The sequence below is a fragment of the Bifidobacterium sp. ESL0825 genome (assembly GCF_052606465.1).
The window spans coordinates 346,028-574,647 of record NZ_CP199589.1 but is presented as its reverse complement, the minus strand read 5'-3'; the positions used below and the strand labels follow the sequence as shown (position 1 = coordinate 574,647).

The following is a 228,620-nucleotide window of genomic DNA, read 5'->3' as shown; positions in this document are numbered from 1 at the left end:
CGACCTGATCCTGGTGGTCAACCACGGCTCGGTGGTCGAGCAGGGCACCCACGACCAGCTGCTGGAGCGCGGAGGCGCCTATGCCTCCCTCTACAACTCCCAGTTCACCAAGGGCGAGGAGGACTGAGGGGGCATGAGCCTTAGACGCGGTCCGCTGAGCGTAGGGGAGCGGGTCCAGCTGACCGACCGGCGTGGCCGCAGGCTGACGGTCATGCTTGAACCTGGCGGCCTGACCCAGACCGACCACGGGCTCCTGCCGCACGAGGCCATGATTGGCCTGCCCGAGGGATCCGTGGTGGTGACCATATCGGCTGACAAGTGGCGGCGGATGCGTCACAAGCAGGATGCCGGCACTGCCACAGAAGCACCTGACAGGGCCAAGCCCTGGAAGTCCTCGCGAAGCATAGGAGGATGGGCCTTCACCGTCATGCGCCCCCGGCTGGAGGACTACATCCTCTCCATGCCACGCGGCGCCCAGATCATGTACCCCAAGGACGTGGCCAGGGTCATCCTCCTGGGCGACATCCGTCCAGGCATGAGGGTCCTGGAGTCGGGAGCCGGATCAGGGGCCATGAGCCTGGGTCTGCTGGATGCCATCGGCACGGAGGGGAAGCTGACCAGCATCGAGCGACGGGAGGAGTTCGCCCGGGTGGCCATGGGCAATGCCACCGTCTTCTTTGGACAGCGCCCTGCCCAGTGGGACCTGCGCACCGGCGACTTCGACACCCTTGCCGCCGACCTGCCCGAGGACGAATTCGACCGTATTGTTCTGGACATGCTGGACCCTTGGAACCGTCTGGAGCAGGCCTACCGGGTCATGGCCCCCGGCGGCGTGCTGACCGCCTATGTGACCACCACCACCCAGCTCAGCCGGCTGGCCGAGGCCCTGCGCGCCGACGGCCGGTGGACCGAGCCCGAGATCATGGAGAGCCTGGAGCGCTCCTGGAAGGCCGACGGTCTGGCGGTCCGACCCGAGCATGAGATGATCGGGCACACCGGCTTCCTCTTGACCAGCAGGGCCATGGCTTCCGGCCAGCAGGCTCTGCGCAAGCATATCCGGGCCACCAAGGACTACCAGACAGACGTGGATCAGGGCCGGGGGCCTGCCGAGACCAGCGGCTCCAATCGCGAGTCCGAGATGGATAACCTGGAGGATCTCGAGGATCTGGAGCTGCGCCGGATCTCCGATCGCAAGCTGCGCAAGGTGCTGCGTGACCTGGACCATCAGGTGCGAACTCTGCAAAGCGGACAGGATCAGGAAGACTGATCACCCATGACCGGCGTATCCACTGGGCTCTGTCATAATGGGAAGGGCGACTGATGAGATTGCCGGGAAAGGAAGCATGGATGGGTTTGCGAAAGGGTCTGAAGGCTGAGGATCTGCGGCGGTGCAGCCGAACCCTCATGCTCATGCGTCACGCCAAGACCGGACGCCAGGGGTCGCAGGGCGATCGCAGCCGCCAGCTGACCGACCGTGGCCAGAGACAGGCTCGGATCATGGGCCGTGGCTTGACCGCTTTGGGCCTGGTGCCTGACCGCATCATCTGCTCGGGCGCACCCCGGGCCCGTCAGACCCTGGACGGCATGCTCAAGCCCTTGGGGGATGGGCCGCGTGTCGATTACCGGGAATCCCTCTATGAATCCGGCATGCAGGCGGTCTTCGACGAGCTGGCGCAGACCGAGGATCGTGACCGCCGGGTCCTCATCCTGGGTCATGAGCCCACCATGTCTATCTGCTCACAATGGCTGGCCGAGGACAACTCCGATCCCGACCTTTTGGACCTGCTCAATCTTGGACTGCCCCCGGCCACTATGGTCGTGCTGGGGTCTGAGTGGCCATTGACCGACTGGGGAACCCACCAGGCCCGTTTGCTTGGCATTCTGGGCCCCCAGGACCTTGAAGACTGACCGGCGAACAAGGCGTAGATGATCTTCTATAGGCAGTCTTAGCGTCCAGTAATCCCGTTGCTGCCGTCCTGCCGTTATCGATTCAGGTTATGGCGACACCTTATTTGCACCAATTACCCGCCTCCTCCCGCCGCTGATAGGCTGACCAAAGACATCAGGACGAAACTGGGAGGTTTCATGGCAGCGATTACATCCGTGTCCGGATTCCCGCGCATCGGCGCGCACCGCGAACTCAAGAGGGCCATCGAGGGCTATTGGAAGGGCGAACGGAATCTGGACGAGGTCCGGCGCACGGCCGCCGATCTGCGGGCCAGACACTGGCAGCTTCAGCAGGAGGCCGGCGTCGACCTGATTCCCGTCAACGATTTCAGCTACTACGACCAGGTCTTGGATACATCCATCCTCCTGGGCGTCGTGCCCGAGCGCTATCGGAAGCTGGGCCTGGGCCCAGAGGACACCCTCTTCGCCATGGGCCGCGGCTACCAGGGGGAGCAGGGTGACGTGACCGCCCTGCCCATGAAGAAGTGGTTTACCACCAACTACCACTACCTGGTTCCCGAGATCGACCAGGACACCAAAATCGCCCTTGAGGGCGACAAGCCTTTCAAGGAGTTCCAGGAGGCGCGCAAGCAGGGCATCGCCGCCAAGCCGGTGCTGATCGGCCCCTACACCTTCCTCAAGCTGGCACGCGGCCCCCAGGGCGAGCTGCTGGATCCTGACCCGGCACTGGTCCAGGACCTGGCCAAGGCCTATGCGACCACACTGGAGCGGTTCATCGGCCTTGGCGCCGACTGGGTACAGCTGGACGAGCCCTATCTGGTCCTGGACAAGGAACCGGGCGACCAGGACCTGTTCGATACCCTCTATGGGCCCATTCTCAAGGCCCGCCAGAGCGGCCAGGGCAAGGTCCGTATCCTGCTCAACACCTACTTCGGCCATATTGGCGACTGCTATGCCCGGCTGGCTGACCTGGGCTTCGACGGCATCGGCCTGGATCTGGTCGAGGGCAGGGATGAGAACCTGGCGGCCCTCAAGGAGCATGGCGTGCCGGAGGGAACCGCCATCTTCGCCGGCCTGGTCAACGGCCGCAACATCTGGCGCAACGACTATGCAGTCAGCCTGGGCCTGCTGGATGCCCTGCACCAGGTGACCCCGCACGTGGTGGTGTCCACCGCATGCTCACTGCTGCACGTGCCCTATACCGTGGCCGACGAGGATGGGCTGGATGCCGACACCGTGCGGCCCCACTTCGCCTTCGCCCTGGAGAAGCTGGGCGAGCTGCACGACCTGGCCCAGCTGGCCGATGCCGACGAGGACCAGCGTCGCTCCAGCAAGGCCCTTGCCGACAACCAGAAGCTCTTCGACGGCAGCCGCGTCCAGCCCGACCCCCAGGTGCAGCAGCGCCTGGCCGGCCTTAAGGACGAGGACTTTGTGCGTACCCCGGCCCGGCCCGAACGCCAGAGGATCCAGGCCCAGGAGCTGGGTCTGCCCCTGCTGCCGACCACCACCATCGGCTCCTTCCCCCAGACCGCCGAGGTCCGCGCCGAGCGGGCCCGCCTGCGCAAGAAGGAGATCAGCCAGGAGGACTACGACGACTTCATCGCCCGCAAGATCGACCAGGTCATCGACCACCAGGAGCAGATCGGCCTGGATGTGCTGGTCCACGGCGAGTTCGAGCGCAACGACATGGTCGAGTACTTCGGCCAGAACCTCAAGGGCTACCTCTTCACCCGGAATGCCTGGGTCCAGTCCTACGGCACCCGCTGCGTCAAGCCTCCCATCGTCTGGGGGGACATCTCCCGCGCCAGGCCCATCACCGTGCGCTGGTCCTCATATGCCCAGTCCCGCACCAAGCATGTGGTCAAGGGTATGCTGACCGGTCCGGTGACCATTCTCAACTGGTCCTGGCCCCGCGAGGACATCGATCACAAGCAGCAGACCCGCCAGCTGGCCCTGGCCATCCGTGACGAGGTCCTGGACCTGGAGGCCGCGGGCATCCGCATCATCCAGATTGACGAGGCCGCCCTGCGCGAGAAGCTGCCGCTGCGGCGCTCCGACTGGCACAGCCGATACCTGGACTGGGCCATCCCCGCCTTCCGGCTGGTGCATTCCGGGGTCAAACCCACTACCCAAATTCACACCCACATGTGCTACTCGGAGTTCAACGACATCATCAAGGACATTGATGCCATGGACGCCGACGTGATCTCCTTCGAAGCCTCCCGCTCCGACCTGACCGTCCTGGATGCCATCCAGGAGGCCAGGTTCGAGACCGAGGCGGGTCCCGGAGTCTACGACATCCACTCGCCGCGCATCCCCTCCACCGAGGAGATCGTGGACCGGATCCACGCCATCCTGAAGAAGCTGGACGCGGCCAAGGTCTGGATCAACCCCGACTGCGGATTGAAGACCCGAGGCGACAAGGAGACCTGGCCCAGCCTGGAGCACATGGTGGCCGCCGCCCATCAGGTGCGTGCGGAACTATCGTCCAGTCAGGAGTCGGATCATGCATGAGCCTATCTTTTCCCTGGAGGTCTTTCCCCCCAAGCGCGATGCCCCGGTGGGCACCATCTATGACACCCTGGACGGTCTGGAAGGGCTGATGCCCGACTTCATCTCGGTGACCTACGGGACCGGCCGGCGCTCGGACCGTACAGCCACGGCCCGCATAGCCAAGACCATCCATACCGAGTACGGCATCCCTGCCGTGGCTCACTTGACCGCCCAGTATGCGGACCGCGAGGTGATCGACCAGGCCCTGGACATGTTCGATGATGCAGGGGTGGCAGCGGTGCTGGCCCTGCGCGGCGACAGCGTGGAGGGCCGCGAGCCCGCCGGAGTCTTCGACCATGCCAGCGACTTGGCCGCCTACATCCGCTCCCGTCGGCCCAACCTGTCGATATACGGGGCCTGTTATCCGGAGACCCATCCTGAGGCCGCCTCGCCCGAGGAGGACATTGAGAATCTGCGAATCAAGGTGGATTCCGGTGTGGATCATCTGGTCTCGCAGCTCTTCTACGACAACGCTGATTTTCTTGACTTCCTGGACCGGGCCCGGGCAGCCGGCATCCAAGTGCCCATCGAGGCCGGCATCATGCCCATCACCAACGAGGGCCAGGTCCGGCACATGAGCGAGGTCTGCCAGGCGCGGATCCCGGCGGCGGTTGAATCCATCCTGGAGCGCTGGGGCGACGACCGGGCCAGCCTGCGCGAGGCGGGCATCATCTACGCCTCACAGCAGATCGCCGACCTGGTGGCCCATGGGGTGGACGGCATCCACCTCTACTCCATGAACCACTCCGGCGTCACCAGGCGCATCTGGCACAACGTCCGCCACCTCTTCCATCAGGCGGGGGCCAAGGAGGAGCCGGTCAGCAGCCAAAAATAATTGCATAGGATCGGGGGAGGCCCCGCATCGATGACGGCAAAAGCGTGATCGCCAGCTTTCAGCGACGCTTTTGGCCCTGATTGTCGGTGCGGGGCCTCAGCCATGGCCAGACCTTGAGTGCAGCCCTGTTCAGCGGCGGTATCATGCCAATCAACAGACCGAGGATCATCCCTCCGATGGTCACCCAGGAGGCCAGGTCGCGCCCCAGCAGAATAAGGATCACCACCAGGCCGACCCCGATCAGGGATAGGACCTGTGTCCAGCGCTGCTGCGAATCGGTCAGTCGGTCGTTTTTCTTCGGCAGAAGTCCGTAGATCAGTCCCACCGCTAGCCCTATCAGGGCGCAGGCAATGGTCAGGAGGGTATCGGTCAGCTGCATTCTAGGGTTCCTTCGTTCATGATTGCTCGGGCAATATCTTTCTGGTGCCGCGCAGGGCGTGGACGCGGGCGTTGGCTCTGGCCATGGCATCCAGCTGCTCCTGGTTCTGTATGACATCTTCGGGATCAATGCCCGAAATCAAGGCTATTACAGTCTCATAAGATGTCTTGGCCGTAGGAAGGACTCCTACCAGCCGTCCCTGGCGCATGACTGCTATACGGTCGGAAACCGCGAAAACGTCCGGCAGATCGTGGCAGACCATGAGTATGCTGCGCCCCTCGGAACGCATGCGCTTGATGTAGTTGAGCACCTCTGCGGACTGCATGACTGACAAGGAGGCCGTCGGCTCGTCGAGCAGGATCAGCTCCGGATTGTCCAGCAGGGTCCTGGCGATCGATACAGTCTGTTTTTGCCCCAGGGAAAGGGTTGCCATGGGTTGTCCCACGCGGATGGGGGAGGACAGCGACTGGAGGACCTGACGGGTGCGCCGACGCATGGCTTCGTCATCACGCCGATGGTGACGATCGCGCAATTCCTTGCCCAGGAAGAGGTTGGAGGAGACATCCAGGTTGTCGCAGAAGTCCTGCCCCTGGAAAACGGCTGCAATGCCCAACTGATTGGCGACTCTGATCGAGGGAATGCTGGTCGGTCGGCCCTTCCAGAGCAAGGTACCCTGGTCGGGTCGGATCAAGCCGGACAGAATCCTGACCAGTGTGGACTTGCCTGCTCCATTGTCGCCTACGATGGCGAGCACTTCGTGTTGGCGGATATCCAGGTTGATATGTTTGAGGGCCTCAACGAACCCGAACCTGATGCAGAGGTCGTCCATCTGCATCAAGACAGCGGTTTTATGCAATCCAGGTCACCTCCTCTACGATGATCGACCTGCGGACTTGTTGGACACATCAATGTGTTCGTTGACGCTATCGACAGCCATCATAGCCGCCCCCAAAGCGGAACCGGTAATCGGATAGCGGGCAGGGAGCACCTCCATGGGAACCATGGCGTCAGGGAAAAGCATGCGCTGAAGGGTCTCCCGGAGGGGTTCCAGAAACACGTCTTCGGTTGTGCTCAGAATGCCTCCCAGAATCACCACCTCGGGATCCACGGCGTTGCACAGATCGGCTACTACATTGCCGATGCGGATGGCCGCGTCGCCCACAATCCGTCTGCAGCCCGGGTCCCCCTTGACGGCATTGCCCACCAGATCCTCCAGGGTCATGTTCCCATGGGTCACGCTCAGCAAGGAGACCAGACGGCTCTCGTCCACCACCGTATTCAGGCACCCGCGGTTGCCGCAGATGCAGATATCGCCCAAGGGATCCACCTGGACATGGCCTATTTCGCCTGCCAGCCCGGTGGTGCCCCGCCACACCTCGCCGTTGATGACGATTCCCGCACCCACACCGTCATTGGCGTGGATGTAAACGAAGTTTCGTCTGCCGACTGCCGCGCCCATTCTCAGCTCGGCCATGGCTGAGAAGTTGGCATCGTTGTCCACCTGGACCGGCACCTGGAAAGCCTCATGGAAGGTGCCTATCAGATCCTCCTTGTCCCAGCCTCGCAGGATGCCGGGAATGGCCAGCTGGTGAGTTCTGCAGTCCACTGGGGCCCCCATGGCCAGGCCCAGGCCGACAAGCTCATCCGATTGGGCGCCGATGGAAGTCAGCGTCTCCTTGATCAGGATCATGGCCCGTTCCAGGGTTGTGTCAGGCTTGTGCTGCCGTGGCAGCGCCATATCATGCTCTGCCAGGATGGCATGGCTGGCGTCGACAACTTCCAGCCGCATTTCGTGACGGCCGATGTAGAGCCCGACTCCGAGGCCCTTGCGGCGGGCCAGCATGACCAGGGTGGCGCGGCGGCCGTTTCTGGTGGTGGAGGATGTCTCCAGAAGTCCTTGCTCGCCCATCAGGCGTACCAGGTTGGAGACAGTTGCCGTTGAAAGCCCGGTATTTTCAGCCAATTCGATCTGGGTCATGGCACCGAATCTTCGGATCGTATCCAGCAGTAGGGCACGGTTGGCCTCACGCAGTGAGGACTGTGAACCGAACAATCGATGTGCCATAGGTTCCAGTGTAGCCAAGATCGTGGCTTGCCCCCGCCCAGTGCACCTTTTGCGCCGATGAAAGCCAAAAGTTCGAGGGAATTATTAAGTTCATGTACGAAACATATAAATAGATAATCAGCTTTGTTGAGTTGATAAAGTTAACGCAATTGGGTATGCTGACCACTGGGCCTGCAATGAAGGGGCCCAGGCAGACGGAGATGCCTGCCGGAGAATTCAAGGATGAAGGAGTCTTCATGAAGATGATGCAACGTGCCATGGCGGCTGTCATCGGCGTCGCCATGCTGACCGGACTGGGCGCTTGCGGAGGTTCACGTGCCTCCAGTTCCTCCCAGGAGGGAGGATCGATCGGCAAAGGCGCCACCATCGGCGTGTCCATGCCCACCAAGTCCGAGGAGCGTTGGAACAAGGACGGCAACAACCTCAAGAGCAAACTGGAGAAAGCAGGCTACAAGGTAGTGCTCTCCTTCGCGGATGACAAGCCCGCCCAGCAGAATGCCGACATCGAGAACATGGTCAACAAGGGCGCCAAGATCGTGGTGGTGGCTTCCAAGGACGGCACAGCTGTCGGGCCGGCTGTCGAGAAGGCCAAGGATGCCGGGGCCAAGGTCATCGCCTATGACCGGCTGATCATGAACACCAAGGCCGTTGACTACTATGCGACCTTCCAGCTTGAGCGCACCGGCGTGCTGGAGGCCAACTGGCTGATCGACCAGCTGGGGCTCAAAAACGGAGCCAAGGGTCCATTCAATATTGAGCTCTTTACCGGTTCTCCCGACGACAACAACGCCAAGTACTTCTTCAAGGGCGCCTGGGAGCTGCTGCAGCCCTACTTCAAGTCGGGCGTTCTGGTCAGTCCCTCCCAGCATGGCGGCGGTGTGACCAAGGACTTCAAGCTTTCAGACTGGCAGAAGATCTCCGTCCAGTCCTGGAAGACCGAGCAGGCCCAGAAGGACATGGAGTCCATTCTTGATTCGACCTACGCCCATGGCGAGCGGTTGGATGCAGTGCTGAGTCCTTATGACGGCATCAGCCAGGGAGTCATCAACGCCATCCAGTCCAAGAGGCCCGACATCCAGCCCAATACCGACAACTGGCCCAAGATCACCGGGCAGGACGCCATGGAGATCTCCGTGGCCAACATCTCCAAGGGGCTGCAGGGTCAGACCGTCTTCAAGGACGTCAACAAGCTGGCCCAGGCCGTCTACGACATGATCATCGAAATCGCCGAAGGCAAGAAGGTCACCGGCATCAACGGCACCTTTGACAACAACAGCATCAAGGTGCCCTCGAAGCTGCTGGATCCCAAGGCCATCACCAAGGACAACCTGACCGATCTGGTCAAGGCGAACTACCTGACCCAGGCACGATTCGATCAGCTGACCAAGTGAGGTTGGCATCACAGTCGCGCCGGACCGTCCCGCTTCCGGTCAAGGGGAGGGACGGTCGGCGCACAGGAGGTGAAAGCATGTCCGACGAGGACATCTTGTTGCGAATGCAGGGAATAACCAAGACCTTCGGTCCGGTAAAGGCTCTGTCCAATGTCGACATGGATGTGCGCAAGGGCGAAATCCATGCCATCTGCGGGGAAAACGGGGCCGGCAAGTCAACCCTGATGAATGTGCTGTCCGGGGTCTACCCTCATGGCAGCTATACCGGCGAAATCCTGTTCGACGGCAAGCCCTGCCGCTACCGGACCATCAATGATTCGGAGGACGACGGCATCGTCATCATCCACCAGGAGCTGGCGCTGAGCCCTTTCCTATCCATTGCCGAGAACATCTTCCTGGGCAATGAGCAGGCCCACAATGGCGTAATGGACTGGGACACGACGAGGGCCAAGGCCTCGCGTCTGTTGGAGCGTGTGGGGCTGGACGAGAAACCCGACACCAGGGTCATGGACCTTGGAGTGGGCAAGCAGCAGCTGGTGGAGATCGCCAAGGCGCTGTCCAAGCACGTCAGGCTGCTGATTCTGGATGAGCCCACAGCCGCCTTGAACGACGATGATTCCGATCATCTGCTGGATCTGGTCAGACAGCTGCGTGACCAGCAGGGAGTGACCAGCATCCTCATCACCCACAAGCTGGGCGAGGTGGGGCAGATTGCGGATGGGGTGACCATTCTACGGGATGGCTCCACGGTGGGCGGCATGCGAATCGACCAAGACCACCCGCTGGATCAGGATCTGCTCATCCAGAAGATGGTCGGCCGCGAGCTGACCAACCTCTATCCCGAGCACGTGCCGCACATCGGCAAGGAGGTGCTCAAGGTCAGCGATTGGACTGTCCACCACCCGCAGGATCCCTCCCGCACCGTGGTCGATCATGCCAATCTAGTAGTGCACCAGGGTGAGATCGTCGGACTGGCGGGACTCATGGGTGCGGGCCGCACCGAGATGGCCATGAGCATCTTCGGGCGATCCTATGGCAGCCACATCAGCGGCAGAATCGAGATGCATGGCCGTCGGGTCGAGCTGCCGAACGTCCAGTCGGCCATCGATTCGGGCCTGGCCTATGCCACTGAGGACCGCAAGGTCTTCGGACTCAATCTGCTGCAGAACATCAGGGAAAACGCCTCCTTGGCCTCGCTCAAGAAAATGAGCCGCCATGGGGTCATGAACGAGAACCTGGAGAGGGCACGGGTGGAGGAGTACCGCAAGGACTTCAACATCAAGTGCAGCAACATCGATGTGCCCGTCTCCACCCTTTCCGGCGGCAACCAGCAAAAGGTCGTGCTGGCCAAGTGGGTGATCTCGGATCCTGATGTGCTCATCCTGGACGAGCCTACCCGAGGCATTGATGTGGGAGCCAAATACGAGATCTACGAGATCATCGACCGGCTGGTCGACCAGGGCAAGGCTGTGGTGGTCATCTCCTCTGAATTGCCCGAGCTGATCGGCATCTGTGACCGGATTTATACGGTCAGCCAGGGGGTCATCACCAACGACGTGGAGCGCCGGGACTTCTCGCAGGAATATCTGATGAAGGGCATGACCCAGGAAAAGAAGGGAGTGGCAGCCAGATGAGCTCGCCCAACAGCAAAAAGAGCACCGCCCAGGCGGTGGAACAAGAACAGGCAGGACCTGGCATTCTGGCCTCCCTGGCCAGCAACGCCCGGCAGTATGGCATCGTCGGCGCTCTGGTGGTCATCGTGGTCGTCTTCGAAATACTGACCAAGGGGGTGCTGCTCAAACCCAACAGCTTCGTCTCGCTGATCCAGCAGAACGCCTACGTGATCATCCTGGCCATCGGCATGGTCATGGTCATTATCGCCACCCACATTGATTTGTCGGTGGGCTCGCTGGTGGCCTTCATCGGAGGCGTGTGCGCCATCCTCATGGAACATATGGGGGTCAATTGGATCGTGGCCATCGGCCTGTCCCTGATCGTAGGTCTGCTGATCGGCATCTGGCAGGGTTTCTGGGTCGCCGTCATCGGCATTCCAGGATTTATCACCACCCTGGCCGGCATGCTGATCTTCCGTGGTCTGGCCACAGTCATCGTCGGCGAGTCCGTGCCTATCACCTCCGCACAGTTCAGGGGGATCGCCCGTGACTACCTGCCCAACATTCTGGGATGGTGGGGCCCCTTCGACGGTCTGACCGTGGTGCTGGGCCTGATCTGCATCCTGGCATACGCCTGGTCGCAGATTGCCCGCCGCCGCAAGACCCTGGCTGTAGGTCTGGTTCCTGAGCCCAAGGCCTTGATGACCGGCAAGATCATCGTGGCCGCAGTCGTCATCCTCTTCGTGACCTACCTGCTGGCCTCCTCCGGCAATGAGAACCAGGGCGGAACGCCCATAATGCTGGTCATCGTGGCCGTATTGGTCTTGATTTACAACTTCATCCTCACCAGGACCGTCTTCGGCCGGCATGTATACGCAGTGGGCGGCAACCGCAAGGCTGCCGTGCTCTCGGGCATCAACGCCAAACGGGTGGACTTCACGCTATTCGTCCACATGGGCTTCCTGTCCGCTGTGGCAGCCATCTGCATGCTTTCACGACTGGCCTCGGCCACCGCCCAGGCTGGTATGGAGTTCGAAATGGACGCTATCGCATCCTGCTTCATCGGCGGCACGGCTGTCACCGGCGGCATCGGCACCATTCCCGGGGCGGTCGTCGGAGCCTTCGTCATGGGTGTGATCAACCAGGGACTGTCCATCATGGGCGTGGACACGGCCATCGTCAAGACCATCAAGGGGCTGGTGCTCCTGCTGGCCGTGGCTATCGACGTCATGTCCAAGCGCCGCAAGAGCTAACCAATCATCGGCATGAGGGATGGGCACTTGCCGTCCCTCATGCCGATCAACCATCTTTGGAACATCGGTAAAAAGGAGCACAATCGTGCGTATCACCGGCAAGGCTCGTTCTCGGATGTATGGCCTGACTGCTGCAGCCTGCGCCATCTGGCTGGTCCAATCCCTGGCTGAGGCTGTGCGGGACGGCAGCCTGCTGACATGGCCCACACTGATCTTCTCCGTGTGCTTAGCCGTCGTCACTGTATACTGCGCTGTCTGCGCCTTTCGGGAGGGCCGCAAGGGCTGACGACCCGTCACCCCTATAATGCCTGTACCGGCTCCGCAGACATCAGAGTCGTCGCGGAGCCTTAAGCAAAGGCAGGGGATGAGTCATGGAAGATCCGGCGCAACCGACCACTTCGACCCTGATCCACCTTGGGCTGCACGACCTGGACAAGGCCCGGGTCCGGCTGGATCGGCTTGCCCGCCTGGTGGACGACCAGGCTCTGGCGCAAACCCTGGTCCAGAGCCTCGACCAGGCCTGTGATCCGGACGAAGCCCTTGCGGGGCTGATACGAATTCTGGAGCAGTATCCGCAAGGAGTCCGGCCGGGCTTTCTTTCCGGATCCCCGCAGGAAAACCAAGAGGCCACCCAGTCGCTGATCAGGGTGTTGGGGGCCTCGGAGGCCATGGGCCGACTGATGCGCTCGCGGCCGGAACTGGCAGAGGCAGCCGCCCTCGACCCCGACCACCTGGCTGACTGTTCGGCGGAAACCAGGCAGAGGCGGGTCCTTGACGCCTTGGACAAGGTGGAGAAGAATTCAGAATCCTCGCCTTCACTGGCCGCGTATGCCGATGCACTGCGGTTCGAATACCGGCTGCAGCTGGCTGCAGTCATGGCCCGAGACCTGGCAGCTGAGGATCCTCTGGAGCTGGAGCCAGCAATCAGCAGGGCCCTGTCAGACATGGCCGATGCCGCACTCCAAGGGGCCCTGAGCATTGCCTGCCGTCAGGTCCCCAATGCGGATTCATGCCGTCTGACCGTCATTGGCATGGGCAAGCTGGGCGCTCAGGAGCTCAACTACGTGTCCGATGTGGATCTCATGTACTTGGTGGAGCCGGCTTCGGGGGCGGACCCGAATGGGACTGATCTTATTGCCGTCGGCACTGCCATGGCCGTCCTCCTGCAGCGGGTCTGCCAGGCGGTCATTCCCGGATCGACCGAGCCGCCGCTATGGAAGGTCGATACCGCCCTGCGGCCCGAGGGACGTGACGGCCCCCTGGTGCGCCGTCTGGCCTCTTACGCCGACTACTATGCCCAGTGGGCTGAGAACTGGGAATTCCAGGCTCTGCTCAAGGCCCGTCCTGTCGCTGGCGACAAGGCCCTGGGACAGGACTATTCGGCCATGGTCGAGCCCCTGGTCTGGGGTGCCTGTCAGCGTCCCAACTTCGTCTACGACTGCCAGCGGATGCGCCAGCGTGTGGAGCGGCTGATACCCGAGGACCGCAAGGAGCGCGAAATCAAGCTGGGCCAGGGCGGACTGCGGGATGTGGAATTCACCGTCCAGATGCTCCAGCTGGTCCATGGCTCCAGCGACCCGGATCTGCGTTGTCCAGCCACCCTGGATGCCCTGCAGGCCCTGTCCCGCGGCGGCTACATTTCACGCAAGCACGGCGACCAGCTGGACCATGACTATCGCTTCGAGCGGGTCATGGAGCATCGCCTGCAGATGTGGCAGCTGCGCCGCACCCACCTCTTCCCGAAAATCACCCGTTCAGGCACACTCGGCCAGCGGCCGCCTAGCCTGGAGGAGCTGGAGAGCAACCGCGATCTGAGGCGGCTGGCCCGGGCCTTCGGTCTGCACGCCGACCAGATGCTGGCCCAATACCAGGCCACCAGAATCGAGGTCCGCAACCTTCACCAGGCCATCTATTTCCGTCCCATGCTGCCCATCAACGCCCAGGTGGACGAGGACGAGGTCAGCCTGCGCCCCCAGGCGGCCCGCGCCAGGTTCGCCTCCATCGGCTTCGCCGACCCCGATGCAGCCATTCGCCACGTCACAGCCCTGACCACAGGGGTCACCCGATCGGCGCGCATCAACCGCATTCTCATGCCCGCCGTCCTCCAGTGGCTGGGGGAGGGGCAGGATCCGGACATGGGACTCCTGGGCTGGCGAACCCTTGAGGAGCACTTCGGCGGCAAGAGCACCTATCTGGGCTTCCTGCGGGACTCCACCTCGGCCGCCCGCCGCCTCTGCCATGTCCTGTCCAATTCACGTTATTTGTCCGGCGCCCTGGCCCGGTCCGTCCAGTCGGTGACCTGGCTGGGCCATGACCAGGACATGATCCCCCGTGATCGGGCCACTCTGGACAAGCGCGCCGCAGCCTATCGAACCAGGCATTCGGACTCGCTGGAGGAGTTCGCCACAGCCGTCCGGGCCATGCGCCGACAGGAAATCGAGCGGATCGGGCTGGGCTGGATGAGCGGGGTGGACGATCAGCAGGCCTGCCTGGCGGGCATGTCCGATGTCTACGATGCGGCCATCAATGCCGCCCTGGACTGGGCCGTGGACCACCGTTCGGAACAGGCTGGCGCGCCAGCCGATCTGGCCGCGATCAGCATGGGTCGCTACGGGGGCAGGGAGGTCAACTTCAACTCGGACGCCGACATCATGCTGGTCTACCGTCCGGCATCAGGCGCCGACCAGGACCAGGCGGCCGAATTCGCACGTGGAGTGACCGCCGACCTGCGGGCCGTCCTGGCTGGACCAGCCAGCCTGGAGCCCGGCATCGACCTGGACTTCGACCTGCGCCCCGAAGGACGTCAGGGGCCTCTGGTGCGTTCCCTGGACTCCTACCAGCGCTACTACCGCGACTGGTCGGAGACCTGGGAACATCAGGCCCTGATCCGGGCCAGGTTCGCAGCTGGGGACGCCGGCTTGGCCAAGGACTTCCTGGAGGGCATAGCCAATCCGCTCCGCTACCCTCAGCAGCCGCCCGACGAGGAGGAGCTGGGGCAGATCCGCCGTCTCAAGGCCCGGATGGAGGCAGAGCGGCTGCCGCGCGGCGTGCGTCGGGACCGGCATCTGAAGCTGGGCCGGGGAGGGCTGTCTGACGTGGAATGGACGGTTCAGCTCCTCCAGCTGCGTCATGCCCACGATCTGCCTGAGCTGCAGGTCACCGGGACGCTGACCGCCCTGGATGCCCTGGAGGCTGCGGGACTTATCAAGGCCAAGGATGCCAAGGCCCTGCGCAGCAGCTGGGTGCTCTGCACAGCAGCCCGCAACGCCAACTTCCTCTGGTCCGGAAGGGTATCCCAGTCGGACATCCTGCCTGACGACGGGCAGGTTCTGGGAGGCATTGCGGTCTGCCTGGGCTACCCGGCCCACCGGGGCCAGCGCTTTGTCAACGAGCTGCTGGCGGCCATGCGCCGCTGCAGGCAGGTCATGGAACGGCTCTTCTACGGCGGCTGACCCTGGGTCCATCCGGGGTCGTATGCTTGTTCAGGTCACATAAGGTGGCCACCTTGAGGAAGGTGAGCCGTTGTCCCAACAAGTTGATCACGCATCCAACACCTCTTCCGCCGTCGTTCCGCTTCGTGGGCGAAGTGTGGTAACCCTCGACGACATTCCCATGACCCAGATCCTGGACCTGCTGGATCGGGCGGCCTACATCGACACCCATCGCCGTCAGGTGGCCCATACCTGCGACGGCCGTGTCCTGGCCACGCTCTTCTATGAACCCAGCACCCGCACCCGGCTCAGTTTCGAGACGGCCATGCTCCGTCTGGGCGGCCAGGTCATCGGATTCGCCGGCGCCCAGCTGGCCAGCGTCTCCAAGGGGGAGTCCATCAGCGACACCCTGAAGACGGTCTCCAACTACGCCGACATCGTGGCCATCCGCCACCCCAAGGAGGGTGCCGCACTGGTGGCCTCCCAGGCAGCCACGGTCCCGGTCATCAACGCCGGAGACGGCGGACACATGCACCCGACCCAGACCCTGACCGACCTGGCCACCATCCGCGCGCGCAAGGGCCGGCTGAACCACCTGACCATCGGCCTGTGCGGGGACCTGACCTTCGGCCGCACCGTCCATTCCCTGATCACCACCCTATGCCGCCTGGGCCACGTGGACTTCGTCCTGATCAGCCCCGACGAGCTGCGCACCCCCGAGTACGTTCTGGAACGAATCCGTTCCTCGGCCGACTGCACCTACCGTGAGACCGGGGACCTGAATGGGGTCATCGGCGACCTGGACGTGCTCTACATGACCCGTGTCCAGCAGGAGCGCTTCTTCAACGAGGACGACTACCTGCGTCTGCGCGACACCTACATTCTGAATGCCGACAAGCTTCGGTCCGCCCGTCCCGACATGGCCATCCTCCACCCGCTGCCCAGGGTCAATGAGATCGCCGTGGAGGTGGACGATGATCCGCGGGCGGCCTACTTCCAGCAGGTCCGCAACGGCATGCTGGTCAGAATGGCCCTGGAGAGCGCCCTGCTGGGCGACGAACTGCCCGGTTACCGCAAGCAGAAGGAGGTGGCCGCATGAAGGTCACCAGCATTGTTGATGGCATCATTATCGACCACGTTCGTGCGGGCACAGCCCTGAAGGTCTTGCACTATCTGCGCGTGGATCCGTCGCAGACCCGGCTGGCCCTGATCATGAATACGGACAGCCGCAAGTACGGGTCCAAGGACATCATCAAGATCGAGCAGACCGGGGATCTGGACCTGACCGCCCTGGGGTTCATCGCCCCGGAGGCCACCGTCGACGTGGTACGGCAGGGCAGGATCGTCAGCAAGCATCAGCCTGACCGCCCCAACCATCTGGTCAACGTCATCACCTGTGTCAACCCGCGTTGCGTCACCACGGTGGAGACCGGCGTGGACCAGCGCTTCCACCTGGACGCTGCCGGGGTCTACCGCTGCGACTACTGCGACGAGAAGGCTGAAGACTGACATGCGGCTGCTGGGGTTGACCGATTGGCGCAGCGGCAGGGCGATCGATCTGGTGCTTCCCCAGGCAGTCGAAAGCGAGCTGATTGACGAGACCGATGCCATGTCGGCAGGGGTGGATCAGATAGATGCCTCAGGGCTGGTGCTGGCTCCGGCCCTGGTCGATCCCCACGTTCACCTGCGCGACCCTGGGCAGACCGACAAGGAGGACATGGTCACCGGCACAGCTGCCGCAGCGGCCGGAGGCTACGGGCTCGTACTGCTCATGCCCAACACCCGGCCTTCCATGGATGGACACGCCAGGATGGCCGACGGGCGCACGGTCATCGACTATCTGGAATCCTATGAGCGGGACCACGGGCTGCGCCTGCCGGCGGACTACGCCCTCTGTGTGGCGGCCACCATGGACCGGGCAGGCCGTCAGGCCTCAAACCCAGACGACTGGTCGGGTCACCTGCCCGGCCACGGCTGGGCCCATCCCGTAGTCGCCATCAGTGACGACGGCTCGGCCGTCACCGACCAGACCCTGGAGGCTGTGGCCGCCAACGCCCGGGAATTCGACCTGCCCATCCTGGACCACTGCGAACATCACGAGCACGGTCAGGTCAATCTTGGCGCTGTCAGCCGTCAACTGGGGCTGGAGGGGATTCCCGCCTCAACCGAGACCGCCATCATCCATCGCGACATCGCCCTGGCGGAGCGCACCGGCACCAGGGTGCATCTGCAACATGTCAGCACTGCCGGGGGATTCGAAGCCGTCCGAAGGGCCAAGGCCCGTGGGCTGCCGGTCACCTGCGAGACCGCGCCCCACTATCTGGCCCTCTGCGACGAGGATCTGCTGCGTTGCGGCAGCATGGCCAAGATGAACCCTCCGCTGCGCTCCCGCGCTGACCAGCAGGCTGCGCTTGAGGCCGTGGCCGACGGCACTGTCGACATGATTGCCACCGACCATGCCCCCCACACCGCTGCCGAGAAGGCGCTGGGGCTCAAGGACGCCCCCAACGGCATCATCGGCCTGGAAACTGCCTACGCGGTCTGCAACCAGGTTCTGGTCACAAGCGGACTCATCAGCCATGACCGCCTGATCGAGCTCATGTCCCTGGCGCCGGCCGAGCTCATGGGCATGCGGCGACTCCTGCCCGAAGACCTGTCCTCGCGCAAGGCCAACAAGGTCAATCAAGCCGACACCGGTCACCTTCTGTTGGAAGTCGATCAGCACAGCGAGGCCGACCAGCCACCCGTCGACCTGGTCATCTTGGACCCCGAGACCAAGTGGAAGGTTGATCCCAGCCGCTTCCACTCCAAGGCGAGGAACACCCCCTTTGCCGGGGCGGAGCTGACCGGACGGGTCATGGCCACCATCAAGGAGGGGCGTCTGGTCTTCTCCCGCCTGCCTGCAAGCCGTGTCATCACCAGGGAAAGGAACTGAGCATGGACCGACTGACCGCGCTCATCCAGGACAAGCAGAATCCGACCGTGGTCGGCCTGGATCCGCGACCGGAACTGCTGCCCAGCCAGCTGATCGAGCAGGCCAGGCAGCGCGCCGCCGGGAGCATGGCCCGGATCGGCCTGGACCCCAAGGATCCGCAGCAGGCCCAGGGCGAGCAGGCTCAGGCGGTCTGGGCGGACCACCTGGCCCGGGCCTATCTGCGCTTCAACCTGGCCATCCTGGAAGGCGTGGCCGACCTGGTACCTGCAGTCAAACCCCAGATCGCCATGTACGAGGCCCTAGGAGCCTGGGGCATCAGGGCCTACACCGGCACCTGCCGGGCCGCAGCCGATCGAGGCCTCTACGTCATCGGGGACGTCAAGCGCGGGGACATCGGCTCCACGGCCGAGGCCTACGCCGCCCACCTGGATGGGCTTCCCCTGCCCTTCGCCCCGGAGCAGGCTGTGGATGGCCCGGACCGAACAGGCGGGAGGTTCCCCTGGTATGAGGATGCCCTGACCATCAACGTCTACCTGGGCTCCGACGGGGTGGAACCCTTCCTGCAAGCGGCCGAGCACATCCAGGGCGACCTCTTCGCCCTGGTGCGCACCTCCAACCCCTCGGGCAGCCAGATCCAGGAGCTGGGCCTGGATACGGACTCAGGCGGCGGCACCATCTATCAGCGCCTGGGCGAATTGGTCGAATCCTGGGGGCGGCCCTCTATAGGCAAATCGGGCTATTCCCGGCTTGGAGCCGTGGTCGGCGCTACCCACCCCGAGGACGGGGCCCTTCTGCGTCAGGCCATGCCCCACACCTTCTTCCTGGTCCCCGGCTACGGAGCCCAGGGCGGTTCGGCGGCCGACGTGGCGCCCATGTTCGACCGGTCCGGCGGCGGCGCTGTGGTCAATTCCTCTCGGGGAATCATCGCAGCCTGGCGAAAGGATCCGGACTACAGCTCGCAGCTCAGCGTTCAGGCGGTCCTGTGCATGGTCACACGCGATGCCCGCCAAGCCGCGCAGGCTATGAAGGACGATCTCAATCAGGCGATCAAGGAGGCCCGATGAAACCCAACCTCTTCATATCCACCAGCCGGGTGGAGGAGCAGGCCCAACAGGCAGGCCGGATGCCCGGACGCCGCACGGCCCAGGTCACCGGCATGGAGCCGTTGGACCGGCGGGTCTGGCGGATGACCATCTGCGACCCCTACCTGGCAGCCCATGCTCCTGCAGGAGCCTTCATCAACCTCTACTCGGCCGACCGCATGACCATGATGCCCAGGCCCTTCGGCATCAGCCGGGTCCTGGAGGGCGAGCAGATCGAGATCATCTTCGCCGTCGTGGGCCAGGGGACCTATGAGTTCTCCCGGTTGCAGCCAGGCATGGCTGTGGACCTGCTGGGGCCCCTGGGCCATGGCTTCGACCTGGAGAAGCCGGCTGACTATCTGCTGGTGGGCGGCGGCCTGGGCGTCCCCCCGCTGATCCGCGCAGCCCAGTGCCTTCAAGGCCGGTCCGGTGTGCGCACCACCGCCCTGCTGGGCTACCGTGACCATCGGTTCGCCGATGCCATCATGGGCCCGCTGACCGATCGATTGGAATCCATCGACAATGCCTCCGGGGATGTCATAACCCTCTTGGACCGGGTGCGCGGCGACATCGATCCCGAGCGGACCATCATTCTGACCTGCGGACCCCTGCCCATGATGCGGGCCGTGGCCGCCTGGGCCCGCCAGACCGGCCTGCCCGCCCAATGCTGCATGGAGTCCCGGATGGGTTGCGGCTATGGCACCTGCGTGGCCTGCACGGTCGACACCGTGGACGGCAGGCTCAAGGTCTGCAAGGACGGCCCGGTCTTTGCCGCCGACCGTCTGATCTGGGATGCAGGCGAGGACAAGAAGGAGGCACGATGAGCGGGCTGACAATCATGGACCCTCTGGAGCCGCACGCCTGGCGGCATGGCACTGTTGTGGCCGGCACGCCCTGGAAGAATCCGGTGGGCACGGCCTCGGGCACCTTCAACCTGGATGCATGCGGCGACTATTACGACGTCTCCCAAATGGGCGCCATCTCCACCAAGGGGGTTTCGCCGGTGCCCTGGGAAGGCAACCCCACGCCCAGGACAGCCGAGAGCCCCGCCGGCATGGTCAACTCCGTCGGCCTGCAGAACCCGGGCGTGGACCATTACCTGGCGGACGAGCTGCCCAGGCTCAAGGCCCTGGGAGCCAACGTGGTCACCAATGTGGCCGGCCACAGCGACGAGGACTATGCCACAGTCGTGGAACGGCTGGCCGACTCCCCGGCTGACATGCTGGAGATCAACGTCTCCTGCCCCAACGTCTCACACGGGGGAATGTCCGTAGGCACCGACGCCAAGGCCCTGAACCGGCTGATCACCAGGCTGCGGGGTCTGACCGACAAGCCCATGGTGGTCAAGCTGACCCCCAACGTCACCGATATCGTGGAGGTGGCCCGGGCGGCCGTCGATGGGGGAGCGGATGCCCTCAGCCTGATCAACACCCTGGTGGGCATGCGCATCGACATCAACACAGGCAGGCCCATCCTGGCCCAGGGCACCGGCGGCGTCTCCGGCCCCTGCATCCTGCCCATAGCTCTGTCCTTCGTCTGGCGGGTGCGCCAGGCACTGCCCGAGGTTCCCATCATCGGCATCGGGGGCATCGACTCGGGACGCACGGCCTTGGAATTCCTCTATGCCGGAGCCAACGCCGTGGAGGTTGGGGCTGCGGCCCTGGTGGATCCTGTGGCGCCCATGAGAGTGGCCCGGGAGCTGGACGATCTGTTGGACGAGCGGCCCAAGCTGGCCGATTTGCTCAAGAAAGGGGAGTGCTGGCGATGAGCGCATCCGCAGCAGAAAACAGGGCCGAACATGACGGTGATACGCAGGAGCAGACTCGCCGCATCCAGGAGGGCTTCACCAGCTTCCTGCTGCAGAGCGGAGCGCTCAAGTTCGGTGATTTCACCCTGAAGTCGGGGCGGCGCTCGCCCTACTTCATCAACGCCGGGGCCTTCAACGACGGACGGCTGATCGCCCTGCTGGGAGAGTTCTACGCCCGGACCATTGTGCAGGCTGTGCAGCAGGGGACCCTGCCCGCCGACATCGATACGGTATTCGGTCCGGCCTACAAGGGGATCCCCCTGGCCGTCTCCACCGCCATCGCACTGAGCGGGGCGCACGGCATGCCGGTCGGCTACACCTTTGACCGCAAGGAGGTCAAGGACCATGGCGACGGAGGGCTCATGGTCGGCACCCAGTTAAGGGATGGCATGAGGGTGCTGCTGGTGGATGATGTCATGACCGCCGGGACCGCGGTCCGCCAGGTGGTGCCCAAGATCATGTCCCAGGCCAAGGTGACCATCGTCGGCCTGGTGCTCTCCGTGGACCGGATGGAGCGCACCGGACAGGGCCAAGGCTCGGCTGTCGAATCCATCATGGACGAATTCCACTTCCCGGTCATCAGCATCGTCAACGTCCGCCAGATCTTCGACGCGGCCGCCTCCATGAAAGGCCCGGACGGGTCGCCCATTCTGGATCAGCGCACGGCCGATGCCGCCAGGGACTATCTGGAGCGCTACGGGGCCTGAGCAAGTGACCAGCTCATATCGGCGCACATTCTCCGGACGGTCATCCCGGCGGCCGACCCTCGTGTAGATTGGTAAAAGTCCGGCGGGCAGGCCGACGGATCATCATCGCAAGGAAGGCCATGGATCATGACAAAACCTCTGGAGCAGAACGGTCATGAGGAACCGGACCGGACTACGGCCGATGCGGTGAATGCGACCAAGCCTACCGTTTCGGCCACTTCAGCTGATGCAGCAAAACCTGCGGATACTGCAGAACCTGCTGAAGGGCGAATTGCCACTGAGGAGAAACCCGTAGAGACAGGTCAGCCTCAGGAGAGCGGCTCTGAAGAAAGTGCACCTGTACAGAGCTCGCGGAGGGTTCCGTTGATACTGGTGGCGGTAGCTCTTGTGCTGGTACTTGCGGCAGGCATATACATGCTGTGGGCTGATCATGCAACAGGCAACCAGTCAGCCCAAAAGCCCTCATCAGGAGCGTCGACCGCGCAAGTCAGCCATGGCCCCAGCGGGGATGCCAAGGCCTACAAGGCCCTGCAGGAGGTCACCGTCAAGCCATCGGTGGCCGACGACCAGGGAGGGCTGACCGTTTCATCCAAGGGGGTCGGCAACAAGAAGAAGGTTGCTGATGCACCTACTCTTGAGATCTTCATGGACCCCATGTGCCCATGGTGCGGCAAGGTGGGCCGGGTCATCGATCCCCAGCTGCAGCGCATGATCAGCGCCGGCCAAATCAACGTCACCTACAACTTTCTGAACTTCCTGGATTCGGCCTCCAGCGACCAGTATTCCAGCCGCGTGGACAACGCCCTGGCCATGGTGGCCCAGGAGGATCCGGATCATCTGCCGGCCTTCGCTGCCGCCGTCTTTGCAGCAGACTTCCAACCCAATGAAAGCTCCTATCAGGCGGTCTCCGATGCACGTCTGGCCGACAAGGCCGTGGGCGTGGGCGTGCCCAGGGCTTTGGCAGACCGTTTCGCCCAGGGAACCTACAGGCCATGGGTGGACAAGGTCAATGCCTATGCCATCACCCGCAAGGATGCCAAGGACGCCAAAGGGGAGTTCTCGACCCCCACCATCATGATCAACGGCAGGGTCTGGGATCTGACCGCAGCGGCCAAGAGCCAAGGCGGATTGGAACATCTGGATCGAGCCCTGCTCAAGGCCCTGGGGCTCAAATCGCAGGATGTGGGCCATCAGGGGAAGATGCCCTCCATCGGAGCACAGGGAAAAGCGCTGGCAGTAAAGTGAACGGCGATTAGTGACCAGCGGCGAAGTTCACTCGTCACCGCTACAGGAGGAACTGTTATCTGTTGGACTGTCGCTTGCCTGGCTCTTACTTGTCTGACTCCTGTTCGATCAGCGAGTATCCGTGGTTGGACACCACCTGGCGCAGCTTGTCCAAGTAGAGTTCGGCGGCATGGGACAGCTTGGTCCGGCTGTTGACGATCCAGCCCACCAGCATGGATTCGTCCGACTCCAGGGGGACACTGACGATCTTCTCGTTGTTGAGGTCCTCGTTGTCGATGCCGGTGCAGACCGTGTAGGCGTTGAGCCCGACGATGAAGTTGAGCATGGTGGCCCGGTCACTCACGGTGATCTGCTTGGGGGAGTAATCGGGCCAGACCGCCTCCTCGGCGAAGTAGAAGGAGCCCTCTTCGCCCTGCTCGTACTGCAGGAAGGGGTAGGGCTCCAGGTCCTTCATGGTCACCATGGCCCGATCGGCCAGGGGGTTGGTTCGTGCGATGAATACATGCAGGTCCGCCCGGAAGAGGGGGTGGAAGTCCAGGTGCTTCTCCCGGAGCATCTTGGACAGCACCCGCTTGTTGAAGTCGGACTCGTAGATGATGCCGATTTCGGACTGGAGGGTGGCCACCTGGTCGATGATGTCCCTGGTGCGCGTCTCCCGTATGGTGAATTCGTACTCGTCGGAATCGATGGAGTTGATCATCTCCACGAAGGCTTCCACTGCGAACATGTAGTGCTGGGTGGAGACCCGGCAGAGCTGCTTGCGGGGCCTGACCTGCTTATAGCGGGCCTCCAGCAGGTCGGTCTGGTCCAGAATCTGGCGGGCGTAGGTCAGGAATTCCGCCCCGTCCACGGTCAGAGCGATCCCCTGGGAGTGGCGGGTGAAGATTTCGATGCCCAGCTCGTTCTCCAGCTCCTTGACCGATGAGCTCAGTGCCGGCTGGGAGATGTAGAGCTCGTGCGAGGCCTCATTCATCGAGCCGCATTCGACGATCTTGACGATGTAGCGCAGTTGGAGCAGTGTCATACAAGCCAATCTATACCTAAGGCCCTATCGGCCCAGGGCCGCGGTTTCAGCCATACCCTGGTCGGCGGCCTCCTGATCCAGATAGCGACCCGGACCCTGGACCTGGGGGTTGCCGTCTTCGTCGTTCACGAAGCTGTAGACCATGGGCACGCCAGTGGGCACGTTGATGGATCTGATGTCCTTGTCGTCAACCTCTTCAAGGACCTTGATCAGGCTGCGGACCACGGACCCGTGGGTGACGACGAGCACAGTCCGGCCCTGGGCCAGGTTCGGGGCTATCCGGCTGCGCCAATAGGGTTGCAGGCGGAGCAGCAGGTCCTTGAGGCACTCGGCACGGATCTCGGCCGGATTCCGGCTGTCCAGCCTGTCGCGCATGGCCGGGGCATAGCGCGGATCCCGTCCCTGAAAGTATGGCGAATCGGTTGCGATGGCAGGCGGCCGAACATCGTAGGAACGCCGGTAGATGTCGAATTGCTGCTGGCCGTAGCGTTCCAGCATGGCCGGTCGCGTCTGTCCCTGGAAGGCGCCATAGTGTCTCTCGTTCAGCCTCCAGGTGCGCTCCACCGGAATCCAGGCCCGATCAACCAGATCCAACACCGTGTTTGCGGTGACGATGCTGCGGGTCAGCAGGGAGGTGAAGACCAGGTCGGGCAGCAGGCCTGACTCCTTGAGCAGCCGTCCGGCATGGCGGGCCTGATCCAGTCCCCGTTCCGTCAGGGGCACGTCCACCCAACCGGCGAAACGGTTGACCGACTTCTGAGTCCAGACGCTTTCCCCATGACGCATGACGATGAGCTGCGCGGTCATCGAATAGACTCCTTTGCTGAGGACGTGTTTAGAACCAAAGCGAGCTGTTCTCGAAGAACTGAGAGGCATCGTCCCCATCCTGGGCGGATTGGTCGTTCTGGTCGGCAGTTCCCTCGGCTCTTGACATGACCAGCCCTATGGCCCTGGGCAGGGCATCGGCCACCTGCCCGGCGCGAATAGGTTGTCCCATGGGTCCTGCAACAGTCCCGTGACCATCCCGCAGGCTGTCCTCGGCTACCAGATCGGCGAAATCCTGGGGCTTGCGGGGGTCGAAGATCAGCGGCTGCTCCCAGCCGGTCTGCCTGCCGCCGCTGGCCAAAGAACCGGCAAGCCCATGCAGGAAAGCCGCAGCAGCCGTCAGATCCACCATCAATGTTGCATCATCCTGGATCGGTCCGGCGTTCTGGGCCAGCAGCGCTCCGATGGTGCCGGAGAGCACGTCCCCTGATCCGGCCGTGGACAGCCAGGCCGGCCCGAAGCCGGTGGTCATGACCCGGGGGCGGTCGGTGCCGTCCTCGCCGACCACCAATGTGATGGCGCCCTTGAGCAAAATGGTGGCCCCGGTCAACTGGCAGGCGCGGACAGCCCAGTGCAGGGGTTCCGACATGACCTGGTCCCCGTCCACGTTCTCGCCATGCGAGTTGAGCAGGGCGGCCATCTCGCCCGCATGCGGGGTCAGGACGGTGCGCGGCCCCAGCCGGTCCGGCAGCAGGTCCAGGGCTCCGGCATCGGCGACCACCGGCGGATCGGCCGCTGCCTCGTCCTCGTCCAGATCGGCGGCCTGCCGGCTGAGTATGTCGGCAATCAGATCCCGCTGATCGTCCTGGCCTTCAGGTCCAGCGGCCTCCAGGGCCTGCCGGGTGGGCACACCCGAACCCAGCACCCAGGACTCGACCCTTCCACGGCCCAGGACCGTTTCGGGCAGCTCCTGCAGGATCAGGTTGCCCACCTGCTCGGGGCCGCAATAACGGATCATGCCCACATTGCCGCTGGCCGCCGCCCTGCTGGAGAGCAGCCCCGCGCCATGGTAAAGGGCGGATCCCGTGACCAGGCCGACCACGCCTCTGGTGTACTTGGTGTCATCCACCCGGGGCGCCCGCAGAAGTCCGGCGCAGTCCTCGGCGTTCATGCAGGAGACGCTGGGGACCAGGGCCGAGGTGTCGAAGCCGAAGTCCACCAGGACGACCCTTCCGCAGGCGTAGGCGGCCGGAGGCAGCATCAGGCAGGGCTTCATGGCTCCCATGGTCACGGTCACATCCGCCGGTATGTAGGCCCCGGGCAGGGTGCCTTCATCAATGTCCACGCCGGAGGGAGTATCCACGGCCAGCACCAGGGGCCTGTCTTGACCGGCGGGGTCGTGCCAGGCTGGTCTATCGGGCAGGCCGCCCTCCATGCCCAGTTCCGCGGCCAGAGCGGCGGGGATGCCGCGCAGCGCCCCCTTGAGGCCGATGCCCGTCATGGCATCGATGATCAGATCCGCCTGTCGGCACAGCTCCAGGGCCTGGTCCAGTTCTTCGGAGGCCTGGTCCGGGCCGGCCGGTGCCTCGCAGCCGGGGATGGCTGCCTGGGGATCCAGGGCCGTGACCACTCCGCCGGCGCGCAGGAGGGCATCCAATCCGCCCTGGTGCAGGCTCCGCCCGGTCGCCACCACCGTCACGTCGGCTCCGTGTCTGGCCAGATCGGCCGAGGCATAGAGACCGTCGCCGCCATTGTTGCCGGCCCCTGCCAGCAGGACGACCCTGGCTCCTGCCGGCTCCAGCCCGGCCTGGGTCAGCATGACGTCGGCCACGGAGGCCAGGGATCCGGCGGCGATACGCATCAGGGGCACCCCGTCATCCAAAAACGGCTGCTCCAAGGATCGGATCATGTCGGCGGTATAGGCGCTGGTGGCCAGAGTCCGGCGGGCTTCGCGGCGTTCATCTGGTGACGGCTTCATGGCATCACACCCCTCATTCAAAAGGTCCACGTGCGGCGGCGGCACGGCCGGCCACGTGCTGGCTCCACTCTATCCGATGGCCTTGTCCTGCAAGCGTTATAAGGTCTGCCTATTTACGAGGGCAGGAAGGAAATCCATGCAGGGATTCGCAATGCCGAATCAAGGGCAGATTATGGCGGTGGTCCTGACGGTGGTGCTCTGTGGCCTGATCGGCTTCGAGCGCGAGTTCCTCAAACACGACGCTGGCATCCGCACCCATATTCTGGTGGGCCTGGGCAGCTGCCTGTTCACCATGGTCTCCCTTTACGGCATCCAGGCCGCTGTGGGCAACTACTCCTGGGATGCCTCGCGAATCGCGGCCGGCGTGGCCTCGGGCATCGGCTTCATCGGGGCCGGGGTCATCTTCTTCAACCACGACTCGGTCAAGGGCTTGACCACAGCCAGCGCCATCTGGGTGGCCGCCGCCGTGGGCATGGCCTGCGGGGTCCAGCTCTTCGCCATCGCCATCCTGGCGGTCGTCTTCTACTTTCTGGCCGTCCTGGTCATCGCACCCATCCTCAAGTGGTTCCTGCGCAACCGTCAGAACACGGTCCTGCGCATCGTATATCAGGATGGCCACGGCTGTCTGCGCGAATCCCTGCTCCTGGCCACCCGCATGGGCTTCGAATCCCGGGTGCTGACCATCCACGAGCTGCACCGGGATGCCTGGAAGGGCGCCGATGTCACCGTCAACCTGCTGGGCAAGGGGGATGTGACCGAGCTGGTGGAATCCATTGGTCAGACCCCAGGGGTCAAGGGCGTGGAGGTCCTAGGAGGGGACGACTGACCCGCTCGCTATTGCGGCTGCCTACTCTTCGGCCACTAGATCCAGGTAGTCGTCGCTCCAGAGGTCCTCATCACCGTCGGGCATGAGCAGCACCCGCTCAGGGTTAAGCGCCTTGACGGCCCCCTCGTCGTGGGTGACCAGCACGATGGCCCCCTCGTATTTGGCGATGGCCTTGAGTATCTCCTCGCGTGAAGCGGGGTCCAGGTTGTTGGTGGGCTCGTCCAGCAGAAGGACGTTGGCCCGGCTGGTCACCAGGGTGGCCAAGGCCAGGCGGGTCTTCTCGCCGCCCGAAAGCACCTTGGTGGGCTTCATGGCGTCGTCCCCTGAGAAGAGGAAGGAGCCCAGGATGGTCCGCGCCTGGGTGTTGTCCAGGTCAGGGGCCACATGCTGCAGGTTCTCCAGAACGGTGACATCGTTATCCAGGGTGTCGTGCTCCTGGGCGAAGTAACCGATCTTGGCCCCATGCCCCAGGGTCACCTTGCCCGTGTCGGGCTGTTCGATGCCGGCCAGCAGGCGCAGGGTGGTGGTCTTGCCAGCGCCGTTGTACCCCAGGATGACCACCCGGGAGCCCTTGTCGATGGCCAGGTTGATGCCGGCGAAGACGATGTTGGAGCCGTAGGCCTTGGACAGGTCCTCGGCCATGATGGGCGTGCGGCCGCAGGGAGCAGGATCCGGGAAGCGCAGGTCCGCCACCTTCTCGGCCTTCTCCGCCTCCTGGGTGTCCGCCAGCAGGCGCTGGGCACGACGCATCATATTCTGGGCAGCCACGGCCTTGGTGGCCTTGGCGTGCAGGCGAATGCCCTGCCGCATCAACCGGTCGGCCTTCTTCTCGGCCACCTCCCGTTCGCGGCGTCGGCGCTCCTCGTCCACCACCCGCTGGCGCAGGTAGGCCTTCCATCCCATGGTGTACATGTCGATGCAGGAACGCTGGGCATCCAGGTGCCAGATGCGGTTGACGGTCTCGTCCAGCAGCTCGGTGGAGTGGGAGATGATCAGGAAGCCGCCCTCGAACCGGCGCAGGTAGCCCTTGAGCCATTCGATGGAGTCGGCATCCAAATGGTTGGTGGGCTCGTCCAGAATCAGGGTGTCGGCGTCGGAGAAGAGAATCCTGGCCAGCTCGACCCGTCGGCGCTGACCGCCGGAGAGGGTGCCCAGTGCCTGCTGCAGGGTCTCCTGGCTCAGCCCCAGGCTCTCGCCCATGACGATGGCCTGCGACTGGGCCGCATAGCCGCCGGCGTTCTCGAAGTCCTGCTGGGCCTTGTCGTAGCGCTTCATGGCCTTTTCCATGACCTTGGGGTCGGGACTGGTCATATCGGTCTCGGCCTTGCGCATCCGTTGGATGATGGATGCGATGTCCCTGGCGCTCATGACCCGGTCCAGGGCGCTCTGCTCGGAGTCGCCCGCATGGGTGGACTGGGGCAGGTATCCCAGCTGTCCGGTCACCCGCACCTTGCCGGCCGAGGGGAGCATATCGCCGGTGATGACCCGGGTCAGCGTGGTCTTGCCGGCGCCGTTGCGGCCCACCAGGCCGATCCGGTCGCCCTTGGTCACGTGGAAGTCGGTGGCTTGCAGGAGTAGTCGGGCACCTATCCGGATCTCAAGTCCCTGCGCCTCAATAGCCATGCCGCCTCCGACCCCGCTTTCCTTATGGATTCAAATCTTGCAAGGAATCATGGTAGCAAGAAGCAAGCCCCGCCAGTGCGTCTCGGCTGACGGGGCAATGGATGGATCATGGATGGATCAGCGACGGACCAGCCTGAACTTGTCCCAGGGGAAGTAGACCAGGAAGGCGCCCACGGCGGTCAGGGCGATGACCAGCACGCCCATGGCGGCCGCGAAGGAGAAGATCCTGATGCCGATGCCCAGGCAGGCCCAGATGACCACCAGGCCGAAGACCCAGTCCTTGCCGTGCCTGTTCATCAGGTAGGCGACGGCCAGGAGGGCGCCGACCACGATGATGGTGGCGAATCCCTGGACGGCGTTGCCGACCTTGTGCCCGGCGACCACCATGTATCCGGCGTTGACCAGGGTGGCCACGCTCAGCCAGCTGGCGTAGATGGACAAGGGAATCCAGTCCAGGGCCTTGGCGGCGGTGGGGGTTCCGGCCTTGGTGGCGTCCCGGCGCACCAGGGCGTAGAGCATCCAGGCCAGCACGGTCAGAACGAGGATGATGACCAGGGCCCAGAAGTTGCGTTCCATGTGCCACAGGGCCAGCCAGGCGATGTTCAGGCAGCAGGTGGCCACGAAGAGCAGCCCACTCAGCGTGAAGGGCAGGAAGCCCAGGCGTTTGCGGCTTGGCCCGGCCAGGCAGAAGCGGAAGAGCCAGATGGCCAGGGCAATGTAGATGACCCCCCAGATGGCGAAGACGTATCCGGCAGGCATGATCCACAGGTCTACCTTGCGAGCCAGCCCGCCCACGGTCGTGCCATTGAAGTGGTAGACCTCCGCATAGCCGTTGAAGCCCACCATGGCCACCCAGGCCACCCAGAGCAGGATGTCCTCGAAGAGCTTCCAGCCGCGCCCCTTGGAGGATTCCTGCTCCTTCTCGGGCTGACCCTTCTTGTTCTGCTGTTCCTTTGCTTGGTGCTGTGCTTGATTTGATTCCTGTGCTGCCTTAGTGCTGCTGTTATCAGAGCGTTTCTCGCCTCTACTGGCGGTCTCATCTGTGCTGGTTTTTTCAGTCGAGGCCTTCTGCGACGAATCAACAGACTGCTTGGCTGAGGCACTTGAAGACGATGAACCTGAACTAGACGAATTTGAAGCCGAAGAATTTGAAGTCGACGCACCGGAAGATGCTGAACTCTCATTCCTCGAACTCCGGGCTGCCGATGACGAGCCCGAGGTTGATTGGCTGCCCTGCATGGCAGGGGAGGTGCGCTTGGCCCTCTCGACCGGGTCCTGGTCGTCGGTCCAGAGTCTGCGCGGATTGTCCTTGTCAGTCATGGCACATGCTTCCTCTCCTTGCCGGCCGCAACCGTACCGCCGCCATGGGGATGGCCCCGGGCATGGGCCGACCGGCCTCTGCTTCAACTCTAAATCGGCCAGCCCGGCTCAGTGGTATTGACCACCCGGACCGGGCGGCCGCCGGTGCTAGCCTGAAGCCAAATCCTGAAGCCAAATACTGCAGAGGGGAGCGTGAAGTGGCCGAACCTGTATATCGATGCGACTGGGCTCGGGTGGATGATCCGCTTATGCGCAGCTACCACGACCATGAGTGGGGCCGCCCCCTGCACGGCTCCCAGAGGCTCTTCGCCATGCTCTCCCTGGAGATATTCCAGTGCGGGCTCAGCTGGCAGCTGGTCCTGCATCGCCGCCAGGCCCTCTTCAAGGATTTCGACAACTTCGATATTCAAGCGGTCGCGGCCTTCGATGCCGACCGAATCAACTCTCTCATGGCTGACCCATCCATCATCCGCAATCGGCGGAAAATCGAAGCCACGGTCGCCAATGCCGCCCTGATCGCCCGCCGATTTCCCGGGGAGGCATTCGACCGCTACTGCTGGTCCTTCACCGGCGGGCTGACCATCAACCACGACTACCCGGACGATCCGTCCATACCGCGCTACGACCACCTGTCGGCCATCGTCTGCAAGGACATGCGCGACCTGGGCCTGCGCTTCCTGGGGCCGGTGACGGTCCATTCGTTTCTTCAGGCGGCCGGCATGATCAACGACCACCAGCACGACTGCTTCCTCAACGGCTGCGGCCGTCCGCCCCTGGATCCGCCCGCCCCGGCCATCTAAGCCGTCATCGAACACCTGTTCGAATTATTCGGCCCCGGCGATAGTATGGTCAGGCTTTGGCCTCAGCCTTGGCCATGGGTCTTCAGGGAAGCGGATGGGAAGCACGTGAAGCAGCAGAACAAGCCTAAGTCGACAGTGGACGCGGCAATCGAGAACCCGCGCATGATCGAATCCAAGGGGTCCCTGGTGGCGGACCTGTCCACGGTGCCCAACGACCGCAAAATCGTCATCCAGGGCGCCCGGGCCCACAACCTCAAGAACGTCAACCTGTCCATACCCCGCAACCGGATGGTGGTCTTCACCGGCCTGTCGGGCTCGGGCAAGTCCTCCCTGGCCTTCGACACCCTTTTCGCCGAGGGCCAGCGCCGCTACGTGGAGTCCCTCTCCGCCTATGCCCGCCAGTTCCTGGGCCAGATGGACAAGCCCGACGTGGACTTCATCGAGGGCCTGAGCCCGGCCGTCTCCATCGACCAGAAGACCACCAACCGCAACCCCCGGTCCACCGTGGGCACCATCACCGAGGTCTATGACTACCTGCGCCTGCTCTTCGCCAGGACAGGCATTCCCCACTGCCCGGTCTGCGGGGCCGAGGTGCGGGCCCAGTCGCCGCAGCAGATCGTCGACACCCTCATGTCCAGGCCGGAGGGGACCCGTTTCCAGCTGCTGGCCCCCATCGTCAAGGGCCGCAAGGGCGAGTTCGTTGAGACCCTGGAGCTCCTGCGCTCCGACGGCTACTCCCGGGCCATCATCGACGGGGACATGCACCAGCTGTCCGACTCCATCAAGCTGACCAAGCAGAAGAAGCACACCATCGAAGTGGTGGTGGACCGGCTGGTCATCCGCGAGGGCATGCGCCAGCGGCTGACCGACTCTGTGGAGACCGCACTGAGGCTGGCCAAGGGCACGGTGGTGGCCGACTTCGTGGATCTGGATGCCAAGGATCCCGACCGCCGCCAGCCCTTCTCCGAAAAGCGTTCCTGCCCCAACGGCCACGAGCTGGAGCTGGACGAGATCGAGCCCCGGACCTTCTCCTTCAATGCCCCCTACGGAGCCTGCCCGGCCTGCACCGGCCTGGGATTCAACCTGGAGATCGACCCCGAGCTGGTGGTGCCCGACCCGGAGAAGAGCCTCAAGGACGGGGCTGTGGAGCCCTGGAGCGGCACCAAGAGCCAGCAGCGCTTCTACGGCCACCTGCTGGACGGCCTGGCCAAGGAGATGGGCTTCTCCACCTCGACCCCCTGGAAGGACCTGCCCGAGGATGTCCGCCATGCCGTCATGTACGGGCACGACTTCAAGGTGGACGTCTCCTACCGGAACCGCTGGGGCCGCCTGCGCGAGTACACCACCGGGTTTGAGGGCGTGGTCCGCACCCTGATGCGCCGCCACGACGAGACCGACTCGCAGCCCATGAAGCAGTACTACGAGTCCTACATGCGCGAGGTGCCCTGCCAGGTCTGCCAGGGCAAGCGCCTGAAGCCCGAGGTCCTGGCCGTGACCGTGGACGGCCTGTCCATCGCCCAGGTCTGCGACATGGCCATTTCCGCCAGCCTGAAGTGGATTGAGGGCCTGCACATGGAGGGCGCCCAGGCCAAGATCGCCGGGGAGGTCCTCAAGGAGATCCGCGCCCGCCTGCGCTTCCTCAACGACGTGGGTCTGAACTACCTGACCCTGTCCCGGGCGGCGGCCACCCTCTCCGGCGGCGAGGCCCAGCGCATCCGCCTGGCCACCCAGATCGGCTCGGGCCTGGTGGGCGTCATGTACGTGCTGGACGAGCCCTCCATCGGCCTGCACCAGCGGGACAACGACCGGCTGATCAAGACCCTGCAGCGGCTGCGCGACCTGGGCAACACCCTGATTGTGGTCGAGCACGACGAGGACACCATCCGCCAGGCCGACTGGCTGGTCGACATCGGCCCGGGAGCCGGCGAGCACGGCGGGGAGGTCATCTTCTCCGGGCGCTCGCAGGACCTGGTCAAGGCCTCGCGTTCAATTACAGCAGACTACATCGCCGGACGCCGTTCCATCGAGGTGCCCAAGCGCCGTCGAAAGACCAGCAAGACCCGGCAGCTGACCGTGGTGGGGGCTCGCGAGAACAACCTGAAGAATCTCAAGGTCTCCTTCCCGCTGGGAGTCATGACCCTGGTCACCGGCGTCTCCGGCTCCGGCAAGTCCACCCTGGTCAACTCCATCCTCTATCCGGTGCTGGCCGACCAGCTCAACAACGCCCGCATCGTGCCCGGCAAGCACACCCGGGTGGAGGGCGTTGACCAGGTGCGCAAGGTCATCCACGTGGACCAGAACCCCATCGGCCGCACCCCGCGCTCCAACCCGGCCACCTACACCGGCGTCTGGGACAAGATCCGCCAGCTCTTCGCCAAGACCCCCGAGGCCCAGGTGCGCGGCTATGGTCCAGGCCGCTTCTCCTTCAACGTCAAGGGCGGCCGCTGCGAGACCTGCCACGGTGACGGAACCATCAAGATCGAGATGAACTTCCTGCCCGATGTCTACGTGCAGTGCGAGACCTGCCATGGCAAGCGCTACAACAGGGAGACCCTGGAGGTCACCTACAACGGCAAGACCGTCTCGGACGTGCTGGACATGCCCATCGAGGAGGCCGCCCGCTTCTTCAAGGCCTATCCCTCCATCGCACGCTACCTGGACACCCTGGTGGACGTGGGCCTGGGCTACATCCGCCTGGGCCAGCCGGCGCCCACCCTGTCCGGAGGGGAGTCCCAGCGGGTCAAGCTGGCCACCGAGCTGCAGCGGCGCTCCGACGGCAAGACCGTCTACATCCTGGACGAGCCCACCACGGGCCTGCACTTCGAGGACGTGCGCAAGCTGCTCAAGGTCCTGCACGGCCTGGTCGACAAGGGCAACACGGTCATCGTCATCGAGCACAACCTGGATGTGATCAAGACCGCCGACTGGATCATCGACCTGGGACCGGAGGGCGGCGACGGCGGCGGCACCGTGGTGGCCCAGGGCACCCCGGAGCAGGTGGCCGCCAACCCGGACAGCTGGACCGGCAAGTACCTCAAGCCCATGCTCGATCCCGCCAAGGTAGCCAAGGCCACACGATCATGACCCGCAGCTGCTTCGAGCGGCACACGCCGCAGGTATGGCGACGCACCGCCCAAGCCCTGGAGGAAGAGTCCGCCACCGGCGCCACGACCGGCGTCAACAAGAACGGCGCGCCCCTGCTGGGAGACAGCCGGGACCTCTTCCGCCCCAAGACCTCCGACATCCCCGCCCAGCCGGGGGTCTACAAGTGGCGGGACGGCGACGGCCGGGTCATCTACGTGGGCAAGGCCAAGAACCTGCGCAACCGTCTGACCAACTACTTCCAGCCATTGGAGAACCTGCACCCGCGCACCCAGACCATGGTGCTGACGGCTCGGAGCCTGGAGTGGACCGTGGTGGGCACCGACCTGGAGTCCCTGACCCTTGAATACACCTGGATCAAGGAGTTCGATCCGCACTTCAACGTCAAGCTGCGCGACGACAAGACCTACCCCTACCTGGCCGTCTCCGTGGGCGAGGAGTTCCCCCGGGTATGGATGACCCGCGTGCGCAAGCGGCACGACACCCGCTACTTCGGCCCCTACGCCAAGGTATGGGACATGAAGCACACCCTGGACGCCCTGCTCAAGACCTATCCGGTGCGCACCTGCACCCCCGGCGTCTTCCGCAAGGCCAAGCTCAGCGGCCGCCCCTGCCTGCTGGCCTCCATCGGCAAGTGCTCAGCCCCCTGTGTGGGCCGGATCAGCGCCAGCGACCACCGGCGTCTGTGCACGGAGCTGACCGGGGTCATCACCGGCAGGCTGGGCAAGAGCTACCGGGCCGGGCTGACCAGGAGCATGCAGAAGGCCAGCAAGGAGCTGGACTTCGAGAAGGCCGCCCGCCTGCGCGACCAGATCGCCATGCTGGACACGGTCATCGAGCAGAATGCCGTGGCCTTCGCCTCCAACGTGGATGTGGACGTCTTCGGCGTGGCCTCTGACGAACTGGAGGCCTCGGTCCATGCCTTCTTCGTGCGCTCGGGCGCCATCCGCGGCGAACGCAACTGGAGCGTGGAGCGGGTCGAGGACGTCTCCGACAGCGAGCTGATCAGCGACCTCTTGGTGCAGGTCTACTCGGATCTGATGAATGAGAACGACAGCGAGCTGCACAAGCTGCCTGGGGATTCCGAGACCCAGGTCTCCATCAGCCAGGACAGGGATGCCATGGGCTCCACCCAGAGGGTCACGGCCCTGGATGCCGAGGCCCGGGCCAAGGCCACCAGGAGCCGACACCAGCATCAGGATCAGACCGGACGCGCCGACCTGCTGGCCCCCATCTCCCCGGTGCCTCCCGAGGTGATCGTCCCCATCCAGCCCGACCGTACCGGCGACCTGCAGGAGTGGCTGCGGGGGCTGCGGGGGTCCTCAGTGACCATCCGGGTGGCCAGCCGGGGTGAGAAGAAGTCCCTGATGGACCGGGCCAACGCCAACGCCCGCCAGGCCCTGCAGCGCAGCAAGCTCAGCCGCATGAGCGACATGGGCACCCGCACCCAGGCCATGAACGACGTGGCCAAGGCTTTGGGTCTTGACCGCGCCCCGCTGCGCATCGAGTGCTACGACATCTCCAACACCGTGGGCGGCCAGTTCCAGGTGGCCTCCATGGTGGTCTTCGAGGACGCGGTCCCCAAGAAGTCCGAGTACCGCCGATTCGCCATCCGCGGCGAGGACGGCAAGGGCGCTGTGGACGACATGAGCGCCATCTACGAGACCCTGACCCGGCGCTTCCGCCATGGCAACATCGCAGGCGACAGCGGCGACAGCATGGAGGCCGAGCGAAAGGCCAACGACAAGGCACCCGAACTGGTGGAGCAGGAGGAGGGGGCCATCGTCCAGCAGAACACCGCCGCCCGCCACTTCGCCTACAAGCCCAACCTGATCGTGGTTGACGGCGGCAAGCCCCAGGTGACCGCCGCCGCCCGGGCCCTGCACGACTGCGGGGTGGATGATGTGGCCCTGTGCGGGCTGGCCAAACGCCTGGAGGAGGTCTGGGTGCCCGACGACGACTATCCCATCATCCTCAAGCGCCAGTCCGAGGGCATGTACCTGCTGCAGCGGGTGCGCGACGAGTCCCACCGCTTCGCCATCACCTACCATCGGCAGACCCGGCGCAAGGGTGCCCTCCGGTCGGCCCTGGACGAGATTCCGGGCATCGGCCCCGCCTACCAGAAGAAGCTGCTCAATCACTTCGGGTCGGTCAAGCGCATGCGCCAGGCATCCCAGGAGGAGCTGGAGGCCGTCAAGGGCATCGGATCCGCCAAGGCCGAGGCCATCTACCAGGCCCTGCACAGCGACCAGGATCAGGCCGGGGACAGCCAGCGATAAAATGGCTCAGAAGGCTGGCAGAAGGCCATGCCCTGATCTTGATTGGTGCGTGATTGCAGATATGAATGGGCCTGATCGTCGTTGTGCCGTCCTGGGCGACCCCATCAGCCATTCCCTGTCGCCACTTTTGCATAGATCAGCCTATGCCGCGCTGGGCCTGGACGGCTGGCGCTACGACCGTGTGCGCATGGACGCTGACGGCCTGCCGGACTTTATCCACGGCCTTGACCAGTCCTGGGCCGGTCTCAGCCTGACCATGCCCTTGAAGAGTGCCGTCGGACCCTTGGGCGATTTTCGTGACTGCTGGTCCCAGACCCTAAAAGTGGCCAACACAGCAGTCTTTGCACAGGGCGGCCCAGCCAGGGGCCTGTCCCTCTACAACACCGACGTGGAGGGGATCGTGGCCGCCCTGCTGGAGGCTGCCGACCGCTGCCGGGCCGACGACGACCCTGACGATCTGGCCGCCCTGCTTAAGGCAGCCGGTCAGGGTCGTCAGGACCGGCTTTCTGACCAACCGTATGGGGGAGCGCAGGCCCTGGTCATCGGCAACGGGAACACCGCCGAGTCCGCCTTCTGTGCCTTGAAGGTGCTGGGGGTCGAGCGTGCGGACCTGCTGGCCCGCAACCCGGAGCACTGTGACCACATGCTGGACCTTTCCTCCCGATTGGGCCTGCCTGAACCAAACGTGACCGCCATGGACCGGGCTGAGGCAGCTGAAAGGGCATTGACCAAGGCTGATATTGTCGTCTCCACCCTGCCTTCGGGTGCAGCCGACCCCCTGGCCGATTTGTTCAATACGGCTGATGGCGGCAGTCGCATGAGCCCGGTCCTGCTGGATGTGGTCTATGACCCCCGACCCACCCCGCTCATGAAGGCCTTCTGCCGACGGCCGGGCGCACGGGCCATCAGCGGTGAACGCATGCTGCTTTATCAAGCCGTGCGTCAGGTGGCGCTGATGACCGACCGACCCTTGGCCGCTGTTCCGGTGGCCGCCATGGACCAAGCCTTGAGGGAGGCATGACGATGACGACGGAAAAACCGCCCTTCGCAGGCTTCGAGGTACTGCTGATCACCGGCATGTCCGGCGCAGGCCGCTCCCGCGCCGCCGACTCCATGGAGGACATGGGCTGGTATGTGGTCGACAACATGCCCCCGCGCCTGCTGGTCCCACTGGTCGACATGATGACCTCCGCTGGAAGCTCCCTGCACCGCCTGGCTGCCGTCATCGACGTCCGGTCCCGCTCCTACTTCGACGACCTGTCGGCCGTGCTCAGCCATCTGGACGACCTGGGCGTGCGTTGCCGCATCCTCTTTCTGGACGCCTCCGACCAGGTGCTGGTCAAACGCTATGAGTCCGTCCGCCGTCCCCACCCCCTGCAGGGCTCGGGCCGCCTGATCGACGGCATTCACGAGGAGCGCCGCCTGCTGGGCGGTCTCAAGGAGCGCGCGGACATGGTCATCGACACCTCCAACCTGAGCATCCATCAGCTCTCCACGCGCCTCTACGAAATGGTCCTGGGCTCCGGCCCGACCACCGTGGGCGTGCACATCATGAGCTTCGGATTCAAGTACGGCCTGCCCATCGATGCCGACTTCGTAGCCGACGTGCGCTTCCTGCCCAACCCCTACTGGGTCCCCGAGCTGCGGGACCTGAACGGCCATGACGGCCCGGTCCGCGACTATGTGATGGCCAGCAAGGGCGCCAAGGAATTCCTGGATGCCTACACCACCGCCATCTTGACCGCGCTCAGCGGCTATGCGCGCGAGGACAAGCACTATGTGACCATCGCCTTTGGCTGCACTGGCGGACAGCACCGCTCAGTGGCCATGGCCGACGCTCTGGCCGCCCGTCTGCGGTCCCGGGGAATGGAGGTGACGGTCTCGGCCCGCGAGCTGCCGCACCGTTCCCGCGGATAGCCAAAGGCGCAATTTGTCCAAGATATTCGGTATCACAGTAATCCGGTGGTCGCCACGGCAGGTGTGTCGTGCGGCCGAGAAGTATTCATTTTTCAGTATTTTTTCGTAGGAGGACGGCTCTTGGCCCTACTTGATGATGTCAAAAGCGAGCTGGCCGCGATTGACAACGAACCCCCCTCTGCCAAGAAAGCACAATCGGCGGCCATGATCCGCTTCGGCGGCGGACTGCACATCATTCAGCGTCACATTGTGGTGGAAGCGCAATTCGACTCCCTGCCGGCAGCGCAGTGGTTGCAGAACACCATCAGGGATGTCTACGGTCATGATTCCGATCTGATCCAGGTCAAGCGGCAGGCCCCCACCGGCAACCTGACCCGCTACTCGGTCCGCGTGCTGCGGGCGGGCGGCGCCCTGGCCCTGCAGACCGGCCTGTTGGACCGCCGCAAGCATCCGGTTCGCGGTCTTCCCGCCGACATCGTCTCCGGCAACATCGCCCAGGTCAAGGCCGCCTGGCGAGGGGCCTTCCTGGCCCATGGCGAGCTGTCCGACCCGGGCAAGGCCTCCTACCTGGAGATCGTCTGCCCAGGATCCGAAGCCGCCCTGGCCCTGGTGGGCGCCGCCCGCCGCCTGGGCATCAACGCCAAGGCCCGCCAGGTGCGCAGCTCCGAGCGCGTCACCCTGCGTGATCCGGACGTCATCGAACGCATGCTCAACCTGATGGGCGCCCCCAAGTCCTCCCGTGAGTGGACCGGCAAGCGCAGCGACGGTGAATCCCGCGGCAAGGCCAACCGCCTGGCCAACTTCGACGATGCCAATATGCGCCGCTCCGCCAAGGCCGCCGTCGAGGCCAGCGCCAAGGTCACCAAGGCCTTTGAAATTCTGGGCGACGACATCCCCGAGAACCTGCGTGCGGCCGGCCAGCTTCGTCTGGACCACCGCGAGGCCTCCCTCGAAGAGCTGGGTCGCCTGGCCGACCCGCCGGTCACCAAGGATGCCATCGCCGGACGCATCCGCCGTCTGCTGCAGCTGGCCACCAAGGTTGAAAAGAAGAGGGCCGAGGAACAGGCCAAACAAGAGTGAGATAGCTCACACAGGTCGGTCTGCCTGAGTACCATGGCAGGGGAGCGGGCGCATGGACCCGCAGTCAGAAAGGATACGCATGAAAACACTGAAGAGCCTCGGTGATCTCAAGGGCAAGCGCGTGCTCGTCCGCGCGGACTTCAACGTGCCGCTGGACGGCACCGCCATTACGGACGACGGCCGCATCCGCGCCGCCTTGCCAACCATCGAGCAGCTTCGTGGCCAGGGCGCCAAGGTCATCCTCATGGCCCACCTGGGTCGCCCCAAGGGCAAGGTCGTTCCCGAGCTGAGCCTGGCCCCTGTGGCCGCCCGCCTGGGCGAGCTGCTGGGCGTGCAGGTCCCCCTGGCCGAGGACACCTATGGTCCCGATGCCCATGCCAAGGTGGCCGCCATGAACGACGGCGACGTGGTCCTGCTGCAGAACGTGCGCTACAACCCCGAGGAGACCAGCAAGGACGAGGCCGAGCGCGACGCCTACGCTCGCAAGATCGCCGACCTGGGCGACGTCTTCGTCTCCGACGGCTTCGGCGTGGTCCACCGCGCCCAGGGCTCCAACTACTCCGTGGCCAAGTTCCTGCCCTCTGCCGCAGGCCTGCTGGTCGAGAAGGAAGTCAAGGCCCTGTCCAAGGCGACCGAGAACCCCGAGCGGCCCTTCACTGTGGTCCTCGGCGGCTCCAAGGTCTCCGACAAGCTGGGCGTCATCGAGAACCTGCTCAGCAAGGCCGACCGCCTGGTCATCGGCGGCGGCATGGTCTTCACCTTCCTCAAGGCCGAGGGCTACGAGGTCGGCTCCTCCCTGCTGGAGGAGGATCAGGTAGACACCGTCAAGGGCTACATGGCCACCGCCCGCGAGAAGGGCGTGGAGCTTGTCCTGCCCACCGACATCGTGGCGGCTGACGAGTTCAAGGCGGATTCGCCCCACCAGGTGGTTCCTGCCGACGGCATCCCCGCAGACAAGATGGGTCTGGACATCGGTCCCGACTCCCAGAAGCTCTTCCACGACAAGATCATGGACTCCAAGACCGTGGTCTGGAACGGCCCCATGGGCGTCTTCGAGTTCCCGGCATTCGCCGATGGCACCCGGGCTGTGGCCCAGGGTCTGGTCGACGCCACCAAGGCCGGAGCCTTCACCATCGTCGGAGGCGGCGACTCCGCCTCGGCCGTGCGCAACCTGGGCTTCCCCGAGGATGGCTTCTCGCACATCTCCACCGGCGGCGGCGCCTCTCTGGAGTTCCTTGAGGGCAAGGAGCTTCCGGGCCTTAAGGTGCTGGAGTAAGATCGGCAGACAGACGGGCAATGCCGGGTCACCGGGTTTCGCATCCGGCGGCCCGGCATTGTTGTTGTTGCGCGGATGGAAAGGTCTGGTATGGCACGCATTCCCCTGGTGGCCGGCAATTGGAAGATGAACTTCGACCACCTGGAAGCCACCTATTTCGTGCAGAAGCTGGCCTGGCTCCTGCGCGACGCCCACTTCGACCGCAGGCGCTGCCAGGTGGCTCTGATGCCCGCCTTCACCGCCCTGCGTTCCGTCCAGGTGCTGGTGGAGGCCGACAACCTGCCCATCGAGTATGGGGCCCAGGCCGTCTCCGTCACCGCCCAAGGTGCCTTCACCGGGGATGTGTCCGCCGACATGCTGGCTCAGCTGGGCTGCAGCTACGTCATCGTGGGCCACTCCGAGCGGCGCAAGTACCATCCCGAGGACGATGCCAACATCGTCGACCAGGTCCGCGCCGTCCTGGCTGCGGGCATGACGCCCATCCTCTGCGTGGGGGAGAGCTACGAGGAGCGCCGCCAGGGCATCCAGTTGGACTTCGCCGTTGGCCAGGTCAATGACGTCACCCGCGACCTGGCCAAGGAGGACATGGAAAACCTGATCGTGGCCTACGAACCGGTCTGGGCCATCGGCACGGGCATGGTGGCCACCCCGGACACCGCCCAGCAGGCCGCCCGGGCCATCCGCGACCATATCTCAAGCAAGTTCGGGGAACCGGCCGGCCAGGCCGTGCGCATCCTCTACGGCGGCTCGGTCACCTCCAAGAACGCCTCCCAGATGATCACCCAGCCGGACGTGGACGGCTTTCTGGTGGGCGGCGCCTCCCTGGATGTGGAGGAGTTCTCTCGAATCGTGCGACTGGCCGCCAAGGGCTGATGCGTTTTTCCCTGGGTATCTGTATACTTGTTCCCAGTTCCTTACATGGAGGTATGTGCCGTGACCATTGTCAAGATTGTGCTCGAAGTCGTTGTGATCCTCGCCAGCATACTGCTGACCATGCTGATTCTGTTGCACAAGGGCAAGGGCGGCGGCCTGTCCGATATGTTCGGCGGTGGAATCGGCTCCAACGCGGGCACCTCGGGCGCAGCCGAGAAGAACCTGAACCGGCTGACCATTATCGTGGCCCTGATCTGGGTGGCCATCATCATCGCTCTGGATCTCATTTCCAAGTACAAGCTGGCCTGATCCCTGCAGACAATACCTGAAATACTTGACCCCGGCATCGACCGGGGTTTTTCCATATTTGAATGACTTTAGTGCAGTGCTCTTAGTCCTTGACTATTACCAGAATATGTCATTCACAATGCATCGATAATCCAACAATTCAGCCGTCTGACGGATAGAGTGGAGAACGGTGTGCCCGACGAGCGGCGCATCACACAATGCCGTGCAAGCTAAGCAAGCGAAAGGAAGTGCTCATGGCTGAGCAAGCTGCACCGAGCCTGGAGGGCTGGTTCTGCCTCCACCTCTTCTGGAAGATCGATTGGGCCAAGTGGCGCCGAGTGCCCCAGGGCGAACGCCGGGAATGCCTGGATGAGTTCAAGGCCCTGGCCGCACAGCTGGACGAGGTCCAGTCCCAGGGCAAGGGTAGCCACTACTGGTGCCAGGTCAACGGGCAAAAGGCCGACCTGGGCCTGATGGTCCTCAGGGAGAGCCTGGACCAGCTGCAGGAGGTCGAGACCTCCCTGGAGAAGCTGCGCATCTCCGATTATCTGGAGCCGACCATCTCCTATGTGTCGGTCACCGAGGTGGGCCTTTACTCGGGCAAGCCGACCACGGACCGCGGCTGGTCCTACGTCAACGCCAGCCTGCATCCCAAGACGCCAGACAAGCCCTACATCTGCTTCTATCCCATGTCCAAGACCCGCGTCCCAGGCGCCAACTGGTACACGCTGCCCTACGACCAGCGCAAGGCCTACATGCACGACCACGGCAAGATCGGCCGCTCATACGCCGGCAAGGTCTCCATCATCCTGACGGGCTCCATCGGCCTGGACGACTACGAGTGGGGCGTCACCCTCTTCGCCGACGACCCTGTCCAATTCAAGAAGATCGTCACCGAGATGCGCTACATCGAAGCCAGCTCCATCTACGGCGAATTCCCCTACTTCCTGGTAGGCACCCATACCGATCCCGAGCGCATTGACAGGCTGCTCACGGACCAGATGGGACAGTAACACCATGTCTGCAAGAGAGAGAAGATCGATCCTTTCCACGCCCATATGGTTCTTCATGGTCATCGTCTTCATCACCCAGCTGGATGGGGGAGCGGTGCCTACCATGCTGCCGTCCATCACACGGACCTTCGGCCTGACCACCATGGGCTCCTCCTGGGTGGTCGGACTCTACACCCTGGGACTGGTGGTGGGCACCCCCATCACCTCCAACCTCTCCGACGCCCACGGGACCAGGAAGGTCTTCCTCTGGGAGCTGGCCTTCTGGTTCCTTGGATGTCTGATGACGGCGGTCTCGCCCAACTATGCGGTCATGCTGCTGGGCCGGTTCATCCAGTCCCTGGGAGACAGCGGCATCATGGTCCTGTCCATGAACGTCCTTCTGCAGCGCGCCCGCAGAAACAACCAGGGCAGGAAGGTCTCCACGGTGGGCATCATCGCCGGCCTTTCCGCCATGGTCAGCCCGGTCCTTTCGGGCATGCTCCTGGGCATCACCCACGGATGGCGGGCCTACTACTTCATGATGCTGCCCTTCCTGGCCATTTTGTTTATTCTGGCCTGGTTCATGATGGGCGACTCCCAGACCGACCGCGCCTGGAAGACCGACTACCTGGGCCTGGGCTCCTTCAGCATCGCTCTGGCCCTGCTGATGGTGGCCATCACCTTCCTCCAGTACGGCACCGCCTATCTGGCCCTGATCATCGGGTGCCTCCTGGTCACAGTGGTGGCCGGCGCGGTCTTCCTGGTGCATGAGCGGGGGCTGGGCAACTCCAAGGAGACCATGCCCTTCCTGCCCATCCGCCTGCTGAAGCTGCCCTCCTACGGGCTCACCCTGCTGCTGGGAACGCTGGGAGGCATGTTCTTCTCCCTCTTCGTCTACATTCCGACCTACGTCCACTCCGTCTTCGGGCTCCCGGTCCGCTCGGCCGGCATGGTCATGGTCGGCGTCGGGCTCGGCTCCGTGGTCGGGTCCTGGCTGGGCGGTCTCCTGGTCGACAAGTTCGGCTACCGGACCACGCTGGTCTTTTCGTCATCGCTGATAGGCCTGATGGCCCTGGTGATCACCCTGACCCTGCACAACCTGCAGCTCTTCATGGTCCTGTCCTTCCTGATGGGGGTCGGCATGGGCTCCATGATGTCCTCGCCGCTCCAGGTCATCGCCGGAAGGCTGGCCGGGCCCGAGAACCGCATGCAGGCCATCGGCGGGCTGTCGGCCTGCAAGAAGATCGGCACCACCATCGCCCCACTGCTCTTCGCCTCGGCCATTGAGCTGGGCAAGGCGGGCGGACAGGCCGGTCTGGCCTCCTACAGGAACATGTTCCTGGTGGTCATCGTCATAGCCCTGGTCAATATCGGCCTGACATACTGCATTCCATTTTCACAGAAAGAAGTTGCTGATGACTGAACCTACAGCAGTCCTCCTCATGGCGTACGGCACCCCCTACCAGGAGTCCGACATCAGGGGGTACTACACCAACATCCGCCATGGGCAGGAGCCGCCCAAGCCGCTCATGGACCAGCTGGTCGGCCGCTACAAGGCCATCGGCCTGCCCTCGCCCCTGGCCAGGATCACCACGGCCCAGCGCGACGGCCTCCAGGCTGCGCTGGACAAGGCCCACCCCGGCGCCTACAAGGTCTACGAGGGGCTGAAGTACATCACCCCCTTCATCCAGGATGCGGTCGACCAGATCGCCGCCGATGGCATCACCAGGGTGATCGGCCTGCCCCTGGCCCCGCAGTACTCCTCCTATTCGAGCGAGGACTACCACAACCGCGCCCGCAAGGCCATCGAGGCCCATCCGGGCATGGAATACCTGCCGGTGCGGTCCTGGTGGAACCACCAGGAGCTGATCCACTTCTGGAGCGACCAGCTGGTGGCCAAGAAGGATCTGACCGACCGGCCGGACACCAAGGTGATCTTCAGCGCCCACTCCCTGCCCCTGCGCATCATCCAGGGAGGGGACCCCTACAAGGATGAGGTCATCGGTCTGTCCAATGCCGTGGCCCAGGCCGCCGGCCTCAATGAGGACCAGTACGTGCTGGCCTGGCAGTCGGCAGGCCGCACCCAGGAGCCCTGGATCGGGCCTGATTTCGTCAAGGTGGCCAAGGATCTGATCACCGAGAGCGGCATGAAGACCATCGTCTCCGCCTCCATCGGCTTCATCGCCGACAACCTGGAGATCTGCTACGACGTGGACATGGAGCTGGCCAAGGCCATCGAGTCCGCCGGCGGCACCCTGACCAGGCTGAACATGCCCAACGACAGCCCAGCCCTGATCGCCACCCTGCAGCAGGTGGTCGAGGAGGCCAAGGCCGAGTAACTGATACGAATTGTGCCCCCGTCCGGTTTGAGCCGGACGGGGGCACAATTATCGTCAGGCGTTCAGCCGTTGACGCGGTCGATGCCCTTCTGCACGTCGGAGAGGACCGAATCCCAGGAGTCGATGAAGGCGGCGACGCCATCGGCCTCCAGCTTGTCGGTCACATCCTTGATGTTGATGCCCAGGTCTGCCAGCTTCTGCATCACCTGGTGGCTCTCCTCGTAGGTGCCCTTGACAGAGGGAGCGCCGTTGCCGTGATCGGCCAGAGCGTTCAGGGTCTTCTCAGGCATGGTGTTGACCACGTCAGGGGCCACCAGCTCATCCACGTACTTGCAGTCGGAGTAGGCGGCGTTCTTGGTGCCGGTGGAGGCCCAGAGCGGACGCTGACGCTTGGCGCCCTTGGCTTCCAGGCCGGCCCAGCGAGGATCGCTGTCGAAGGCCTTCTCGAAGAGCTCGTAGGCCAGGCGGGCGTTGGCCACAGCGGCCTTGCCCTCCAGGGACTTGGCCTCGTCGGAGCCGTTGGCCTCCAGCAGCTTGTCAACCGCAGTGTCCACGCGGGAGACGAAGAAGGAGGCGACCGAGCCCATGTGCTTCAGGTCATGGCCGTTCTTGTCGGCCTGGACCATGCCCTCGATGAAGGCGTCGATGACCTGCTTGTAGCGCTCCAGGGAGAAGATCAGGGTCACGTTGACCGAGATGCCCTTGGCCAGGGTGGCGGTGATGGCAGGCAGGCCCTCCAGGGTGGCGGGGATCTTGATCATGGCGTTGGGTCGATCGACCTTGTTCCAAAGCTCTTCGGCCTGCTTCTCGGTCTCTTCGGTGTTGTGGGCCAGACGAGGATCGACCTCGATGGAGACGCGTCCATCCACGTAGTCGGTCTTCTCTGCAACCTCGCGGAAGATGTCGGTGGCGTTGCGCACGTCGGTGGTGGTCAGCTCGCGGACGGCCTCATCGACGGGGATGCGGCCCAGCTGCTTGAGCTGTTCGTCATAGGGACCCACCTGGCTCAGGGCCTTCTGGAAAATCGAGGGGTTGGTGGTCACGCCCACCACATTGCGCTCGGCGATCAGCTGCTGCAGATTGCCCGACTCGATGCGGGTGCGGCTCAGATCGTCCAACCAGATCGAGACACCTGAATCGCTGGTGCGCTGGGTGTTTGCATTTTCTGCCATCTTGTCACTCCTTATTTGGGTTCCCGATGGAATCACATTCACTATGCACTACCGGGAAGTCTGTTGCTGTATTCCCGCAGACCCGCGTTTCGGGCGTGCCTGCAGGGGAGGGGGCCGGCGTCGCGGACGGCCCCCGATTGATCACGATGCCGGGTTCAGCGGGCCCGACGGACTTCCTCCAGGGAGGCCTGTGCTGCTTCGACCACATGATCGGCGGTGATGCCCAGGTCGCGCATGTTCTCGTCGCCGCTGCCCTGCAGGCCGAACTGCTCGATGGAGACGGGCTTGCCATAGCTGCCCAGGTACTTGTACCAGGGCGTGGCCAGTCCGGCCTCAACGGAGACGCGGGCCTTGACGGAGGCGGGCAGAACGGCTTCCTTGTACTCGTCGTCCTGCTCCTCGAACCACTCCAGCGAGGGCACGGAGATGACGCGGGCCTTGACGCCCTGCTCGGCCAGGGTCTTGGAGGCGGCCACAGCGTGCTGCACCTCGGAGCCGGTGGCCATGATCAGCACGTCGGGCTGGCCCTCGGTGTCGACCAGCACGTAGGCGCCCTTGCGCACGCCTTCGCGGGCCTTGGCCTTGGTCTCCTCCAGGGTGGGCACGCCCTGCCTGGTCAGGATCATGGCCGTGGGGTGGGTGTTGTCCTTCTCGAAGAAGGCGCGGTAGGCCTCAGCTGTCTCGTACTGATCGGCGGGGCGCACAACCTCCATCTGGGGGATGGCGCGCACGGCGGTCAGGTGCTCGATGGGCTGGTGGGTGGGGCCGTCCTCGCCCAGGGCCACGGAGTCGTGGGTCCACACATACAGGTTGGGGATGTCCATCAGGGCGGCCAGGCGCACCGAGGGGCGCTCATAGTCGCTGAACTGGAAGAAGGTCCCGTTGTAGGGCCTGGTGTCCGAACCCAGCAGGATGCCGTTGGTGATGGCGCCCATGCCGAACTCGCGCACGCCGAAGTGCAGCTGGCGGCCGTACTTGCTGGCCTTGGGCCACTGGACGGTCTTGTCGGCCTCGGGGGCGAAGGAGACGGCACCGTTGATGTTGGTGTTGTTGGAGCCGCCCAGATCGGCGGATCCACCCCAGAGCTCGGGCATGATGGGGGCCAGGGCGTTGATGACTGCGCCGGAGGCCTTGCGGGTGGCCACCTTGGAGCCGGGCTCGAAGCCAGCCTCCAGGTCGTCCAGGGCCTTGTCGAAGCCCTCGGGCAGCTTGCCGGCATGGATGCGGTCGTACAGGTCGGCCTTGTCGGGGTTGGCCTTGCGCCAGGCCTGGTACTTCTCGTCCCAGTCCTTGTGGGCGGCCAAGCCGCGCTGGGCGACCTCGCGGGCGTGGGCCAGGGCCTCCTCGTCGATCTGGAAGCTCTGCTCAGGGTCGTAGCCCAGGGTCTTCTTCAGGCCGGCGACAGCCTCGGCGCCCAGGGCTGAGCCGTGGGCTGAAGGATCGTTGGTCTTGCCGGGGGTGGGCCAGGCCATCAGGGTGTCCACCTTGATGAACTTGGGCCGGTCGGTGACCTGCTCGGCCTTCTCCAGGACGGCAGCCAGGCCCTCGACGTCCTCCTTGTAGGAGCCGTCGGGCTGGATGAAGCTGAACTCGTCGGTGTACCAGCCGTAGGCCTGGTAGCGCTTGAGGATGTCCTCGCCCAGGGCGATGCGGGTGTCGCCCTCGATCTGGATGTGGTTGGCATCGAAGATGACGGTCAGGTTGCCCAGGCGCTGGTCGCCGGCCAGGGAGCTGGCCTCGGAGGAGACGCCCTCCTCGACGTCGCCCTCGCCGCAGATGACCCAGACCTTATGGTCGAAGGGGGACTGCCCCTCGGGTGCGTCCGGATCCAGCAGGCCGCGCTCGTAACGCTGACCATAGGCGAAGCCCACGGCCGAGGCCAGACCCTGGCCCAGCGGGCCGGTGGTCATCTCGATGCCGGGGGTCAGGCCGTACTCGGGGTGGCCGGGGGTCCTGGTGCCGGCGGTGCGGAAGCGCTTCAGATCGTCCAGGGTCAGTCCGTACCCGGAGAAGTAGAGCTGCACGTACTGGGTCAGCGAGGCGTGGCCGCCGGAAAGAATGAACCGATCACGCCCGACCCAGTCGGGGTCGTTGGGGTCGTGACGGATGAAGTGCTGGTAGAGCGCGTAAGCGATGGGCGCCAGCGAAATAGGGGAGCCGGGGTGGCCGCTTCCGGCCTTCTCGACCGCGTCGGCCGAGAGGACCTTGGCCATCTTGACAGCCCGCTCATCGAGTTCGGACCATGTGAAATCTGCCATATGGTGCTGCTTTCCTTCCAATCTAGAGGTCTCCATGTTCGACTTGTGTCGAAAATGTTCGATTACCTTCACATTGCGCTTCCATCGTATCGGTTTGAGACGACACAATTCGGCTCTTCGCGCGACATTTTGGCACTCTCATGGCCCGAGTGCTAATAATGAAACCATGACGGAAGGAGCGACATTGCCTAATACCAGACGCATGCTGGTGCTGCGCGCGGTCGTCGAGGACTATATCCGTTCTCGCGAGCCGGTAGGGTCGGGTTCGCTCACCAGAAACCATCAGCTTGGAGTCAGCTCCGCCACCGTGCGCAACGACATGGCGGCCCTGGAGAGCGAGGGCTACCTGGTCCAGCCCCACACCTCGGCCGGCCGCATCCCCACCCAGAAGGGCTACCGTTACTTTGTCGACAGGCTGGCCACCATCGTGCCCCTGTCCGCCGCCCAGCGCCGGGGGATCAACGCCTTCCTGTCCGGGTCGGTCAACCTTGAGGACACCCTGCAGCACGCCGCCCGGCTTCTGGCCCAGATCACCGGGCAGATCGCCGTGGTGGCCTCGCCCTCCCTGGCCAGCTCGAACCTGCGCCGGGCCGAACTCATAGGACTGAGCCGGGGGACCGTGCTTATGGTGGTCATCACCGACACTGGCCGGGTGGTCCAGCGCACCCTGCACGGGGCCCTGCAGGAGGATCCGAACGACCTGGCGGACCTGTCCGACCAGATCAACCGACAGTGCCAGGACCTGCCCCTGGACCGCGCCGCCGACCGCTGCCGCATGCTGGCCGACTCCCTGACCGAGGGCCGCGACAAGTCCATGCTGCGCCTGGTGGCCACGGTCTTCGACGAGATGGCCACCCGGGAGCAGACCAGCGGCCTCTACATGGCCGGCACCTCCCAGCTGACCCACAGCCAGGCCGTCTCCCTGGGGGACCTGGGCTCGCTCCTGGATGCCCTGGAGGAGCAGGTGGTGCTCATGCGGCTCATGCGGGCCCAGAGCGAACTTTCCCGCGAGAGCAACGGGGTCAGCGTGGCCATCGGCACCGAGACCCGGACCCCGGAGCTGGCCCACGCCTCGGTGGTGACCAGCGGATACGGGCATGCCCGGTCCAGGCAGACCGACGGCTCCGAAGCGGACGAGCCCGTGGCCTTCGTGGGTTCCATCGGCCCGACCCATATGGACTATCCGGCGACCATGAGCGCGGTTCGTGCCGTGGCCTCGTATTTGACCGGTTTCCTGGCCGGCGGCGGGGAGCCGTGACCGTCAGGGCAGCAGCATAAGTCATAGGTATCGTGGGCCCATGCAACTATGGGTCGAGAGGGCATCAAACGAAAAGGATGATCGGTGGCAGATTACTACGAGGTTTTGGGAGTCGAGCGCGGCGCGAGCGATCAGGACATCAAGCGCGCCTATCGCAAGATGAGCCGCAAGTACCACCCGGACATCGCCGGGCCTGAATACGAGGACAAGTTCAAGGAGGTCAACAGCGCCTACGAGGTGCTCTCCGACCCCGAGAAGCGGCGCATGTACGACGCGGGCGTGGACCCCAACGATCCCCAGGCCTCCCAGGGGGGCAGCCCCTTCGACATGGGCGACGTCTTCAACCAGTTCTTCGGCGGCGGCTTCGGGGGCACCACCCAGGGGCCCATTCCGCGCACCCAGCCCGGCCGGGACGCCCTGGCCCAGGTCTCCGTGGACATGAAGACCGCCATCTTCGGCGGCGTGGTACGCACCCCCATCAGCACCTACGGCCTCTGCCAGGAGTGCGGCGGCTCGGGGGCCCAGAAGGGGACCTCACCGGTGACCTGCCCGGTCTGCAACGGCAAGGGCTATGCCCAGAAGGTGGTGCGGACCCTGCTGGGGCAGATGATGAGTCAGGCACCCTGCGAGCGGTGCGAGGGCCACGGCACCATCATCGAGCACCCCTGCCCAGTCTGCAACGGCCACGGCCGTGTGCGCACCCGTCGCGAGGTGGGCGTCAACGTGCCCGCAGGCGTGGCTGACGGCTCCCGGCTGCGGCTGGCCTCCCAGGGCGAGGTGGGCGAGGGCGGCGGTGCCGCCGGCGACCTGTATGTGGACATCACCATCAAGCCCGACAAGCACTACACCCGCAGCGGCCAGGACCTGCACTGCTGGATCGCCGTGCCCATGACCTGGGCCGTGCTGGGCCACCAGGTCGACCTGGAGACCTTCGACGGCCAGCGCCAGGTGGACATTCCCGCCGGCTGCCAGCCCGACCAGGAGATCACCATCAAGGGTCTGGGCGTCACCAGGCTCGGCAACCGGGAGGAGCGCGGCGACATCATCGTCCACGTGCTGGTCCAGATCCCCACCAAGCTGGACGACGATCAGCGCCGCCTGATTGAGGACTTCGCCAACAGCCACGACTCCGAAGCCAGGCAGGTCCCGCAGAGCGCCAAGCCTGCCGGAGCCGGGGGCCGCAAGGGGATCTTCAGCAAGCTCAAGGACATCTTCAGCTGAGTCGGCTGAGTCAGCCCAGCAGCGACCGGCACATGGACCGGTACTCGCTCACATAGCCGCCGCCGAAGAAGGCGCAGTGCCCGGCGATGGCGTAGAGCTGCCAGAGCGTGGTCCGGTTCTGGTAGCCGGCCGCCAGGGGATGCACGCTCTGGTAGCCGTCCAGAATCTGCCCCAGGTAGGGGATGCCGAACAGCTGCAGCATGGCCAGGTCCTCCTCGCGGTGGCCACCGTGGGCCGCAGGGTCGATCAGGACGGCCTGGGTGTTCCCGTCGTTCCTGGTCCACATGACGTTCCCGCTCCACAGGTCCCCGTGGACCCGGGCGGGCTTGTCATTGGCGGCCGCGCCCAGCAACTCAGGCAGAGCCTGGATCACCTCTTCGGTCATCTTCATGTCATCGCGGTTCAGGGCCCGCCGATCCATGGCCATGCCCACCATGGGCTCCAGCCGCCCCTTGGCCCAGTAGGTGGCCGGGTCGTCCCAGGCGCCCACGTCCATGGGCAGCGGATCCTGCAGGGGTCCGAAGTAGCAGGTGCCCGTGTAGCCCTCGGGCGCGGAGCCGAAGTGGTCGGCCCCGGCATCATGCATGTGGGCCAGCTGGGCGCCGAAGCGGTAGGCCGCGCCAGGCGTGGGGGAGGCGGAGGTCACCTCCTCGATGTCCAGGTAGTCCGGGCCCCAGCCGTAGACGTCCACCACCCGGGGACCGCCCTGCGCCTGGGCCTGGCCCAGCCATTGAAGCCCGCGCCCCTCGCACTCGAAGAATCCAGCCGGGGCCCCGCCCCTGGATTTTCTGTAGGTCTTGGCCATGATGATCCACACCCCTATTCGTCGAGTCGTCGATTCCGACAAGACCCATTGTGGGCATTCTGCGAGACATGCCCGGCCCTTGGCTCTGCCTGCCCTGCGCGGTGGCTATGCTTGCCATTGTTGTCCGACATAGCAAGAGGGGTCCATGAATTTCTTCGAAGCCATTCTGTTCGGCCTGGTGCAGGCCCTGACGGAGTATTTCCCCGTCTCATCCAGCGCCCATATCCGCATCGTGGGCGGCCTGCTGGGCCAGGACCCGGGCGCGGCCTTCACGGCCATCATCCAATTCGGCACCGAGATGGCGGTCCTGCTCTACTTCCGGCATGACATCGCCCGCATACTGACCCACTGGTTCCGCTGCCTGGCCGGCAAGGACGGCTCCTCTTGGCGTGAGCGGATGGGCTCCAAGGACCATGACGCGGCCCTGGGCTGGTACATCATTCTGGGCACCCTGCCCATCGTGGTGGCGGGCCTGCTCTTCCAGAAGATCATCGAGACCAAGCTGCGCAACCTCTGGATCACCGTGGTGGTGCTGATCGTCTTCGGCCTGCTGCTGGACTACTTCGACCGCCACGGCCGCCAGAACAAGGAGATCCGCCAGATGAGCGCCCGCGACGCCCTGCTCTTCGGCATCGGGCAGATGCTGGCCCTGATCCCCGGCGTATCCCGCTCGGGCGGCACCATGACCTTCGGCCGCGCCCTGGGCTACACCCGCGAGTCCGCCACCCGGGTCAGCTTCCTCATGGCCATCCCTGCCGTCTTCGGCGCCGGCATACTCGAGACGGTCAAGTCCTTGAAGAACATCAACGCGGACGCTGCCTTCCCTGGCTGGGGGGCCACCATCTGCGCCACCGTGGTCAGCTTCCTGCTGGGATACATCGTCATCATCGCCTTTTTGAAGATCGTCTCGCGCTTCTCCTACCGGGGATTCGTCATCTACCGGATCGGCCTGGCCATCTTCGTGGCCATCATGCTCATGGTCGGCGCCCTGCCCGCAGTGGGCGGCGTGGCGGCCAGCTGAGCCTGGGTGAATTGCCGGGGGATTCGACGCTCGGATGGCTGCATGATAGGATTTGCTCATGCGCTGCCCATGGTTGCGGGGGACTGGGTCAGCCAAGCGTTTGAATCCTTTGGGGAGGTTTGTTATGGTTTCGTCGTCGACGTCTGCCGATTCTCGTACGCATAGGTTTGGCCTGCGGTCGCTCATGTCAGCAATGGTGCTGATACCCCTCCTGCTGACCGGCATGGCCACCGGCACCGTCTTCGCCTCCGGCTCAGATGTCAACGGGGGGGGGGTCGTTATACCGCTCAGGTAGATAACGGTTCCCTGAGCGATCTACAACCGACCAGCCTGCCTTCCCCGTCGCCGCTGACGACGTCATCTGTTTCTTCTTCCCCTGTTCAAACCCCGACAGGTTCTTCCCAATCCCTTGGAATCTCGTCATCCAGCTTTTATTCACCTGCTGGGACCCAGTCTGCTGCTGCTTCCCATACTGTGGTGTTCGACCCTGCCAATGGAAGCAAAGGGGAACGTGTAACTGTGCCGGATGGCTCCTTGGCGTCGCCGCCTGCCGATAATCCGAAGCGCGACGGCTACCGTTTCGACGGCTGGTCCGAGCATGACGCGATGATGGATTTCCTCACCCCGATCACCAGGGACATCACCTTGAAGGCCAAGTGGACCCCGGTGACTGATTGGGCGCTCAGCCCCGACCATGGTCCGGCTTCCGGCGGCACCAGCATCACCATCACACCCCCGAGTGCGGACTCACCATCGTTCAGCGCATTGGAAGCCCATGACGACAAGCTGATCGGCGTGACCGGCGATGGCCGCCTGTTCACGTGGACATCAAAGGCTGAAATGCCTGTTCAGGTGCCATCGCCTCAGGGCGAACCCGGTGACGTGCGATTCATGACTGGAATAGTTGGCCATGACGGCTTTGCTGCCTTGAGCAGGGACCACCGCATCTACACCTGGAGCAAAGGCGGGGATACGCCTGCCCTGCTTGACGCAGATTCCACGACCTACACCAGCATTGCCATGGCCGCCGATCGCCTCATAGCAGTGAATCAGGATGGCCGTATACGCACATGGACCAGCATGGGGAAGCCGACAGAAAAGGCCATAAGCTTGCCCAAGCAGGCCCCAGCAATCACGGTGGCTGGCAATGCTGATCGCCTGCTCGCCATGGATAGCAAGGGCAAAATCTGGACTTGGAAGCCGGATGCCATTGATACCACTCAGATCCAACCCGTCAAGATTGCTCACCGAATTGTTCAGATATCAGCCACGGATCATGGCTTTGTGCTTCTGGACTTTACCGGCCAGACCAGTTATCTGGACAACAGACAAACCCAGCCAGAATTGCTGATAATGCCCGACCATTCTGCCGTCGCAGCAATAAGCAGTGACGCTACACAAGCAGCGTTGGTTGATTCCAGTGGTCTCGTCTGGGCCTGGAAGCCCGGCGAAGCCCCCAAGCGTGCGGACGACGGGAGCCAGCAGTACGTGCGGGCCGCCGCTGCCGGCGGCGGGATCGCCGCCATCAGCAGGCAGGGCAGCCTATACAGGTGGAGTCTGGACGGGCAGGGCCAGCCCGGCAGGCCAGCCAGGCTCGACACCGCTGCTGCGCCCATCCTGGAATCAGCCAGCCTGGACGGCCAGCCGCTCAGCCTCAGCAAGACCGGCAGCGCCTGGCGGGCGGACATGCCCGCCCGCAAGCCGGGACAAGCCGCCATCCTCATCACCGGCAGGCAGGACGGGCAGCCTTTCGCCAGGAGCCTTGCGTACACGGTCGACCAGCCGCCGGCACGAGCTGCCGAACCAGGATCCACGCTCACGGTCCGCTTCGACACGGGCGGCGGAAACCCGAAACCAGCAGACCAGAGTTTCCCCTCCCCGTACGGCAGGGCGAAACGCCCCTCCCCCGACCCTGCGCGGGAAGGCTTCCTGTTCGACGGATGGTTCACCGGGGATGTCGCCTACGATTTCAGCAGGCCCGTCGACAAGGACCTGACCCTGACCGCCCACTGGACGCCGGCAAGCCGGAACACCAAGTGGAGCATCAGCCCTGACAAGGGCAGCCAGCTGGGCAGGGAACCCGCCACCATCACCCCGCCCGACAGCGCCAGCCGGGGCATCAGATTCAACCAGATCAGCGCATCAACAAACGGTAATTTTTCCTTGGCGGTGGGCAGCGACGGGAACGCCTACGCCTGGGGATACAACTTGAATGGCCAGCTCGGCGACGGGACGCAAACCATGCGGACCACGCCGGTCATGGTGGGGAAGCCTGCAGGCGCGCCTGCGGATTTCACCTACCTGCAGGTCAGCGCCGGAGTCTTCCATTCGCTGGCCCTGGGCAGCGACGGGAACGCATACTCCTGGGGAAGCAACAGCAGTGGACAGCTCGGCGACGGGACGAGAGACGACAAGCATGCGCCGGTCAGGGTGAGGAAGCCCGACCGCAAGGCGTACCCGGACCTGCCAGCGGATTTCACCTACCTGCAGGTCAGCGGCGGAGGATGGCATTCGCTGGCACTGGGCAGCGACGGCAACGTTTACGCCTGGGGATACAACGACTCTGGCCAGCTCGGCAACGGGACGACAAGCTACAGCGGCCAATCTACGCCGGTCAGGGTGAAGACACCCGACCGCAGCACGTACCCGGACCTGCCTGCGGACTTCACCTACCTGCAGGTCAGCGCCGGATACCAGCATTCCCTGGCCCTGGGCAGCGACGGCAACGTTTACGCCTGGGGATGGAACAACTATGGCCAGCTCGGCAACGGGACAAGCAGCAACCGGAATACGCCGGTCAGGGTGAAGACGCCCGACCGGAAGACCTACCCGGACCTGCCAGCGGACTTCACCTACCTGCAGGTCAGCGCCGGATACTATCATTCCCTGGCCATGGGCAGCGACGGCAACGTTTACGCCTGGGGAGACAACCAGTATGGCCAGCTCGGCGACGGGACAAGCACCACACGGTATACGCCGGTCAGGGTGAAGACGCCCGACCGGAAGACCTACCCGGACCTGCCAGCGGACTTCACCTACCTGCAGGTCAGCGCCGGAGGCCTGCATTCCCTGGCCCTGGGCAGCGACGGCAACGTTTACGCCTGGGGATACAACGGCTATGGCCAGCTCGGCAACAACAGCAGCGGCAGCTCTTCGTCTGTTCCTGTGCGCGTGCGCGACCCCGCCAGCCCCACCGACAAGAGCAAAGGACTGCAAGCCGCACAGGTCAGCGGCGGATACGCTCATTCGCTGGCCGTGGGCAGCGACGGCAACGCTTACGCCTGGGGATGGAACGGCAATGGCCAGCTCGGCGACGGCAGCACAAACAGCAAGTCGGTTCCTGTGCCGGTGTCGTTCAACCTGGCTCTGGTGATCACCGGCGTCAGGTTCGACCAGACCGCCGCATCAGGGCTGACGCGCGGCGACGGCAATAGCGTGACCGTGACCACGCCCGCGCACCAGCCGGGCACAGTCACCGTCAGCGTGGACTACACGCTGGGAGGCACAGCCCAAAACCCGGACACCACCCTCCGATACACGTACCTGCCTGCAGGCGTGCTCCCCAAGGCAGGCGGGGAAGGCATCCTGCTGGCCCTGGCCACCGGCATGACCGGCATGGGCGGGGTCCTCGCATCCCGCCGCCACCGGAAGGAAACACGCCAGCTGCTTCACGCTTCGCACGAGTAAGAGCGGCCGGGCGGCGTATCAATCCCCCCGCCCCCGGCCCACATAGGGGGAGCAGGGAGGAAACGTGTCACTGAAGGCTCAAACCCCAAGAGAGCCGACACATCCTCCCGCGCCCCCATCACACTTCTGCAGGCGGAAGCAAGGGGCAGGCATGCACGCTCCCGCCTCTGCCTGGGAGAGGAGGAAACACGGCCAGGCCGGCCAGGAGGCTTAACAGCCCCTAGCCAGCCCGGCCGCTGTTTATCCATTCAGACATGTGTCGTATCAACTTGTTTAATTTCTTTGACAAAGTGGCCTTTAGATCCAACCGATCCCAACACACGTGACCAGACTCACATTATTTATGCACTTTGTCCTAGGCGCGCTACAGGTACTTATCCTCAGCTTCTGAATCACTCGGTTCCCCATGATTATCAGGTTTCCGTTCTTGACTTGGCCTGCAGGATTCATGGGAAGCGGCTCCGCCACAACGCTGCGTCCGTTACGACTGGCCGGGTTTGCGAAAAGCAAGAATCAGCCGCCTTCGTGCGCTACCATGAAAATCCCTTCTGCACTTCGGCTCTCCTGCGGCCTCGATAGGCCGTATGCAACGGACAGAAGTGCGCAAAAGAAGGTCTAATATACGGGATTAGAGGAGGCCGATTGGCTGGTATGGAGGTGATGGACCATATCACGCCATCCAATACCTTTCGCTTCCCGCAGCACCAACCGGTGGCTACAAGCCGCCCTGTTAGGATGTTGAGGATCAGCCATGCATTTCACAGTAGACAACCTTGAAGAGGTATTTCCCCTGGCAGAATTCATAGCCGATTCCTTCGGCCCTATGGCCGAGATTGTTGTGCATGACATCACCCGCCCGGAGAATTCCATCGTCTTCATCCGCAACGGGCAGCTTTCCGGACGCTCCCTGGGCGACGGGGTTACGGACCAGACGTTCCAGCTGGCCATACGGGCCGACCAGGACGGGGCCGACTTCGTCTCCGACTACCGAGGGCGCCGCCTGAACAAGCACGAGTTCCGCGTCTCCTCCTACCTGATCCGCAACCAGGAGCAGACCGTCATTGGCCTGCTCTGCATCAGCATCAACATCACCGAGCTGCAGCAGGCAGCCCACGTGCTGCAGACTCTGTCCTCGATCGACTCCGACGATGTGCAGATCTCCACCGAGACCTCGCGCCGCCACGTGAGCGAAGAGCCCGCGGAGAACATCCGCAGGATCACCAGGGACGAGGTCCGCCAGTTCAACATCCCCATGGACAAGCTGACCAAGCAGGACAGGCTGGACATCATCCGCAACATCAAGGACCGGGGCATCTTCCTCATCAAGGGCGCGGTGGGCATCGTAGCCCCCGAGCTCAAGATATCGATTCCCACCCTCTACCGGTACCTGCAGGCCCTCAAATAGGGCCTGAAAAGTAAGACCTCCGGCGGCAGGAGAGGGGGGTATATTTCTGTGCCGCCGGAGGAGCTTTACAGCGCGGCCGCCGCCATTGGCGACAACCGGAACGTGGCCACGCAAACAGACCACGCAAGTATTGCATAGATAAAACAGGGAGACCACAGTTTCCTCAAGCTGTGGCGCATTGCAGATTCAGCCAGGCTAGTTACGTGCCCTCATTGGCCTAGGCCTTTCTTCATGCTATCACCTCTTCAAGGATGCACAGGTACTCCCGTTTCAGGCAGGTCCCCCGACCTGTTGCTAAGAGCAAATTATCACAAGGTCCCGGACATGCTCAACACTCCGTTCGCTATCCGCCATGACAACCGGCATGGCAAGCGGCAGCTGGTGCGCAATTCAGCGGATACGACCAATGTAGGAGAGCCTGAAAAGTAAACCTGGTTTGTATTGGTAACAATAATTTATTACCTGAATTCCAGCTGGAGGAATAATTAGTCGGGGATCATTAGGAATACAATCACTGATAATTGAGAAGATTTGTAGGCATCAATTACTGACTGAAAACTGTCTCTAGATGGAAGGTAGGGGAGAAGCGGAAAATCCAGGTGGGCGATGCAGGAATCGAACCTGCGACCCCTTCGGTGTGAACGAAGTGCGCTAGCCGCTGCGCCAATCGCCCGGATTGGGAAAGACCACCGAAGTGATCCTTGTGGGCGATACTGGATTCGAACCAGTGACCCCTTCCGTGTCAGGGAAGTGCGCTACCTCTGCGCCAACCGCCCGGGTCATTCTCGTTTCGAGAGAGAGGTGGGTACGAGAGTCGAACTCGTCTATACGGCTTTGCAGGCCGCTGCCTAACCGCTTGGCTAACCCACCGTATTGGTTAAACTGCTCGAAACCTCGAGCGGGCAACGGGACTCGGACCCGCGGTCTCGACCTTGGCAAGGTCGCGCTTTACCAACTAAGCTATGCCCGCACTTTCAACTTTCACCGTGGTGGTGACTGCCGAAGCACGTTGCACTACTGTAGCGTAGACCTCCGCACTTGGCAAAAAGCGCGTGTCGCCGCGTCATAGAGCCACCCTCCGCTGATGGCAAAGCCGCGAAATACAAGGCTTCCTACCGGTAGGGTGAGAGGTATGAGTGAAGAAGCCAGGCAGCACTGCACCATGGTGGCCGCCTTCGATGGCTGGAACGATGCGTGCTCAGCCTCGACCAACGTCATCCGCCACCTGTTGAACGTCTACGAGTCCCACGAGATCGGCAGCATTCCGGGCGACGGGTTCTATGACTACCAGATGTCACGGCCCATGCTCTGCCATGTGCAGGGCAGGCGGCGGATCATCTGGCCCTCCGCCAAGATCTACCGGGTGCGGATTGATGACACCCACACCCTCCTGCTGGAGATGGGCCCGGAACCCAACTACCACTGGAGCGACTTCTGCCGGCGCAGCATCCACTGGGCCGAAGACGACGAGGCGGAGGCCATCATCACCCTGGGCGCCATGTTCGCCGACTGCCCCCACACCAGGCCCCTGCCCATCGACGACCTGGCCGGCGACCAGCCCAAGACCGACACCGACGGCCACTCCGGCCCCATAGGCATCCCCACCGTGCTGGATGCCCTGGCCACCCAGGACGGCTACAGCACCGAGTCCATCTGGGTCTCCGTGCCCCAGTACCTGGGCAGCGACGAGTGCGCCCAGGGCACCCTGCAGCTGCTGCAAAGGCTCTCGGCCATGCTCGGCGTCCACCTTGACGAGGGGGAGCTGCCCCGCAAGGCCGCCGAGTGGAAGGCCCAGGCCGGAATGCTGCTGCGCTGCAACGACGATCTGGCCAACTACGTCCACCGTCTGGAGATGGACGTCGACCAGGCCCAGGTGAACGAGCCGGCCGCCGAAGAGCTGGTCCGGGAAGCCGAGGATTATCTGCGCTCCATGGGCAACAAAGGCCCCTCCTTGTCTGAGTGACGACCTAGGCTGTGGCTCGATAACCATGTCCAGCCTGCACCCTGTAACGCGGGCTCCGATAGCAAGGACGGCATTCATGACACAGTCGAGCATCTCCATCATCGTCAAGGGCGAACGGAAGGAGGTGGCGGCGGATCAGACTGGCGTCCAGCTTTTTGCTGACGACAAGGACATCATCGCCGTCGACCTCAACGGGCAGCCACGCGACCTCTACACACCCCTGCACGAGGGCGACAAGGTCGAGCCCATCACCCTGGAGAGCGACCAGGGACTGGCCATCATGAGGCATTCGGCCACCCACGTCATGGCCCAGGCCGTCCAGGAGATCCGCCCGGACGCCAAGCTGGGCATCGGCCCGGTCATCAAGGACGGCTTCTACTACGACTTCGACGTGGACAAGCCCTTCACCCCCGACGACCTCAAACAGATCGAACAGCGGATGAAGCGGATCATCAAGTCCTCCCAAAGCTTCCGCCGGCGCGTGGTCACCGAGGAGGAGGCCCGCAAGGAGGAGGCCGACCAGCCCTACAAGCTGGAGCTGATCGGGGCCAAGGAGGCCGAGATCAACAGCGAGGAGGCCACCGAGGTGGCCACCGGCGGCGAGCTGACCATGTATGACAACCTGGACCGCGAGGGCAACACGGTATGGAAGGACCTCTGCCGGGGCCCCCACCTGCCCAACACCCGCTATATCCGCAGCTTCAAGCTCATGCGCACTGCCGCCGCCTACTGGCGCGGGGACGAGAAGAACCCCATGCTCCAGCGCATCTACGGCACCGCCTGGGCCAACAAGGACGACATGAAGGCCTACACCGCCCGTCTGGAGGAGGCCGCCCGCCGCGACCACCGCAAGCTGGGCGCCGAGATGGACCTCTTCTCCTTCCCGGACGAGATCGGGCCCGGCCTGCCCGTCTTCCACCCCAAGGGCGCGGCCATCATCAACGCCATGGAAGACTACTCCCGGCAGATGCACCGGCGCAACGGCTACTCCTTCGTGCAGACCCCGCACATCACCAAGGGCCACCTCTACGAGATCTCGGGCCACCTGCAGTGGTACAAGGACGGCATGTACCCGCCCATGCACCTGGACGAGGAGAAGGACGCCAACGGCAAGGTCACCCGCCAGGGCTTCGACTACTACCTGAAGCCCATGAACTGCCCCATGCACAACCTGATCTTCAAGTCCCGCCAGCGCTCCTACAAGGAGCTGCCCCTGCGGCTGTTCGAGTTCGGCACCGTCTACCGCTACGAGAAGTCCGGCGAGGTCCACGGCCTGACCCGCGTGCGCGGCCTGACCCAGGACGACTCCCACATCTACTGCACCAGGGACCAGATGAAGGGGGAGCTGACCAACCTGCTCCAGTTCGTGCTCAAGGTGTTGAAGGACTTCGGCCTCAACGACTTCTACCTGGAGCTGTCCACCAAGGATCCCAATAAGTTCGTCGGCTCCGACGAGGTCTGGGAGGAGGCCACCAACACCCTGGCCGAGGTGGCCAAGGACTCCGGGCTGGAGCTGGTCGACGACCCCGAGGGCGCCGCCTTCTACGGGCCCAAGATCTCCGTGCAGGCCCGGGACGCCATCGGGCGCACCTGGCAGGTCTCCACCATTCAGCTGGACTTCAACCTGCCCGAGCGCTTCCAGCTTGAGTACATCGCCGCCGACGGCTCCCACCAGCGGCCGGTCATGATCCACCGGGCCCTCTTCGGCTCCATCGAACGCTTCTTCGCCATCCTGCTGGAGCACTACGCCGGCGCCTTCCCGGCCTGGCTGGCCCCCGTCCAGGTGCAGGCCGTGCCCGTGGCCGACGAGTTCGCCCCCCACCTGGAGCACCTGCTGGACCAGCTGCGCGACGACATGGTCCGCTGCGAGATCGACCGCTCCGACGACCGCTTCGGCAAGAAGATCCGCAACGCGGCCAAGTCCAAGGCCCCCTTCATCCTGATCGCCGGCGAGGAGGATGCCTCCAAGAACGCGGTCTCCTTCCGCTTCCGCGACGGCAGCCAGCTCAACGGGGTGCCCGTGGAGCAGGCCCGCGCCTGGATCAACGAGGCCATCAAGGTCCGCGCCCAGATCAACTCGGCAGACGACTTCCGAGCGAACACCTCCTGCAGTCAGGACTGACCAATGTTCGAGCATCTACGGCGCCCCTGGAAGCGCATCATCGCCCCCATCGCCCGCGGCCTGGTTCGTCTGGGCGTGAGCGCCAACGGTGTCACCATCAGCGGAGCCGTAGGCACCACCCTGGTAGCCATCGCGACCGGGTTCACCGGCTGGCTCCTGCCCGGGGCCATCGTCCTGGCCATCCTGGTGGCCTTCGACTCCCTGGATGGTTCCGTGGCCGCGCTGACCGGCGGTGGCACCCAGTTCGGGGGCTTCCTGGACTCCACCCTTGACCGGATAGCCGACTGGGCCGTCCTGACCGGGGTCATCATCTACCTGCGCCGCCACGAGCTGGCCTGGGTGGCCGATGGCAACCACCAGGGTCCCGACATCTGGGCACAGGTGGGCATGGCTGCAGCACTCTTCGCCATCATGACCTCCTTCGTCACCTCCTACGCCCGGGCCCGGGCCGAGGCCGAGGGCTTCGAGGCCAAGAACGGCATCGCCACCAGATCGGACCGGCTGGTCATCATCCTGGTGGGCATGGCCCTGACGGGAGCCGGGCTGCCCCTGGCCGTGCTCAGCTGCTTCCTGGTCCTGCTGGCCCTGCTGGGCATCGTCACTGTCTGGCAGCGGATCAGCCACGTCGCCAAGGACATGAGCCGCAACCCGCAGCCCGCCAACCCCAACCACGAGTGAGCCTATGCCGGACCGACTGCTCATCTTTCTGGCGCAGCATGCGCGCCTGGTGCCCGAGGGGCTGCTGCGCGGCCTCTTCCTGGCGGCGGCCGACCTCTGCTGGCTGTTTCGGATAGGCGGCGTCAGACAGCTGGAGCGCAACCTGGCCCATGTCATGCCAGAGGCCGGCCGTCGCAGCCTGCGGCGCACCTCGCGCCAGGGCATGCGCTCCTACTTCGTTTACTTCGTCGAGGCCCTGACCGTGGGGGCCCGCACCAAGGAGCAGCTGCTGGCACGCATACAGGGCGGCGGCAGCGCCTACCCGGATCCGGCCAAGAGCGACATCGGCCTGCGATCCCTGCCCATCGGCATGGGCCACCAGGGCAACTGGGACTACGCGGGCTTCTGGGCCTGCTCCACGGTAGGCCAGGTCACTACGGTGGCCGAGCGGCTGCGGGATCCTGGGATGCTGAACACCTTTGCGGACATCCGTCGCCGCCTGGGCATGAACATCCTGCTGACCGGTGAGCCGGACATCACCGGCCGTCTGACGACCCTGCTGCGGAAGCCTGGCCAGGTGGTGCCCCTGCTGGCCGACCGCGACCTGAGCCGCCGTGGCGTCTTCGTCAAGGCCTTCGACTCCTGGATTCGCGTGGCCGCCGGACCTGCCGTCATCGCCTTGGATGCCCATCTGCCCCTCTATACCGTGAACATGCACAGGGAAAGGCTGACGGGGGAGCGCCGTCGGCAGGCCAAGTCACCCTACGGCTATGTCTGCCAGGTGGACGGGCCCATCGCCATCGAGCCCTACCTGGACATGCCCCGGGAGCAGGCCGTCAAGGACCTGACCCAGGCCTGGGTGGACCAGTGGGCCCAGGGCATTCGCGAGCATCCCGAGGACTGGCACATGCTCCAGCCGATTTTCCTTGAGGATCTGGATCTTTCCCGGATGCACGACCTGCCGGACTTCATCCTGGCCCAGGCATCCAAGAACAAGGGAGGTGACGGGCATGAAGGCACCCGAGCAAAGGCCTGAGCAGGAATCAGAGCGAGCCGCCATCAAGGCGCCCCTGCGGGTGGGTATCATCTCGCCCTACTCCTTCGAGACCCCGGGCGGTGTCCAACTGCACATCCGCGACTTCGCCAGGCATCTTATGGACCGTGGCCACCAGGTGCAGGTTCTGGCCCCGGGCCGACGCACCCAGGACATGCCCCTCTGGGTGCATACCACCGGCTCCTCCTTCTCCATTCCCTACAACGGATCCGTGGCCAACCTGAGCTACTTCGGCGTGGCCGGCCACAAGACCCGGCAGTGGGTCAGGCAGGGCCACTTCGACATCCTGCACCTGCACGAGCCCGAGGTGCCCTCCCTGAGCCACAAGCCCCTGCGGCCCGGATTCATTCCCTGCCCCTATGTGGCCACCTTCCATGCGGCCTTCGATACGACCCCGCTGGCCCTGAGGCTGACCAGGCGCTACCTGCGCCGATACCTGGCCAACATCAGCCAGGCCATCTTCGTCAGCCCCTCGGCCATGCAGAACGCCAAGAATCTGCTGGAACCGGGCATACCCAGCCAGATCATCCCCAACGGCATCGAGACCAGAGCCCTGTGCAATGCCCGGCCGCGCCCGGAATGGCAGGGGAGCGAGCGGGAGCCCACCATCGGATTCCTGGGACGGATGAAGGAGGAGCGCAAGGGGTTCAGGATTCTGGCCCAGGCCGCACCTGCCATCCTGCAGCGGGTGCCCGGAGCCCGCTTCCTGTGTGCAGGTGACGGCCAGGCGGAGGCCCGGAAAATACTTGAGGACGTCGATCCCGGACTGGCCCGGCACTTCACCTTCCTGGGCCGGATCAGCGACGAGGACAAGGCCTCCTTCTACCACAGCCTTGGCCTGTATGTGGCTCCGCAGACCGGGGGAGAGAGCTTTGGCATCGTGCTGGTTGAGGCCATGGCGGCTGGCTGCCCGGTGGTGGCCTCGGACCTGCCCGCCTTCGAGGATGTCTCCCAGAACGGCCGCAGCGCGCGGCTGTTCGCCACCGGAGACCCCCAGGACTGCGCCCGGGCGGTCCTGGGCCTGCTGGACGACCGACCTGCCCGCCTGGACCTGGCCTCATGCGGAATGCGCCGGGCCAGCGACTACGACTGGGAACGGGTCACCGACCAGGTTCTGGATGTCTATGCCCGTGCCCTGGCGGCCCGGCCCGATCATCGCCGTGGCCTGCTGGGCAGGCTGGTGGGCCGGAAGGCTGGTTCTCCTTGCGATGAAGCCCCCACGAAAGGGCCTGAAAACCCGTAAAATTGTCGAAGAGCGGAACTAGAATTCCATTCGTTTACGCATTCGTACCGTCAGGAGACATATGTCAGGGCATTCGAAGTGGGCGACCACCAAGCACAAGAAAGCAGCCATCGACGCCAAGCGTGGCAAGCTCTTCGCCAAGCTGATCAAGAACATCGAGATCGCCGCCCGCACCGGCGGCGGTGACCCCGACGGCAACCCCACCCTCTACGACGCCATCGTCAAGGCCAAGAAGTCCTCCGTGCCCGCAGACAACATCACCAGGGCCGTCAAGCGCGGCTCGGGCGAGGAGGCCGGAGCGGCCAACTACGAGACCATCGTCTACGAGGGCTACGCTCCCGCCGGCGTGGGCATCATCATCGAATGCCTGACCGACAACCGCAACCGCGCGGCCGCCGAGGTCCGTTCCACCCTGACCAAGGGCGGCGGCTCCCTGGCCCAGAACGGGTCGGTCAGCTTCAACTTCGAGCGCAAGGGCCAGATCATCGTCCCATCAGAGGGCCTGGACTACGACACGGTCTTCGAGAAGGCCGCCGAGGCCGGTGCTGAGGACGTGCAGGACAACGGCGAGAGCTACACCGTGCTGACTGCCCCCGGCGACATGGTCAACGTCCGCAAGGCCCTGCAGGACGCGGGCATGGACTACGACTCCGCCGACCTGGTCCTCAACCCCAAGAGCGAGGTCACCCTGGATCTGGACTCCGCCCGCAAGGTCTCCAAGCTGATCGACAACCTGGACGACCTGGACGACGTGCAGGAGATCTACAGCAACTGGACCGCCTCCGACGAGGTCATGGCCCAGTTGGACGACGAGTGACCCTATGATCGTTCTCGGCGTCGACCCGGGGCTCACCCGATGCGGCGTTGGCGTCATTGAAGCCGGTGCATCGCGCCGGCTTTCCTTTGTTCATGTGGACGTCGTGCGCTCAGACCCCGAACAGAGCCAGGACCTGCGGCTGCTGGCCATCTACCAGGGGCTGACGGCCGCCCTGGACCGTTTCAGCCCTGACGTGGTGTCCATCGAGCGGGTCTTCGCCCAGTCCAACCACAACACCGTGCTGGGAACCGCCCAGGCGGCAGGGCTGGCCATGCTGGGGGCGGCGCAGCGGGGGATCCCCGTAGCCCTGCACACCCCTACCGAGGCCAAGATGGCTGTGACCGGCAACGGGCAGGCCGACAAGATCCAGGTGCAGCGGATGGTGGCCCGTATTCTAGGCCTCAACCAGCTGCCCAAGCCCGCCGATGCTGCCGACGCTCTGGCCCAGGCCATCTGCCACGCCCTAAGGCCCGCCGGGGCCATCCAGGGCGGGGAGCGCGAGGAGCATCTGACCCAGGCCCAACGGCAGTGGGCACAGGCCTCCGCCAAGTATGGCAAGCATCGAGGAGTCCAGCGAGACATGTAAGCTGATTCGAACAGACGTTCGATTTCATCGAGGGGTGATCAAGTGCTGGCAATGCTGACCGGGCGGGTGGCCGCCATCGAAACGGGCTCCGCCGTCATCGATGTTTCGGGGGTGGGGTTCGAGGTGCGCATGCCACAGTCGGACCTGGCCTCCATGCGGGCCGAATCCACGGTCACTGTCTACACGGCCCTCTCCCTGACCCAGGACGCGCTGACCCTCTACGGATTCCTCAGCCGCACGTCGAAATCCCTCTTCGCCCAGCTGCAGAAGGTCAGCGGCATCGGACCGCGCGTGGCCCTGTCCATACTCGCCACCCTGAACTCGGACCAGCTGGCCCAGGCCGTGGCCGACGGCGATGCTGCGGCCCTGTCCCGGGCGCCCGGCCTGGGCAAGAAGGGCGCTCAGAAGATCATCCTCGAGCTCTCCGGCAAGCTGGATCTGGATGCCGGCACAGGCCGACAGGGACCCGCCCAGACCGACGACGGCGCCCACCAGGTGGTTGAGGGACTGATCTCCCTGGGCTGGCTGCAGCGTGATGCCGAGCAGGCCGTGGAGCAGACCTGCAGCGAGGGCGGCTACACCCTGCCCCTGCAGTCGGCCGACATTCCCAAGGTGCTCAAGCAGGCCCTGACCCGGCTGGACAGGGGGCGCTGACCCATGGCTGACAAGCAGATGACCACCGGGTACATCGACTCCCAGAATGGCGACGCCCAGGAGGAATCCCTGCGGATGGTCTCGGCCAGGCCCATCGAAGGCGAGCCGGTCAGCGACGAGGAGCTGCGTCCTGAAACCCTGGACGGATTCATCGGACAGCCCCGGCTCAAGGCCCAGCTGGGCCTCTTCCTGAAGGCCGCCAAAAAACGTGACGTGGCCCCGGACCACATCCTGCTGGCAGGCCCTCCAGGCCTGGGCAAGACCACCCTGGCCATGATCGTCGCCCACGAGCTGGAGGTGCCCATCCGCGTCACCTCGGGCCCGGCCGTCCAGCATGCCGGCGACCTGGCCTCCATCCTGAGCTCCCTGGAAGCCGGCGAGGTGCTCTTCATCGACGAGATCCACCGCCTGCCCAGGGCCGCCGAGGAGCTGCTCTACATCGCCATGGAGGACTTCCGGGTGGATGTCATGGTGGGCAAGGGCCCTGGAGCCTCCTCCATTCCGCTGACCCTGCCCAGGTTCACGGTCATCGGCGCCACCACCCGCGAAGGCATGCTGCCCTCGCCCCTGCGGGCCCGCTTCGGCTTCACCGCCCACCTGGACTTCTACCCGGAGGAGGAGCTGGAGAAGCTGGTCGAGCGGTCGGCCAAGGTCCTGGGCATCGTCCTGCATGATGACGCCGCCCATCAGCTGGCCCTCCGCTCCCGAGGCACGCCCAGGATCGCCAACCGCCTCCTGCGCCGGGTGCGCGACTGGGCCATAGTCCACGATCTTCCCCAGGTCGGCCCTGACGATGTCAAGCAGGCCCTGTCCCTCTACCAGATCGACTCCGAGGGGCTGGACCGTCTGGATCTGGCCGTCCTCAAGGCCATCGTCAACAGTTTCGACGGCGGTCCCGTGGGCCTGAACAACCTGGCCGCCATGGTGGGCGAGGAGGCCGAGACGGTCGAGACGGTCTGTGAGCCCTACCTGGTGCGCGAGGGCTTCCTGATACGCACACCGAAGGGGCGTGTGGCCACCACCAAGGCCTGGGAGCACCTGGGCCGCAAACCGCCCGAGGATGTCATGAAGCTGTTCTAGACTGGGGTCTTCGCAGCAATGCATATCGCCGTTTGATACCCGCCGAAACAAGGAGTGGAAACAGCCATGGGATCCATGATTTTCATGATCGTCATCATCGCCCTGATGATCGCCATGATGTGGGGAAGCTCCCGCAAGAGCAAACAGCAGCAGGCCGCTGTCCAGGACTTCCGCCAGTCCCTGCAGCCCGGTGACGAGGTAGCCACCACCACGGGCCTTCTGGGCAAGGTCGTCTCCGTGGACCTGGAGAAGGAACAGGTGGTCATCGACTCCGAGGGTTCGCAGTCCCGCTGGCGCATCCAGGCCATCACCAAGCCGCCCATCGTTCCGGCATACATCCACGATGACGAGGTTGACGAAAACGGCAACCCCCTGCCCGAGGACGCGGATGCGCCCGCCGAGGTCACCGCCGCTGAAGAAGACGACAAAGCCAGCGACAATACCGACGGTGAGGAAACCGCCGCCGATGATGCTGCCGCCCAAAACTCTGCCGCCTCAGAAGGCAAGGATGATGCCGAGGCTAAGTCGGATACCCAGCCGGAGCCTGAAGACGCATCGGACAAGGAAGAGACTGCTGAGAAGTCCGATGACACCGACGAATCGGATGCGTCCAAGGCTGCCAAGGCTGCCAAGACTTCGGATTCGACTTCCACCAAGTCCTGAACCTCATACGCGCGCCACACCTCCCGTCAGGCTGACTCCGAACGGAAACGCGGCGCGCGTATGATGGCCCCGCAACCACTTCCAAGGAGCAAAACAGAAAGAGGATCATGGCTCAATCGGACGATATCAAGGTTGGAGAACTTAAGCAGGTGGGCGATGATGACGCCGCTTATCTGATCTCATTGATCCGTACCATTCCGGACTTTCCCAAGAAGGGGATCCTTTTCAGGGACTTCATCCCCGCCATGTCGGATCCCAGAGGGTTGGCCATCATCCTCGACGCCATGAAGCGCACCCTGCCCGTCAAGCCGGAGGACTTCGACCTGGTAGCCGGGCTTGAGGCACGCGGCTTTCTGATCGGCCCCCAGCTGGCCACCGATCTGGGCAAGGGCTTCCTGCCCATGCGCAAGGCCGGCAAGCTCCCCGAGCCCACCTACAGCCAGGAGTATGCCCTCGAATACGGCAACGCCCGCATCGAAATCGAGCGGGGCTCCCTGCGCCCTGGCCAGCGGGTCCTGATTGTCGACGACCTGATCGCCACCGGCGGTTCCGCCCAGGCAGCGGCACGTCTGGTGGAGCAGGCCGGGGGCCAGGTGGCCGGTTTCAGCTTCGTCATGGAGCTCAACGGTCTGGACGGTCGCAAGGCCCTGGGTGCCTACCCGGTCACCTGCCTGATGAACATGCCTGCCTGAGCACGATTGGGGGACCTTCACCATGGATTTGTACGAATACCAGGCCAGGCAGCTGCTCGCTGAACATGGCATCTCCCAACCCAGGGCCGTCTATGCCTCAACCGCAGAAGAGGCCGGCCAGGCAGCCGACGTCATCGGCTACCCCTGCATGATCAAGGGCCAGGCCACCATTGGCCATAGGGGACAGGCCGGAGCCGTCAAGCGAGCCGAGAATCACGATCAGGCCGTAGCCTTGGCCGAGGCCATCCTGCCCATGAACATCGATGGCCATCCAGTCAGCGGGATCCTGGTCACCGAGGCACGCAACATCCTGCACGAGTACTACCTGTCCATCTCGGTGGACCGCACCTCCCGGGACTACGATGTCCTGGCCACGGCCAGCGGCGGCACCGAGGTGGAAACCATCGCCCGCGAGCACCCTGAATCAGTCCGGCGCCTGCACATCGGCCCCCTGGAGGATTTCGACAGGCAGGCCGCCCGCACCATGGCCGAGCGCATCGGCTTCTACCATGCCGATCTGGAGCAGGCTGCGCAGATACTTCTGGGCATGTGGCACACCTTCCAGGACAGCGACGCGACCCTGGTCGAGATCAACCCCCTGGCCAAGGTGGGCGACCCGGACGACGAGGCCACCAAGCACCTGGACGCCCTCGATGCCAAGATCTCCCTGGACGGGAATGCGGCCTTCCGGCACGACGGCTGGAAACGGTTCACGGACCCGGCGCAGGTCGACCCTCTGGAAGCCAAGGCCAAGGCCGCTGGCCTGCACTACGTCCATCTGGACGGCCAGGTAGGCGTCATCGGCAACGGCGCAGGACTGGTCATGAGCTCCTTGGATGCCGTGGCTGGGTCAGGGCGCCGGCAGGGCGTTCCTGTTGGACCCGCGAACTTCCTTGACATCGGCGGCGGCGCCTCGCCCGAGGTCATGCGCACCAGCCTGGACGTGGTCCTCTCCGACCCCAAGGTCCGTTCGGTCATGGTCAATGTCTATGGAGGCATCACCTCCTGCCAGCAGGTGGCCCAGGGCATCCTGGCAGCCGTGAACGCTGCGGGCGAGCAGGACCAGAACGACGACCGGCCCATCGTGGTCCGCTTCGACGGCAATGAGGCTGCCGAGGGACTGGACCTGCTGGCCAAGGCCCAAGAGCCTCGGCTCAAGGTGGCCCGCACCATGGAGGAGGCGGCAGACCAGGCCGTGGCCCTGGCCGCCCAGGCAGGAAAGGAGACGGGACGATGACCCTCTTCATTGAAGACGGCGCCCCCGTCATGGTCCAGGGCATGACCGGTCGCCAGGGCATGGTCCACACGGCCCGCATGATGGCGGCAGGCACCAACATCCAGGCTGGGGTCAACGCCCGCAAGGCCGGAATCACAGTCGACTTTGACGGCCCTGACGGCCAGGCTCGTCATGTGCCCGTCTACGCCGATTGCACAGCAGCGCGGCAGGCGACCGGGGCTCGTACCTCCGTGGTCTTCGTCCCGCCCAGGTTCGCCAAGGACGCCATGGTCGAGGCCATCGAGGCCGGCATCACCCTGATCGTGGTCATCACCGAGGGCATTCCCGTGGCCGATACCGCTTACTGCGTGGCCCTGGCCAGGGAACGCGGCTGCCGCATCGTCGGCCCCAACTGCCCGGGTCTGATGACCATGTCCGACCGGCCCAACGGCGTCGGCGCAGACCTGGGCATCATCCCGCAGGGCATCGCCGGTCGCGGCCCGCTGGGGCTGGTCTCCAAGTCCGGCACCCTGACCTACCAGCTCATGGGGGAGTTGTCCTCCATCGGTTTCACCGCCTGCCTGGGCATCGGCGGCGACCCCATTGTGGGCACCACCATGCTGGAGGCTCTGCAGGCTTTCAACCGCGATCCCGGAACCAAGGCCTGCGTCATGATCGGCGAAATCGGCGGTTCGGCTGAACAGGAGGCCGCCCGCTGGGCCTCCACCCACATGACCAAGCCCATCGTGGCCTATATCGCCGGCTTCACCGCCCCAGAGGGCAAGCAGATGGGCCACGCCGGAGCCATCATCTCGGGCGGCAAGGGCACAGCTGCAGACAAGAAGGAAGTGCTTGAGTCCGTCGGCATCCAGGTGGGCACTACACCCGGCGAGACCGCCCGGCTGACACTCGACCTGCTACGGGAGCATGCCATCATATGACCGACAGGGTGAAAGTATGGCTCCGGGGGGCCCTAGAGGCCTTCCTAGCCATACTTATCTACACTGTCGCCCTCGGCGCCTGCATGGCCCTGCTCCTGCTCATCATCTCCATTGAAGAGGGCGGGCCATCACTGTCCATGGCCACCGTGGCCCTGACAGAAACCATCACCCTGCTCACCCAGGGCTGTGGATTCACGGCCGGGGCCTTGACCCTGACCATCATCCCCCTCCTGCTGACCGGCCTGCTGATCTGGATGATCCGCTCCCTGGTCAGTCGGCTGGGCATGTCCGTCGGCGGCTGCATTGCCGGCCTGGTCGTCTGGGTGCTCTGCAGCCTCATCCTCATGCAGGGCAGCCAGACCGTCCAGGTGGACACCACCCCGGTCATGCTTTTTCGAACCAGCCTGGTCTTCCTATTGGGTTACGGCTGGGCCTGGGTCCGCTCTGAACCGTTCCGCCAGGCTTTCACCAAACGCATTCAAGAGGTTCTGCCGGTCCAGGTCCGCAGGACCATCCGGCTCGGGCTCACGGCCGGCTTGATCCTCCTGGCCGCCATGCTGGCCGCCGGCCTGATCGCCCTGATCGTCTGGATTGTTCTCTATCACGGAGACGTGGGCCGCCTGTTCAAACTGACACGTATGGGCACCGCCTCGGCTGTGACGACCAGCCTGGCCTCCCTGGCCTGGCTGCCCAATCTGATCATCTGGGCTGCCTCCTGGCTCTTCGGAAGCGGTTTCAACATCGGCGGGTTGGCGACCTTCACCCTTTGGTCCGGACACGCCTCAAGTCTGCCCTCGCTGCCCCTCTTCGGGCTGTTCCCGGAGCCGGTCTCCCGGCAGGAGATTCGTCTGCTCCTGCTCAACCTGCCCCTGCTGGCCGGAGTGGTTGTCGGCATTCTCTTGCTGACCGGGCCATGGGGTGTCAGAATTCACGCCGCTGTGCGCCAAGCAGGTCTGAAATCCCGGGATACTGCAGTCTGCTTCCTGATGGCAACCCTGGCCATGGTCCTGGCCTGGATGGTCGCCCTGCTCGGTCTTGCCCTGCTTTTCCAACTCTCCAACGGGGCCCTGGGCCGCCAGCGACTGGCCGGAGTGGGCGTGCCCATAGCCTCCTCCCTGCGCATGATCGGAACCTCCCTGGGGGTCGGCCTGCTGGGAATATGGCTGCTGGCACTTGTCATCGCCGCCCTGATCATCATCAAGGACATCCTGATTGACTATCTGCGCCAGGCAGACGCCAAAAAAACTTCCGCCCAGGCGGAAAACAAGAAAAAACACAACCAATCACGCGGTCAGGAGGGAAAGGAGCCCAAGGCAACCGACCGAGCAGACACACCACGACAGGTCTCGTCCACCCGCAGACCAGGCAAGTAGGTCCGAAGGTGGCGGGGCGCCTCGGCATTCAAGCATAGGAGTAGGAGTTTCCATGGTCACCACGAATCGAACCATCAACCGAGCGCTGGTCTCGGTCTACCACAAGCAGGGCCTTGAGGCCCTGGCATCGGCCTTCCGCCAGGCAGGCACCGAGGTCGTCTCCACCGGCAGCACCGCAAAGAAGCTGCAGGATCTGGGCGTCCAGGTCACCCCGGTGGAAAAGGTCACCGGTTTTCCCGAGAGCCTTGACGGCCGGGTCAAAACCCTGGATCCGCACATCCACGCCGGGCTGCTGGCCGACATGACCAACCCCGACCATGTCCGGCAGCTCAAAGACCTGGACATTGCCCCCTTCGACCTGGTGGTGGTCAACCTCTATCCCTTCGAACAGACCGTCCTCGAAGGCGCCGACGCGGACCAGTGCCTGGAGCGCATCGACATCGGCGGACCCGCCATGATCCGGGCCGCCGCCAAGAACCATGCCAGCGTGGCTGTGATCACCGACCCGGACGACTATGCCCTGGCCGCCGATCGCATCGCCTCCGGCACCGGTTTCAGCCTGGCTGAGCGCGGACGTCTGGCTGCCAAAGCCTTCGCTCTGACAGCCTCCTATGATGCGGCCATCGCCGAGTGGACAGCTCGCACATGGGTTGACGACAAGCAGGACAAGGCAGAGGATCAGAAACCAGCACAGGCGATGACCCGCACCTGGCGTCTGGCCAACCAACTGCGCTACGGGGAGAACCCCCACCAGAAGGCCGCCCTCTACCTGGACCCGCTGGACCGGGACGGCTTCGCTGCGGCAGAGCACCTGGGCGGGGCCAAGGAAATGAGCTACAACAACTATGTGGACGCTGACTCCGCATGGCGCTCGGTCTGGGACTTCCCCGACCTGCCCGCAGTGGCCGTGGTCAAGCATTCCAACCCCTGCGGTCTGGCCGTGGGGGAGGACATCGCCCAGGCCCACCGCCGCGCCCACGCCTGCGACCCCATGAGCGCCTATGGCGGGGTCATCGCCGCCAACCGCACGGTCACGCTGTCCATGGCCCAGCAGATCAAGCCGGTCTTCACCGAGGTGATTGTGGCACCAGGCTATGAGCCCGAGGCCCTGGACCTGCTGCGGACCAAGAAGAACCTGCGTATCCTGTCTGTGCAACGCCGCCCGCGTCAGCGTCCGGTCATTCGTCCCATCGACGGGGGAGCCCTGGTGCAGACGCCCGACCTGATCGACGCCCCGGGAGACAATCCCTCCACCTGGCGTCTGGTCTCCGGCAACCCTGCCGACCAGGCGACCATGGATGATCTGACCTTCGCCTGGCGGGCCATCCGCTCGATCAAGTCCAACGCTGTGCTCCTGGCCAACCAGGGTGCCACCGTGGGCATCGGCATGGGCCAGGTCAACAGGGTGGACTCCAGCCATTTGGCCGTGGAGCGGGCCAATACCCTGGACGAGGGCCGCAACCGTGCCAAGGGCTCGGTGGCCGCTTCCGATGCCTTCTTCCCCTTCGCTGACGGTCTGGAATATCTGATCCAGGCCGGCATCAGGGCCGTGGTTCAGCCAGGAGGATCCATCCGTGATCCCGAGGTGATCAAGGCCGCCCAGGATGCCGATCTGACCATGTATCTGACTGGTACCCGCCACTTCTTCCACTGATAAAACCGGACCCTGCGGCCGAATGTCGCCCTGCGGCAAATTCCTTGACCGTGGGGTCCAATGCGGTGATATGCTGAAGGAACTGACCAGCGATGATGCTGACTAGGTACCCATAATTCGAAGGAGATATTGTGACCTATCAGACAGTCAATCCTTTTAACAACCAACTGATCAAGACGTATCCAGATGCCACCGACGAGGATCTGGAGAACGCCTTGGCCCGCGGCCATGACCTCTACAAGACCTGGCGCAAGCAGGAGGGCCCCGGTGACCGTCCCGCACAACTGCACCAGGTCGCCAAGCTCTTCCGTCAGAACGAGGATACCCTGGCAGCCAACATGACCCTGGACATGGGCAAGCTGGTGGGCGAGGCCCGTGCCGAGGTGGAGCTGTGCGCGGACATCGCCGACTACTTCGCCGATCACGCCGAGGAGCTGCTGGCTCCCGTCCCCCTGGACAACCCCGCCGGCAAGGCCTACTACGTCAAGCAGGCCACCGGCATCGTGTTCATGGTTGAGCCCTGGAACTTCCCCTACTACCAGATCATGCGCGTGTTCGCCCCCAACTTCATTCTGGGCAACCCCATGATCCTCAAGCACGCCTCCAACGTGCCCGGCTCGGCTGTGGCCTTCGAACAGACCGTAAGAGAAGCAGGAGCCCCCGAGGGCAGCCTGACCAACCTCTTCGTCAACTATGACCAGGTTGACCGTGCCATCGCCGATCCCCGCGTCTCTGGCGTGGCCCTGACCGGATCGGAGCGCGGCGGCGCCTCGGTGGCCAAATCGGCTGGAGCCAACCTGAAGAAGTCCTCCATGGAGCTGGGCGGCAACGACGTCTTCATCGTCCTGGATGACGCTGACTGGGATCTGCTCAAGAAGGTGGCCCCAGGCGCCAGGCTGACGAACGCTGGCCAGGTCTGCACCTCCTCCAAGCGCTTCATCGTCACGGAGAACCGCTACGACGACTTCGTCTCGCTCATCGTCGACGCCTTCTCGCACGCGGTTCTGGGCGATCCCAGCAACCCCGAAACCACGCTGGCCCCCATGTGCATGGTCTCCGCCCGCGACAACCTGGCCAAGCAGGTCGAAACGGCAGTGGCTGGTGGAGCCAAGGTCGCCTACGGCAACAAGCCCTACGATTCGCCGGGGGCCTTCTTCACCCCGACGGTTCTGACGGACATCGACCGTGACAACCCTGTCTACAACCAGGAGATGTTCGGCCCTGTGGCCTCCATTTACAAGGTGGCCAACGAGGATGAGGCCATCGAGCTGGCCAACGACTCCAGCTACGGTCTGGGCGGTGTGGTCTTCTCCTCGGATACCGACCATGCAGATGCCCTGGCCCGCCGCATCGAGACCGGCATGACCTTCATCAACGGCGGCTGGGTGACCATGCCCGAGCTGCCCTTCGGAGGCATCAAGAACTCCGGCTACGGCCGTGAGCTCTACAGCCTGGGCTTCGACACCTTCGCCAACGAGCACCTGATCTTCCAGCACAAGAACTGATCGGACTGCTCCGGCTCCTTGTTGAAAGAGCGACCGTGCCATCATCGTTTCAGGGCGATGGCGGCACGGTCGCTTTGCGTCAACAGCACTGGTAGGCTCGAACCGACAGAGCATGTGCGGAAGGCAGGAGAACATGGCAGACGCGGCTAAGACCGAAAACCCGAACCTCAAGCCCCCGCAACCGCCCAAGACTTCTGGTCGAGGCCACCCCTTCGTCTCGGAGGCTCAGGAGGGTCGCCCTATCTGCGAGGCCATCATCTTTCTCGTGGTGCTTGTCGCCGCGCTCGTGGCTTTCTGCGGATACACATGGGCCGCGACTGGACTGGTGTCCGTCGCGGCCCTGGTTTGCGGTGCCCTGCGTCTGATCCTCAAGGAACGCAGCCCCTGGAAGGTGCGGTCGGTGCCCTTCGATGCCTTCATCAGCATCGCCCTGGGCATCGGCCTGCTGGTCACCTACACCAGCATTCAGCTGATGCTGTGACCCCTCTCAGCCTTCAGTAGGCTTGTCTTCGGATTGATCGTCACTGTCTTCTGTTTCCGAAGCAGTATGAAGGGGCTCGACCTGTAGATCGGGAATGGTTCCTGCATTAGCTGGGGCAACAGCATCCTTTCCAGCATCAGCATCCTGCTCTGCATCGGAATCGGATAGAGAAGATACATCGACGGTCTGAGCAGTGGTGTCTGCAGGGGCGGCCGTGTCAGTTGTATCAGCAACAGGGGTTTGAACCGGAGCAGAAGATGCCTGGGCCGATTGATCCTGAGCCTGGGCACCGGCAGGAGCAAAGGCTTCACCCTGAGCATCCGGGCCCGCCTGAGCCTGGGCACCGGGGGCAAAAGCATCAGCTTGTGCTTGTGCCTGAGCATCTGCATCCACCTGTACAACTAGCTGCGCATCAGTAGCGGCACCCATGGCACGCATGGCCATGTTGTCGGTGACGATGCTGGTCATGATGATGACCAAGGCCACCAGAGAGGCAGCCAGCAGGGGGCAGATCCAGAAGAGCCAGAGCTGCGAGATCGGGCTGACGGCCATGTGCTTGGACTGGGCGAAGATGGCGATGCCGGTGGAACGAGCCGGGTTCAGTCCCGAGCAGGTGATGGGGTAGGTGACCAGCACGCCGACGCCATAGGCCAGCCCGGTATAGAGAGCATGGTTGCGGCGGGCGCGGCCGTCGGAGCGCAGGGTGGTGATGGCCGCAGCCACCACGATCATGCAGCCGATCAGCTCAACCACGATGGCCATGGGCGCCCCGAAGGCGATGTGCTGCTGGCCCAGGGTGGCTGCAGCGGGTGATCCGCCGGAAAAACCGTTGACCGAGAACATGAGCCAGGTCCTGTCCGGCACAGATTTGCTAACCGGGATAAGGGCGACTGCGAGTGCACCGGCGCCAATAGCGCCGATCACCTGGGCGACGATGTAGATCAATCCGTCCACCATGCTGATCTGCGAGGTGAACATGGCGGCCACGGTCACGGCGGGGTTGAAGTGGCCGCCGGAGACGCCGCCCAGCATGGCCGTAACGACCAGGTAGGTCAGGGCGGTTCCCAGGACCGGCAGCACCACGCTGGGCTGGCCCATGACCAGCTGGCCGAAGCTGTAGGACAGGTAGATGACCGCGCAGATCAGGAAGGTGCCCACCAGCTCTGCGGCCGCACGAATCCACCGAACATCACGGGGCCTGATCCGCCTGCGGACGGGCTTTGCGGCAACCTGCCCGTCGGCCTGTTCGAGGACCGGCTCAGCACTTGCTTCCATAGTCATGTTCCCCACCTTGCAATCCCTTCGACGACAATGAACAACAACAGTTTCTAGCTTAGGGCAAGCCAACAACACTTCCCTAGGCTCCGATATAGTATGATATGACCTTTCGGCGGCTGCGGTCGTCCAGAACGTCATCCGTTACATATCTATCAGGCCACGTTGGGAGAACGATGCCACATCCATACACACAGGCGATCAGAGCGCGCGAACAGGGGGAGGAGGGCATCCGCCTCCAGAAGGTGCTGGCCCAGGCCGGATTCGGCTCTCGTCGCAAATGCGAACAGATCATCACCCAGGGCAGGGTCGAGGTCGACGGCAAGCTGGTCACCACGCTGGGCAGCCGGGTGGACCCCTCCCATCAGCAGATCCGCGTGGATGGATCCCGCATCCATCTGAACGACAAGCATGTCACCCTGGCCCTGAACAAGCCCCGCAAGGTCCTCTCGACCATGGACGACCCCAAGGGCCGGTTCACCCTGCGCGACATCATCGGGGACCGTTACGAGCGCGTCTTCCACATGGGCAGGCTGGACTATGACTCAGAGGGCCTGATCCTCATGACCGACGACGGGGAGCTGGCCCAGCACGTCATGCACCCGCGCTACGAGGTGGAGAAGACCTATATTGCCACGCTCAGCGGCCACATTGGCGGCAACGTCTGCCGACGGCTGGTCACCCAGGGGGTGGAACTGGACGACGGCCTGATCCGGCTGGACCATTGCGCAATCATCGACCACAACCGCGAGCACACCATCGTCAAGGTGGTCCTGCATTCGGGCAAGAACCGGATAGTCCGGCGCATCTTCGGGGCCATCGGCTACCCGGTGACCCGGCTGGTGCGCACCCAGATCGGCCCCATCCGGCTGGGTGAGATCCGTCCTGGCTCCTACCGGGTGCTCTCTGCAGCTGAGATCAAGGCCCTGGATAAGGAGGTCGGACTGTGATCACCGTCGCCATCGATGGCCCTGCGGGAGTGGGCAAGTCCTCCACCTCGCGGGCCCTGGCCAAGCATTTCGGACTGGCCTACCTGGACACGGGCGCCATGTACCGGGCGGCCACCCTCTGGTGCATGGACCGCGGGCTGGACCTGGATACGGACCAGCCCGACCAGGAGGCGATCACTGAGGCCGTGGCCGATTCCATCACCGGCGGCCACCTGGTCATGGGACTGGACCCCGAACATCCCAGAGTCAGCCTGGATGACCGTGACGTGGATGAAGCGATACGCTCCACCAGGGTCTCCGAACACGTCTCCGTGGTCTCTTCGATTCCAGCCGTGCGCCATGTCCTCATCGCCGCCCAGCGGGCCATCATGGACGACCAGGAGCGCGGTGTGGTGGCCGAAGGACGGGACATCACCACCGTAGTGGCCCCGGATGCCCAGGTCCGTGTGCTGCTGACAGCCCGTGAAGAGGTCCGTCAGGCCCGCCGCAGCGGCCAGGCTCAGGCTGGATCAGCAGGCGCCGAGGATCTGGCTGCCCGGGATGCCCGGGATTCCAAGGTCACCTCCTTCATGAGCGCCGCCGATGGGGTGACCACCGTGGACAACTCCGATCTGACCTTCGAGCAGACCCAGAAGGTCCTGATCGATCTGGTCTCCTCGGCCATGGAGGAGGAATCCTACGACGAGTATGCCCGCAACCTGGACGACTATGAGCTGGATGAAGAGGACCGAGCCCTGCTGGAGGGAGGCTCCGAAAACCAGGATGACCAGGACCATGGCCCCAAGGCCGTGGGCGTGCTGGCCGTGGTGGGAAGGCCCAACGTGGGCAAGTCCACCCTGGTCAACAGGATTCTCGGCCGCCGTGCTGCCGTAGTCGAAGACACCCCTGGCGTGACCCGGGATCGTGTCAGCTACGAGGCTGAGTGGGCCGGCACCCAATTCAAGCTGGTGGACACCGGTGGATGGGAGAGCGATGTGGAGGGCATCGAATCCGCCATCGCCTCCCAGGCGCAGGTCGCCGTATCCCTGGCTGATGCTGTCATTCTGGTCGTGGATGGCCAGGTTGGGCTGACCGCCAGCGACGAGCGGATCGTCACCATGCTGCGGGCCGCGGGCAAGCCGGTCGTCCTGGCCGTCAACAAGCTGGATGACCGTATGGCCGACTACACCGCATCCGAATTCTGGAAGCTGGGCCTGGGAGAACCCTATGCCATCTCCGCCATGCACGGCCGGGGGATAGGTGACCTGCTGGACGCCGCGCTGGAACAGCTCAGCAAGGCCGAGAAGACCTCGGGATTCCTCACCCCGGAGGGCCTGCGCCGGGTGGCTCTGGTCGGGCGGCCCAACGTGGGCAAGTCCTCCCTGCTCAACCAGCTGGCCCACGAGGAGCGGGCCGTGGTCCACGATGTGGCCGGCACCACCCGTGACCCGGTCGACCAGGTGGTCCAGGTGGACGGCGAGGACTGGCTCTTCATCGACACCGCCGGCATCAAGCGCCGCCTACACAAGATCTCGGGTGCCGAGTACTACTCCAGCCTGCGCACCCAGGCGGCCATCGAACGCTCGGAGCTGGCGCTCATCCTCTTCGACGCCTCCCAGCCCATCGCCGACCAGGACTTGAAGGTCATGAGCCAGGCCGTGGATGCGGGCCGGGCCATCGTCCTGGTCTTCAACAAGTGGGATCTGCTGGACGACTTCGGCCGTCAGCGTCTTGAGCGGCTCTGGCAGACCGAATTCGACCGGGTCACCTGGGCCGAGCGGGTCAACCTGTCCGCCAAGACCGGCTGGCACACCAACCGGCTGGCCAAGGCCATGCGCACTGCTCTGGAATCATGGGACAAGCGCATACCGACCGGCAAGCTCAACTCCTTCCTGGGCAAGGTTCAGGCCGCGCACCCGCATCCGCTGCGGGGCGGCAAGCAGCCGAGGATTCTCTTCGCCACCCAAGCCTCCACCAGACCGCCGCGTTTCGTGATCTTCGCTACCGGCTTCCTGGAGCACGGCTACCGCCGCTATCTGGAACGCTGTCTGCGCGAAGAGTTCGGCTTCGAGGGCACTCCCATCCAGATCTCCGTGCATATCCGCGAGAAGAAGAAGCGCAAATAAAGAAGGTCCCTGGGCCGGTTCTTTAGTCGGCCCAGGGACCTTGCCTTCTCGACTAGACGGCCTTGTCTGCAAATCCTTGTAGAAAGAACTGTGTTTCTGGACATTTGTTGTATTTAGGGGACCTCCAAATCCTTCCAAAAGATTCAGACAGTCCCCATTGCGTATATGCAGATCTGTTATTTGCAGTCTCCTTCAAGCCACTCATTGCATATAAGCTCTAACGGTGGTAGACAGGTCCGCCCTGCCCGGCATACTTTCTGCCAGCGTATGAACCATAGGCACATATGAGTACAAGGACGATTGCCAGAGCGGTTCCACAGATCCAGTAGAGCCTGACTCCGCTATAAGCCAGGGCGGCCAGGATCATGACCACGCCCAGAATCATGAAGACCACCCCGCCAAACTGCTGACAACGGCGCCAAGCCTCGCGGCTGGCGTAGGCACCTGGCACTCGAAAACCGCTGATGCCGTTGGGTCTGGTTTTAGGAGCAAGATTGCCGATGACTATGAGAGTCAGACCGGTCAATAGCATGGCGACCTTATCGATGCCGAAATCCGTCGGCCACCAGCCCCAATGCGGATCAGCAACAGCTATTTCGAACAGATCTAAAACCGCGAAAATAATCTGCATGCATAGACCACCAAGCAGAAAAACGGTCAAGGTATGCCCCGCTTCATCACCACGTTTAATCAAATATGCGCGCAGGACGAGCATGAGGATGGTCCAAATCAGCGCAATGACCAGAAAGAAGCAGGGCATCCAAACCAGCTCCTGGGGAGAACCCCAGCGATCCACCTGGTTCTGTGCATTCCAATGAAGCGGGACGTTTTCATTCGGCAGACGATTGACCACTATGCGGCCTACGCCCAGCATGATTATCCCCGGCAACCACTGAGCCGCGACAAGGGTCGGGACGAACCGACCCGCTTTGCTGCCATCCGCCATGAGAGTCTCCTTAGGACTCGGAAACCGCCGTCGAACCAGTTTCCTTGCTCACAGTCCGCGGCTCGGGCAGACTTCTCTTGTCGCTGGCGCTGGTCCGCAGGCGGTAGAGCCACTGAATAGTGCTGTCCAGCACACTCAGATTGAGTTCGTAGATGACCCTGGTGCCCTGCTTGTGGCCGACAATCAGGTCTGCTTCTTTCAACTTCCGCAGATGATAGGACAGCTTGGATGGCGTCATTCCCAGTTTTTCGGCCAGGCGTCCCGCCTCCATGCCGCCCTGCTCCAAAAGATCCAGCACACGACGACGCAGGGGATCAGCCAGAGCCGCTGTTGTTTCTTGAATAGCCATAAGTCTCCTTTTTCGATGATTTTCTCTAGTATTTGCATGCTAACATTGTTTCAACCAATATTGTATATATTCTTCAACTTTTATGTGCTTTTCGCTCGCTGAGCGCAAAATAATTGACAATCGCTGAGATTAATAGCTTGCATGGCAATATTAAACTGTTGAACTTACCTACTTTTCTGCAGCCAAGGCTGATCGGGGAGGGCCTTGGCTCTAAGCCGCTGGGCAGGTCATGCTCTTAGGTCATGCTACTATGAAGAACTTCGACAGACAGGAGAACGTGCGGCGTGGGCGAAGATAGAACAAAAGTCAACATTGGCAAGGCCGCCATCTTCGATCTCGACGGCACACTTCTGGATTCAATGGGAGTCTGGAAGCAAATCGACCAACGTTTCTTTGCTCGCCGCAACATCCCCATGCCGGACGATTACGCATCTGTGGTGGCCTCCATGCAGACCGGTGCCATCGCCAGATACACCATCGACCGCTTCCACCTTGACGAGCGCCCAGAAGATCTTGTGGAGGAGTGGAACGAGGACGCACTCCTGCTCTACGCCACAGCTGTGCAGCCCAAACCACATGCACTCGATTACCTGCAGGCGCTAAAAGCCAGCGGTGCCGCCCTGGCTGTGGCAACCAGCCTCCCTCCGCGCCTGCGACAGGCTGCTCTGAAGCACGCTGGGATGACCGATTGTTTCGACCAGGTCTGCAGCGTGGATGATGCCAAAAGCATCGGCAAGGAGGAACCGGAAATCTACCTGTTGGCTTCACGGATGCTGGGCGTCACGCCCGACCACTGCACAGTGTTCGAGGATCTTCTGGTCGCCGTCGATTCCGCCAAACGCGCTGGGATGAAGGTCTGGGCCATGTACGACCAGTCCTCGGCCAAGGATTGGGATGCCATCCGCTCTGAGGCCGATGGCGCTATCACTGATTTCGCCCAGGCGCCTGCCATTCTCTGACTCGCTCCGCACCGGCTGGAGCCAGCTGTTACCATGAAAAGCGTCAAGTAGTTTGATGGAGGCGTTATGGGCAATTCAGGCAGGATAAATGCCGGTTGCTCAAAGTGGCTGTATTCACGTTTGCTCGCTCGCCTGGGATTGCAGAATTGGTGGCCGGCAGAGACCGACTTCGAGATGATGATCGGAGCGGTGCTGGTCCAGCATACAGCCTGGGGGAACGCGGCCATGTCCATCGAGCAGCTGCGCAAGGCCGATCTGCTCAACCCCTGCAACATGGCCGACGTCGATCTGGCAAGGCTGACGAACTTGATCAGATCAAGCGGCTTCATGAAGGCCAAGGCACGCACATGCAAGGCCCTGGCTCAGTGGCTGCTGGCTCACGGCATCCGCACGGCCGATGTGGAGGACTGTGCGGATGAAGGTCTGCGTGACGACCTGCTCACCATTGCCGGGATTGGACGCGAGACGGCGGATGTCATACGGCTCTATGCCTTCGGCCAGCGCTGCTTTATCTGGGATGCCTATGCACGCCGGATGCTGGACGGTCTGGGTTGGGCCTCCTTGCGGTCATACCAGGAGGGTGAAGAGTACGAGGCGGATTTTATTCAGGTTGATCAATGGCCACTCAACGATCTGCGTGAATATCACGGGCTGATCGTCCAAGCAGGCAAAAACCATCGCAACCCCCAGACCTACGCTGCCTTCCTTAAGGAACTTGGCGGTCATGAAAGCTCTTCCAAATGAGTTGATCCCTTGAGATTCGGCCGAATCACAAGGCATATGACGGTATTCCGATACGGCACCCCTATAAAGCACCTATATATGGCTGCATCTTATGACCGTATTCCCGTGTGACAATCTTGTCCGCACCTCTGTGAATCGCGCACAATAAGGATTTGACTTGACTTCGAGCGGATTGGACTCCGTAGACTATGTTTCATCCGCATACTTGGCAGACGGATCCGCCAGGTAGTGAAGAATGGGGAGCAGGAGCATGAAGACAGCAAAGTTTGTGAAGCCAGGCCGCATCGAGCTGGAGGAAGCACCGATGCCGACCATCGAAAAGCCCGGAGATGCTGTGATTCGGGTCGTCCGGGCCTGCGTGTGCGGATCCGACCTGTGGTGGTACCGGGGGATTTCCTCAATGCCCGCAGGCAGTCACGTAGGGCACGAGGCCATCGGCCTGGTCGAAAAGGTGGGCTCGGATGTCACTCATATCAAACCTGGTGACTTCGTCATAGCACCCTTCACCCATGGCTGCGGGCACTGCGCGGCCTGCAGGGCCGGCTTCGACGGTGACTGCCTTGATCCGGACAGGCGGGGGAGCGGCGGCTATCAGAGCGAGTATCTGCGATTCACCAACGCGGACTGGGCCTTGGTGAAGATTCCAGGCCAACCTGAGGACTACAGCGACGACATGCTCGACTCCCTGCTGACCCTCTCCGACGTGATGGCCACCGGTTATCATGCAGCCGCTACAGCCCAGGTCAAAGATGGCGATACGGTCGTGGTCATGGGCGACGGAGCGGTGGGTCTGTGCGGTGTCATAGCAGCCAAGCTGCGTGGGGCCGAACGCATCATCGCCATGAGCCGGCATGAGGACCGCCAGAGGTTGGCGCGTGAATTCGGGGCCACTGACATCGTGACTGAACGTGGAGATGCTGCTGTGGGGCAGGTCATGGCCCTCACCGACGGAGCCGGAGCCGATGCGGTCCTGGAATGCGTGGGCACCGAACTGTCCACAGATACCGCCGTCAGGGTGGCTCGGCCCGGCGCAGTGGTCGGCCGGGTCGGCGTACCGCAGCAGGCCACCATGGACACCTCTAAGCTGTTCTGGCGCAATGTCGGGCTGCGAGGAGGCACGGCCGCAGTCACCACATATGACAGGCATCTGCTACTTGACCAAGTGCTCAAGGGCAGCATCCAGCCAGGCAAGGTCTTTACCCAGCGCTTTGCCCTGGATCACATCCAGGAGGCCTATGAGGCCATGGACCAGCGCACCGCCATCAAATCCCTACTGCTTGTCAGCGAATGAGCCTGCAGCAGTAATCAGCTGATCCCCGGCGCTGCTGACATTACCGGTGGCGCCGCGTAAGCATGCCTGCCTGAACATGCCTCTTATTCCGAAAGAATCAGGGCCGAGTCAGGGATAATTCAGGGTAAATCAGGGTATTTCATCCCTTCTTTCGCTGATATCAATGGAAGTGACTGATGACGACAAGGATGACCGTCATACAGGGTCAAGCGACGAACGAGGGCACATGACATCCGCGAGGCGAATCAGCATTACTGAGCGTAGATGCCTCGGTCTGGAAGGTCGTCGATGATCATCCAAGGGAAAGATGCAACTATGAATAACCCCAACCTAAGCGTGAGCAGAGGCCCGACACCAACGATTGAAGCTACGGGGCTGTCCATGGTGGTCTCCCCGCGCCGCGGCGATTCGCTGACCATTCTCAATGACATAGCATTCACTGCGTATCCGGGGGAGATGACCGGCATCATAGGGCCGTCAGGCAGCGGCAAATCGACGCTGCTGTACTGCCTGGCTGGGCTGGAGAAGGCCACTAGTGGCAATGTGCTTCTGCTGGGCAAGGACATAACCCGTCTGGGGCTGTCGGCAATGACCAAGTTCAGACGCCAGCATCTAGGCTTCGTATTCCAGTCCTACAACCTGATCACCAGCATGACAGTCGAGCAGAATCTGGCTCTGCCATTCACCCTTCGCGGATCCCGCTTTCCCAGAAAGACGGCGGATTCCCTCTTGAAGTACTTTGGCCTGATCGATCAGAAAAAGAAAAGCGTCACCCTGCTGTCGGGCGGCGAGCAGCAACGTGTTGCCCTGGCCCGCGTCCTGTTATCCGACGCAGACGTGGTATTCGCGGACGAGCCGACTGGCGCCCTGGATCAGGAATCTGGAGAAAAGGTCATATCGGTGCTGAAGGACCTTGCCAACCACGAAAAGAAAACCATCGTATTGGTGACGCATAACAATGAGGTGGCGGGTCAGTGCGATCGGCTGTTTGCCGTGCGCGATGGCCGTATCAGCCAGTCATTCTCTGCGAAAGCGCCCATGGCATGAGAGGCGCTCTGTCCGAACTCAAAGCAGCGCCCATGGTCTGGAGCGCCGTCTTGCTGGCCATGGTCGTATCCCAGACTGTCATCTGCTCCCTCATCGCGGTCGCCGCAATCATTGATCAGGACTATCAAGGTCCGGAGCAGGAACTTGGATCCTCATACACTGGTCCCGCCTTAGCCTTCAGCGTGATCATCACCGTAGCTGTGCTGCTATGGGTCATGAACTCAGCACTGAATCAACGACGGCATCAACTGGCGCTCATGGTTTTGCAAGGCGCTCTGCCTTGGCAACTGCTGGCCTGGAATCTGCTGATTGTCATGGGATTATGCATCCTGTCTATTGCAGCCACCTGCCTTTTGCTGCCAGTGATTACACCCTTAATCTTCGCCATGGTGACAAATCCACTCGATTTGCATTTGACATATGCCAGCAGCCACCTGTTCAATTCGCTGGGCAAGGGCCTCGCTTTCAGCGCTGCGCCCATCTTCATAAGCACCCTGTTGACTATCCGTTCGCTCTCGAAAATACGACCAATGGAAGCCCTCAGGCAATCCCAGAACCCGCCAAAGCGGATAGGCGTCTTCCGCTTCCTCCTGGGAATCGTATGCTTGATTGGCGCGGGCTGTATGTTGCTGATTCCAGCTTTCGCACTTGCAACTAACCCTCCTGCAAGTCAGATGAGCAGCAATGCCGCTGCGGATCGGATGACGGTATTTCTCGCCTTCGCCATGGGCGGCATGTTCCTCCTGATATTCTCGCTGGCAGCTTTCGCACCATACTTCCTGCCCGGCTTCACGGCGATATGGACGCGTATTGTGGCGTTGCCATCCAGAACCTGGAGGCTGGCAGGCCAGCAGGCTGTCGGCAGCATACAGCGCCAGGGAGCGGCGATCATCCCGATGACTGCAGGTCTGTCATTGCTGATGACCGTCGGCGGAGGGTTGAGCACGATGATCACCACCATGCAAGTCGCTTTGCCCCCCACACCAGACAGCACTGTTCCGGCGACCGCAGACATGTTTGCGAGTCTCCTGGCGCTCACTGGACCGCCACTGATCATCGCGATAACAGGTGCAATTGCAGGCACCTTGATCACTTCCAAAGGCAGAGGACTTGATCTGGCGCTGACCTACGTATCAGGTGCCGGAATCGGCCAGCTCAGAGTATTGGGCGCACTTGACGGCATCATCACTATGATTACCAGCACACTGTTCTCCCTGGTCATCACCTTGCTCTGCACCTCATCCCTGACCTTCATGCTCTCGCGCTTCATGGGCAAAGCACAGATGAGCGTGCAATGGGGCGCTTGGATTGTAGTGGTGCTCATCGCATCCGTGCTTGGTGCCGCAGCCACAGGAATCCAAGCCCTGACCACCAGATTCGAGAACTCTGTCAGCGTCATATCGCATGCCATAGGCGAGTAATAAAGTCCTGCTGTATGCACCCGAATACATATTTGCGCCAATGCAGCCTGCCGACCTCTGCCATTCCTTTATGCCCCTTGTTAAATAAATTAAGTCGGTATATGCAGCGCTCGGCTTGATGAATTTGATTGGTAGGTGCAACTGTAAGCACTTGAGTTCGCGACGATTTCCTACACGCGAGCATTTGTAAGGCTCATATAGGGTACAGTCGATGACAAACCGAGACAGGTGCCGATGAACCAGTCAAGCCTTGTCAACAACAGACAAATGGAGGACCGTCATGGTGCGACCTACCACCAAGGAAGAACTCATCAAGGCGGCTGATGATGGCTTCGACAAAATCATGGCGCTGCTTGAGCCGCTAATACCCGAAGAACGCAATGGCCGCTTTTCCTTCGACCTGAGCAAGGAGAAGGGGGCCCATTGGGCACGCGACAGGAACATCAAGGACGTGCTCGTCCATCTCTACGAGTGGCATCAGCTGCTGTTGAACTGGGTGGAGGACAACCAGCAGGGCAGGACCCACGACTTTCTTCCTGACGGCTACAACTGGCGCAATTACGGCGAAATGAATGTGAAGCTGCGGGACAAGCATGATGACACCACCTACGATCAGGCTCTGGACCTGTTTATCGAATCCCATAAGAAGGTCATGGCCCTGGCGCAATCGTTCACCAACGAACAGCTGTTCACCAAGGGCGCCCTCCCATGGACCGGAAACTCTACCTTGGGCTCCGCCTTCATCTCTTCGACCTCCAGCCATTACGACTGGGCCCTGAAGAAGATACGGAAGTACTTGAAAGGACGCAAATAAGCGCTAGGACACCTACGCCTGATAAGAAGTTGCTTGATACGCAGACGTTAAGGAATTGTCTTGCGACGGGATTCACAGGATGGGCGACCCTAAAAGCAGCATCCCAGTATATTCGTAATAGCAATGGAGCATAACCGCGATAACCGCTTGCATAACAGTATGCAGGACGATATCCAGAATGTAGACAATACGGAGAAGGACATCATCAGTGAAAAGATCTCGCATTGATCCAGATGCTGATGATATAAGGCTGATCAAATTGGTGGCCGCTGAGAATGAATCGGCCTTTGAAGCGCTTTACAAGAAGTATGCCCATACCGTCCAAGCCTTTATTTCCTTGCGAATATCCGACGATGAGGATGCCAGTGAAGTTTTTGCTGACACATGGCTGGGCTGCTGGCGTTCCTCAAAAACCTTCCGCACAGACAGCAAGGTGCTCACCTGGATACTCAGCATTGCCCGGCGGCAAATTTATATGAAACGTCGCAAACCGAAACCACCTGACCAAATGGATCAGGCGGAACTTGACTCGATAACCGATGATCAGCTGGAGCCTGTAGAACTGGTCAATAAGGATCTGACGATGGAAATAATACGGCAAAGGATTGATGCACTCCCAGCAGAAATGGCCTATACGGTGACGCTGGCCTGGCTCCACGAGTTACCCTACACGGAAATAGCCTCCCTGCTCGACGTCCCGGTTGGGACTGTGAAGTCTCGCATTGCTCGGGCAAGGCAGATCCTGCGCCCACAGTTGACCGACCTCGCTCCTGTCAAAACCCATAAAGTGCCGAGCCAGAGATAATTGAAGGGGTGATTATGACAGACCGATATAAGAGCACAAGCCCAGACAGCACAGGCCCAGTCACCGAAGAATACCGGGGTGAAGTTCAAGAGGCGCTTAGGGAAAAAGAGCAGAATGCACAGCCGGCGGTTCCGGCTTTTACTAGCGTAATGAAGGCCATCCACCAGAAGCCGTCGCTGGCAACGGATCAACCGATACCATTCATGCGTCGAGTGCGTTCCTGTGGCCCGCTTGTTCTGGCACAATTCCGCCTCATACCGCGATATATCTTACTGGTGGAAATCGCGATAGCAGCGTGCTCGGTTTTAATCAGCAACCTTATGCAAGGTGCGCGTTACGGCAGTCTCGGTACGCATATCTTTTCAAATATGCTCATGCTCAACATGGCACTGACCATGATCCTGGTCTTTTCCATTAAAGATGATCGTGAATTAATGCTCAGTATGCCCCTGGGACCTCAAGTTGTAGTAGCTACTAGGCTATTGTTGGCCTTTATCTCCAATATTGTCGTCGGGGGAGCAGCCTCATTGATTGTCACTGCGATTAACCCTGGAATAAGGCCCCTGCCGGTTATTGCCCAAACGATAGCCCCCATAACACTCCTGGCGAATATCGTGGCCCTCTTATGCATATGGCAATGCTCTTGGATTGCACTACTCCTAGGGATACTTGCACCACTAATGAGAACTTTGCAGAACTTGAGGTCATCATTTTTCCTACCGGCATGGGTCAATTCGGCACCCACTACCGCCGCAGCCTGGGCAGGGTTCATCCTCGTTACAGTGGGACTCCTATCTGCTGTTATCCTTACATCCCCTCTTGCCTGGCATACTCAACTCGCCGGTGGAGATAAAAATTAATGAACCTTTCCATCCTCTCTCGCTACTAACTAAGCAGACGGAACGAGCAGCGAGCAATGTCTGGCGGCAGCCGAGGCCAAAACCAGATATGAGGAAGGTGGACGAGGTTGGCTTTCGTAGGTATACAGCTCAAGAGGCTTTATAGGCTGGTATTGCTGCCATTCATACTGACTGCAGGTGTTCTTCTTGCGGGCTTCTTACTGGAGGGCATTTGGTCATTGAGCCGCATACGGCCAGTTATGATGGTTCTCACCCAAGTGCCGGTAATTGCTGCTGGCCTATCTACAGCTTTTGTGCTCAATGGTGACCCAATCGTTGAACTTACTGAGTCAACTCCAACTGGATGGCGGAGAGTTCAAGTGACCAGGCTGCTTATCATTACCGGGGCAAATCTTACTGCCGCAGGCCTTCTCTTTATCGGCTTGCATGTGATGCGACTTTGGCCACGTGACATGGGATGGGTGAGCATCATTACCCCGGTTGGCAGTATGTTCATTGTCAACTGTCTGGTTTTCCTTATAGCCGTACTCACCACGTCTATGCCAACATCGTCGCTGGCTTCCATAGCTATTTGGCTGTTTTTATGTTTTATATGGGATCCATACATCACCGATCCAGTCCGGCAACGACTCGTCCCATCGATTATTGCAGCAGCAGGCGCAATCTTCGGATGGAAAACGTGCAGTAATACAGAACGCAATGTGTTGCAGGTGGCAGAACTATGAGGATACTCAGCCTTGTACGCATCACGCTACTGATGTTTTATCGGCGTAAAGCCTTATGGATAGCCAGCATGCCGCTGGCGCTCTTCGCCCTCTTTTTGGCCTATGCCTCTCCCATGTCACCTGGACTCAACACCATACAGGGTCTTGTCTTTACCGGACAGGTTCTTGCCATCTTCACCGCGCTGGCATACGCAGCATCGTTCAGCGACCTGATGACTGCCGGCAGACGAACTGGAATGGACGAGCTTGAATCTACCTCCCCCTTACCGATGGCTGTCATCCGCTCAGCTCATGTCCTAGGAGCATGGGTTATCTGCATATCTTCCTCCCTGCTTTTCCTGGTATTGATCGCGGTCTACCAAACCTTCCACGGCAATGGTGAGGCAATACTCGTGGCCCTGGCGGTAGCACTTGTCATACTCTCACCATCAATGCTGATTGCCATGGGGATATCCGCCCTGCTAGGAGCCCTGTTACCCACAATCCTGGCCCGGATTCTTGCCGTCCTGACATGGGCCTGGCTGGCTTTCTATACCCCCCTATTGCCACTTCCAACGCTCAATGGTGGCCCGCTGGCAGTCATTGGCGATCCCATTGCGCAGGGATGGTTTCATACCGATCCTATGTACATGCCGGCGAACGGTCCCTTCACCGTCCAATCGGGAGTCATATCCCTGCTCTGGCAGGTGTGTATTATCTTCCTTCTTTTCACTGGTGCAAACATAGCCTCCAACCACACAAAAGCTCGGGTCTGACTTTCATCTGACTTTGAAAGGAATTACTCACATGTTTATCTCCATTGACCATCTGACCAAGGATTTTCGGGGGAGACCGGCCGCTTTGAACGATCTGACCGTTGATCTTCCAAAGGGCATGATAGGACTTATTGGTCCAAATGGTGCCGGTAAAACAACCCTCATGCGTATTCTCACCGGAATAATCAAACCGACTAAAGGTAAAATTTTTATTGATGGACAAGATCTGTCTTTGCCGGCCAACAGGCGAAATCTAAAACGGTACCTGGGTTATCTGCCACAGCACATCACCCCCTACGAGAACCTGTCCCCGCTTGAATTCCTTGACTATATCGGCATCTTGAAAATGATTGACAACAAACACATGCGGCAGGAGCAGGCGCATACCCTCCTGGAACAGGCGGGATTGGAAGACGTGATGAACCAACCTATCGGAGGGTTGTCCGGGGGTATGAGGCGCAGAGTTGGCATCGCACAGGCTCTTATGGGCGACCCCCAGCTACTGGTTGTCGACGAACCCACAGCGGAGTTGGATCCCGAAGAGCGCATGCGGTTCCGCACGCTCCTTGCCCAGCTGGGGCAGGATCGAACCGTTATCCTCTCCACCCACATACTCGATGATGTTGCACAAACCTGCCCCTGGGTATGCGTATTACGTGTCGGACACAACCAGTATGACGGGCCGACTGCGGGGCTGATCCATGAAGCTGCCGGTCATACCTGGGTCACGCCTCCCATCTCGGCCCCACCGGAAAATGCCACAATCATCAACGCGGAACCCACCCCACAGGGGACAAGATACCGCATAGTTACTGATACACCGCCAGCAGGCTCTGTAGAAACTGCGCCCAACCTTGAGGACGGATATATGGCTTTGGCCAGCGAGCGCTAGAAACCGCCTCCAAGTATGAAAGAACGTCGATAATTATGAAACGAATCAAGCAGAGCCTCAGAACCATTTTGCTTATATGCGCCACAGTTATGCTGACAGTGGGGGTTGTCGGCTGCGCTGACGGCATGAAGCACCCTGAAGAGTATTCCACTGATGGAAGCAATAAGGTTGCAGCTACCAGCAACCCGCAAACAATTTCGAAAGAAGATCTGGGTCACACCTGGCCTCTTAAAGTTGATGAGGGCACCGTGTCATGCAAGCTCAGCAAGCAGGGAGACCCCATCCTCCGCTTTACCACCTCAGATGGTGAACAGTACGCACTGAACCAGGTACAAGACAATGAGCATCTCAAAAGCATTGAAACAATAAAATCAGACAAGAGTAAATCAGCAGGAACTCTGATGAATTTCGCCTTCTCGGTCTGCGACGTCCCTAAATAGACTATTTTTACAGAGCTCAAAGGGTGGCTCAACGATGGACAACAATAACAACAGGTCACCCAGGTTGACCGCGTGGAGAATATCCTCACATTGCATTATCTGTTGTTGATATTTACTCATTCACAGCGTCAAGTGAATCTCGCTCACATTGGTTATTTGAGCGGGCAGTTGCTCACGAGTCATCTGGGTGATCTAACTAACATAGCTATCGATCTCACCATCAATTAGCTCATACCCTTGTTAATAAACTGCAAGACAGTACCTTTGCCAGCACCAGACAGCCCTATAACTCACACAGTCTGATTTCCGCGAACAGTTGCATTGCTGATCTTCTAGTCCCAGCTCTGACACAGCAGTCAACATGTCATCCGAATGGGGGACATAGATATAGCGACTGGGATGACATAAGAAGCGAGAATATCTTTTTACTCTCATGGTGTAGCGCCTCCAAAGCCGATTACGGCGATATCAATTGCGCGAACACGAAAGAGAGACAGCATGCAAGATTGCGAAGTCAAAAGACAAGAAGACCCCTTGCCAGTGATCGGGGCTTCACAACCTCCTATCAATCACAAAAAACTCAGCCTGATCATGATTGGACTTATTGTCGCCGTCTCTATGACCAACATAGATTCGACAATCGTCTCCTTATCGAGTCAGGCAGTCCAATCAGGTCTGGGTCTGACCGCAAGCGGCATACAGTGGATTGTCAACGCCTACATGCTGGCTGCGGCCGCCACTTTCCCCATCTGCGGGCATCTGTCGGATCTAGCGGGCTACAAGCGCATCATGCTTTCAGGTACATTCCTTTTTGGAATGGGCAGTTTATGTTGCGGACTTGTTCCTGCCAATTCACTCTCGCTGATGCTGATGATCTTCTCCCGAGCGCTCCAAGGCATTGGTTCAGCCATGATGTTCCCGGCCGCTATCGGTATTCTGTTCTCCTACTCGGCCGAAAACAAGAGGGCCGGAAACATGGCTCTGTTCTTCGCCATCACAGGAGCCATGACATGTTTGGGCCCCATTCTGGGCTCTTGGCTGATTCAATACTCCTGGCGCGACATCTTCTTTATCAATCTGCCTCTTGCTCTGGCGGCAATCGCCATGATCGTCTCGATGATTCCGAAGGACTCACCCACAACCGAACACGGCAGTCAGCATATTGACTGGGCTGGCGGCCTGGCCGTAGGACTCGCCATGATAGCTCTGATCGTGCCGATTCAACAGGGCAGCACCGTTGGCTGGTCGGATTGGCGCATTATTGCCAGTTTTGGTGCCAGCCTCGTGCTATTCCTGGTGTTCGGCTTCTGGGATTCGCACGTCGGCAATCCAATCATTAAACTCAGAATCTTCCGCAACCCACCATTCGACATTTCCCAGCTCGCCATGTTGGTAGCCGCCGTGATCTTCCAACCCATCATGTACTTCCTCAGCGTCTATGGGCTCCTTGCACTCAACCGGTCAACATTGATGACCAGCCTGTTCATCCTCTACTTTTTCTTAGGTTTCCTGGTTTCCGCCTTGTTAGGCGCCCAACTCTTCAACAGACATGGCATGAAACCGGTATTGCTGATCGCCGGCTTGATAGCTGCAACAGGTTTCTCCCTCATGTCGCTTACAGCCGGTTCGCTCGATAAAGGACTGCCCTCCAATACCGTCTGGCTGTCACTTTCCATGGTGGTTGCGGGTGCAGGGATCGGATTCATGTTCTCGCCATCATCCACTGATGCGGTCAATCGGGCCATCAACGCCTCTTATGGCGAAGTCACTGCCATCAATCAGACCTTCAAAAACTTCAGCGGCGCCTTAGGCATGGCAATGCTTGGACCCTTGTGCACCCATTATTTTGCCCTGGATATTCATAAGGCCTTGGGCAAGTACGGAGTAAGCGCATCCCGAGCGCAAGCCATCGCAGATACTATTGGATCCGGAACTTCGGCAGGTGCTCAATCACAATTCGCCAGTATGCCCCAATCCATGCGGGATATGATTATGCCTCTGATCAGGGCCTCCTATGCCAGCGGCAGCAGCAAGGTCTTCCTAGCAATGGGTTGTCTGTCCTTGCTATTCATTCCCTTGGCTCTCTTGTATCCCCGAAAAGGCAAGCAAATTTTCGCTGGTAAGACAATCAAAAACCAATGAAGATCCCGGTTTCGAGGCTCGGAAACAGGAAAACCCGACGATTTCTACAGGCATTTTGGCAGTAGGGTGAATAAGTGTGGAAGTCATGGGAGACATGAGTGAAGATCTCTGAGGAAACCAATCGAGAAGGCCAACGGCAAGACCGGCTCTCGATGAAACTGGATGGTGATTGCGTTGACGGTCAACTTGACGCGACCGCAAGAACCGATGCCCAGCGTCGACGTCTTCATAACACCTGGAACTGGTATTTCATTGTGGAAGCAGGTTGCGTAACAGGAGCCGATTGCTTCTTCTCGACTGCATCCATGACCTATAAACTTGTTTCAAGCTTTCTCATCCTATTGCCCTGCCTGTTTTTCATGATCGTGGTTCTGCCTAGGGTATATGACAAGTCTGAAAGATTTGATCGGAAAACGGCAGATCAGCCGGTAAGCAAAACAGGAGCATATGGTTGGATTTTCGCTCTGCTGACGCTGGTCTGCCTACCCATGGGCGCTTGGTTGGATGGTACCGCCATTCTGGCTCAGCTGTTTATCGTGCCACAACTCTTCATCGCTTTTTCCTACCTTCCTGCTCTGGGGTTGGTAGGAGTCCTGAATATAGCCTATTTGGCCATGGCTTTGGCTGGAAAAAGGTTCTTGAGTACAGATCTAACCGGCAATCTTATGCTCATGATTCTCGTAGTGGTATTCTCCGCAATGATTGGAAAGTCCTTCAATGTCCTGGCTTTGACCAACGGACATAATCAAATGCTGCTGGACAAAATGGAGTCTCAACAAGAGACGATTCGCAGACTCAGCAGAGCCGAAGGAGCGTCCATCGAGCGTGAACGTGTGGCCAATGAAATGCATGACACAATCGCCCAGTCTTTGACTTCCATTCTGGCCTTGGCCAGGGTAGCTCATGAAGAACTGATCGACGACATACCTGCAGCTCAGAAGCATTTGGAAATGATCGCCAGCACGTCGAAGGGTTCTTTGGATGACACCAGAAGAATGATTGCGGATTCGGCACCGGCTGATCTGGATGGCAGGGACCTGAAGACGGCCCTGGAACGGACAGTGCATGCCACCACAGCAAAGACAGGTTTTCAATCACAGTGCCAGATTCAACGAACCTTGCCGCCCTTGCCTAAGCAGACCGAGGTCAACCTGCTGCGTATAGTCCAGGAGTCCTTGACTAATATTTCCAAGCATGCCAATGCCCAGCATGTACAGGTGAGCTTGCTTTTGAAAGGGCAGGAACTCCTGGAACTTCAGATCAAGGATGATGGTCGTGGTTTTGATATTCAAAACTTGGATTTCCAGGAGATGGAAAAGGCGGGGCATGGCTATGGTCTGCGAGATATGGCCAAACGAGCTCAAGACGCGGGTGGGCGCTGTACGGTAACCTCCGTTCCCGGGCAAGGCACCTCCATAACTGTAAATATTCCTGTCGAAAGACCAAGTAACACTACTCGACCAGATAAGGAGGAAAGATGATCCGACTTGTCATGGCCGACGACCACCCCATGGTTCGGGAGGGCATACGCAGCATGCTGAAACGCCATGCAGACCTTGAAGTGGTTGCCGAAGCATGTAATGGCACCCAGGCCATAGAGGCTGTAGCGAAAACACGTCCGGATTTGTTGCTACTCGATCTGCGGATGCCTGATATGAGCGGTCCTGAAGTCACCCGGAAAGTGCTGGCTTCTTATCCCAAAACCAAGGTATTGATCCTTACCACTTACGATTCCGACCACGATATTCTGCCGGCCATAGAAGCCGGAGCCAATGGCTATCTGCTGAAAGACGTAGAACCGCATGTCTTGGCCCAAGCTATCCGTGACACTGTTGCAGGGTCCACTGTGCTGAATCCGACCGCCGCGGAAGCAGTCAGCAAAGCACTGCGTCCAGCGACCAGACCAGCACTATCCGAACAAGAGACGCGTGTGCTGCGCGAGGCCGCCAAAGGCATGACCAATCGGCAAATCGCAGAACACTTATACATCAGCGAGGCAACAGTAAAAACATACTTCAGTCGGATCTTCGCCAAATTGGAGGTCAGCGATCGCACGGCTGCAGTAGCGGAAGCCATCGAAACTCTAGGCCTAAGACCCGATCAGTAAACCAGAACGACTAGCGTTAATAACCAATAGTCTCTTAAACGATAGCCTATTTTGGATCTGGGGCAAGAACCGACGTTATAAGAAGAACCAACGTTATAGTTATTTCTATTTCTCTCGGCCGTTCGAGGCCTTTAATTGTTGCTCTTAAAATCAAATCATGACAGGGGAGAAGGGCTTGAACTTTGCTCATTGACCGTGCGAGTTCAGATAAACTTCGGTCTGCCTTTTATCGACAGCCAAGGCAGCCGTAAGGGTAAGAGCCAGGCCTTCTGGAGTGTGAATCCTAGCTTCAAGCGAGTTCCACGGCTTACGTACTGGAGCTGAAGTGGATCCCGGACGAAGGCGCTCGCATACATCCACAATCTTGCCTATCTGCTTTTCCGTGACTGCTACGCTCAGGCTTCCTATGGACTCCATATCCGCATCAGGGCTGCCAGCATTGGGGCCACTCTTGCGGATCAGCACATCCTGAAAGGCCCAGCGCCGCAAGTGAATCATCACGCCTGGCATTGTGTATAAATTGATGAAACCCAATCCCTGCGTCCAGAAAACCTCTGATTCTTCTAGATCATGGCTATACAGGCACATGAACATGGGCATGAGATAGATGCCTCTATAAGGCTCCGGCGGCTCCGTATCCTTCCCTGGCTCCGGCACGGGACTTATGCCTGCACCTGTATAAGCAGTAGCTTCGGGCTGGTCATGGTTGTCCATGGCTACCTCGTTCCTTAGTTGAAGGGTTTTCAATTGGGTGGTCAAACAGAAAGCGTGATACGTAGGTGGAAGACACTGACTGCATCACTCCCATTTGGCTGTTGCCGGATCTATCCCGATTGCACGAGCCGCAGCTTCGATTGCAGCAAGCATCCATGGCGCCAATCCAGGTTCCAGTCGTTCATAGTGGGATCTGAAACGTGGGTCAGCCACATACATGCGTCCAAGAATGACGTGCATGGAAGGCGTTACGTGCAACCATGACAAAGCCTGCCGATGTTCGTCAATCAGTTCTAGAACCTTATCTGAGGACGGTGGCAGACCTTTTTGCTTGGCTTGTGCAAGCTCACTTTCTACATTTTTGAGCCAGGCCGTGTCCTTTTTCTGCTCTTGCTCGGAGCACATAGCTTTTCGCTCCGCATATTCAAGCCACTGCCTGCTAGTACCCCAGCGTTCGTATGCTTCCGAAAAGTACTGGTCCTCCTGATCGATCTTCGTAGGAGCTGAATCATTACCTGACTTTCCCTTGGCAAGGGCTATGAGTCGGTCCAGACGATCCGCAGCTTTCCTAAAAAGCTGGATTTTCTCCTCAATACGTGAGCGCTGTCCCTGCAACTCGTCCAAAGCAAGCGGTGTCTTGCAATCGAGCAATGCCTTGATTTGTCTGGCATTGAATCCCATCTCCCTGTAGGTCACAATTCGCTCCAGCCGTGCGACGTCATCCTGCATATATTGCCGGTAATTCGACAGTCCACGAATGGGATAGATCAGTCCTTCCTTTTCCCAGTGGCGCAGCATTCTCCTACTGACCCCTGTAAGTTCAGACATCTGACCGATGCTCAAGCCGCTCCTGCTGCCCTCACCACTGAATTCGCTCTCACGTGTCATGCCTTGACCCTAAACCCTGCCATCATGTCAAGGTCAAATCAATTGTTTCCTGGGGATGGATGAGGCAGTGCATGCACACACCGGCCCCAAACGCCCCAATAACAGGTTCTTGAGGAGGCAGCTTTTGATCCTGCTTGTTTGCGAAGTATTCCCCCTCCGATTATGAAAACGACTAAATCCAGCGTGACTCCTTTCCCATGGGTGCAAATTAGCCTCGTCAGCAGCGACGTGTCCCCTGCAGGGGACAGTTTCTTTTCCCGCGTTGAAGGATTGCGCCCGTCGAACTTGCATAGGAATCAGTTGAATTCCGATTGGAAAGGGAGGCGCAATGGCATATACGGACGGAAACAACGACCCGCAACTGGCTGTGTCCACACAGAGGTTGGTCAAAACCTATGGAGATTTCAAAGCCGTGGATGGGCTGAATCTACGGGTACCGGCTGGCGGGGTCTACGGGTTGCTGGGACCAAACGGGGCCGGAAAATCGACCACCATGAAGCTCCTCCTGGGATTGACGAAACCGACTGCTGGAAGCATGTGGCTGCTAGGACAGCAGGTTGGAAAGAAAACCACGATCCAGCCGGGCCGTGTGGGCTCCATGATTGAAGGACCCAGCTTCTATCCAGGCCTGTCGGGACTGGATAACTGCCGCATGGTAGCCGATTATCTGGGTCTGCCAGTTTCAGCTGCCTCAGAAGTGCTAACCAAGGTTGGATTGCGGGGATACGAGAAGAGGAAGGCGGGCGCCTACTCCCTGGGGATGAAGCAGCGGCTGGGCATCGCCATGGCGCTGATCTCGCAGCCGGAGCTCCTGCTCCTGGATGAGCCCACCAATGGCTTGGATGCCGAGGCGGTGGTCGAGGTGCGACAAATGATTATGGACTTGGCCGCCTCAGAGGGGGTCACCGTCATCATCAGCAGCCATATCCTATCGGAGATTGAAAAGATGGCTCCGGTGGTTGGCATCATTGCCGATGGTCATTTGCTCTACCAGGGAACTTTGAAAAACCTGCGGGAAGAGGGTCATATCGATCTACGGGTATCCGATCCTGGGCTCGCGTCAGAGATGCTCGAAACTCAAGGCATTCAACACGAATATATCAGGAAGAGCGCAACCCTGCGCATTCCCGAGATACCAGATCCGCAAATCGGGTCGCTGGTAACTCGACTGGTATCGCATGGTCTGCAGGTATACCGTGTCGCTTCCAAACGTAAGAGCTTGGAAGAGGCCTTCCTCGAACTAGTGGAAAACCCGCAGAGTCATGCAGCGCAGTGCCCTATGCAGCCGTCCGGTCATAAACAGAGGAGCATACGATGAGCTCTGTCGAATCAATCTCCATACGGTCCGAAGAATTTCGATTGGGGAAACCGCCACGCCCATCCCATCCAGGAGGGCTGCTTGTTCTGCTTTCGATGGAGCTTCGCAAGTTGAAAGGCTCCTCATTTTGGTGGATGGCCTTGGGCATGATTGCCCTGGTTTCGGCATGGTCGGGCTTGGCCTTCATGAAACGAGCCGAGTCTGCGAACCCCGCCACTCGTACCGTAGCCCTTGCCCAAGGTGAGATATTCCAAACTGTCGGTCTGCTGGCACCCATCCTTGCAGCGCTGCTGACCAGCCGGCTTGCCGTCATGGAGAGCAGCGAGCGCATGGATCTCAAATGGCGATCCCTAGGCCAGAGTGCGACTGGGAGGTTTCTTGCCAAGCTCGTAGTTACGGGGTGTGTGATTTCGCTATGCTTCGTGATTCCTCTGGCGTGTATACCGCTGTCAGCTTCAGCACAAGGGTTCCATCTCGATGGCAGTCTGGCCGAATACATACTCCTTCCGGCACTGATTGCTTGCTTCTCATCCATGGCTGTCACAGCTATACAACTCGCCCTCTCCCTGACTATCGAAAGGCAGGCCATAGGACTGGGTCTGGGTGTGATAGCTGGTCTGATCGGGACTGGACTGGGCCCGATAAATATGCCGGCTCTGGGCTGGTTCTTCCCAGCCGGGATCAGTTCCGCGGCCAGCCCGTTCCTGTTTTCAGCCAGCTCTGATGGTTTTGCCAGAATGACCTTGGTCGCCAATCCTTGGCCAAAAGTCCTGACCAGCCTTCTGGCATACATTATCTGGTCGGGAATATCAGCACTCATCGTCAAGGTCAAGGAGTCAGGCCGATGAACAGGCAATACCCTGCAAACGCTATAACCATCACCCCGATGCATCGCCACAAGCCATCGATCGCCGCCGCCTTCAAATGGGAGATTCGCAAGGCCGGCAATCTCTGGTACTGGCTGGCCACCATGCTCTTCGACGCCGTCGGAATCTTCAACGGTTGGGACCAGTATCAGAGCTACAAACCGGACTTCCAGGCTCAAGGGGTGACCTGGGCTGCGGTCTGGGGGCAGGCGATCCTTCTGCCAAGCATGGTCTTCATGCCAGTCCTGGTCGCGGCCTTTGCAGCCCAGGTTGAAGCCAACGAGCACAAGGGACGAAACTGGCAGCGTCTTAATGCCTCAGGCATGGTCGGGACTGCCCTAGCCGGGAAGGTGATGCATGGACTGCTGGCCTCCCTCCTTACCGTCGCCATCTTCGAATCCGAATTCATACTCGTGGGTGTTCTGGTAGGAGGCTTCGACCCAGCGGAACTCGGTCCCTATCTTATGCGTGGCGTACCGATGACATTGGCAGTGTGGGCCATTATGACTCTGACACAGGCCATAGCTGCCAGAGCCGAATCCTTTGCCTCAACCATGAGCATCATGTTTCTGCTCACTCTGGCAGGCTGTGCGCTGTCGCTTGCCGCACCGTCCTTGGCGCTGCCTTATCCTCTGGCCCTGATCACCACTGCATCCGCAGCCCGTGACATGGGCAATATCGCGTCTACGGCCTCTATGGCGGCCTCGTGCATGACGGCAATCCTCTGGGTGCTGATTAGCCTCCTCATGTTCCGACACCAGGCCCGCAGAGCCATTTAGCCTCAAATACAAAATCAATAATGAGAGGATGCTGCACTCACAAGGTCGCATATCTCAGTGTCTGACAGCATAATGGAATACCGGCAGTTATCAGGAAGAGGCTCACCGATGAGAGCAGGCAAGAAAACTCAAGGCTGGATTCAGTTGTGGACCCGGCCATATACGGCTTTCGTGGCAGTCTTTTTCTGCGCCCTCTACGAGACAGGGATGCTGACCAGGCTGATCCTTGCCCCAAGCAGCGCCAACCAGACCCTCTACCAGGTCATGAAGTCTACCAGCTGGGGCTTGCCCCTGTTTGTGGTCATTATTTTTCTCGCACTTGTCACCCTATGCCTGCGCCGCCTATATCCTATGGCGACCCTGCTGGTGGTAAGTGGCCTGCTTGCCCTGACTGCCGCAATCTATGGCTCGGGATGCACCTACCTGATCATTCCCTGGCTCGTCAGCCTTTACGCCTGCGCGGTAGAAGCCAAGAGCGTGACATCATTGACAGCTGGGCTGGGCAGTTCCGCCATTCTGGGCCTGCTCAGCATTGCATTCTCTGCCAATTGGCATCGTGATGTCCACTTCACCGACCTTCTGTATCCGACTGGATTGACTATCGCCCTCTGCCTGACAGTCGCCTTCCTCTCACGCTCCGTAAGGCAATCACGCTTGTCAGAGCAGGCATTGGAGGAGGAGCGCTCGCATGCTCTAACCTTGGCCCATGAGCGGGACCAGGCCATGTATCAGTCCAGGGTTGCCGCCCAACTGCATGACAGCGTGGGTCACGACTTGACTGCCATTATCGCCCTATCTGAGGGACTGGATCATGCCAGCGGAAAACCGGAAATTGATGAGGCTATCTCGATGATTAACGACCTGGCACGGCAGGGACTGGATGATACCCGAACGGCTGTTAAAGCCCTGCAATCAGAAACAGATCCAAAAAACGACCCACAGCCGGCCACAGGGGAGAGGCATGGCTGGGATGACATCAAACCCATCCTCGACCACGCCCGGCATGTCGGCATCAGCACTGCCTTGACGGAGACAGGCCGTCGGCCACAGGATTCCGAACAGGCCGACCTTGCCTTCACTGTCACCAGGGAGGCGATCACCAACGCCCTCCGCCACGGACAGGAGGTTAATCGTATTGTGGTCTCCTGGGATCACAACAGCCGGGGCGGCATAGGTATCACCGTTCGCGATGATGGACGAATCTTGAATAACGAAGCCGACAATACCAGTAGCAGCGGTACAGGCCTTGCCAGGTTAAGGGCCGAAGTGCAAGCTCATGGTGGCAGCTTCCATTCGGGTCCGGGTTCTGATGGTTGGACCTTGCAGGCCCGCATACCCTCACTAGCTGCTACGGCAGCTGACGATATCGGCATGAAGGAGAACGCATGATCCGTGTCATGATGGTCGACGACCAGCGCCCGACCCGCATGGGACTGGCACTCATGGTCGCCAAGGACCCAACCTTACATGTCGTTGCGCAGGCAGCCAACGGCCAAGAGGCTCTGGACCAGCTAGCCACAGCCGCCGACAATCAGCAATCTCTGCCCGAAGTGATTCTGATGGATGTGCGCATGCCTGTCATGGACGGGCTGGATGCCACCAGTCGTATCAAAAAGCTCCATCCTGAAATAAGCATTCTCATTCTGACCACCTACGACGAGGACGACTATGCCTTCACAGCTTTAGGGGCAGGCGCATCTGGATTCCTGCTCAAGGATGTCAAGACAGCCGATCTGAACAGAGCCATCCATGCGGTGCATGCAGGCGATGCCATTCTCACGCCGCGCATCACGGCCGAAGTAATCAGGAGAGGAGTCCCAAAGACAAGAGCCAGTGATGAGTCTAAGGCTCGCGAAAAATTCGCTCAGCTGGGTAAGCGCGAACTTGAGGTCGCTTCGCTGGTTAGCCAAGGCCTGACGAATGCGGAGATTGCTGAGCATCTCCAGCTGCAGCCTGATTCGGTCAAAAAGACCGTCAGCCGCATACTGGCAAAACTCAAGGTCAGGGACCGAATCAACATCGCCGTCCTTTGGTATCAGGCCGACATTGCAAACCACTGAATAGCACTGAATGCAAGCGGGCTTATCCGTAAATGGAAGAGGGCTGCATCCGGCTGTATCTTTACGGCTTAATCCATATATTGGCGATAAAAGTCCGCCATTTGGTTCATCAACGGCACATCCAGCTCGTAGCCCTTCGACTTGTCGAAATGCTTGGCCGAATATGCGTTATAGCTTTCGTTGGACGGCTTTTGACCCAGTTGTCTCATGCGCTCCTTGTATTCCTGGTCGAATTGCTTTCGGTATCGCACCGAGTCCTGGGAATAGTAGACATAGGCGTGCCCGCGATCCTGGTATTCACGGAACCGGAATCGTGAGTTGGACTGAAATTCCTCATGGAAGAGGTCATAACTATATCTGACTGGGACCACCTGATCGTCCCGGCTCTGAGTGATGAAAATTCCCGCCTTGGATTTCTTCAAGCCATCCAAAGCGGTATAGTCTGCAAACTTCCCGAACTTTACTTGCTCATACAAGCTCACGCAGGGCATGATGAGCGAGACGGCAGGGCCAGCGATTTTTCTGCCGGGCTGACGCATCATATCGATCGAGCGATTGAACCCAGAAACCATGACTGCGGCCTTGACCTCTTGGTGAAGGTTGAGAACAGCGCCGACGGCGTAGCCTCCCCAGCTCTGTCCGAACAGGAAAAGAGGGAGGCCCTTATATGATTGCTCGCCCTCCACGAAACGAAGGGCTTGGTCTAGATCCTCGACTCCTTGAGGAAGCCCCCTGACGGACTTGCCGGCGCTTTCATCGTTGCCGGTGGCGTCATAGGTGAAGACCAGGAAGCCCCGGGAGGTGAAGTAGTTGGCAACATCCATGTAGGTGTTCTGTCCGCCGCCGCCGAAACCATGAGCAATGACCACAAGGCCCTTGGCCTTGTCCCTATGCTGGTTCGAATTCTCTCTCGAATACTGATATCCAGCCAGTTTCTTACCTTCCTTGGACCGGAAGACGCAGCGCTTCATGCGCAAGCCAGGGAAGTCTGCGAGCGCATAACGCATCCATCCAGGAGTGTTATACCGTTTTCCGAAGGTGTCCTCATAGACCAAAATGGAAGCCCCCGGCAGAATGATTGCCATGACAAGAACAAGTACTATTGCCAGGGCAAGAAGGACCCGCCTCCAATTGCGTTTGGGCTTTGTCCCGCCCGGATTTTCGGACATTTCACTCCCTGATCGGCACCCCATTGTCTGTTTGTATAACTATAAACTTTACAGCTATGAAGCCAGGCCGACTAATTGGTATGCAATGCCGTAATCGGCTGTTTGTAAGTATTTGTCCTCCTATTCATATGGCAGAGGTAGTCAGAATCTTATTAGCCGATGATTGTTTGAGAATAGTTCCATTTGTATGGATTATCTACCACCGTGCAATGCAAACCAATGCAACGCAGACCAGCGTAATGAAATCAATAACGCTATTGAGTTTGACCTGAAGTGCCTTGGTCTGCAATAACTAGTCTTGCTCTAATCGGACACAAATACCATCCTGTATTGATCAATAAGAAATGAGCGGGCTGGGATAGTTCCAATCCACTCACTGCTTAGCTCTTAACTGCTTTGCACTTTTTCAACGCGCAAACGAGGAAACTACTCGCAACCGACAGATTAGAAGTCAGTAGCTCGTCTCGTCTTTATCCTGTAACCGCAAACGGAGGGAGTAGCTTTTGGATAGTTCGGCCCTCTTTGCGCTCAGCTGGCCTGCTGCTGGGTCAGATCATAAACAGTGACACCATCAACAGTCGTTGCGGTATAGTGCTTGGCCACCCACTGCGAGATTTGTGTGGCGGTGTCGGAACCTCCCATCTGATGGCCACCCATCTCACCAGCTATGTAGTAATGAATCTGCTTATCCTTCACGTACTGCTTGAACTGTTCCAAACTGGGGTAGGGATCGGAACCATTGAACCCGCCAATGGCCATGACCGGCTTTTGAGAAGCCAGCTGATAGCCCGCCGCCTGCTGGGATCCAGTCGTGGCAGCAGCCCAGCGATAGGAGTCAGATGACTTTTCCAGCTTGGCGACGATCTTGGAACTGGACCGGCCTCCACCAAGCAGACTTCCTCCCTTCATCCTTTCTCCTTCTGATCCATCATGGAATCCAGATTTGCCCCTGCGCTGTGATGGCATGGAAGGCGCACCCGAAGTGCTGGATTCCCCTTGTGACCCCGAGGAATCCTGGCCCATGGGACCTGGCCCTTGAGAACCCACGCTAGGAGCCTGTTGACCATTAGAACTGCCACCAGACATCTGGCCCTGCTTGCTCGGCTGACCTTGCTGATTCATCGGGTCTTGGCCCATTTGATATGAGCCCATGGGACCGCTGTCACCTCCAGGCTTATCTTGCTGTGGCATATTGCCAGGTGCCCTGCCGCCTGCCTGGCCACCGCCGGGTTGGCCACCACCAGGAGCACCCCCGGGCATACCACCGGGGCCGCCACCCATGCTCCCTGAAGTCAGACTGGGGCCGGCCAGGACGATTGATCCCATGTGTCCTTGGGATACGGTGTACAGCGTCCATGCAGTAGGGCCAGCCATAAGCCCTATGACTGAGACAATGAGGGCTGCAAGAGCGAGTCGTCGTATTCGCAACAACCCAGCCAGGGCAAAGCCGAGAGCACCCATGAGACCGATTATGAGAATGGCCCACTTGAGCCAGGGGAGCCACTGGAAGCGACCTGCCAGACTGAAATCCCAGAAGGTCGTGAAGGCGATAAGAATCGGCGTGACGATCCTGGCCCAGAGCTTGTCCCGGGCGATCCACAGACTGAATGCCCCGATAGCCACCAGCGCAGACAGGGCAGGAGCCAGAGCCACAGTGTAATACTGGTGGAAAATGCCGGCCATAAAGCTGAAAACGAGCCAGGTAACGATCAACCAACCTCCGAAAGCAATGACACTGGCCCTGCGCACGTCAGTACGGACAGCCCTGCCGATAACCAGCAAGCTGATGACAATGCCGGCGAAAGCCAAAGGTGCCAGCCAGGAAATCTGCGTACCGAACTCGCCGCTGAACAGACGATTGAGGCCAGTCTGGCCCCACATGCCGCCGCCGCGACCGCCACCAGCCGGCAGGCACGATGACCGTCAGCAGCACCCACCAGCAGGCAGCGACGATCACGGAACCAATGGCAGCCAGTGAATCCAGGATGCGACGAACCATGCCTGTAGGCGAGGCCAGAAGAAAAGCCAGGGCAAAGCCAGGCAGTACGAGCAGCATCTGCAGTTGCTTGGTAAGGAAGCCGAATCCGATCAGAGCACCGGCCAGGACCATCCACCAAGTGCGCTTTCGATTGCCAGAAGGATGGTCGGCATACTCCAGGGATCTGAGGAGCGCGTGATTGGCACCGGTCATCAATAAGACCAGCAAGGCATCGGGGTTGTTGAAGCGGAACATGAGCGCGGCTACCGGAGTGAGCATGAAGATGAAACCGCTGACAATGCCTGCCCAGTTGCCCCAGTAACGACGCACGGTGGCATAGAGCAGGTAGGTGGTCGCCACCCCCATCAGCGCTTCCGGCAGGAGGATGGCAAAGGAATTCAGTCCAAAGATGCGCACGGAAAGCGCCATCAGCCATAGGGCTGCCGGCGGCTTGTCCACGGTGATGGCGTTCCTGAGTCTAGGGACCCCCAGAGAAAGGCCTTCCAGCTGACCGAGCCTGCCTGGGCCGCAGCCGAATAAAACTCGTTGGCATACCCGGAGGCCGTAAGGTTGATGAAGAATATTGCACAGGCTGCAAGCAGCATGACACCCAGCGCCACCCAGTCTCCACGAGTCCGTCTGGGCAGAATATACGCGCGGGAAGCGTGTTCGTCAGCGACTGCATCTGCGCTTGTTGATCGTGGCGGATTGGTAGTCCGTGAATGCGGGGAGAAGCCAAAGCTGCTGTGAGAAGCCAATGAAGCGTTCATGATAAGTGAAGTTTGCTCTGTCTGTACGAGATTTCGTTTGCTGTCAGCCGCTCAACAAACGGCAGTTTCTTTGCCTGGATTCTTCATATGTGAATGCGGGTCCTCCTCTTTGGCAGGCAAGAGGGACCCACGTAGCTCATACTGGCGGATCTGATCCCAGACGGCAGGGAAGTCCAGGTCGACGCGAAGCTCCTCGACCGTTCGGGCCTCCATACCCTCCCTGACCCGATGCATACCTTCCAGATCCTTCTTTACCGTGTCTGGGATGTCGACCGTCGAGCCGGCATCCTCCACCCAGCGAACAGGAAGCTTCAGCATGGTCATCCCAGCCTGTTGGGCGCGTACAAGCAGCTCCGTATCGAAGAACCACTCGTCATCATTCACCTGAGGCAGCAGGACACGTGCAGCCTGGGAAATAATGGCCTTGAAACCGCACTGAGCATCATGAAAGAAGACAGCCAGATATGAGCGGAGCATGAGGTTGTAGGCGCGTGAAATGAGTTCACGTTTGGGGGAGCGGGTGACCTGAGATTGGGGCATAAGACGCGAGCCAAAAGGTTACCACTTAGTACTGTTTCAGCGCTTAACGACAGCATCTGTTTGAGGATATTAGTACGAATATGACATACATATTGAGAAATCAAAACCGTGCATTTTAAATAGAGAAGATAGAAGACTCTATTGCCATATGGGCAGCTTCTGCCAGTCGTCCGGGAAGCCCATTGGTTTGAGTGGAATGCCAGGATAGCGGTTCATCAGGTCTATGAAGTTTGTACGCCAATGAGTGACGCCCAGTTGCTTCAGGAGGAAGTGTTCCATAGTCAGGAATCCTGCAGGACCTTTCGACTCCGGTCGGCGGAAGGGCTCCCATTCGTTACCCCACCAGTCGGCATTTGCGGGATACAGCTTGGGTTTGATGGGTGTCATCTTCGGGTCTATGCAGTTCCAGAAGCGGTCATGGTGGGCGGTCTTGTTGCGGGCGACACGGATATTCTCGAGCCAACCGCGCAACAATTTCTCATTGCCGACACCGGGCTTGTTAGACATGATTCCCAGTTGCGAGGCCAACCTGCGTTTGATGGCAGGGTCAGCACCCTTGTAGAAGATCTTCTTGAAATCGCCGTAGGACAGGCAATCCACTAGCATCCAAATGGGCGGCAGCGGGTCGCGGTAGGTGCTCTTGAAATGCTTAAGCTGTGGCAGCGAAGATCGCTCATAGTCCTTGGCTATGCCGGCAATCGCACTCTTATGCTCTTCGGTGCTGAGTCCAGGCAGACCGGCAGGCTCAAGGTAACCGAACGGACCCGTTGCTTTGGCAAGTTCGGCAGCCATGTAGCTTTTGAGAAAGACCTCGATGCTGACGATGCCATCGAAGACGATGTTGCGTAGTTCCTGGTCGAACACGTACCGTTCCCAAATGGGGTCCCAAGCAGTCTTCAAAAGAAAGGGCAACTTTCGTTTACTGCTACCCACCATAGGAGTAAGGAAAGGATACCAGTAGCCCTTGAGGCGATAATAGCCTACCAATTCCAAACGATCCGCAAGGTCCTGCACGCCGATGCCTGTCAACCCGTTATCCAGAAGCAGTTGGGCCAGGTCTGCAGAGTCGCGATAAGGATGGCTGGGGTATGTGGGCAACTTGGTTGCAGTTGTGAATCCCATGTGCCCTCCGGGTAAAAAAATACCGCCATAGTATGCGTTCCACCCCGAAAGGCAGTAGAGGCAGTGGCGGCTTCTAACAGTACAAATTCTACATCGTGAGGGCGCCGAACGCAAAACTTCAAGACTCGATTGCCGCTCAGAGCTAAGGCTGAGCGTACACGGCACTCAACGAGATGACATCTCGGGCCAGACCCAGGGCGGTGGTTTTGATTATGACCCTCTACCAGACTCCCGCAGTTGCCCTGGGTACGCTCCTTTGTAGTTCTGCATAGAACAGGAGGATACCGGCGACCTCAACCCTGACCGTCCGCCAGGCCGAAGCCAGCCACAAACGTCAACTGATCCAGGTTGACTCCACGACCTACGTGATTGGATGGAGGAGGATGGCGTAGAGAACTTGCGCCTGTATCAGCGCAGGAATGCATCCGCAGAGACCATCAGCATCAAGGGAAGGCGCGGCCGCGTTGCCGTGGACTCTGAGAAAGAAGCTGATGACGGCTTACGCTCAGCTCAACGCCGACCCCGAAGATCTTCTGGCCGATCATGAACTCACAGCTGGCGAATGAAGGGAAACGTGAACAACGAGCGAAGCGACAAATATATGCAAATAGGTATCAAAGGGCCTGGAACTACAAATAATTCCAAGGCCTAAGACCTTGGAATCGTTGCTATTTGGTCGGGCCGGCGGGATTTGAACCCGCGACCCCTTGTAAGATAAGCCGCTGTTCTGGTACATGCGAGCTGCCTTTAACTGCTGCTAACTATCCAAGGAATACTGCCAATTCTAGCAGATTCCAAGTATGAACTGATGCAAGCTGATACGGGTACTTATGGGTAGCGATGTGCCCGAAATGTGCCCGATTGGATTAGCCAGAAGGAAGTGTCTGATGACATTGGCACAGAAATCGTCTGACTGCATAAAATGAGATTGCTTGGAACTGATTCAGGGATGAGATGTAAGTGTGTGCCGGATAACCTTGCTGGATCGGTCAGGTTTTCCGCTTATAAAATCCCTGATGGCCTCGGACATTTTTTCAGGCACATAGTCGTGGAGATAATGAGGGGCATCGAAATACCGTATCTGTGAGTTACCTTGCTGCGCTTTGAAGGATTCTTGGATGGATCGCCACTCATCCTTGCTGAAGCCAGTGCCTTTCCCGTTGGAAACCAGTTGCAGCATCTTGATCTGTGGCAATCCAGCTTCCGCAACCTTGCGGGCGTTGGCGTTGACCGTGTTGATCTCTCGCTGGATGTCTGGATCCATGAAGTTCTTGAAGAAGAGGGTCCGGTAGACCGCCTTATCTTCAGCAGACAAATTTCCTGCTTTGATGGCGGGTGACTGGTCCGCGGTCAGTCTGGGCAGGAGACGAGGAAGTCCTGTCCGGCAAAGGGCGCCCAACAGTGCTGTGGCTGCGGCGGGAGGCACCAGGTTGCGCGTCTCATAAGCCTGTGGCGTGGCCATATCCAATCCGATGATGGCCTCCACCTCGGCAGGGTACTTCTTGGTCCAGTAAAGTGCTTCAAGCCCAGACATTGAGTGGGGGAGGAGCACATAGGGCCCAGTCACTCCGGCCCCGTGCAGCGCCGCCCTGGTCTCATCCAACATCGTGTCGATATCTCTGGGGTCCCGAGACCAGTCACTAAACCCGTACCCGGACTTCTCCACCACAATCAGACAGTATGAGTTTTGCAGTCTAGTAATGAGAGCCTTGAAATCATACAGAGGGGAAGGGGTTCCACACCCTGAAAGCAGCACCAGTTTCGGGACGCTACCATGTGTGTCCCCGAACACCGCGACACTCAGTAGTTTATGTCCCACTCTCACCAGCTGACGATATTGTGCTTCGCCCTTATCTTCCAGGGGATTCCTCGTAATTACTTGGAGCATATAGACGAGTCTACAGTAGCTGACAGCTTGTGGCAGAGCAGCAGTAAAAGCATATTGAGGAAGTGCTTTCTCGGCAAAAAAAGGATTCCGGTTCTGCGATCAGTTATTGACTTAAGTCTTGCAGCACACATCCCAGGAAGCGGTCGGGTTCCTCCCATTGGGGGAAGTGGCCGGAGCGATCGAACCAGTGCCAGCTTTTGGGGCTGTCGATTGTCTCGTACCAGTCGCGGGCGACGGCGGAGGAGACGTGGTGGTCCTGTCTGCCCTCACAGAAGGTGACCGGCACCTCGAAGTGGTGGGTGTCGGTGAAGTCCGTGTCCATCAGCTCCTGGTGAAGTGGTCGCACATCGCAGGGTTGGTGGGTTGCTTGGCAGGGGAGAGCTTTGACAAGCCGGACATGAGAACGAGCAGAGGAGCTGGATGACTGGTTGAGGTTCTGATGGAATCCTCTTTGAGATTACTATCGGTGAATCTTGCATTATTGAGACATGGCCAGCGATAACACTATGGAACCGTGCGCTGCCCAAATGGTGGTGGCCGACTGCTGCTTCACATCGGTCCCTATAGGCGCCAGGCTGCTGTCGAGCCTGCTCATACTCGTGCCCTGCCTCTATTTCATGACCTTCGTGCTGGGGCGGGTCTATGACCAGCCTTACCAGATGGACGGGCCGGGCATGGCCGAGCCGGTGAGCAAGACCGGCGCTCACGGTTGGGTCTTCGCCTTGCTGTCCCTGGTCTGCCTGCCTGTGGGCGCTTGGTTGGACGGGGTGGCGATCCTGGCGCAACTCTTCGTGGTTCCGCAACTGTTTATTGCCTTCGCCTACCTGCCGGCCTTGGGGCTGGTGGGGGTCCTGAACGCGGTGTTCGTGGCCATGGCCATGGCCGGCGTCAGGTTCCTGGGCACCGACCTGGCCGGCAATCTCATGCTCATGGGCCTGGTAGTGGTGTTCTCGGCCATGATCGGCAAATCCTTCGATATCCTCGCCCTGACCAACGGGCACAACCAGATGCTCCTGGACCAGCTCGAATCCCAGCAGGAGACCATCCGCAGGCTGAGCCTGGCCGAAGGCGCCTCGATCGAACGCGAACGGGTTGCCGGTGAAATGCACGACACCATAGCCCAATCCCTGGCCTCGGTACTGGCCCTGGCCAGGGTGGCCCGCGAAGAGCTGGACGACGACCTGCCAACGGCCCGGCGGCACCTGGACATGATCGCCGACCTGTCACAAAGCTCCCTGGACAACACCAGGCGGATGATAACCGACTCGGCACCGGCCGACCTGGACGGCAAGGATTTGAGCATGGCCCTGGAAAGGACTGTGCAAGCCGCAGCGCAAGAGGCAGGATTCCAAGCGCAATGCCGCATCCAACAGCCTTTGCCGGCACTGCCGAGGCGGACCGAGGTCAACCTGCTGCGCATCGTCCAGGAGGCTCTGGCCAACGTCTCCAAACATGCAGAAGCCAGGCATGTGCACATCAGCCTGGTACCGCAAGAGAACGGGCCGCACGATTCACATCCGGGCACGCTGGAACTGCTGATAACGGACGACGGTCTCGGCTTCGACGCCGACAACCTGGATTCCATCAGAATGGAACAAGCAGGCCACGGCTACGGGCTGCGGGACATGGCCAAAAGGGCCAAGGAATCAGGCGGGGCCTGCACCGTGACATCCGGCCCCGGGCAAGGCACCCGAATAACCATCACAGTACCGACCGAAGAGCCCGGCGACCACGACCGGGCCGGCGAGGAGGAAGCATGATACGTCTCGTCATGGCCGACGACCACCCCATGGTCCGCGAGGGCATACGCAGCATGCTCACCCGCCACGCCGACCTGGAGGTCGTGGCCGAAGCCGGCAACGGCGCCCAAGCCATAGCCGCAGTGGCTCGGACCAGGCCGGACCTGCTGCTCCTGGACCTACGGATGCCGGACATGAACGGCCCGGAAGTCACCCGCAGGATCCTGGCGGCCCAGCCCGAGACCAAGGTGCTGATCCTGACCACCTATGATTCGGACACCGACATACTGCCCGCCATCGAGGCCGGCGCCAACGGCTACCTGCTCAAGGACGTGGAACCCCACATCCTGGCCCAAGCCATCCGAGACACCGTGGCAGGAGCCACCGTGCTGAATCCGTCAGCGGCGAAGGCGGTCAGCAAAGCCCTGCACCCGCAAGACAGACCGGTCCTGTCCGAACAGGAGACCCGGGTCCTGCGAGAGGCCGCGAGAGGGCTTACCAACCGAGAAATCGCCGCCCGCCTGTACATCAGCGAGACCACCGTGAAAACCTACCTCAGCCGACTCTTCGCCAAACTCGAAGTCAACGACCGCACAGCCGCCGTAGCCAAAGCCATCGAAACCCTGGGACTGAAACCCTGAAAGCAGGACCCTTCTAAGTAGCGCAAACTACTCTTCTTGGTCTTGCTTCGGCCTCAATTGCACATGAGAGGTCCAGCCATCAGTCATCGGAGAATGGCAGGGGACCTCATATCCGAATACCGCATTACACCTTCAATGATGTGAACTTCATCGTCAATGCTGTTGGTGATAGCCAAGGAGAAATGACGAAACAAAAATATGTCAAACACACTTGACGTAAAGCTAGCTTTACATTATAGTCGTGCTCAGACCGGTTTACCTGTTCAACATTCGCATTCGGCAAGGAGCACCCCGTGAAGAAAAACGAAAGCAAGGCAACATCCGACTTGACCCGCTCACAAAGTTTGTCCGAGCCAACGGCACATGCGCGACCAAGACCGTTTGGTACTGTTCGCTTTGGATCCCATTCGATGTCGGCTCTCACTGCAGCATTGATTCCAGGTCTGGTCAGCGGTTTCGTTCTGGGAATTATTGTCGCCAGCTTCATGCCGCAGACTATGCCATGGATTATTAAGGCGCTTATCGTGACTGCGGCATTTTGTCCAGTATCAGTCAGCCTTTGCTGGGTCATCTTGGTGGATACCGACACCTTGCCCGGAGCAGATCAGCATGCCGGGGAGAACATAGAGAACCACTGGTACGGGAAAGCCGAACAGCTCTCATATCGCATTTTTTTGGGAGTTGTTTCTTTCAGCTGCCTGCTGGCCAGTTTGTTGGGTAAGGATCAGTGGGCGTTCATGTTGGTGTGCATTCTGATAGCAATGCTCTTGGTTTTTGTCCTGGCCTACACAATCATGAGGTTCATCAGTCGTGGATAACCATCTGGCAAAGTTGCGAAAAGAACACGGTTGGTCTCAGGGGGAATTATCCAAAAAACTGGGAGTGAGCCGTCAGACCGTAATTTCGATTGAAAAGGGCCATTTCGACCCATCGCTGCCACTTGCTTTCCGCCTGGCGGATGCATTCGATTTAACTATAGAGGACATATTCGAACCCTGAACATGCCCGACGCTCAGACCCTGATTGGAAATAAGGGAACTCACTGGAAATTATGCAAGGGTGCTTTTGCCTAACAACAGGCAAAAGCACCCTTATTTATACTCCGCCATGTCAGATTTGGATATCCTGGCCGATGACTTCGGCCACCTCGCCGGTGCGGTTGGGCCATAGGTCCGCGTAGGTGTCCAAGGTCTCTGTGGCCGAGGCATGGCCCAGGACGGCCTGCAGGGTTTTCACGTCCGCCCCGGCCTTGATCGCCAGGGAGGCGTAGGTGTGGCGCAGGGAGTGGATGACCAGGCCCTCGATATCCTGCATGCCCGCATCCCGCAGTGCTGGAGCCCATACCCGGTTCCGCCAGTTAGTGGTGGTCTGTCTGCCGCCTCTCGGCCCGCGCAGTAGGTAATCCTCGGGGCCATGGCCGTCGAGCAAATCTTTAATTCTGGGCAGCAGTTGGCTGGGTATGGGCACAAACCTGGTCCTGTTTCCCTTTGGCAATGTCTCAACGATATGCGAATCAACATCGACCGACTGGGTGCGTAGGACATTAATCCGGTTTCTCCCCAGATCCACGTCCCCGCACCTCAGAGACAGTGCCTCGCCGATGCGCAGTCCCGTATACGCAAGCAAGTAAATGACCGTGGCATTGGCCTCGTCCATCTGACCCGCCAGGATCTTGATCTCTTGTGGGGTTAGATATATTCGCCGTTGAACCGCTCTGTTATGTGGCACCTTGGCTTTGGCGACGGGATTGGTATCTATCCAGCGGTTTTCCACAGCCACATCCAGAATCGAGCCCAACACAATCTTGCCTACGGAGCGGATTGAGGACGCGGACAGCGAGGAGGCCGAGCCTCGTTCACCTCCATAAGGCGCCGTCCCATCGGCTAGGCTGACGTACCAGCGCTGGATCCTCGCCGTGGAAATGTCCTTCAAAGCTACGTCACCCCATTGAGGCAGAACCCACACGCGCAGCTCACGCCGGTAGCGTCCCTCTGTCGATCCCTTGATAGTGCCCGCCAGACCCTGCTGCCATAAGTCCGCTGCCTGTCGCAACGGCCTGCAGGAGTCTCGGGGATCCATGTATCGGTTCGACCGTATCCGGTCCTCGATCTCGGCCATGAAAGCCTCCGCTTCACCCCGGTAGCGAAACAACTTCCTTCGTGTGATTCCATCAATCCTCCATCGCACCTCCCAGCGTGACCCTTTGCCGAAGTCCTTGGCCCTGTATCGCTCAGGGACCTTGGCGTTCTCAGGGTCGTCGGTGTGCTTGGATAGGGAGTGCTTCATATATGCGGACGGTTCCTCCTTGGAGGTGTGCCCCTGTGCCGTCGTGACCAGGGCGGCCTTCAACCATCTGTCGTTTATCCATGCTTTTGCCATATCAACCTCTATGCGTCAGATAACAATTTGTTCCATTTAGCGATATCCAGCACCAGCTAACGGCGGTGCGCGCTGACGCATAGGAACAGGTATGAGCCAAATACAGCAAACAATGAACGATAACCCGGCTATGACACCGACCAGGCTGCTGACCCCTGCGGAAGCGGCCGAGATCCTGGTGATACCGGTGAGCACCCTGAACGCCTGGAGGGCGCAGAAAATCGAGCTTCCGTACGTGCATATAGGTCGTCTGGTTAGATACCGGCCCGAGGATGTGGCGGCACTTATCCGTCGCAATACGGTGCGGCCGGAATGAGCCGGAATGTGCCCGAAGGCAAGGGCGATGTGCCCGAAATGTGCCCGATTCGGGGCATACAAAAAATTCCAAGGCCCGGAAGCCTTGGAATCATTGCTATCTCGTCGGGCCGGCGGGATTTGAACCCGCGACCCCTTGACCCCCAGTCAAGTGCGCTACCAAACTGCGCTACGGCCCGACGGTGCATCAGCACCGAGTAGAGATGGTAGCACAGCGTCACCGGGCCGACAATGGCCCGGCGAGTCCCGGCAGACTAGTGCAGACAGACCGAGCCCCATGATCGACTTGCTATCATTATTCTGAACGGTCGGCGCAACCCGCGTCGGCCGCAAGTCGTCCCAGCCCGGAAGGGGTTTCATGAGCACAGACGTTTTCGACCTTTCGGCCGCAAAGATGCGCGACAAGGGCATGAGCGAAGTCTCCATCAACCAGTTCAGGCACCTCTACGAAACCTGGGAACGGGGAGATGCCAAAGCCTGCGTGCGTGAAAAGGACATCACCCCGCTCAAGGACGTGCCCCGCACCAAGGACATCCACGACGCCATGGACATGGACATGGCACTGGACGCATTCTCCCGCACCGCCTTCATCAAGCTCAACGGTGGTCTGGGAACCTCCATGGGTCTTGAAAAGGCCAAGTCCCTGTTGCCCATCCGTCGCCACAAGGCCCGTCGGATGCGCTTTCTGGACATCATCATGGGCCAAGTGCTGACGGCCCGCAAGCGCCTAGGGGTGCCTCTGCCGCTGATCTTCATGAACTCCTTCCGCACCTCACGAGACACCATGCGCGTGGTCAAGCAGGACCGCCGCTTCGTCCAGAACGACGTGCCCATGGAAATCATTCAGCACATCGAGCCCAAAATCGACGCCGAAACCGGCCGTCCTGTCGACTTCCCGGCCAAGCCCGACCTGGAATGGTGCCCTCCCGGCCACGGCGACATCTTCTCGACCATCTGGGAGACCGGCCTGCTGGACACACTCAAGGAGCAGGGGATCGACTACCTGTTCATCTCTAACTCCGACAACCTGGGCGCCAGGCCTTCAAGGACCCTGGCCGGTTATTTCGCACAGTCCGGAGCGCCCTTCATGATCGAGGTGGCCGAGCGGACCGAGGCTGACCGCAAGGGCGGCCACATCGTCATCGACAAGGCCACCGGACGCCTCATCCTGCGGGAGATGTCCCAGGTGGATCCGCACGACCGCAGTTCGGCCATGTCCATCCGCAAGCACCCCTATTTCAACACCAACAGCATCTGGGTCCGGGTCGATGCCTTGCGCGACAAGCTGGCCGAGTACGACGGGGTGCTGCCCCTGCCCATTATTGAAAACCGGAAGACCGTCGACCCCACTGATCCTTCCACCAGACCCGTGGTGCAACTGGAAACTGCCATGGGCTCCGCCGCCACGCTCTTTGAGGGAGCCATCTGCGTGCAGGTGGACCGCATGCGCTTCCTGCCGGTCAAGACCACCGACGACCTGTTCATCATGCGCTCCGACCGTTTCCATCTGACCGACTCCTACGAGATGGAGGATGGCAACTACGATTTCCCCAACGTCCAGCTGGATGAACGCTACTACAAGTACATCGCCGATTTCGACGAGCGCTTCCCCTACGGGGTTCCCAGCCTGGCGGCTGCCAACTCGGTCACCATCGAGGGGGATTGGACCTTCGGCAGGGATGTGACCTTGTATGCGGATGCCCATCTTAGCGACCAGGGGCGTTCCTCATATGTGCCCAATGGCCAGTATGTGGGACCCCAGGGGATCGAACCGGACGAGTGGGTCTAAAGCCAGGCGCAAGAGGGTTCAGCCTGTCAAGAAAAGGGACCGTATTTGAGTGTTTGGCTCCCACGTTCCTAAAAATGAATCTATGATAGACAGATGTGCGTTAGGCGCACTAACAGTCAAAATTTTAACGATACGCGAGGACTGATGGCAGAAGGTACGAACGGAAGACGGCGTTTCTCTGATAAGTGGGGCAAACACGAACTCGATGTCCTGGCCGTCTTATCGTCCGCTTTCCCTCAATGGTTGACTTCTCGGCAGATAGCGCAGCGGGTCAAGGCCTATGCCGACTCTTACGGCGAGCTGGCCGATCAGGCCGCCAAGGCCGCCTTTGCCAAACAGTTCCAGCGTGACCGAGCCAAGCTGGCAGCCATGGGGATCGCCATCGAATCCCGTCAGCCCGAGTACTCCTCCAAGTCCGAGGGGCAGGATTTCGCCTCCTACCGCCTGCAACTGGGGGACGAGCCCCGCATCCGTATGCACTTCAACCAGGAGGACATGCCGGTGCTGGCCGCAGCCAACTACCTGGCCCGATCCATCGCCATGTCCCAGGAGGCATGCGAAGAGCCGGTCCGCCCTGCCTCGCGCACCACTCCTCGGGTGCCGCAGGTGCCCATCCCCGGACTGGGCCTGGATTCCATAGCTCCGGGACTGGGAACCCAGCGCATTCCCGACAATCTGGTCAAGGTCATCGACTCCCGCCGCTTCGCCGCCACCGTGGACGTGGACGGAGAGAATCTGAACGTGGCCTATGCCGATTCGGACGATCTGGCCATGTTCGTCCTGGAACACCCCGATGCCTCCATCGTCAGCCCGCAGGAGGCCGCAGACGCCTTCCGGCGGCGTCTGGATGCTGCCGCCCGCTTCAAGCTGGCCGACGAGTCGATAAGCCCCGGCGCGGCAACGGTCATTTCCCCGGAGATCGCTCGCACCAGCGTCGAGCACTTCGCCACCGACCTCAGTGACGACGATACCGACCTTCGGCACGCCCGTCGGGCCAGCGCATCCTCCTTCCAGACCGGGTCCGAGGTGGATCGCCGCCTGCGGCTCATGCTTTTCCTGTCCGCACACCTGGGCGAGGAATTCTCCCTGGCCGAGCTGGCCGAGCGCTTCATCGGCCACCCCAACAGCAAGGAAGAGCTGCGCAAGTACGTCAATACCATCCACAAGGACATCAACACCCTGACCACGGTCTCGGACGACGGGGAGATGGCCGGCAGCCAGTTCTTCGACATCGACTGGTCCCTGCTGGACGACAGCGGCATCGTCTCGGCCACCAACTCGCTGGGGCTGGAACGGCTGGCTGGCATTTCGCCCCAGTACCTGAGCATGCTGACCGCCTCGCTCAACTACCTGGCCCATTCGCCCCTGCTGCCCGAGCAGTCCCGCACCCAGGCTGAGTCGCTCTACCAGCGCCTGCGCACGCATGTAGGGCCGGGCGAGACACCATGGTTATCACTCACTGGGTATGAGACCGAGCCCAAGAGCTTCTCGGTGGTCCGCCGGGCCATCAAGACCGAGTCCCTGCTGGACATGGAGTACACGGACGCTGCCGGCCGGACCCGCCGCAAGGTGGTGGCCCCTGCCAAGATCTTCGTGGACGAGGGCGTCTATTATGTCGCCGCCTGGACCGATATCGGCGACGCAGCAGAGGGCACTGAGGCTGCGGACGCTCCCTCGGATTCCAGCCGCCACCTCAAGCAGGGCACCGGACGAAACCGGCAGTGGCAGGTTCTGCGAATCGCCAGAATCGAGCATGCGACCATCGTCAAGCCCAGCCACAAGGTGGAGTTCCCGGATGTGCCGGTCAGCGAGCTGCGCAAGTGGTCCTTCGACAACGGCACGGCTGCGGTCTTCATCACCGACCGTCCTGACCTGCCCTACATCAAGTCCCTGCCGGGCGCCTCGGTTGAGCCCTGCGGACCCGGGCAGAAGGTCCACCTTACCGTCTCCTCGGACTCCTGGTTCGTGGCCTTCTGCATCGCCCACGCCAAGCACATCACCGCAGTGGCGCCCAAGACCCTTCGCACCATGATTCTGGCCCGCGCCCAGCGCGAGATCACCATCAGCGACGCTCACGACAAGGAGCAGGACCGGCACTAGTCCCGGTCGGAGAGGAGTTCCATGCCTGGATGGATCTGGATCCTTCTGGTGATCTTCATGCTGGCCATGCTGATCGGCGGAGCCGTCTACGCCATCCGACATGCCATGGCAGCCAGCCGCTCCATAGGGCGGGTCTCAGAGGATCTGAACCGCCACATGCCCCAACCCCCGGCGGCAGGGCAGTCCCAGGCAACGGATAGGACTGAGGGACCGGCCTTCGCCCTGCCCCTGTCGCAGTCAACCGAGCGATACAGCCAGGCACATGCCCTGGTGCTGGAGCGCAAGGAGCAGCGCAGGAGGAACCACGGCCTCATCTGGCGGCGGTGGAAGCATTTCAATAGGTAGTTCTTGGAGGAACATGTCAGGTCATCGTCACCACGGACAGGATTCATCAGCATCCGAACCGGGGCCGGCGGAACGTTACGCGCGTTTCAGTCGTCACCGCAAACAAATGACCGGTGCGCCAGCACGCTTTCAGTCCAAGCTGCCCTTCCCTTTGGATGACTTCCAGCTGGAGGCCATCACCGCCCTGGAAGATGGCGACAACGTCCTGGTGGCCGCTCCGACCGGCGCTGGCAAGACCATCGTGGCTGACTTCGCAGTATTCCTGGCCCAGGAACAGAACGTCAAGACCTTCTACACCACCCCCATCAAGGCCCTGAGCAACCAGAAATACCATGACCTGGTCGACCGCTACGGCGAGGATCGGGTGGGGCTGCTGACCGGCGACACCTCCATCAACTCCGAGGCGGACATCGTGGTCATGACCACCGAAGTCCTGCGCAACATGCTCTATGAGCAGTCCTCCACCCTGACGGCACTGAAGTACGTGATCCTGGACGAAGTCCATTATCTGGCCGACCGCTTCCGAGGACCCGTCTGGGAGGAAGTCATCATCCATCTTCCGGCCTCCACCCGCATTGTGGGGCTGTCGGCCACCGTGTCCAACGTGGAGGAATTCTCCGACTGGATCTCCTCAGTGCGCGGACGCACCCATCTGGTGGTCTCCGAGCGCAGGCCGGTACCGCTGGAGCAGCACGTCCTGGTTCAGGCCGACAGGCACACCGAGCCAGAGATCCTGGACCTGTATCGGCACGACGGCTCAGGACGGCAGACCCCAAAGATCAACCCGCGTCTGGTCTCCCGGCTGGCCCAGCTGGACAAGGCCGGACAGGAGCATGCCCAGGCCCGTAACCAAGGACATCACCATCGCCATGGCCGTGGCGGCAGGCCGGAGCGAAGGATGGGGGAGCGGTACCGTCCAAGCCGGGCCGACGTGGTCGATGAGCTGGACTTCATGGACATGCTGCCCGGCATATACTTCATCTTCTCCCGCACCGGCTGCGACCAGGCTGTTCAGCAGTGCATCCGGGCAGGGCTGCAGCTGACCACCGATGAGGAGGCCCGCCGCATACGGCACATCGTGGACTCCATGGCAGCAGGCCAGCTCAGCAAGGAGGATCTCAAGGCGCTGGGATTCGCCCAGTTCCGCTTCGCTCTGGAGCAGGGGTTCGCCGCCCATCACGCCGGCGTGGTCACCCTTTTCCGGCAGATAGTCGAACATCTGTTCGAGCTGGGACTGCTTAAGGTGGTCTTCGCCACCGAGACCCTGGCCCTGGGCATCAACATGCCCGCCCGCTGCGTCGTGGTCGAGAAGTTGGAGAAGTTCGACGGCACCGGCCATGTAGCTCTGACCCCCGGCGAGTTCACCCAGCTGACCGGACGGGCCGGCCGGCGCGGCATCGACGACATCGGCCATGTGGTGGTCGTCGACCACCGGGACTTCAGCCCCAAGACCATGGCCGCCCTGTCCAGCAGGAGGGTCTACCCGCTGCACTCCAGCTTCCGACCCACCTTCAACATGGCCGTCAACCTGCTCAACTCATCCAGCTATACGCGTGCTCGGGATACCCTGGACCACTCCTTCGCTCAGTGGGAGGCCAACCGATCAGCCTCGGAGCTGGAGGAACGCATCGAGACCCTGACCAGCGGTCTGGAGGACTACCGCAAGGCCGCCCAGTGCAGCCGTGGCGATCTGATCGAGTTCATGCGCATCCGTACGGCCCTCTCTTCGGCCCAGAAGAACGACCGCCGCCGTCTGAAGCGCCAACGATTCACCAGCGAGAAGGCCCGCGACCGGGCGTTCCGAGACCTTGACCGGCACATCGACCAGCTGCGCGAGCAGGAGCGCAACCATCCCTGCCGCCAGTGCCCGGATCTGCCCAAGCACCTGCGCTGGGGGAACCGGTGGATCCGCATGGACAAGGAGCTGCAGCGCACCCGGGAACAGTACGAGTCCAAGACAGGGTCAGTCTCGCGCCAGTTCGACAGGATCTGCCAGATTCTGGCCGACCTGCGCTACACGCGACCTGTGGATCCTGACGACTGCCGACTGACCCGGAAGGGGCAATTGCTTCGGCGAATTTACAGCGAGCAGGATCTGAGTCTTGCCGAGATCCTGGATCGTGGCATCCTCAACGATCTGAAGCCCGCTGAACTTGCAGCGGCCGTCTCCGGGCTGGTCTACGAATCCCGCCGTGGGGTAGGGGAGCAGCCGGGGGATAGGGCCGGGTATCGAGCTCCCAGGCTGGTTGACGCCATGGAGGATATGAAGCGTCAGTGGTCCCAGGTACAGGAACGCTGCGATCAGGCTGGATTGGGACTGCCGCCTGAACTCGACTTTGGCTTGGGGCCGACCATCTACGACTGGGCCTGCGGCGACTCGCTGACCACCATCCTGCGTGACAGCGATCTCACGGCGGGGGACTTCGTGCGCAACGCCAAGCGTCTGTCCGATGTGCTCACCCAGATCGTCCAGGTGGAGCCCTACCTGGGCAGGGGAGGGCACCACCTGGCCAGGACTGCCAGCATCGCCGCAGACCAGGTCAACCGCGGCATTGTGGCTTATACAGGCGTGGAGTGAACACGGGCCCAATCCGGGAATAAGTATCAGGTCAACACTGTTCTGTAGCTTGGAGGCAGTGACGGACACGAGTATGGAGGAATCATGGCAGAGCGCAGTCTTCGCGGCATGAGTATTGGGGCGAAGTCCCTGGAATCCGATCAGAATGTGGATTTTGCTGCACGCAGCGAGGTCGCCTATGTCTGCCCCAAGGGCCATCGGACTATCCTGCCCTTGGCTGAAGGCGCTGAGGTGCCGCAGGAGTGGGAGTGCCGCTGCGGGCAGATCGCTCACCTTGAGGGGCATGACGAGCAGGAGTCCGGCAAGACAGGCAAACCGACCAGGACCCACTGGGACATGCTGCTGGAGCGCCGGTCGGAGGACGAGCTCAAGGCTGTGCTTGACAAGCGTCTGAAAATGCACCGCGAAGGATGGTTCCCGGACTATGAGTAAATCACCGCGCCGTCTGGTTCTGCTGGATCTGGACGGCACCCTGACCGCCTCGCATCCGGGCATTATCGCCTCCGTGGTGCAAACTTTCAAAGAGCTTGGTCATCCCGTGCCCGATGAAAGCGAGCTTCGCCGATTCATAGGCCCTGCCGTTGAAGTATCCCTGCGCCGCAACGGCATCAGAGAAGAAGACATCGATAAGGGCGTCCAGATTTACCGGCGCTATTACAGCGAGATAGCGGTATTTGATGATCCTGACCATCCTGGACAACACATCCCTGGACGTCTGCTCGCTACGGTCTTTGACGGCATTCCCGAACAGCTGAATCGTATGCACGAGCATGGTCTGACCTTGGCCGTGGCCACCTGCAAACCCGAGTACCAGGCTCAGCCGGTATGTGACCACTTCGGACTGACACCACTGGTAGATGGCATCTATGGTGCCAGCAGGGACTCCACACGAATCACCAAGGCTCAGGTCATCACACACGCTCTGCAACAGCTTGGCTTTGACACCAAACTCGGTGACCGTGCCCTTATGGTCGGCGACCGCTGGACTGATGCCGATGGTGCGCTGGAAACCGGTCTGGACTGTCTGGGATGCGGCTGGGGCTATGCTGAGCCCGGAGAACTGAAATCTCACGGCTGCTACCGCGTCATCGACCAAGTCGATCAATTGTGCCAGGCTGCCGAGGATTACTTCGGCAATAATCAGACTCAGCACTGAGTCGGCCAGAACTGTATCGTCTCTTTTAGGTTCACCCGAGGTCACCTGGGTGAACCTTACCAAATTGGCCACAACCGAGTAACCATGAAATCACCGGAAACGCAAAATCGAATCGTGACCTAGTTAAGCCGATAATGTACGTTATGTCAAATTATCTGTTATTTTTCTCCCCTGCTCCAGTTCACCGTCGCGAAATTCATGCAGTCCGCTGGCGCTGCTCGTGTTGCTGCTCCAGGCGCTGGCGCAGACGCATAGCCGTCAGCTCGTCAATAGGTCGCTCAGGCAGACCCGGGGTCAGCTGTCCAGTAGTCAAATCCACGTGGTCGCAGGTCTGCAGCTCCAGATCCATGCGATGCCAGATAGCACCCACAGAGATAGCAAAGACGGCACGCCCGGACTGCATCAGCGCAAAGACCTGATCGGGTCCTGAGCATTCTGTGACCTGATCACCATCGCAGACCACAGTCACATGCTCAAGTTGACCGACAGTCCGACGCTCAAGATAGTTCACCGTGTTCGTGGCATTGACCAAATTGACACCGGCATCCAAGAGGCGCTTGAGGACGGCCAGGATGACCACATCCTTGAAGGAATAGAGCCTGCGGGAGCCTGATCCGTGCGAGGCCTTGATCGACGGCTCGACGATTCGCTTGCGGGCCCAATAATCCAGCTGCCGATAGGTGATGCCGGCCACCTTGGCCGCGACCGTTCCCCGGTAGCCCCGGGTCGTGCCCTCAGCCTGCTCAGGCGAAAAGAGTTCCCCCTGCACCAGCGTCGGCAACTCTTCGGCCATGCCGTGCCCCCTGTCAGTTCTTGGCGATGACTGCCCGATTATCGAAGTAGACCAGCCTGAACTTGCCGATCATGATCTCGTCGCCGTTGTGCAGGTCGGCCTGGTCCACGCGTTCACGATTGACGTAAGTGCCGTTGAGGCTGCCAGTATCCTCGACCCGAAAACCATGGTCGGTCCGTACGAATATGGCGTGCGCCCTGGAGACCGTCGAATCATCCAGCAGGATGTCCGCCTTCGGATCGCGACCCACGCTGACCTGATCCTCGTCCAACAGATAGCGCGATCCTGACACCGCTCCCCTGGTAGAGATCAGCAGGGCTGTGCCCTCAGGCAATCGTGCCATGGTCTCCAGATCGTCCTTGGTCAGTGGACGGTCACCGTTGGAGGTGACTGGAATGTTCAGGGCCGGCATGCCGATGATGGTCGTCTCGCCCGCAGTGGGAATAGGATCTGTCATAATTGTCTATTCTACAGGCTTTGCATACTGGTAGTCCTGCACGCGTCGAACCTGGTCGATTCTGACACTATTTGACTGCTCCACGGATACGGTCGCATGGAACTGCACCTTGATCCGCGAACCCACTCCCCCGGCGATCTGAACGGCATTCTGCAGGCTGTCCGGATCCCCAATGGCCTTGACAATGTAGGGGCTGCGCAGCTTGGCGTGGTCGCATTGCAGACCGGTGCGGGTGTCCAGCAGATAGGTGCTGGTAACCACTCGGACATCGTTGAAGGATATGACCTCGGCGCCAGCGTTGCGCAGTTCTTCGATCAGATTGAACATGGTAGAGGCGTCCACCCGGTCACTGTCCTCGGTGACCGTTACCACCACTCCCCTGCCCTGGGCAGGCAGCCGTCCGGCCAGGATGCCGCTGCTCTGCTCATTCTGCTGGGCTATGCGGGCGGCCTCCTTCTGCTTGTCGGCGGCTGACTTGATGGAGGTCAGCTGCTGGTTGAGCTGGCTCTTGCGCTCCTCCAGCTTATCGACCTGGTTGCTGGTCTCGTCCAGCACCCGTACCAGCTCCTCCTCGGACAGACTCTGGTAGGAGGACTGGTTATTGTGCACCTGGACCGCATATCCAAAGCCCAAGAGGGCGCACATCAGGGCCACCAGGACGCTGGTAACCAGTCTGACCCTGGTGGCGTTGGAATTGAGGGTGCGCAGAGGCCGACGGCGAACCACCGGAAAAGCACCGGTCTGCGTATCGTCGGCTGGAGCCCTGACCCGTCCGGGTCTCCTAGGCGGAATGCTCTTGGGCATTCCCTCGTCGCGCTTCTTCCTCAGGGTGTGTCTCATATGCTCACCCCTTGAAAATGAACCGTCGAATAGCGGAAACGTTGGAGAAGATCCGGATGCCCAGGACCACAATGACGGCCGTGGACAGCTGAGAACCCACGCCCAGCTGGTTGCCCAGGAAGACCAGAAGAGTGGCCGTGATCACATTGGAGATGAAGGAAACCACGAAGACCCGGTCCGAGAAGCTGCGTTCGAAGTAGGAGCGGACTGCGCCCATCAGGGCATCCAGGGCGGCCACCACCATGATAGGCAAATAAGGCTGCAGGACAATGGGAATGTCGGGCTTGAGGAAGATGCCCGCCACCACGCCTAGGATCAGGCCGAGAATTGCCGACATGTCAATGACTCCTTCCGGCATAGGACAGATTGGGCAAACTCACTGCATTCAGATTCAGGCGCCGCTGCTTGGCCACATTGACAGTGATGTTCGCCCTTTTGAGGTCACGCAGGCGGCCCTGCAGATCGCTGCGAACCATCAGATCGGACAAGGCGCCTTGGTCGCCGATGGCTTCGATCTTGTAGGGTGACTCGATCGAGGTGGTCCCCACCAAAATGGTCTGACCGGCTGTACGCACTGATGTCTGTGTTCCTATTCTATTGCCGTTGATGGCAATGGCTTCGGCCCCAGCAGACCAAAGCTTGGTCAGGAACCACTGCAGGTCCTGGTCGGTGAGCAGTTTGATCTGATCGGCATTGTCCCGGGAATCCTTGGAGGCAATGGGGTTGGCCAGGGTGATGACGACGCCCTGCCCCTGCACCTTGCTGGTGCCGTTGGTCAGATCGTCAGCGGTCTGCGTGCTGTTCTGCCCTTGGCCGCCCTCCTGAGCCGAGAGCGTGTCGATATTGCCGTTAAGGTCCGATATCTGACTGTTGAGGTCATTGGCACGCTTGCTGACCCCCTCCACCTGGGAGATGAGCTTCTCGCGTACCTTCTGACGCGGGTCCCGGTGCAACACCTGAACTATACCCGTGCCCGCCAGGCCGACCAGCACGCAAATGACAAAGACCAGTATCCGATTGACCCAGACGCTCAGTCGCGATCTACGCTCAGCGGGCAGCAGACGGGCGTCCTCGAACATGGGGTCCATGGGACGGTTGGTCAGGTCGTCAATCAGCCTCAGTGACTCATCAGCCATGCGCCGACGCATGGATTCCTGGGCTGGCTCCGAGCTTTCCTGGTCCACATAGTGGCGTTCCAGACCTGCGCTGGAATGCGAAAAAGCCGCCCGGCGGTGAATCAAGGCACGGTCAGGCGGCACGGGGAAGGATTGGGGGGTCATCTGTGGTTCAGTCATGATGGCGGTCCTGACGAAGCAATCCGATGCCCTGACGTGCGTAGATCAGCCCTGCCAGCCAGTAAAGGCCAACCCCCCAGATGACGGCCGCAAGTGCCACCAGGTGGAAGAGACGGAAGAAAGTTGAAGTGCCCACATCCGCAAAAATCAGGGCCGGTATGGCCAGCATGAGCACGGCCGTGCCAGTCTTGCCAGCGAAGTGCACCGGCAAGGGGCCATAATCATGCTGGGCCAGCGCCAAAACCAACAGACCCATGAGCACATCCCGGGCACCGACTAGGGCCAGAAGCCACCATGGGAGTATGGAGGCGATGCTCAGGGCAAGGACGGAACAGAGAATCAGCAGCCGATCGGCAACCGGGTCCAGGATCTGTCCCAGCTTGCTGACCTGGTTGAACCTGCGGGCAATGATTCCATCCACACCGTCTGAAAGGGCCGAAATCAGCATGACCACCAAGGAAATGATCAGATGCCGGTTGGCCACCAGATAGGCAATAAGAGGTATGGATAGGATACGAAGCAGGCTGATGACATTGGGTACGGTGAGAATCACCGACCGCGGCTCAGGGCTGTACCTGCTGCGTGAAATTCGATCAATCAGTGCCATCCGACTACATTCTAGAAGCTTGAAGGGCAGTTACAAGGATGGCACGCGCACCGATCTCATAGAGGCGGTCCATGAGGTTGTTCACCTGATCCCTGGGAACCATGGCCCTGACTGCGGCCCACTGCTTGTCGTGCAGGGAGGATACTGTCGGCGACTCATAGCCGGGCGTGATGCCCACCGCCATGGCTACGCGCTCTACCGGGATGTCATAATCCATCAGTACATAGCGGCGGGCTGTCAGCACGCCCTCCAGCCTGCGGGACATGACCGCCAACCGCTCATCATCTGGATCCAGACGGGGTGATCTGATGAGAATCCCCTCCGATTTCAGAATGGGATCGCCGAAGACCCGAAGCCCGGCGTTGCGCAGGGTGGTGCCGGTGGAGACCACATCGGCGATCAGGTCGGCTACCCCGAGCTGGACTGAGGACTCCACTGCGCCGTCCAAGTGGATCAGTTCGGCCTTGAGTCCCTTGCTGGTCAGGTAGTCCTCAAGAAGCCGGTCGAAGGTAGTGCCGATCCGTTTGCCGTCCACGTCCTGCAAAGTGTTGATAGCACTGGCTTCCGGAGCGGCGAATCTGAATGTGGATGCGCCGAATCCCAGCTCAATGACCTCGACGGCCCTGGTTCCGGAGTTGAGCAGCAGGTCACGCCCGGTGATGCCCAGATCAATGGTCCCCAAGCCGACATAGACCGCTATATCGTTGGGCCTTAAGTAAAAGAGCTGGATGTCGTTGTCGACGTCATCGACCACCAGTTGCCGGTCATTGGAACGCAGACGATAGCCTGACTCTGATAGCAGCCTCCATGCGGGCTGGGACAACATGCCCTTATTGGGCACCGCGACCTTCAACACGGCAACCTCCTAATTGCGGAAGCGAATCTACAACGGGAAAGGATCAGAGGTCACAGATACCTGTAGACATCCTCCAGGGTGATGCCTCGATCGATCATCATGACCTGGATGTGGTACAGCAGCTGGCTCATCTCCTCGGCCGTCCGTTCCTTGCCCTCATACTCAGCGGCGATCCAGGTCTCTCCGGCCTCTTCATTGATCTTCTTGCCGATGAAATGCGTGCCCTTGTCCAGCTCTTCAACAGTCAAGGATCCTTCTGGGCGCTCCTTGGCCTTGGTCGTGAGCTCCTCAAACAACCCATCGAAGGTCTTCATCTGGCTATCTCCATTCTTCCTGCAAAACCTGTCAGTCCTTGTAGCTTACCTGCGCGGCCTGCCGGATCTGGTCAATGGCCTTGGCCGGGTCGTCAGCGCCGTAGACCGCGGAGCCTGCCACCAGGACATCGGCTCCAGCCTCTGCCACGATGGGAGCCGTGGTGGGACTCACCCCGCCATCGACCTGGATGTGGGTCTTCAGGCCGCGGGCGGTTATCTGGTCTCGCAGGCGACGGGTCTTGGGCATCTGATTGTCCAGGAACTTCTGGCCGCCGAATCCTGGCTCCACGGTCATGACCAGAATCATGTCGAACTCATCGAGAATGTCGAAGATCGGCTCCACAGGTTCGGCAGGACGCACGGCCAGGCAGGCCTTGACCCCCATGTCGTGCAGCTGGCGGGCCAGACGGACCGGGGCATGGACGGCTCCGGTGTGGAAGGTGACGGAGGCGACACCCAGTTTGGCGAATTCCGGGGCCCAGCGGTCGGGGTCCTCGATCATCAGATGCACATCCACCGGCAGGTCGGTCACCTGGCAGATGCGCTCCACCACAGGCTCGCCAAGCGTCAGGTTGGGAACGAAATGGTGATCCATCACATCCACGTGGACCATATCGGCATTGGCAATAGCCTTGAGATCCCGCTCCAAGTTGGCGAAATCGGCGGAAAGAATGCTGGGTGCTATCTGAATGCTCATGGAGATTATTCTATGTTGTACGGAAGACCGGCGGCACCGGTTTGTGGCCCAATTGCACACCTGCCGGCCCTTGGATAGATGACCCCTGTCCTACTTGCTCCGGGCCTCGGATTCCTGACGCACCTCGAGTTCGGTGATGGTCCTCAGCTTTTCTGAGAGCAGGGAGGTCGGCTTGCCCTTGCGCGCTATGAGGACGAAGGCTGCGGCCGCCAGGAAGAAGACCGTCATGGACACCCAGACGTTGACCCTGACTCCCAGGAATTCATGGGCGAAGTCGATGCGCAGGGCTTCGATCCAGGTGCGCCCCAGGGTGTACCACATGACATAGAGGGCGAAGAGGGAGCCGGCCTTGAGCACGTTCACGGCCTTGTGGCCGATCCAGACCAGGAGGGCCGCGCCGATCAGGTTCCAGATCATCTCATAGAGGAATGTGGGTTGGAAGAGGGTGCCGGTCGGGCAGGTGGCCCCGTCATAGCACTGTTCGCTGCTGCCGATGGCGGAACCTGCCGCGTCGATCTTCAGCCCCCAGGGCAGCGTGGTGGGGGCCCCGTAAAGCTCCTGGTTGAACCAGTTGCCCAGCCGCCCGATGGCCTGAGCCACCAGAAGGGCAGGAGCCACGCTGTCGGCCAGCAGGGCGGTCGGGTAATTCTTGTGGCGGCACCAGGCCCAGGCTGCCAGTGCTCCCAGGAGGACTGCACCCCAGATGCCCAGACCGCCACGCCAGATGCGCAGAATGTCCGCTGGGTTGCCATCAGCTCCGAAATACCGCTCAGGGGTGGTGATGACGTGGTAGAGCCTTGCGCCGACGATGCCGGCCGGTACCGCGCAGATGGCGATGTCCAGAATCTGGTCGGTCCGGCCGCCCTCCTTCTTCCAGCGCCTGGCCGTGATCCAGGCGGCCACGATGATGGCCAGAAGCATGGTCAGCGCGTAGAACCGGATGGTGACCGGCCCCAGATGGAAGCTGGATATTCCCGGCGATGGAATGTAGGCAAGCGTCATAAAGCCCCAATCTAGCCCCTGGGCCTTACAGCCCCATTCACTTCCTGGCCTGTGAGATGCCCCAACGCAGGTCGGAGCAAACCTCAGCCAGGGACTCCAGTGCCTTTCTACGGTCCTTCCGCGGCCTGCCCTCGTCATCCAGAAGACAGTGGACCAGGGCCGAGCCGACGATGACCCCGTCCGCGTAGGCGCCGACCTGTGAGGCCTGCTGGGCGGTCGACACCCCGATGCCCACGCACACATAGGGGGCCCCAGCCTGCCTGACTCTCGCCACCAGGTTCTGGGCCGAGTTGGACATGCTGGTGCGTTCGCCGGTCACGCCCATCCGGGAGGTCGCATAGACGAAGCCCCTGGCTGCACGGGAGGTGATCTGCAGACGTGCATCAGTGGAGTCGGGCGAGACCAGATAGACCCGGTCAAGACCATACCGGTCCGACTGCTCTATCCATTCCCCGGATTCGTCGACGATCAGATCCGGGGTGACCAGCCCGGACCCGCCGGCCTCGGCCATGCGCTGAGCAAAGTCTGCCACTCCGTGATGCATGATCAGATTCCAGTAGCTCATGACCAGAGCCCTGGCACCGTCCGCCTGGACCTGGCGGACCGCGTCGAAGACACCCTCGACCTTGACGCCATTGTCGATGGCACACTTGCTGGCCGCCTGGATGACCGGGCCATCCATGACCGGGTCGCTGTAGGGCAGCCCGATCTCGACGATGTCGACCCCGCTTTTCACCATGACCCGCATGGCCTCCAAGGATGTGGGCACGTCGGGGAATCCGTAGGGGAAGTAGCCGATGAAGGCCGGCCTGCCCTGCTGGCGGAGGGCCTGCAGTGTAGTAGCTACCGGGCTGGCCGCGCGGCTGATCCCCTTGGGCTGGACAGGCTGGGGCTGGACAGGCTGGGGTTGGACAGGCTGGACGGGCGCTTTCTGCCATTGCCATTGCTGGTTGACCATCATCGGGCCTCCTCTTCTGCTTGATCGCTTCTGCTGTGCCCGGCCTGGGCTTCCAGAGCGCTGGCCTCCTGCTCGGACAGGTAGCCGAACCATCTGCCCGCCGTGGCCACATCCTTGTCGCCCCTGCCCGAGATGTTGATCAGAATGACAGGATTTCTGATTCCCTTGCGCAAAAGGTCGGTGGCCGCCTTGCTGGCTCCAGCCAAGGCGTGCGAGGACTCCAGGGCGGGGATGATGCCCTCGGTCCGGCACAGGTCGCTGAAAGCCTGCATGGCCTCCTTGTCGGTTGCGTAGTCATACTTGACCCGGCCCATGTCGTGCAGCCAGGCATGCTCAGGCCCCACTGAGGCGTAATCCAGGCCGGCGGAGATGGAGTAGGTGTCCATGGTCTGGCCCTGGTCGTCCTCCAAGAGATAGGACTTGGTTCCTTGGAAGACGCCGATCTGACCGGTGCCGGGCGACAGGCGGATGGCGTGCTTGCCCGACTTGGGCCCGTCCCCGCCGGCCTCATATGCATAAAGGGAGACCCGGGGATCGTCCAGGAAGGTGTTCATGATGCCGATGGCGTTGGAGCCTCCGCCGACGCAGGCCACAACCCCGTCAGGATGGTCGATGCCGTATGCGGAAAGTTGTGCGGATGCCTCTTCGCCGATGATCTTCTGGAAGTCCCTGACGATGGTCGGGAAGGGGTGGGGGCCGGCGACCGTGCCCAACAGGTAATGGGTGGTCTCCACGTTGGTCACCCAGTCGCGCAGAGCCTCATTGATGGCATCCTTGAGGATCCTGGTCCCGGTGGTCACCTCGACGACTTCGGCTCCCAGCATTCGCATCCTGGCCACGTTCAGGGCCTGTCTGCGGGCGTCTATCTGCCCCATGTAGATTCGGCACTTGAAGCCCAGGAGGGCACAGACCGTGGCCGTGGCCACGCCGTGCTGGCCGGCGCCGGTCTCCGCGATGACCCGGGTCTTGCCCATGCGCTTGACCAGGAGCCCCTGACCCAGGGCGTTGTTGATCTTGTGGGCGCCCGTGTGGTTCAGATCCTCCCTTTTCAGGAAGACCCTGACCTGACCGCCGACCCGATCGCCGATCAGCTTGGCGAACCGAGGCGCCGGCGTCAGGGCCGAAGGACGCCCCACATAGACCCGGTTGAGTCTGTTCAGTTCCTCGCGGAAGGCCGGATCGGCCTTGGCCTCCTTGTAGACACGCTCCAGCTCGTCGAGGGCGCCCACCAGGGCCTCAGGGACGAAACGTCCGCCATAGGGGCCGAAATAGGGACCGTCATGGGTTGAGAGGGGCCTGGCCTCGGCGGCCTTGAAGCGGTGACCAGCCTGAACCAGCAAGCGGACGGTACCCTCCTGGTCCTGTGAGGTGACCAGACCTTCTCCTATCAGGACCGCATCGGCCCCGGCCCGGGCGTACCGCTCCAGCTCGACCGTGCCGAACACTCCAGACTCGGCCACCTTGACCACATCCTTGGGCAGGTTGGAGGCCAGGCGGGCATACTGGTCAACGTCAACGCTCAGGTCCTTAAGATTCCGGGCGTTGATGCCGATCACCCTGGCGCCGGCCGCAATGGCCCGCTCGATCTCCTGGCGATCATGGGTCTCGACCAGGGCGGTCATGCCCAGGCTCCCGGCCAGGTCGAGCAGGTGCTTGAGACGCGTGTCATCCAAGGCCGCCACAATCAGCAGGATCATATCGGCCCCATTGGCCCTGGACTCCCAGACCTGGTAGTCGGAGACGATGAAGTTCTTGTTGAGCACGGGAATACCCACGGCCTGTCTGACCTGCCGCAGATCCTCCAAGGATCCCAGGAAGCGTCTGCCCTCGGTCAGGACCGATATGGCCGAGGCACCCCCGTTTGCATACTGCCGGGCCAGGGCGGCGGGATTTTTGATGTCGGCAAGGTACCCCTTGGAGGGCGAGGCTCGCTTGATTTCCGCGATGATCGGAATGCCGACGCTCTCCCTGAGCAGTCGCGCAGCATCCAGAGGTTTGCGCTTCATGCTCCTGACCTGTTGCTTGAGACTTTCCAAGGGAATCTGTTGCACCCGGCTCCTTGCATCCTCCACGGCGCCGGCCACCAGTTCATCCAAGACGGTCATAGAGCCCTTCCCTCCAGTTTCCTGTGTGTTCCCTGTCACAACCTTAGCGTCTTTCCGCATTGGACTACCCTTCCTGGCTCTGCATTTGCGCCTGCGTGCGGTTGCCCTGCACCGCTGGCAAGGGTCCTCCGGCTTCAAAACACGACCTGTGTCCGGTGTGGCAGGCCGCCCCCACCTGGTCGACTTCGATAAGCAAGGCGTCCCCGTCGCAGTCGATGCTGACTGCCTTGACGTATTGGACATGCCCGGAGGTGTCTCCCTTGCGCCAGTATTCCTGCCTGGAGCGGGACCAGAAGGTGACCCTTCCCGTGGTCAGGGTCCGTCTCAAGGCCTCCTCATCCATGTATCCGACCATGAGCACCTCACGGCTGTCATACTGTTGGACCACAGCGGCCACAAGTCCCTTGGCATCCTTCTTCAGCCTGGCCGCTATGCTCGGATCCAAACGTGCTTCCTGGTCCCTCGAAGACTGTGACATTGATCCTCATTCTCCTGATTTGTCCGACACATCCTTGTCGGTTGATTGTTTATGGTATGGGTATAGTTTCACGATGGCTGCCAACATGGCCAGCAAATGCCATGCAGCATGCGGTGTCGAATTATCTGCGGGATTGGTTCAGGCCTGCCATCGAACCGGATACCCGGCCGCATGGAGCGCCTGCTTGACATCCTTGATGGACACCTGGTCGAAATGGAAGACGGAAGCCGCCAGGACCGCATCGGCCCCGGCCTTGACAGCTGGAGGAAAATCGGCGGTCTTGCCTGCGCCACCGCTGGCGATAAGGGGAAGGGATACGGCCTTGCGCACGTCGGCGATCATTTCCAGATCGAATCCCTGACGAGTGCCGTCTGCATCCATGGAGTTGAGGAGGATCTCGCCGGCTCCGAGTTCTTGGGCCTGCTTGACCCAGTCGATGGCATCGATGCCGGTGGACTGGCGGCCGCCCATGGTGGTCACCTCATATCCTGAGGTAATGCCCTGGGCATCGGATCGGCGGGCATCGACCGAGAGCACCAGGACCTGGCGACCGAACCGCTGAGCGATGTCGCCGATGACCTGCGGATTGGCAATGGCTGCCGTGTTGATGCCGACCTTGTCGGCCCCTGACCGCAGGAGGGTGTCGACATCCTGCGGGGTGCGCACGCCTCCGCCGACAGTCAATGGAATGAAGATCTGGTCGGCAGTGCTCTTGACCAGGTCCACCATGGTGGCTCGCCCGCTTCCAGAGGCAGTCACATCCAGAAAGGTCAGTTCGTCGGCGCCCTGTTGGTAGTAGACGGAAGCCAGTTCGACCGGGTCGCCTGCATCGCGCAGATTCTTGAAGTGGACGCCTTTGACCACACGGCCCTGGTCGACATCAAGACAGGGAATGACACGAACCGCTACCGTCATGCGACCCGCCTTCCTGCCTGAACCGATTTGTTTGAGTCACGACATTAGCTTCTGTAGTGCCCGAAGACCATGGCATGTCCACACTATGGCATGTTGATTGCAGAATACCGGATTAGGCCTGGAGCTTGACGGCTTTTGCAGCCAGCTGCCCGCAGGCGCCGTCGATGTCCGATCCGCGGGTGTCCCTCATGGTTGCAGTGATGCCGGCCTTGTGGAGGATGTCCAGGAAGCGCTGCTCGTCCTCGGGCTTGGAGGCCGTCCAGCGAGACCCCTCAATCGGATTCAGGGGTATGGGGTTGACATGCGCCCAGTCGTCCCCGTAGTGGTTGAGGCGCTTGGCCAGAAGGCGGGCGTGCTCGGCCTGGTCGTTGATGCCGCGCATCAGGGCGTACTCGATGCTGACCCGTCTGCCGCTGGCCAGGTAGTAGTCGTGGGCCGCGTCCAGGACCTGGGTGGTGTTGAAGCGCCGGTTCATGGGAACCAGCTCGTCGCGCAGCTTGTCGCTGGGGGCATGGAGGGAGACGGCCAGACGGACCGGGACCCCCTCTCTGGTCAGCTTGCGGATGCCGGGCACCACGCCGACCGTGGAGACGGTGATGTTCCTGGCCGAGATGCCGAATCCCTTGGGCGGCAGGGCGCTGATCTGCCTGACTGCGGACAGGACGGCCCGGTAGTTGCCCATGGGCTCGCCCATACCCATGAAGACGATGTTGCTTAGGCGCCCCGGGCCTCCGGCGACCTGTCCGGACCTCATCATCCGGGATGCGGCCCTTACCTGTTCCAGAATCTCACCAGTCGACATGTTCCGGGTCAATCCAAGCTGACCTGTGGCGCAGAAGGGGCAGCCCATGCCGCAGCCGACTTGGCTGGAAATGCAGAGGGTGGCTCTGGAAGGGTAGCGCATGAGCACAGACTCGATCCTGGACCCGTCGAAGAGCTCCCAGAGGGTTTTGATGGTCGTCCCCTGATCTGCCTTCTGGACGGTGACCGGGGTTATCAGTTCAGGAAAGAAGCGGTGTGCGGCATCCTGGCGGCTGGCCGCAGGAAGATCCGTGAAGTCGTCCGGATTGGTGGACAGATGGTTGAAGTAATGGTTGGCCAGCTGCGAGGCCCGGAATTTCGGCAGACCCAGTTGAGCGCAGACCTCCTGACGCTCCTCTAGGTCCATGTCCGTAAAGTGACGCGGCGGCTTGCCTCGACGGGCATGGTCGGCCGCCAGAACGTCCCTGAAGGCGCCATTCTTGCCACCAGGGGTGATGCCGGTTTCAGGCTCGGCACCAGTCATGTCGACATCTGTCATACCTCTACCTCATCCCGTATCAGTCATCCGACCATCAATCCCGGTCACAGGCCGGTAATCAAAAGAACCAGTGTGATGAAGGGCGCGGACATGAGGATGGAATCCACCCTGTCCAGCACCCCGCCGTGGCCCTTGAGCAGGTGGCCCATGTCCTTGATCCCCAGATCGCGTTTGATCAAGGATGCGCTCAGATCCCCTAGGGTGCCTGTGGCTCCGACCATGATGCCCATGAGCAGAGCGACCCACCAGATCCTTCCCCAATCCGCCATGGGATAGGTGGCCGCGAAGATGACCAAAGCACCAACCAGACAGCAGAGCATGGAGCCGGCCAGACCTTCCAAGGACTTGCCGGGCGAGATGCGGGGCGAAATCTTGTGCTTGCCGAAGAGCGAACCAAAAAGAAGTCCGCCGATGTCGCTTAAGGCGGGCAGGAAAATCACCATGAAGGCATGAGCTGCAGGATGCCCGCCGAAGGTGGTGGGCAGGGTTATCAGACAGGCCAGGAGAGTGATGTAGACAACGGTCAGGAGGGTGACGCCCACATTGGCCAGGCTGCTGGACCGGCTCCCCTGCTCTGCAGCACCGTAGGAGGCGTCGGCCATGGTCTGCGCATCCTTGCCCGAGAGCTTGGCATTCACCGCCTTGGCCAGACGACCGCCCAGGCGATGGTTGCGGGTGGCCGCAAGAGCCCCGACCAGAGCAGTGACCAGAACTCCGGCGGTCATAACCGCGACATGGTCCGGCGCATAGAAAGAGGCCAGCATGGTGGCCGCCGAGCAGATCCAGAGCTCGACCACCGGTATATGCAGGCCCGCCGTGGCAAAGTCCACCCTGAGCTCCCAGAGCCCCAGGGTCATGAAAATCACGATCAGGTAGATGAATGCGTCGATGCGCACCAGGATGCAGGCCAGGATGATGACCACCAGAAGCGCGCCAGTGGCCACCGCCTGCGGCATGTTGCGCCCGGTTCGCTTGTTCAGGGTTGCGACGGCATCCTGACCCGCCTTCTCGGCGGAGCTTTCCTTAGTACTCATGAAGTGTGGATCCTCCCCAGGCGGATCAGACCTCGAGGATCTCCTTCTCCTTGGCATCCAGGAGCTGGTCGATCATGTCGTTCTTCTGCTTGGTGACGGTCTCCAGCTCCTTCTGCAGCCGGTTGCCCTCATCCTCGCCCAGGTCGCCATCCTTGACCTTGGACTCCAGCTCCTCCTTGACCTTGCGCCGGATGTTGCGGACGGCCACCTTGCCCTCCTCGGCCTTGGTCTTGGCCAGCTTGACATAGTCCCGGCGGCGTTCCTCGGTCAGCTCGGGCATGGTGACCCTGATGACGTTGCCGTCACGGCTGGGGTTGACGCCCAGGTCCGAATCGCGGATGGCCTTCTCGACCGCGCCTGCCTGGGAGGGGTCGAAGGGGGTGACAGCCAGCGTACGGGGCTCCGGGACGCCGATGGATGCCAAGGACTTGATGGGGGTGGGTGTGCCGTAATACTCCACCATGATGTCGTTGAGGAAGGAGGGGTTGGCACGCCCGGTCCTGATTCCCGAGAAGTTCTCCTTGGTCGCCTCGATGCTCTTGTCCATCTGCCTTCCGGCCTGGTCCACCACTGTGGTCATGATCTGCTCCTTGCTGTATGGACCATCCGCCTGTGCGCGCGAGGTCCGTCATTCTTATACTCTACGGCCATGGGGCCACAGGGGCCAAGCGGCGCGGGGTGTGCCCGCAGCCGGTCACAGGGTACGATCAGAACCGCCGTGGACCAAGGTGCCCAGGCGCTGGCCCTTGAGCGCTCCGGTCACGTTGCCTTCACCCTCCAGTCCGAAGACGCGGATCGGCATGTCGTTGTCCCTGGCCATGGACAGCGCTGCCGCGTCCATGACGGCCAGATTGTCCACCAAGGCCCGCTGGTAGCTCAGATTGGTGAACATGCGCGCAGAAGCCTGCTTGTTGGGATCAGCCGTGTACACGCCGTCCACGCCGTTCTTGCCCATGAGGACTTCGACGCAATGAATCTCCAGGGCCCGCTGGATGGAGACGGTGTCGGTTGAGAAGTACGGCATGCCGGATCCGGCGCCGAAGATGACCACGCGTCCCTTCTCCAGGTGACGGATGGCCTTGAGCGGGATGTAGGGCTCGGCAACCTGGCCCATGGTGATGGCTGTCTGCACCCTGGTGGCCTGCCCATCCTGCTCCAGGAAGTCCTGCAGGGCCAGGCAGTTCATGACCGTGCCCAGCATGCCCATGTAGTCGCCGCGCGAGCGTTCGATTCCGGCCTGGCTGAGCTCGGCTCCGCGGAAGAAGTTGCCGCCGCCTACCACGATGGCCACCTGAACGCCGCTCTGCACCGCCTGGACGATCTCCTTGGCCACCCGCTTGACCACCTGAACGTCGATGCCGACCTCGCCTCCCCCGAAGGCCTCCCCGGAGAGCTTGAGCAGCACACGACGAGGCGATGCTGGGTTTTGCGCTGAATCGGATCCGGTCATAAAAACCCTTTCTCCAGACATGATGACGGGCGGAATACGCCGCTAATAGGGTATCGAGGCTGGGCGACAACCCCTCCTTGAGCAGGCTGAGGTGATAGGCCCAGGACGAAAGAAGGGGAGCGGCCACGAAAGCCACTCCCCTATCATCAGTCATTATCAATGCCGGCCGTCTGTCTATCCCTCAGACAGGATCGGACGAGACGACCCAAGACATTGCTGGACTACCGACTACTCCTCGTCGCCCTTGCCGACCTCGAGACGGGCGAAGGCCAGAGCCTTGCCGCCAGCCTGCTTGAAGAGGTCGCCAATGGTCTTGGAGGTGTCCTTGACGTACTGCTGCTCCAGCAGGACGGTCTCCTTGAAGAAGGCGTTCAGGCGCCCCTCGACGATCTTGGGAATGATCTTCTCGGGCTTGCCTTCGGCCTGGGACTTCTCGGTGGCCACGCGGCGCTCGGACTCCACCACGTCGGCGGGCACATCCTCGCGGCTGAGCCACTTGGGGCTCATGGCGGAGATCTGCAGGGCCACCTCATGAGCCACCTGGGCGCCGGCCTCGTCAGTGGCGATCATGGCCACGATGGAGGGGGGCATCTCCACGGACTTGCGGTGGGCGTAGATCTCCACACGGGGACCTTCGACCCGGGCCACCTGGCCGACCTTGACGTGCTCATGGAAGAGCGCGCCGGCCTCCTCAACGTTCTCCTTGACGGTGCCCGACTTGGATGGAGCGGCATCGACCTGCTCGGTGTTGGAGGCATCAGCCTTGGCCACGTCGCCGATGACCTCCTGGCCGAACTCGATGAACTGAGGGGTCTTGGCCACGAAGTCGGTCTCAGAGTTGAGCTCGACGGCATAGCCGATCTGGCCCTGTCCGCCCTCGACGACGGTGGAGGCTATCAGGCCCTCCTGAGCCTTGCGGCCCTCGCGGGCGCCTGCGGCCTGGATGCCGGTGGCGCGGATGATCTCCTTGGCGCGGGCCATATCGCCCTCAGCCTCGGTCAGGGCCTTCTTGACGTCCATCATGCCGGCGCCGGTCTGATCACGCAGCTCCTTGATCAGTGCAGCGGTGATTTTTGCCATGAAACTCTCCTATCTAGACGCCAGATTTCAGGCGGCCTGATCAGCAGCGGGGGTCTCCTGCTGCGGTTGCGCAGGCTGCTCGGCCTGGGGAGCCTGGGCGGTCTCCTGGGCCTGCTCCTGCGGCTGTCCATCCTTGTTCTCCAGCAGGTTCTTCTCCCACTCGGCCATGGGCTGGTCGGAGGCCTCCTCGGTCTTGGCGGCCTTGCCGGAGCGCTCCAGCAGACCGTCGGCCACGGCATCGGCCATCAGCCTGGTCAGCAGCTCGACGCCGCGAATGGCATCGTCGTTGGCCGGAATGGGGTAGGTGACGAGCTCAGGATCCGTGTTGGTGTCCACCAGGGCCACCACCGGAATGCCCAGCTTGTTGGCCTCGGAGACCGCCAGGGCCTCCTTGTTGATGTCGACCACGAACAGGGCCGAAGGGGTGCGGTTCATGTTGCGGATGCCGCCCAGCTGGCGCTCCAGCTTGTCCTTCTCGCGCCGCAGGAGCAGGAGCTCCTTCTTGGTCAGCCCCGAGCCGTGCACGTCGTCGAAGTCCATCTCCTCCAGTTCCTTCAAGCGGCCGACCCGCTTGGTCACGGTCTGGAAGTTGGTCAGCATGCCGCCCAGCCAGCGCTCGGAGACGTAGGGCATGTTCACCCGGGTGGCCTGGGCCTTGATGGCCTCCTGGGCCTGCTTCTTGGTCCCCACGAAGAGCACGGTGCCGTTGTGGGCCACGGTCTGCTTGATGAAGTCATAGGCCTTGTCGATCAGACCGAGCGACTTGAAGAGGTTGATGATGTGGATGCCGTTGCGCTCCATCAAAATGTACTGCTTCATCTTGGGGTTCCAACGACGGGTCTGGTGTCCGAAGTGGACGCCGGCCTTCAGCATTTCGCTCATGGTGATCTGTGCCATGTCCGTACCTTTCATTGTCGGTTATTGCCTGGCCATGTGCACCTGCGTGCAACTCCGAGGAGCCGACCGACACAGGACGTCGCGGACATGGCGCGAATTTGCGGCGTGCGTTCGGGAATACTCTTGGCGCGCTTGCCCGCCCGTGACAGCAGACCTGCGCAATGACACGCCGAATTACCATGATACCCGAGGCCAATGACCTCGGGCATCGCGTTCGCCCTCTGCCTACCTGGCTGATCTGAGCTGCTGCATGGCCTTGCGGCGAACGTCGCTCTCCAGCCGATCCACATAGACATGGCCGTCCAGGTGGTCGCACTCGTGCTGGATCATCCGCCCCATGATGCCATGGCCTTCAAGAGTCACCGTCTTGCCGTCCAAGTCGATGCCGTGGGCTCGGGCGTAGTCGGCCCGCCTGGTCGGATACCAGAGGTTGGGCAGGGACAGGCATCCCTCCTCGCCATACTGCTCGCCGGAGGTCTTGTCGATGACCGGATTGATGATGTAGCCCACCTTGCCGCCGATATTGTACGAGAAGACACGCAGGCCCACGCCGATCTGGTTGGCCGACAGGCCGGCCCGGCCCGGGTCGTCAACAGTGTCCACCAGGTCACGCACCAGACTGCGCACAGCCGGGGTGATGCTGGTCACTGGATCGCAGGGGGTGCGCAAAACCGGATCTGGAACCACTCTGATTGTACGAATCGCCACTGCTTACTCCTCGTCATCCCGGCCGTCGCGGCCGTCCTTCACATCCTCTGGTGCCGCTTCCTCCTCCTGGCGGACATCACGCATGCGTCCGGTCATGCTGGCCAGGGAGTCGCTCATGGTGGTCCGAGCCCTGCTGACGATGTCGTTCTCCTTGGCGGCCGGCTTGGCCGGCGTCCTGGGGGCATAGAGGACCTTGTCCACGAGTTCGGCATACTGGCGGAGCACCTCGGGGCGCACGACCTTCAGGCTGGGGGTCAGGGTGCCGTCCTCCTGGCTGAAGTCCTTGTCCAGCACCAGGAACTTGCGCACCGACTCGGCCCGCGAGACGTTGCAGTTGGCCTTGTCCACATACTGCTGGATGAAAGCATGGATGGCCTCGTTATGGCTGGCCTGCTCCATGCTCATGTCAGCGTCCAGGCCCTGGGAGGTCAGCCAGGACTTCAGCATCCCGGCATCCAGGGTGACCAGGGCGCCCACAAAGGGCCTGCCGTCGCCCACGACCACGGCCTGGGAGACTATGGGGCAGGTGCTGATGACATCCTCCAAAGGCGCCGGGCTCACGTTCTTGCCGCCGGCGGTGATGATGACGTCCTTCTTGCGGCCAGTGATGAAGACGAAGCCCTGGTCGTCGATCTGGGCCAGATCTCCGGTGTGCAGCCAGCCGTCCTTATCGAGCACGGTGGAATCAAGCTCGGGCTGGTGGTAATAGCCCATGAAGACGCTGGGGCCCTTGACCAGGAGCTCATCGTCGTCGCTCAGCCTGACCGTGATGCCCGAACCAGGGCGGCCGACCGACCCTACCTCATTGGCGTCCTCGAAGTTGACGATGCAGGGTGCTGCCGTCTCGGTCATCCCGTAGCCCTGAATGAAGGTGATCCCGTCGATCCCGTTGAAGAAATGGGCCAGGTCGGCATTCATGGGCGCGCCGCCGCAGGCCAGGTAGCTCAAGTTGGAGCCCAGGGCGGACTCGATCGTATTGCCGACGGTCTTGGTATAGAAAGCGTGGGCCAGGCGGGTAAACAACGAATGACCGTGCCCCTCCTGCTCGTCCTTGGACCACTTGATGAAGTGCTTGGTGGCCTTGGCGAAGACCTTGCCGGCCATGCCGGTGCCGGCCTTTTGCGAGGCGGCGTTGTAGACCTTCTCGAAGACGCGTGGCACGCCCAGCAGATAGGTGGGCCGGAAGGTGCGCAGATCGGTCAGCAGGTGCTTGGCGTTGGAAACGTATCCGACCACGCCCTGGGCGCCGATGGCCACATACTGGATGTAGCGGGCGAAGCAGTGGGCCAGGGGCAGGAAGAGCATCAGGCGGGAGGGCGCTGCCAGCATGTGGTAGAGCACATCCCAGCCCACGAAGACGATGTGGACGAAGTTCCGGTTGGAGAGCATGGCGCCCTTGGGCTCCCCAGTTGAGCCCGAAGTGTAGACGATGGTGGCCAGATCGTCGGCCTTGACTTGGGCGATGGCCTGATCCAGGCGCTCGTCTTCTATCCCCTGGCCGAATTCACTGACTGCGTTCAAGCCCCCGGCTTCGAAATTGAAGACGTACTTAAGCTTGGGCGAGGACCCCCGGACCTGCTCCAGGATCTGCGCGTGCTCAGAGTCGCCGGCAAAGGCCAGGACACAGTCCACGTCCTGGACGATCTTCTGGGCCTGGTTGGGCGAGTCGGTCTCATAGATGGGCACAGAGACCGCCCCGATGGCAGCGCAGGCGAAGTCTGTGACCCCCCAGTCGTAACTGGTGGAGGCGTAGATGACCACGGTACTGCCCTTTTCCACGCCCAGGGCCATCAAGCCCTTGGCCACGGCGCGTACCCGTGCGGACATCTGCCCTGCCTTGACATCGTGCCAGTTTCTGGTCATGGGATCCTGCCACTGGGCAACCAGCTCCTCAGGATCGCGGGCGGTGCGTTTTGCCAGGAGTGAATAGATGGTGTCCTTGTCCGTCGTCGGGTGTTGAAGCTCGACCGTATATTCACGCAACATACCCACCATCATATGGGTCACCCCGCCAAAGCCGCCGCCTAACCCATGTCGAAGCGGACGCAAACCCAGCGCGAACCGCTTCTGGCGACGATCAGGTTGGTCAGCACTGTGCGCTCGCCGACCAGAAATCCGATGGTGGTTTCGTACCGGTCACGGTCTACGCGGTAGAGCTCGACCAGTTTAGGAATCAGCGGCAGGTATGTCATGCCGACGTGATCCGCTGTGCGGACCATGCCCAGATGCCGATCCCGCAGCAACTGGGCCAGCAGGGCCAATCGCTCCATGCAGACGCGGTTGAGCACACGGTCCAGGCTCTTCATAGGCAAACGGCCCCGCAACACATCGAAGACCCTGGATGCCAAGGCGCACAGATTGACAAGAATACGTTTGAGATCCGCAGACAGACCCTCATGCCCGGCAGCATCCCCCGGCCGGATGAAGTTGACCGTTCGCACGGTCAGATTGATGTCGCCAAGTCCCAGCGGCACCTGCGTACAGGTTGACGGCCACCAGCCGCCGATCTCCTGCCCTGTCGACTCCTCGGTTGCTCGATCGTGATCCCAGACCGGCGCCAGATCCATATACTCCGTCATACTTCTCTCCTCGCACTCCGATGTGCTTGTCCCCCCTCCCATGCCGGCGAGGCGCACTGGGCAACCGACGCAACGACAGCGATTACGTCCAGAGTAGGAATGCACCGAGGAATTGTAAAGGCCGGTTCAGGAATGTGGTCAACCTGAACCGGCCTTGATGCGGATTGTGGATAACTGGACCGTGAATGCCTTATTCTGCTCAGCAGCGAGGGGCGGGGGTCACTGCCACACGGCACTTCTGGAAGTTCTTGACATCCACATAACCGGTGGAAGCCATGGCCCGGCGAAGTGCCCCGATCAGATTCAGACTGCCGTCGGTACGGTCGCTGGGGCCGAAGAGTATGCGCTCCAAGCTCCCCACCTGACCTACCTGGACCCTGCGACCCCTTGGCAGTTCAGGATGATGGGCCTCGGCCCCCCAATGCATGCCCTGGCCGGGAGCCTCCGTGGCCTTGGCCAGTGGCGTGCCCAGCATGACCGCGTCGGCCCCCATGGCCAAGGCCTTGACAAAGGAACCCGAGGTGCCAGTCTCCCCGTCGGCGATGACCTGAACGTAGCGTCCACCGGACTCGTCCAAGTAGTCACGACGCGCCTCGGCTACATCCGAGATGGCCGTGGCCATCGGGGCTTGAATTCCGACGGTGGCGGAGTCAGTGGAGGATGCTCCCCCGCCGAATCCGACCAGCACCCCGGCAGCACCGGTGCGCATCAGATGCAGGGCAGCCTGGTAGGTGGCGGCCCCGCCGACGATGACCGGCACGTCCAGGTCGTAGATGAACTTCTTCAAATTCAAAGGCTCATGGCTGGTGGAGACGTGTTCGGCCGAGACCGCCGTTCCTCGGATCACGAAGAGGTCCACGCCCGCATCGACCACCGTGGCATAGAACTCCTGGGTGCGCTGAGGGGACAGGGCTCCGGCCACCGTGACCCCGGCCTTGCGAATCTCCTGCAGACGGCGGGTGATCAGCTCCGCCTTGACCGGTTCCCGGTAGGCCTCCTGAATGACCCCGGTCGCCTGCTCCGGCGAGGCATGGGCTATCCGGTCCAGCTGGGGGCGCGGATCCTCGTATCTGGTCCACAGCCCCTCCAGGTCCAGCACGCCCAGTCCACCCAATCGTCCCAGAGCAATGGCCGTCTCAGGGCTGGTCACCGAGTCCATGGGCGCCGCCAGCAAGGGCAGGTCAAACTCGTAGGCATCCACCTGCCAGGCTGTGGAGACATCCTGGGGATCCCGGGTCCTTCTGGAGGGGAGTATGGAGACATCATCGAGCGTGTAGGCCACCGTGGCCTTCTTGCCGAGACCGATTTCGATATCCTGTGTCATGTCTGCCAGCCTAGCGCCTCATGATGACGCTCCGGCGTGCTACGAACGGGTTACGAGCCTGGGAACAGAGAGTAACAAACTTGGGATAGAACAGTTCGCAAGCGCAACTGCGGCACCGGGAGCAGGATCCGGCCCCCGACCCGCCGACCGATAGGAGGCCGCCATGGACAAGATCGCCGTGAAAGGACGCATCGTCGAGCTCGACGGTGACGAGATGACCAGGGTCATCTGGAAAATGATCAAGGAACGGCTGATTCTGCCCTATCTGGACGTGGACCTGGACTATTACGACCTGGGCATCCGCAACAGGGACGCCACCGACGACAAGGTCACCGTGCAGGCGGCCCAGGCTATTGAGCGCGAGCATGTGGGCGTCAAGTGCGCCACTATCACCCCTGATGAGGCCAGGGTGAAGGAATTCGGCCTCAAGCGCATGTGGAAGTCGCCCAACGGCACCATCCGCAACATTCTTGGCGGAACCATCTTCCGCGAGCCCATCGTCATCGATAACATCCCCCGGCTGGTTCCCGGGTGGTCCAAGCCCATCGTAGTGGCCCGACATGCCTTCGGCGACCAATACCAGGCCACTGATTTCACCGTTCCGGGGCCGGGAAAGCTCAGCGTCGTCTTCACTCCTGAAGACGGGAGCGACCCGGTGACACGGGAGGTGACCGTCTACCCTGGTCCAGGCGTGGCCCAGGTACAGTTCAACCTCGACGACTCCATCCGCGACTTCGCCCGCTCCTGCTTCAACTACGCCCTGCAGAGGCACTATCCGGTCTACCTGAGCACCAAGAACACCATCCTCAAGGCCTACGACGGCCGGTTCAAGGATATTTTCGCCCAGGTCTACGAGCAGGAATACCAGAGCCGGTTCGAGCAAGAAAGGCTGACATACCAGCATCGGCTGATCGACGACATGGTGGCCTCCTCGCTCAAGTGGCAGGGCGGCTACGTCTGGGCCTGCAAGAACTACGACGGCGATGTCCAGTCCGATGCGATAGCGCAAGGGTTCGGGTCTCTTGGCCTTATGACCTCCATGCTGATGACGGCCGACGGGCAGACCGTTGAAGCCGAGGCCGCCCATGGGACCGTGACCAGGCATTACCGGCGCTGGCTCAAGGGGGAAACCACCTCCACCAACCCGATCGCCTCCATTTTCGCCTGGACCGGCGGACTCAAGCAGCGGGCGCGGCTGGATGAGACGCCCAAGGTGGCCGAGTTCGCGCAAACACTGGAATCCGTGGTCATCGAGACCGTTCGCTCCGGTCGCATGACCAAGGATCTTGCCAGTCTGGTAGGTCCTGATCAGCCTTGGCTGGACACCGAAGGGTTCATGGACGCCTTGGACCATGCTCTTGCCGAGCGTATGTCTTCAGGTGCCGCAGAGGCCAAGGGACACAAGGCGGCCAAAGCAGACTAGCAGATCAGAGAAAAAACACCCGCCTTTTGCCATTGCGGACGGTTATTGCAGGCGGTTGATCTCCTCAGATCCGCCTTCACTGTCTGTCCCATCAGCGAGGACCGTGTACGCGAAACATCGACCCTTCATACGCTCCTGCCCGAGAGCCCATAGAATGGTTGCTCGGGACCCGGCCAGAGTCAGGCCCTGTCGGAACGAAGGAGCGAACGTGAAGAAGACCGGCTTTGCACGGCGTTTGTCCAGCTTGCTGGCCCTGCTGGCAGGCCTGGCTATGGTAGCCTCGGCTGCCGCTTGCGGTGGTCCGGCCTCGGGCAGTGGACAGCAGTCTCCGAGCGCCCCGCAGAGCCAGGGAACCACTGCGGCCGCTGATGTCCCCGGTCGGGTGGCCATTTTCACTCCCTCCGACGGCATCACGCTCTCCCAGCACACGCCCATCAACAAGTGGGCCGCGCTGGTTCCTGAGCTCAAGTCAGCACTGGCCAAGGAGCATCTTTCCGATAAACACATCGACACCTACACCAGCGGAAATCTGGAGGATCAGAGCAAGGAGCTGCAGGATTACCTGGTCAACCGTCTTTCGGAGCGCAAGGCCGGGAAGGCTTCAGAGCCGACCACACTGGTGGTGGCACCCATGACCTCGCCTGACTCCATTACCCGCCAGTATGGCGACTATACCAGCAAGTCTCTGGTTGCCGACTCCAAAGACAAGGCGCGGGCACGTCTGGTCTCGTCTCTGCGTCTGGCTTCGGGCGCCGGCATGCATGTGGTTCTGCTGGCCAACCAGGTGCCGGGCATCCAGCCGGATCTGTTCGTGCAATTGTCCGATGCACGGGCCATTGGTCAGATGCAGGCGGACAAGCTGGCCAGCAAGCTGGAGCTGGACAAGGCCAGCAAGGACAACCCCTGCCGCATCGAGATTCTGCTGCCGAACCGGACAACTGATGCGTCATCTGATGAATCCCCTGCTGACAAGGGCGGTGAAGCAGGCCAGGCTGAGCAGAACCAGCAAGAGGATCAGGATGAACAGCATTCCTTCCCCGCCCAGGCTTTCGCTGGAATCTGGCAGGTGCTGGGGCCCTACTTCAAGGATGGACGGGCTGTCAGCCCCTCGGGGCTCCTGAAGGCAGACAGCACCGAGAAGGACTGGCAGGCGATCGCCTTCGATCCGGGCAAGGACGCTTCAGCTACCGGCAAAGAGCTGGCGACCCGCCTGGCCATGAACGATGGCGCCAAGACCCGCACCGAGGTGGACGGCATTCTGGCCATGAACGACTTCATTGTTTCCGGTGTGGTCTCTGAGCTCGGGGATCTGGGATATCGGGGTTCTTCAGCGGACGTCAACCCAGAGATCTCAATATCAGGCATTGTGGGATCCATGGTCGGTCGCCAGGATCTGCACCGGAAGCGCGTGCCCAAACCCGCTCAGAGTCCTACAGCGCAGAATCCGACGGGGTCGCAGGCGGATCCTTCACAGGGCACGGGCAGGACTCAGGATTCCACACCTTCGGACGACCACGCTGCCTGGCCCATCATCAGTGGATACGGCGCCTACGTAGACAACATCCCTCAAATCGTGGACGGACGGCAGTGGATGACTGGTCTGGAGGACAGACTGGGGCTTGCGGCTGATATTGCCAAGGCCTGTGTCGGACTCAACAGCCAGGGCAAGGTGCCAGCCATGGATACGATCCAAACCGTCAACCAAGACGGCAAGCAACTGCGCCGCCTTTCAAGACCACTGGTTGCGGTTTCAGCCTCCAATCTCAAGGCGGCTCTGATTGATACAGGCTACATCAAGCCAGCCGACGCAGGTCTTTGAGCATAGATCCTCTGCTCGATCTGGTCTTCATACCGCTTGAGAACCTCCTGACGACGGGGCTTGTATGATGCGGTGAGCAGTCCATTTTCACGAGTGAAGTCCTGGTCCAGAATCAGATAGCGACGGATCCCCTCGGCCCGGGAGACCTGAGCATTGGCCGCGTCTACCGCACGATCGATCTCCGTGCGGATGATGGGGTTCTCCCCAGCCGAAGCGGCATCGTCCAAGGGTTCAGCGCCCTGGTCCCCCAACCACTTGTTGACCTCCTCGAGATTGAGGGTGATCAGGGCCGAGATGAAAGGCCTGCGGTCCCCGATGACCATGCAATGGCTGATAATGGGCGAACGCTCGACGGCTGTTTCCAGCAGCGACGGCGAAATGTTTTTACCCCCTGCGGTGATGATGATCTCCTTGCGCCGGCCGGTCAACCGAACGAACCCGTCCTCGTCCAGACTGCCCAGATCGCCGGTCAGCAGCCAACCGTCGCGAATCTGTCTGGTGGTGATTTCTGGATGGTTGTGGTAGCCCATGCAAACATCGGGGCCCTTGACGCATAGCTGGCCCTCCTGGTCGATGCCCACGGTGATGCCGGGCATGGGCAGGCCGATGGTGCCCAGCCTGTAGCCTTTGGTGGGGTTGACCGTCACCGGACCCATGGTCTCAGTCATGCCGTAGCCCTCCAGCAGGGGCAGACCTATGCCGTTGAAGAAATCCGCAATGTCCCTATCCAGGGGGGCTCCGCCCGAAATGGCATACCGGACCCGGCCGCCCAAGGCCTCCAGGATGGGATCGTAGACGGTGCCCGTGTACATGAGGTGCTTGGTCTTCAGCGACATGGGAACCCGGCTTCCTGTCTGCTGATGACGAGACCACTGCCTGGCCACACCTGCGGCATCCAGGAAAATCCTGCCCCTGGCACCTGTTCCGGCCCGCTGGGAGGCAGCGTTGTAGATCTTCTCGAAGATCCGCGGCACAGCCAGGATGAAAGTGGGTTTGAAGGTCTGCATGTCCTGCAACAGATTGCGGATGGACCCGGTAAGCCCCAGAGTGAGATCCGTGGCGATGGCGAAGAACTGCAGACAACGGGCGAAGGCGTGGGCCAGGGGCAGGCAGAGCAGAAGCCGTCTGCCCTCACCAAGGCAGATGTCAGGGACTGCCTGGGTACCCGAACGAACGGTGAAGACGATGTTGCTATGACTGAGTTCTATGCCCTTGGGCTTGCCCGTGGAGCCTGAAGTGTAGACGATGGTGGCCAAGTCGGATCCCTGCACCGAGTCGGCACGGGCTTGGAAGTCTGCCTGATCCACCGCCCGTCCGTAGGCGGTCATGGTGGTCAGCGCTCCCCTGGTGATCACATACAAGTCGTTCAGATAGGCGCACTGGGAGCGAACCGCATCCACCCGGGCCCTCATGTCGTCATCCTCCAGAAAGGCCATGCCGACATGGGAGTCGTTGAAGATGCGCCGGATCTGATCGGGAGAGTCCGTCTCGTAGACCGGCACAGTCACGGCCCCGATAGCCAGGATGGCCATGTCCAGGGCAGTCCATTCCCATCGGGTGTGCGAGACGATAGCCACTGAATCCCCCCGGTCTACCCCCCGGGCCATAAGCCCCTTGGCCAGCGCGACCACACGGTCGCGAAACTCCCGGGCCGTTATCGTGTTCCACTCGCGTCCGCTCCGGTATTCGATCAGAGGATCGTCGCCCAGGCGCTTCACCCTGTCCTCAAGCAGGGAGAAGACACCGGCATCGGCGTCTATGGGCTTCTCAAGCGGACGCGTAAATTCTTGCTGCATGTTCTGCATGATTACTCCCTGCTGAAACGGCGTTATGCTTTACGATTCTAACCGCTCCCCCGGGCCTGCGATATACCTGGTCTGCAGACGCGCGAGTCTTGCAGGCGGACCCCTGCACTCCTATAGAGGCTTGAGGCGAATGCGATGCCGTCCGACTTTAGCGCCTGGATCCAGATAGTGGTTATGACCATCTTTCAGCCCCCAGTGCAGGCAATCTTGGTCACAGTGGTCAGAGACCCCATCTACCTTTCCCCAGACTGTGCCTGCCTGCAGCCGGGTTCCCTCCGGCAACGAGCTCTTCGCCGGCTCATAGGTGGAGGTCAGTTTGCCGTGACGAATGGAGACCACGTCCTTGCCTGCTACAGAACCGGTGAAAGTGATGACACCGTCTGCTGGGGCCCGGATGCGTCTGCCTTGTTGCACTGCCAGATCAATCCCGCGATGACCGCTCAGCCATGGATGATCCGGAGGATCGAAGGGACGCATAACCTGCAGAACAGCCTTGTCGCCAGGCAGAGGTTCAAGGGGCCACAGCCAGCCCCGGCGGCAGGCAGAGGTCGATGAGGTAACTCGATCAATCTGCGCCGGAGCTGCAGCCGAAGGCAGGGTCGGCGCAGGCTGAGCCGCGACGGTTGCCGTAGGCCCTCCGGCCGACAGGACCAAGGCCAGCATCAATGCCAGCAGGGACCTGGGGAACCAGGGAGGCCGACAGCCGGAAGGCATGTCAGGCATCCGGCCGGTAACCCTCTGGATGCCCTTCTTCTTATGGTCACGCGCACAGGCCATAATCGCACCTTCATTCCGTCATCACGGATGCCCGATTGAGCGTCCACCATCATGATGGACTTGATGCCAAAGCCTTGCGGACTAATAGGAGGCATGTGGTCGAATATGTAGTCGTCCACACTCAGATGGATTGTCAAGACACGCTACTCGAGAGTCCTCGAAAGGATTCCCAGCCAAGATGCCTTCTTGCCCTCTAAGCCAAATGAATGAGCGTCCAAGAGATGGGAGGCAGTTGAAGGTTGATGACATTTTCTTCCATCTTGAAGTCTTGTCTGGCGTGCATGACGACCCGTTCCTGATGTTCAAGGGTGTTGCGAGCCGACGGGTCATCCTCGTGCAGGGTGCTGACCGCCACCTTCCGATGTCGATCCTGTTCAGGCAGCACGATGCTAAAATCAACGGCACGCTCAAGACTACGGTTGACTGCAAATACGCTTAGGGAACCGTCGGCACCTCTAACGGCCACAGAATCAGTCATGGGCACCTGACCATAGCGAGAGGTCTCATAGGTGTCGCCGCTTTGCACGCTCTTGAGTACACGGGCACCCCGCGCATAACGGGCAGTCAGGGCGAAGGGATAGAAAATGGTCTGCCTCCAGGCCGGGCCGCCGGGCTCGGTCATGATGGGGGCAATGACGTTGACCAGCTGGGCCAGGCTGGCCGCATGAACGACATCAGCATGCCTGAGCAATGTGATCAGCAGGTCACCCACCACCACGGCATCTGCCACAGAATAGACATCCTCCAAGAGCGGCGCGCCAAGAGGCCAATTGCCGATGCCTTCCGGCGATTTGCTGGCCTGAGCATCCTGGTACCAGACATTCCACTCATCGAAGGAGATGAAAACCTGATGATCACTGCCCAGCCGGGCACGCGAGGCGGCGATGATGGCCGCTACATCGGTAATGAAACTGTCCATGTCCACGCCGGAAGCCAGAAAGCTGGCCATGTCTCCATCCTTGGGCGCGTAATAGGCATGGCATGAGAGGAAGTTCACATTTTCGAAGCAGCGCTCCAGGACGGTACGCTCCCAGAGACCGAAAGTGGGCATGGTGTGCGAAGAAGATCCACATACAACCAAATCCAGTTCCGGATCGATCATTCGCATGGCCACAGCCGTCCGGTTGGCCAGATCGGCGTATTCCTGTGCACTCTTGTGGCCGATCTGCCAGTCGCCGTCCATTTCGTTGCCCAGGCACCACATCCTGATGTCGAAGGGGCGATCATGGCCATTGGCACGCCGCCGTTCCGACAACTCGGTACCCGATGGCACATTGCAGTATTCGAGCAGATCCAAGGCCTCCTGCATGCCCCTTGTGCCTAGGTTGACGGCTTCCATGAGCTCGTTGCCACCCAGCTTGTCCAGCCAGTTGCTCATCTCATGCAGGCCGAACTCGTTGCTTTCGCTAGAGTGCCAGGCCAGGTCGAGGCGACGAGGACGGCTTTCGCGCGGACCCACGCCATCTTCCCAGCGATAGCCTGAGACGAAGTTGCCGCCCGGATATCGGATAATGGTCACGCCCAATTCCTTGACCAAATTCATGACGTCACCGCGAAAACCCTGCTCGTCTGCTGTCGGATGACCCGGCTCATAGATGCCCGAATAGATGCCCCGGCCCAGGTGCTCCACGAAAGATCCGAAGAGTCGATCGTCGATGGGCGTGGACTCCTGCTCCTCATCCACCCTGAACTGTGCCCTGCTCCTGTGAGTTTGCTGCCCTTGCGTCACTGTCTGACTCCCTCGTTCTGACTTTGTCGTCCATGCTTCTCATCCATATTGGAACTATGGATCATCTGAATGGTACAACGTTGTGTATTCTGCAAAGCACTCAGCTGCAGCTTTGCACAATCTCGAAAAGGGACAGCCCAGTGTCGAACGAACGACTGCCTAATCATCCTTTTGAACAGCAATTCAATCAAATGATCATTCTGATATCTGTACATACAGCAACCAAGAGCGCTTGGGGCAACGGGTCTTGCATTCGTTGTATTGATCGCACAATACAAATGAAAAATAAAAAAACCGCCGGATAACCGGCGGTTGGAAGCTCCCGCAGCTGGGCTTGAACCAGCGACATTTCGATTAACAGTCGAACGCTCTGCCAACTGAGCTATGCGGGAATGTCCCGTTCAACTCTCGCTGAACACAATTACCATACTATAGTCAGGACTCTCGTATACGACAACTTGGCGTGTCGATCACATGAGAATCCTGTCCATGGGCATGGCCGAATCGATGGAGAAGTCAGGAGCAGAGGGAGCCAGTCCGGCCTGGACCAGATTGACGCCCAGCATGGCCACCATGGCGCCGTTGTCCGTGCACAGGTTGATCTTGGGAATGCGGACCTTGATGCCCTCCTGGTCGCCGAACTCCAGGAGCTTGCCACGCAGCTGCGAGTTGGCCGAGAACCCGCCGCCGACAATCAGGGTATCCGTGTCGAACCTGTGGCAGGCGGCCATGGCCTTGCGGGACAGGACGGTGGCCACGGAATCAGCCAGGGAGGCGCAGACATCATCCACGGGAATGTCGAGCCCGGCCTGCTGTCTGCGTTCGACCCATCGAGCCACGGCCGTCTTGACCCCGGAGAAGCTGAAGTCATAGGGATGCTCGGCTCCGGCCCGGCCCTTGGTCAGCCCCTGGGGCACGGCAATGGCATGAGGATCGCCCAGACGGGCGTGGCGGTCGATGTGGGGGCCGCCCGGATAGGGGAAGCCGAGCAGACGGGCGATCTTGTCGAAGCACTCTCCCGCCGCGTCGTCCAAGGTGGTGCCCACCACCTGGACCGATCGCGCCAGATCATCCACATGCAGCAGTGAGGTGTGGCCGCCGGAGACGATCAGGGCCAGGGCATTCTGAGGGAAGGGGCCAAACTGGAGCTGGGTGACCGCTATGTGTCCTATGACGTGGTTGATGCCATACAAGGGCTTTTTCGCCACCCAAGCCAGCGCCTTGGCACCGGAAACGCCTACAGCCAGGCATCCAGCCAGTCCAGGACCAGCCGAGACCGCTATGGCATCCACCTGGGACAGGTCCATGTCCGCGTCCTTCAGGGCCTTGGAGACGACCGGCACAAAGGACTCAGCGTGTGCCCGCGAGGCGATCTCAGGTATAACGCCGCCGTAGCGGGCGTGCTCGTTCATGGAGGATGCGACCACGTTGGACAGCAGTCGGTTGCCCTGGACCAGGGCGGCAGCGGTCTCGTCGCAGGTGGATTCGATGCCCAGCACCAGGGGCTCACTCATGGTCAATGATCCTTTCCTGTCCCTCCGAAAGCTTGTTGCTGACAAAACCCACCGGACCCGGTCCAACCGAACTTAAAGGTCTGGTCATAGCCCAGGCGTCAACATCCTCAGGCTGATAGTAGCCCTTGCACAGACCCGTCTGTGAGAAGCCGAAGTCCTTGTAGAGGTCAATGGCCACGGGGTTGTCTACGCGGACCTTCAGGTTCATACGTTGCAGACCCTCGCGATCGGCTCCGGTAATTATCCTGGCCAGCAGAGATCCTGCAATACCCCGATGCCGGGCTTCCGGCAGCACCCCGATAGTCATCAGCTCGGCATCCCTTTCGCCTGACCAATAGCCTCCGTAGCCCAGTATGGCACCCTGGTCTTCCCATACCAGGTAGGTGCGTGAAGGCGCAGACAACTCGAACCGCAGCTCCTGCCGGCTCCAGGCCTGGTCGCCGAAGACGCGAGCCTCTAGATCAACCAACCGGTCCAGGTCCTCCAAGACCGCCCCGCGAATCATGATTGGACTGCCACATGCTTAAGCGGATTGGGCACAGAGACATCCGGCCGGCGAAGATACAGTGGCTCCACCGGGTCGATCAGCCCATGCTGGGCACGTCTGGTAGCGCAAGCAGCCATCAGGCCTGTCCCCCGTGTCCGATCCTCCAGGAAGGATCCTTCGTCCAGCACAACCCGCATATCGGAATGCTGATCCAGACGCTCCCACTGGTCGGCATAGCGGGTGGCTCCATGGCCGCTGATGACCAGAGTGACAGGGTCCTGATCCACAGACTCCCGCTCTTCCGCAATGGCCGCGATCTTCTCACAAATAGCCGCCGGATAGTCGATGCTCATTTCGGTCAGCGGCCGTGCCGGAGCCTCTGCGCCACCGAAGTCGTCAAAGAGACGGTAATAGAGCTGCCGCCGTCGAGCATCGTTGACAGCCAGAACCAGAAGCCGTGCATGGTCTTGGCCCTGCCGCTTGAACCTGCTGTAGGCATAGCGGGCCTGCGGCTCCAGGATGTCCTGTCCCAGCAGACGGGCACCCGTGGCGAACGCCAGGGCTTTGGCGGTGACGATGCCTGCCCGCAGACCGGTGAAAGGCGCAGGCCCCAGTCCCACTACGATGGTCCGCAGATCGTCTGCAGACAGCCCAGCCTGGTCCATGACCTTGGCGATATTGACCTGGAGGCGTTCAACGTGCGAGCGCGAGTCGGTCTCGATGCACGGTTCCCGCCCTGGCAGCCCCACAGTCGAGCCATATGAGGTATCGATCACCAAAAGGGACGTATCGGTCCCGCTCATGCCGTCATCGCCTTTCTCAGCTGATCCATTCTATTGGCCCATGACGGACCCACTCCACGCAGACGTACCATACGCTGACCCTGGGAGCTGGGTGGCGCCTCAGGATCTTCCCGGGGATCCACGTGTCGGTCGATGGTCACTTCCAGACGTTGATCGGCCAGGGCAGAGGCCATCTGCTCGCCCCATTCCATCAGAATGATGGTCCTTTGGCCGGGGTCTTCCAATTCCTCATCCAGACCAAGGGACTCCAGCTCGTCCAGGAGCCGATCCACGGCATCCTCGCCAGGCAGATAGCCCTGTCCACCCAGCCGGTAGGCATCCACGTGGATCAGGGTAACCGGCGAGCCGTCGGACAGATGGCCATGCAGCTCTCTTGCGATGGTGAAGGTGGGCGAGACCACAGGGCCGTCCACTCCAAGTCCGTGGCCCAGCCCCTGGGCCAGCGTGGTCTTGCCCGCCCCCAGAGGCCCGGACAGGAGGATCACGTCCCCGCCTTGCAGACACGAGGCCAGGTTTCTGCCCAGGCCTTGCATGTCCTCGCCTGTAGGCACAGCCAGTTCAAATCCATCCTGTTGCCGGGCACTGACCTGCAGGCTCATGCCAATGTCCTTCCCTTGGCGGCGATCAGCTCCACTGCCCGTTCCAGGGCATAGCGGGCGTCGCCGCTGCTGGTCTTGCTGATCTCATCAGCTTGGGCCAAGGCCTCGATGCAGGCCGCCAGGCCGGCGGAGGTCCATCCATGCAGCTGTCTCTTGGCCTCCCGCAACTGCCAGTAGGCGGCCTTGGCCTCGGCTGTGGTAATGGATCCCGACTCGATGGCCGCCTCCTTGCCCAGCGTCCGCAGCTTCAGGGCCAGTACGCCAATCAGGGAGACGGGTTCGTTGCCCTGCTCCAGGGCTGTACGCAGAGCGACGACGGCTTGGGCCGGCCTGCCGGCAAGGGCCCTGTCCGCCACCGCGAAACCGGATACAGCCGGGTTATCGGTCAGATAACGGTTGACGATCTCCAAGGTCATGGGATCCTGGTCGAAATCGAAGCAGAGCTGGGAGCACATGGCAGCCAGTTCCGGAGTGCGCTCGCCCAGGACATCAACCAGGCGCTGGGCCGCCCGTGGCTGGATGCGGCGCTGATGGGCTTTGAAACGCCCGTAGACGAAGTCGACCTTGTCGTCGAACTTCTTCAGATCCGGCATCCGCTCCGTCACCGCTCCGGCCCGCGCCATTTGGTCCAGAAGCCTACGACCCCGGTTGCCCCCGTCATGACGTGCGATGACGATGCTGGATCCGGCCCCTGCGCTCTCACGGCAGAAATCGATCAGGGCCTGGTTCAGGGCTTCATCAGCCGCCTGCAGATCATCCAGACAAACCACAGCCGTCTGACTGAGCAGGGAGGGTCCGACCGCTTCCTGAAAAGCATAAGCGTCGCAGTCGGCCGCGTCCAGCTCGATGTATTCGCTGTCCGGATGGGCGGCGCATGCCTGCGCGCACAGCTCCTTGAAACGCTGAGCGTTGAGGAAGGGATCGCCGCCGACCACCAGATGGACGGAAGGGTTCTCCTGCTGAGCTTTGGTCATGACTCAAATCTCCCTTCATCGCTGGACATTACCCTCGGTCATTTTTGAAGACCATCTGGGCGAGAAGGCCATAGGTCTGCCGTAGCCAGCCCTTGATGGACACCCAAGCCGACGGCCGGAAGGGAACCCCCGAATTCGCCGCTGCCGCAGCCGACCATGAATGAACCCGCCCCCGAGCACGGATGAATCGAATCAGCCGATGATCGATGATGGCCATGAGACCCAGACCAACCAGGCAGGCGCTACCGACCGGCCCCGGTGGCCAGGCCGCCGGAGCAGCCGCTTCGCCCAGCCAGGTGGCGGCAAAAGCCATGACTCCCGTACCCAGGGAGGTCAGTCGGGCCAGCAACAGACCCACTGGAGGCCAGAGCCAGGAGGTGAGCAGTGCCAGCAGACCGGTCACTGTGGCAGCGTCGACCACAGGAGTGACCAGCAGGTTGGCCAGTGGAGCCAGTAGAGGCAACCCAGGACTCATCAGCACCTGCACGGGCAGCGTACCGGCCTGGGCGCACAGGGTCGTGGCCAATGGACGTGCCAGAAATGCCGGCAGATGATCCTCAAGGAGGGCCGACAACCGCCGGTCACCCAGGCCGATGCCCAGCACGGCTCCACAAGAGAGCGCGAAGCCGAAGCTGGCAGCCATGGAAGGTCGCAGGATCAGAACCAGCAGGACGCACCAGGACAGCGTGTTCAATGACTGGGCAGGCCGGCAGGCGGCCAGAGCCAATGCCGAAAGAAGCCCCATGGCCTGAGCTCGCAAGACTGAATCCCCGGGAACCATCAGCATGCCCAAACCCAGATAGGCGGCAGACAAAACCAAGGCCATCAGCAAGGGCGGCGAGCGCAGGGCTCGCATGATCCTCACCAGCAGCGAGGCCAGGATCATGAAGTGCCCGCCGGAGACAGCCATCAGATGCAGGATGCCCGATGCCCGGAAGTCCTGGGTCAGACGGGTTGCATAGGCGGGCTCCACTGCCGGTCTGCCCAGGGATCCATCCGATCCGGGCAGGGCCTGGTTGCCCAGGATGCCCATGGTCAAACCCGGCACCAGGATCCTTCCCTGATCGTCCAGTCTGCCGGTCTGTTCGAGAAAGGCCCTTTGCATACGGGCGATCAATCGTCTACAGGGGTCTGGCGGCTCGACCTCTTTCGCCCCGTCTTCCACAGCCAGCCAGGGAATAGGACGGCCGTAAGCAGAGGGCTCCAAGCGGCCCCGCGCACGATACTGCCCGCCCTGTTGCAGCAGGCATGATCGGCTTCGAGCGAAGAGCATGATCCGTTCATCGGAAGGCATGCGTACCCCGGCCACAGTCACCCATCGCAGCCTGATCTCCGCCTGACAGTCCCAGCCTCGCCGAGAGGATGCACTCATAGGGCCCACAGCCCGGCCGCGAATCTCGGCCAGCGCTTTTCCCTGACGGATCTGCCGGGCTGCCGGCCCGCTGCGCGCTGACTCATGACCGACTGCGGCGGCAAATGCTGCAGTCAGAGCCACCGCAGCCAAGACAGCCAAGGTCGGCAGTTTCCGAGGACCAAACCAAGTGGATGCCAAGGTCGGCACGGTGGGGATACACGGAGACTCACAACCTTGGGGCAGGCGGTTTCGTGGGCATGAGCGAGAGGGGTGACGCAATACCTGACCCTTGCAATCGGAGTTCTCTGCAGCGACCAAGCAAACGAGTTTGAAGGCAAGCAGGACCATAGCTATGAGTAATGGAAGCGCCAAGACAAGCGGCATCAACCAGACCGACATGCCCGTGCCCCCACCAGCTATGCCACCTCTGGACTCCCCTGCCGTCTTGGACCAGCCGCCGCTTTTGGCTGGCCCGGCCACGGATCCGCCCATGATGCGGTCCAGAAGCCACGGAACCAGCAGGGCAATCGCCCAGGCCAGACAGGCAGCGGGGAGCATACGAAGATTGCGATTGCCGTTTTCTCGATCAGCAGCAGGACGATCTCCTGCCCGGCCGGCCATCATTGCGCCACCAGATATGGGCGTAATCGGGTCAGGGTCTTGGCACCGATGCCGGGGACATCCAAAAGCTGATCGACCGAGGCGTAGCGACCGCCGATAGCACGACGATGCTCCAGTATTTTTGCTGCCGTGACCGGTCCGATTCCCTTGACATTCTCCAGATCCTCTTGGCTGGCGCTATTGAGATTCACTCGTCCAGTCTGATCTACTGTTCCCGCGGAGGTGCTGGTGGCCGGAGCAGCAGAGGGATTGCCCGCCCTTTCACCATGCTGAGCGGAATCTGAGACCGAGTCAGTATGCTCGCTGCCTTCGTCACCATGGGTGTTCCGACTGGGAACGTTTCCTGAAACATGCTTGCTTCGGCGTGCAGCACTATTGGCATCGCCGTTTGCTGGAGTCGATGACATGCCCCCGGATCCGTCGACTGCTACTCCTGCAGCCAGCGCCCGTTCCTGCTGGACCAGCAGAGTCAGGCTGACAGCAAGGGCAACCACCAGCATCAGAATGGCTGTCAAGGCCTGAAGCGGGGTAAACGACCAGACGGGCCGATTACGCCGAGTCTGGGATTCGGCCATGCCTTCGGCTGACCCCTCTGACCGGGCAGATTGATTCAGAGCCAGAGCTTGCAAGGGCGGTGCCGGCGGCTGGGTGATGTTGATGCTCATGGACCCAGCCTGGCATGAAAAAGCCCCCCGATATGAGGTCGAGGGGCTATGTGGTCGAAGGTCATCTCCTGTCCACAGCCTGGCTGCGGGCAGTGCAGGATCAGGCCGGCACGACCGAAACGATCTTGGGCGCCTTGACGATGACCTTGCGAGGCTCCTTGCCGCCAAGCCGCTCCTGAACGGCGGGCAGTGCCAGGGCCATGGCCTCGAGCTGGTCGGGCGCGATGTCGGGGCTGACCTGCAGCTTGCCGCGGACCTTGCCCTTGATCTGGACCACGGCAGTGACCGTGTCCTCGCCAAGATAGCGATCATCCCAGGTCGGCCACTGGGCATGCGCCAGGGATTCCTTGTGACCCAGTCGGCTCCAGAGCTCCTCGCAGATGTGTGGGGCGATGGGCGAAAGCATGAGCACCAGTGGCTCGATGGCTGCCCTGGGCGTCGGATTCAGCCCGGTCAGATGATTGTTGAGCACGATCATCCTGGCGATGGCTGTGTTGGGACGCATGGCCTCCATCTCCACGGTCACGTCGTGGATGGTGGTGTTGAGCAGCTTCAGGGTCTTCTGGTCGGGCTCACCCTCGTCCAGGACCACCTCACCTGTCTGCTCGTCCACCACGTTGCGCCAGAGCCGCTGCAGGAAGCGCATGCCGCCCACCACGTTGCGCGTGTTCCAGGGCCTGGACTCGTCCAGGGGTCCCATGCTCATCTCGTAGAGGCGGAAGGTGTCGGCCCCGTAGGTGCGGTACATGTCGTCCGGAGTGATGATGTTCTTGAGGCTCTTGCCCATCTTGCCGAACTCACGGTTGACCGGCTGACCCTGCCAGGTGTAGCTGACCTTGCCGCCCTCCTCATGCTCCTCCACCTCGGCGGCGGGCACGTACTGGCCGCGCTGGTCCGTGTAGGCGTAGGCCTGGATCATTCCTTGGTTGAAGAGTTTGTGGAAGGGCTCCTTGGACGAGACATAACCCAGATCGTAGAGGACCTTATGCCAGAATCGGGCATAGAGCAGGTGCAGCACGGCGTGCTCCACGCCGCCCACGTAGAGGTCGACGCCGCCCGACTCACCGGCAGTGGCATTGTGCCTGGGCCCCAGCCAGTAGTCGTATTCCTCCGGATCAACCATGTGCTGGTCATCCTTGGGATCGATGTAGCGCATGTAGTACCAGCAGGAACCGGCCCAGTTGGGCATCGTGTTGGTGTCCCTGTGATAGACCTTGGGGCCGTCGCCCAAGTCCAGGGTCACGTTCACCCAGTCCTGGTTGCGGCTCAACGGTGCCTCGGGACTGGACTGGGCATCCTCGGGGTCGAAGGTCTTGGGCGAATAGTCAGGCACGTCCGGCAGGGCCACCGGCAGCTGGTCGTCGGGCAGCAGGTGGGGCAGGCCCTGGTCGTCATAGACCACCGGGAAAGGCTCGCCCCAGTAGCGCTGACGGGAGAAGAGCCAGTCACGCAGCCGGTAGGAGACCGTCCCATGACCCACCCCGGCAGACTCCAGCCATTCAGTGACCTTCTCAATGGCCTGGTCAACCCGCAGACCGTCCAGGCTGAGCGGGTCGCCAACGGCCTGAGTGGCATGGACCGAAGAGTTGACCACAATGCCGTCGTGGGAGACGAAAGGCGCCTTGCCTCGATAGTCGTCCAGGGTCTGTCCGGAATCATCCAGCGGGCTGACCGTATAGACGACGGGCAGGCCATACTTGACGGCGAAGTCGTAATCGCGCTGATCGCCGCCTGGCACAGCCATGATGGCTCCAGTGCCGTAGTCCATCAGCACGTAGTCGGCGGTGAAGATAGGCAGCTTGGCCCCGGTGATGGGGTTGAGAGCGTACAGCCCGGTAAACAGGCCGGTCTTGGCCCCGCCCTCGTCCACGCGATCCTTGGCGGTTTTGGCCTCGGCGGCCCGTCGATAGGCCTGCACGCCCTCCGCTGGAGTGGCATAGCCGCCCTTCCACTGTTCAGGCACATCCTCAGGCCACTCCTGGGGCAGGTGCTGCAGCAGGTCGTGCTCGGGAGAGACCACGGCGAAGGTGGCGCCGAAAAGCGTATCGGGACGGGTGGTGTAGACCTCCATGGTCTGATCGCCGTCAGGGCTGGGCACGGTGAAGTCCACCGAAGCCCCGTGCGACTCCCCGATCCAGTTGCGCTGCATGAGCTTGACCTTTTCGGGCCAGTCCAGAATGTCCAGATCCTCCAGAAGCCGGTGACCGTAGGCGGTGATGCGCATGGACCACTGCTTGAGTTCACGCTGGTAGACCGGGTAGTTGCCGCGCTCGGAGCGCCCCTCAGCGGTCACCTCCTCGTTGGCCAGGACCGTGCCCAGCCCGGGGCACCAGTTGACCGGCGAGCGCGAGATGTAGGCCAGGCGGAAGTCGTTGAGCACCTCGGAGCGCTCGGCATCGTCCAAATCATCCCAGGAGGCGTCGGGATGGCCAGGGATGGCCTTGCTGCCGGACTTGAAGGCTTCGACCAGTTCGCTGATAGGCCTGGCCGAGCCCGTCCCCCCGTCGGCTCGACGGTAGTGGGGGTCGTACCAGGACTCGTAGATGCGCGAGAAGATCCACTGGGTCCAACGCACATAGTCGGTATCGATGGTGGCGAAGGAGCGGCGGTCGTCGAAGCTGAGCCCCAGCCGGTGCAGCTGCCAGCGCATGTTGGCGATGTTCTGCTCGGTGGTGACCCGGGGATGCTGGCCGGTCTGGACCGCATACTGCTCGGCGGGCAGGCCAAAGGCATCGTAGCCCATGGCGTGCAGGACGTTCTCGCCCTTCATCCGGTGGTAGCGGCTGACCACGTCGGTGGCGATGTAGCCCAGGGGGTGGCCCACATGCAGGCCCTTGCCCGAGGGATAGGGAAACATGTCGATGACGAAGTAGGGACTGCGGCCCCCAGCATGATCGCCCTGGGCATCGGTCAAGTCGCCCTTGGTGTTGGCGGCCCAGAAGGTGCCCTCCTTGTCCCAGCGCTGCTGCCAGTGCTCCTCGATGGTCTGAGCCATGGCGGCATCGTAGCGGAACTTGGGCTGATCGGATTCCTGGGTCTGCTGATGATCCCTGTCTTCATTCGCGTTCATATGGTGAATTATCGCCATTCACATGGACACGGCCGAGCCAGTGTCCAGCATCCGTCATCCTGGCGGAAGCCTTGCTCAGCGATCGCCGGGCCGCAGCGTGCGGGCGGCGGCATCAATGGAATAGCCGATGGACCTGGAGGCCCGGCTCAGGGCGGCCTTGAAGGAGCCGTCCCGCATCATCCTCTTCAGGGCCTGGTCGATGACGCCCACCAGCTCCGGATCCCCGTGGGGCACGCCGATGCCGTAATGTTCGTTGGAGAAGGGCTTGCCGACCAGGCGCAGCTGGCCACCGCCGCGAACATGAGCCAGGCCGGCCAAGGCAAAATCGTCGCCGCTGGCGGCATCCGTGTCCCCGCTGAGCAGGGCCGTGACGCACTCGGGGAACTCCTCCCGCTCCTGGACCTGGGCCTGGGGTGCCAGCGAGCGCACCAGGGCCCCGGAGGTGGACCCCGCTGCCACGCAGACCCGCTTCTGGGCCAGATCCTCCACCCCGGCGATGTCATTCTGGGTTCGACGAACCAGCAGGTCCTGCCCTGCAGCCAGGTAGGGTCCGGCGAAATCCACCAGCTTCTGCCGATCCCGGGTGATGGAGTAGCCGGCCACGACCATGTCCACCTGGCCTTGTTCGAGCATGCGCTCGCGGTCTGCAGGCTTCACCTGGCGGAAGACGATCTGCGACTCGGCGTATCCCAGCTCGTGGACCACGTACTGGGCCACATCCACATCCAGACCCCGGTACTGGCCGGACTGGGCGAATCCAAGCCCGGGCTGGTCGAAGGAGATGCCCACGCTGATCTTGGGCCCGATGGAACCCGCCCGGTAGCGATCCTCCTGACGGCCGCACCCGCTCAGGGGCACCGCCAGAACCAGTGCCAGCAGAGCCGCCGCAATCCTGCGTGCAAACATGATCGGCCCCTACTTGAACATTCTCGAGCGCGTCAGGAACCAGGTCACCAAGGCGGTCACCAGACCCGAAAGAATCACCACGACCGCGAAGCCCCAGGGCTTGTCGGTGAAGGGCATGCCGAACATGCCCTGGTTGAAATTCATGCCATACATGGAAAAGATCAGCGTGGGCACCGACAGGCTGATGGAGATGATGGTGAAGATCCTCATGACGTTGTTGACGTTGTTGGAGACGATGGAGGCGAAGGCGTCGGTCATGTTTGAAAGCACGCTTGAGTAGATGTTGGCCATCTCAATGGCCTGCTTGTTCTCGGTGATCACGTCGCCCAGAAGGTCCTCGTCGTCCGGGTAGCGCTTGATCCGCTCCAGGCCGGTCAGCTTCTCCAGGACGATCTCGTTGGACTTGAGGCTGGTGGCGAAGTAGACCAAGGTCTTGTTGAGCTCCAGCAGCATAAGAATCTCGCGGTTCTGCATGGAGTGGCGCAGCTTGAGCTCCAGCCGGTCCGACTCGCGGTCGATGATGCGCAGGTAGCGCAGGTAGAGGGTGGCGTTGCGGTAGAGGATCTGCAGGATGAAGCGGGACTTCATGAAGGTGTTGAAACCCCGGATGGTGCCCTCCATAAAGGGGTGGAGCAGGACGGTGTCCTGCATGCAGACGGTGACGATCAGATCCTCGGTGACGATGATGGACAGGGGGATGGTCTCGTAGTAGTCCCGGCCGTCGCGTTCCTCAGCCCGGGGAATATCGACGATGACCATGGTGTACTCGTCCTCCACGTCCACACGCGAGCGCTCCTCATCGTCCAAGGGGGCACGCAGGTCAGCCAGGTCGATGCCGGTGGCCTGGGAGACGTTGGCCAGCTCTACATCGGTGGGCGCCGATAAGCATATCCATGAGCCCTTGGAAGCCTTGCCGATCTGCTCGATCTGCCCGTTCATGGTGCTGAATACTCTCATCATCGCCATCACCGCCTCTCGTGCTCAAACCTGGCCGACGTTTCTGGCCGAACCGATAGTAGCAGATAACCAGTTGCCGCCGTGTTCAATTCCGCAGGGTAGTCCCCGGTCATCCCCGCCATGGCCGCAGGACGGCAGGTTGGATCTTGGAGGCGTCGAAGCGAAAATGCCCGGTGATGGGACGGTGGCCCGGCGAGCCCAGGTAGTCGTTCTCCCTGTCGCGCTGGCCCATGTTGTGCAGAAGCAGGGGAATGCCCCGGCTGTCCCTTCTGTCGGAGGCCATGCCGATGTGCCAGGAGGTGTCGAAGATGACGATGTCGCCCTGCTGCCACTGGTCGGTGGCCGCAGTGTCGTTGGTCAGACGCTGGGCATGCCGGGACAGGAATACGCCGAGGACGTTGGTCCGCCTGAAGTCGATGTTCGGATCCGGGCTGTTGATCACTCCGGCGTAGGCCCCAGGAGACGAGGCGATGTCGGCGTCGACCATGGCTTTCAGATCGTAGCCGGCCTGCCGGAAGGCCCTCCAGATCTCGTCGGTGCAGGCGCCGCGGTCATCGGGGGGATAGCCGCCCTGGTAGTAGCCGCTGTCATAATGAGGATGGCGGCGGGCCTCCTGATGGGCTCCACGCACCATGGCCGTGTAGTCATCCACGCCGTCATGGTTGTAGTCCACAGGCGAGGTCAGAGGCGAATGGGCCGCGGTCTGCTCTGGAGAATACCCGGCCGGGCCGTGAGAAGCGGTCCTGGGGCCGTTTGCTGAGGAGTTTTGATTGTCTGAATGGCGAGCAGGCCCGACGCCCACCAGCCTGCCAGCCAGGGCCAAGGAGCCCGCCACAATCAATGCAAGCGCCAGCAGGACGGCCGCCCACCGCAGAACCATTGTCCGCCGATGACGGCGGCCGCTGCGGTTTCGCTCTGTAGACACAGCGGTCACCTCATCCGGTTGCGCAGGGGCCTGCCATCCATGAATCGATGAAGGTTATCCAGGCAGATTTCCCGAACCTTGTCCATGTTGGAGGGCAGGTGGGCTCCCCCGGCCACATGCGGGGTGAGCAGGCAGCGTGGTTGCCTCCAGAGTGGGTGGTCTTCAGGCAGGGGCTCCGGTTCGGTCACATCCAGACCTGCACCGAAAATGCCGTCATTATCCAGGGCTTGGGCCAGAGCCATGCAGTCCACGGCATCTCCCCTGCCCGCGTTGATCAGCACGGCGGTGGACTTCATCAATGCAAGACGATGGTCATCGATGATGTGCCGGGTCTGCGGCGTTGAAGGCAGGGCCAGGGCCACTACATCCATCTCAGGCAGCAGGGCATCCAGATCATCAAAACCAGCCAGACGGTCGAACCCCTCCACCGGCTGGTCGGGATGGCGCCTGATGCCGATGGTACGAGCGCCTACGGCCTTGGCCAGACGAGCGAAGGAGGTTCCGATATCCCCTGTGCCTAAAACCAGGACCTGGCAGCCATGCGGCGAAAGGACGGCCCCGCGAGGTTCCCAACGGCCCAAACGCTGATTGTCCCGGTAGGCCGGCAGGTCCTTCATCAGAGCCCACATCATGGCGAACATGTGCTCGGAGACCGACTGCCCGTAAGCGCCTGAGGCACTGGTCAACATGGCGTCCGGAGGCAGAACCCCCGGTTTCATGTAGGCATCCACACCCGCGCTGCTGGTCTGCAGCCAGACCAGGTTACGGCAGGCAACCACCTGCTCGGTCGGCGGATTACCCAAAATGATCGTGGCCTCCGACCGGAGGGATTCAGGGACATCGATGAGCCAATGCATGCTCTGCCGCATGTCCGTGTCGACAATGAACTCCTGACGAACGCCTGGAGCCGCCTGGAGGAATTCCTGTCGTTCACTCTGGTCCAAGGGCAGGCAGTTGATGATGAGCTGGTCCCCAGGATGGTTCTCGTTCCGCTTTTCAACCCGCACTTCGGCATCGTTTTTGCCGGTCATGGTCCGCCGCCTTTCCGTTGCTGCCGACCCCCTTGGTCGCCCCTTGTTCATCATGCTAGCGCACTTGCAAGCTCAGGAATGCCTCAAGACCATTCGAGGATAAAATCCATCAAATAGCTCACAATCCCTGCAATTCCGGGGCAACACACTGAGTTGCTCCATTCGCCAATCCCGGTGTACTATAAGCAAGGCTTCACCAAGCAAGGCAAGCACGGGGCTATGGCGCAGCTGGTAGCGCGTCTCCATGGCATGGAGAAGGTCGGGGGTTCGAATCCCCCTAGCTCCACGATTAATCCCGGTCCGAAAGGGCCGGGATTTCAACGTTCAGGACACATCACGCAACCGGTGAAACCGATTTTGAGCGCACTTTGAGCGCACTTTGCAGCAGCAGCTCGTTCATCGACTCCCCCACCGAATCCAGGTCCTCGTCAAAGAGATCCGCATACACATCCAGGGTCATCGCGGCCGACGTGTGCCCCAGCTGCCGCTGGATGGCCTTCACGTTCGCCCCGCTCTTGACCATCAGGCTGGCCGCCGTGTGCCGCAGGTCATGGATGGTCATCCGCTCCAACCCGGCCGCATCGCACGCACGGGCGAACCACTTGCCGCCATCCTTCGGCGACACCGACTTCGCGTAGCCATGGAAGCTCCCCGTGAACAACAGCTCGTCAGGGCCACGCCCGCCGATCAGCCGGTGCAGCCTGTCGTCGAGGACGGCGGGAAACACCACGCTGCGCTCGCTGCCGGTCTTGGGCACGTCCACCTCCATCCTGCCGTCGACTTCCGTTGCGGACACCCTGACCTGCATGCGGTGCCGGCGGAAGTCCACCAGGCCTATGCGCATGCCGATGCACTCGCCCCACCTCATGCCGGTGGTCCCGAGCACGAGCACCAGCACTGAGCGCTGGAAGCGCTCATGGTCGGCGTTCCTGTTCCTGCCAGGTATCAGGCAGGCGTCCGAAAGGGCGTACAGCTGCCGCTCGGTGAGGTAAATGTGGGGTTTGCGCCGGCGCTTCGGCAGGGTCACCCCGCGGGCCGGATTCTCGGCGAGCAGCCTGTCAGCCTTCGCATCGTCCAGTATGCCGGCGAGGATGCCGTATGCCCGGATGACGACGCTGGCGCTCTTCGGCCGGCCCTCGTCGCCCGTGGACAGGCCGGCCACCCACCGCTGTATCTCGCTGCGTTTGATGGAGCGGATGGAGCGTCTCGCCCACCTGGGCTTCACATGCACTTTCCAAGCCGTTTCAAGCGTGTAGTAGTAGCTGGCCTTGACCGCTATCCTCTTCTTCGCCAGCCACGCGGGGGCCAGCTCCCCCACCGTCCTGCGGCCTTTGGAAACATCCACGAAAGTGCCGTCGTTGAGGTCCGTCTCCAGTTTGGCTGCGAACAGCTCCGCATCCTTCTTGCGCGTGAATCCCCGCTTGATGGTGGGCCTGTGGTCCGGGGTCCGATACCGGACCATGTACCGCCGGCCCTTGGCCGTCTGGTACGTGCTCACACTCGCCATGGTTCGCTCCATTCCGCCCCGACGCTAGAATGTAGCGTGAGGCATGTCTCTCGATTTGTTCTCACCGCCCCGTCGCATGGCAGTGCAGACGGGGCATTTATGTTTTGCCTACTGGGCCGTCCAGCCGAACACTTCCGGTTTGTCGTTGGATCCGCGCACATTGCAGTTCACGATCACGTCACGCTTCGCGTTGTACTCGTTCTTCACCGTGGCCCCGAACTGGAGCAGCACGCTGTCTGGCGACCATATCGGCTCAGCCGCATCAGTTATGAAATGCGGTTTGAACCCGTAAGGGAACTCCTGCTTACCTCTTTGCCTGCAAGCCAACAGGGCGTATGTCTGGGTAAGACCACCCGATGTGGACTTCTCTGCGCTGGGAGCGGGCGTGTTCTGCTGCTGCGCCTTTTTCTCAGCCGTTTCCTTCTGCTGCTGCTCGTTTTTCTCACGGAACTCATCCATGGAGCTCTTCACCGTGAGCTTCACTTTCGTATCATCGGTCTTGGTGCCCCCCTTGGGGTCCTGACCCGTGACTGTGCCATCGAATGCGATGCGGTCGGTCCCATCCTTGGCATCGTACGTGAACCCTTCCTTCGACAAAGTCGCGGTGGCTTCCGAGAAGCTTTTCCCCGTCACGTCAGGCACCTCCTTCTGCGTGTCGCAGGCGGACAGGCTCAGCACCATCATCAAAGCCCCAATCACGGCCACGATACCGCGAGCGCGTATTCCAGTCTTCATCTGTTCTCCCTCTCGTCAGGCCCTGACGTTGTTGTCGAGCCACATTCTGTAATCATTGATGACTTGGACGGTAACGCCCAGCTCCGAGGCTATTAAAAACATGTCACCGTCATATGTGGCCTCGGCGCTCGCATACTCTATTGGATCCACGAGGCGCAAGGCTGTCTCCTTACGGGCCCGGCGCTCGCCTTTTGCGCCGGCCAGTCCGCAACCCGAGTCGCGGTGTTTGGCGTGCACGAGCTCGTGGCAGAGGGTGCAGCGGTATTGCCAGTCGGGAAGGCAGTCGTTCAGCATAATCGTGCGGTTCTCGTCCCAGTAGAATCCGCATAAATCCGGGACTAGTGCGCGCTCTTCAACCCTGACTTGAAGCATCATTGCTTCGCGCAATAATTCAGCTATATCAGGATGTCTCATGCCCGCTTTCTCCCTCTGAATCTCAATCTCGTGGAGTCTCCCTTTCCATTGCCGCATTCGGATCGTGCAGAGCCGCGATATCGAAATCTTCTGGATGAGCCGCAACCTGATCCAGCCTCGCTGCTCTACTCTCCTGTTCTTCGGTTCGCCGACTTAGCTCCAGTGCTTTCTCTAGGGTTGAGGCTGGATTGAGATTGAAGACTTGGCACAGCGCTATAAACTCACGCAAAGAAGGCGAACCATGCCTGCAATTGAAAAGGTCACTGACTCTTGGTGCACTTACGTCAATGGCACGTGCGAGCGCGCGGTCTGATATTTGAAACGGTGACTCATCTCGCTTTTCTGAAATAAGCCTCATAACCGTGATATCAGTCAGCGTCCAAACGCTCGCATACTTTGCCATGGCAATAAGATTAGACATGTAACAGCTTTTTTACAAATCGCAACGCGCGTTTGACATTGTGAAAGAAAGTTCTTACAGTAGGCATCATGTTAGAAAGCTCTTACAAACTTGCTGCTCGGGCCATAGACGTGCTTCGCAAAAAGGCACTGATAAACGAGCAATCCAAAACTGAACTGGCATCAGCGCTGCACATAGCCAGGCCCACATTGAACGCCCGGTTTGAAGCCGGCGACATGATGCTCAGCAAGTTCATACAGCTGTCGAAAGCAGTCGGCGTTGATCCATGCGAAGCACTCAATGACTGCGACGGGGAGTCTCCGGCATCATCGGCGCTCTCAGAAGAGGAGGAGTAATGGCACAGGTTTACCAGGAAACGGCGGGAAAGCCGCTCTCCAAGGAATCAACCGGCGCGCTCGCCGGTGTACGAAATACCATCAATGACGAACCGGGAAACAATCGGACTGTGGACGCCCCCATGTCGGCAGAAGAGTTCGAGAGGCAGCACCCCGCCATGCTGGGTGCAGTGCAGAACGTCGTCCACCGGGAGATGAAGCTCTCCTCGATGAACGACAAGAGACACATATCAGGGGATATTCAACGCCTTCTTAATCTTCAACTGGTCGTTACGTATATACCTCTGGTACTCGGCTATGCCCTGCACGGCATCAGCCAACGCGACCAGCGCTCGCTGAGTGTTTCCAAATTGCGCGGCCTCCCGGGCATCCTTCGCCGAGTCAATAGGATCTCGCTGCATTCCCTCACCTCCCTCCTTTGCGTAGGTGCCCTCATTGTCTCAATCGGTCATCGCACTAAGCAGCCGACGTTCGCGAAAGAGGAGCAAGGATGAAAGGTTTGGCTATGCCTAAATATAAAGGTCATCAGTTCGACACTGCATCGAACGTCTTTTTTAAAGTACTCGCAAATCTTCACGGCTTGACGAGGCAGATCGTCATTGCTGAGCGGTCGGAGTCTCCGACTCGGGAGCAGTTGGACGAGTATCGGGCTGATGTTTTTCAGCAGATGATTGCTGATTTGACTGCCCAATCTGAGGAGTAAACAAATTGATGTCATTAATAGCTGCCTGGGGAACGCCCAAGGTAAGTGAGACGGCGGTTATGCATGGAAGGAGCTTGTCCTTCAAAAAACTCATGAAACCGTTGTGCTGCTCCAGTTCGGTTGAAGAAGTAGCCACAACGAATAGCGCTGACTGCAGCCTGGAAAACGCATCGTCAAGCTTAAAGTCACCGGTCGTATCGTATAAGGCTAAGGCTATTTGGACTTCATGTGCAAGGAGAAGCACGTACCGTTTCAGTTCCGACGGGATCGAAAGCGGTTTCAGAGCATCAGGCAGAGTATTGACGAGCTCCTGCACACTGTCACGGCGCTCTTGTGGATACCTGTTCACCTTGTCCCCAAGCAGCCGTTCCGCTATCCGCAATGCCATCTCGCACTCGTTGCTCAACGAGACAGCCCCCTGCTTGATCTTAGTGACTCCTGCCCTCGTATTCCGATTGAAGGCTTCCACAAGATACGCCCAGAGAGCCGACAAGCAATTGACTGCAGAACCCGCCTCCTTGTCACCACCGAATGCCGCGGCCGATAATGTTTCGTCAACTTCCGCCATAGCGGCCGATAAGTCGGCGAATTTAAACACGTCGATATCGCTTGCTTCCTCTTCGTCAAGGAAATACTGCAGCAGGTATGTAGCTGAGTTCATGGCCACTTCTATCACGCTTCCCCTTTGGTGAGAACCGCACCCGATATGCGGCTTTGCAATCCATCTTAGGGGACCGTCGGGGCGGTTTCTTCCCCCTCCGCCCCGGTTTCACTCGTTACAGAAAAAAAGAAGCCACTGGTGGCACAGCGGATTCATAGACAAGAAAGTTGGTTATTCCAATGTCCGGCAACTGTATACCCGCCAAGCCAAGGCAGCGCATGGAAAAGCTCAGGCAGGCCATGTCGATGACGAACCTGCTCGTCCACAAAAAGGAACTAATAGCCCTCCTGCTCTTACCAGCGCGGCGACGCGGACGAGCAGGCTCTACTGAAGAACCGGCCATCCACCGACGGGAACAGGAGAACCGAAATAAGCTTCCGCGGGCCTGCGGCACAGCTTATCGAAGAGGAACGGCGATGAAAGCGTTCCTGTTTCTGCTGGCAGGGTCGGCCGGCCTGCTGCTCGCAGGCTGGGGGTCGACGTGGCTGACGTACGCGCTCACCAAGGGTGTGCTCTCATTGGCGCACCTGGCGGCAGCCGTCGCCGGCCTGGCCCTGGCTTGGTACGGACTGGGGAGGTGGGAGCTGTGCGCTTGAGGCAACCCACGATAGAGGATCTGCTGGTAGCCCCCACCCGTGAGGGTGACCCGTCCACCAGCTTCGAGGCGGCCGGCCGGGTGAAGACCAAGGAGAAGCAGCGGCTGACCCTTGAGGCGTTGCTGGAACTGCGTCGGCACAACGCCGCACCTGTCGAGGCGTGGCGGGTGGATCGCAAGGCCCAGAGGATCCATGAACGGTGTCGCCCGCAGGCCCGCCCGCTGGGCGAGTCCACGATCCGCACGCGCCTGTCCGAGCTGTGCCGGCTGGGCCTGGTGGAGGTCGCGGACCAGGGAGGCCGCAGCGAGGCTGGCGGCAGGTGCTCGCGCTACCGGCTGACACGCGCCGGCATGGCAGAAGCGAAGGAGGTGCGCAATGGAAGCCAGGACGATTGAACGCTCTGGGGCCGAGACGCCATGGTCTCCCCGACGGGTTTCCGAATACCTGGGGATCCCGGTCAAGACCCTCGCCCTGTGGCGGTTCGAAGGCCGGGAGTTGCACGAGTACTACAAGCTGGGCCGAGCCGTCAGGTACGACCCGGCTGTGGTACGGGCGTACAAGGCCAGCGCCCTGCGCCAGGGCACCGCGGAGGGAGGCGACGAATGCTGACACCCAAGGATGTGCATGACAAGGAGTTCGATACCCATCGCCTGCGTGAGGGCTACGACACGGATCAGGTCGATGCCTTCCTGGACGAGGTGGCCGACACCATCGCCGTGGCCAGCTGCGCGTGGGCCGGCGAGCGCAGCAGGAGGATGGCCGCCGAGTCGCGCTACCTGGTGCAGCAGTCACGGGCCAAAGCGCTCTGGCTGTCCAGAGCCCGACGCTCCCGCAGGGGCACGGGCCTGTCGACGGCGTTGGAGAGGTGCTGGCGTGAGCGCGGTTGAGCGCCTGTTGGTGCATTTCTGCCGGTACCCGTCCTTCCGGGCGGCCTTGTCAAAGAGCGACCTGGTGATGTGGCGTCGATTGGACCTGATGCGCCAGGGCATCGAATGGAAAGAGGAATCGAATGATTAACGAAGCAGCCGTGAGCGTGCACGGCAACCTGACCGCGGCCCCCGAGCTGCGTACGACGGGAACAGGCAAACGGGTGGCGGGGTTCACCATCGCTTCCACGCCCCGGGCCTACAACAGGCAGTCGAAACAGTGGGAGGACGGACAGACCGTGTTCCTGCGCTGCACCGCCTGGGAGGGGCTGGCCGAGCATATCGCGGCCAGCCTTGACAAGGGCAGCGCGGTTCTCGCCACCGGCAGGCTCTCCCAACGCTCATACACCGCTAAGGACGGGACGGAGCGCACCGTGATCGAGATGACCGTGGACGACCTGGGCCCCAGCCTGCTCAGGTCCACCGTCCAGGTGACAAGGGCCCACAGCGATCCGGGATTCCAGGGAGCCGGAGACGGATGCGGGTTCGGGAGCGACGATGGACAACCCGAGTTCTGAGCCCCGCGTGCTGCCGTTGGAGAAGCACCAGATCCGCTGGGCGGTCCACGAATACTACGACCGCGACGGCGGCATGAGCGCCTGGCATGCCTTCGACCGCTGGCTCGGCCAGGTCAAAGCCAAGGCCTGGGAGAAAGGGAGACTTTCCGCGGAAACCTCCAGGTCTCACCCCCACCCATACAAGGAGAGCTCGTGAAGCAGACGATAGCAGCCATCATCCTGCTGGCGGCAGCCATAGGCATCGCCTGGGCCGCCGGCAGGAACCACGACGAACAGGAACCCGGACCGCGCCCGCAGGACGGGGAGGAGCCTACAGAGGAGCAATCATGAGCAAACGGTGCGAAAGCCTTACGGGCGAGGATATGAATGGCAGGCACGTGCGGGGCGAGGCCTGCATGCGCACGGTGACGGATGAACAGTGGGCTGCCGACGCCGACAGGCAGGCGCTCCAGCACGACACGATGCCCACCGCCCCGTTCACACCTGCGCGTTTCAAGGATGCCCGGTCATGAAGGGCGGCTTCGCGCAGTTGCGCAACGACCTGTGGACGAACGAAAAGATGCGGCGCATCGCGCAGGAATATCCCAAGGAGTTCGCCCTGTGGGTCATCTCAATCAGTTTCTGCAGCGACAAGCTCACCGACGGCCGGATCTCCGATTACGCGATCTCTGAGCTGCTGGGAGTGAAAAAACGACAGAAAGAACGCATGTTCGAGCTCGGCCTGTGGGACGAAACCGAAGACGGAGCGTGCGTGCATGACTACCTGGAATCGCAGAACTCACGAGAGGAAATCGAACAGATGAAGACGTCAAACGCCAAGCGACAAGCCAAACACCGGGCAAAACAACGCAAGGATAACGCCGACAGTAACGCGTTACGTAACAGTCCCGATAACAGGCAAGTAACGGAAACAAACCTAAAACCTAAAACCAAAAACCAAAAAGAGAGAGAAAAAGAGAACCCCTCCCCCTCCGATGATGATGGTCACTGGCCCGACGTGGATGCGTGGCATCCGTCGCCGTCCTGCTACCAGCGGGCGGTGGAGCTCCGGGAGCGCGGTCTGCCTTTCGTGGACGTGCCGGACCTGGAGGCCGAGTTCCGCGACGCCATCAAAGCCAAAGGCATCCGGCATTACGGCTACCGGGACCTGGACGCCGCGTTCGCCTCATGGATCACAAAGCGCGCCAAGAGCCTGCGCGACGAGCGACAGGCAGCCACCCCGGGCCTGCCGGCCACAGCCGACGCTATCCCCGCCAAGCCACACAAGCACACCTGGAAGTGCGCCCACGTGCGGGACCTGCTGCGCTGCGAGGACGGCGAAAGCCCGGACGTCGACCTGGGCTGCCACCTGGCCGACTTGCTGAACACAGGAACCACCCCGGACCAAGCCCTGGAACAGCTGGGACTGCCCACCCGAACAGACGAACTCAAGGAGATCGCATGAGCGGCAACCATCGAAGCAACCTGCCGCACCGACTGCTATGGATCGACGTGGAAACCACCGGCCTGAACCCGGTCTCCGATCTGCTCCTGGAGATGGAGATGCGGGTGACGGACCTGCAGGCCAAGCAAGTGAAGACAAGCCTGCACACAGTCATCGCCCCCCGACGGACCTACACAGACGGGCCGTCGGCATGGGCACAGCGCACACACAGGGACAACAGGCTGCTGGAAGAAAGCCGAACCGGACTCAAACAAGCCTCAGCCCAACGCATGTTCGCAGCCTGGCTCCGCCGCCAAACCAAACAAGCCATCCTGCATCCGGCAGGGTCAAGCGTCCACTTCGACACCAAATGGCTGGACCAAACCATGCCAGGCCTGCTCGAAAACACAAGCCACCAGCACATGGACGTATCCAGCCTGCGCATCCTCCTCAATACCATCCGCCCGGCGCTCGCACACCGCATCAGCGAGCGCATACCCGCCACCGATCACCGCACGTCTCATTGCCTGGATCGGGACATCGCAGAGTACCAGATGATGCTGGACGGCCTGAAAGCCGCTGGCGGTGGGCGCTCGCCGCTGGCGGAGGCTTTGAGTGGAAGCGAGGTCCATGGTTTTAAGGCTGAGCACCCGTTTGACAAGCCCAGCCGTGATTCCGAGGCGGAGATGCCGCAGGGAGGCCACTATCCGCCGGATGACCTGTGGAATGGGGGCCGGTTATGAGCCGGCGCTGTTCTCATGTGTGGTTGTGGAAGATGTGGGAGGCGCAGGTATGAGCAACCAGCCCAGCGAACAGGTCAAACGCCTGGTGGACCGGCGCGACAACTGGCGGTGCGCGCGCTGCGGGCGCAGCCTGGAAGCCATCCCAGGCAGCAGACACCATCGCAGGCCGCGCTCGCATCCATGGGACGGCTTGCACCTGCCCTCCAACCTCGTGCTTTTGTGCGGATCGGGCACCACTGGCTGCCACGGGTGGGCGCACTCCAACCCCGCACAGGCGTACGACGAGGGGCTGCTAATCCACGCCTGGCAATACCCGAAGGACCAACCCATCCACACCAAAACCCGCGGCTGGGTGCTCCTGGACGACCAAGGCGGATGGACACCGGTACAGATACCGACGGACACGGAAGGAGTCAATCATGAGTGAGACGAGAAGGAACAAGGGCGTGGACGCGCTGGTCCCGGACGAGGCCACCCCGGAGATGCTGGTGGAGCTGCTGCCCAAGGCGCAGGGCATCCTCAAGGCCTCTGCCTCCTACCTGGCCCTGGTGCGCAGGGCCATGGACTCCAAGACCAAGCAGGAACACCTGCAACGCTGGGGCGACATCGATCCGATCACTGAAGTGGTCTACGACACCGCCAGTCTGGCCCAGCGGACCCTGGACGCGGGCCTGGCGATCGAGACCATGCTCTCCAAACCCCTCAAATCACGCGAAGTGGTCATGCTCGCCGACCTGCGTAGCAGCTTGGAAGGAATCGACCAGCAATGAACGATGAACTGAAACAGGTCGGCCCTGCCCCTCGCCCAATTCATCCTCGAACACGTCAAGAAGGAAAAGCGACGAGAATCTCACTGGACGACGGCCTGCTGGCCGAACGCCAGGAATGCACAGCCGGTCTTGCCACGCCTGCTGGGACAAAGCTGGCGTTCGACGGGACCGACGTCCGCAAGCTGCCCGACGTGCTGCCGGCCGCGGCCGACGACCTGCACGTCGAATCCGAGCACGCGTTCACCACCAAGGGCACGGCCACATGCGACCTGTGCCCAAGCTTGTACGCCCCCGACAAACGCCAGGCAAGCCGACAGCGTGTACCCTTCCTCTCTTGCATGACCAGCCCGTGCCTCTCACCCACGATCGTGCTGCCCAAAACCCGACACAACCGCATACAGGAGGCCTACTCAAACTACACACGCCACCACCGCATACTGGCTCTTGAAGCACCTTCTGAGGCAAGCGCGCCAGGCACTGACCAACTTCGACAAGAGACAGACCAGGAGCAGCATTGAAAGCCACCACCATCATCACTGCCAAAATTAGGCCAGACATCTACCAGCTGATCAAACAAGGCAACAAGCAATACGAGGTCCGCGACGAAAGCTTCCAAGGAGCCGAAGCGATCCGCTACATCAGAGCAGACGACAGCAAGCTGCTCGGCATCTACCGCCTCGGGCCTGAAGATGCACTCGACCGCACACACGACAACCTTCTCCAAGCGCTCGCAGGAGTGAGTCTCGAGATGTTCGACGGTCTGTTCCCCAGGACGGAAACCAAGTTCTGCATCACCTGCAATGGCGTAAAAACGCTTTATGTCGCTCACATCGGCAAGCACCTGGAATCCGTGGAGGATCTGTTCAGGGAGGAGTCATGAGCGGAGGATTGAGGGTCTATCTGGTTCAGGAGCGGGACGGTAATCTGGGGGCGATTGTTGTCCGTAACACCAGTACCGACCAGGCCAGGGCGATCGGTGCCGGCAAGCCATGCATGGGGCTCACGGATGTGAGGAACCGGCTAGTGCTGTCCCTGGATGAGTTTGAGAGTGATATGAACACCGACCTCTACGCGCGGATGACGGCGCTGGAGCACGAGTGGCTGGCGGACGGCCACGGCCTCACCGATGTGCCGCTGTATGAGGACGATGGTTTGGGATTCCTCGGCAAACCGGTGGTGAGTGAGGACGGCGGGTTCGGTTTCAGACTCTATGCCCGTCTGATAGACGCGAAGTACCCAAACAAGTGCAAGCCGGAGGAGGCAGCGTGAGCACGATGACACCGGAGGACAACAGGACTGACCGGAAGACGGGCGTCACCTGGAGCAGCGGCAGAGGCAGCGAGGGCGATTACGCCTGTGTCTCGCACGAGTCCTGGTCCGAGCAGAGCGGACAACCGGATGTGGATGTCACCCTGGCTGCGGGCGGTTTGCGCCTGAGCCTGTCCGGCGACCAATTCGACATGTATGCCATGGTCGACGTGCCCACGGCCCGCAGGCTGGCCCAATGGATCCTCGACCACACCCCCTCCCCCGAAGAGCCGCCGGAGCAACACGAACGCATGTCGGCCCTCCAGGCTGAGGCATGGCGTCAGGGACACCAGGACGGATGCCTGGATTGGTTCACCAGACGGCAGAGCGGCAACCCCTACGACCCCATGGAGGAAGCATGACCAGCAGCGTGCTGCGCGAGAGAATCCTCACCTGGGCCCAGGCAAGGTACACGTCCAAGCAGACCACCAAGCCGCTAAGCAAACCGACGGCGGAGGGGCGGACTGTCGTCGGTCTCTGGTCGACGACAGAGAAGGAGCGCGCATGAACCAGACGGACGACCAGGACCACGACCACCGGCAGCTCGACCAGGACCTGCGCGCCTTGCGCGTCCATCTACCCGATCTGCGGCAATTGGCGGCGAAGAAGGCGTCCGTGACAGCCCACAGCTCCCATGCGGGCATGCGCACCACTGCACCCATTCCCTTGAACGAAGGCGCATGGAACCTCTTGGAGGACATCGAACACTTCGCGTGGAGCCTAGGGCGGGCCGTGGGCGTGCGCCAGCGGCACGTGCCGACCGAGGGCCTGCTGACCGCCGCCACCAATCGAGTGGACCGCCTGCTCACCCGGCCTGACGCGCCCATCATCAAGCGGATGGCCGCGACGCTCGTCCAGCGCATGGACCGACAGTTCGAGCCGCTCGAGGACCATACGCTGATAGGCTACTGCCAGCAGTGCGGATCCGAGCTGTGGTGCGCCCAGGACGACCTGGAATCCGGCTGGACCGTGTGCCCCTCATGCCACACCACCCTCAAGGTGCGCGAAGTCCAGCAGGCCCGTATCCTGCGCTTGGCCGCCAGCGGTGCACAAGGCACTGCCGCCAGCCTCGCGCGCCTGCTCAGGTCCTGCGGCATGCCAGTTCGGCGGCAGACCATCGCACAGTGGAAGCTGCGCGGCATCGTTGAGCCGGTGGCCAGGCAGGACGGCAAGCCGGTCTACCTGCTGTGGGATATCTGGCGGGCCTGCACCCGAGAGGTGTAATCGTTTCTTGCATCCGCTGCTGTAATCGTGCATGTTGGTAGTGTTGGTCCTTCCCAGCGGAAGCCGGGGACGACCAGTATGGCTGATTCCGATGATCTCTTTCCGATCAACAGCGCGCCCCACCCGCCTTCTCCTTTGACGAGTGGGGCGCACCGTCTTTCGCAGCAGTGAACACCGCGCAATGATAGGGGCTGCGCATGGGCAGGCGTAACAACCGTCGGGCCAACGGGTGGAGGCGGGACCAGGTGGCGGCCAGGGTCAAAGCAGCGTATGACACGTGCTGGCTGTGCGGCGAGCCGGTGGACAAGAGCCTGCCGGCCGGGCTTCCCGGCAGCCCCGAAGTCGACGAGATGATACCGGTGTCCAAGGGCGGCTCGCCCACCGAGTTCTCCAACTGCTTCCTGGCCCACCGCTGGTGCAACCGCACCCGAAGCAACCACACCGTCGAGTGGGCGCGCCGGCGCATCGCGTCATTGCGCGAAAGAGGCCATGCGCAGGATATTCAACCGACTTCGCTGCCGATGGAAACCAGCGGCGAGTGGTGACCTGGGGGGGTGCCCCCCAGGGCCGGTCGACAGCCGCCTCGGGTGCAGTGCTGATCTCTCCCCGGGCGATACCAAGGAAAATGAAAAACGTCGCAGGGCACCGAAGCGTCGCATACCGGGAGCCATACTGCCGACTGGCGAGGAGGCAAGGGGCATGAGCCGCGGTAAAACGTCGCACGAGGCCCTGTCCGCCGAAATCCGCAAATGCCCGCAATGCGGCAAGGCTTTCATCCCCTCCCGCAAGGACCAGAAGTACTGCTCGCCGGCCTGCCGCAAAAAGGCCAGCCGCGAACGCACCCGCCCGGCCTCCTCTCCCCGTCAGCCCGCCGGCCAGGCCAAGATCATGCGCCGCCGGCGCAAGGATCCCGAGCGGCTTACCCAGGAAGACTTCGAGGAGATGGTCGACCCGCTGCCCTCCTACGAGGACATGCTGCGCCTGACCGTGCGCCGGCTGAGGAAAGCTATTGAATCCGACAAGACTTCCAGCCGTGACCTGCCCGCCATCTCCAGGCAGCTGCTCGCGGCTTCCAAAGAGCTGCAGGACTACCGGGAGGACGACGACCCGGTCGCCGCTCTGGACGACCAGGAAAGCGAGGCGCAGGATGTCCCGTTCAGCGCCGAAGCTATCTGAGGCCGCCCGCCACCTGCTCATCCCCTCTGGCATTGTCTCCTCGGAATGGCCCAGGGTCAGGCAATTAGCGCAGGCCCTCCTGGGTATCGAGTTCGACTACTGGCAGGACGCGCTGGGCATGCTCATCCTGGCCAAGCGAGCCGACGGAAGGTACGCAGCAGGCATTGGCGGTGTGGTCATGAGCCTGTGCCGGCAGGTGGGCAAGACATTCCTGATCGGATCCATGGTGTTCATGCTGTGCATCCTGCACCCCGGACTCCTGGTCCTGTGGACCGCCCACCGCTCGCGCACCTCGGACGAGACGTTCGGCGACATGCGCTCCATGGCCCGACGCAAAGGCGCACGCCGGCGCATCGCCCGCATCCGCAGCGCCAATGGGCAGCAGGAAGTCGCTTTCGTCAACGGCTCTCGCATCCTGTTCGGGGCCAGGGAACGCGGGTTCGGCCGCGGGTTCAAGGGCGTGGGCATCGTCATCCTGGACGAGGCACAGATTCTGACCGAGACCGCTATGAGCGACATGGTCCCCGCCATGAACACCGCCGACAACGGCCTGCTGATCATGATGGGCACCCCACCCAAGCCCGGCGACCCCAGCGAGGCATTCACCATCCGCCGCCAGGAGGCACTAGCCGGCACCGATGACATGCTCTACCTAGAATTCAGCGCCGACCCCGGCGCAGACCCCGACGACCGCAAGCAATGGGCCATGGCCAACCCCTCCTACCCCAGGCGCACGCCGGCCAGCTCGATCCTGCGCCTGCAGAAACAGCTCAGCCCTGACAGCTTCCGGCGCGAGGGACTCGGCATCTGGGACACCGTCGCCGCCAGCAGCGCCATCGACCCGGCGCAATGGCGGATGGCGGCCACCGACGAGCCGGACACCGCTGGCCTGGTCGGCTACGCCATCGACATGCCCCCAGACCGCTCGAGTCTGGCCATCGGCGGCTGCGTCAAGCACGCAGATGGCAGCGCCCACATCGAGCTCAAGGCCTTCGAATCCACCCGGTCCAAGGGCAGCGCCTGGGCCGTCGACTGGATTGCCGACCGGTGGCCGCGCACCGCTGCCGTCGTCATCGACGGCCAGTCGCCCGCCATGGCCCTCCTGCCCGACCTGAAAGCCCGGCACGTCAAGGTCATCACCACCAGCGCCCCAGACATGGGACGCGCCTGCGGAAGGATGCTGGACATGCTCAGGGACGGCAAGCTCACCCACCTGGCCGACGGCAAACAGCCCGCCCTCGACATCGCCGTGGCCAACGCCACCACCCGCAACATCGGCGGCTCAGGAGCAGTCGGCTGGAACAAGCTCGGCTCCGACATCGACATCAGCCCCCTGATCGCGGTGACGCTCGCCCTCTATGGAACAGCGGTCACCAAACGCGACCCCAACCGAAAGCAGAGGCTCATACGATGATCATCCCGCCTCAGACCATCAGCGGCCTGTCCAACGCTGAGCAGACCCTCTACCGCAGGCTCCTGCGCCGCCTGCTTGAAAAACGCGCCCGCAACCTGATCCGCACCAAATACTACGACGGGCGCAACGAACTCAAGGACATAGGCTACAGCCTGCCGCCCATCGCCAAGGACATCGACATCGTCGTGGGCTGGCCCGAGAAAGCCGTCGAAGCGCTCGCCAACCGTGTGGTCCTGGATGGGGTCACCACCCAGGACGGCTCCGAGCTGTCAAGGCAGGTGTCCGACCTGATGGACGCCAACGGCCTGCTGCAGACCGCCCAGTCCGCGCATACCGACGCGCTCGTGCACTCATGCAGCTTCCTGGCTGCCCTACAGGGCGACACCTCCATCGGCGAGCCCGAAGCCATCATCCAGGAGTTCACAGCGGACGTGGCCACCGGCGTGTGGGACAAGCGCCTGCACGGCCTGGCTGCGGCCCTCCTGCTCGACGTGTCCGACGACGGCAAACTCCTGCAGGGCATGTACCTGATGGACACCGAGCACACCGTCGGCATCGTGCAGTCCGGCCCTGTCTGGCAGGTGTACTCGCGCACAGACCACGCCGGCCAGCGCCTGCCCTGCGAACTGCTGGCCTACAAGCCCGACGCCAAACGCCCCTTCGGCCGCAGCCGCATCAGCCGCACCGTCATGAGCCTGACCGACAGCGCCGTGCGCACCTTTCTGCGTTCCGAGATGCAGGCCGAGCTGTATTCCGTCCCGCCCCGTTACTTTATCGGAGTCAGCGAGGACATGTTCACCGATGAGGATGGGGGCAGGATTCCCAACTGGAAGATCATGCTGGACCAGGTGCTGGCCATCCCCAGCGATGTCGACGGGGAGCAGCCCACCGTCGGTCAGTTCCCGCAGTACAGCTTCGAGCCTCACAGCGCGCAGCTGCGTCAGACAGCCACAATGTTCGCCTCCGCCACCAGCCTGCCGCCAGACGCGATGGGCGTGCTCACCGACAACCCCTCCTCCGCCGAGGCAATCGATAAGGCCCAGAAGGAGCTGTGCCTGACTGCCGAGCAATGCCAGTCCTGGTTCGGCCCCGCCTGGCAGCGCATCATCGCAAGGGCCCAGAACCTGGCCGGCCCCGACGGAACCGCCCAGGCGATCTCCTGCCAATGGCGCAACCCCGCCACACCGAGCCGGGCCGCGGCAGCAGACGCAGCCGTGAAACTCGTGCAGGCCGGCGTACTTCCGGCCGACAGCGACGTGACCTACGACATGCTCGACCTGTCCGACCGCCAGCGCCGCACCCTGCGCAGCGAGCAGCAGCGCGCAAGAACTCAGGAACGCATCGACCAGCTGAAAGCGACCATGCTACATGGACCGGAGGTGGATGATGAGTCTCAACGCCCTGCATCCAAGCCCGGACCGCATGCGGGAGCTCCAACGGCTGCTTGACCAGGCCCACAAGGACCACCGCAGGAATCTCGATGCCCTCCGCGAGACTGCGGCCGACGAACTGGAGGTGGTCCTCTCACGCGACCCCATGGACGCGAAAGACCTGATAGCCCAGTACGCCAGAGACGCCAGCCAGATGGCCAACGACTACTATGACACCCTGCGCACCCTATGGGCCGAATACGGAGATGCCGACTTCCCCACGTTCGACCACACTGCCCTCATCGACCCCGACCGCACCCTATGGCAGGTCCAGGGCGGATTCAACGATTCGGACTTCGCCGGGCTTACCTACCAGGAGGTCGCCGAACGCCGGTCACGGGCCCGCAAACACATCGAGGACCTGTGGCCCGACCTGTCGAACCTGGATGACGCACAGCAGTTCATCGCCGAAATGATCGCAGCATCGGAACGCCTGACACTGCAGCGCAACATGAGACTGGACCCAACCAAACCCAAATGGGCTAGAGTGCCGGCCGGCCCCACCACCTGCGCCTTCTGCCTCATGCTCGCCTCCCGCGGCTTCGCCTACCTCAGCGAGGAGTCAGCCGGTCTAGGAAACTCCTACCACCCTCACTGCGACTGCCGCATAGTGCCCAGCTGGGGCAAGCAGCACCTCGCCGGCTTCAACCCGGACCGGTACCGCCGCATGTGGGACTCCACAGGCAGCGGCGACTACCGCGAACGCCTGGCACGCATGCGCACCATGTACCCCGACCAGCTCAAGGATGGGGTCGCCACGGATAGGACACGTACCGCCTGGAAGGACGAACGGCGCATCCTCTCCCTGCAAAACGAAAAACCGCATCCCCAAAGCGTCTGGGACGCCCGCCAGCGAAAACTCGGCATCCCCACATCAAAGGACGTGCTGGAGATGCACGAAATCGTATTCCTCGAACGCTTCGCCAAACTCGGCAACCACTACCGATGGATCCCCAAGGACAGACGAAAGTTCTTGCCCACCAACGACTTCCACTGGAACGAGCAGGACGGCGACTACGAGCTGAAGTCCATGCAAACCGCCAAATACTCGCACATCGCCAAACGCATCTCCGAAGCCACCAGCAAGGCGGCCAGAAAAGGCGTCACCAAGGACTCCTTCATCATCGACCTAGGCGACACCGAAGTGCCAGACAAGCTCATCAACCAGCTTGCGCTCTATAACCAGCGCTCGCAGACACCCATCAAGAGACTATGGATTCTCAGCAACAACGGCCTGAAGGAGGTCACACTGAAAAAGTAGAGCCAGGAGACAATCCCCTGGTTTCCGTAGGTTATTTCACTACCCCGGAGGGCCTCCTGGCACTATCCAAGCTACCACACCCCGGCGGGTTACCCAAGAGGACAACGGGAGCCGACTGTAACTCGGCCGCCTCAGGCTACGCAGGTTCGAATCCTGCACCCGCCACCAGATCCTCTCACAGCACCATCTTTCGCGGACCCCGCACGCCGCGTCGCTAACCGTGCGTCCGACCAATCCAAGGAGAAACCCCATGCACAACCATCCCGTGCCCCGCCGTATCCGCTGCGTCACCAACCCCGACCCCAATCCAGCATCCGGAGGCACACCCGCGACCGAGCCGAAACCCTCGGCCCCGAAACCCGCCGACCCCAAGGCCGGCCGGTCAGACGAGTCCAAGGAATTCAGCCGAGCGCTCGCCAAGCGCGCCGCCGAGATCGAGGCCAGGTACGCCGACTACGACGAAATCAAGTCGAAAGCGGCCAAGCTTGACGAGATCGAAGAGGCGAAAAAGAGCGAGATTGATAAGTTGCGCGAACAGGCCGAGCAGGCGGCCAAGGAACGCGACGAGCTCAAGGCGGCCCATGAACGCGAGCTGCTGCTCGGCTCAATCGCCGATGACACCGGGCTGAGCCGGGAGGTCGTGGCCCTGCTGGCCGGCGAGGGGGACGCGCTCAAGGCGAACGCGCAGAAGCTCCAGGAGGCCATCGGAGAGATCACCGAGAAGCAGCAGGGCACCAAGCCCAAGCTGCCGCCTGCCAACCCGCCGACCGCAGGCGGCGACTGGGGCCGTATGAGCCCCGCCCAGCTGCTGGCCGCCGCCTATGCGGACCAATGAACACCATCTGAAAGGAGCCATCAACCATGGCCGTCACACTAGCCGAATCCGCGAAGCTCTCGCAGGACATGCTCACCAAGGGCGTGCTGGAGACCTTTGTGCAGTCCAGCCCCATCCTGGACCGAATCCCCTTCATGCCGATCGAGGGCAACGCCTTCTCCTACGATGCGGAAGCAAGCCTGCCGGGAGTCGAGTTCCGCAACGTAAACGAGGGATACACCGAATCCACCGGCACCGTCAACCAGAAGACCGAGTCCCTGCACATCCTGGGCGGCGACGCGGACGTGGACACCTTCATCCAGAAGACCCGCAGCAACCTCAACGACCAGCGGGCCGAGCAGACCGTTCTGAAAACCAAGGCCCTGTCCTACAAATTCCAAGACACCTTCTTCAACGGCGACACCGACGTGGACCCCAAGGCCTTCGACGGGCTACGCAAACGCCTGGTCGGCAGCCAAGTCCTGGAAGCCGGCGTCAACGGCGCTCCCATCGTGGGCTCCACCACAGCAGAGATCCACGCCTTCCTGGACCATCTGGATGACCTTCTGGCAGCCGTGCCAGGCATCAACGCCCAGAACGGCGCAATCTACGCCAACTCCGCGGTCGTGCGCAAGATCGGATCCGCACTACGGCACGTGAGCCTGGACGCGGTCCTCGAAGAGGACATCGCCGGCAAGCGGGCCATCCAGTGGAACGGCATCCCCATCCTGGAGGCCGGCACCAACCCGGACGGCACCCAGATCCTCGCACAGTCTGAGACCCAGGGCACAGCGACAGCCACCTCCAGCATCTACGCGGTGCGGTACGGCTCCTCGGAAGGCGACCAGGCGGTCACCGGCTTGACCAACGGGGGCGTCAACGTGCAGGATCTGGGCCAGCTGCAGGACAAGCCCGCCTACCGCACCCGCATCGAGTTCTTCGTCGGGCTTGCCGTTTTCGGCGGCAAGGCAGCTGCACGACTGAAGGGTGTCATCAATGGCTAGCAGGAAGACCGCCGGCGCAGCGGCCAAGAAACAGACTGAATCGGAGCCGACCCAGGCCGTCACCGCGAACGAGCCCGAAGATGCGCAGACCGAGCCCGTGCAGGAAACCCCCGTCGAGGAACCCGACAAAGAGAAGGAGCCGCCTGCAGCCCCCGCCTCTTCCGCGAAGGACGAGCCCGCCGGCCGTTACGAGACCTTCGAAGCCACCCGCCCCGACAAGGTCCTGGTGCGCATCACGCGCAACCTAGACACCGGCGAGCAACGGGTGGACGAACTCTAGGAGGAACCATGGGCGGACGAGACGAAACCCCGCAGGACAACGCCTTCGCATCCGTTGAGGAGTTGGAATCCGGCTGGCACAAGCTGACCGGGGACCAGCACAGCAAGGCCGGCGTCCTGCTAGCCCGGGCCTCGCGCAAGATCCGGGCCACCTGCCCCCGGTGGGCCGACTACGAGCTGCAGGAGCCAGGCATCTGCGCCGACATCTGCTGCGCCATGGTCCAACGGGCGCTGGCGGCCGACGAAACCGGTCTGCCAGCAGGCACCAGCCAGGCGAACGAGACCACCGGCCCGTTCACCAGCGGTTACACGTTTAGCAACCCGCTGGGCGACCTCTACCTGCTCGACAGTGAGAAAAGGTCGCTCGGCGTAGGTGCCGCACGCAGGGCCTTCGTCATTCAGATGGGAGACCCGGTTGGAGACGATTGAGGTTTACCGGGGGTTTGCAGACACCGACGCAGACGGAAACACCTTCCAGTCCGGCCTGCACCTGTGGAAAAGCATGCCGGCGCTGGTGGCACCCCTCCAGAAGGACACCGCCGCCGACACCGACTCGCTGGCAGTCGAACACAACTGCACGCTCTACATCCGCTCCCCCGAGCCCACCGGCATCCGGGAGAGCGATGTGGTCAGGGTCAGGGGGCGCATGGCCCGGATTGAGGGCACTGTGGCCGTCTGGCATGACACCGCCGGCCGCCACATCGGCGAGGTCATCAACGTGTCGCTTAAGGAAGGCTGAACATGGCAAAACGGTGCAAGTTCGTATTCAACCGGCAGGCGTTCAGCAACGAAGTCTTGAAAAGCCAACGGATCCAGCAGGTGGTGCACGAAGCCTGCGAGCGGGCCGTTGGCCCCGATCCCCATGGACGCATCAAGGTCAGGGACCAGAGCGAGGGCAGGACCCGCAACGGCGTCACCCTAATCACCGACGGGCCCAACGAGACCAAGAACGGTGCCTTGACACAGGCGCTCGGGCGGGTGCGCGTATGACGCCGCCAGCCCGTACCCCCAGGATTGAGGCCACGCTCCTGCCCTTTCTGCGAGCCTGCTTCCCCGGCGTGCACTTCGGCAGCCTGCGCGACAAGGGCAATCCGCTTCTGGAGTGCGTTCTGGCCGGGGAGCCACAGGGCATGGCCACACCCGTCAGCCAATACGTGCGCCTGCGCCTGAGCGTCATCGCCCGCCGGGAGGACGGCACCGGCGACTTCGCCAAGGCACAGAACCTTGCCGCCGACATCATCCACGCCATCACAGCCGGCGGCCTGCCCTTCCCCATCGTGTCCGCAGCACCCTCCTCGGGCCCCATGCGGCAGGCGGACGGGCCGCTCATCTTCGCCTACGCGATTCTGCTTCTGCAGGTATCTACCACATAACCCGACAAACCGCATGCCGCCACATGCCCTCACCTCTACAACAGTCCAACCCGAAAGGCACATACGGCAATGACCAAGCCAGACACCTCCTACATCACCAGCGGCAACAACGCCGACCTCGTCAAGCTCATCAAGGACTACGCGCTCTTCCTGTTCAAGGACGGCGAGGAGTTCACCATGCCTGCAGACACGGCATGGCAGCCGCCCGAGGGCAAAAAGCCCGTCGGCTACAACTCCGAAGACGGCGCGACCCTGCACCCCGAGCCGGGCGACACCACCGACATCAAAGCCCACAACGGCGACATCGTGGTCTCCGAGACCGAGCCCGGATACTGGACCCTGCAGATCCCCGGCATCGAATGCAAACGCGACATGGCCGAGGCCTACTTCGGCGTGGCCGCCGACGAGCACGGCGCTTTCCATATCAGGGACGCCACCACCAACCAGCGCTACGGCTTCGTGCTGGCGGCCCTCGACCAGTACGCCAACCCCATCATCGTGTGTGGCGGCAAGGCCAAGGTCAGCGACCGCGACGACCTGACCCTGACTAACACCGACACCATCAAGTTCACGGTCACCCTGCAGATGGCGAAAGCCTCCGACGGCTACCAGTTCCACGCTTACGGACTGCTCTCCGACGAAGCATCGCCCGCCACCACGCCGAAGGCGGCCGCGAAAAAGGCCTGACATCCCAGAACACGCATACTTCCCTCCCCCGCTGGATGGCGGTCTCGCGGGGGTGGGAACCCTAACCCAGAACAGACCGCCCCACCACAACAACAATCAACATCCAGGAGACCGCCATGAGCGATAAGACCACCTACGCCGTAGTTGAACCCCAAATCGATGAGGACGAGCAGGAATACCCCCAGGTCCATCTGGAGGCCTTGGGACTGAAGTTCGACCTGCCCAACCTGAACAGCAAGGCCGGGCTGCCCTTGGAAATCATCCAGATGATCTTCATTATCAAAAGCAAGGTCGTCCTCTCGGAGGAAGAGCAGTACCAAGCCATGGCGGTTTTCCTGGCTTACTTCGAACAGATCCACCCCACCCTCTGGAACAAGCTACGCAGGTCCGACAACGCCATGGGGTGGCTGACCGGAATTGTAAAAGCCTGGGCAACGGAATCCGGCATCGACCCAAAAGCGCTTACCTCCTCATCCTCCACGGACAGCACCGAGGAGCATTAGACGCGGACTGGCAGCAGCGCTACCGCACGACCTGGCGACCAGTAAGCCTGCGCGCATGGCTGAAAGCCCCGGCAATGAGCAAACCCAGCCCCAATATCGGCTTCGGCACTGCCTGGAGATTTACACGAGAAATACTGCGGAACCACACCAGCAGCAGCTATGCCGCACTCGCAGGATGGTCCTACATCCCCACGGGTGCCGAGATTGCCTTATGGGACCAGATGGAGCTTGAAGGCAGACTCAAACACAAAGGCTATCGCCCTTGGACCGACGCCAGGAACAACCTCTTCGCGCCGTCCCGCCAGGAAACCAGCCAACAACACGAGGAAAGGCTCGCCCGACGCAAGCGTCTTCAGGACACCTTCCACATATCCGACTGACCCGACCGCCATCGGGACCGACCTAAGAACAAAGTAGGAGCAACCGATGGCACAGGACGTGGGAACCGTATACGTCCAGGTCGAGCCCTCCGGACGCGGCTTCGGACGAAAAATCGAAGGCGACCTCGGCAATAGCATCGACAAAGCATCCACCCGTGGTTCAACAAGCCTTGTCGGCAAGATGGGGGATGCCTTCAACAAGATCGGCAAGACCGGGCTCGGGGTCATCGGCACCATCACCGGCGGCATAGCCGGCCTTGCAGCTAAGGGAGGCTTCGGCCGGGCGCTGGCCATCGAAAACGCGCAAGCCAAACTCAAAGGCCTAGGCCACTCCGCCGGCGACGTGACCGAAATCATGACCGACGCGCTCAACTCCGTCAAAGGCACCGCCTTCGGCCTGGGCGACGCCGCCACTGTCGCCGCCAGCCTGAGCGCCTCCGGCATCAAATCCGGCAGCCAGATGACCCGCGTGCTCAAGACCGTGGCCGACACCGCCCAGATCTCCGGTCGCAGCCTCACCGACATCGGCACCATCTTCGGCTCCGTCGCCGCCCGCGGCAAACTCCAAGGCGACGACATGCTCCAGCTCATGTCCTCCGGCATCCCCGTCCTCCAACTCCTCGGCAAGCACCTGGGAAAGACCAGCGCACAGATCTCCGACATGGTCTCCTCCGGCAAGATCGACTTCCAGACCTTCGCCGACGCCATGGAGGAAGGCCTTGGAGGCGCAGCGCTCGCCGCCGGGAACACCTTCCAGGGAGCGTTCGACAACATGCGTGCGGCCATGGGCCGGCTCGGTGAAGAGTTCGGCACTCCGGTCCTGAACGCGGCCCGTGACCTGCTAAACAAGCTCAACCCGGCCATCGACGCTGTCGCCAAACAGCTCAAACCATTCGCCGACATGTTCGGGGACAAGCTCGCGCCGGCTGTCAAACAGGCCGGCGACTGGCTGTCTGCGTTCACCGACAACCTCAACAACGGTAAGGAATCCATCGGCGACCTGGCCGGCAAAATTGCATCGCTGGCGGCCGGGTTCGGCGTGCTGGCCGGGGTTGGCGGCAACGTCAAGACCGTCAGCGAAGCCTTCGACAGGATCGGTCATGCCGGAGACAAAGGCATCAGCGACCTGCTGTACAAAGTGAAGGGCCTGCCGGACAATCTACAGGGTGCCATGGGCGGCCTGCAGCAGTTCAAGGGCTACTTCAACAAGGATCTGCGTGAGGCGATGGCCGTCGACGGCGACCCGTTCGCCAATGCCTTGAACCGCATAGGCAAGGGCGTGGACGGCCTGACCACCCCTTTCAGGAACATGGGCTCCAAGCTGGCCGCCACCGATATCGGTGGGAAAATCGCGGGACTGGGCTCCTCACTAGGAGCAGGCTTCGGCAGGCTGACCAGCGTGGCGGACATGCACTTCCAGGTCTTCTCCACCCGTATGAGCCAGGGCTTCTCGTCGGCTTTCGACAAGCTCGGGCACAGCAAAATCGGCTCAGCCTTCACACGCATAGGAGTCGGCATCAAAGGGGCGTTCGCCCCCTTGGCTTCGAACGTGAGCAATCTGTTCGGCGGGCTCGGCGACATCATAGGAGGCCCGCTGCAGGCAGGCCTTGGCAAGGTCGGCAGCCTGGTCGGCGGATTCTTCGCCCCAGGCAACTTCCTGAAGTTTTTCGGCATCGGCGCGCTCGCCTCGGCCCTGGTCGCCGGAATCGGCCTGCTCAGCCAGGGCATGGATGGCGGACTGGCCGCCATGATCAACGACATCGCAGGGAAGGCCCCGGCGATGATCGGCGAGATCACCGCGAAGGTGTTAGCCGCCCTGCCGGGGATCATGGCCTCGGGAACCCAGGTGATAGTCAGCCTGATGGACGGCATCACCGCCGCCGCCCCCTCGCTCATAGCAGGTGCCGCACAGATCATAGCCTCCTTGGTGCAGGGGCTGGCCCAGAACCTGCCGCAGATCGTCCCGGTCTCTCTGAACATGGTGATGACGCTCATCACTGCCCTGGTGCAGCAACTACCGCTGATCATGTCGGCAGGCATGCAGTTGCTGAGCGGAATCATCCAAGGACTGGTGGCCGCACTGCCCCAGCTGGCCGCGCAGATACCCATGCTCATCACTACGTTCCTCACGGCTCTGACCTCGATGCTACCCCTCATATTGACCGGCGGCATGGATATCCTGCTCGGCCTGATCCAGGGACTGGTAGCCGCACTGCCCCAATTAACGGCCCAGGTACCTGTCATCCTCACTGCAATCATCACGACGTTGACCCAGAACCTGCCCCAGATCATTCAAATGGGAACGCAGTTGCTTCTTTCCCTGATTGACGGACTGGTTAACGCCCTACCGCAGCTGGCAGCCCAAATACCAGTGATTATCGCCAATATCGTCAATACGTTGGCCCAGAACTTACCTCAAATCATTGAGGCAGGCATCCAAATAATCATTGCTCTGGCCAGCGGCCTGCTCCAGGCAATCCCCAAACTGCTAGCGGCCCTGCCAAAAATCATCAGCGGCATTAAAGACGGTTTCGGCAAAGTAAATTGGGGGGAAGTCGGCATGAACATCATCAAAGGAATTGCCGAAGGACTCGCTGGAGCCGCTAGCCAGCTAGCACAAGCAGCCGCCAATGCCGCCGGCAACGCGCTCAACTGGGTCAAGGATAAACTCGGCATCCACTCGCCTTCGCGCGTTTTCCGCGACCAGGTAGGCGTCATGATCGGCCGGGGCATGGCCCTGGGCATCACCGACAGCGAACCCACCGTCGCCCGCAGCATGCGCCGGCTCACCGACGGCCTCACCCTCGACGGCAGCTCCTTCGGCCTACCCGCGTCGAATGCCTCACTGACTGGCTTCCAGCGCCCTGCCCAAGGCCAAACGGCCGGTGCCAGCGTGAATGTGGCGATTGACGCACGTGGATCCGATCCGAACGTGCTGTTTGCCATGTTCGACACCAGGGCCGAATCAGCCGTAAACAGATGGGGGTGAGCGATGAGGATCCAGCTCGTCAGCGACCATGACACATTGACTCTGACCGACGACAGGCTCGACCGGATGGGAGACGCATGGATCAGGAAGGACGGGGTTGATGGCCTGTACGGCGCGACCAAGCCTCGTGAGACCGGACAAGCCATACCGCAGCAGGATGGGTCGTACTGGCCGGTCAGGCTGACCGCGGAGTCGCGCACGGTCACAATCCGTTGCGTCACGTCCACGCAATCCACGCTCGCCCTATCCGTGCTGGTGGACCGGATCAACGCGATGGCCTGCCGCCCGCTCACTCTTGTGGTCGATGACGCTTCCGGCCGAAGGGAGATGAGCGGCTGGCTGGCCGACGACCCGGCCCAAAGCATGTTGGCGAGTTTGCGCTCCATGACCTTCAGCCTCATCATCTACTGCCCGGACCCCCTCAAATATGGCCCCCGCATATGGTTCGAAGCTACCCATGCGCTCGCACGGGTGGAGAACGCCGGCAACGCCCCCACCTGGCCGTCCGTGCGCGCCGAAGGCGCACAAACCCTTACGCTCACTCTGGACGGCCACACGGTCCGCTGGCGCGGCGACGGGGGCCGCCTGGATCTGGACTTCACGGACATGGTTCCCTCGCAGGGGGTAATCGAATACGACGACGCCTTCCGCATTCCGCCAGGCATCAGCGACATCAGCGTGCAAGCACAGAATGGCGGCCAAGTAGGCGTGTCCCTTCGGCCGGCTTGGAGGTGAGCAGATGGCAGACGCACCTCTGACGCTCCACGCCTACTCGGCCCGCACGGGCAAGCACCTAGGGCGGCTCCCGTATACGTCCTGCAGCTGGTCGGACTCAATCTCGGAGCCCGGACAGATGCAGGCCGAGGTGGCCATGGGCTCGGCCAGCGCCGCTCTCCGCCGCCTCGACCCGTACGAGCTGCTGCGCCCTTGGAGGACAATCCTGGCGGTGCAGCGCACACCCGCCGAAGTCAAGCACGCCGGCGTAATCACCTCACGCAAGTGGGACCCCGCTACCCGCACGTTGTCCATCAGCGCAGGAGGCGGATGGACGCTGCTGGGTAAGCGGCTGGTCCTCGACCACGCGCTGGACACGGCCTTCCACGACGGCGACGTGCTCGTGGACGAGGACCATCCGGCCGGGCACTGGGCGCTCACTTTCGACGGGTCCTACCGCGACATCGCTGTAGGGCTCCTCAGAGAGGCAATGACATGGGGCGGCCTGCCGATTAGTCTGCCCGACCGGCAGGGCGGCGACCACACACGCACCTACTACGGATGGGACCTGGCTACCGTCGCTGATCGTATCTCCGATCTTGCTGACCTGCTTGACGGCGATGAGATACGCTTCAACCCCCAAGTGGACTCATCAGGCCGCCTGACCTTCGCCTTCGAATCTGCCCCTGAGCTGGCCGACCATCATTGGCGGTGGACCGCATCGGTGCCCGGCCAGCGAGTGCGTCTGACTGGCTACCAGGAGGATGGGTCCGGCATGTGCTCGGACGTGTGGGCCGTGGGCGGCAAGAACGCCGATAAGACCGTCATGGCTCGCGCCGCACGCGACGATCTGACCGAACACGGCTGGCCTGTCCTGCAGGCCAAGAACAGCGAGCACACCACGGTCTCCGAACTAGCAACCCTGAAACACTGCGCCGCGGCGCAGGCTTGGTACGGGGCCGGCATGTCCGAGACCATCGGACTGTCAGTGGGCGAGGAATATGACGTGCACGTGGGCGATTGGGCTGACCTCCGCGTAGAGGACGACTTCCTGGGCGACCGTAGGCTCGCTTTGAAGATCACTGATGTGAAGGGCTCCTCCGATAGCGACTGGCTCGACCTGCAAGCACGACCGCGGGCTGAAAGGTGAATGGCATGGGCAGATACCAACCAGGTGGCCTCGACGGATTCCTCTCATGCGACCGCCGCGACCGCAGGAAGGAACGCGAAAAGAACGAGGCGAACCGACCGACGGCCACAGAAATCGGTCAAGTGACCATCAAACTTGCCAAACTGACCAAGCAGCTAGCTTTGCAACAGGAGCAGATCCGACGGGCTACTCCCACAGTAACTGTGGTGTCCGGCTCATCCCCTGGTGGGCAACTGGGGGCAGACTGGATGTCGCTCATATCCCTGTCAGCGGCACGTGACACGTCATATCAGAAGGGGCGCGCACTGGTGCTTATTTCGGTCAGCGCAGTCAAAGACGGGGATGGCATACCCCTGTTGGAGTGTTTGGTGGGCGGCTCCCGAATAACGAGTTTCCCAGGCTCCACAGGCATAGGAGACAGTTTTGGCGGCACCGGGGCCACGATGATCACCAGCAACCAGCGAGTGGAGCTGCGCGGCAAATCGACAGTGGAATCGCCATCACCAGTCGGGGACGTGCACATGAGCGTGACGGTTGTCAGCATAGCGTGAAAGGAGGCCATGATGGCTGAAGGGGTTTTGGCCGAGCGTGTGGGCCGGCAGGATATCCTGCTGCTTCGTGGGGTGACGAACCGGATAGGTGTGAGGTGGGAGCGCGACCAGGGCGAGGGTTTCGCGCCGGTGGACTTGGTGGATTGGCAATGCTTGTTCGAGCTGCTGGCCCCGGATGGCGGAGTGTGGTATTCACGCTCATGCGACGCGCACGGCCCTGATGGGCTGGCCGTCGCCTATGTGCCGCCTGAAGCTTTCACGGAGGTCGTGTGGAGCGGTCGGCGCACCGGCTCTTGGAGGATCACCGCTAGCAGGTCCGGCGTCGTGGAGGTCCTGGGCTGGGGCCGCTGGGCGTTACTTGATTAGCACCATGCCCCCAGTCCTGCCGATGATGACGCTGATAGGCGTCACGGTCTTTCTCGCTGCAAACCATTCAGAAGCGTGGTGGCTCCCATCGGTGGCCGCCTCCGCTTTCACTTCCGGATCATCCCGGCTGCGGGCTCTGCGTTGTTGTCCTGGCTCATGTTGGTTCCGTTGTTTGTTGTGGTGTTCCCGGTTATCTATCGTATGGAGGTTTTGATGGTCGACCAGATTGTTGATAGGAAGACGGTGGCGATCCCGGGCCCGGTGGGCGATATCACGCCCCAGGCCAGGCAGGCGCGCGATGAGGCTGAACGGGCCAGCGAGGCCGCGAAAACGAGCGAGAAGCAAGCCAGAGCATACGCCCAGCAGGCTGGAGAGCGTTCCGACACAGCAACCGCGAAGCTCATCGGCGATGGCGCTTCGAAAACACGGACCGCATTGGATTCCTGGTATGGCGATCTTCTCGCGCGCCGTTCGATCCTGGTGTCCGTAGGGGACTCGTACATGGCCGGCTTCCGCACCTCGAATCCCGCCATGAGCAGCATGGCGCGCCGGTGCGCTGACGCGCTGGGCCTCGAATGCCGCAATTATGCGGTCGCGGGATCAGGCATGCTCGGTGGAACAGGAGACCGCTTCAAAGTACAGCTGGACCACGCGGCTTCCGCTCTCGCGGCCGATCTGGGACGCGTTTCGGTCGTTTTGATCGGTGGAGGGCGCAACGACGGGAGCGTCGCCTCCCAAGCCGGCTATCAGGAGGCCGTCCGATCCACGTTGCAGCATGCGGTGGATCTGTTCCCTGGCGCACATGTGGTGTTCGTGCCGGCTATGTGGGATGCGTCGTGGCCCAGCAACGATCTGCGCCACGTGTATGCCAAGGCCATGGAGGCCGCGGTTTTGGTCCCAGCCGTCCAGGCCGTTCGGGGGGCATGGTCCTGGGGGATCGCTGATCCGGGATATATGGACATCCATCCCGGCGACGAGCTGTCCGGCATATTCGGCCAGCTGATGGCGTCGGCAATACTGCACGGAGGGGACACGGTCTGGCGCGATCGCGAGCTGGCCCTGACCGCCGGCGGATCCAACGTGGAGCAGTTCGGAGGAACGGCTGTGCTGTCCCACGGCGTCTTGCATGCGCGCATCCGCGCGAATCGTCCGCAAGCGCAGGGTGCCAACCTGATCTGCCGGATCGAGCATGCGGCCACGCTGGGCGTGTGGACCACGTTCGTGGGCCTGACAGACGACAACCTTGTATGGCAAGGCAAGTTCGACGGACGCGACTTCAGCCGCATCGGCGACATCTTCGGCGCGTCCGGCGACCACAAGAACTACAACGCCCAAATCGTCTACCATCCACTGGTCACCGTGTGATCCCAGCCAGCCGACCGGGTCAGGCCGGCAGGCACGGTAGGAGGAAACATGCTTGAGCACTTGACCGGCGGCCTGATCTCCGACGGCGTGTTCCTCGCCCTAGTGGGGCTGGTTGTCAACCTCTGGCCGACAAGCGCGCGCCACCTGGCCACATGGCTGTACTCGCGGATCGACCCTGATCAATTGCCCTACGGATCCGCTATGGGCAAGCACTGGCACGAGATCCAAGAGCTGCGCGCCCAAGTCGACCGCGTCCAAGACCAGCTGCGGGAGATCCGCAAGGACACTATAAAAAACACGCTAATCGGCCTCATGGAGCAGCCCGGCGACCAAAGCGCCAAAGTGCGCTACGAGCTCAGCAAGCTCGAAGCCCTCCACGCCTCCTGCTGGGTCATGCAGGAAGCCGAATCGTACCTCGCCCAACACCACCAGAAGAGACAGCCATGAAACCATCCGCATTCCTCGCCATCCTCGCCTGCATCGCGGCGGCAGGACTCGCCACTCTAGGCCTCAGCCTTCTGCTGGCCTCGCTCCTGCGCGACCTGCTGCCCATCATGCTGTTCATTCTCGTCCTGGCCAGCTAGCCAGGCGCGAACCACAACCATGGCCGTCCCATCGTGGGGCGGCTTTTTTCATGCCCGGAAACGGGCGGAGAGGGGCCGGTCATGGCTCTTAATGGCATAGATATCTCCAGCTGGCAGTCTGGCATCGATGTGAGCTCGGTGCCAGCTGAATTCATCATCGCCAAAGCGACCGAGGGCACTGGGTACGTCAACCCGGACTGCGCCCGCGCCGTCGACCAGGCTTTGGACTGCGGCAAGCTCGCTGGCGTATACATGTACGTCCGCGGCTCCGGCGCTCAGGCCGAGGCCAAGTTCTTCGTTGACCAGGTCCGTGGATGGCTGCACAAGGCCGTTCTGGCGGTCGATTGGGAGTCGGGCTCCAATAACGCTTGGGGCAATGTGGGCTATCTGGACGCGGTCGTGGCGGAAATCATCCGTCTGACCGGCATCAAGCCGCTCATCTACGCGTCAGCGTCCGTGTACGGCCAAATCGCCCAGGTCGGCCAGAGCCACGATTGCGGCCTGTGGGTCGCCCAGTACGCATCAATGGATGGCACCGGCTACCAGGACGCCCCGTGGAACGAGAACGCGTACGGGTGCACCATCCGCCAGTACTCCTCCAACGGCCGGCTAAGCGGGTACAACGGACCGCTGGATCTCAACAAGTTCTATGGCTCCCGCGAGGACTGGCTGGCGTATGCGGCCTTCGATGGCTCCCAGCAGCCAGCGCCCAACATCACCGTTCCAGTAGCGCCTGACACCAATATTTCTGGTGGCGACACCTACACCGTGCAATCCGGCGATACCCTTTCGGGCATCGCCTCGGCGTACGGCACTTCCTGGCAGCATTTGGCAGAAATCAACAGAATCGCCGACGCCAACAGGATTTACCCGGGCCAGGTGCTGCGCATCGATTCCGCGGCCCCGGCGGCCGCTGCACCAGCTGGCTCCTACACGGTGCAGCCTGGTGACAACCTGAGCTCCATCGCGTTCCGCTACGGCACTTCGGTCCAGGCCATCGCATCGGCCAACGGCATCGCCAACCCCGACCTCATCTACCCCGGCCAGGTGCTGTCGCTCGGAGGTGGCGCAGCCCAGGACAGCGGACACTCGTACACCGTGCAATCCGGCGACACCCTTTCGGGCATCGCCCAATCCCTGGGCACTTCCGTCCAAGCATTGGCGTCGGCCAACGGCATCGCCAACCCCGACCTGATTTACCCAGGACAGACCATCAATTACTAGGAGACAACAATGACAGATCGAAATACGCTACCGCAGCACGCGGCCGCCAACCCGCCCGAGCCGCCAGCAGGCTCGTCTCTGAAGGATTGGGTGAAGGCGGCCCTGGTGCGCGCCGTCAAGACCGGAGCACAGGCCGCCATGGCCGCCATCCCCGTCAGCGCAGCCACAATCGGCGCAGTGGACTGGCCCATGGTGGCCGGCACCGCGGCCCTCGCCTCCGTCATCAGCCTACTCACTTCCATCGCCGGAGTCCCCGAGGTCGAGTCCGGGGCCAGCGTCCGGCGGATTGTCGGCAAGTAAACCCCACCACGAACAAGCGCCCCCGCCTCCGGCAGAACGGAGAACGGGGGCGCTTTTCTGCTTTCCACGGTGTGGGTTATCATCTGGCCAAGAAACCCTGTAGAATCATCCCAGCATGGGCCGGGGCGCACATGGTAGAGGAAGCACACGGACGAGGCAAAATCGTAGTATTCGAATATGCAGGATCTGGTCCAGGCCCCGGAGGCCATGATGTCACAGTCGAACACGTCCGCGTCCCGGCATAGGGCAACGAAGGCGTGCCCCACACCCATGATCCACTACGATGACACCCAGGACGTAAGCATGCGCCCCCGCGGCTACAACCCTGCAGACCAGGACACGGTCATCGCACGCCACCTGCAGATCAAGGCCACCATGGAACGCCATAAGGACGCGCTACTCGACAAGCTCCAAGACCCCACTCTCACACCGGAGGAACGCTCGCGAATCGAGGCGGCCAAGAATGAAGTCAGGCAGGACATCTCGGCGATCAGGGTATGGGGGAGCACAGAGGACTACGAGCGGATGCGACGCAAGTACGACAGGACGAAACACCGGCAATTTTGAGCGCACTTTGAGCGCAACCTGCCTAATTTAACTATTCCAACTGTCCAAGATGGCATACGAAAAAAGCCAACGAAAGTCAATCAGGAGTAGGTCTCACCGTCCCATACTTACTCCCCCTTGATTCTCCGGTTTTGCCTATTTTAGGGTTCGAATCCCCCTAGCTCCACAGATAGGATCCCGAGGTCACCTCGGGATCTTTTTATATTCGTTGGGCTTGCAAACGCCAGATCGGGGCCTATAGGAACTAAACGCGTTGTTTTAGGTTCTGTGTGTGGGTTTGGTTGTGTGTTGGTCAGAGTGTGGTGTTGGGGTATCTGACTGGTGTGTGGAACTCGTTCCAGTTGATGGCGGTGCCGTAGTGTTCGGGCTCGTCCTGTTCCTGTCTGGTTTCCCGTTTGGGTGCTGGTTGTGGCTGGTGGTGTTCGTCCCTGATCAGGCTGGCGGGGTCGGGGTTGTCGGTTTTCATGTAGCAGTGCCATTCGCAGGCGCGTCTCATGTGGCTCTCGGGTAGGCCGTGGTGTTGCAGGAGGGTGCGTTTGATGGGTGAGTTGACTCCTCCTTCCGGCCGGTTGGTGGTGCGTTCCACTGGCCCGCCGGCGGTGAGTTCGGGTTCCAGGAAGGCGAAGAGCGGCCTGTCTTGGAAGAGGTGTTCGAGCCTGCGGTAGCAGCGGCGGAGTTCCTGGTGGGTCCACCACCAGGATTGGTGGCTGGCTTTGGGGTTGGCTGGGTCGTCCTTGGCCATGGTGCGTTCGTCGATGAGGGTTTTCCATCTTTCGTGCCAGGCGTTCAAGGCCTCACCCCAACGCACCGCTTCCTCGATGGCATGGACCCGGGTGAGCTGGTCGGAGAGTCGCTTGAGTTCCTTGCCGGCCTGAAGTCGTGGTTTGAGTGTCAGGTCGGTTTTGGTGTTGCGTTGCACGTGCACCAGGCAGCGTCGGATGCGCGTGCCCGGCCAGCAGGCATGGCAGGCTTTCTGCACGCCGCGAAGGCCGTCGGCGATGAGCACGTCGGGCCCGGGGATGCGGGAGAACAGGGCCGTGCAGGCCGCCGTGTTCTCCTGATGGCACCACTGCCAGTCGATGACCTGGCCCGTCTGCCCGTCGATCGCTATCAGGAGGCACCAGCCGTGTGCCACATACGTGCCGTCGGCCATGAGCGTGTGATGGACCACCCCGTCCGGTGTGATTGCCGGCTTGATGTTCCAGCACCAGCCGACCCGTTTACGCCAGGCCCTGGCGCCCATGGCCCCCATCTGTTCCCGGGTCCTGCCCGTCAGCAGCCAGTCCAGGAACTCCCTCAACTGCGCGGCGCGGGCCCGGTCCTGCCTGCGCGCGGTGGACGCGATCGAGCAGGAGGACACATCCAGCGCTGCGTGCCTGATCTGTTGCGCCCATGCTTGCGCATCCGCCCATGGCATATGGGGCAATGCCTGGCCCTCTTCGATCTGGTTCTCATTCCCCAATCGAACAGGAACGGGCACCCCTGCAAGACCCCTATTAACAACCCGACCTATTAACAACCACCCAACACGCTTACAGCCACAAGGCCAAACCCCCAACATAAACAACGCGTTTAGTTCCTATAGCCCTATAATGGTGTAACGGTGGTGCTACTGTCACCGTTGATGTAATAACTCAAGAATGATAGTTAGGCCTATCTATCAGTGCAGTATTCCAGTTTTAGCTGGGTTGTCAGAGGTGCCATGGCTGACACCGCTGACTTCGTTATTGGTTATCAAGGATGAATTGACTCAGCAAACGGAAAGGGGCTTATGATGAAAGCTCTGAACACTATCAAAAGTAGGTTGCTCGCCAGCGTTGCTGTTCCACTTGCGCTGTCTATGGGAGTCGCCATGGTTCCCAGTCAGGCGATGGCTGCAGAGCCTGTGGATACCGCTTCGACATCTATCGTGAGTCAAGTCACCGATTCGCTGACTCCGAGGGATGTGCTGGAGATAGCGGATACCGCATGGGAAAACGGTGATTATGAAGGTGCTGGCATCCTGACCGAGTATGCATTCTCGATGCATGATGGCACTGCCGGTAATGGCTTCCAATCGAGGAATTGGGCTACGACGATCGCCAAGAAAGCTGTCATTAAGCTTCTGCGCTGGGGAGGTTCCAAGCTTCCTGCCAAGATTGCTCCGTGGGCCGGTCGGATTGCAGACTTCCTGGAAGCCACCGGCGTCTGGACTCATGCCGCTATCGTCTCAGGTTTGATGCAGCTGGGCATCCCTTACGATATTGCTGAATACACGGCGACATGGGTTGATTTGTTCCTCTGATTCATGGAGAGAGGGGTGAGCGATGAGTGACCGTGGACGATCAGACCATGTAACGGTTTCGGATGCGATTACCGGTGTTGGTTTTTTCGGAACTGTGTTGTTGGGTTTTGTCTTTCCTTTTGCGGTCGGCATTGGTGTCACTTATCGCTTGCTCCCTTTCGGTGGCGTTCGTTCCTGGGTGCATGGGTGGCGTGGGGTTTTGGGTACCATCGTTATCTTTCTGTTGTGGTTCTTTGGTACCTACATAACTGATGCGTTGGTGGATGTGTTGTTTAGCATGAGCAGTCACAAGGTCTTGAAGAAGCTTGTTAGCGAAGTTGTGAGTTTTGTGTTTCTCATGGGGTTGATGGCCTTGGCCTTCAGCAGGTGGGAAGCCATGGCGCTCTCATCTTTGATAACTGAGGTTCTCACCATTCTCATCTCCCTACTCGTCATTCATGCCGTTGATGCTGCAGACAAGCATGATTAATCTAAACAACGATCATTCCTAGGGAATGAAGCGGATTCGAGTGCCCCTTTTATGGGGCGGGAGAAACGCATCGGACGCGGAGAGGTCTCCTCCTTGGTTTGGGAGGAGACCTCTTCGGTTTGGTTGTGTGTGGTGTTAGTCGTCGGTGGGGTTGATGTTCTTACTGAGGGCCAGGGCGATGAGCGCTGCGAGGTTGTTGGTTCGGTCGAGGGTGAGGGCTTGGACCATGTATGAGCTGGCTTGGTCGGGGTCGCGGGCGGCCCAGGCCAGGTAGGCTCTGGAGGCGCTGAGGTGTGGGGTGGGGCCGACGGCGGCGGTGAGCTGGTCGAAGAGGTTGTAGGCTCTGTCGGCGCGTTCCTGGTTGACGGGGGTCCGGCCTTCGAAGCAGGTGGTGAGGCTGGTGAAGATGAGTTTGACGGCGGCGGGGTCGTGGGGTTGTTCGGTGATGGTGGTCAGGTCGTCTCGGGTGGTGTCGGGGTTGATGGCGGCGACCAGGAGCGCGTCGCGGTGCGGCAGTGAGGTTTCTATCAGCGCGGCCATGCGGGTGAGCCGGTCGTGTCCTATGGCTTCGGGCTGGTGGGTGCCGTCGAGTATGCGCATGATGCTGTCGAGGGCCTGTCGGCCTGCGGTGAGCATGAGTTGGGGGTCCTGGCTCAGTTGCTTGACGTCGTCCTGGAGGCTGGTTGTGGTGTTCATGGGTGTTCCTTTCCTTGGTGCCGGGACTGTTTGTGCCGACGCCTGGAATGGCGGCCCGGGTATAGCGGAGAGTCAAGCCCCCGCGTGGATCCGAACACTCCCCCGGAGGCCGAGGGGGCATGCTGTTCGGCCCCCTCGGCCGGAGCGGGGTGTGGGCGGAGACGCTCGGGGCTTGAGTCGCAGCGGCCCGGGCCAGAATGGAAGGGGGCGGCACAAACACCACATTCCCAACCCCTTCAGCAGCACGCCGCAGGCGTGCGACAGCGGCGGCCAGACATCAAGGCGCAGCCGCCGATGACCACAACCCCGGCCGAGCCGAGCATGGAAAAAGGGACCCCGTTGAGGGGTCCCTTGATGATGTTGCCCTGATGGGTCAGGCCATCTGGCTTCGGAGTCCTGGGTAGTGGTGTGCCAGGTATTCGGCGGTGGCTTGGCGGATCAGTGCCGATAGGTTGGTGCCTTCTGTTTTGACGGCGGCTTCGGCCCATTGGTCCAGGGCCGGGGTGGTGCGTACCTGCCAGGTTTTGCTGGTGGGTTGTTTGAGTTCGTCGCGGGGGCGGCCGGCGAAGATGGAGAGCAGGTCGTCGTCGGTCAGGGGGCCGGCGTCGTAGCCCCGGTATACCCGGGTGCCTTCGATGGGTGTGAATTGGCCGGCGTCGGCCATGCGGTCGAGTGCTTCGGCGTGTGCTGCCCTGTCGGCGGGTGTCTGTGTGTTGGTCATGGTCTGGCTCCTTGTTGGTTGTGTCTATTGGTATCTGAGATGTTGCCACCGGCTGGTCAGCGGCATGGCGTGGAAGGCGTGGAGCTGGCCGTCCTGCCATTTGCTGACGATGACTTCGAGCAGGTTGTCGGGTAGGGCCCCGGGGTGTGGCTGGCCGACGAAGACCACCGTCATCTCGTCGCCGTAGCCCTCGATTTGTTCGTGGCCTATGGAGTGGAGGACCGCGTGCCTGATTTCGTCGTCGGCGCAGCCGTGCTTGCGGGCTGATTGCTCTATCTCGATCTCCATGACCATGAGTGTAGTACAAATTGCACATACAAACCAGTCGTGCGTTCCTCGCGTTGCGGTCTGGCTGTCCGAACGCGGGGCGTTCGACGATGCCGATTCCACCCCGTGGGGTGGCGCGAGGCATCGCTGCGCCGCCGCCGGCAGCCGGCCCCGCTTGGTGGCGGGGCCGGCTGCGGGGTTCATTCACTCTTTGGTGTCCTCCTCCTGGTCGCCGTCGTCTGTTTCATCTTCGTTCCCTTCGTTGTCTTCCTCTTCAGGTCGGGGCACCAGGTCGCCGTCGAGACCGGATTGCTCTTCGTCGCTGATGGCGTAGCCTGCGGTTTGGAGGGCACGGTAGAGGGGTTTGAGCAGGCCGTCTATGTCGTCTTGGCTGCGCCAGGTCTCGTGGTTGATCTGTGTCTCCATGATGGCGTGGCACAGGGCGAAGGCCGTCTGGGTGCGGCGACTCTCGTCAAGGTCGGCCTTTTGCGCCAGCTCGGCTTCCTGGTCCTGGACGATGGCGCGCCATGTGTCCCGCACCTGGTCCCGGCTGACCCACCAGGTGCGTTGGCTCGCTTGGGCGATGACCAGCATGGACAGGGCCTGGGACTGGTTTTTGGCGGGGCGTTTGAGGGACATGAGCCGTTGCGTGTAGGCCAGCCGCAGGTCGTGGCTTGCCGTGTCCAGTTGCTTGGCCGGTGCGATTTCGGCTTCTTGTTCGGCTTGCCACCTGGCCAGGTCATCCTCTCTTTGCCGGCGTTCGTCCTCCTGGTCCTGTTGGGTGTATGGCTCCAGCAGGGTGATTTTGACGCGCCACTGTCCGCCACGGTCGAGCAGTCCGGCGGCCGTGGGTTTGTCGCCTTCCCATTCCTCCAGCCATGTGTCGAGGGCCTGCTTGGGGTCGGGGTCGGTATCCGGGGAGAATCGGGCGATGGTGCGCCAACCTTCCGGGTCAGACCAGGATTGTGATGGTGTCAGCGGCACGATGGGCAGCCCGGCCTGCTTGATGGCTTCCTGGGCCTGTTCGATCCACTTGTCCAGCGACCGTTTGGCCTGGACCTGGTGCAGTGTCATGTTCCAGTTGTTGGTGCCTGCGGCTTTGATGAGCTGGTCTTGCAGGCCTTCGTCGTCGCGGAAGTCGGCTATCGTCTCCAATTCCTCGAAGCTCAGCTGGGATGGCAGCGCGAGTATTTTCTCGTCGTCGATGGACGATATTTTGAGCCGTCGCTGCACGGTGCTGCGGCTGCGGCCAGTGGCTTTGGCCATCTGGTCCACGTCTTCGCCAAGGTCCAGGAGGTGGGCGTATCCGCGTGCCTCGTCCAGGGCGGTGAGCTGGTCACGGTGTATGTTCTCTACCAGCATCACCTCCGCCTGGGTCTGCTCGTCCATGTCGGTGATGATACAGGGCACGGTTGCAAGGCCGGCCTGCTCGGCGGCCGCCAGCCGCCGGTGTCCGATGACCAGGGTGTGCCGCCCCTCCTGGTTCGCCGGCGTGACGACCAGGGCCTGCTGTATGCCTTGGGACGCGATGCTCATGGCCAGCTCCGACACGTCTCCTATCTCGCTTCGGGGGTTGGCGTCGTTGGGCCTGATGGCGTCGATGGGCAGCATGGTCACTGTGGTTGTGGTGTTCATGGGTGTTCCTTTCCTTGGTGCCGGGACTGTTTGTGCCGACGCCTGGAATGGCGGCCCGGGTATAGCGGAGAGTCAAGCCCCCGCGTGGATCCGAACACTCCCCCGGAGGCCGAGGGGGCATGCTGTTCGGCCCCCTCGGCCGGAGCGGGGTGTGGGCGGAGACGCTCGGGGCTTGAGTCGCAGCGGCCCGGGCCAGAATGGAAGGGGGCGGCACAAACACCACATTCCCAACCCCTTCAGCAGCACGCCGCAGGCGTGCGACAGCGGCGGCCAGACATCAAGGCGCAGCCGCCGATGACCACAACCCCGGCCGAGCCGACCAGTTTTATGTTTGCCGATTGAAGGGTGATCTGCAGTAGCTCATGATAGAAGAAAGACCATCCGATAAGAAATGTGTTTATATTGTGAAGCTTTATCTTGATGAAGCTTTCTAACTGATATCCCGAGTATATTAAAGCTTGTTAGAAGCCGCCACTGCCTCTATCATATTTATATGATATGCACACTAGGGCGGCACTGTTTTATCTAAAGGGGTGTAACTGAGATGGACACCGCTCGTATTCCTTACCCTTCGCATCCTTATCAGAGCTCAGCCAATCTAGCCTCTATGCTGATACAGAACGGTCTCTCCGGCATCAGGGGCTATAGGAACTAAACGCGTTGTTTTAGGTTCTGTGTGTGGGTTTGGTTGTGTGTTGGTCAGAGTTTGGTGTTGGGGTATCTGACTGGTGTGTGGAACTCGTTCCAGTTGATGGCGGTGCCGTAGTGTTCGGGCTCGTCCTGTTCCTGTCTGGTTTCCCGTTTGGGTGCTGGTTGTGGCTGGTGGTGTTCGTCCCTGATCAGGCTGGCGGGGTCGGGGTTGTCGGTTTTCATGTAGCAGTGCCATTCGCAGGCGCGTCTCATGTGGCTCTCGGGTAGGCCGTGGTGTTGCAGGAGGGTGCGTTTGATGGGTGAGTTGACTCCTCCTTCCGGCCGGTTGGTGGTGCGTTCCACTGGCCCGCCGGCGGTGAGTTCGGGTTCCAGGAAGGCGAAGAGCGGCCTGTCTTGGAAGAGGTGTTCGAGCCTGCGGTAGCAGCGGCGGAGTTCCTGGTGGGTCCACCACCAGGATTGGTGGCTGGCTTTGGGGTTGGCTGGGTCGTCCTTGGCCATGGTGCGTTCGTCGATGAGGGTTTTCCATCTTTCGTGCCAGGCGTTCAAGGCCTCACCCCAACGCACCGCTTCCTCGATGGCATGGACCCGGGTGAGCTGGTCGGAGAGTCGCTTGAGTTCCTTGCCGGCCTGAAGTCGTGGTTTGAGTGTCAGGTCGGTTTTGGTGTTGCGTTGCACGTGCACCAGGCAGCGTCGGATGCGCGTGCCCGGCCAGCAGGCATGGCAGGCTTTCTGCACGCCGCGAAGGCCGTCGGCGATGAGCACGTCGGGCCCGGGGATGCGGGAGAACAGGGCCGTGCAGGCCGCCGTGTTCTCCTGATGGCACCACTGCCAGTCGATGACCTGGCCCGTCTGCCCGTCGATCGCTATCAGGAGGCACCAGCCGTGTGCCACATACGTGCCGTCGGCCATGAGCGTGTGATGGACCACCCCGTCCGGTGTGATTGCCGGCTTGATGTTCCAGCACCAGCCGACCCGTTTACGCCAGGCCCTGGCGCCCATGGCCCCCATCTGTTCCCGGCTCCTGCCCGTCAGCAGCCAGTCCAGGAACTCCCTCAACTGCGCGGCGCGGGCCCGGTCCTGCCTGCGCGCGGTGGACGCGATCGAGCAGGAGGACACATCCAGCGCTGCGTGCCTGATCTGTTGCGCCCATGCTTGCGCATCCGCCCATGGCATATGGGGCAATGCCTGGCCCTCTTCGATCTGGTTCTCATTCCCCAATCGAACAGGAACGGGCACCCCTGCAAGACCCCTATTAACAACCCGACCTATTAACAACCACCCAACACGCTTACAGCCACAAGGCCAAACCCCCAACATAAACAACGCGTTTAGTTCCTATAGCCCAGAATCTCTGAAGTGGGTGTCACTGCTCCAGGAAATCGGTGCAGACGCAGTCGTTAATATCATTCAGAATGGAAGCCACGGGGGAGGATCAGGTAAGTATAGACGCTGGGAAAAGTTTGCTATGCAAACGGCTTGGTGTCTTGACATCATTGGATGCAGCAATTGAAGGTCCATCTCTACTCAAAGGAAAGTTGCCATCTTAAAAGGCGACGTATGGGTACTTAGCTATCAAAGGCAATGAGCAAGTTATTAATATTCAAGAAGCGAGTTAAAACAGAAGTTGACACTGAACCGGGTTCTGATAATATTACTACAAAGCATAGTCCGCAACGATGGGAGACGCAATGATTGGGGAAGCTGTATACATGCGGGCGACGCACCCAGGATCTCCTTTCTTTGTCGATAGCCGTAGTCTCATGGCACATGCCGAAGAGTCATGGGATCCTGAACCTGACTGTCCGATAGGATGGGCTTCAAATAAATCCGAAGTATAGACATATATGCAGCCGACTGCTTGCATAATGAGGACCCACGGATGGAAAATTCATGTGACGGCTTCCCTTGACAATGCACAATCAGTTTTAGAAAAAGTTTCTAAAATCTGTATTTCAGAGCATGTTATGTTCAAATATCTCAGGGATAAACAACAGTACCGATCCTCCAATACCAAATATGCAGGACGCAGCTCTAGTGGAAAATTCATAACCATATATCCCTTTTCTGATGAGCATCTTGAAAGATTAACCCTCAAACTAGAGGAAGCAATAGGCGGTGAACCAGGACCTTATATCCTCAGTGATTTAAGGTACAATAACGGACCTATCTTTTTCAGATATGGGGCGTTTGTTTCAATAGAAATGTCCGATTCAGTACTCGTTGTCGTGGGGCTTTATAATCGCATGAGGTCTGGCGATACTCTGATCTCAGTACCATGAAGGTTAATATTATGCGTGATGGTGTGGTAGTAGCTGAACAGCTAAGTAAGAATTTCGTCTCGGGTGACGGGACTCCCACTGTGGTATTCAATGATCTTTCTTTTGTTGCTGCTGGTGGTGCCATGACCGCAATTACAGGGCCCTCTGGATGTGGTAAGAGCACCTTGCTATATTGCCTTTCTGGTCTTGAACAGCCATCTCAAGGAAATGTGTGGGTGCTGGGTGAGGAACTAACTAAGAAGAACCAGCGTAACTTGGCTTTGTTTCGCAGATCGCATATCGGGTTTGTGTTTCAGTCCTACAATCTTGTCCCGTCCATGACCGTTCGTGACAATATCCTGCTCCCCTTGACTCTCAGCCATCGCAAGGTCGATCAAGGAAGCATCGATGCCCTCATGGATAAGTTCCACTTGAGCGGGCACGACAATGACGCAGCTAGTTCGCTCTCAGGTGGTGAGCAGCAGCGGGTATCCTTGATTCGCACCTTGGTCGCGGATCCCGATGTTGTGTTCGCCGATGAGCCGACAGGTGCTCTTGACCAGAAGTCCGGACAGTTGGTTTTCTCGCAGTTGCGGGACTTCTCCCATCGACCCGGTAAATGCGTGGTCGTGGTCACACACGATCTCCGCCTGGCCCGGCAATGCGACGTCGTATACACCATGAGTGATGGCGGATTTGTCGCATCAGGGAATGTGGAAGAGCAAGCGTAGTTATTGCCCTGATTCTGTATGGCGATGCGGCGTGAAAGGTGTAAGTCATGAAGTGGGCGTTGAATGATCTGAAAGCCAATAGAGGAATCTGGGCCGGTGTGTTTCTTGTGCTTGTGGTCACGCAGACGATTCTGTGCGCCATGAGTGTATGCAAGGGAATCAATGATCTCAAACATGATTCCCCGGGGGAAGTGGGTGTGGTATCTCACCATCTCAGCACTAACGTGGACTCGGTCTACCAGATAGCAATGGTCCTGGGTTGCCTGGTCATTATGGTGACGATTCAGGCTTCCATAAGGCAGCGGCGGAAGGGACTTGCATTGTTGTCCCTGCTTGGTGCCACACCTAGGCAGGTGCTGACCCTCACCATGGTGCAGGTGTTCGTGCTGACTCTGATCTCCTCCATCGTTGGTATGGCGCTGGCGCCAATTCTTGCCCCACGGATTCTAAAGTTCCAGTTGGAGGCCGTGCTGTTACCGCCGCTTATCACTTTTACTTGGCAGGGTTTCTTAGACTTTGCTTTGAGGGGGCTTGCAGTCGGTTTCATTGTGGCTTTGTTGGGTGCTCTCTTTACTCTGCGTGCTTTGAGGAAAGTGCTTCCGGTTGAGCTGCTGAGAGGTTCAGGAACTGAGGAAGTCCACGTCACGAGAGCTGGGCGCGGTCTGAGGAGATTCCTTATTATCGGTGGTTTCATCGCCCTGCTGGCACCGGCTGTCGCTGCCGTCATCCTGGTGTTGAACGACCCCAAAACTCTGAGTAAGACCCAATTGGGCATCATCATGCAACCCATGTCATTAGGCCCGATCATCGCGATACTGCTGTTTCTGGTCGCTCTGGCCTATTCTGGAGGACCCATCATCCAATGGGCCACCAAAACATGGACGAATCTGGTTCCTGTGCAATCCGATGTCTGGAAGATCGCACGGGCACAAGCCATTGTGAGAAGTCGCGGGAAGGCATTCGGCTCCACCATCATCTCACTGACTGCTTGCCTGTTCCTGCTCGGTGGATTGTTAATCACAGGTCAAACCAGTACTGCTGCCATAAGTGGCTTTCCCCAGTTGAAAGACATGGGATCAGCCACACCGATAGAGCTTATGTCCAGCCTGTGGTCGGCCTTGCTCATTGCTGTAATCGGTGCGGTCGCCAGTTTCGCCATCTCTGCCAAGGAACGCAACCTTGATCTGGCCCTTATCTCCATCGCGGGCGCTGTGCCCGGACAGCTACTTGCCATATCGGCCTTGGATGGTTTCATCCTCGTGACCACCGGTATCCTTATCTCTGCGGGGGCCACCTTGCTCGTCGGAGTTTTCACCGCTGTGACATTCCTCCCTCTTTCCAAGAATCTCTTTGTAGTGGTCTTCCCCTGGAAGTTCTTCATTATCCTTGCTGTGCCCATTATCGCCGCGGGAACACTTTCCACATTTTTCTCTGCACGTTCTAGTTTGAAGCGATCGGCAATTGAAACCGTCCAAACAGCCATAGGCGAATAGCGGAAATCATGTCAACTATGCAAACTCAGCAACGTCAAAAAACCACAATTTTTAATGTATTCAGACTATTGAAACCGCACACAGCTATCACTGTTGTTGTGATGTCTGTGGGCATAGTGTCTTCAGGTCTGGCGTTACTACAACCTCTGTGTGTCAATTATCTTCTACACGCCATAGAACAGAGTCAGAAGTTGGTGAGACCAATTGCAGTCTTGGCGCTTTTGTTTGTAGCAGGCATCGTCCTGGATGGTTTGGGATCCAATATGGCAAACCGCCTTGCGGCGAAAATAGTTTTCGATAAACGTAGCAATCTCATTACCTGTATCCTCGGCCTGCCGGTACAAGAGTATGATAAGAGGGAGTCGGGTGACTATGTCTCAACTGTCATCTCAGATACTAATGAGTTACGCTCAGCCCTGTCATCAGACTTCTTTAAAGTGGCCGCGAATCTGTTAACAGCTTGCGGATCAGCTGTCGCTATGCTGTTCATTGATACCAGACTCTTTGCCGTGGCACTTATAACTTCGTGCACATCCATTCTGTTGATGATTGCTGCTTCTTCTCGTCTGCAGGCCTATACCGAACTGGTACAAGCTAAGACAGCAAGACTGTCTAATGCCATACTGCGATCATTAGCTGGAATTCGCACAATTAAGGCCTTTATGGCAACAGTGCCTGAAACGAAAAGAGTAGTCGGTACCGCAGAAGAAGTGTATCGGGCAACAGTAAAAGTGGCCAACAAGGAAACAATCATTCGGTCCATTGTGAACTGCGCCATACAGCTGACCTTACTAATCGTTTTTTCCTTTGGCGGCGCGGAAATAGCGAAAGGGGATCTTGATATTTCTAATTTCATCTCCTTTTCAATGTATTTGACTATGGTTGTTTCTTCGCTAAGCTCCTTTTCCTCATCTATAACCACGGCTTTCAAAGCTTTAGGACCACTCAGGAGAATAGAAGACATTGAATCTTTGCGCGATAAAAGCGAAACCGTAAGTTCGAGCAATATGCTTTCCCCAGATGGGCATTCCTCGTTTGATACAGCCAACATTACGCTGGAGTTCAAAGATGTATGCTTTTCTTACAATACAGCGGACAAAGATGATGAACGAAATACCACTCTGCAGAACATTAGTTTTAGCGCAGTCCCACACCAAAGAACCGTCATCGTGGGCTCGTCGGGTTCAGGTAAAACTACGCTGCTTTCCCTATTGGAGGCTTTTTATAGGCCGGATTCGGGGCATATCCTATACAACAATGTTGACTCAACTGATTTAAATGGGCCTATAGGAACTAAACGCGTTGTTTTAGGTTCTGTGTGTGGGTTTGGTTGTGTGTTGGTCAGAGTTTGGTGTTGGGGTATCTGACTGGTGTGTGGAACTCGTTCCAGTTGATGGCGGTGCCGTAGTGTTCGGGCTCGTCCTGTTCCTGTCTGGTTTCCCGTTTGGGTGCTGGTTGTGGCTGGTGGTGTTCGTCCCTGATCAGGCTGGCGGGGTCGGGGTTGTCGGTTTTCATGTAGCAGTGCCATTCGCAGGCGCGTCTCATGTGGCTCTCGGGTAGGCCGTGGTGTTGCAGGAGGGTGCGTTTGATGGGTGAGTTGACTCCTCCTTCCGGCCGGTTGGTGGTGCGTTCCACTGGCCCGCCGGCGGTGAGTTCGGGTTCCAGGAAGGCGAAGAGCGGCCTGTCTTGGAAGAGGTGTTCGAGCCTGCGGTAGCAGCGGCGGAGTTCCTGGTGGGTGCACCACCAGGATTGGTGGCTGGCTTTGGGGTTGGCTGGGTCGTCCTTGGCCATGGTGCGTTCGTCGATGAGGGTTTTCCATCTTTCGTGCCAGGCGTTCAAGGCCTCACCCCAACGCACCGCTTCCTCGATGGCATGGGCCCGGGTGAGCTGGTCGGAGAGTCGCTTGAGTTCCTTGCCGGCCTGAAGTCGTGGTTTGAGTGTCAGGTCGGTTTTGGTGTTGCGTTGCACGTGCACCAGGCAGCGTCGGATGCGCGTGCCCGGCCAGCAGGCATGGCAGGCTTTCTGCACGCCGCGAAGGCCGTCGGCGATGAGCACGTCGGGCCCGGGGATGCGGGAGAACAGGGCCGTGCAGGCCGCCGTGTTCTCCTGATGGCACCACTGCCAGTCGATGACCTGGCCCGTCTGCCCGTCGATCGCTATCAGGAGGCACCAGCCGTGTGCCACATACGTGCCGTCGGCCATGAGCGTGTGATGGACCACCCCGTCCGGTGTGATTGCCGGCTTGATGTTCCAGCACCAGCCGACCCGTTTACGCCAGGCCCTGGCGCCCATGGCCCCCATCTGTTCCCGGCCCTGCCCGTCAGCAGCCAGTCCAGGAACTCCCTCAACTGCGCGGCGCGGGCCCGATTGGTCCTGCCTGCGCGCGGTGGACGTGATCGAGCAGGAGGACACATCCAGCGCTGCGTGCCTGATCTGTTGCGCCCATGCTTGCGCATCCGCCCATGGCATATGGGGCAATGCCTGGCCCTCTTCGATCTGGTTCTCATTCCCCAATCGAACAGGAACGGGCACCCCTGCAAGACCCCTATTAACAACCCGACCTATTAACAACCACCCAACACGCTTACAGCCACAAGGCCAAACCCCCAACATAAACAACGCGTTTAGTTCCTATAGCCCACCCATGCCGAAGCCAAGATTAGGACACCCCGACAAACTCCGTACGGCATCAAGGGATAATCTTCGCCAATCACTGTCGGCAATCTATAGAACCCACACCTCAATCAAATCTTTAACCTCGACTAACCAGCATTGTTTTTATCTCCCACCTAACAGGGCAGAGCTCGCTCAGACTCCCATTCTTCATTGTGAATCATGCCTGCCACAACCTTTGTGCCGACAAACCTCCAAGGGCCTTACAATTATTCTGATTAAGGATGTCGCAGTCTATCTGCAAACAGATTCATGGGCTCATCGCAACGACTCTGGAGGCTTGCACAACAATGACCAGAACTGAAAAGGGCGCACTGGGCGCACTTACTGGGCTGTCCTTGGGAGATGCGCTGGGCATGCCCACGCAGAGCATGAGTCCAGCAGCCATCCATGAGGCCTACGGCAGGGTTGACACCCTTCGTGATGCTATTGCGGATCAGCCGATCGCTCCAGGTATGCCTGCGGGATCTGTGACCGATGACACCGAGCAGGCACTGATTGTCGCAGAGCTGATCATCGAGGGCAGAGGACACATCGATCCCAAAGAGTTCGCTAAGCGCCTTCTGGCCTGGGAGGACGGCATGAAGTCACGCGGATCACTCGACCTGCTCGGGCCATCCACCAAGCTGGCCCTGGAACAGGTTCGCCATGGCGCGGACATCATGACAACAGGAAGGACCGGCACCACCAATGGGGCGGCCATGCGAGTCGCCCCGGTAGGGATAGCCAACAGGCCCGCAGACACCAGACGGCTGGCCAATCGCATCTACGAGTCCTGCCAGGTCACCCACGACACGGTCACAGGCTTTCAAAGCGCAGCGCTGATCGCTACGACAGTCAGTCTGGGACTTGAAGGAATGACCGTTCGCCAGGCACTGAGTGAGTCCTTGCGCCTGGTACCCGCCATGGAAACCGCCGGAGCCTGGACACCCAAGGCATCGGTTCCCGCTCGGGCCCGCCAGGCAATACAAGTGTCCGAAGAATTCAGCGATGAGGACGACTTCGAACGCCACCTCATCGAAGACTGCGGCACTTCGGTGGAGGCCAATGAGTCTGTGGCAGCCGCTTTTGCCCTGGCCTGGAGATTCGCCGACGATCCCCAATCGGCTCTATTCGTCGCAGTCAACCTGGGCGGCGATACGGACACCATCGCTGCCATGACCGGCGCCATGGCCGGCGCATGCACCGGCCCCGAGGTGTTCGACCCTGCACTCTGCTCCCAGGTGGCTTCGGTATCTCACCTTGACCTGCAGAAAACTGCCCGTGGCCTGATTACCCTAAGGTAAAGCGCAAAACGGATACGACAGAATCCTTCAGGAATACAAGAATATAAAATCCAGTCAACCCCGAGATCATGGGGTCCACCCAGACCACACCACAGGCCTGACCAGACAATCCATCGCTGCATCCAGTACATCGTGAGTCAAAGGAGACAATCCATGTCAACTGCACCAAAAGAGGGCACCATCCTCTCCAGAGTTGAGCAAAGGGGCATCGAACCCGTGCCCGAGGATCAGAGGAACGGGTCGCCCGGTCAGCTCTTCTGGGTCTGGTTCGCCGCCAACATCTCGATCCTGGGAATCCCTCTGGGAGCTACCCTGATTGCCCAGGGCCTCAACCTCTGGCAGGCCGTGCTCGCCACGACCATCGGAGCCTTCGGATCCTTCGCACTGGTCGGCATCATTTCCATAGCCGGCAAAAGAGGCGGCGCCCCCCACGCTGACCCTGTCCCGAGCCATTTTCGGCGTCAGAGGCAATGCGGGCCCCACACTGGTGGCTCTGCTATCCAGGCTGGGCTGGGAGACGGTGAACACGATGACTGGCGCTTTTGCCCTGCTCTCCCTGATCGCCATCATCTTCGGCACATCAGCTGATGCCAAGCGCTCCCCCTTCCTGACCTTCGTCTGTATTGCCGTCTTCGTAGCCTTGACCGTGGTGGTCTCGGCCGCAGGCCACGCCTTCATCCTCACTGTGCAGAAGTGGGCCACCTGGATATTCGGAGCCCTTACCCTCTTGGTAGCCATCTATCTGGCCACGACCGTCGACTGGTCCTCCTTCATCGGCAATGCCCCCGGGTCAGCCAGCGCCTTCCTTATCGGAGTCGGCACCATAGCCGCAGGGACGGGCATCGGCTGGGTCAATTCCGGCGCAGACATGGCCCGCTACCAAAAGACCTCGGTAAAATCCGGCTCTCTGATCCTGACTGCAGCAGCCGGCGCCGGCATCCCCCTGGTCGTGGTTATCGGACTGGGATCGGTCCTGACAGCAGGCAACTCCACCATTGCCTCCGCCGCTGATCCGGTCGCCGCGGTTCGAAGCGCCCTGCCCGCCTGGGTTTCGATCCCCTATCTGATTGCCGCCTTCGCTGGGTTGCTCATGTCAAACAACCTGTCCGTATATTCGGCCGGCCTGACCACCATCACCCTGGGCATCAGAATTCCCCGCGTATATGCGGTCGTCGTCGATGTGGTGGTGACCACCTGCGGAGCCCTGTACTTCACGCTGGGCTCCGACGGATTCTACGGCCCCTTCGTCACCTTCATCTCCCTCTTGGCAGTGCCGCTGAGCACCTGGGCAGGCATCTTCCTGTCAGATATGATCTTCCGCAAGCGCTACGATTCGGACGGCCTGCTGAATCTTCAAGCCGATTCCCCATACTGGTACTGGCACGGCATCAACCTCCCGGCCATCGTCAGCTGGCTGGTGGGGATAGTCGTCGGCTTCCTGTTCGTGACGGCCCAGGTCTCCAAGAACGAGGTCTGGTTCTCAGGACCGCTGGCCGGCAGCTTCCTGGGCAGGAACGGCCTGGCATGGCTGGTATCCCTCCTGCTGGGAGGAATCCTCTATGCCATTTTGCACCTCCTCTCCAAGGACTCCGTGGCGATGAGGAGCAGCGGTAATGACTGAACCCAGCATCCTTCATCTCGGTCAGGTGGTGATTGACCTGAGCATGAACATCGACCACCTCCCGGAACGCGGAGGGGACATTTTCGCCAGGCGAACCGCCATAAAGGTCGGCGGCGGATACAACGTGATCCAGGCAGCCAGGCGGATGGGGGCACCCATAGCCTACATGGGGGCGATCGGCACAGGTCCGATGGCGGACATGGCCCGTGGAGCCCTTGCTGCCCTGCAGGTTCCCGCACAAGGGCCTGTGCTGGATAACTGTGACACCGGATACTCGGTAGCCATGATCGAACCCTCGGGTGAACGCACCTTTGTATCGGCGAGGGGCGCAGAGACCCGGGTACCGGAGGGCACCTACGAAAGCATGAATCTGGTTCCCGGTGATGTCATCTACCTGAGTGGGTATTCCTTCTGCCACAAGGACAACACCCGAAGCCTGCTCGGTTTTGCCGAGAAACACCAGGGCGAAGGATTTTCGGTGCTCTTCGACCTGGGACCCATGGTGGCCGATATTGCATTGGATGTACTTGATGCGGTCAACGGTCTGCATCCTATCTGGTCCCTCAACGAACGCGAGGGACCAATCCTGGCGAAACGTCTGGGGTGCCAACCCGAAACTGGCGACGTTACTGAGTTGGAATCCCTCTGCCGCTCGCTTTCGTTGAGACTGGACAGTCCGGTGGTTCTCAGAGCCGGCGCCCGCGGTGCCTGGTACTGCCAGCCCAAGGATGCAATGCAGAGCCAGTACATTCCCACCCCGCAGGTCCATGCCATAGACACCAACGGTGCAGGCGATGCACACTCGGGTGTCCTCTGCGCGGGCATCTTCCAAGGTCTGCCCATTGAGGAGGCCCTGGTGCTGGCCAACTGTGCAGGAGCACTTTCCACTACCCAGCGGGGTCCAGCCACATGCCCAAGTGAAGAAGCCATACGAAAGGCCGCCAGCTCCCTGCAATGATGACCGGAGCAAAACCGGAGGAAACAAAGGCGGCCGCCGACTTCATGCCGACGGCCGCTTGGCCTCTCAACGAGGGACCAGAGAATGGCGTATCAGAGCTGCTTGCCCAGCTGATCGGCTGCGCGCAGGGCGTGAGCCACATCGGTCGGGGTCACCTCGAATGGCATGTTGCCCATGGTCTCGTCAGGGCCGCAGGCGTGCTCGCCGACCTTGAGCAGATCCTCCTCGCTGGCCTGGCCGATGCCGATCTGCTCCAGGGAGGTGGGCAGACCCACGCTGCGGAAGAAGTCGTAGACCCGGCGGGTCTCCTCCAGGGGCCGATCCTCAAGGACCAGCTGGGCCAGGGTGCCGAAGGCCACTTTCTCGCCGTGCAGCATGGAGTGGGTGCCCTCCAGGGCGGTCATCCCGTCATGGATGGCGTGGGCTGCAGCCAGTCCGGAGCTCTCGAAGCCCAGGCCGCTCAGCAGGGTGTTGGCCTCGATGATCTTCTCCAGGGCGGCTGTGCGCACACCGGCCTTGGCGGCGGCCACGGCCTTGACCCCGTCCTCCAGCAGCGTGTCACGGCAGAGACGGGCCAGGGCGAAGGCAGCCATGGTGGCGTGGCCTCCGGTCATGGTCACCGCGTTCGACTGCACGCAGGCGGCTGCCTCATAGTAGGTGGCGAAGGCATCGCCCAGTCCTGATACCAGGAAGCGCACCGGTGCCTTGGCGATCACGTCGGTATCCATCAGGACCACATTGGGGTTGGCAGGCAGGGGCAGGTAACGGTCAAAGACGCCCTCGGGCGTGTAGAGCACGGACAGCCTTGAGCAGGGCGCATCCGAGGAGGCTGCCGTGGGCACAATCATGACCGGCAGGTGGGCGAAGTGGGCCACAGCCTTGGCGGTATCCAAGGTCTTGCCGCCGCCGATGCCGATCACCGCGTCGCTGTCGCCCAAATGGGCACGATGGCGGTCGATTTCCTCCATGGAGCACTCGCCGCCGAATTTCATCAGTTCGTAGGGGATCCCATCGTGCTCAAAGGAGGCGACAATGTCGTTGTGGTAGAGCCCGTCGATGACCGGGTCGACGATCAGATGGGCGCCCTTGGTGCCCAGAGCCGCGTATTCTCCAGCCAGCTTTCCCATGGCGCCCTCCTGCTGAACATAGGAGCCGGGAGAGCACAGAACCTTGCGCATACATACACCTTTCTCATCGCTGATCCCGCCTTCGGGACCAGGTCCTTAGTGACGAGCCTCTTGGCCCGTCTGAAAGTGACCCTAGTCACATTACATGGTGGGATGGGTGTGCCGCGCCGTGCAACCGGTCAGTTATGAGGCAAGGAATTGGTCGTGCTCGTCGGCGACGACTGGGGTGTGGAAGCCGTACTTGAGGGGCTGGGCGTGGAGCCTGTCGCATCGGCAGACGGCGAAGGCGAGCTCGTGGGGTTCCCTCCCTGCTGTTGACCTTGCCCGGATCCCTGTTCGTTGCCTTGGTGCTGATTCGTTCCCGAAGGCTGATTCTGGGGGGCACCCGGGGTCGCCTGGTCTTCAGGCTGCTCAGTACGCTGTGCAGGCTTGGAGGGGGTCTCTTCCTCATGGCTGGGGGTTACCTGGCTGGTCGAAGGGCTGACCACGTTGCGGACCACCTTGTCGGTGCCTTCGCCTTTGGTCAGGGCATTGATGGCCAGGGCGGACAGCAGCACGGCCACCAGAGCGCTGACCACGGAGACGATGATGACGTTGCGGCGGCGCTGATCCAGTTTCTTTTTGCTCGTTGCCGCGATGGGGGCCGCGTGGGCCCGAGGACCATTGTTGGACGAAATGGTTCTGCCGGTCTTGGCTGCCGTCTTCTCGCCACCGACAGGAGGCATGACCTGGGTGGATCCATCAACCGGCGCCATGACCTGGGTGGACCCGTCGGCAGCACCGCTGGAATCGTCCCAAGCGCCTTTCCCCTGTGCCGGCAAGACCCTGGTCTGCCCATCAGCGGCTGAATCGCCTTCCGTATCCGTCTTGGAATCGTCATCATCCTGGTCGGCACCGCCAACCACGGACTCCTGCAGCTTCTGACCAGAGGCTTCCAAGACATTCTTGTAGATCTGCGAGGCCACAGCAGAGACGATGGAACCGATGGCTACGCCGATGATGGATCCCGCCACGCCGATCTTGGCGGCCAGCCAGAAGGAGGTCATGGCTGCAAGAGCGCCGGCGACGATCTGCGCCCAGGAAATGTCATGAAAGAACTGCTTCACTCCGACCCCTTTTGATCCAACGGCTGGTTGCTGCGCTCTTATGGTAGCTGGTCGTCATGGCGATCCTGTGATGGTCAGTCGGTCTGAACCAGCCCTCGGGGGTTGTCCCAGTCCCCCCGCATGGCGATGGCAGGACCGCGATTGTAGTCGATCATGGACCAGCGCAGACCGCCGTCTGGCAGGTCTCGTGGCATCAATCGCGCCCAGTGGGCATTGCGCATGGTGACCAGACCCAGGTATTCGGGATATTCACTGGCCATGCCCAGCAGAGCCTGGAGGGCCTGGGCTATGAAGGACCCATGGGAGAAGACCATGAGATCCGTATCCGAACCAGCCCGGTGGATCCAACGGTTCAGGGTTTCCAAGCCTCGTTTGCCTACCTGGGCCTTGGTCTCGGCACCGTGCAGCAGCTCTCCCCCGGTGCCTCGGGACCAGGATTCGTAGTCCTCGGGCCAGCGTTGGCGAACCTCCTCGGCGCTGGCTCCCTCCCACTCGCCAAAGCTGCGTTCGCGCAGACCTGGATCAAGATGGACCGTCTGGCCCAGGGGGTCGGCAAAGGCATGGGCGGTGGCGGCAGCCCTGCCCAGGTCAGAGGAGACCACCAGCAGGTGACGGTCTTGAGGAGCGCCATCCACGTACTCAGCCCGGAGCTCCTCGGCAGCCCTCTCCACCTGCCAGCGGCCCACGCTGTTGAGGGGAATATCGATCTGGCCCTGCATCCGGTGCTTCGCATTATATGAGGTCTGCCCATGACGAACCACGGTCATGGAGCGCACATGCCGTCCGTCCTCGACGGTGGCAACCGAGTCAGTCATGGCTTTCCTGAGGGTCGGCGAAACGGCTGCGCAGATCATCCCCATTCAAATCATCAGCCTTGGAGGCCAGTCGGCTGTCCTGGTCGTCATCGGCAAGGGTGAAGGGGTGCTCCAGCTGCAGGTCCACCTGAGGGCAGTCCTTCCACAGCCGTTCCAGGTCATAGTAGGCCCGGGCCTGCTTGTGCATGATGTGGATGACAAAATCACCGTAGTCCAGCAGAACCCACTGGGCCTCCTGGACGCCCTCCCGCGAGCGGGGATCCAGATTCTTCTGCAGATGGAGCTGCTTCTCCACCTCCTCGGCGATGGCCAGGACCTGACGTTCGTTGCTGCCGGTGGCCACCATGAAGATGTCGGTGATGGCTATGGGCCGGGAGACGTCGAAGGCCACGATGTCCATGGCCTTGACATCGTTGGCAGCCCGAGCGGCCACCCGGACCGCGTCGATGGATTCCTGCAATGCTGGCACTTGTCACGCCTTTCCTTGTTGTGAAGCCGATGCTCCCAAGATTACCGCTCCCAGGCAGGCTTCCAGTCCGGAACCTGATGCTGGTCATTGGTGGAGTAGACCATGGCTCCGTCCTCGACCGGATGACGGATGACCGATCCGGCGCCGGTCGTGACCCCGTCGCCCACCTGGACGGGGGCCACGAAGAGGTTTCCTGCGCCCACGTGCACCTCCGACCCGATCTCGGTGCGGTTCTTGTGCACGCCGTCGTAATTGGCCGTGATGGATCCGCCGCCCACGTTGCTGTCGTGGCCTATGTGGGCATCACCCACATAGGAAAGGTGGGGCACCTTGGTCCCGTGGTCGATGGTGGCCTTCTTCATCTCCACGAAGGCCCCGGCCTTGGTGTCCTCGGCAAGGACGTTGCCGGCCCTCAGATAGGTCCATGGGCCGATGTTGGCCCTGGCTCCGATCCGGGTCTCCTGCACGCGGGAACGCTCCACCCTGGCCTGCGGCTCGACGATGGCGTCGATCAGTGTGGTATAGGGGCCGATGACCGCGTCCGAGGCGATCTCGGTATGACCCTGCAGGAAGCATCCGGGCAGAATGACGGCATCCTGCTGGATGACCACGTCGTCCTCGATCCAGGTGGTGGACGGGTCCAGGATGGTCACCCCCTGGCGCATGAACTCTTGGCAGACCCGCAGGTTATGGGCCTTGGCCAGATCAGCCAACTGGATCCTGTCGTTGACACCCTCCACCTTGAGTGGATCAGGAGCGGCGAAAGCCCCGACCCGGCCCAGGCGACGGGCCGTCTCCAGGGCGTCGGTCAGATAGAACTCCCCCTGGGCATTGCTGTCGTCCAGACCACGAACCGCCTGTCGAAGCAGATCAGCCTCGAAGACGTAAACGGAGGTGTTGACCTCCTTGACGGCCAGCTCGGTGCCGGTGGCATCCCGTTGTTCGACGATGCGCAGGACCCGTCCATCCTGGTCACGAATGATGCGGCCGTATCCGGTGGGGTCGTCCAGATTGACCGTCAGCACGGTGGCCCCGTCACCGGAATTGACATGATAGTCAAGCAGGCTTTGCAGCGTATCCGCGTCCAGCAGGGGCATGTCCGAGGCCACGATCAGCACCTGGCCGTCGTGCTGGAGCTCGCCATCCAGCTGATCCACGGCGCACTGGACCGCACGCCCCGTGCCCGGTCGGCTGTCCTGACGCACGATGCGCACCTGGGGATCGTAAGAGCGTGCAGCCTGCGCCACCAGGTCGGCCTGATGATGAACCACCACGGCCGTCAGCTCGGGATTCAGGGCGGTCACCGATGTCATGACCCTTTGCAGGAAGGTCTTGCCGGCCAAGGTGTGCAGAACCTTGGGATGAGCCGAATGCATGCGAGTGCCCTCGCCTGCGGCCAGAATGATGCCAGCGGTCAGCGTCTTGCCGCCGCTCAAAACTCCACCACCCCGCTCTCGGCGATGTCGATCAGATCCTGAATGGAGTCCACCACCTGGTCAGGGCGGTAGGGGAAGGTTTCCACCTCGGAACGTGTGGTGATGCCTGTCAGCACCAGGAAGGTGTTCAGACCGGCCTCGACTCCGGCCACCACGTCGGTGTCCATCCGGTCGCCGATCATGGCCGTGGTCTCGGAGTGGCCGCCCACCCTGTTCAGGGCCGTGCGGAACATGATGGGGTTGGGCTTGCCCACGAAGTAGGGCTCCCGGTTGGTGGCCTTGGTCACCAGGGCCGCCACCGCGCCGGCTGCCGGCAGGACGCCGTTCTCGCTGGGGCCGGTGGCGTCCGGGTTGGTGCAGATGAAGCGGGCGCCTCCCAGGATCAGGCGGATGGCTGTGGTGATGGACTCAAAGGAGTATGTCCGGGTCTCGCCCAGGATTACATAGTCCGGGTTGATGTCGGAAAGAATGAATCCGGCCTCGTGCAGGGCCGTGGTCAGCCCGGCCTCGCCAATCACATAGGCCGATCCCCGCGGCATGGTCCGGGACACGAAGTCGGCGGTGGCCAGGGCCGAGGTCCAGATCCGATCCTCGGGCACGTCGATGCCCGAACGGCCAAGGCGGGCCGAAAGGTCACGAGGGGTGTAGATGGGATTGTTGGTCAGCACCAGATACTGGCGGTTGTTGCGCTTGAGGGTGTCGATGAATTCGGCAGCTCCGGGCAGGGCCGTGTTCTCGTGCACCAGCACGCCGTCCATGTCGGTGAGCCAGGTTTCGATCTTCTTGACTGCCAAGACAGTTCCTTTCGGTTGGTCACCGACCCCAACAAGGCCGTCTCCGACCGGAATCGGCGAGCGTAAGCTCCCCCACCTGGATTCGAACCAAGACTAAGGGTTCCAAAGACCCGTGTGCTGCCTTTACACCATGGGGGAAGGGCGGAACCCTTGAGGCCCCGCCAGGTTTATTATGCCACAGCCGGACGATTACGCCACGCCATGCCGGGCAGGCAGGGCTTTAGGCAAAGAGGAAGCCCTGGCCGTGATGAGCCGGATACGTGTCGAAGAGCCGGGCCACCGAGCCATCCTCAAAGACCGCCTTGATGGCCGAGGCCAGCAGAGGGGCGATGGACAGCACAGTCAATCCATCCCAACGCTTCTCCTGGGGAATGGGGACCGTATCGGTGACAATGACCTCCTTGGCCTGGCAGGACTTGAGCCGTTCCACGGCAGGCCCGGACATGACGCCATGAGTGGCCACGATGGTGATGGAGTTGGCGCCGGCCTCCTCCAGGACGTTGCAGGCCTCGGTGATGGTGCCGCCTGTGTCGATCAGGTCGTCCACCAGCACACAGTCCAGGCCACGCACGTCGCCCACCACCCGATGGGCCACAGCCTTGTTGGGCTGGGTGATGTCACGGGTCTTGTGGATGAAGGCCAGGGGAACGCCTCCCAGGCGCTGGGCCCACTGCTCGGCCACCCGGATGCGGCCGGCATCTGGAGAGACCACGGCCACCTTGGACAGGTCCATCCGGTCGCGCACATAGTCCACCAACACAGGCATGGCGATCAGATGGTCCACAGGCCCATCGAAGAAGCCCTGGGACTGGGCGGCGTGCAGGTCAACCGACATGATCCGGTCCGCGCCAGCCGTCTTGAGCAGGTCGAACATGAGCCGGCAGGAGATGGGCTCGCGCCCCAGGTGCTTCTTGTCCTGACGGGAGTAGCCCAGGAGCGGGCAGACCGCGGTGATGGATCGCGCCGAGGCCCTCTTGAGGGCGTCGATCATGATCAGCTGTTCCATGATGGACTTGTTGACCGGGTCTGAGTGGGTCTGCAGGACGAAGACATCCGCACCGCGCACCGACTCAGTATAACGCACATACATCTCGCCGTTGGCAAAGTCGTATGCCGTCGTCTCCAGGACGTCGATGCCGAGTTGATCGGCCACGTCCGCCGCGAGTCTGGGATGGGCCCGGCCTGTGACAAGTATGAGATTTTTTCCTGGTCTGCCTTTGAGTATCGCGCTCACCATATCTCCAAACGTTGTTTTCGCTGAAGCGGACAGCCTCCATAATAATGGCGCGCGCTGACACAGCCGGGCTGTCCGTGTTGGCGAGTCCGACAGCATGCGAAGCTCAGGAAGCCGAGCGGTAGAGCCCGTGTTTGTTGATGTACTGCACCACCCCGTCCGGAACCAGGTACCAGACCGGCATGCCCCTGGCCGAACGACGGCGCACATCTGTGGACGAGATGGACAGGGCCGGAATCTCCAAGGTATCCACCCGCTGGGCAGGCACCTGAAGGTCGTCCAGGCTGGAGGAGTAGCCGGGCCTGGAGACGGCGACGAACTTGGCCAGGTCCCACATCCGGTTGGCATCCTTCCAACGCATGATCTCGGCCACAGCGTCCGCCCCGGTGATGAAGAAGAGGTCGCTGTCGGGACGCATCCGCTTGATGTCGCGCAAGGTGTCCACGGTGTAGGTGATGCCAGGACGCTCAATGTCCACCCGGGAGACGGTGAACTTGGGGTTGGAGGCCGTGGCGATCACGGTCATCAGATAGCGGTCCTCAGCATTGGTCACCGTCTTGTTCAGCTTGAAGGCCGGACGGCCGGTAGGCACAAAAATGACCTCATCCAGGTCGTAGACCCAGGCCACCTCCGAGGCAGCCACCAAGTGGCCGTTGTGAATGGGGTCGAAGGTGCCGCCCATGATCCCCACCCGGGGTCGGCGGTTATGGTGAGAAGGCCTACAGGATCCGTCAATATCTGATGGCTCCTGCCCGGATTCCCCCTCCTTGGACAGTTCAGACATCATCCGGTTCACCCCTGCTCGCCCTCCCGTCTGGCTTCCGAGGCGTTCTCCTCGTTCTCTGACTTGGCCTCCTGGCGCATCTGCTCGGCGCTGGGGTTGACCCGGTCAGGATCAATCCGCTCCATATCGGCATTCCACTCCTCCTGGACCACCCGGCGGATCTCGGAATAGGTGGGCAGGGGGAAGCCCGGCTGGTATGCCCGACGAACCTGAGCCACGCATCCGGTGACAGCTACCAATGAATCGGACAGGTCAGCGATGCGCCCCTCCTGCTCCTGTTTGCGGAAGACCGGCACCCGCTCCTCCATGACGGTGATGTTGTGCCTGACCTGATTGAGCTGGTCCTGGTCCAGGTCGTACACATCATCGGCATGCTCGTCAGGCCAGCCAATCAGGACAGCGTCGGCGTACTCAAGGCAGGAGCGCTGGTCTGCATCCGGGATGCCATCCTCGATTTGCACCAGAAAGACGTACCGCAGCAGGCTCAGCCGCTCTGAAGCCACCCTCAGCCAGATGCGCGGATTGTCGTGCTCGCGCTGGAAGAGCTCTTCGATCTTCTCGTTCACGGCCGCACCTGCCCCCTGCCGTAACCGATCCATTTGGTAGTGGTCAGCTCCTGCAGACCCATGGGTCCTCGAGCATGCAGCTTCTGGGTGGAGATGCCCAGCTCAGCGCCCATGCCGAACATGCCGCCGTCGGTGAATCTGGTCGAAGCATTGACCATGATCACGGCCGAATCCACCCGACGGGAGAACTCCTCCACGGCCTCGTAGTCCCGAGCCAGGATGGCCTCGGTGTGACCGGTGGAGTGACGGTTGATGTGATCGATGGCTTGATCCAGGGAGTCGACCACACGCACCCCCATCTTCAGATCCAGATACTCACGGTCCCAGTCGGCTTCCTCAGCGCGAACCAGCAGATCATCAGGCAGACCCTGCCCGGCAAGGATGTCCATGGAGACCGCATCCAGGTGCAGCTCGACCTGGGCCTGCGTCAGCGCTCGGGCCACACGGGGCAGGAAGTCGGCGGCCACATCCCTGTGCACGATCAGCTTTTCAGCGGCGTTGCAGACGCCCACCCGCTGGGTCTTGGCGTTGACGATGATGGGGATGGCCTGATCCATATCCACTGAGCGGTCCACGTAAATATGGACATTGCCTGCCCCGGTCTCGATGGTGGGCACAGTGGCCTGCTCGATTACGCTGCGGATCAGCCCTCGGCCGCCCCTGGGCACCAGCAGATCGATATGGCCGCGTGCCTTCATCAGAGCCTGGGCCCCCTCGCGACCGTATCGGTCCACGGAAGCCACCAGAGCCGGATCCAGCCCCTGCTCACGAAGGACCCCGGCTATCAGCTCCACCAGGGCGCGATTGGTGCGCTGGGCCGCGTGACCCCCTCGCAGGAGGGCCGCATTGCCGGACTTGAGGCAGAGGGCCACCACATCGATGGTTACGTTGGGCCTGGCCTCGTAAATCATGGCCACCACGCCCAGGGGAACCCGCACCTGATTGAGCCGCATGCCGTTGGGCATGTCATGGCCGCGAACCACCTCGCCCAGGGGATCGGTCAGCCCCGCCACCATGCGCACGCCCCGGGCGGCGTCCGCGATACGAACCTTGTCCAAGCGCAGACGGTCTATCAGACCGGCGCTCATTCCTTCTTCAAAAGCCTGGGTGCAGTCCTGCTCATTGACTGCGGCAATCTGATCAGCCTGATCGATCAGTGCATCGGCCAGGGCCAGCAAGAGGGCATTCCTGGCCTGGCCGTTCATGCCTGCCAGGCCTGCCTGTGCAGCAGCCGCCGCATCGGCCATGGCACAGACACGATCGAACACATCCTGACGATCGGAGTTCTCGTCTTCACTCATGTTCGTCGGATCCTTTCGCCCTCACGGGTCTGCCAGACCCATATTCTGTACCGATTGTAACCCTCAGCGAGGGCAATGACGACAGGAGGAGGGAGGGCACTGCCGCGCCTGCCTCCTCCAAGGGCCGATCAGTGGGTCTGATCCAGCTCAGGATAGAGCGGGAAGGCCTCGACCAGGCGGTCCACCCGGGCCTTGAGGGCATCCAGATCCGCCTGGGGACCCTGGGCCAGCGCAGTGCCGATCACGTCGGCCACCTCCTCGTACTGGGCCGGGCCGAATCCGCGCGTGGCCAGGGCGGAGGTCCCGATGCGCAGTCCGGAGGCCACAGAGGCGGGACGCGGATCGAAGGGGACCGTATTGCGGTTGACGGTGATGCCGATCCTGGCCAGCAGGTCCTCCCCCTGACGGCCGTCCATCTCGCTGTTGCGCAGATCCACCATGACCAGGTGGACATCAGTCCCTCCAGTGAGCACGGTGATGCCGTTGTCGGCCACGTCCTTGGCCATCAGGCGCTCAGCCAGAATCTTGGCGCCCTCCAGAGTGCGCTCCATCCGCTCCTTGAATTCAGGCGTGCCGGCCAGCTTGAAGGCCACAGCCTTGGCGGCGATCACATGCATGAGCGGGCCGCCCTGGTTGCCGGGGAAGACCGAGGAGTTGAGCTTCTTGGCATACTCCTGACGGGCCAGGATGAACCCGGACCTGGGTCC

228 protein-coding genes, 9 tRNA genes and 6 pseudogenes (2 of these 243 running past the window's edge) are annotated in these 228,620 nt (G+C 61.4%); 149 read left to right on the top strand and 94 right to left on the bottom strand.

The features are described 5' to 3' along the window. The 5 genes from ACUIAG_RS02545 to metF all read left to right on the top strand — a co-directional run. On the top strand, positions 1–127 hold the 3' portion of the coding sequence (locus ACUIAG_RS02545; protein WP_445340060.1) for an ABC transporter ATP-binding protein. It extends 1,808 nt beyond the left edge of the window; 127 of the gene's 1,935 nt are visible here — the last part of the coding sequence; the start codon falls outside the window, past its left edge; its stop codon occupies positions 125–127. A 6-nt stretch (positions 128–133) separates the two neighbouring features. Beyond that, a complete protein-coding gene (locus ACUIAG_RS02540; protein ID WP_445340059.1) occupies positions 134–1,267 on the top strand; it encodes a tRNA (adenine-N1)-methyltransferase in 1,134 nt (377 codons plus the stop codon). A gap of 80 nt (positions 1,268–1,347) precedes the next feature. Beyond that, a complete protein-coding gene (locus tag ACUIAG_RS02535; RefSeq protein WP_445340058.1) occupies positions 1,348–1,908 on the top strand; it encodes a SixA phosphatase family protein in 561 nt (186 codons plus the stop codon). Positions 1,909–2,085: 177 nt separating this feature from the next. Beyond that, the gene (metE, locus tag ACUIAG_RS02530; protein ID WP_445340057.1) at positions 2,086–4,422 is read left to right on the top strand and encodes a 5-methyltetrahydropteroyltriglutamate--homocysteine S-methyltransferase; all 2,337 of its coding nucleotides are present in this window, start codon (positions 2,086–2,088) and stop codon (positions 4,420–4,422) included. After that, entirely contained in the window at positions 4,415–5,296 is an 882-nt protein-coding gene (metF, locus tag ACUIAG_RS02525) for a methylenetetrahydrofolate reductase [NAD(P)H] (RefSeq protein WP_306220884.1), read from the top strand. Before metE ends, metF begins: the two co-directional genes overlap by 8 nt. A 58-nt stretch (positions 5,297–5,354) precedes the next feature. On the opposite strand, the gene ACUIAG_RS02520 is transcribed toward metF, so the two are convergent. The 3 genes from ACUIAG_RS02520 to ACUIAG_RS02510 are packed head-to-tail and all read right to left on the bottom strand — an operon-like array spanning position 5,355 to position 7,740. Then, positions 5,355–5,675: a hypothetical protein gene (locus ACUIAG_RS02520; protein WP_445340056.1), complete on the bottom strand. Its 321-nt coding sequence runs from the start codon at positions 5,673–5,675 to the stop codon at positions 5,355–5,357. Positions 5,676–5,691: 16 nt separating this feature from the next. Beyond that, the gene (locus ACUIAG_RS02515) at positions 5,692–6,510 is read right to left on the bottom strand and encodes an ATP-binding cassette domain-containing protein (RefSeq protein WP_445340055.1); all 819 of its coding nucleotides are present in this window, start codon (positions 6,508–6,510) and stop codon (positions 5,692–5,694) included. 36 nt (positions 6,511–6,546) lie between these two features. Next, complete coding sequence (locus tag ACUIAG_RS02510) at positions 6,547–7,740, bottom strand: ROK family transcriptional regulator (protein WP_313836544.1); 1,194 nt, start codon at positions 7,738–7,740, stop codon at positions 6,547–6,549. A gap of 236 nt (positions 7,741–7,976) precedes the next feature. Between ACUIAG_RS02510 and ACUIAG_RS02505 the strand changes: the two genes are divergently transcribed. From ACUIAG_RS02505 to ACUIAG_RS02445, 13 genes are all read left to right on the top strand, one after another. Further along, positions 7,977–9,131 (top strand): substrate-binding domain-containing protein, encoded by a 1,155-nt coding sequence (locus ACUIAG_RS02505; protein ID WP_045924497.1) that lies wholly within the window; start codon positions 7,977–7,979, stop codon positions 9,129–9,131. A 77-nt stretch (positions 9,132–9,208) separates the two neighbouring features. Continuing rightward, positions 9,209–10,765: an ATP-binding cassette domain-containing protein gene (locus ACUIAG_RS02500; protein WP_313836542.1), complete on the top strand. Its 1,557-nt coding sequence runs from the start codon at positions 9,209–9,211 to the stop codon at positions 10,763–10,765. After that, positions 10,762–11,997 (top strand): multiple monosaccharide ABC transporter permease, encoded by a 1,236-nt coding sequence (gene mmsB, locus ACUIAG_RS02495; RefSeq protein WP_313839076.1) that lies wholly within the window; start codon positions 10,762–10,764, stop codon positions 11,995–11,997. Before ACUIAG_RS02500 ends, mmsB begins: the two co-directional genes overlap by 4 nt. Before the next feature lie 85 nt (positions 11,998–12,082). Beyond that, positions 12,083–12,283, top strand: a complete 201-nt coding sequence (locus ACUIAG_RS02490; protein WP_024627988.1) for a hypothetical protein — start codon at positions 12,083–12,085, stop codon at positions 12,281–12,283. 85 nt (positions 12,284–12,368) lie between these two features. After that, positions 12,369–15,449, top strand: a complete 3,081-nt coding sequence (locus ACUIAG_RS02485) for a bifunctional [glutamine synthetase] adenylyltransferase/[glutamine synthetase]-adenylyl-L-tyrosine phosphorylase (protein ID WP_445340054.1) — start codon at positions 12,369–12,371, stop codon at positions 15,447–15,449. A gap of 70 nt (positions 15,450–15,519) precedes the next feature. Beyond that, positions 15,520–16,527 carry an aspartate carbamoyltransferase gene (gene pyrB / locus ACUIAG_RS02480; protein ID WP_024627990.1) on the top strand — a complete coding sequence of 336 codons (1,008 nt, stop codon included), beginning with the start codon at positions 15,520–15,522 and terminating at the stop codon, positions 16,525–16,527. After that, positions 16,524–16,937: an aspartate carbamoyltransferase regulatory subunit gene (locus tag ACUIAG_RS02475; RefSeq protein WP_445340053.1), complete on the top strand. Its 414-nt coding sequence runs from the start codon at positions 16,524–16,526 to the stop codon at positions 16,935–16,937. Before pyrB ends, ACUIAG_RS02475 begins: the two co-directional genes overlap by 4 nt. A 1-nt stretch (position 16,938) precedes the next feature. Beyond that, a complete protein-coding gene (locus ACUIAG_RS02470) occupies positions 16,939–18,363 on the top strand; it encodes a dihydroorotase (RefSeq protein WP_445340052.1) in 1,425 nt (474 codons plus the stop codon). A gap of 2 nt (positions 18,364–18,365) precedes the next feature. Continuing rightward, complete coding sequence (gene pyrF / locus ACUIAG_RS02465) at positions 18,366–19,427, top strand: orotidine-5'-phosphate decarboxylase (protein WP_445340051.1); 1,062 nt, start codon at positions 18,366–18,368, stop codon at positions 19,425–19,427. Next, on the top strand, positions 19,424–20,269 hold the full coding sequence (locus ACUIAG_RS02460) for a dihydroorotate dehydrogenase electron transfer subunit (protein ID WP_445340050.1): 846 nt from the start codon (positions 19,424–19,426) through the stop codon (positions 20,267–20,269). Before pyrF ends, ACUIAG_RS02460 begins: the two co-directional genes overlap by 4 nt. Beyond that, the gene (locus ACUIAG_RS02455) at positions 20,266–21,213 is read left to right on the top strand and encodes a dihydroorotate dehydrogenase (RefSeq protein ID WP_445340049.1); all 948 of its coding nucleotides are present in this window, start codon (positions 20,266–20,268) and stop codon (positions 21,211–21,213) included. Before ACUIAG_RS02460 ends, ACUIAG_RS02455 begins: the two co-directional genes overlap by 4 nt. Then, positions 21,210–21,959, top strand: coding sequence for an orotate phosphoribosyltransferase (gene pyrE / locus ACUIAG_RS02450; RefSeq protein WP_313839087.1), 750 nt, complete (start codon positions 21,210–21,212; stop codon positions 21,957–21,959). The genes ACUIAG_RS02455 and pyrE overlap by 4 nt, the downstream gene beginning before the upstream one ends. Positions 21,960–22,085: 126 nt before the next feature. Next, positions 22,086–23,204, top strand: a complete 1,119-nt coding sequence (locus tag ACUIAG_RS02445) for a DsbA family protein (protein ID WP_445340048.1) — start codon at positions 22,086–22,088, stop codon at positions 23,202–23,204. Between the two features lie 85 nt (positions 23,205–23,289). Here the strand turns inward: ACUIAG_RS02445 and ACUIAG_RS02440 are convergent, their stop codons facing one another. The 3 genes from ACUIAG_RS02440 to ACUIAG_RS02430 are packed head-to-tail and all read right to left on the bottom strand — an operon-like array spanning position 23,290 to position 26,971. Further along, positions 23,290–24,228, bottom strand: coding sequence for a LysR family transcriptional regulator (locus tag ACUIAG_RS02440; RefSeq protein ID WP_313841957.1), 939 nt, complete (start codon positions 24,226–24,228; stop codon positions 23,290–23,292). A gap of 24 nt (positions 24,229–24,252) precedes the next feature. Then, positions 24,253–25,035, bottom strand: coding sequence for a 2,3-bisphosphoglycerate-dependent phosphoglycerate mutase (locus ACUIAG_RS02435; RefSeq protein ID WP_445340047.1), 783 nt, complete (start codon positions 25,033–25,035; stop codon positions 24,253–24,255). Between the two features lie 28 nt (positions 25,036–25,063). After that, complete coding sequence (locus ACUIAG_RS02430; protein WP_445340046.1) at positions 25,064–26,971, bottom strand: bifunctional ADP-dependent NAD(P)H-hydrate dehydratase/NAD(P)H-hydrate epimerase; 1,908 nt, start codon at positions 26,969–26,971, stop codon at positions 25,064–25,066. A gap of 136 nt (positions 26,972–27,107) precedes the next feature. Between ACUIAG_RS02430 and ACUIAG_RS02425 the strand changes: the two genes are divergently transcribed. Then, positions 27,108–27,797: an MgtC/SapB family protein gene (locus ACUIAG_RS02425; protein ID WP_024628070.1), complete on the top strand. Its 690-nt coding sequence runs from the start codon at positions 27,108–27,110 to the stop codon at positions 27,795–27,797. Between the two features lie 21 nt (positions 27,798–27,818). On the opposite strand, the gene ACUIAG_RS02420 is transcribed toward ACUIAG_RS02425, so the two are convergent. Beyond that, entirely contained in the window at positions 27,819–29,420 is a 1,602-nt protein-coding gene (locus ACUIAG_RS02420; RefSeq protein WP_045924443.1) for an ABC-F family ATP-binding cassette domain-containing protein, read from the bottom strand. Between the two features lie 117 nt (positions 29,421–29,537). Continuing rightward, a complete protein-coding gene (locus tag ACUIAG_RS02415; RefSeq protein WP_445340045.1) occupies positions 29,538–30,740 on the bottom strand; it encodes a TspO/MBR family protein in 1,203 nt (400 codons plus the stop codon). A gap of 197 nt (positions 30,741–30,937) precedes the next feature. On the opposite strand from ACUIAG_RS02415, the gene ACUIAG_RS02410 reads away from it, so the two are divergent. The 12 genes from ACUIAG_RS02410 to hemH all read left to right on the top strand — a co-directional run bounded on the left by ACUIAG_RS02410 (position 30,938) and on the right by hemH (position 45,686). Next, entirely contained in the window at positions 30,938–31,540 is a 603-nt protein-coding gene (locus ACUIAG_RS02410; RefSeq protein ID WP_445340044.1) for a DNA-3-methyladenine glycosylase I, read from the top strand. Positions 31,541–31,702: 162 nt separating this feature from the next. Beyond that, positions 31,703–34,624 (top strand): excinuclease ABC subunit UvrA, encoded by a 2,922-nt coding sequence (gene uvrA, locus ACUIAG_RS02405; RefSeq protein WP_445340354.1) that lies wholly within the window; start codon positions 31,703–31,705, stop codon positions 34,622–34,624. Beyond that, on the top strand, positions 34,621–36,921 hold the full coding sequence (gene uvrC, locus ACUIAG_RS02400; RefSeq protein ID WP_306222203.1) for an excinuclease ABC subunit UvrC: 2,301 nt from the start codon (positions 34,621–34,623) through the stop codon (positions 36,919–36,921). The genes uvrA and uvrC overlap by 4 nt, the downstream gene beginning before the upstream one ends. Positions 36,922–36,970: 49 nt before the next feature. Continuing rightward, on the top strand, positions 36,971–37,942 hold the full coding sequence (locus tag ACUIAG_RS02395) for a shikimate dehydrogenase family protein (protein WP_445340043.1): 972 nt from the start codon (positions 36,971–36,973) through the stop codon (positions 37,940–37,942). A gap of 2 nt (positions 37,943–37,944) precedes the next feature. Next, positions 37,945–38,838 (top strand): RNase adapter RapZ, encoded by an 894-nt coding sequence (rapZ, locus tag ACUIAG_RS02390; RefSeq protein WP_101432393.1) that lies wholly within the window; start codon positions 37,945–37,947, stop codon positions 38,836–38,838. A 120-nt stretch (positions 38,839–38,958) separates the two neighbouring features. Further along, positions 38,959–39,918: a DNA-binding protein WhiA gene (whiA, locus tag ACUIAG_RS02385; protein ID WP_045935384.1), complete on the top strand. Its 960-nt coding sequence runs from the start codon at positions 38,959–38,961 to the stop codon at positions 39,916–39,918. A gap of 79 nt (positions 39,919–39,997) precedes the next feature. Beyond that, positions 39,998–41,194, top strand: a complete 1,197-nt coding sequence (locus ACUIAG_RS02380; RefSeq protein WP_445340042.1) for a phosphoglycerate kinase — start codon at positions 39,998–40,000, stop codon at positions 41,192–41,194. 90 nt (positions 41,195–41,284) lie between these two features. Continuing rightward, positions 41,285–42,067, top strand: a complete 783-nt coding sequence (tpiA, locus tag ACUIAG_RS02375; RefSeq protein ID WP_198200544.1) for a triose-phosphate isomerase — start codon at positions 41,285–41,287, stop codon at positions 42,065–42,067. A 60-nt stretch (positions 42,068–42,127) separates the two neighbouring features. Beyond that, a complete protein-coding gene (secG, locus tag ACUIAG_RS02370; RefSeq protein WP_045924434.1) occupies positions 42,128–42,376 on the top strand; it encodes a preprotein translocase subunit SecG in 249 nt (82 codons plus the stop codon). Positions 42,377–42,609: 233 nt separating this feature from the next. Next, the gene (hemQ, locus tag ACUIAG_RS02365) at positions 42,610–43,368 is read left to right on the top strand and encodes a hydrogen peroxide-dependent heme synthase (RefSeq protein ID WP_445340041.1); all 759 of its coding nucleotides are present in this window, start codon (positions 42,610–42,612) and stop codon (positions 43,366–43,368) included. Positions 43,369–43,372: 4 nt separating this feature from the next. Next, positions 43,373–44,770, top strand: a complete 1,398-nt coding sequence (locus tag ACUIAG_RS02360) for an MFS transporter (protein ID WP_445340040.1) — start codon at positions 43,373–43,375, stop codon at positions 44,768–44,770. Beyond that, on the top strand, positions 44,763–45,686 hold the full coding sequence (gene hemH / locus ACUIAG_RS02355; RefSeq protein ID WP_445340039.1) for a ferrochelatase: 924 nt from the start codon (positions 44,763–44,765) through the stop codon (positions 45,684–45,686). Before ACUIAG_RS02360 ends, hemH begins: the two co-directional genes overlap by 8 nt. Before the next feature lie 62 nt (positions 45,687–45,748). Here the strand turns inward: hemH and tal are convergent, their stop codons facing one another. Then, entirely contained in the window at positions 45,749–46,858 is a 1,110-nt protein-coding gene (gene tal, locus ACUIAG_RS02350) for a transaldolase (RefSeq protein ID WP_445340038.1), read from the bottom strand. Between the two features lie 155 nt (positions 46,859–47,013). Beyond that, complete coding sequence (gene tkt / locus ACUIAG_RS02345) at positions 47,014–49,116, bottom strand: transketolase (protein ID WP_445340037.1); 2,103 nt, start codon at positions 49,114–49,116, stop codon at positions 47,014–47,016. Between the two features lie 184 nt (positions 49,117–49,300). Between tkt and hrcA the strand changes: the two genes are divergently transcribed. After that, complete coding sequence (gene hrcA / locus ACUIAG_RS02340; protein WP_445340353.1) at positions 49,301–50,374, top strand: heat-inducible transcriptional repressor HrcA; 1,074 nt, start codon at positions 49,301–49,303, stop codon at positions 50,372–50,374. A gap of 84 nt (positions 50,375–50,458) precedes the next feature. Beyond that, entirely contained in the window at positions 50,459–51,595 is a 1,137-nt protein-coding gene (gene dnaJ / locus ACUIAG_RS02335; RefSeq protein WP_445340036.1) for a molecular chaperone DnaJ, read from the top strand. A 10-nt stretch (positions 51,596–51,605) separates the two neighbouring features. Here the strand turns inward: dnaJ and ACUIAG_RS02330 are convergent, their stop codons facing one another. After that, positions 51,606–52,400 (bottom strand): fructosamine kinase family protein, encoded by a 795-nt coding sequence (locus ACUIAG_RS02330; RefSeq protein WP_445340035.1) that lies wholly within the window; start codon positions 52,398–52,400, stop codon positions 51,606–51,608. Between the two features lie 145 nt (positions 52,401–52,545). On the opposite strand from ACUIAG_RS02330, the gene ACUIAG_RS02325 reads away from it, so the two are divergent. The 3 genes from ACUIAG_RS02325 (at position 52,546) to ACUIAG_RS02315 (ending at position 58,513) form a co-directional block, all read left to right on the top strand. Continuing rightward, positions 52,546–53,421: an undecaprenyl-diphosphate phosphatase gene (locus tag ACUIAG_RS02325; RefSeq protein WP_445340034.1), complete on the top strand. Its 876-nt coding sequence runs from the start codon at positions 52,546–52,548 to the stop codon at positions 53,419–53,421. A gap of 519 nt (positions 53,422–53,940) precedes the next feature. Then, positions 53,941–57,108, top strand: a complete 3,168-nt coding sequence (locus ACUIAG_RS02320) for an RCC1 domain-containing protein (protein WP_445340033.1) — start codon at positions 53,941–53,943, stop codon at positions 57,106–57,108. Positions 57,109–57,859: 751 nt separating this feature from the next. Beyond that, positions 57,860–58,513, top strand: coding sequence for a helix-turn-helix transcriptional regulator (locus ACUIAG_RS02315; RefSeq protein ID WP_445340032.1), 654 nt, complete (start codon positions 57,860–57,862; stop codon positions 58,511–58,513). Positions 58,514–59,113: 600 nt separating this feature from the next. Here the strand turns inward: ACUIAG_RS02315 and ACUIAG_RS02310 are convergent. The 4 genes from ACUIAG_RS02310 to ACUIAG_RS02295 all read right to left on the bottom strand — a co-directional run bounded on the left by ACUIAG_RS02310 (position 59,114) and on the right by ACUIAG_RS02295 (position 59,483). Beyond that, positions 59,114–59,186 (bottom strand) — tRNA-Val (locus ACUIAG_RS02310). Between the two features lie 31 nt (positions 59,187–59,217). Then, a tRNA-Val gene (locus tag ACUIAG_RS02305) sits at positions 59,218–59,289 on the bottom strand. 23 nt (positions 59,290–59,312) lie between these two features. After that, positions 59,313–59,383, bottom strand: a tRNA-Cys gene (locus ACUIAG_RS02300). A 27-nt stretch (positions 59,384–59,410) separates the two neighbouring features. Then, positions 59,411–59,483 (bottom strand) — tRNA-Gly (locus ACUIAG_RS02295). A gap of 162 nt (positions 59,484–59,645) precedes the next feature. Here ACUIAG_RS02295 and ACUIAG_RS02290 point away from each other — a divergent pair. The 17 genes from ACUIAG_RS02290 (at position 59,646) to ACUIAG_RS02210 (ending at position 77,214) form a co-directional block, all read left to right on the top strand. After that, the gene (locus tag ACUIAG_RS02290) at positions 59,646–60,476 is read left to right on the top strand and encodes a PAC2 family protein (protein ID WP_445340031.1); all 831 of its coding nucleotides are present in this window, start codon (positions 59,646–59,648) and stop codon (positions 60,474–60,476) included. A 76-nt stretch (positions 60,477–60,552) separates the two neighbouring features. Next, the gene (thrS, locus tag ACUIAG_RS02285; protein WP_313836493.1) at positions 60,553–62,598 is read left to right on the top strand and encodes a threonine--tRNA ligase; all 2,046 of its coding nucleotides are present in this window, start codon (positions 60,553–60,555) and stop codon (positions 62,596–62,598) included. A gap of 3 nt (positions 62,599–62,601) precedes the next feature. After that, the gene (pgsA, locus tag ACUIAG_RS02280; protein WP_445340030.1) at positions 62,602–63,276 is read left to right on the top strand and encodes a phosphatidylinositol phosphate synthase; all 675 of its coding nucleotides are present in this window, start codon (positions 62,602–62,604) and stop codon (positions 63,274–63,276) included. A 4-nt stretch (positions 63,277–63,280) separates the two neighbouring features. Then, positions 63,281–64,291 carry a phosphatidylinositol mannoside acyltransferase gene (locus tag ACUIAG_RS02275; RefSeq protein ID WP_445340029.1) on the top strand — a complete coding sequence of 337 codons (1,011 nt, stop codon included), beginning with the start codon at positions 63,281–63,283 and terminating at the stop codon, positions 64,289–64,291. Next, positions 64,266–65,552 carry a glycosyltransferase family 4 protein gene (locus ACUIAG_RS02270; protein WP_445340028.1) on the top strand — a complete coding sequence of 429 codons (1,287 nt, stop codon included), beginning with the start codon at positions 64,266–64,268 and terminating at the stop codon, positions 65,550–65,552. The genes ACUIAG_RS02275 and ACUIAG_RS02270 overlap by 26 nt, the downstream gene beginning before the upstream one ends. A 61-nt stretch (positions 65,553–65,613) precedes the next feature. Next, a complete protein-coding gene (locus ACUIAG_RS02265; RefSeq protein ID WP_445340027.1) occupies positions 65,614–66,369 on the top strand; it encodes a YebC/PmpR family DNA-binding transcriptional regulator in 756 nt (251 codons plus the stop codon). 4 nt (positions 66,370–66,373) lie between these two features. Further along, positions 66,374–66,955, top strand: a complete 582-nt coding sequence (gene ruvC, locus ACUIAG_RS02260) for a crossover junction endodeoxyribonuclease RuvC (protein ID WP_045924420.1) — start codon at positions 66,374–66,376, stop codon at positions 66,953–66,955. A gap of 42 nt (positions 66,956–66,997) precedes the next feature. Then, positions 66,998–67,609 (top strand): Holliday junction branch migration protein RuvA, encoded by a 612-nt coding sequence (gene ruvA / locus ACUIAG_RS02255; RefSeq protein ID WP_101432363.1) that lies wholly within the window; start codon positions 66,998–67,000, stop codon positions 67,607–67,609. Between the two features lie 3 nt (positions 67,610–67,612). Beyond that, positions 67,613–68,689 carry a Holliday junction branch migration DNA helicase RuvB gene (gene ruvB / locus ACUIAG_RS02250; protein WP_445340026.1) on the top strand — a complete coding sequence of 359 codons (1,077 nt, stop codon included), beginning with the start codon at positions 67,613–67,615 and terminating at the stop codon, positions 68,687–68,689. Between the two features lie 66 nt (positions 68,690–68,755). Next, positions 68,756–69,352, top strand: coding sequence for a preprotein translocase subunit YajC (locus ACUIAG_RS02245; protein ID WP_445340025.1), 597 nt, complete (start codon positions 68,756–68,758; stop codon positions 69,350–69,352). 107 nt (positions 69,353–69,459) lie between these two features. After that, positions 69,460–70,044, top strand: a complete 585-nt coding sequence (locus ACUIAG_RS02240; RefSeq protein WP_045936110.1) for an adenine phosphoribosyltransferase — start codon at positions 69,460–69,462, stop codon at positions 70,042–70,044. Between the two features lie 22 nt (positions 70,045–70,066). Further along, on the top strand, positions 70,067–71,281 hold the full coding sequence (gene sucC, locus ACUIAG_RS02235) for an ADP-forming succinate--CoA ligase subunit beta (protein ID WP_313841980.1): 1,215 nt from the start codon (positions 70,067–70,069) through the stop codon (positions 71,279–71,281). Beyond that, positions 71,278–72,201 (top strand): succinate--CoA ligase subunit alpha, encoded by a 924-nt coding sequence (gene sucD / locus ACUIAG_RS02230; RefSeq protein ID WP_445340024.1) that lies wholly within the window; start codon positions 71,278–71,280, stop codon positions 72,199–72,201. Before sucC ends, sucD begins: the two co-directional genes overlap by 4 nt. Then, positions 72,198–73,574, top strand: coding sequence for a cell division protein PerM (locus ACUIAG_RS02225; RefSeq protein WP_445340023.1), 1,377 nt, complete (start codon positions 72,198–72,200; stop codon positions 73,572–73,574). The genes sucD and ACUIAG_RS02225 overlap by 4 nt, the downstream gene beginning before the upstream one ends. A 52-nt stretch (positions 73,575–73,626) precedes the next feature. Further along, on the top strand, positions 73,627–75,228 hold the full coding sequence (gene purH / locus ACUIAG_RS02220) for a bifunctional phosphoribosylaminoimidazolecarboxamide formyltransferase/IMP cyclohydrolase (RefSeq protein ID WP_445340022.1): 1,602 nt from the start codon (positions 73,627–73,629) through the stop codon (positions 75,226–75,228). A 131-nt stretch (positions 75,229–75,359) separates the two neighbouring features. Beyond that, the gene (locus ACUIAG_RS02215; protein WP_445340021.1) at positions 75,360–76,733 is read left to right on the top strand and encodes an NAD-dependent succinate-semialdehyde dehydrogenase; all 1,374 of its coding nucleotides are present in this window, start codon (positions 75,360–75,362) and stop codon (positions 76,731–76,733) included. 133 nt (positions 76,734–76,866) lie between these two features. Next, the gene (locus ACUIAG_RS02210; protein WP_024627736.1) at positions 76,867–77,214 is read left to right on the top strand and encodes a hypothetical protein; all 348 of its coding nucleotides are present in this window, start codon (positions 76,867–76,869) and stop codon (positions 77,212–77,214) included. A gap of 6 nt (positions 77,215–77,220) precedes the next feature. Here the strand turns inward: ACUIAG_RS02210 and ACUIAG_RS02205 are convergent, their stop codons facing one another. Further along, positions 77,221–78,495, bottom strand: coding sequence for an MIP/aquaporin family protein (locus tag ACUIAG_RS02205; RefSeq protein WP_445340020.1), 1,275 nt, complete (start codon positions 78,493–78,495; stop codon positions 77,221–77,223). A gap of 170 nt (positions 78,496–78,665) precedes the next feature. On the opposite strand from ACUIAG_RS02205, the gene ACUIAG_RS02200 reads away from it, so the two are divergent. Together ACUIAG_RS02200 and der are read left to right on the top strand one after the other, a co-directional pair. Further along, positions 78,666–79,439 carry a pseudouridine synthase gene (locus ACUIAG_RS02200; RefSeq protein WP_045924410.1) on the top strand — a complete coding sequence of 258 codons (774 nt, stop codon included), beginning with the start codon at positions 78,666–78,668 and terminating at the stop codon, positions 79,437–79,439. Further along, the gene (der, locus tag ACUIAG_RS02195; protein WP_445340019.1) at positions 79,436–81,544 is read left to right on the top strand and encodes a bifunctional cytidylate kinase/GTPase Der; all 2,109 of its coding nucleotides are present in this window, start codon (positions 79,436–79,438) and stop codon (positions 81,542–81,544) included. The genes ACUIAG_RS02200 and der overlap by 4 nt, the downstream gene beginning before the upstream one ends. A 217-nt stretch (positions 81,545–81,761) precedes the next feature. On the opposite strand, the gene ACUIAG_RS02190 is transcribed toward der, so the two are convergent. Together ACUIAG_RS02190 and ACUIAG_RS02185 are read right to left on the bottom strand one after the other, a co-directional pair. Continuing rightward, a complete protein-coding gene (locus ACUIAG_RS02190; RefSeq protein ID WP_445340018.1) occupies positions 81,762–82,490 on the bottom strand; it encodes an SdpI family protein in 729 nt (242 codons plus the stop codon). A 10-nt stretch (positions 82,491–82,500) separates the two neighbouring features. Beyond that, entirely contained in the window at positions 82,501–82,839 is a 339-nt protein-coding gene (locus tag ACUIAG_RS02185) for a metalloregulator ArsR/SmtB family transcription factor (RefSeq protein ID WP_101432353.1), read from the bottom strand. Positions 82,840–83,150: 311 nt separating this feature from the next. On the opposite strand from ACUIAG_RS02185, the gene ACUIAG_RS02180 reads away from it, so the two are divergent. From ACUIAG_RS02180 to ACUIAG_RS02110, 15 genes are all read left to right on the top strand, one after another. Beyond that, positions 83,151–83,798: an HAD family hydrolase gene (locus ACUIAG_RS02180; RefSeq protein ID WP_445340352.1), complete on the top strand. Its 648-nt coding sequence runs from the start codon at positions 83,151–83,153 to the stop codon at positions 83,796–83,798. 120 nt (positions 83,799–83,918) lie between these two features. Further along, positions 83,919–84,542 carry an endonuclease III domain-containing protein gene (locus tag ACUIAG_RS02175; RefSeq protein WP_445340017.1) on the top strand — a complete coding sequence of 208 codons (624 nt, stop codon included), beginning with the start codon at positions 83,919–83,921 and terminating at the stop codon, positions 84,540–84,542. Between the two features lie 250 nt (positions 84,543–84,792). Beyond that, positions 84,793–85,833, top strand: a complete 1,041-nt coding sequence (locus ACUIAG_RS02170) for a zinc-dependent alcohol dehydrogenase family protein (protein WP_445340016.1) — start codon at positions 84,793–84,795, stop codon at positions 85,831–85,833. Between the two features lie 315 nt (positions 85,834–86,148). Next, positions 86,149–86,880, top strand: a complete 732-nt coding sequence (locus ACUIAG_RS02165) for an ABC transporter ATP-binding protein (RefSeq protein WP_445340015.1) — start codon at positions 86,149–86,151, stop codon at positions 86,878–86,880. Positions 86,881–86,912: 32 nt separating this feature from the next. Beyond that, complete coding sequence (locus ACUIAG_RS02160) at positions 86,913–88,301, top strand: hypothetical protein (protein WP_445340014.1); 1,389 nt, start codon at positions 86,913–86,915, stop codon at positions 88,299–88,301. A 280-nt stretch (positions 88,302–88,581) separates the two neighbouring features. Next, positions 88,582–89,115, top strand: a complete 534-nt coding sequence (locus ACUIAG_RS02155) for a ClbS/DfsB family four-helix bundle protein (protein WP_445340013.1) — start codon at positions 88,582–88,584, stop codon at positions 89,113–89,115. 208 nt (positions 89,116–89,323) lie between these two features. Beyond that, positions 89,324–89,920 (top strand): RNA polymerase sigma factor, encoded by a 597-nt coding sequence (locus ACUIAG_RS02150; RefSeq protein WP_445340012.1) that lies wholly within the window; start codon positions 89,324–89,326, stop codon positions 89,918–89,920. A gap of 14 nt (positions 89,921–89,934) precedes the next feature. Then, positions 89,935–90,780, top strand: coding sequence for a hypothetical protein (locus ACUIAG_RS02145; RefSeq protein WP_445340011.1), 846 nt, complete (start codon positions 89,935–89,937; stop codon positions 90,778–90,780). Positions 90,781–91,019: 239 nt separating this feature from the next. Further along, positions 91,020–91,505 (top strand): hypothetical protein, encoded by a 486-nt coding sequence (locus tag ACUIAG_RS02140; protein ID WP_445340010.1) that lies wholly within the window; start codon positions 91,020–91,022, stop codon positions 91,503–91,505. Beyond that, complete coding sequence (locus ACUIAG_RS02135) at positions 91,502–92,260, top strand: murein hydrolase transporter LrgB (RefSeq protein WP_445340009.1); 759 nt, start codon at positions 91,502–91,504, stop codon at positions 92,258–92,260. Before ACUIAG_RS02140 ends, ACUIAG_RS02135 begins: the two co-directional genes overlap by 4 nt. 31 nt (positions 92,261–92,291) lie before the next feature. Then, positions 92,292–93,152 (top strand): ATP-binding cassette domain-containing protein, encoded by an 861-nt coding sequence (locus tag ACUIAG_RS02130; protein ID WP_445340008.1) that lies wholly within the window; start codon positions 92,292–92,294, stop codon positions 93,150–93,152. A 35-nt stretch (positions 93,153–93,187) separates the two neighbouring features. Next, positions 93,188–93,592, top strand: coding sequence for a DUF2511 domain-containing protein (locus tag ACUIAG_RS02125; protein ID WP_445340007.1), 405 nt, complete (start codon positions 93,188–93,190; stop codon positions 93,590–93,592). 498 nt (positions 93,593–94,090) lie between these two features. Beyond that, positions 94,091–95,734 (top strand): MFS transporter, encoded by a 1,644-nt coding sequence (locus tag ACUIAG_RS02120; RefSeq protein ID WP_445340006.1) that lies wholly within the window; start codon positions 94,091–94,093, stop codon positions 95,732–95,734. A gap of 98 nt (positions 95,735–95,832) precedes the next feature. Further along, entirely contained in the window at positions 95,833–97,215 is a 1,383-nt protein-coding gene (locus ACUIAG_RS02115; RefSeq protein WP_445340005.1) for a sensor histidine kinase, read from the top strand. Next, entirely contained in the window at positions 97,212–97,841 is a 630-nt protein-coding gene (locus ACUIAG_RS02110) for a response regulator (protein ID WP_445340004.1), read from the top strand. The genes ACUIAG_RS02115 and ACUIAG_RS02110 overlap by 4 nt, the downstream gene beginning before the upstream one ends. 186 nt (positions 97,842–98,027) lie before the next feature. On the opposite strand, the gene ACUIAG_RS02105 is transcribed toward ACUIAG_RS02110, so the two are convergent. Both ACUIAG_RS02105 and ACUIAG_RS02100 read right to left on the bottom strand, forming a co-directional pair. Continuing rightward, complete coding sequence (locus tag ACUIAG_RS02105; RefSeq protein ID WP_445340003.1) at positions 98,028–98,555, bottom strand: VOC family protein; 528 nt, start codon at positions 98,553–98,555, stop codon at positions 98,028–98,030. An 84-nt stretch (positions 98,556–98,639) separates the two neighbouring features. Next, the gene (locus tag ACUIAG_RS02100) at positions 98,640–99,443 is read right to left on the bottom strand and encodes a MerR family transcriptional regulator (protein ID WP_445340002.1); all 804 of its coding nucleotides are present in this window, start codon (positions 99,441–99,443) and stop codon (positions 98,640–98,642) included. 328 nt (positions 99,444–99,771) lie between these two features. Here ACUIAG_RS02100 and ACUIAG_RS02095 point away from each other — a divergent pair, with 328 nt between their 5' ends. From ACUIAG_RS02095 to ACUIAG_RS02075, 5 genes are all read left to right on the top strand, one after another. Further along, complete coding sequence (locus ACUIAG_RS02095) at positions 99,772–100,761, top strand: ATP-binding cassette domain-containing protein (RefSeq protein ID WP_445340001.1); 990 nt, start codon at positions 99,772–99,774, stop codon at positions 100,759–100,761. Then, positions 100,758–101,609 (top strand): ABC transporter permease, encoded by an 852-nt coding sequence (locus ACUIAG_RS02090; protein WP_445340000.1) that lies wholly within the window; start codon positions 100,758–100,760, stop codon positions 101,607–101,609. The genes ACUIAG_RS02095 and ACUIAG_RS02090 overlap by 4 nt, the downstream gene beginning before the upstream one ends. Further along, positions 101,606–102,406, top strand: a complete 801-nt coding sequence (locus ACUIAG_RS02085) for an ABC transporter permease (RefSeq protein WP_445339999.1) — start codon at positions 101,606–101,608, stop codon at positions 102,404–102,406. The genes ACUIAG_RS02090 and ACUIAG_RS02085 overlap by 4 nt, the downstream gene beginning before the upstream one ends. Positions 102,407–102,613: 207 nt before the next feature. After that, positions 102,614–103,795 (top strand): sensor histidine kinase, encoded by a 1,182-nt coding sequence (locus ACUIAG_RS02080; protein ID WP_445339998.1) that lies wholly within the window; start codon positions 102,614–102,616, stop codon positions 103,793–103,795. Next, complete coding sequence (locus ACUIAG_RS02075; protein WP_445339997.1) at positions 103,792–104,466, top strand: response regulator transcription factor; 675 nt, start codon at positions 103,792–103,794, stop codon at positions 104,464–104,466. The genes ACUIAG_RS02080 and ACUIAG_RS02075 overlap by 4 nt, the downstream gene beginning before the upstream one ends. 68 nt (positions 104,467–104,534) lie before the next feature. Here the strand turns inward: ACUIAG_RS02075 and ACUIAG_RS02070 are convergent, their stop codons facing one another. The 7 genes from ACUIAG_RS02070 to ACUIAG_RS02040 form a co-directional block, all read right to left on the bottom strand. Beyond that, positions 104,535–105,551, bottom strand: a complete 1,017-nt coding sequence (locus ACUIAG_RS02070; protein WP_445339996.1) for an alpha/beta hydrolase family protein — start codon at positions 105,549–105,551, stop codon at positions 104,535–104,537. Positions 105,552–106,163: 612 nt separating this feature from the next. Further along, on the bottom strand, positions 106,164–106,544 hold the full coding sequence (locus ACUIAG_RS02065) for a hypothetical protein (protein ID WP_445339995.1): 381 nt from the start codon (positions 106,542–106,544) through the stop codon (positions 106,164–106,166). 841 nt (positions 106,545–107,385) lie between these two features. Further along, positions 107,386–108,072 (bottom strand): glycosyltransferase family 39 protein, encoded by a 687-nt coding sequence (locus tag ACUIAG_RS02060; RefSeq protein WP_445339994.1) that lies wholly within the window; start codon positions 108,070–108,072, stop codon positions 107,386–107,388. 362 nt (positions 108,073–108,434) lie between these two features. Continuing rightward, entirely contained in the window at positions 108,435–108,923 is a 489-nt protein-coding gene (locus ACUIAG_RS02055; protein ID WP_445339993.1) for a hypothetical protein, read from the bottom strand. 138 nt (positions 108,924–109,061) lie between these two features. Next, a complete protein-coding gene (locus ACUIAG_RS02050) occupies positions 109,062–110,045 on the bottom strand; it encodes an Abi family protein (protein ID WP_445339992.1) in 984 nt (327 codons plus the stop codon). A gap of 943 nt (positions 110,046–110,988) precedes the next feature. Beyond that, entirely contained in the window at positions 110,989–111,933 is a 945-nt protein-coding gene (locus tag ACUIAG_RS02045; RefSeq protein WP_045924389.1) for an alpha/beta fold hydrolase, read from the bottom strand. Positions 111,934–112,036: 103 nt separating this feature from the next. Beyond that, positions 112,037–112,255 (bottom strand): alpha/beta fold hydrolase, encoded by a 219-nt coding sequence (locus ACUIAG_RS02040; protein WP_045924388.1) that lies wholly within the window; start codon positions 112,253–112,255, stop codon positions 112,037–112,039. Between the two features lie 166 nt (positions 112,256–112,421). On the opposite strand from ACUIAG_RS02040, the gene ACUIAG_RS02035 reads away from it, so the two are divergent. The 4 genes from ACUIAG_RS02035 (at position 112,422) to ACUIAG_RS02020 (ending at position 115,312) form a co-directional block, all read left to right on the top strand. Further along, positions 112,422–113,693 (top strand): sensor histidine kinase, encoded by a 1,272-nt coding sequence (locus ACUIAG_RS02035; protein ID WP_445339991.1) that lies wholly within the window; start codon positions 112,422–112,424, stop codon positions 113,691–113,693. Further along, entirely contained in the window at positions 113,690–114,313 is a 624-nt protein-coding gene (locus tag ACUIAG_RS02030; RefSeq protein ID WP_267400013.1) for a response regulator, read from the top strand. The genes ACUIAG_RS02035 and ACUIAG_RS02030 overlap by 4 nt, the downstream gene beginning before the upstream one ends. A 293-nt stretch (positions 114,314–114,606) precedes the next feature. After that, positions 114,607–115,131 carry a hypothetical protein gene (locus ACUIAG_RS02025; protein WP_267400015.1) on the top strand — a complete coding sequence of 175 codons (525 nt, stop codon included), beginning with the start codon at positions 114,607–114,609 and terminating at the stop codon, positions 115,129–115,131. Continuing rightward, on the top strand, positions 115,124–115,312 hold the full coding sequence (locus ACUIAG_RS02020; protein ID WP_267400016.1) for a helix-turn-helix transcriptional regulator: 189 nt from the start codon (positions 115,124–115,126) through the stop codon (positions 115,310–115,312). Before ACUIAG_RS02025 ends, ACUIAG_RS02020 begins: the two co-directional genes overlap by 8 nt. Positions 115,313–115,423: 111 nt before the next feature. On the opposite strand, the gene ACUIAG_RS02015 is transcribed toward ACUIAG_RS02020, so the two are convergent. Further along, positions 115,424–116,692, bottom strand: coding sequence for a tyrosine-type recombinase/integrase (locus ACUIAG_RS02015; protein ID WP_052692763.1), 1,269 nt, complete (start codon positions 116,690–116,692; stop codon positions 115,424–115,426). Between the two features lie 91 nt (positions 116,693–116,783). On the opposite strand from ACUIAG_RS02015, the gene ACUIAG_RS02010 reads away from it, so the two are divergent. After that, the gene (locus ACUIAG_RS02010) at positions 116,784–117,008 is read left to right on the top strand and encodes a helix-turn-helix domain-containing protein (RefSeq protein ID WP_045924380.1); all 225 of its coding nucleotides are present in this window, start codon (positions 116,784–116,786) and stop codon (positions 117,006–117,008) included. A gap of 104 nt (positions 117,009–117,112) precedes the next feature. Here ACUIAG_RS02010 and ACUIAG_RS02005 read toward each other — a convergent pair. Next, positions 117,113–117,186, bottom strand: a tRNA-Pro gene (locus ACUIAG_RS02005). Between the two features lie 179 nt (positions 117,187–117,365). On the opposite strand from ACUIAG_RS02005, the gene ACUIAG_RS02000 reads away from it, so the two are divergent. From ACUIAG_RS02000 to ACUIAG_RS01965, 8 genes and pseudogenes are all read left to right on the top strand, one after another. Then, the gene (locus ACUIAG_RS02000; RefSeq protein ID WP_445339990.1) at positions 117,366–118,796 is read left to right on the top strand and encodes a UTP--glucose-1-phosphate uridylyltransferase; all 1,431 of its coding nucleotides are present in this window, start codon (positions 117,366–117,368) and stop codon (positions 118,794–118,796) included. 144 nt (positions 118,797–118,940) lie between these two features. After that, positions 118,941–119,724, top strand: a pseudogene (locus ACUIAG_RS01995) (helix-turn-helix transcriptional regulator); the annotation flags it as partial. Between the two features lie 74 nt (positions 119,725–119,798). Continuing rightward, positions 119,799–120,444 (top strand): annotated as a pseudogene (locus tag ACUIAG_RS01990) (WYL domain-containing protein); the annotation flags it as partial. A 65-nt stretch (positions 120,445–120,509) separates the two neighbouring features. After that, positions 120,510–120,896: pseudogene (locus tag ACUIAG_RS01985) on the top strand (helix-turn-helix transcriptional regulator); the annotation flags it as partial. Positions 120,897–120,917: 21 nt separating this feature from the next. Further along, on the top strand, positions 120,918–121,241 hold the full coding sequence (locus ACUIAG_RS01980) for a hypothetical protein (protein WP_101432313.1): 324 nt from the start codon (positions 120,918–120,920) through the stop codon (positions 121,239–121,241). 13 nt (positions 121,242–121,254) lie between these two features. Beyond that, on the top strand, positions 121,255–123,819 hold the full coding sequence (locus ACUIAG_RS01975; protein ID WP_445339989.1) for a DEAD/DEAH box helicase: 2,565 nt from the start codon (positions 121,255–121,257) through the stop codon (positions 123,817–123,819). Positions 123,820–123,903: 84 nt separating this feature from the next. Continuing rightward, a complete protein-coding gene (locus ACUIAG_RS01970; RefSeq protein WP_024627700.1) occupies positions 123,904–124,251 on the top strand; it encodes an RNA polymerase-binding protein RbpA in 348 nt (115 codons plus the stop codon). Beyond that, the gene (locus tag ACUIAG_RS01965) at positions 124,244–124,975 is read left to right on the top strand and encodes an HAD hydrolase-like protein (protein WP_445339988.1); all 732 of its coding nucleotides are present in this window, start codon (positions 124,244–124,246) and stop codon (positions 124,973–124,975) included. Before ACUIAG_RS01970 ends, ACUIAG_RS01965 begins: the two co-directional genes overlap by 8 nt. 196 nt (positions 124,976–125,171) lie before the next feature. Here ACUIAG_RS01965 and ACUIAG_RS01960 read toward each other — a convergent pair whose 3' ends face one another. The 24 genes from ACUIAG_RS01960 to ACUIAG_RS01845 form a co-directional block, all read right to left on the bottom strand. Then, positions 125,172–125,768, bottom strand: a complete 597-nt coding sequence (locus tag ACUIAG_RS01960; protein WP_313839192.1) for a MerR family transcriptional regulator — start codon at positions 125,766–125,768, stop codon at positions 125,172–125,174. A gap of 13 nt (positions 125,769–125,781) precedes the next feature. Then, positions 125,782–126,225, bottom strand: coding sequence for an FHA domain-containing protein (locus tag ACUIAG_RS01955; RefSeq protein ID WP_024627697.1), 444 nt, complete (start codon positions 126,223–126,225; stop codon positions 125,782–125,784). Positions 126,226–126,231: 6 nt separating this feature from the next. Then, positions 126,232–127,065: a DUF881 domain-containing protein gene (locus tag ACUIAG_RS01950; protein ID WP_101432310.1), complete on the bottom strand. Its 834-nt coding sequence runs from the start codon at positions 127,063–127,065 to the stop codon at positions 126,232–126,234. A gap of 4 nt (positions 127,066–127,069) precedes the next feature. Then, the gene (locus ACUIAG_RS01945; RefSeq protein WP_015021764.1) at positions 127,070–127,402 is read right to left on the bottom strand and encodes a small basic family protein; all 333 of its coding nucleotides are present in this window, start codon (positions 127,400–127,402) and stop codon (positions 127,070–127,072) included. Position 127,403: 1 nt separating this feature from the next. Then, positions 127,404–128,360, bottom strand: a complete 957-nt coding sequence (locus ACUIAG_RS01940; protein ID WP_045924373.1) for a DUF881 domain-containing protein — start codon at positions 128,358–128,360, stop codon at positions 127,404–127,406. Beyond that, positions 128,353–128,967: a CDP-alcohol phosphatidyltransferase family protein gene (locus ACUIAG_RS01935; protein WP_445339987.1), complete on the bottom strand. Its 615-nt coding sequence runs from the start codon at positions 128,965–128,967 to the stop codon at positions 128,353–128,355. Before ACUIAG_RS01935 ends, ACUIAG_RS01940 begins: the two co-directional genes overlap by 8 nt. Positions 128,968–128,971: 4 nt before the next feature. Continuing rightward, positions 128,972–129,823, bottom strand: a complete 852-nt coding sequence (gene hisG / locus ACUIAG_RS01930) for an ATP phosphoribosyltransferase (RefSeq protein WP_045924371.1) — start codon at positions 129,821–129,823, stop codon at positions 128,972–128,974. Positions 129,824–129,873: 50 nt separating this feature from the next. Then, the gene (locus ACUIAG_RS01925) at positions 129,874–130,137 is read right to left on the bottom strand and encodes a phosphoribosyl-ATP diphosphatase (RefSeq protein WP_045935327.1); all 264 of its coding nucleotides are present in this window, start codon (positions 130,135–130,137) and stop codon (positions 129,874–129,876) included. A gap of 31 nt (positions 130,138–130,168) precedes the next feature. Next, complete coding sequence (gene rpe / locus ACUIAG_RS01920) at positions 130,169–130,834, bottom strand: ribulose-phosphate 3-epimerase (protein ID WP_029678892.1); 666 nt, start codon at positions 130,832–130,834, stop codon at positions 130,169–130,171. Between the two features lie 90 nt (positions 130,835–130,924). Beyond that, positions 130,925–131,836: a prolipoprotein diacylglyceryl transferase gene (lgt, locus tag ACUIAG_RS01915; RefSeq protein ID WP_313842018.1), complete on the bottom strand. Its 912-nt coding sequence runs from the start codon at positions 131,834–131,836 to the stop codon at positions 130,925–130,927. Between the two features lie 37 nt (positions 131,837–131,873). Then, positions 131,874–132,794, bottom strand: a complete 921-nt coding sequence (trpA, locus tag ACUIAG_RS01910; RefSeq protein WP_445339986.1) for a tryptophan synthase subunit alpha — start codon at positions 132,792–132,794, stop codon at positions 131,874–131,876. Next, a complete protein-coding gene (trpB, locus tag ACUIAG_RS01905; RefSeq protein WP_445339985.1) occupies positions 132,794–134,899 on the bottom strand; it encodes a tryptophan synthase subunit beta in 2,106 nt (701 codons plus the stop codon). Before trpB ends, trpA begins: the two co-directional genes overlap by 1 nt. A 64-nt stretch (positions 134,900–134,963) precedes the next feature. Next, complete coding sequence (gene hisI / locus ACUIAG_RS01900; protein ID WP_445339984.1) at positions 134,964–135,377, bottom strand: phosphoribosyl-AMP cyclohydrolase; 414 nt, start codon at positions 135,375–135,377, stop codon at positions 134,964–134,966. A gap of 138 nt (positions 135,378–135,515) precedes the next feature. Further along, positions 135,516–136,292 (bottom strand): imidazole glycerol phosphate synthase subunit HisF, encoded by a 777-nt coding sequence (gene hisF / locus ACUIAG_RS01895; protein WP_445339983.1) that lies wholly within the window; start codon positions 136,290–136,292, stop codon positions 135,516–135,518. A gap of 112 nt (positions 136,293–136,404) precedes the next feature. Then, positions 136,405–137,592, bottom strand: coding sequence for a 23S rRNA (adenine(2503)-C(2))-methyltransferase RlmN (rlmN, locus tag ACUIAG_RS01890; protein WP_445339982.1), 1,188 nt, complete (start codon positions 137,590–137,592; stop codon positions 136,405–136,407). Between the two features lie 44 nt (positions 137,593–137,636). Beyond that, complete coding sequence (locus ACUIAG_RS01885; RefSeq protein ID WP_045924364.1) at positions 137,637–138,626, bottom strand: phosphatidate cytidylyltransferase; 990 nt, start codon at positions 138,624–138,626, stop codon at positions 137,637–137,639. Positions 138,627–138,651: 25 nt separating this feature from the next. Then, complete coding sequence (gene frr, locus ACUIAG_RS01880) at positions 138,652–139,206, bottom strand: ribosome recycling factor (RefSeq protein ID WP_045924363.1); 555 nt, start codon at positions 139,204–139,206, stop codon at positions 138,652–138,654. Positions 139,207–139,320: 114 nt separating this feature from the next. Continuing rightward, complete coding sequence (gene pyrH, locus ACUIAG_RS01875; RefSeq protein WP_045924362.1) at positions 139,321–140,076, bottom strand: UMP kinase; 756 nt, start codon at positions 140,074–140,076, stop codon at positions 139,321–139,323. Positions 140,077–140,304: 228 nt separating this feature from the next. Continuing rightward, positions 140,305–141,156 (bottom strand): translation elongation factor Ts, encoded by an 852-nt coding sequence (gene tsf / locus ACUIAG_RS01870; RefSeq protein ID WP_445339981.1) that lies wholly within the window; start codon positions 141,154–141,156, stop codon positions 140,305–140,307. Positions 141,157–141,183: 27 nt separating this feature from the next. Further along, positions 141,184–142,053: a 30S ribosomal protein S2 gene (gene rpsB / locus ACUIAG_RS01865; protein ID WP_306222108.1), complete on the bottom strand. Its 870-nt coding sequence runs from the start codon at positions 142,051–142,053 to the stop codon at positions 141,184–141,186. Between the two features lie 225 nt (positions 142,054–142,278). Continuing rightward, the gene (locus ACUIAG_RS01860; protein WP_015021747.1) at positions 142,279–142,761 is read right to left on the bottom strand and encodes a peptide deformylase; all 483 of its coding nucleotides are present in this window, start codon (positions 142,759–142,761) and stop codon (positions 142,279–142,281) included. Positions 142,762–142,764: 3 nt separating this feature from the next. Next, on the bottom strand, positions 142,765–144,747 hold the full coding sequence (locus tag ACUIAG_RS01855) for an AMP-dependent synthetase/ligase (RefSeq protein ID WP_445339980.1): 1,983 nt from the start codon (positions 144,745–144,747) through the stop codon (positions 142,765–142,767). A 38-nt stretch (positions 144,748–144,785) separates the two neighbouring features. Continuing rightward, complete coding sequence (locus tag ACUIAG_RS01850; protein WP_445339979.1) at positions 144,786–145,340, bottom strand: hypothetical protein; 555 nt, start codon at positions 145,338–145,340, stop codon at positions 144,786–144,788. 199 nt (positions 145,341–145,539) lie between these two features. Then, complete coding sequence (locus ACUIAG_RS01845) at positions 145,540–146,664, bottom strand: GuaB3 family IMP dehydrogenase-related protein (RefSeq protein WP_445339978.1); 1,125 nt, start codon at positions 146,662–146,664, stop codon at positions 145,540–145,542. A gap of 163 nt (positions 146,665–146,827) precedes the next feature. Between ACUIAG_RS01845 and ACUIAG_RS01840 the strand changes: the two genes are divergently transcribed. Beyond that, a complete protein-coding gene (locus tag ACUIAG_RS01840; RefSeq protein WP_445339977.1) occupies positions 146,828–148,087 on the top strand; it encodes an NADP-dependent isocitrate dehydrogenase in 1,260 nt (419 codons plus the stop codon). A gap of 271 nt (positions 148,088–148,358) precedes the next feature. Further along, positions 148,359–149,906, top strand: coding sequence for a hypothetical protein (locus tag ACUIAG_RS01835; RefSeq protein WP_445340351.1), 1,548 nt, complete (start codon positions 148,359–148,361; stop codon positions 149,904–149,906). On the opposite strand, the gene ACUIAG_RS01830 is transcribed toward ACUIAG_RS01835, so the two are convergent. The 16 genes from ACUIAG_RS01830 to ACUIAG_RS01755 all read right to left on the bottom strand — a co-directional run bounded on the left by ACUIAG_RS01830 (position 149,876) and on the right by ACUIAG_RS01755 (position 168,123). Continuing rightward, a complete protein-coding gene (locus ACUIAG_RS01830) occupies positions 149,876–151,702 on the bottom strand; it encodes an AMP-dependent synthetase/ligase (RefSeq protein ID WP_445340350.1) in 1,827 nt (608 codons plus the stop codon). The genes ACUIAG_RS01835 and ACUIAG_RS01830 overlap by 31 nt on opposite strands. 120 nt (positions 151,703–151,822) lie before the next feature. Further along, on the bottom strand, positions 151,823–152,488 hold the full coding sequence (locus tag ACUIAG_RS01825; RefSeq protein ID WP_445339976.1) for a M23 family metallopeptidase: 666 nt from the start codon (positions 152,486–152,488) through the stop codon (positions 151,823–151,825). Positions 152,489–152,681: 193 nt separating this feature from the next. Next, entirely contained in the window at positions 152,682–154,217 is a 1,536-nt protein-coding gene (gene arfA, locus ACUIAG_RS01820) for an arabinosylfuranosidase ArfA (RefSeq protein ID WP_445339975.1), read from the bottom strand. A 319-nt stretch (positions 154,218–154,536) separates the two neighbouring features. After that, positions 154,537–154,609, bottom strand: a tRNA-Asn gene (locus ACUIAG_RS01815). 78 nt (positions 154,610–154,687) lie between these two features. After that, positions 154,688–155,731 carry a tRNA (adenosine(37)-N6)-threonylcarbamoyltransferase complex transferase subunit TsaD gene (gene tsaD / locus ACUIAG_RS01810; RefSeq protein WP_445339974.1) on the bottom strand — a complete coding sequence of 348 codons (1,044 nt, stop codon included), beginning with the start codon at positions 155,729–155,731 and terminating at the stop codon, positions 154,688–154,690. Further along, positions 155,724–156,236, bottom strand: coding sequence for a ribosomal protein S18-alanine N-acetyltransferase (gene rimI / locus ACUIAG_RS01805; RefSeq protein WP_445339973.1), 513 nt, complete (start codon positions 156,234–156,236; stop codon positions 155,724–155,726). The genes tsaD and rimI overlap by 8 nt, the downstream gene beginning before the upstream one ends. Further along, a complete protein-coding gene (gene tsaB, locus ACUIAG_RS01800; protein WP_045924353.1) occupies positions 156,233–157,021 on the bottom strand; it encodes a tRNA (adenosine(37)-N6)-threonylcarbamoyltransferase complex dimerization subunit type 1 TsaB in 789 nt (262 codons plus the stop codon). Before tsaB ends, rimI begins: the two co-directional genes overlap by 4 nt. Then, on the bottom strand, positions 157,018–157,620 hold the full coding sequence (gene tsaE, locus ACUIAG_RS01795; protein ID WP_445339972.1) for a tRNA (adenosine(37)-N6)-threonylcarbamoyltransferase complex ATPase subunit type 1 TsaE: 603 nt from the start codon (positions 157,618–157,620) through the stop codon (positions 157,018–157,020). Before tsaE ends, tsaB begins: the two co-directional genes overlap by 4 nt. Then, positions 157,617–158,594, bottom strand: a complete 978-nt coding sequence (holA, locus tag ACUIAG_RS01790; RefSeq protein WP_445339971.1) for a DNA polymerase III subunit delta — start codon at positions 158,592–158,594, stop codon at positions 157,617–157,619. Before holA ends, tsaE begins: the two co-directional genes overlap by 4 nt. Before the next feature lie 28 nt (positions 158,595–158,622). Further along, positions 158,623–160,107 carry a ComEC/Rec2 family competence protein gene (locus ACUIAG_RS01785; protein ID WP_445339970.1) on the bottom strand — a complete coding sequence of 495 codons (1,485 nt, stop codon included), beginning with the start codon at positions 160,105–160,107 and terminating at the stop codon, positions 158,623–158,625. 461 nt (positions 160,108–160,568) lie between these two features. Then, a complete protein-coding gene (locus tag ACUIAG_RS01780; RefSeq protein WP_445339969.1) occupies positions 160,569–161,234 on the bottom strand; it encodes a ComEA family DNA-binding protein in 666 nt (221 codons plus the stop codon). Positions 161,235–161,334: 100 nt separating this feature from the next. Then, positions 161,335–164,304 (bottom strand): leucine--tRNA ligase, encoded by a 2,970-nt coding sequence (gene leuS, locus ACUIAG_RS01775; protein WP_445339968.1) that lies wholly within the window; start codon positions 164,302–164,304, stop codon positions 161,335–161,337. 75 nt (positions 164,305–164,379) lie between these two features. Next, entirely contained in the window at positions 164,380–165,210 is an 831-nt protein-coding gene (locus tag ACUIAG_RS01770; RefSeq protein WP_445339967.1) for a glutamate ABC transporter substrate-binding protein, read from the bottom strand. Between the two features lie 9 nt (positions 165,211–165,219). Then, positions 165,220–166,170, bottom strand: a complete 951-nt coding sequence (locus ACUIAG_RS01765) for a magnesium transporter CorA family protein (protein WP_445340349.1) — start codon at positions 166,168–166,170, stop codon at positions 165,220–165,222. A gap of 106 nt (positions 166,171–166,276) precedes the next feature. Continuing rightward, complete coding sequence (locus ACUIAG_RS01760) at positions 166,277–167,092, bottom strand: DUF1287 domain-containing protein (protein WP_445339966.1); 816 nt, start codon at positions 167,090–167,092, stop codon at positions 166,277–166,279. A 5-nt stretch (positions 167,093–167,097) separates the two neighbouring features. Further along, entirely contained in the window at positions 167,098–168,123 is a 1,026-nt protein-coding gene (locus tag ACUIAG_RS01755; RefSeq protein WP_445339965.1) for a D-2-hydroxyacid dehydrogenase, read from the bottom strand. Positions 168,124–168,336: 213 nt separating this feature from the next. Here ACUIAG_RS01755 and ACUIAG_RS01750 point away from each other — a divergent pair. Beyond that, a tRNA-Ala gene (locus tag ACUIAG_RS01750) sits at positions 168,337–168,409 on the top strand. 48 nt (positions 168,410–168,457) lie between these two features. Here ACUIAG_RS01750 and ACUIAG_RS01745 read toward each other — a convergent pair. The 4 genes from ACUIAG_RS01745 to ACUIAG_RS01730 form a co-directional block, all read right to left on the bottom strand. After that, on the bottom strand, positions 168,458–169,630 hold the full coding sequence (locus ACUIAG_RS01745) for a tyrosine-type recombinase/integrase (RefSeq protein WP_445339964.1): 1,173 nt from the start codon (positions 169,628–169,630) through the stop codon (positions 168,458–168,460). A 108-nt stretch (positions 169,631–169,738) separates the two neighbouring features. Then, positions 169,739–170,365 (bottom strand): PASTA domain-containing protein, encoded by a 627-nt coding sequence (locus tag ACUIAG_RS01740; RefSeq protein ID WP_445339963.1) that lies wholly within the window; start codon positions 170,363–170,365, stop codon positions 169,739–169,741. A 15-nt stretch (positions 170,366–170,380) separates the two neighbouring features. Beyond that, positions 170,381–170,779, bottom strand: a complete 399-nt coding sequence (locus ACUIAG_RS01735; RefSeq protein WP_445339962.1) for an ImmA/IrrE family metallo-endopeptidase — start codon at positions 170,777–170,779, stop codon at positions 170,381–170,383. 22 nt (positions 170,780–170,801) lie between these two features. Beyond that, the gene (locus tag ACUIAG_RS01730; protein WP_445339961.1) at positions 170,802–171,200 is read right to left on the bottom strand and encodes a hypothetical protein; all 399 of its coding nucleotides are present in this window, start codon (positions 171,198–171,200) and stop codon (positions 170,802–170,804) included. A 68-nt stretch (positions 171,201–171,268) separates the two neighbouring features. Here ACUIAG_RS01730 and ACUIAG_RS01725 point away from each other — a divergent pair, with 68 nt between their 5' ends. Further along, complete coding sequence (locus ACUIAG_RS01725; protein WP_445339960.1) at positions 171,269–171,535, top strand: hypothetical protein; 267 nt, start codon at positions 171,269–171,271, stop codon at positions 171,533–171,535. After that, positions 171,535–172,029, top strand: coding sequence for a hypothetical protein (locus ACUIAG_RS01720; protein WP_445339959.1), 495 nt, complete (start codon positions 171,535–171,537; stop codon positions 172,027–172,029). Before ACUIAG_RS01725 ends, ACUIAG_RS01720 begins: the two co-directional genes overlap by 1 nt. 102 nt (positions 172,030–172,131) lie before the next feature. Here ACUIAG_RS01720 and ACUIAG_RS01715 read toward each other — a convergent pair whose 3' ends face one another. Then, a complete protein-coding gene (locus ACUIAG_RS01715; RefSeq protein WP_445339958.1) occupies positions 172,132–172,914 on the bottom strand; it encodes a hypothetical protein in 783 nt (260 codons plus the stop codon). Between the two features lie 203 nt (positions 172,915–173,117). Between ACUIAG_RS01715 and ACUIAG_RS01710 the strand changes: the two genes are divergently transcribed. The 46 genes from ACUIAG_RS01710 (at position 173,118) to ACUIAG_RS01485 (ending at position 200,538) form a co-directional block, all read left to right on the top strand. Beyond that, on the top strand, positions 173,118–173,495 hold the full coding sequence (locus ACUIAG_RS01710; RefSeq protein WP_445339957.1) for a hypothetical protein: 378 nt from the start codon (positions 173,118–173,120) through the stop codon (positions 173,493–173,495). Beyond that, positions 173,492–173,890 (top strand): hypothetical protein, encoded by a 399-nt coding sequence (locus ACUIAG_RS01705; RefSeq protein ID WP_445339956.1) that lies wholly within the window; start codon positions 173,492–173,494, stop codon positions 173,888–173,890. The genes ACUIAG_RS01710 and ACUIAG_RS01705 overlap by 4 nt, the downstream gene beginning before the upstream one ends. After that, entirely contained in the window at positions 173,871–174,104 is a 234-nt protein-coding gene (locus ACUIAG_RS01700; protein ID WP_445339955.1) for a hypothetical protein, read from the top strand. Before ACUIAG_RS01705 ends, ACUIAG_RS01700 begins: the two co-directional genes overlap by 20 nt. Beyond that, on the top strand, positions 174,098–174,382 hold the full coding sequence (locus ACUIAG_RS01695; RefSeq protein ID WP_445339954.1) for a DivIVA domain-containing protein: 285 nt from the start codon (positions 174,098–174,100) through the stop codon (positions 174,380–174,382). Before ACUIAG_RS01700 ends, ACUIAG_RS01695 begins: the two co-directional genes overlap by 7 nt. Beyond that, the gene (locus tag ACUIAG_RS01690) at positions 174,369–174,512 is read left to right on the top strand and encodes a hypothetical protein (protein ID WP_220237233.1); all 144 of its coding nucleotides are present in this window, start codon (positions 174,369–174,371) and stop codon (positions 174,510–174,512) included. Before ACUIAG_RS01695 ends, ACUIAG_RS01690 begins: the two co-directional genes overlap by 14 nt. After that, the gene (gene ssb / locus ACUIAG_RS01685) at positions 174,505–174,939 is read left to right on the top strand and encodes a single-stranded DNA-binding protein (protein WP_445339953.1); all 435 of its coding nucleotides are present in this window, start codon (positions 174,505–174,507) and stop codon (positions 174,937–174,939) included. The genes ACUIAG_RS01690 and ssb overlap by 8 nt, the downstream gene beginning before the upstream one ends. Beyond that, a complete protein-coding gene (locus tag ACUIAG_RS01680) occupies positions 174,920–175,135 on the top strand; it encodes a hypothetical protein (RefSeq protein WP_445339952.1) in 216 nt (71 codons plus the stop codon). Before ssb ends, ACUIAG_RS01680 begins: the two co-directional genes overlap by 20 nt. After that, entirely contained in the window at positions 175,132–175,269 is a 138-nt protein-coding gene (locus tag ACUIAG_RS01675) for a hypothetical protein (protein ID WP_445339951.1), read from the top strand. Before ACUIAG_RS01680 ends, ACUIAG_RS01675 begins: the two co-directional genes overlap by 4 nt. Beyond that, entirely contained in the window at positions 175,266–175,451 is a 186-nt protein-coding gene (locus tag ACUIAG_RS01670; protein ID WP_445339950.1) for a hypothetical protein, read from the top strand. The genes ACUIAG_RS01675 and ACUIAG_RS01670 overlap by 4 nt, the downstream gene beginning before the upstream one ends. Continuing rightward, positions 175,448–176,383, top strand: a complete 936-nt coding sequence (locus tag ACUIAG_RS01665; RefSeq protein WP_445339949.1) for a hypothetical protein — start codon at positions 175,448–175,450, stop codon at positions 176,381–176,383. Before ACUIAG_RS01670 ends, ACUIAG_RS01665 begins: the two co-directional genes overlap by 4 nt. Then, the gene (locus tag ACUIAG_RS01660) at positions 176,380–177,105 is read left to right on the top strand and encodes a hypothetical protein (protein WP_445339948.1); all 726 of its coding nucleotides are present in this window, start codon (positions 176,380–176,382) and stop codon (positions 177,103–177,105) included. Before ACUIAG_RS01665 ends, ACUIAG_RS01660 begins: the two co-directional genes overlap by 4 nt. A gap of 49 nt (positions 177,106–177,154) precedes the next feature. Then, complete coding sequence (locus tag ACUIAG_RS01655) at positions 177,155–177,532, top strand: HNH endonuclease (RefSeq protein WP_445339947.1); 378 nt, start codon at positions 177,155–177,157, stop codon at positions 177,530–177,532. Continuing rightward, positions 177,525–177,875, top strand: a complete 351-nt coding sequence (locus ACUIAG_RS01650) for a hypothetical protein (protein ID WP_390132947.1) — start codon at positions 177,525–177,527, stop codon at positions 177,873–177,875. The genes ACUIAG_RS01655 and ACUIAG_RS01650 overlap by 8 nt, the downstream gene beginning before the upstream one ends. Continuing rightward, a complete protein-coding gene (locus ACUIAG_RS01645; RefSeq protein ID WP_445339946.1) occupies positions 177,872–178,393 on the top strand; it encodes a hypothetical protein in 522 nt (173 codons plus the stop codon). Before ACUIAG_RS01650 ends, ACUIAG_RS01645 begins: the two co-directional genes overlap by 4 nt. After that, entirely contained in the window at positions 178,390–178,755 is a 366-nt protein-coding gene (locus ACUIAG_RS01640; RefSeq protein ID WP_390132951.1) for a hypothetical protein, read from the top strand. Before ACUIAG_RS01645 ends, ACUIAG_RS01640 begins: the two co-directional genes overlap by 4 nt. Further along, entirely contained in the window at positions 178,752–179,144 is a 393-nt protein-coding gene (locus ACUIAG_RS01635) for a hypothetical protein (protein WP_390132953.1), read from the top strand. Before ACUIAG_RS01640 ends, ACUIAG_RS01635 begins: the two co-directional genes overlap by 4 nt. Then, positions 179,141–179,545, top strand: a complete 405-nt coding sequence (locus tag ACUIAG_RS01630; protein WP_390132955.1) for a hypothetical protein — start codon at positions 179,141–179,143, stop codon at positions 179,543–179,545. The genes ACUIAG_RS01635 and ACUIAG_RS01630 overlap by 4 nt, the downstream gene beginning before the upstream one ends. Next, positions 179,542–179,691, top strand: a complete 150-nt coding sequence (locus tag ACUIAG_RS01625) for a hypothetical protein (protein WP_445339945.1) — start codon at positions 179,542–179,544, stop codon at positions 179,689–179,691. The genes ACUIAG_RS01630 and ACUIAG_RS01625 overlap by 4 nt, the downstream gene beginning before the upstream one ends. Positions 179,692–179,798: 107 nt before the next feature. Continuing rightward, the gene (locus ACUIAG_RS01620; RefSeq protein WP_390132959.1) at positions 179,799–180,407 is read left to right on the top strand and encodes a hypothetical protein; all 609 of its coding nucleotides are present in this window, start codon (positions 179,799–179,801) and stop codon (positions 180,405–180,407) included. Between the two features lie 245 nt (positions 180,408–180,652). Next, the gene (locus ACUIAG_RS01615) at positions 180,653–180,952 is read left to right on the top strand and encodes an HNH endonuclease (protein ID WP_390132961.1); all 300 of its coding nucleotides are present in this window, start codon (positions 180,653–180,655) and stop codon (positions 180,950–180,952) included. Positions 180,953–181,106: 154 nt separating this feature from the next. Then, on the top strand, positions 181,107–181,583 hold the full coding sequence (locus ACUIAG_RS01610; protein WP_445339944.1) for a recombination protein NinG: 477 nt from the start codon (positions 181,107–181,109) through the stop codon (positions 181,581–181,583). Continuing rightward, on the top strand, positions 181,555–182,997 hold the full coding sequence (locus ACUIAG_RS01605) for a terminase (protein WP_390132965.1): 1,443 nt from the start codon (positions 181,555–181,557) through the stop codon (positions 182,995–182,997). The genes ACUIAG_RS01610 and ACUIAG_RS01605 overlap by 29 nt, the downstream gene beginning before the upstream one ends. Beyond that, positions 182,994–184,445 carry a phage portal protein gene (locus ACUIAG_RS01600; protein WP_445339943.1) on the top strand — a complete coding sequence of 484 codons (1,452 nt, stop codon included), beginning with the start codon at positions 182,994–182,996 and terminating at the stop codon, positions 184,443–184,445. Before ACUIAG_RS01605 ends, ACUIAG_RS01600 begins: the two co-directional genes overlap by 4 nt. Further along, positions 184,384–185,688 (top strand): VG15 protein, encoded by a 1,305-nt coding sequence (locus ACUIAG_RS01595; RefSeq protein ID WP_445339942.1) that lies wholly within the window; start codon positions 184,384–184,386, stop codon positions 185,686–185,688. The genes ACUIAG_RS01600 and ACUIAG_RS01595 overlap by 62 nt, the downstream gene beginning before the upstream one ends. Positions 185,689–185,771: 83 nt before the next feature. Continuing rightward, positions 185,772–185,856, top strand: a tRNA-Tyr gene (locus tag ACUIAG_RS01590). Between the two features lie 82 nt (positions 185,857–185,938). After that, positions 185,939–186,523: a hypothetical protein gene (locus ACUIAG_RS01585; protein WP_445339941.1), complete on the top strand. Its 585-nt coding sequence runs from the start codon at positions 185,939–185,941 to the stop codon at positions 186,521–186,523. Between the two features lie 26 nt (positions 186,524–186,549). Continuing rightward, positions 186,550–187,506: a major capsid protein gene (locus tag ACUIAG_RS01580; protein WP_445339940.1), complete on the top strand. Its 957-nt coding sequence runs from the start codon at positions 186,550–186,552 to the stop codon at positions 187,504–187,506. Then, on the top strand, positions 187,490–187,786 hold the full coding sequence (locus tag ACUIAG_RS01575; protein ID WP_445339939.1) for a hypothetical protein: 297 nt from the start codon (positions 187,490–187,492) through the stop codon (positions 187,784–187,786). The genes ACUIAG_RS01580 and ACUIAG_RS01575 overlap by 17 nt, the downstream gene beginning before the upstream one ends. Before the next feature lie 8 nt (positions 187,787–187,794). Further along, entirely contained in the window at positions 187,795–188,214 is a 420-nt protein-coding gene (locus tag ACUIAG_RS01570; RefSeq protein WP_445339938.1) for a Gp19/Gp15/Gp42 family protein, read from the top strand. After that, a complete protein-coding gene (locus tag ACUIAG_RS01565; protein WP_445339937.1) occupies positions 188,201–188,524 on the top strand; it encodes a hypothetical protein in 324 nt (107 codons plus the stop codon). The genes ACUIAG_RS01570 and ACUIAG_RS01565 overlap by 14 nt, the downstream gene beginning before the upstream one ends. 2 nt (positions 188,525–188,526) lie before the next feature. Continuing rightward, a complete protein-coding gene (locus ACUIAG_RS01560) occupies positions 188,527–188,775 on the top strand; it encodes a hypothetical protein (protein WP_445339936.1) in 249 nt (82 codons plus the stop codon). After that, on the top strand, positions 188,772–189,158 hold the full coding sequence (locus tag ACUIAG_RS01555) for a hypothetical protein (RefSeq protein WP_198190717.1): 387 nt from the start codon (positions 188,772–188,774) through the stop codon (positions 189,156–189,158). Before ACUIAG_RS01560 ends, ACUIAG_RS01555 begins: the two co-directional genes overlap by 4 nt. Before the next feature lie 69 nt (positions 189,159–189,227). Continuing rightward, entirely contained in the window at positions 189,228–189,845 is a 618-nt protein-coding gene (locus tag ACUIAG_RS01550) for a phage tail tube protein (protein ID WP_198190716.1), read from the top strand. A 116-nt stretch (positions 189,846–189,961) separates the two neighbouring features. Continuing rightward, positions 189,962–190,348, top strand: a complete 387-nt coding sequence (locus ACUIAG_RS01545) for a hypothetical protein (protein WP_198190715.1) — start codon at positions 189,962–189,964, stop codon at positions 190,346–190,348. Between the two features lie 74 nt (positions 190,349–190,422). Then, the gene (locus ACUIAG_RS01540; protein ID WP_445339935.1) at positions 190,423–190,728 is read left to right on the top strand and encodes a hypothetical protein; all 306 of its coding nucleotides are present in this window, start codon (positions 190,423–190,425) and stop codon (positions 190,726–190,728) included. A gap of 46 nt (positions 190,729–190,774) precedes the next feature. Further along, positions 190,775–193,717, top strand: a complete 2,943-nt coding sequence (locus tag ACUIAG_RS01535; RefSeq protein ID WP_445339934.1) for a tape measure protein — start codon at positions 190,775–190,777, stop codon at positions 193,715–193,717. A 3-nt stretch (positions 193,718–193,720) separates the two neighbouring features. Next, positions 193,721–194,452 carry a hypothetical protein gene (locus ACUIAG_RS01530; RefSeq protein ID WP_220237206.1) on the top strand — a complete coding sequence of 244 codons (732 nt, stop codon included), beginning with the start codon at positions 193,721–193,723 and terminating at the stop codon, positions 194,450–194,452. Positions 194,453–194,456: 4 nt separating this feature from the next. Continuing rightward, the gene (locus ACUIAG_RS01525; protein WP_445339933.1) at positions 194,457–195,581 is read left to right on the top strand and encodes a hypothetical protein; all 1,125 of its coding nucleotides are present in this window, start codon (positions 194,457–194,459) and stop codon (positions 195,579–195,581) included. 5 nt (positions 195,582–195,586) lie between these two features. Continuing rightward, complete coding sequence (locus ACUIAG_RS01520; protein WP_445339932.1) at positions 195,587–196,132, top strand: hypothetical protein; 546 nt, start codon at positions 195,587–195,589, stop codon at positions 196,130–196,132. Between the two features lie 12 nt (positions 196,133–196,144). Further along, positions 196,145–196,498, top strand: coding sequence for a hypothetical protein (locus ACUIAG_RS01515; protein WP_445339931.1), 354 nt, complete (start codon positions 196,145–196,147; stop codon positions 196,496–196,498). A 75-nt stretch (positions 196,499–196,573) separates the two neighbouring features. Beyond that, the gene (locus tag ACUIAG_RS01510; protein WP_445339930.1) at positions 196,574–197,863 is read left to right on the top strand and encodes an SGNH/GDSL hydrolase family protein; all 1,290 of its coding nucleotides are present in this window, start codon (positions 196,574–196,576) and stop codon (positions 197,861–197,863) included. 48 nt (positions 197,864–197,911) lie between these two features. Then, entirely contained in the window at positions 197,912–198,310 is a 399-nt protein-coding gene (locus ACUIAG_RS01505; protein WP_220237201.1) for a hypothetical protein, read from the top strand. Beyond that, on the top strand, positions 198,307–198,447 hold the full coding sequence (locus tag ACUIAG_RS01500; RefSeq protein WP_220237200.1) for a hypothetical protein: 141 nt from the start codon (positions 198,307–198,309) through the stop codon (positions 198,445–198,447). Before ACUIAG_RS01505 ends, ACUIAG_RS01500 begins: the two co-directional genes overlap by 4 nt. 81 nt (positions 198,448–198,528) lie before the next feature. Next, positions 198,529–199,671, top strand: coding sequence for a LysM peptidoglycan-binding domain-containing protein (locus ACUIAG_RS01495; protein WP_445339929.1), 1,143 nt, complete (start codon positions 198,529–198,531; stop codon positions 199,669–199,671). Between the two features lie 9 nt (positions 199,672–199,680). After that, positions 199,681–199,971, top strand: coding sequence for a holin (locus ACUIAG_RS01490; protein WP_445339928.1), 291 nt, complete (start codon positions 199,681–199,683; stop codon positions 199,969–199,971). Between the two features lie 270 nt (positions 199,972–200,241). Then, entirely contained in the window at positions 200,242–200,538 is a 297-nt protein-coding gene (locus tag ACUIAG_RS01485; protein ID WP_445339927.1) for a hypothetical protein, read from the top strand. A 292-nt stretch (positions 200,539–200,830) separates the two neighbouring features. Here ACUIAG_RS01485 and ACUIAG_RS01480 read toward each other — a convergent pair. After that, positions 200,831–201,993: pseudogene (locus ACUIAG_RS01480) on the bottom strand (IS1249 family transposase). 319 nt (positions 201,994–202,312) lie between these two features. On the opposite strand from ACUIAG_RS01480, the gene ACUIAG_RS01475 reads away from it, so the two are divergent. Together ACUIAG_RS01475 and ACUIAG_RS01470 are read left to right on the top strand one after the other, a co-directional pair. Continuing rightward, positions 202,313–202,822: a hypothetical protein gene (locus ACUIAG_RS01475; protein WP_197071201.1), complete on the top strand. Its 510-nt coding sequence runs from the start codon at positions 202,313–202,315 to the stop codon at positions 202,820–202,822. A gap of 22 nt (positions 202,823–202,844) precedes the next feature. Further along, positions 202,845–203,291 carry a hypothetical protein gene (locus ACUIAG_RS01470; RefSeq protein ID WP_015022033.1) on the top strand — a complete coding sequence of 149 codons (447 nt, stop codon included), beginning with the start codon at positions 202,845–202,847 and terminating at the stop codon, positions 203,289–203,291. A gap of 135 nt (positions 203,292–203,426) precedes the next feature. Here ACUIAG_RS01470 and ACUIAG_RS01465 read toward each other — a convergent pair whose 3' ends face one another. From ACUIAG_RS01465 to ACUIAG_RS01445, 5 genes and pseudogenes are all read right to left on the bottom strand, one after another. After that, entirely contained in the window at positions 203,427–203,987 is a 561-nt protein-coding gene (locus tag ACUIAG_RS01465; protein WP_015022034.1) for a hypothetical protein, read from the bottom strand. Positions 203,988–204,360: 373 nt separating this feature from the next. Further along, a complete protein-coding gene (locus tag ACUIAG_RS01460; protein WP_015022035.1) occupies positions 204,361–204,708 on the bottom strand; it encodes a hypothetical protein in 348 nt (115 codons plus the stop codon). A 24-nt stretch (positions 204,709–204,732) separates the two neighbouring features. Then, positions 204,733–204,996 carry a hypothetical protein gene (locus tag ACUIAG_RS01455; protein ID WP_141650026.1) on the bottom strand — a complete coding sequence of 88 codons (264 nt, stop codon included), beginning with the start codon at positions 204,994–204,996 and terminating at the stop codon, positions 204,733–204,735. 183 nt (positions 204,997–205,179) lie between these two features. Continuing rightward, on the bottom strand, positions 205,180–206,610 hold the full coding sequence (locus ACUIAG_RS01450; protein WP_015022037.1) for a ParB/RepB/Spo0J family partition protein: 1,431 nt from the start codon (positions 206,608–206,610) through the stop codon (positions 205,180–205,182). Positions 206,611–207,309: 699 nt separating this feature from the next. Next, positions 207,310–208,472 (bottom strand): annotated as a pseudogene (locus ACUIAG_RS01445) (IS1249 family transposase). Positions 208,473–209,105: 633 nt separating this feature from the next. Between ACUIAG_RS01445 and ACUIAG_RS01440 the strand changes: the two are divergent. From ACUIAG_RS01440 to ACUIAG_RS01425, 4 genes are read left to right on the top strand one after another with little or no spacing between them, the layout of a single operon-like run. Beyond that, a complete protein-coding gene (locus tag ACUIAG_RS01440; protein ID WP_445339926.1) occupies positions 209,106–209,540 on the top strand; it encodes a class III lanthionine synthetase LanKC N-terminal domain-containing protein in 435 nt (144 codons plus the stop codon). Positions 209,541–209,551: 11 nt separating this feature from the next. Continuing rightward, complete coding sequence (locus tag ACUIAG_RS01435; protein ID WP_045924347.1) at positions 209,552–210,250, top strand: ABC transporter ATP-binding protein; 699 nt, start codon at positions 209,552–209,554, stop codon at positions 210,248–210,250. Positions 210,251–210,297: 47 nt separating this feature from the next. After that, positions 210,298–211,743 (top strand): FtsX-like permease family protein, encoded by a 1,446-nt coding sequence (locus ACUIAG_RS01430; RefSeq protein ID WP_045924218.1) that lies wholly within the window; start codon positions 210,298–210,300, stop codon positions 211,741–211,743. A 17-nt stretch (positions 211,744–211,760) separates the two neighbouring features. Next, positions 211,761–213,110 carry an ABC transporter ATP-binding protein gene (locus tag ACUIAG_RS01425; protein WP_181415147.1) on the top strand — a complete coding sequence of 450 codons (1,350 nt, stop codon included), beginning with the start codon at positions 211,761–211,763 and terminating at the stop codon, positions 213,108–213,110. Here ACUIAG_RS01425 and ACUIAG_RS01420 read toward each other — a convergent pair. Beyond that, positions 213,085–214,212 (bottom strand): IS1249 family transposase, encoded by a 1,128-nt coding sequence (locus tag ACUIAG_RS01420; protein ID WP_445339925.1) that lies wholly within the window; start codon positions 214,210–214,212, stop codon positions 213,085–213,087. The two genes, ACUIAG_RS01425 and ACUIAG_RS01420, sit on opposite strands and share 26 nt — an antisense overlap. Further along, positions 214,182–214,250: pseudogene (locus ACUIAG_RS01415) on the bottom strand (hypothetical protein); the annotation flags it as partial. The gene ACUIAG_RS01420 and the pseudogene ACUIAG_RS01415, both read right to left, overlap by 31 nt. A 456-nt stretch (positions 214,251–214,706) precedes the next feature. Between ACUIAG_RS01415 and ACUIAG_RS01410 the strand changes: the two are divergent. The 4 genes from ACUIAG_RS01410 to ACUIAG_RS01395 all read left to right on the top strand — a co-directional run bounded on the left by ACUIAG_RS01410 (position 214,707) and on the right by ACUIAG_RS01395 (position 218,281). Then, complete coding sequence (locus ACUIAG_RS01410) at positions 214,707–215,702, top strand: ADP-ribosylglycohydrolase family protein (protein WP_445339924.1); 996 nt, start codon at positions 214,707–214,709, stop codon at positions 215,700–215,702. Between the two features lie 153 nt (positions 215,703–215,855). Then, positions 215,856–216,290 carry a cytosine permease gene (locus tag ACUIAG_RS01405; protein WP_445339923.1) on the top strand — a complete coding sequence of 145 codons (435 nt, stop codon included), beginning with the start codon at positions 215,856–215,858 and terminating at the stop codon, positions 216,288–216,290. Next, the gene (locus ACUIAG_RS01400) at positions 216,190–217,323 is read left to right on the top strand and encodes a purine-cytosine permease family protein (RefSeq protein WP_445339922.1); all 1,134 of its coding nucleotides are present in this window, start codon (positions 216,190–216,192) and stop codon (positions 217,321–217,323) included. Before ACUIAG_RS01405 ends, ACUIAG_RS01400 begins: the two co-directional genes overlap by 101 nt. After that, positions 217,316–218,281: a PfkB family carbohydrate kinase gene (locus ACUIAG_RS01395; protein WP_045924215.1), complete on the top strand. Its 966-nt coding sequence runs from the start codon at positions 217,316–217,318 to the stop codon at positions 218,279–218,281. The genes ACUIAG_RS01400 and ACUIAG_RS01395 overlap by 8 nt, the downstream gene beginning before the upstream one ends. A 92-nt stretch (positions 218,282–218,373) precedes the next feature. Here ACUIAG_RS01395 and ACUIAG_RS01390 read toward each other — a convergent pair whose 3' ends face one another. From ACUIAG_RS01390 to glyA, 12 genes are all read right to left on the bottom strand, one after another. After that, entirely contained in the window at positions 218,374–219,459 is a 1,086-nt protein-coding gene (locus tag ACUIAG_RS01390) for a glycerol dehydrogenase (RefSeq protein ID WP_445339921.1), read from the bottom strand. 128 nt (positions 219,460–219,587) lie between these two features. Beyond that, a complete protein-coding gene (locus ACUIAG_RS01385) occupies positions 219,588–220,514 on the bottom strand; it encodes a hypothetical protein (RefSeq protein WP_445339920.1) in 927 nt (308 codons plus the stop codon). Between the two features lie 74 nt (positions 220,515–220,588). Then, positions 220,589–221,329 carry a histidine phosphatase family protein gene (locus tag ACUIAG_RS01380; protein WP_445339919.1) on the bottom strand — a complete coding sequence of 247 codons (741 nt, stop codon included), beginning with the start codon at positions 221,327–221,329 and terminating at the stop codon, positions 220,589–220,591. Beyond that, the gene (gene rsfS, locus ACUIAG_RS01375; RefSeq protein ID WP_313842243.1) at positions 221,322–221,798 is read right to left on the bottom strand and encodes a ribosome silencing factor; all 477 of its coding nucleotides are present in this window, start codon (positions 221,796–221,798) and stop codon (positions 221,322–221,324) included. The genes ACUIAG_RS01380 and rsfS overlap by 8 nt, the downstream gene beginning before the upstream one ends. 41 nt (positions 221,799–221,839) lie before the next feature. Continuing rightward, a complete protein-coding gene (glmU, locus tag ACUIAG_RS01370; protein ID WP_445340348.1) occupies positions 221,840–223,216 on the bottom strand; it encodes a bifunctional UDP-N-acetylglucosamine diphosphorylase/glucosamine-1-phosphate N-acetyltransferase GlmU in 1,377 nt (458 codons plus the stop codon). A 14-nt stretch (positions 223,217–223,230) separates the two neighbouring features. Beyond that, entirely contained in the window at positions 223,231–224,028 is a 798-nt protein-coding gene (locus ACUIAG_RS01365) for an HAD-IIA family hydrolase (RefSeq protein WP_015021717.1), read from the bottom strand. Between the two features lie 67 nt (positions 224,029–224,095). After that, positions 224,096–224,166 (bottom strand) — tRNA-Gln (locus ACUIAG_RS01360). Between the two features lie 82 nt (positions 224,167–224,248). Continuing rightward, complete coding sequence (locus ACUIAG_RS01355) at positions 224,249–225,265, bottom strand: ribose-phosphate diphosphokinase (protein ID WP_045924211.1); 1,017 nt, start codon at positions 225,263–225,265, stop codon at positions 224,249–224,251. 103 nt (positions 225,266–225,368) lie between these two features. Next, the gene (gene nadD / locus ACUIAG_RS01350; RefSeq protein WP_101432243.1) at positions 225,369–226,049 is read right to left on the bottom strand and encodes a nicotinate-nucleotide adenylyltransferase; all 681 of its coding nucleotides are present in this window, start codon (positions 226,047–226,049) and stop codon (positions 225,369–225,371) included. Between the two features lie 5 nt (positions 226,050–226,054). Continuing rightward, entirely contained in the window at positions 226,055–226,612 is a 558-nt protein-coding gene (locus ACUIAG_RS01345) for a hypothetical protein (RefSeq protein ID WP_034525012.1), read from the bottom strand. Beyond that, positions 226,609–227,913 carry a glutamate-5-semialdehyde dehydrogenase gene (locus ACUIAG_RS01340; RefSeq protein WP_445339918.1) on the bottom strand — a complete coding sequence of 435 codons (1,305 nt, stop codon included), beginning with the start codon at positions 227,911–227,913 and terminating at the stop codon, positions 226,609–226,611. Before ACUIAG_RS01340 ends, ACUIAG_RS01345 begins: the two co-directional genes overlap by 4 nt. A gap of 128 nt (positions 227,914–228,041) precedes the next feature. Continuing rightward, positions 228,042–228,620: the final stretch of a serine hydroxymethyltransferase gene (gene glyA / locus ACUIAG_RS01335; protein WP_024627946.1), read on the bottom strand. Its footprint extends 729 nt past the window's final position; only the last 579 of its 1,308 coding nucleotides appear in the window; its start codon lies off the right edge, out of view; the stop codon is at positions 228,042–228,044.

Coding starts and splice junctions, on each gene's coding strand:
- ACUIAG_RS02540 (WP_445340059.1), top strand. CDS start 134: ATGAGCCTTAGACGCGGTCCGCTGAGCGTAGGGGAGCGGGTCCAGCTG.
- ACUIAG_RS02535 (WP_445340058.1), top strand. CDS start 1,348: ATGGGTTTGCGAAAGGGTCTGAAGGCTGAGGATCTGCGGCGGTGCAGC.
- metE (WP_445340057.1), top strand. CDS start 2,086: ATGGCAGCGATTACATCCGTGTCCGGATTCCCGCGCATCGGCGCGCAC.
- metF (WP_306220884.1), top strand. CDS start 4,415: ATGCATGAGCCTATCTTTTCCCTGGAGGTCTTTCCCCCCAAGCGCGAT.
- ACUIAG_RS02520 (WP_445340056.1), bottom strand. CDS start 5,675: ATGCAGCTGACCGATACCCTCCTGACCATTGCCTGCGCCCTGATAGGG.
- ACUIAG_RS02515 (WP_445340055.1), bottom strand. CDS start 6,510: ATGCAGATGGACGACCTCTGCATCAGGTTCGGGTTCGTTGAGGCCCTC.
- ACUIAG_RS02510 (WP_313836544.1), bottom strand. CDS start 7,740: ATGGCACATCGATTGTTCGGTTCACAGTCCTCACTGCGTGAGGCCAAC.
- ACUIAG_RS02505 (WP_045924497.1), top strand. CDS start 7,977: ATGAAGATGATGCAACGTGCCATGGCGGCTGTCATCGGCGTCGCCATG.
- ACUIAG_RS02500 (WP_313836542.1), top strand. CDS start 9,209: ATGTCCGACGAGGACATCTTGTTGCGAATGCAGGGAATAACCAAGACC.
- mmsB (WP_313839076.1), top strand. CDS start 10,762: ATGAGCTCGCCCAACAGCAAAAAGAGCACCGCCCAGGCGGTGGAACAA.
- ACUIAG_RS02485 (WP_445340054.1), top strand. CDS start 12,369: ATGGAAGATCCGGCGCAACCGACCACTTCGACCCTGATCCACCTTGGG.
- ACUIAG_RS02475 (WP_445340053.1), top strand. CDS start 16,524: ATGAAGGTCACCAGCATTGTTGATGGCATCATTATCGACCACGTTCGT.
- ACUIAG_RS02470 (WP_445340052.1), top strand. CDS start 16,939: ATGCGGCTGCTGGGGTTGACCGATTGGCGCAGCGGCAGGGCGATCGAT.
- pyrF (WP_445340051.1), top strand. CDS start 18,366: ATGGACCGACTGACCGCGCTCATCCAGGACAAGCAGAATCCGACCGTG.
- ACUIAG_RS02460 (WP_445340050.1), top strand. CDS start 19,424: ATGAAACCCAACCTCTTCATATCCACCAGCCGGGTGGAGGAGCAGGCC.
- ACUIAG_RS02455 (WP_445340049.1), top strand. CDS start 20,266: ATGAGCGGGCTGACAATCATGGACCCTCTGGAGCCGCACGCCTGGCGG.
- pyrE (WP_313839087.1), top strand. CDS start 21,210: ATGAGCGCATCCGCAGCAGAAAACAGGGCCGAACATGACGGTGATACG.
- ACUIAG_RS02445 (WP_445340048.1), top strand. CDS start 22,086: ATGACAAAACCTCTGGAGCAGAACGGTCATGAGGAACCGGACCGGACT.
- ACUIAG_RS02440 (WP_313841957.1), bottom strand. CDS start 24,228: ATGACACTGCTCCAACTGCGCTACATCGTCAAGATCGTCGAATGCGGC.
- ACUIAG_RS02435 (WP_445340047.1), bottom strand. CDS start 25,035: ATGACCGCGCAGCTCATCGTCATGCGTCATGGGGAAAGCGTCTGGACT.
- ACUIAG_RS02430 (WP_445340046.1), bottom strand. CDS start 26,971: ATGAAGCCGTCACCAGATGAACGCCGCGAAGCCCGCCGGACTCTGGCC.
- ACUIAG_RS02425 (WP_024628070.1), top strand. CDS start 27,108: ATGCAGGGATTCGCAATGCCGAATCAAGGGCAGATTATGGCGGTGGTC.
- ACUIAG_RS02420 (WP_045924443.1), bottom strand. CDS start 29,420: ATGGCTATTGAGGCGCAGGGACTTGAGATCCGGATAGGTGCCCGACTA.
- ACUIAG_RS02415 (WP_445340045.1), bottom strand. CDS start 30,740: ATGACTGACAAGGACAATCCGCGCAGACTCTGGACCGACGACCAGGAC.
- uvrA (WP_445340354.1), top strand. CDS start 31,703: ATGATCGAATCCAAGGGGTCCCTGGTGGCGGACCTGTCCACGGTGCCC.
- uvrC (WP_306222203.1), top strand. CDS start 34,621: ATGACCCGCAGCTGCTTCGAGCGGCACACGCCGCAGGTATGGCGACGC.
- rapZ (WP_101432393.1), top strand. CDS start 37,945: ATGACGACGGAAAAACCGCCCTTCGCAGGCTTCGAGGTACTGCTGATC.
- ACUIAG_RS02380 (WP_445340042.1), top strand. CDS start 39,998: ATGAAAACACTGAAGAGCCTCGGTGATCTCAAGGGCAAGCGCGTGCTC.
- tpiA (WP_198200544.1), top strand. CDS start 41,285: ATGGCACGCATTCCCCTGGTGGCCGGCAATTGGAAGATGAACTTCGAC.
- hemQ (WP_445340041.1), top strand. CDS start 42,610: ATGGCTGAGCAAGCTGCACCGAGCCTGGAGGGCTGGTTCTGCCTCCAC.
- ACUIAG_RS02360 (WP_445340040.1), top strand. CDS start 43,373: ATGTCTGCAAGAGAGAGAAGATCGATCCTTTCCACGCCCATATGGTTC.
- hemH (WP_445340039.1), top strand. CDS start 44,763: ATGACTGAACCTACAGCAGTCCTCCTCATGGCGTACGGCACCCCCTAC.
- tal (WP_445340038.1), bottom strand. CDS start 46,858: ATGGCAGAAAATGCAAACACCCAGCGCACCAGCGATTCAGGTGTCTCG.
- tkt (WP_445340037.1), bottom strand. CDS start 49,116: ATGGCAGATTTCACATGGTCCGAACTCGATGAGCGGGCTGTCAAGATG.
- ACUIAG_RS02330 (WP_445340035.1), bottom strand. CDS start 52,400: ATGGCCAAGACCTACAGAAAATCCAGGGGCGGGGCCCCGGCTGGATTC.
- ACUIAG_RS02325 (WP_445340034.1), top strand. CDS start 52,546: ATGAATTTCTTCGAAGCCATTCTGTTCGGCCTGGTGCAGGCCCTGACG.
- ACUIAG_RS02315 (WP_445340032.1), top strand. CDS start 57,860: ATGCATTTCACAGTAGACAACCTTGAAGAGGTATTTCCCCTGGCAGAA.
- ACUIAG_RS02290 (WP_445340031.1), top strand. CDS start 59,646: ATGAGTGAAGAAGCCAGGCAGCACTGCACCATGGTGGCCGCCTTCGAT.
- thrS (WP_313836493.1), top strand. CDS start 60,553: ATGACACAGTCGAGCATCTCCATCATCGTCAAGGGCGAACGGAAGGAG.
- pgsA (WP_445340030.1), top strand. CDS start 62,602: ATGTTCGAGCATCTACGGCGCCCCTGGAAGCGCATCATCGCCCCCATC.
- ACUIAG_RS02275 (WP_445340029.1), top strand. CDS start 63,281: ATGCCGGACCGACTGCTCATCTTTCTGGCGCAGCATGCGCGCCTGGTG.
- ACUIAG_RS02270 (WP_445340028.1), top strand. CDS start 64,266: ATGAAGGCACCCGAGCAAAGGCCTGAGCAGGAATCAGAGCGAGCCGCC.
- ACUIAG_RS02265 (WP_445340027.1), top strand. CDS start 65,614: ATGTCAGGGCATTCGAAGTGGGCGACCACCAAGCACAAGAAAGCAGCC.
- ruvC (WP_045924420.1), top strand. CDS start 66,374: ATGATCGTTCTCGGCGTCGACCCGGGGCTCACCCGATGCGGCGTTGGC.
- ruvB (WP_445340026.1), top strand. CDS start 67,613: ATGGCTGACAAGCAGATGACCACCGGGTACATCGACTCCCAGAATGGC.
- ACUIAG_RS02245 (WP_445340025.1), top strand. CDS start 68,756: ATGGGATCCATGATTTTCATGATCGTCATCATCGCCCTGATGATCGCC.
- ACUIAG_RS02240 (WP_045936110.1), top strand. CDS start 69,460: ATGGCTCAATCGGACGATATCAAGGTTGGAGAACTTAAGCAGGTGGGC.
- sucC (WP_313841980.1), top strand. CDS start 70,067: ATGGATTTGTACGAATACCAGGCCAGGCAGCTGCTCGCTGAACATGGC.
- sucD (WP_445340024.1), top strand. CDS start 71,278: ATGACCCTCTTCATTGAAGACGGCGCCCCCGTCATGGTCCAGGGCATG.
- ACUIAG_RS02225 (WP_445340023.1), top strand. CDS start 72,198: ATGACCGACAGGGTGAAAGTATGGCTCCGGGGGGCCCTAGAGGCCTTC.
- purH (WP_445340022.1), top strand. CDS start 73,627: ATGGTCACCACGAATCGAACCATCAACCGAGCGCTGGTCTCGGTCTAC.
- ACUIAG_RS02210 (WP_024627736.1), top strand. CDS start 76,867: ATGGCAGACGCGGCTAAGACCGAAAACCCGAACCTCAAGCCCCCGCAA.
- ACUIAG_RS02205 (WP_445340020.1), bottom strand. CDS start 78,495: ATGACTATGGAAGCAAGTGCTGAGCCGGTCCTCGAACAGGCCGACGGG.
- ACUIAG_RS02200 (WP_045924410.1), top strand. CDS start 78,666: ATGCCACATCCATACACACAGGCGATCAGAGCGCGCGAACAGGGGGAG.
- ACUIAG_RS02190 (WP_445340018.1), bottom strand. CDS start 82,490: ATGGCGGATGGCAGCAAAGCGGGTCGGTTCGTCCCGACCCTTGTCGCG.
- ACUIAG_RS02185 (WP_101432353.1), bottom strand. CDS start 82,839: ATGGCTATTCAAGAAACAACAGCGGCTCTGGCTGATCCCCTGCGTCGT.
- ACUIAG_RS02170 (WP_445340016.1), top strand. CDS start 84,793: ATGAAGACAGCAAAGTTTGTGAAGCCAGGCCGCATCGAGCTGGAGGAA.
- ACUIAG_RS02165 (WP_445340015.1), top strand. CDS start 86,149: ATGAATAACCCCAACCTAAGCGTGAGCAGAGGCCCGACACCAACGATT.
- ACUIAG_RS02160 (WP_445340014.1), top strand. CDS start 86,913: ATGGTCTGGAGCGCCGTCTTGCTGGCCATGGTCGTATCCCAGACTGTC.
- ACUIAG_RS02155 (WP_445340013.1), top strand. CDS start 88,582: ATGGTGCGACCTACCACCAAGGAAGAACTCATCAAGGCGGCTGATGAT.
- ACUIAG_RS02145 (WP_445340011.1), top strand. CDS start 89,935: ATGACAGACCGATATAAGAGCACAAGCCCAGACAGCACAGGCCCAGTC.
- ACUIAG_RS02140 (WP_445340010.1), top strand. CDS start 91,020: ATGATGGTTCTCACCCAAGTGCCGGTAATTGCTGCTGGCCTATCTACA.
- ACUIAG_RS02135 (WP_445340009.1), top strand. CDS start 91,502: ATGAGGATACTCAGCCTTGTACGCATCACGCTACTGATGTTTTATCGG.
- ACUIAG_RS02130 (WP_445340008.1), top strand. CDS start 92,292: ATGTTTATCTCCATTGACCATCTGACCAAGGATTTTCGGGGGAGACCG.
- ACUIAG_RS02125 (WP_445340007.1), top strand. CDS start 93,188: ATGAAACGAATCAAGCAGAGCCTCAGAACCATTTTGCTTATATGCGCC.
- ACUIAG_RS02120 (WP_445340006.1), top strand. CDS start 94,091: ATGCAAGATTGCGAAGTCAAAAGACAAGAAGACCCCTTGCCAGTGATC.
- ACUIAG_RS02110 (WP_445340004.1), top strand. CDS start 97,212: ATGATCCGACTTGTCATGGCCGACGACCACCCCATGGTTCGGGAGGGC.
- ACUIAG_RS02105 (WP_445340003.1), bottom strand. CDS start 98,555: ATGGACAACCATGACCAGCCCGAAGCTACTGCTTATACAGGTGCAGGC.
- ACUIAG_RS02100 (WP_445340002.1), bottom strand. CDS start 99,443: ATGACACGTGAGAGCGAATTCAGTGGTGAGGGCAGCAGGAGCGGCTTG.
- ACUIAG_RS02095 (WP_445340001.1), top strand. CDS start 99,772: ATGGCATATACGGACGGAAACAACGACCCGCAACTGGCTGTGTCCACA.
- ACUIAG_RS02090 (WP_445340000.1), top strand. CDS start 100,758: ATGAGCTCTGTCGAATCAATCTCCATACGGTCCGAAGAATTTCGATTG.
- ACUIAG_RS02085 (WP_445339999.1), top strand. CDS start 101,606: ATGAACAGGCAATACCCTGCAAACGCTATAACCATCACCCCGATGCAT.
- ACUIAG_RS02080 (WP_445339998.1), top strand. CDS start 102,614: ATGCTGACCAGGCTGATCCTTGCCCCAAGCAGCGCCAACCAGACCCTC.
- ACUIAG_RS02075 (WP_445339997.1), top strand. CDS start 103,792: ATGATCCGTGTCATGATGGTCGACGACCAGCGCCCGACCCGCATGGGA.
- ACUIAG_RS02070 (WP_445339996.1), bottom strand. CDS start 105,551: ATGGCAATCATTCTGCCGGGGGCTTCCATTTTGGTCTATGAGGACACC.
- ACUIAG_RS02065 (WP_445339995.1), bottom strand. CDS start 106,544: ATGAAGGGAGGAAGTCTGCTTGGTGGAGGCCGGTCCAGTTCCAAGATC.
- ACUIAG_RS02055 (WP_445339993.1), bottom strand. CDS start 108,923: ATGCCCCAATCTCAGGTCACCCGCTCCCCCAAACGTGAACTCATTTCA.
- ACUIAG_RS02050 (WP_445339992.1), bottom strand. CDS start 110,045: ATGGGATTCACAACTGCAACCAAGTTGCCCACATACCCCAGCCATCCT.
- ACUIAG_RS02045 (WP_045924389.1), bottom strand. CDS start 111,933: ATGCTCCAAGTAATTACGAGGAATCCCCTGGAAGATAAGGGCGAAGCA.
- ACUIAG_RS02040 (WP_045924388.1), bottom strand. CDS start 112,255: ATGGACACGGACTTCACCGACACCCACCACTTCGAGGTGCCGGTCACC.
- ACUIAG_RS02035 (WP_445339991.1), top strand. CDS start 112,422: ATGGCCAGCGATAACACTATGGAACCGTGCGCTGCCCAAATGGTGGTG.
- ACUIAG_RS02030 (WP_267400013.1), top strand. CDS start 113,690: ATGATACGTCTCGTCATGGCCGACGACCACCCCATGGTCCGCGAGGGC.
- ACUIAG_RS02015 (WP_052692763.1), bottom strand. CDS start 116,692: ATGGCAAAAGCATGGATAAACGACAGATGGTTGAAGGCCGCCCTGGTC.
- ACUIAG_RS02010 (WP_045924380.1), top strand. CDS start 116,784: ATGAGCCAAATACAGCAAACAATGAACGATAACCCGGCTATGACACCG.
- ACUIAG_RS02000 (WP_445339990.1), top strand. CDS start 117,366: ATGAGCACAGACGTTTTCGACCTTTCGGCCGCAAAGATGCGCGACAAG.
- ACUIAG_RS01980 (WP_101432313.1), top strand. CDS start 120,918: ATGCCTGGATGGATCTGGATCCTTCTGGTGATCTTCATGCTGGCCATG.
- ACUIAG_RS01975 (WP_445339989.1), top strand. CDS start 121,255: ATGTCAGGTCATCGTCACCACGGACAGGATTCATCAGCATCCGAACCG.
- ACUIAG_RS01970 (WP_024627700.1), top strand. CDS start 123,904: ATGGCAGAGCGCAGTCTTCGCGGCATGAGTATTGGGGCGAAGTCCCTG.
- ACUIAG_RS01965 (WP_445339988.1), top strand. CDS start 124,244: ATGAGTAAATCACCGCGCCGTCTGGTTCTGCTGGATCTGGACGGCACC.
- ACUIAG_RS01960 (WP_313839192.1), bottom strand. CDS start 125,768: ATGGCCGAAGAGTTGCCGACGCTGGTGCAGGGGGAACTCTTTTCGCCT.
- ACUIAG_RS01955 (WP_024627697.1), bottom strand. CDS start 126,225: ATGACAGATCCTATTCCCACTGCGGGCGAGACGACCATCATCGGCATG.
- ACUIAG_RS01950 (WP_101432310.1), bottom strand. CDS start 127,065: ATGAGACACACCCTGAGGAAGAAGCGCGACGAGGGAATGCCCAAGAGC.
- ACUIAG_RS01945 (WP_015021764.1), bottom strand. CDS start 127,402: ATGTCGGCAATTCTCGGCCTGATCCTAGGCGTGGTGGCGGGCATCTTC.
- ACUIAG_RS01940 (WP_045924373.1), bottom strand. CDS start 128,360: ATGACTGAACCACAGATGACCCCCCAATCCTTCCCCGTGCCGCCTGAC.
- ACUIAG_RS01935 (WP_445339987.1), bottom strand. CDS start 128,967: ATGGCACTGATTGATCGAATTTCACGCAGCAGGTACAGCCCTGAGCCG.
- ACUIAG_RS01925 (WP_045935327.1), bottom strand. CDS start 130,137: ATGAAGACCTTCGATGGGTTGTTTGAGGAGCTCACGACCAAGGCCAAG.
- rpe (WP_029678892.1), bottom strand. CDS start 130,834: ATGAGCATTCAGATAGCACCCAGCATTCTTTCCGCCGATTTCGCCAAC.
- lgt (WP_313842018.1), bottom strand. CDS start 131,836: ATGACGCTTGCCTACATTCCATCGCCGGGAATATCCAGCTTCCATCTG.
- trpA (WP_445339986.1), bottom strand. CDS start 132,794: ATGGTCAACCAGCAATGGCAATGGCAGAAAGCGCCCGTCCAGCCTGTC.
- trpB (WP_445339985.1), bottom strand. CDS start 134,899: ATGACCGTCTTGGATGAACTGGTGGCCGGCGCCGTGGAGGATGCAAGG.
- hisI (WP_445339984.1), bottom strand. CDS start 135,377: ATGTCACAGTCTTCGAGGGACCAGGAAGCACGTTTGGATCCGAGCATA.
- hisF (WP_445339983.1), bottom strand. CDS start 136,292: ATGACGGTAGCGGTTCGTGTCATTCCCTGTCTTGATGTCGACCAGGGC.
- rlmN (WP_445339982.1), bottom strand. CDS start 137,592: ATGACAGATGTCGACATGACTGGTGCCGAGCCTGAAACCGGCATCACC.
- ACUIAG_RS01885 (WP_045924364.1), bottom strand. CDS start 138,626: ATGAGTACTAAGGAAAGCTCCGCCGAGAAGGCGGGTCAGGATGCCGTC.
- frr (WP_045924363.1), bottom strand. CDS start 139,206: ATGACCACAGTGGTGGACCAGGCCGGAAGGCAGATGGACAAGAGCATC.
- pyrH (WP_045924362.1), bottom strand. CDS start 140,076: ATGACCGGATCCGATTCAGCGCAAAACCCAGCATCGCCTCGTCGTGTG.
- tsf (WP_445339981.1), bottom strand. CDS start 141,156: ATGGCAAAAATCACCGCTGCACTGATCAAGGAGCTGCGTGATCAGACC.
- rpsB (WP_306222108.1), bottom strand. CDS start 142,053: ATGGCACAGATCACCATGAGCGAAATGCTGAAGGCCGGCGTCCACTTC.
- ACUIAG_RS01855 (WP_445339980.1), bottom strand. CDS start 144,747: ATGTTGCGTGAATATACGGTCGAGCTTCAACACCCGACGACGGACAAG.
- ACUIAG_RS01850 (WP_445339979.1), bottom strand. CDS start 145,340: ATGACGGAGTATATGGATCTGGCGCCGGTCTGGGATCACGATCGAGCA.
- ACUIAG_RS01845 (WP_445339978.1), bottom strand. CDS start 146,664: ATGACACAGGATATCGAAATCGGTCTCGGCAAGAAGGCCACGGTGGCC.
- ACUIAG_RS01840 (WP_445339977.1), top strand. CDS start 146,828: ATGGACAAGATCGCCGTGAAAGGACGCATCGTCGAGCTCGACGGTGAC.
- ACUIAG_RS01835 (WP_445340351.1), top strand. CDS start 148,359: ATGGTAGCCTCGGCTGCCGCTTGCGGTGGTCCGGCCTCGGGCAGTGGA.
- ACUIAG_RS01830 (WP_445340350.1), bottom strand. CDS start 151,702: ATGCAGCAAGAATTTACGCGTCCGCTTGAGAAGCCCATAGACGCCGAT.
- ACUIAG_RS01825 (WP_445339976.1), bottom strand. CDS start 152,488: ATGGCCTGTGCGCGTGACCATAAGAAGAAGGGCATCCAGAGGGTTACC.
- tsaD (WP_445339974.1), bottom strand. CDS start 155,731: ATGAGTGAGCCCCTGGTGCTGGGCATCGAATCCACCTGCGACGAGACC.
- rimI (WP_445339973.1), bottom strand. CDS start 156,236: ATGATTCGCGGGGCGGTCTTGGAGGACCTGGACCGGTTGGTTGATCTA.
- tsaB (WP_045924353.1), bottom strand. CDS start 157,021: ATGAGCGGGACCGATACGTCCCTTTTGGTGATCGATACCTCATATGGC.
- tsaE (WP_445339972.1), bottom strand. CDS start 157,620: ATGAGCCTGCAGGTCAGTGCCCGGCAACAGGATGGATTTGAACTGGCT.
- holA (WP_445339971.1), bottom strand. CDS start 158,594: ATGACCAAAGCTCAGCAGGAGAACCCTTCCGTCCATCTGGTGGTCGGC.
- ACUIAG_RS01780 (WP_445339969.1), bottom strand. CDS start 161,234: ATGAGCATCAACATCACCCAGCCGCCGGCACCGCCCTTGCAAGCTCTG.
- leuS (WP_445339968.1), bottom strand. CDS start 164,304: ATGAACGCGAATGAAGACAGGGATCATCAGCAGACCCAGGAATCCGAT.
- ACUIAG_RS01770 (WP_445339967.1), bottom strand. CDS start 165,210: ATGTTTGCACGCAGGATTGCGGCGGCTCTGCTGGCACTGGTTCTGGCG.
- ACUIAG_RS01765 (WP_445340349.1), bottom strand. CDS start 166,170: ATGATGAGAGTATTCAGCACCATGAACGGGCAGATCGAGCAGATCGGC.
- ACUIAG_RS01755 (WP_445339965.1), bottom strand. CDS start 168,123: ATGACCGGCAAAAACGATGCCGAAGTGCGGGTTGAAAAGCGGAACGAG.
- ACUIAG_RS01745 (WP_445339964.1), bottom strand. CDS start 169,630: ATGGCGAGTGTGAGCACGTACCAGACGGCCAAGGGCCGGCGGTACATG.
- ACUIAG_RS01740 (WP_445339963.1), bottom strand. CDS start 170,365: ATGAAGACTGGAATACGCGCTCGCGGTATCGTGGCCGTGATTGGGGCT.
- ACUIAG_RS01735 (WP_445339962.1), bottom strand. CDS start 170,779: ATGAGACATCCTGATATAGCTGAATTATTGCGCGAAGCAATGATGCTT.
- ACUIAG_RS01730 (WP_445339961.1), bottom strand. CDS start 171,200: ATGTCTAATCTTATTGCCATGGCAAAGTATGCGAGCGTTTGGACGCTG.
- ACUIAG_RS01725 (WP_445339960.1), top strand. CDS start 171,269: ATGTTAGAAAGCTCTTACAAACTTGCTGCTCGGGCCATAGACGTGCTT.
- ACUIAG_RS01720 (WP_445339959.1), top strand. CDS start 171,535: ATGGCACAGGTTTACCAGGAAACGGCGGGAAAGCCGCTCTCCAAGGAA.
- ACUIAG_RS01710 (WP_445339957.1), top strand. CDS start 173,118: ATGGAAAAGCTCAGGCAGGCCATGTCGATGACGAACCTGCTCGTCCAC.
- ACUIAG_RS01700 (WP_445339955.1), top strand. CDS start 173,871: ATGGAAGCCAGGACGATTGAACGCTCTGGGGCCGAGACGCCATGGTCT.
- ACUIAG_RS01695 (WP_445339954.1), top strand. CDS start 174,098: ATGCTGACACCCAAGGATGTGCATGACAAGGAGTTCGATACCCATCGC.
- ssb (WP_445339953.1), top strand. CDS start 174,505: ATGATTAACGAAGCAGCCGTGAGCGTGCACGGCAACCTGACCGCGGCC.
- ACUIAG_RS01680 (WP_445339952.1), top strand. CDS start 174,920: ATGGACAACCCGAGTTCTGAGCCCCGCGTGCTGCCGTTGGAGAAGCAC.
- ACUIAG_RS01670 (WP_445339950.1), top strand. CDS start 175,266: ATGAGCAAACGGTGCGAAAGCCTTACGGGCGAGGATATGAATGGCAGG.
- ACUIAG_RS01665 (WP_445339949.1), top strand. CDS start 175,448: ATGAAGGGCGGCTTCGCGCAGTTGCGCAACGACCTGTGGACGAACGAA.
- ACUIAG_RS01660 (WP_445339948.1), top strand. CDS start 176,380: ATGAGCGGCAACCATCGAAGCAACCTGCCGCACCGACTGCTATGGATC.
- ACUIAG_RS01655 (WP_445339947.1), top strand. CDS start 177,155: ATGAGCAACCAGCCCAGCGAACAGGTCAAACGCCTGGTGGACCGGCGC.
- ACUIAG_RS01650 (WP_390132947.1), top strand. CDS start 177,525: ATGAGTGAGACGAGAAGGAACAAGGGCGTGGACGCGCTGGTCCCGGAC.
- ACUIAG_RS01645 (WP_445339946.1), top strand. CDS start 177,872: ATGAACGATGAACTGAAACAGGTCGGCCCTGCCCCTCGCCCAATTCAT.
- ACUIAG_RS01635 (WP_390132953.1), top strand. CDS start 178,752: ATGAGCGGAGGATTGAGGGTCTATCTGGTTCAGGAGCGGGACGGTAAT.
- ACUIAG_RS01625 (WP_445339945.1), top strand. CDS start 179,542: ATGACCAGCAGCGTGCTGCGCGAGAGAATCCTCACCTGGGCCCAGGCA.
- ACUIAG_RS01610 (WP_445339944.1), top strand. CDS start 181,107: ATGAGCCGCGGTAAAACGTCGCACGAGGCCCTGTCCGCCGAAATCCGC.
- ACUIAG_RS01605 (WP_390132965.1), top strand. CDS start 181,555: ATGTCCCGTTCAGCGCCGAAGCTATCTGAGGCCGCCCGCCACCTGCTC.
- ACUIAG_RS01600 (WP_445339943.1), top strand. CDS start 182,994: ATGATCATCCCGCCTCAGACCATCAGCGGCCTGTCCAACGCTGAGCAG.
- ACUIAG_RS01595 (WP_445339942.1), top strand. CDS start 184,384: ATGAGTCTCAACGCCCTGCATCCAAGCCCGGACCGCATGCGGGAGCTC.
- ACUIAG_RS01585 (WP_445339941.1), top strand. CDS start 185,939: ATGCACAACCATCCCGTGCCCCGCCGTATCCGCTGCGTCACCAACCCC.
- ACUIAG_RS01580 (WP_445339940.1), top strand. CDS start 186,550: ATGGCCGTCACACTAGCCGAATCCGCGAAGCTCTCGCAGGACATGCTC.
- ACUIAG_RS01570 (WP_445339938.1), top strand. CDS start 187,795: ATGGGCGGACGAGACGAAACCCCGCAGGACAACGCCTTCGCATCCGTT.
- ACUIAG_RS01560 (WP_445339936.1), top strand. CDS start 188,527: ATGGCAAAACGGTGCAAGTTCGTATTCAACCGGCAGGCGTTCAGCAAC.
- ACUIAG_RS01555 (WP_198190717.1), top strand. CDS start 188,772: ATGACGCCGCCAGCCCGTACCCCCAGGATTGAGGCCACGCTCCTGCCC.
- ACUIAG_RS01550 (WP_198190716.1), top strand. CDS start 189,228: ATGACCAAGCCAGACACCTCCTACATCACCAGCGGCAACAACGCCGAC.
- ACUIAG_RS01545 (WP_198190715.1), top strand. CDS start 189,962: ATGAGCGATAAGACCACCTACGCCGTAGTTGAACCCCAAATCGATGAG.
- ACUIAG_RS01540 (WP_445339935.1), top strand. CDS start 190,423: ATGAGCAAACCCAGCCCCAATATCGGCTTCGGCACTGCCTGGAGATTT.
- ACUIAG_RS01535 (WP_445339934.1), top strand. CDS start 190,775: ATGGCACAGGACGTGGGAACCGTATACGTCCAGGTCGAGCCCTCCGGA.
- ACUIAG_RS01530 (WP_220237206.1), top strand. CDS start 193,721: ATGAGGATCCAGCTCGTCAGCGACCATGACACATTGACTCTGACCGAC.
- ACUIAG_RS01525 (WP_445339933.1), top strand. CDS start 194,457: ATGGCAGACGCACCTCTGACGCTCCACGCCTACTCGGCCCGCACGGGC.
- ACUIAG_RS01520 (WP_445339932.1), top strand. CDS start 195,587: ATGGGCAGATACCAACCAGGTGGCCTCGACGGATTCCTCTCATGCGAC.
- ACUIAG_RS01515 (WP_445339931.1), top strand. CDS start 196,145: ATGGCTGAAGGGGTTTTGGCCGAGCGTGTGGGCCGGCAGGATATCCTG.
- ACUIAG_RS01505 (WP_220237201.1), top strand. CDS start 197,912: ATGCTTGAGCACTTGACCGGCGGCCTGATCTCCGACGGCGTGTTCCTC.
- ACUIAG_RS01500 (WP_220237200.1), top strand. CDS start 198,307: ATGAAACCATCCGCATTCCTCGCCATCCTCGCCTGCATCGCGGCGGCA.
- ACUIAG_RS01495 (WP_445339929.1), top strand. CDS start 198,529: ATGGCTCTTAATGGCATAGATATCTCCAGCTGGCAGTCTGGCATCGAT.
- ACUIAG_RS01490 (WP_445339928.1), top strand. CDS start 199,681: ATGACAGATCGAAATACGCTACCGCAGCACGCGGCCGCCAACCCGCCC.
- ACUIAG_RS01485 (WP_445339927.1), top strand. CDS start 200,242: ATGATCCACTACGATGACACCCAGGACGTAAGCATGCGCCCCCGCGGC.
- ACUIAG_RS01475 (WP_197071201.1), top strand. CDS start 202,313: ATGAAAGCTCTGAACACTATCAAAAGTAGGTTGCTCGCCAGCGTTGCT.
- ACUIAG_RS01470 (WP_015022033.1), top strand. CDS start 202,845: ATGAGTGACCGTGGACGATCAGACCATGTAACGGTTTCGGATGCGATT.
- ACUIAG_RS01465 (WP_015022034.1), bottom strand. CDS start 203,987: ATGAACACCACAACCAGCCTCCAGGACGACGTCAAGCAACTGAGCCAG.
- ACUIAG_RS01460 (WP_015022035.1), bottom strand. CDS start 204,708: ATGACCAACACACAGACACCCGCCGACAGGGCAGCACACGCCGAAGCA.
- ACUIAG_RS01455 (WP_141650026.1), bottom strand. CDS start 204,996: ATGGAGATCGAGATAGAGCAATCAGCCCGCAAGCACGGCTGCGCCGAC.
- ACUIAG_RS01450 (WP_015022037.1), bottom strand. CDS start 206,610: ATGAACACCACAACCACAGTGACCATGCTGCCCATCGACGCCATCAGG.
- ACUIAG_RS01440 (WP_445339926.1), top strand. CDS start 209,106: ATGCAGCCGACTGCTTGCATAATGAGGACCCACGGATGGAAAATTCAT.
- ACUIAG_RS01435 (WP_045924347.1), top strand. CDS start 209,552: ATGCGTGATGGTGTGGTAGTAGCTGAACAGCTAAGTAAGAATTTCGTC.
- ACUIAG_RS01430 (WP_045924218.1), top strand. CDS start 210,298: ATGAAGTGGGCGTTGAATGATCTGAAAGCCAATAGAGGAATCTGGGCC.
- ACUIAG_RS01425 (WP_181415147.1), top strand. CDS start 211,761: ATGCAAACTCAGCAACGTCAAAAAACCACAATTTTTAATGTATTCAGA.
- ACUIAG_RS01420 (WP_445339925.1), bottom strand. CDS start 214,212: ATGCCATGGGCGGATGCGCAAGCATGGGCGCAACAGATCAGGCACGCA.
- ACUIAG_RS01410 (WP_445339924.1), top strand. CDS start 214,707: ATGACCAGAACTGAAAAGGGCGCACTGGGCGCACTTACTGGGCTGTCC.
- ACUIAG_RS01405 (WP_445339923.1), top strand. CDS start 215,856: ATGTCAACTGCACCAAAAGAGGGCACCATCCTCTCCAGAGTTGAGCAA.
- ACUIAG_RS01395 (WP_045924215.1), top strand. CDS start 217,316: ATGACTGAACCCAGCATCCTTCATCTCGGTCAGGTGGTGATTGACCTG.
- ACUIAG_RS01390 (WP_445339921.1), bottom strand. CDS start 219,459: ATGCGCAAGGTTCTGTGCTCTCCCGGCTCCTATGTTCAGCAGGAGGGC.
- ACUIAG_RS01380 (WP_445339919.1), bottom strand. CDS start 221,329: ATGACTGACTCGGTTGCCACCGTCGAGGACGGACGGCATGTGCGCTCC.
- ACUIAG_RS01355 (WP_045924211.1), bottom strand. CDS start 225,265: ATGGTGAGCGCGATACTCAAAGGCAGACCAGGAAAAAATCTCATACTT.
- nadD (WP_101432243.1), bottom strand. CDS start 226,049: ATGATGTCTGAACTGTCCAAGGAGGGGGAATCCGGGCAGGAGCCATCA.
- ACUIAG_RS01340 (WP_445339918.1), bottom strand. CDS start 227,913: ATGAGTGAAGACGAGAACTCCGATCGTCAGGATGTGTTCGATCGTGTC.